The 216,959-nt window shown below is 58.7% G+C and carries 195 protein-coding genes and 8 pseudogenes (1 of these 203 cut by a window edge); 81 read left to right on the plus strand and 122 right to left on the minus strand.

All coding sequences use genetic code 11. The features are described from left to right. The 5 genes in view from tagF to IB248_RS05170 are tightly spaced (each overlapping or abutting the next) and all read left to right on the plus strand, a layout consistent with a single transcriptional unit that may run on beyond the window. On the plus strand, positions 1-47 hold the 3' portion of the coding sequence (tagF, locus tag IB248_RS05150; RefSeq protein ID WP_169680775.1) for a type VI secretion system-associated protein TagF. It extends 499 nt beyond the left edge of the window; only the last 47 of its 546 coding nucleotides appear in the window; its start codon lies beyond the left edge, outside the window; it ends in the stop codon at positions 45-47. After that, on the plus strand, positions 47-1,147 hold the full coding sequence (locus IB248_RS05155; RefSeq protein WP_169680773.1) for a DUF2169 domain-containing protein: 1,101 nt from the start codon (positions 47-49) through the stop codon (positions 1,145-1,147). Before tagF ends, IB248_RS05155 begins: the two co-directional genes overlap by 1 nt. Then, a complete protein-coding gene (locus tag IB248_RS05160; protein ID WP_192240455.1) occupies positions 1,144-2,166 on the plus strand; it encodes a 3-oxoacyl-ACP synthase in 1,023 nt (340 codons plus the stop codon). The genes IB248_RS05155 and IB248_RS05160 overlap by 4 nt, the downstream gene beginning before the upstream one ends. Next, on the plus strand, positions 2,167-3,123 hold the full coding sequence (locus tag IB248_RS05165; protein ID WP_025659195.1) for a DUF4150 domain-containing protein: 957 nt from the start codon (positions 2,167-2,169) through the stop codon (positions 3,121-3,123). Then, the gene (locus IB248_RS05170) at positions 3,123-4,055 is read left to right on the plus strand and encodes a hypothetical protein (RefSeq protein WP_025659196.1); all 933 of its coding nucleotides are present in this window, start codon (positions 3,123-3,125) and stop codon (positions 4,053-4,055) included. The genes IB248_RS05165 and IB248_RS05170 overlap by 1 nt, the downstream gene beginning before the upstream one ends. Positions 4,056-4,082: 27 nt before the next feature. Here the strand turns inward: IB248_RS05170 and IB248_RS05175 are convergent, their stop codons facing one another. Genes IB248_RS05175 through tssI form a run of 3 tightly spaced genes read right to left on the minus strand, consistent with a single transcriptional unit; the run spans position 4,083 to position 7,173 of the window. Beyond that, the gene (locus IB248_RS05175) at positions 4,083-4,430 is read right to left on the minus strand and encodes a hypothetical protein (RefSeq protein WP_025659197.1); all 348 of its coding nucleotides are present in this window, start codon (positions 4,428-4,430) and stop codon (positions 4,083-4,085) included. Continuing rightward, entirely contained in the window at positions 4,430-4,855 is a 426-nt protein-coding gene (locus IB248_RS05180) for a DUF6484 domain-containing protein (protein WP_025659198.1), read from the minus strand. The genes IB248_RS05175 and IB248_RS05180 overlap by 1 nt, the downstream gene beginning before the upstream one ends. Before the next feature lie 11 nt (positions 4,856-4,866). Next, on the minus strand, positions 4,867-7,173 hold the full coding sequence (gene tssI, locus IB248_RS05185) for a type VI secretion system tip protein VgrG (protein ID WP_192240456.1): 2,307 nt from the start codon (positions 7,171-7,173) through the stop codon (positions 4,867-4,869). A gap of 434 nt (positions 7,174-7,607) precedes the next feature. Between tssI and IB248_RS05190 the strand changes: the two genes are divergently transcribed. After that, entirely contained in the window at positions 7,608-9,695 is a 2,088-nt protein-coding gene (locus tag IB248_RS05190) for a caspase family protein (RefSeq protein WP_246779210.1), read from the plus strand. 521 nt (positions 9,696-10,216) lie between these two features. Here IB248_RS05190 and IB248_RS05200 read toward each other — a convergent pair. Further along, positions 10,217-12,478 carry a glycosyltransferase gene (locus tag IB248_RS05200; protein ID WP_246779211.1) on the minus strand — a complete coding sequence of 754 codons (2,262 nt, stop codon included), beginning with the start codon at positions 12,476-12,478 and terminating at the stop codon, positions 10,217-10,219. 783 nt (positions 12,479-13,261) lie between these two features. On the opposite strand from IB248_RS05200, the gene yghU reads away from it, so the two are divergent. After that, on the plus strand, positions 13,262-14,152 hold the full coding sequence (gene yghU / locus IB248_RS05205; protein WP_192240458.1) for a glutathione-dependent disulfide-bond oxidoreductase: 891 nt from the start codon (positions 13,262-13,264) through the stop codon (positions 14,150-14,152). Positions 14,153-15,647: 1,495 nt separating this feature from the next. Here yghU and IB248_RS05215 read toward each other — a convergent pair. From IB248_RS05215 to IB248_RS05245, 8 genes and pseudogenes are all read right to left on the minus strand, one after another. Next, a complete protein-coding gene (locus tag IB248_RS05215) occupies positions 15,648-15,998 on the minus strand; it encodes a hypothetical protein (RefSeq protein ID WP_192240460.1) in 351 nt (116 codons plus the stop codon). 153 nt (positions 15,999-16,151) lie between these two features. After that, positions 16,152-16,447: pseudogene (locus IB248_RS31565) on the minus strand (DUF72 domain-containing protein); the annotation flags it as partial. Between the two features lie 98 nt (positions 16,448-16,545). After that, the gene (locus tag IB248_RS05220; protein WP_062375180.1) at positions 16,546-16,818 is read right to left on the minus strand and encodes a BON domain-containing protein; all 273 of its coding nucleotides are present in this window, start codon (positions 16,816-16,818) and stop codon (positions 16,546-16,548) included. Between the two features lie 632 nt (positions 16,819-17,450). Continuing rightward, positions 17,451-17,987: a DUF4334 domain-containing protein gene (locus tag IB248_RS05225; RefSeq protein WP_192240461.1), complete on the minus strand. Its 537-nt coding sequence runs from the start codon at positions 17,985-17,987 to the stop codon at positions 17,451-17,453. After that, complete coding sequence (locus IB248_RS05230; protein ID WP_192240462.1) at positions 17,959-18,876, minus strand: hypothetical protein; 918 nt, start codon at positions 18,874-18,876, stop codon at positions 17,959-17,961. The genes IB248_RS05225 and IB248_RS05230 overlap by 29 nt, the downstream gene beginning before the upstream one ends. A 192-nt stretch (positions 18,877-19,068) precedes the next feature. Then, positions 19,069-19,233 carry a hypothetical protein gene (locus IB248_RS32350; RefSeq protein WP_348644120.1) on the minus strand — a complete coding sequence of 55 codons (165 nt, stop codon included), beginning with the start codon at positions 19,231-19,233 and terminating at the stop codon, positions 19,069-19,071. 57 nt (positions 19,234-19,290) lie between these two features. Next, positions 19,291-19,755, minus strand: a complete 465-nt coding sequence (locus IB248_RS05240; RefSeq protein ID WP_192240463.1) for a BA14K family protein — start codon at positions 19,753-19,755, stop codon at positions 19,291-19,293. A gap of 456 nt (positions 19,756-20,211) precedes the next feature. Further along, on the minus strand, positions 20,212-20,424 hold the full coding sequence (locus tag IB248_RS05245) for a cold-shock protein (protein WP_169680992.1): 213 nt from the start codon (positions 20,422-20,424) through the stop codon (positions 20,212-20,214). Between the two features lie 315 nt (positions 20,425-20,739). Here IB248_RS05245 and adhP point away from each other — a divergent pair, with 315 nt between their 5' ends. Next, positions 20,740-21,765, plus strand: a complete 1,026-nt coding sequence (gene adhP / locus IB248_RS05250; RefSeq protein ID WP_169680728.1) for an alcohol dehydrogenase AdhP — start codon at positions 20,740-20,742, stop codon at positions 21,763-21,765. 209 nt (positions 21,766-21,974) lie between these two features. After that, entirely contained in the window at positions 21,975-24,329 is a 2,355-nt protein-coding gene (eutB, locus tag IB248_RS05255) for an ethanolamine ammonia-lyase subunit EutB (protein WP_192240533.1), read from the plus strand. A 57-nt stretch (positions 24,330-24,386) separates the two neighbouring features. Here the strand turns inward: eutB and IB248_RS05260 are convergent, their stop codons facing one another. After that, on the minus strand, positions 24,387-24,746 hold the full coding sequence (locus IB248_RS05260; RefSeq protein WP_113470370.1) for a VOC family protein: 360 nt from the start codon (positions 24,744-24,746) through the stop codon (positions 24,387-24,389). Between the two features lie 267 nt (positions 24,747-25,013). Then, on the minus strand, positions 25,014-25,334 hold the full coding sequence (locus tag IB248_RS05265; RefSeq protein WP_246779212.1) for an ATPase inhibitor subunit zeta: 321 nt from the start codon (positions 25,332-25,334) through the stop codon (positions 25,014-25,016). Between the two features lie 720 nt (positions 25,335-26,054). Here IB248_RS05265 and IB248_RS05270 point away from each other — a divergent pair. After that, positions 26,055-26,306, plus strand: a complete 252-nt coding sequence (locus IB248_RS05270) for a hypothetical protein (protein ID WP_192240465.1) — start codon at positions 26,055-26,057, stop codon at positions 26,304-26,306. 159 nt (positions 26,307-26,465) lie between these two features. Here IB248_RS05270 and IB248_RS05275 read toward each other — a convergent pair whose 3' ends face one another. Further along, positions 26,466-27,530 (minus strand): AraC family transcriptional regulator, encoded by a 1,065-nt coding sequence (locus IB248_RS05275; protein WP_113470372.1) that lies wholly within the window; start codon positions 27,528-27,530, stop codon positions 26,466-26,468. 475 nt (positions 27,531-28,005) lie between these two features. Continuing rightward, positions 28,006-28,107: pseudogene (locus IB248_RS05280) on the minus strand (short-chain dehydrogenase); the annotation flags it as partial. Between IB248_RS05280 and IB248_RS05285 the strand changes: the two are divergent. Further along, positions 28,107-28,271: pseudogene (locus tag IB248_RS05285) on the plus strand (GntR family transcriptional regulator); the annotation flags it as partial. The pseudogenes IB248_RS05280 and IB248_RS05285 overlap by 1 nt on opposite strands. A gap of 98 nt (positions 28,272-28,369) precedes the next feature. On the opposite strand, the gene IB248_RS05290 reads toward IB248_RS05285, so the two are convergent. From IB248_RS05290 to IB248_RS05325, 8 genes are all read right to left on the minus strand, one after another. Further along, on the minus strand, positions 28,370-29,122 hold the full coding sequence (locus IB248_RS05290) for an ABC transporter ATP-binding protein (RefSeq protein ID WP_192240467.1): 753 nt from the start codon (positions 29,120-29,122) through the stop codon (positions 28,370-28,372). After that, complete coding sequence (locus IB248_RS05295) at positions 29,119-29,976, minus strand: ABC transporter ATP-binding protein (protein ID WP_192240468.1); 858 nt, start codon at positions 29,974-29,976, stop codon at positions 29,119-29,121. The genes IB248_RS05290 and IB248_RS05295 overlap by 4 nt, the downstream gene beginning before the upstream one ends. Further along, entirely contained in the window at positions 29,973-30,908 is a 936-nt protein-coding gene (locus IB248_RS05300; RefSeq protein ID WP_192240469.1) for an ABC transporter permease, read from the minus strand. The genes IB248_RS05295 and IB248_RS05300 overlap by 4 nt, the downstream gene beginning before the upstream one ends. A gap of 5 nt (positions 30,909-30,913) precedes the next feature. Then, entirely contained in the window at positions 30,914-31,951 is a 1,038-nt protein-coding gene (locus IB248_RS05305) for an ABC transporter permease (RefSeq protein ID WP_348648545.1), read from the minus strand. A 66-nt stretch (positions 31,952-32,017) separates the two neighbouring features. Beyond that, the gene (locus IB248_RS05310; protein WP_192240471.1) at positions 32,018-33,604 is read right to left on the minus strand and encodes an ABC transporter substrate-binding protein; all 1,587 of its coding nucleotides are present in this window, start codon (positions 33,602-33,604) and stop codon (positions 32,018-32,020) included. 60 nt (positions 33,605-33,664) lie between these two features. After that, on the minus strand, positions 33,665-34,615 hold the full coding sequence (locus IB248_RS05315; protein WP_169680714.1) for a dihydrodipicolinate synthase family protein: 951 nt from the start codon (positions 34,613-34,615) through the stop codon (positions 33,665-33,667). Positions 34,616-34,733: 118 nt separating this feature from the next. Continuing rightward, positions 34,734-35,453, minus strand: a complete 720-nt coding sequence (locus IB248_RS05320) for a FadR/GntR family transcriptional regulator (RefSeq protein WP_192240472.1) — start codon at positions 35,451-35,453, stop codon at positions 34,734-34,736. Then, positions 35,450-36,163: a ribonuclease activity regulator RraA gene (locus IB248_RS05325; protein WP_192240473.1), complete on the minus strand. Its 714-nt coding sequence runs from the start codon at positions 36,161-36,163 to the stop codon at positions 35,450-35,452. The genes IB248_RS05320 and IB248_RS05325 overlap by 4 nt, the downstream gene beginning before the upstream one ends. A 446-nt stretch (positions 36,164-36,609) precedes the next feature. On the opposite strand from IB248_RS05325, the gene IB248_RS05330 reads away from it, so the two are divergent. Together IB248_RS05330 and IB248_RS05335 are read left to right on the plus strand one after the other, a co-directional pair. Next, positions 36,610-37,824: a mandelate racemase/muconate lactonizing enzyme family protein gene (locus tag IB248_RS05330; protein ID WP_169680710.1), complete on the plus strand. Its 1,215-nt coding sequence runs from the start codon at positions 36,610-36,612 to the stop codon at positions 37,822-37,824. A 12-nt stretch (positions 37,825-37,836) separates the two neighbouring features. Beyond that, entirely contained in the window at positions 37,837-39,024 is a 1,188-nt protein-coding gene (locus IB248_RS05335; protein ID WP_169680708.1) for a galactarate dehydratase, read from the plus strand. A gap of 216 nt (positions 39,025-39,240) precedes the next feature. On the opposite strand, the gene IB248_RS05340 is transcribed toward IB248_RS05335, so the two are convergent. From IB248_RS05340 to IB248_RS05360, 5 genes are all read right to left on the minus strand, one after another. Beyond that, complete coding sequence (locus tag IB248_RS05340; protein WP_169680706.1) at positions 39,241-40,221, minus strand: ABC transporter ATP-binding protein; 981 nt, start codon at positions 40,219-40,221, stop codon at positions 39,241-39,243. Positions 40,222-40,224: 3 nt separating this feature from the next. Continuing rightward, complete coding sequence (locus IB248_RS05345) at positions 40,225-41,049, minus strand: carbohydrate ABC transporter permease (RefSeq protein WP_169680704.1); 825 nt, start codon at positions 41,047-41,049, stop codon at positions 40,225-40,227. Continuing rightward, a complete protein-coding gene (locus tag IB248_RS05350; protein ID WP_018856326.1) occupies positions 41,046-41,909 on the minus strand; it encodes a sugar ABC transporter permease in 864 nt (287 codons plus the stop codon). Before IB248_RS05350 ends, IB248_RS05345 begins: the two co-directional genes overlap by 4 nt. Before the next feature lie 63 nt (positions 41,910-41,972). Then, on the minus strand, positions 41,973-43,247 hold the full coding sequence (locus IB248_RS05355; RefSeq protein WP_113161887.1) for an extracellular solute-binding protein: 1,275 nt from the start codon (positions 43,245-43,247) through the stop codon (positions 41,973-41,975). Between the two features lie 75 nt (positions 43,248-43,322). After that, a complete protein-coding gene (locus IB248_RS05360; protein ID WP_246733616.1) occupies positions 43,323-45,581 on the minus strand; it encodes an alpha-L-rhamnosidase in 2,259 nt (752 codons plus the stop codon). A gap of 217 nt (positions 45,582-45,798) precedes the next feature. Here IB248_RS05360 and IB248_RS05365 point away from each other — a divergent pair, with 217 nt between their 5' ends. After that, positions 45,799-46,818: a LacI family DNA-binding transcriptional regulator gene (locus IB248_RS05365; RefSeq protein ID WP_192240474.1), complete on the plus strand. Its 1,020-nt coding sequence runs from the start codon at positions 45,799-45,801 to the stop codon at positions 46,816-46,818. Positions 46,819-46,916: 98 nt separating this feature from the next. Here the strand turns inward: IB248_RS05365 and IB248_RS05370 are convergent, their stop codons facing one another. Continuing rightward, entirely contained in the window at positions 46,917-47,561 is a 645-nt protein-coding gene (locus IB248_RS05370) for a glutathione S-transferase family protein (protein WP_192240535.1), read from the minus strand. 637 nt (positions 47,562-48,198) lie between these two features. Between IB248_RS05370 and IB248_RS05375 the strand changes: the two genes are divergently transcribed. The 6 genes from IB248_RS05375 (at position 48,199) to IB248_RS05400 (ending at position 53,682) form a co-directional block, all read left to right on the plus strand. Next, positions 48,199-48,711, plus strand: coding sequence for a helix-turn-helix domain-containing protein (locus IB248_RS05375; RefSeq protein ID WP_192240475.1), 513 nt, complete (start codon positions 48,199-48,201; stop codon positions 48,709-48,711). A gap of 5 nt (positions 48,712-48,716) precedes the next feature. Further along, positions 48,717-49,067 carry a VOC family protein gene (locus IB248_RS32355; protein ID WP_348648526.1) on the plus strand — a complete coding sequence of 117 codons (351 nt, stop codon included), beginning with the start codon at positions 48,717-48,719 and terminating at the stop codon, positions 49,065-49,067. A gap of 382 nt (positions 49,068-49,449) precedes the next feature. Next, positions 49,450-50,481, plus strand: coding sequence for a methionine ABC transporter ATP-binding protein (locus IB248_RS05380; protein ID WP_169680978.1), 1,032 nt, complete (start codon positions 49,450-49,452; stop codon positions 50,479-50,481). Next, on the plus strand, positions 50,471-51,139 hold the full coding sequence (locus IB248_RS05385) for a methionine ABC transporter permease (protein WP_192240476.1): 669 nt from the start codon (positions 50,471-50,473) through the stop codon (positions 51,137-51,139). The genes IB248_RS05380 and IB248_RS05385 overlap by 11 nt, the downstream gene beginning before the upstream one ends. A 41-nt stretch (positions 51,140-51,180) precedes the next feature. Further along, positions 51,181-51,957, plus strand: coding sequence for a MetQ/NlpA family ABC transporter substrate-binding protein (locus IB248_RS05390; protein ID WP_062375259.1), 777 nt, complete (start codon positions 51,181-51,183; stop codon positions 51,955-51,957). A gap of 546 nt (positions 51,958-52,503) precedes the next feature. Continuing rightward, entirely contained in the window at positions 52,504-53,682 is a 1,179-nt protein-coding gene (locus IB248_RS05400) for a GGDEF domain-containing protein (protein WP_169680696.1), read from the plus strand. Between the two features lie 717 nt (positions 53,683-54,399). Here IB248_RS05400 and IB248_RS05405 read toward each other — a convergent pair. The 5 genes from IB248_RS05405 to IB248_RS05425 form a co-directional block, all read right to left on the minus strand. Beyond that, positions 54,400-55,203 carry an ABC transporter permease gene (locus tag IB248_RS05405; protein ID WP_169680694.1) on the minus strand — a complete coding sequence of 268 codons (804 nt, stop codon included), beginning with the start codon at positions 55,201-55,203 and terminating at the stop codon, positions 54,400-54,402. Positions 55,204-55,205: 2 nt separating this feature from the next. Then, the gene (locus tag IB248_RS05410) at positions 55,206-55,985 is read right to left on the minus strand and encodes an ABC transporter permease (protein WP_348648528.1); all 780 of its coding nucleotides are present in this window, start codon (positions 55,983-55,985) and stop codon (positions 55,206-55,208) included. A gap of 56 nt (positions 55,986-56,041) precedes the next feature. Continuing rightward, complete coding sequence (locus tag IB248_RS05415) at positions 56,042-57,211, minus strand: ABC transporter ATP-binding protein (protein WP_192240478.1); 1,170 nt, start codon at positions 57,209-57,211, stop codon at positions 56,042-56,044. A gap of 103 nt (positions 57,212-57,314) precedes the next feature. Continuing rightward, a complete protein-coding gene (locus tag IB248_RS05420) occupies positions 57,315-58,337 on the minus strand; it encodes an extracellular solute-binding protein (protein WP_025659226.1) in 1,023 nt (340 codons plus the stop codon). Positions 58,338-58,477: 140 nt separating this feature from the next. Beyond that, entirely contained in the window at positions 58,478-59,593 is a 1,116-nt protein-coding gene (locus IB248_RS05425; protein WP_169680688.1) for a Gfo/Idh/MocA family oxidoreductase, read from the minus strand. Positions 59,594-59,734: 141 nt separating this feature from the next. On the opposite strand from IB248_RS05425, the gene IB248_RS05430 reads away from it, so the two are divergent. Next, positions 59,735-61,210, plus strand: a complete 1,476-nt coding sequence (locus IB248_RS05430) for a PLP-dependent aminotransferase family protein (RefSeq protein WP_246733607.1) — start codon at positions 59,735-59,737, stop codon at positions 61,208-61,210. 40 nt (positions 61,211-61,250) lie between these two features. On the opposite strand, the gene IB248_RS05435 is transcribed toward IB248_RS05430, so the two are convergent. Continuing rightward, positions 61,251-62,486 (minus strand): aminotransferase class I/II-fold pyridoxal phosphate-dependent enzyme, encoded by a 1,236-nt coding sequence (locus tag IB248_RS05435; protein ID WP_169680684.1) that lies wholly within the window; start codon positions 62,484-62,486, stop codon positions 61,251-61,253. Positions 62,487-62,587: 101 nt separating this feature from the next. Then, positions 62,588-64,075, minus strand: coding sequence for a PLP-dependent aminotransferase family protein (locus tag IB248_RS05440; RefSeq protein WP_169680682.1), 1,488 nt, complete (start codon positions 64,073-64,075; stop codon positions 62,588-62,590). A 355-nt stretch (positions 64,076-64,430) separates the two neighbouring features. Between IB248_RS05440 and iolE the strand changes: the two genes are divergently transcribed. The 8 genes from iolE (at position 64,431) to IB248_RS05480 (ending at position 71,972) form a co-directional block, all read left to right on the plus strand. After that, positions 64,431-65,363 (plus strand): myo-inosose-2 dehydratase, encoded by a 933-nt coding sequence (gene iolE, locus IB248_RS05445; protein ID WP_025659231.1) that lies wholly within the window; start codon positions 64,431-64,433, stop codon positions 65,361-65,363. 10 nt (positions 65,364-65,373) lie between these two features. Beyond that, a complete protein-coding gene (locus tag IB248_RS05450) occupies positions 65,374-66,474 on the plus strand; it encodes an ABC transporter ATP-binding protein (RefSeq protein WP_025659232.1) in 1,101 nt (366 codons plus the stop codon). Next, on the plus strand, positions 66,471-67,799 hold the full coding sequence (locus IB248_RS05455) for an extracellular solute-binding protein (protein WP_025659233.1): 1,329 nt from the start codon (positions 66,471-66,473) through the stop codon (positions 67,797-67,799). The genes IB248_RS05450 and IB248_RS05455 overlap by 4 nt, the downstream gene beginning before the upstream one ends. Continuing rightward, positions 67,796-68,731: a sugar ABC transporter permease gene (locus tag IB248_RS05460; protein WP_192240479.1), complete on the plus strand. Its 936-nt coding sequence runs from the start codon at positions 67,796-67,798 to the stop codon at positions 68,729-68,731. The genes IB248_RS05455 and IB248_RS05460 overlap by 4 nt, the downstream gene beginning before the upstream one ends. Next, positions 68,728-69,546: a carbohydrate ABC transporter permease gene (locus IB248_RS05465; protein WP_025659235.1), complete on the plus strand. Its 819-nt coding sequence runs from the start codon at positions 68,728-68,730 to the stop codon at positions 69,544-69,546. The genes IB248_RS05460 and IB248_RS05465 overlap by 4 nt, the downstream gene beginning before the upstream one ends. Before the next feature lie 67 nt (positions 69,547-69,613). Further along, a complete protein-coding gene (iolG, locus tag IB248_RS05470) occupies positions 69,614-70,606 on the plus strand; it encodes an inositol 2-dehydrogenase (RefSeq protein WP_192240480.1) in 993 nt (330 codons plus the stop codon). A gap of 16 nt (positions 70,607-70,622) precedes the next feature. Then, positions 70,623-71,591: a sugar phosphate isomerase/epimerase gene (locus IB248_RS05475; protein WP_169680676.1), complete on the plus strand. Its 969-nt coding sequence runs from the start codon at positions 70,623-70,625 to the stop codon at positions 71,589-71,591. Between the two features lie 75 nt (positions 71,592-71,666). Further along, positions 71,667-71,972: a MurR/RpiR family transcriptional regulator gene (locus tag IB248_RS05480; protein ID WP_025659238.1), complete on the plus strand. Its 306-nt coding sequence runs from the start codon at positions 71,667-71,669 to the stop codon at positions 71,970-71,972. A 675-nt stretch (positions 71,973-72,647) separates the two neighbouring features. On the opposite strand, the gene aspT (IB248_RS05485) is transcribed toward IB248_RS05480, so the two are convergent. From aspT (IB248_RS05485) to IB248_RS05495, 3 genes are all read right to left on the minus strand, one after another. Further along, positions 72,648-74,339: an aspartate-alanine antiporter gene (gene aspT, locus IB248_RS05485; protein ID WP_169680974.1), complete on the minus strand. Its 1,692-nt coding sequence runs from the start codon at positions 74,337-74,339 to the stop codon at positions 72,648-72,650. Positions 74,340-74,482: 143 nt separating this feature from the next. After that, entirely contained in the window at positions 74,483-77,188 is a 2,706-nt protein-coding gene (locus IB248_RS05490) for a decarboxylase (protein WP_169680674.1), read from the minus strand. Positions 77,189-77,637: 449 nt separating this feature from the next. Beyond that, entirely contained in the window at positions 77,638-77,871 is a 234-nt protein-coding gene (locus IB248_RS05495) for a nodulation protein (protein ID WP_246733615.1), read from the minus strand. Positions 77,872-78,275: 404 nt separating this feature from the next. Here IB248_RS05495 and IB248_RS05500 point away from each other — a divergent pair, with 404 nt between their 5' ends. From IB248_RS05500 to IB248_RS05515, 4 genes and pseudogenes are all read left to right on the plus strand, one after another. Beyond that, on the plus strand, positions 78,276-79,103 hold the full coding sequence (locus IB248_RS05500) for a hypothetical protein (protein WP_312867230.1): 828 nt from the start codon (positions 78,276-78,278) through the stop codon (positions 79,101-79,103). A gap of 476 nt (positions 79,104-79,579) precedes the next feature. Next, positions 79,580-81,205 (plus strand): bifunctional aspartate transaminase/aspartate 4-decarboxylase, encoded by a 1,626-nt coding sequence (locus tag IB248_RS05505; protein ID WP_169680671.1) that lies wholly within the window; start codon positions 79,580-79,582, stop codon positions 81,203-81,205. Between the two features lie 64 nt (positions 81,206-81,269). After that, positions 81,270-81,548: pseudogene (locus IB248_RS05510) on the plus strand (aspartate-alanine antiporter); the annotation flags it as partial. A gap of 628 nt (positions 81,549-82,176) precedes the next feature. Further along, positions 82,177-82,470: an HdeA/HdeB family chaperone gene (locus IB248_RS05515; RefSeq protein ID WP_192240481.1), complete on the plus strand. Its 294-nt coding sequence runs from the start codon at positions 82,177-82,179 to the stop codon at positions 82,468-82,470. A gap of 542 nt (positions 82,471-83,012) precedes the next feature. Here the strand turns inward: IB248_RS05515 and IB248_RS05520 are convergent. After that, a pseudogene (locus tag IB248_RS05520) lies at positions 83,013-84,051 on the minus strand (IS110 family transposase). An 864-nt stretch (positions 84,052-84,915) separates the two neighbouring features. On the opposite strand from IB248_RS05520, the gene IB248_RS32360 reads away from it, so the two are divergent. From IB248_RS32360 to IB248_RS05530, 3 genes are all read left to right on the plus strand, one after another. Next, the gene (locus tag IB248_RS32360) at positions 84,916-85,197 is read left to right on the plus strand and encodes a transposase (RefSeq protein ID WP_312867271.1); all 282 of its coding nucleotides are present in this window, start codon (positions 84,916-84,918) and stop codon (positions 85,195-85,197) included. Further along, a complete protein-coding gene (locus tag IB248_RS31575) occupies positions 85,166-85,330 on the plus strand; it encodes a hypothetical protein (RefSeq protein WP_246734720.1) in 165 nt (54 codons plus the stop codon). The genes IB248_RS32360 and IB248_RS31575 overlap by 32 nt, the downstream gene beginning before the upstream one ends. Positions 85,331-85,659: 329 nt before the next feature. Further along, positions 85,660-86,808: a site-specific integrase gene (locus IB248_RS05530; RefSeq protein ID WP_192240482.1), complete on the plus strand. Its 1,149-nt coding sequence runs from the start codon at positions 85,660-85,662 to the stop codon at positions 86,806-86,808. Positions 86,809-86,955: 147 nt separating this feature from the next. On the opposite strand, the gene IB248_RS05535 is transcribed toward IB248_RS05530, so the two are convergent. The 5 genes from IB248_RS05535 to repA form a co-directional block, all read right to left on the minus strand. Next, positions 86,956-90,147 carry a DEAD/DEAH box helicase gene (locus tag IB248_RS05535; protein ID WP_192240483.1) on the minus strand — a complete coding sequence of 1,064 codons (3,192 nt, stop codon included), beginning with the start codon at positions 90,145-90,147 and terminating at the stop codon, positions 86,956-86,958. 38 nt (positions 90,148-90,185) lie between these two features. Further along, positions 90,186-91,010 (minus strand): hypothetical protein, encoded by an 825-nt coding sequence (locus IB248_RS05540; RefSeq protein ID WP_192240484.1) that lies wholly within the window; start codon positions 91,008-91,010, stop codon positions 90,186-90,188. Positions 91,011-91,383: 373 nt separating this feature from the next. Then, a complete protein-coding gene (gene repC, locus IB248_RS05545) occupies positions 91,384-92,601 on the minus strand; it encodes a plasmid replication protein RepC (protein ID WP_192240537.1) in 1,218 nt (405 codons plus the stop codon). Between the two features lie 174 nt (positions 92,602-92,775). Continuing rightward, entirely contained in the window at positions 92,776-93,735 is a 960-nt protein-coding gene (repB, locus tag IB248_RS05550) for a plasmid partitioning protein RepB (protein WP_192240485.1), read from the minus strand. A 123-nt stretch (positions 93,736-93,858) separates the two neighbouring features. Further along, complete coding sequence (repA, locus tag IB248_RS05555; RefSeq protein ID WP_210332952.1) at positions 93,859-95,094, minus strand: plasmid partitioning protein RepA; 1,236 nt, start codon at positions 95,092-95,094, stop codon at positions 93,859-93,861. A 328-nt stretch (positions 95,095-95,422) separates the two neighbouring features. On the opposite strand from repA, the gene trbB reads away from it, so the two are divergent. The 12 genes from trbB (at position 95,423) to IB248_RS05615 (ending at position 105,485) form a co-directional block, all read left to right on the plus strand. Further along, entirely contained in the window at positions 95,423-96,388 is a 966-nt protein-coding gene (trbB, locus tag IB248_RS05560) for a P-type conjugative transfer ATPase TrbB (protein WP_192240486.1), read from the plus strand. Then, entirely contained in the window at positions 96,378-96,770 is a 393-nt protein-coding gene (locus IB248_RS05565) for a TrbC/VirB2 family protein (RefSeq protein WP_192240487.1), read from the plus strand. The genes trbB and IB248_RS05565 overlap by 11 nt, the downstream gene beginning before the upstream one ends. Then, entirely contained in the window at positions 96,763-97,062 is a 300-nt protein-coding gene (locus tag IB248_RS05570) for a conjugal transfer protein TrbD (protein ID WP_192240488.1), read from the plus strand. The genes IB248_RS05565 and IB248_RS05570 overlap by 8 nt, the downstream gene beginning before the upstream one ends. A 10-nt stretch (positions 97,063-97,072) precedes the next feature. Next, positions 97,073-99,508, plus strand: coding sequence for a conjugal transfer protein TrbE (locus tag IB248_RS05575; RefSeq protein ID WP_192240489.1), 2,436 nt, complete (start codon positions 97,073-97,075; stop codon positions 99,506-99,508). Beyond that, a complete protein-coding gene (gene trbJ / locus IB248_RS05580) occupies positions 99,501-100,310 on the plus strand; it encodes a P-type conjugative transfer protein TrbJ (protein ID WP_192240490.1) in 810 nt (269 codons plus the stop codon). Before IB248_RS05575 ends, trbJ begins: the two co-directional genes overlap by 8 nt. Beyond that, positions 100,307-100,510 carry an entry exclusion protein TrbK gene (trbK, locus tag IB248_RS05585; protein ID WP_192240491.1) on the plus strand — a complete coding sequence of 68 codons (204 nt, stop codon included), beginning with the start codon at positions 100,307-100,309 and terminating at the stop codon, positions 100,508-100,510. The genes trbJ and trbK overlap by 4 nt, the downstream gene beginning before the upstream one ends. Continuing rightward, complete coding sequence (gene trbL / locus IB248_RS05590) at positions 100,504-101,685, plus strand: P-type conjugative transfer protein TrbL (protein ID WP_192240492.1); 1,182 nt, start codon at positions 100,504-100,506, stop codon at positions 101,683-101,685. The genes trbK and trbL overlap by 7 nt, the downstream gene beginning before the upstream one ends. Positions 101,686-101,706: 21 nt before the next feature. After that, a complete protein-coding gene (locus IB248_RS05595) occupies positions 101,707-102,369 on the plus strand; it encodes a conjugal transfer protein TrbF (RefSeq protein WP_112949656.1) in 663 nt (220 codons plus the stop codon). Between the two features lie 15 nt (positions 102,370-102,384). Next, positions 102,385-103,215 carry a P-type conjugative transfer protein TrbG gene (gene trbG, locus IB248_RS05600; protein ID WP_192240493.1) on the plus strand — a complete coding sequence of 277 codons (831 nt, stop codon included), beginning with the start codon at positions 102,385-102,387 and terminating at the stop codon, positions 103,213-103,215. Between the two features lie 3 nt (positions 103,216-103,218). After that, positions 103,219-103,665 carry a conjugal transfer protein TrbH gene (trbH, locus tag IB248_RS05605; protein ID WP_192240494.1) on the plus strand — a complete coding sequence of 149 codons (447 nt, stop codon included), beginning with the start codon at positions 103,219-103,221 and terminating at the stop codon, positions 103,663-103,665. A gap of 15 nt (positions 103,666-103,680) precedes the next feature. After that, positions 103,681-104,982, plus strand: a complete 1,302-nt coding sequence (gene trbI, locus IB248_RS05610; RefSeq protein WP_192240495.1) for an IncP-type conjugal transfer protein TrbI — start codon at positions 103,681-103,683, stop codon at positions 104,980-104,982. Between the two features lie 203 nt (positions 104,983-105,185). Then, on the plus strand, positions 105,186-105,485 hold the full coding sequence (locus tag IB248_RS05615) for a transcriptional repressor TraM (RefSeq protein ID WP_192240496.1): 300 nt from the start codon (positions 105,186-105,188) through the stop codon (positions 105,483-105,485). Here the strand turns inward: IB248_RS05615 and IB248_RS05620 are convergent, their stop codons facing one another. Beyond that, positions 105,486-106,190 (minus strand): autoinducer binding domain-containing protein, encoded by a 705-nt coding sequence (locus tag IB248_RS05620; protein ID WP_192240497.1) that lies wholly within the window; start codon positions 106,188-106,190, stop codon positions 105,486-105,488. A 235-nt stretch (positions 106,191-106,425) separates the two neighbouring features. Here IB248_RS05620 and IB248_RS05625 point away from each other — a divergent pair, with 235 nt between their 5' ends. The 4 genes from IB248_RS05625 to IB248_RS05640 all read left to right on the plus strand — a co-directional run bounded on the left by IB248_RS05625 (position 106,426) and on the right by IB248_RS05640 (position 109,985). Next, on the plus strand, positions 106,426-108,057 hold the full coding sequence (locus tag IB248_RS05625; RefSeq protein ID WP_192240498.1) for a hypothetical protein: 1,632 nt from the start codon (positions 106,426-106,428) through the stop codon (positions 108,055-108,057). Then, entirely contained in the window at positions 108,047-109,042 is a 996-nt protein-coding gene (locus IB248_RS05630; RefSeq protein WP_192240499.1) for a dienelactone hydrolase-related enzyme, read from the plus strand. Before IB248_RS05625 ends, IB248_RS05630 begins: the two co-directional genes overlap by 11 nt. A 149-nt stretch (positions 109,043-109,191) precedes the next feature. Then, positions 109,192-109,371 (plus strand): hypothetical protein, encoded by a 180-nt coding sequence (locus tag IB248_RS05635; protein WP_029792402.1) that lies wholly within the window; start codon positions 109,192-109,194, stop codon positions 109,369-109,371. Then, the gene (locus tag IB248_RS05640) at positions 109,368-109,985 is read left to right on the plus strand and encodes a hypothetical protein (RefSeq protein ID WP_192240500.1); all 618 of its coding nucleotides are present in this window, start codon (positions 109,368-109,370) and stop codon (positions 109,983-109,985) included. Before IB248_RS05635 ends, IB248_RS05640 begins: the two co-directional genes overlap by 4 nt. A gap of 23 nt (positions 109,986-110,008) precedes the next feature. On the opposite strand, the gene IB248_RS05645 is transcribed toward IB248_RS05640, so the two are convergent. From IB248_RS05645 to traA, 4 genes are read right to left on the minus strand one after another with little or no spacing between them, the layout of a single operon-like run. Further along, entirely contained in the window at positions 110,009-110,626 is a 618-nt protein-coding gene (locus IB248_RS05645) for a TraH family protein (RefSeq protein ID WP_029792400.1), read from the minus strand. Between the two features lie 15 nt (positions 110,627-110,641). Beyond that, complete coding sequence (locus tag IB248_RS05650) at positions 110,642-111,808, minus strand: conjugal transfer protein TraB (protein WP_029792399.1); 1,167 nt, start codon at positions 111,806-111,808, stop codon at positions 110,642-110,644. Continuing rightward, positions 111,798-112,364, minus strand: a complete 567-nt coding sequence (gene traF / locus IB248_RS05655) for a conjugative transfer signal peptidase TraF (RefSeq protein ID WP_029792398.1) — start codon at positions 112,362-112,364, stop codon at positions 111,798-111,800. The genes IB248_RS05650 and traF overlap by 11 nt, the downstream gene beginning before the upstream one ends. After that, positions 112,361-115,672, minus strand: coding sequence for a Ti-type conjugative transfer relaxase TraA (gene traA / locus IB248_RS05660; RefSeq protein ID WP_029792396.1), 3,312 nt, complete (start codon positions 115,670-115,672; stop codon positions 112,361-112,363). The genes traF and traA overlap by 4 nt, the downstream gene beginning before the upstream one ends. 252 nt (positions 115,673-115,924) lie before the next feature. Between traA and traC the strand changes: the two genes are divergently transcribed. The 6 genes from traC to IB248_RS05690 all read left to right on the plus strand — a co-directional run bounded on the left by traC (position 115,925) and on the right by IB248_RS05690 (position 119,526). Next, positions 115,925-116,197, plus strand: a complete 273-nt coding sequence (gene traC, locus IB248_RS05665; protein ID WP_029792395.1) for a conjugal transfer protein TraC — start codon at positions 115,925-115,927, stop codon at positions 116,195-116,197. 4 nt (positions 116,198-116,201) lie between these two features. Further along, on the plus strand, positions 116,202-116,414 hold the full coding sequence (traD, locus tag IB248_RS05670; protein ID WP_029792394.1) for a conjugal transfer protein TraD: 213 nt from the start codon (positions 116,202-116,204) through the stop codon (positions 116,412-116,414). Continuing rightward, on the plus strand, positions 116,404-118,356 hold the full coding sequence (gene traG / locus IB248_RS05675) for a Ti-type conjugative transfer system protein TraG (protein WP_029792393.1): 1,953 nt from the start codon (positions 116,404-116,406) through the stop codon (positions 118,354-118,356). The genes traD and traG overlap by 11 nt, the downstream gene beginning before the upstream one ends. Before the next feature lie 18 nt (positions 118,357-118,374). Beyond that, complete coding sequence (locus tag IB248_RS05680) at positions 118,375-118,572, plus strand: hypothetical protein (protein ID WP_029792392.1); 198 nt, start codon at positions 118,375-118,377, stop codon at positions 118,570-118,572. 208 nt (positions 118,573-118,780) lie between these two features. Then, positions 118,781-119,089 carry a WGR domain-containing protein gene (locus IB248_RS05685; protein WP_029792390.1) on the plus strand — a complete coding sequence of 103 codons (309 nt, stop codon included), beginning with the start codon at positions 118,781-118,783 and terminating at the stop codon, positions 119,087-119,089. After that, positions 119,086-119,526, plus strand: a complete 441-nt coding sequence (locus IB248_RS05690) for a thermonuclease family protein (protein WP_029792389.1) — start codon at positions 119,086-119,088, stop codon at positions 119,524-119,526. Before IB248_RS05685 ends, IB248_RS05690 begins: the two co-directional genes overlap by 4 nt. A gap of 32 nt (positions 119,527-119,558) precedes the next feature. Here IB248_RS05690 and IB248_RS05695 read toward each other — a convergent pair whose 3' ends face one another. The 10 genes from IB248_RS05695 to IB248_RS05740 all read right to left on the minus strand — a co-directional run bounded on the left by IB248_RS05695 (position 119,559) and on the right by IB248_RS05740 (position 127,674). Next, on the minus strand, positions 119,559-119,732 hold the full coding sequence (locus IB248_RS05695; protein ID WP_192240501.1) for a hypothetical protein: 174 nt from the start codon (positions 119,730-119,732) through the stop codon (positions 119,559-119,561). Positions 119,733-119,988: 256 nt separating this feature from the next. Next, entirely contained in the window at positions 119,989-120,159 is a 171-nt protein-coding gene (locus tag IB248_RS05700) for a hypothetical protein (RefSeq protein WP_192240502.1), read from the minus strand. A gap of 316 nt (positions 120,160-120,475) precedes the next feature. Further along, the gene (locus IB248_RS05705) at positions 120,476-120,787 is read right to left on the minus strand and encodes a DUF736 domain-containing protein (protein WP_029792386.1); all 312 of its coding nucleotides are present in this window, start codon (positions 120,785-120,787) and stop codon (positions 120,476-120,478) included. Positions 120,788-121,340: 553 nt separating this feature from the next. Further along, a complete protein-coding gene (locus IB248_RS05710; RefSeq protein ID WP_029792385.1) occupies positions 121,341-122,267 on the minus strand; it encodes a zincin-like metallopeptidase domain-containing protein in 927 nt (308 codons plus the stop codon). Between the two features lie 303 nt (positions 122,268-122,570). Further along, positions 122,571-123,158 carry a hypothetical protein gene (locus tag IB248_RS05715; RefSeq protein WP_029792383.1) on the minus strand — a complete coding sequence of 196 codons (588 nt, stop codon included), beginning with the start codon at positions 123,156-123,158 and terminating at the stop codon, positions 122,571-122,573. Positions 123,159-123,476: 318 nt separating this feature from the next. Then, entirely contained in the window at positions 123,477-123,926 is a 450-nt protein-coding gene (locus tag IB248_RS05720) for a hypothetical protein (protein WP_029792382.1), read from the minus strand. A 4-nt stretch (positions 123,927-123,930) separates the two neighbouring features. Then, positions 123,931-124,278, minus strand: a complete 348-nt coding sequence (locus tag IB248_RS05725; RefSeq protein ID WP_029792381.1) for a hypothetical protein — start codon at positions 124,276-124,278, stop codon at positions 123,931-123,933. Continuing rightward, the gene (locus IB248_RS05730; protein ID WP_029792380.1) at positions 124,275-125,171 is read right to left on the minus strand and encodes a hypothetical protein; all 897 of its coding nucleotides are present in this window, start codon (positions 125,169-125,171) and stop codon (positions 124,275-124,277) included. The genes IB248_RS05725 and IB248_RS05730 overlap by 4 nt, the downstream gene beginning before the upstream one ends. Positions 125,172-125,261: 90 nt before the next feature. Further along, the gene (locus IB248_RS05735; RefSeq protein WP_029792379.1) at positions 125,262-127,010 is read right to left on the minus strand and encodes a ParB N-terminal domain-containing protein; all 1,749 of its coding nucleotides are present in this window, start codon (positions 127,008-127,010) and stop codon (positions 125,262-125,264) included. Between the two features lie 346 nt (positions 127,011-127,356). After that, positions 127,357-127,674 carry a hypothetical protein gene (locus IB248_RS05740; RefSeq protein ID WP_029792378.1) on the minus strand — a complete coding sequence of 106 codons (318 nt, stop codon included), beginning with the start codon at positions 127,672-127,674 and terminating at the stop codon, positions 127,357-127,359. A gap of 264 nt (positions 127,675-127,938) precedes the next feature. Between IB248_RS05740 and istA the strand changes: the two are divergent. The 5 genes and pseudogenes from istA to IB248_RS05765 all read left to right on the plus strand — a co-directional run. Beyond that, positions 127,939-129,084, plus strand: a pseudogene (gene istA / locus IB248_RS05745) (IS21 family transposase); the annotation flags it as partial. Then, positions 129,074-129,886 carry an IS21-like element helper ATPase IstB gene (gene istB / locus IB248_RS05750; protein ID WP_029792376.1) on the plus strand — a complete coding sequence of 271 codons (813 nt, stop codon included), beginning with the start codon at positions 129,074-129,076 and terminating at the stop codon, positions 129,884-129,886. The pseudogene istA and the gene istB, both read left to right, overlap by 11 nt. Before the next feature lie 104 nt (positions 129,887-129,990). Further along, positions 129,991-130,353 carry a transposase gene (locus tag IB248_RS05755; protein ID WP_029792374.1) on the plus strand — a complete coding sequence of 121 codons (363 nt, stop codon included), beginning with the start codon at positions 129,991-129,993 and terminating at the stop codon, positions 130,351-130,353. After that, complete coding sequence (locus tag IB248_RS05760; protein WP_246734707.1) at positions 130,350-130,919, plus strand: IS3 family transposase; 570 nt, start codon at positions 130,350-130,352, stop codon at positions 130,917-130,919. The genes IB248_RS05755 and IB248_RS05760 overlap by 4 nt, the downstream gene beginning before the upstream one ends. Continuing rightward, positions 130,916-131,140, plus strand: coding sequence for an integrase core domain-containing protein (locus tag IB248_RS05765; protein WP_029792371.1), 225 nt, complete (start codon positions 130,916-130,918; stop codon positions 131,138-131,140). Before IB248_RS05760 ends, IB248_RS05765 begins: the two co-directional genes overlap by 4 nt. Positions 131,141-131,432: 292 nt before the next feature. Here the strand turns inward: IB248_RS05765 and IB248_RS05770 are convergent, their stop codons facing one another. The 12 genes from IB248_RS05770 to IB248_RS05820 form a co-directional block, all read right to left on the minus strand. Beyond that, complete coding sequence (locus IB248_RS05770) at positions 131,433-132,047, minus strand: aquaporin (protein WP_029792369.1); 615 nt, start codon at positions 132,045-132,047, stop codon at positions 131,433-131,435. 242 nt (positions 132,048-132,289) lie between these two features. Further along, the gene (locus tag IB248_RS05775) at positions 132,290-132,517 is read right to left on the minus strand and encodes a hypothetical protein (protein ID WP_192240503.1); all 228 of its coding nucleotides are present in this window, start codon (positions 132,515-132,517) and stop codon (positions 132,290-132,292) included. Positions 132,518-132,824: 307 nt separating this feature from the next. After that, entirely contained in the window at positions 132,825-133,133 is a 309-nt protein-coding gene (locus IB248_RS05780) for a potassium channel family protein (protein WP_192240504.1), read from the minus strand. A gap of 306 nt (positions 133,134-133,439) precedes the next feature. Next, positions 133,440-133,652, minus strand: a complete 213-nt coding sequence (locus tag IB248_RS31580; protein WP_246734708.1) for a hypothetical protein — start codon at positions 133,650-133,652, stop codon at positions 133,440-133,442. After that, positions 133,649-134,455 (minus strand): DUF2092 domain-containing protein, encoded by an 807-nt coding sequence (locus tag IB248_RS05785; protein ID WP_029792812.1) that lies wholly within the window; start codon positions 134,453-134,455, stop codon positions 133,649-133,651. Before IB248_RS05785 ends, IB248_RS31580 begins: the two co-directional genes overlap by 4 nt. Beyond that, complete coding sequence (locus IB248_RS05790) at positions 134,452-134,676, minus strand: hypothetical protein (RefSeq protein WP_029792814.1); 225 nt, start codon at positions 134,674-134,676, stop codon at positions 134,452-134,454. The genes IB248_RS05785 and IB248_RS05790 overlap by 4 nt, the downstream gene beginning before the upstream one ends. A gap of 48 nt (positions 134,677-134,724) precedes the next feature. Continuing rightward, a complete protein-coding gene (aspT, locus tag IB248_RS05795) occupies positions 134,725-136,416 on the minus strand; it encodes an aspartate-alanine antiporter (RefSeq protein ID WP_192240505.1) in 1,692 nt (563 codons plus the stop codon). A 78-nt stretch (positions 136,417-136,494) separates the two neighbouring features. Further along, the gene (locus IB248_RS05800) at positions 136,495-139,251 is read right to left on the minus strand and encodes a decarboxylase (RefSeq protein WP_049809275.1); all 2,757 of its coding nucleotides are present in this window, start codon (positions 139,249-139,251) and stop codon (positions 136,495-136,497) included. A 573-nt stretch (positions 139,252-139,824) separates the two neighbouring features. Then, positions 139,825-141,102: a DUF2254 domain-containing protein gene (locus IB248_RS05805; RefSeq protein ID WP_192240506.1), complete on the minus strand. Its 1,278-nt coding sequence runs from the start codon at positions 141,100-141,102 to the stop codon at positions 139,825-139,827. Between the two features lie 326 nt (positions 141,103-141,428). Continuing rightward, positions 141,429-142,331 carry a carbonic anhydrase gene (locus IB248_RS05810; RefSeq protein ID WP_192240507.1) on the minus strand — a complete coding sequence of 301 codons (903 nt, stop codon included), beginning with the start codon at positions 142,329-142,331 and terminating at the stop codon, positions 141,429-141,431. 216 nt (positions 142,332-142,547) lie between these two features. Then, on the minus strand, positions 142,548-142,916 hold the full coding sequence (locus tag IB248_RS05815) for an STAS/SEC14 domain-containing protein (RefSeq protein WP_192240508.1): 369 nt from the start codon (positions 142,914-142,916) through the stop codon (positions 142,548-142,550). 70 nt (positions 142,917-142,986) lie between these two features. Continuing rightward, positions 142,987-143,202, minus strand: a complete 216-nt coding sequence (locus IB248_RS05820) for a hypothetical protein (protein ID WP_210332953.1) — start codon at positions 143,200-143,202, stop codon at positions 142,987-142,989. A 373-nt stretch (positions 143,203-143,575) separates the two neighbouring features. On the opposite strand from IB248_RS05820, the pseudogene IB248_RS32365 reads away from it, so the two are divergent. Together IB248_RS32365 and IB248_RS31585 are read left to right on the plus strand one after the other, a co-directional pair. After that, positions 143,576-143,830, plus strand: a pseudogene (locus tag IB248_RS32365) (hypothetical protein); the annotation flags it as partial. Positions 143,831-144,237: 407 nt separating this feature from the next. Beyond that, positions 144,238-144,480: pseudogene (locus IB248_RS31585) on the plus strand (cold-shock protein). Positions 144,481-144,755: 275 nt separating this feature from the next. Here IB248_RS31585 and IB248_RS05830 read toward each other — a convergent pair. Beyond that, positions 144,756-145,013 carry a hypothetical protein gene (locus tag IB248_RS05830; protein WP_192240510.1) on the minus strand — a complete coding sequence of 86 codons (258 nt, stop codon included), beginning with the start codon at positions 145,011-145,013 and terminating at the stop codon, positions 144,756-144,758. Positions 145,014-145,979: 966 nt separating this feature from the next. On the opposite strand from IB248_RS05830, the gene IB248_RS05835 reads away from it, so the two are divergent. Both IB248_RS05835 and IB248_RS05840 read left to right on the plus strand, forming a co-directional pair. Continuing rightward, on the plus strand, positions 145,980-147,080 hold the full coding sequence (locus tag IB248_RS05835; RefSeq protein WP_348648535.1) for an HlyD family secretion protein: 1,101 nt from the start codon (positions 145,980-145,982) through the stop codon (positions 147,078-147,080). Beyond that, complete coding sequence (locus IB248_RS05840) at positions 147,070-148,098, plus strand: DUF2955 domain-containing protein (RefSeq protein WP_192240511.1); 1,029 nt, start codon at positions 147,070-147,072, stop codon at positions 148,096-148,098. The genes IB248_RS05835 and IB248_RS05840 overlap by 11 nt, the downstream gene beginning before the upstream one ends. A 115-nt stretch (positions 148,099-148,213) precedes the next feature. On the opposite strand, the gene IB248_RS05845 is transcribed toward IB248_RS05840, so the two are convergent. Both IB248_RS05845 and IB248_RS05850 read right to left on the minus strand, forming a co-directional pair. After that, the gene (locus IB248_RS05845) at positions 148,214-149,302 is read right to left on the minus strand and encodes an AI-2E family transporter (RefSeq protein WP_192240512.1); all 1,089 of its coding nucleotides are present in this window, start codon (positions 149,300-149,302) and stop codon (positions 148,214-148,216) included. A 1,053-nt stretch (positions 149,303-150,355) separates the two neighbouring features. After that, a complete protein-coding gene (locus IB248_RS05850; RefSeq protein ID WP_192240513.1) occupies positions 150,356-151,381 on the minus strand; it encodes a porin in 1,026 nt (341 codons plus the stop codon). A 731-nt stretch (positions 151,382-152,112) separates the two neighbouring features. Here IB248_RS05850 and IB248_RS05855 point away from each other — a divergent pair. From IB248_RS05855 to IB248_RS31595, 4 genes are all read left to right on the plus strand, one after another. Beyond that, positions 152,113-153,738 (plus strand): bifunctional aspartate transaminase/aspartate 4-decarboxylase, encoded by a 1,626-nt coding sequence (locus tag IB248_RS05855; protein WP_192240514.1) that lies wholly within the window; start codon positions 152,113-152,115, stop codon positions 153,736-153,738. A gap of 64 nt (positions 153,739-153,802) precedes the next feature. Then, positions 153,803-155,494, plus strand: coding sequence for an aspartate-alanine antiporter (gene aspT, locus IB248_RS05860; RefSeq protein WP_169680669.1), 1,692 nt, complete (start codon positions 153,803-153,805; stop codon positions 155,492-155,494). 197 nt (positions 155,495-155,691) lie between these two features. After that, entirely contained in the window at positions 155,692-156,120 is a 429-nt protein-coding gene (locus IB248_RS31590; protein WP_246779213.1) for an IS630 transposase-related protein, read from the plus strand. Continuing rightward, positions 156,041-156,643 (plus strand): IS630 family transposase, encoded by a 603-nt coding sequence (locus IB248_RS31595; protein ID WP_246779214.1) that lies wholly within the window; start codon positions 156,041-156,043, stop codon positions 156,641-156,643. Before IB248_RS31590 ends, IB248_RS31595 begins: the two co-directional genes overlap by 80 nt. Here the strand turns inward: IB248_RS31595 and IB248_RS05870 are convergent. Then, complete coding sequence (locus IB248_RS05870; RefSeq protein WP_192240515.1) at positions 156,640-158,547, minus strand: beta-mannanase; 1,908 nt, start codon at positions 158,545-158,547, stop codon at positions 156,640-156,642. The two genes, IB248_RS31595 and IB248_RS05870, sit on opposite strands and share 4 nt — an antisense overlap. Before the next feature lie 229 nt (positions 158,548-158,776). On the opposite strand from IB248_RS05870, the gene IB248_RS05875 reads away from it, so the two are divergent. Beyond that, a complete protein-coding gene (locus IB248_RS05875) occupies positions 158,777-159,805 on the plus strand; it encodes a LacI family transcriptional regulator (RefSeq protein WP_169682065.1) in 1,029 nt (342 codons plus the stop codon). Between the two features lie 103 nt (positions 159,806-159,908). On the opposite strand, the gene IB248_RS05880 is transcribed toward IB248_RS05875, so the two are convergent. From IB248_RS05880 to IB248_RS05915, 8 genes are read right to left on the minus strand one after another with little or no spacing between them, the layout of a single operon-like run. Then, positions 159,909-161,057 carry a fumarylacetoacetate hydrolase family protein gene (locus IB248_RS05880; RefSeq protein ID WP_169682064.1) on the minus strand — a complete coding sequence of 383 codons (1,149 nt, stop codon included), beginning with the start codon at positions 161,055-161,057 and terminating at the stop codon, positions 159,909-159,911. Then, positions 161,048-161,944, minus strand: coding sequence for an aldose 1-epimerase (locus IB248_RS05885; RefSeq protein WP_169682063.1), 897 nt, complete (start codon positions 161,942-161,944; stop codon positions 161,048-161,050). The genes IB248_RS05880 and IB248_RS05885 overlap by 10 nt, the downstream gene beginning before the upstream one ends. Then, positions 161,945-162,688: an SDR family oxidoreductase gene (locus IB248_RS05890; protein ID WP_169682062.1), complete on the minus strand. Its 744-nt coding sequence runs from the start codon at positions 162,686-162,688 to the stop codon at positions 161,945-161,947. A 10-nt stretch (positions 162,689-162,698) separates the two neighbouring features. Then, a complete protein-coding gene (locus tag IB248_RS05895) occupies positions 162,699-163,430 on the minus strand; it encodes an ATP-binding cassette domain-containing protein (RefSeq protein ID WP_169682061.1) in 732 nt (243 codons plus the stop codon). Positions 163,431-163,433: 3 nt separating this feature from the next. Beyond that, a complete protein-coding gene (locus tag IB248_RS05900; RefSeq protein ID WP_169682060.1) occupies positions 163,434-164,411 on the minus strand; it encodes an ABC transporter permease in 978 nt (325 codons plus the stop codon). A gap of 55 nt (positions 164,412-164,466) precedes the next feature. Beyond that, positions 164,467-165,444: a sugar ABC transporter substrate-binding protein gene (locus IB248_RS05905; protein ID WP_169682059.1), complete on the minus strand. Its 978-nt coding sequence runs from the start codon at positions 165,442-165,444 to the stop codon at positions 164,467-164,469. A gap of 41 nt (positions 165,445-165,485) precedes the next feature. After that, the gene (locus IB248_RS05910) at positions 165,486-166,694 is read right to left on the minus strand and encodes a mandelate racemase/muconate lactonizing enzyme family protein (protein ID WP_169682058.1); all 1,209 of its coding nucleotides are present in this window, start codon (positions 166,692-166,694) and stop codon (positions 165,486-165,488) included. Positions 166,695-166,705: 11 nt separating this feature from the next. Next, positions 166,706-167,419: a FadR/GntR family transcriptional regulator gene (locus IB248_RS05915; protein WP_169682057.1), complete on the minus strand. Its 714-nt coding sequence runs from the start codon at positions 167,417-167,419 to the stop codon at positions 166,706-166,708. A 108-nt stretch (positions 167,420-167,527) separates the two neighbouring features. Here IB248_RS05915 and IB248_RS05920 point away from each other — a divergent pair, with 108 nt between their 5' ends. Then, on the plus strand, positions 167,528-168,418 hold the full coding sequence (locus IB248_RS05920; protein ID WP_312867263.1) for an SMP-30/gluconolactonase/LRE family protein: 891 nt from the start codon (positions 167,528-167,530) through the stop codon (positions 168,416-168,418). A gap of 446 nt (positions 168,419-168,864) precedes the next feature. Here IB248_RS05920 and ligD read toward each other — a convergent pair whose 3' ends face one another. The 5 genes from ligD to IB248_RS05945 form a co-directional block, all read right to left on the minus strand. Continuing rightward, positions 168,865-169,914 (minus strand): non-homologous end-joining DNA ligase, encoded by a 1,050-nt coding sequence (ligD, locus tag IB248_RS05925; protein ID WP_169682056.1) that lies wholly within the window; start codon positions 169,912-169,914, stop codon positions 168,865-168,867. Further along, positions 169,914-170,201, minus strand: coding sequence for a DUF982 domain-containing protein (locus tag IB248_RS05930; protein WP_018856289.1), 288 nt, complete (start codon positions 170,199-170,201; stop codon positions 169,914-169,916). The genes ligD and IB248_RS05930 overlap by 1 nt, the downstream gene beginning before the upstream one ends. A 661-nt stretch (positions 170,202-170,862) precedes the next feature. Continuing rightward, on the minus strand, positions 170,863-171,618 hold the full coding sequence (locus tag IB248_RS05935; RefSeq protein WP_169682055.1) for an ImuA family protein: 756 nt from the start codon (positions 171,616-171,618) through the stop codon (positions 170,863-170,865). A 321-nt stretch (positions 171,619-171,939) separates the two neighbouring features. Beyond that, a complete protein-coding gene (locus IB248_RS05940) occupies positions 171,940-172,437 on the minus strand; it encodes an NUDIX domain-containing protein (RefSeq protein WP_169682054.1) in 498 nt (165 codons plus the stop codon). A 72-nt stretch (positions 172,438-172,509) separates the two neighbouring features. Continuing rightward, positions 172,510-173,196, minus strand: coding sequence for a VOC family protein (locus IB248_RS05945; protein ID WP_169682053.1), 687 nt, complete (start codon positions 173,194-173,196; stop codon positions 172,510-172,512). A gap of 284 nt (positions 173,197-173,480) precedes the next feature. Here IB248_RS05945 and IB248_RS05950 point away from each other — a divergent pair, with 284 nt between their 5' ends. After that, a complete protein-coding gene (locus tag IB248_RS05950; RefSeq protein ID WP_246733677.1) occupies positions 173,481-173,756 on the plus strand; it encodes an AAA family ATPase in 276 nt (91 codons plus the stop codon). Between the two features lie 53 nt (positions 173,757-173,809). Here the strand turns inward: IB248_RS05950 and IB248_RS05955 are convergent, their stop codons facing one another. From IB248_RS05955 to IB248_RS06010, 12 genes are all read right to left on the minus strand, one after another. Then, a complete protein-coding gene (locus IB248_RS05955; RefSeq protein ID WP_169682052.1) occupies positions 173,810-176,896 on the minus strand; it encodes an efflux RND transporter permease subunit in 3,087 nt (1,028 codons plus the stop codon). Next, complete coding sequence (locus IB248_RS05960) at positions 176,893-177,993, minus strand: efflux RND transporter periplasmic adaptor subunit (protein WP_169682051.1); 1,101 nt, start codon at positions 177,991-177,993, stop codon at positions 176,893-176,895. The genes IB248_RS05955 and IB248_RS05960 overlap by 4 nt, the downstream gene beginning before the upstream one ends. A gap of 95 nt (positions 177,994-178,088) precedes the next feature. Further along, positions 178,089-179,333: an arginine deiminase gene (arcA, locus tag IB248_RS05965; protein WP_018856278.1), complete on the minus strand. Its 1,245-nt coding sequence runs from the start codon at positions 179,331-179,333 to the stop codon at positions 178,089-178,091. 19 nt (positions 179,334-179,352) lie between these two features. Then, a complete protein-coding gene (locus IB248_RS05970) occupies positions 179,353-180,786 on the minus strand; it encodes a basic amino acid/polyamine antiporter (protein WP_018856277.1) in 1,434 nt (477 codons plus the stop codon). A gap of 188 nt (positions 180,787-180,974) precedes the next feature. Continuing rightward, entirely contained in the window at positions 180,975-182,405 is a 1,431-nt protein-coding gene (locus IB248_RS05975) for a basic amino acid/polyamine antiporter (RefSeq protein WP_169682050.1), read from the minus strand. A 138-nt stretch (positions 182,406-182,543) separates the two neighbouring features. Then, a complete protein-coding gene (locus IB248_RS05980) occupies positions 182,544-185,630 on the minus strand; it encodes a proton-conducting transporter membrane subunit (protein WP_169682049.1) in 3,087 nt (1,028 codons plus the stop codon). After that, positions 185,624-185,992: a cation:proton antiporter subunit C gene (locus tag IB248_RS05985; RefSeq protein ID WP_169682048.1), complete on the minus strand. Its 369-nt coding sequence runs from the start codon at positions 185,990-185,992 to the stop codon at positions 185,624-185,626. Before IB248_RS05985 ends, IB248_RS05980 begins: the two co-directional genes overlap by 7 nt. Positions 185,993-186,002: 10 nt before the next feature. Further along, positions 186,003-186,686 (minus strand): hydrogen gas-evolving membrane-bound hydrogenase subunit E, encoded by a 684-nt coding sequence (mbhE, locus tag IB248_RS05990; protein WP_169682047.1) that lies wholly within the window; start codon positions 186,684-186,686, stop codon positions 186,003-186,005. Continuing rightward, positions 186,683-187,024 (minus strand): monovalent cation/H(+) antiporter subunit G, encoded by a 342-nt coding sequence (mnhG, locus tag IB248_RS05995; RefSeq protein WP_169682046.1) that lies wholly within the window; start codon positions 187,022-187,024, stop codon positions 186,683-186,685. The genes mbhE and mnhG overlap by 4 nt, the downstream gene beginning before the upstream one ends. A gap of 3 nt (positions 187,025-187,027) precedes the next feature. Then, a complete protein-coding gene (locus IB248_RS06000; protein ID WP_169682045.1) occupies positions 187,028-187,285 on the minus strand; it encodes a hydrogenase subunit MbhD domain-containing protein in 258 nt (85 codons plus the stop codon). A gap of 4 nt (positions 187,286-187,289) precedes the next feature. Then, positions 187,290-187,550, minus strand: a complete 261-nt coding sequence (locus IB248_RS06005; RefSeq protein WP_018856270.1) for a monovalent cation/H+ antiporter complex subunit F — start codon at positions 187,548-187,550, stop codon at positions 187,290-187,292. Continuing rightward, positions 187,543-188,109, minus strand: coding sequence for a Na+/H+ antiporter subunit E (locus IB248_RS06010; RefSeq protein ID WP_246733676.1), 567 nt, complete (start codon positions 188,107-188,109; stop codon positions 187,543-187,545). Before IB248_RS06010 ends, IB248_RS06005 begins: the two co-directional genes overlap by 8 nt. Before the next feature lie 363 nt (positions 188,110-188,472). On the opposite strand from IB248_RS06010, the gene IB248_RS06015 reads away from it, so the two are divergent. Then, on the plus strand, positions 188,473-189,033 hold the full coding sequence (locus IB248_RS06015; protein WP_018856268.1) for a YqhA family protein: 561 nt from the start codon (positions 188,473-188,475) through the stop codon (positions 189,031-189,033). Between the two features lie 120 nt (positions 189,034-189,153). Here IB248_RS06015 and IB248_RS06020 read toward each other — a convergent pair whose 3' ends face one another. The 4 genes from IB248_RS06020 to IB248_RS06035 all read right to left on the minus strand — a co-directional run bounded on the left by IB248_RS06020 (position 189,154) and on the right by IB248_RS06035 (position 195,894). Next, complete coding sequence (locus IB248_RS06020) at positions 189,154-190,668, minus strand: peptide MFS transporter (protein WP_169682044.1); 1,515 nt, start codon at positions 190,666-190,668, stop codon at positions 189,154-189,156. A 1,019-nt stretch (positions 190,669-191,687) separates the two neighbouring features. Continuing rightward, positions 191,688-193,775, minus strand: a complete 2,088-nt coding sequence (locus tag IB248_RS06025) for a peptidase domain-containing ABC transporter (RefSeq protein ID WP_169682043.1) — start codon at positions 193,773-193,775, stop codon at positions 191,688-191,690. Continuing rightward, positions 193,772-195,103, minus strand: coding sequence for an efflux RND transporter periplasmic adaptor subunit (locus IB248_RS06030; protein ID WP_210332954.1), 1,332 nt, complete (start codon positions 195,101-195,103; stop codon positions 193,772-193,774). The genes IB248_RS06025 and IB248_RS06030 overlap by 4 nt, the downstream gene beginning before the upstream one ends. A gap of 140 nt (positions 195,104-195,243) precedes the next feature. Then, complete coding sequence (locus IB248_RS06035) at positions 195,244-195,894, minus strand: DsbA family protein (protein WP_281412459.1); 651 nt, start codon at positions 195,892-195,894, stop codon at positions 195,244-195,246. 450 nt (positions 195,895-196,344) lie between these two features. On the opposite strand from IB248_RS06035, the gene IB248_RS06040 reads away from it, so the two are divergent. Continuing rightward, positions 196,345-196,923, plus strand: coding sequence for a hypothetical protein (locus IB248_RS06040; protein ID WP_169682040.1), 579 nt, complete (start codon positions 196,345-196,347; stop codon positions 196,921-196,923). A gap of 74 nt (positions 196,924-196,997) precedes the next feature. Here the strand turns inward: IB248_RS06040 and IB248_RS06045 are convergent, their stop codons facing one another. From IB248_RS06045 to IB248_RS06080, 8 genes are all read right to left on the minus strand, one after another. Next, the gene (locus tag IB248_RS06045; protein WP_192240516.1) at positions 196,998-197,834 is read right to left on the minus strand and encodes an alpha/beta hydrolase; all 837 of its coding nucleotides are present in this window, start codon (positions 197,832-197,834) and stop codon (positions 196,998-197,000) included. Between the two features lie 302 nt (positions 197,835-198,136). Continuing rightward, positions 198,137-199,735, minus strand: coding sequence for an MFS transporter (locus IB248_RS06050; RefSeq protein WP_192240517.1), 1,599 nt, complete (start codon positions 199,733-199,735; stop codon positions 198,137-198,139). Continuing rightward, positions 199,732-200,172: a DoxX family protein gene (locus tag IB248_RS06055; protein WP_169682037.1), complete on the minus strand. Its 441-nt coding sequence runs from the start codon at positions 200,170-200,172 to the stop codon at positions 199,732-199,734. The genes IB248_RS06050 and IB248_RS06055 overlap by 4 nt, the downstream gene beginning before the upstream one ends. Positions 200,173-200,370: 198 nt before the next feature. Further along, the gene (locus IB248_RS06060) at positions 200,371-202,248 is read right to left on the minus strand and encodes an amidohydrolase (protein ID WP_192240518.1); all 1,878 of its coding nucleotides are present in this window, start codon (positions 202,246-202,248) and stop codon (positions 200,371-200,373) included. 102 nt (positions 202,249-202,350) lie between these two features. Next, positions 202,351-202,638 carry a XapX domain-containing protein gene (locus IB248_RS06065; RefSeq protein ID WP_037089501.1) on the minus strand — a complete coding sequence of 96 codons (288 nt, stop codon included), beginning with the start codon at positions 202,636-202,638 and terminating at the stop codon, positions 202,351-202,353. An 86-nt stretch (positions 202,639-202,724) separates the two neighbouring features. Then, complete coding sequence (locus IB248_RS06070; RefSeq protein ID WP_018856256.1) at positions 202,725-203,417, minus strand: hydrolase; 693 nt, start codon at positions 203,415-203,417, stop codon at positions 202,725-202,727. Positions 203,418-203,830: 413 nt separating this feature from the next. Continuing rightward, on the minus strand, positions 203,831-204,742 hold the full coding sequence (locus IB248_RS06075; protein WP_210258281.1) for an AraC family transcriptional regulator: 912 nt from the start codon (positions 204,740-204,742) through the stop codon (positions 203,831-203,833). 210 nt (positions 204,743-204,952) lie between these two features. After that, a complete protein-coding gene (locus IB248_RS06080; RefSeq protein ID WP_169682035.1) occupies positions 204,953-205,885 on the minus strand; it encodes a VOC family protein in 933 nt (310 codons plus the stop codon). Positions 205,886-206,002: 117 nt separating this feature from the next. Between IB248_RS06080 and IB248_RS06085 the strand changes: the two genes are divergently transcribed. Continuing rightward, positions 206,003-206,902: a LysR family transcriptional regulator gene (locus tag IB248_RS06085; RefSeq protein ID WP_192240519.1), complete on the plus strand. Its 900-nt coding sequence runs from the start codon at positions 206,003-206,005 to the stop codon at positions 206,900-206,902. A 46-nt stretch (positions 206,903-206,948) separates the two neighbouring features. Here the strand turns inward: IB248_RS06085 and IB248_RS06090 are convergent, their stop codons facing one another. Beyond that, the gene (locus IB248_RS06090; RefSeq protein ID WP_192240520.1) at positions 206,949-208,985 is read right to left on the minus strand and encodes an ABC transporter ATP-binding protein/permease; all 2,037 of its coding nucleotides are present in this window, start codon (positions 208,983-208,985) and stop codon (positions 206,949-206,951) included. Positions 208,986-209,204: 219 nt separating this feature from the next. Here IB248_RS06090 and IB248_RS06095 point away from each other — a divergent pair, with 219 nt between their 5' ends. Together IB248_RS06095 and IB248_RS06100 are read left to right on the plus strand one after the other, a co-directional pair. Continuing rightward, positions 209,205-210,194 carry an AraC family transcriptional regulator gene (locus tag IB248_RS06095; RefSeq protein WP_192240521.1) on the plus strand — a complete coding sequence of 330 codons (990 nt, stop codon included), beginning with the start codon at positions 209,205-209,207 and terminating at the stop codon, positions 210,192-210,194. A gap of 59 nt (positions 210,195-210,253) precedes the next feature. Beyond that, on the plus strand, positions 210,254-211,462 hold the full coding sequence (locus tag IB248_RS06100) for an MFS transporter (protein WP_018856250.1): 1,209 nt from the start codon (positions 210,254-210,256) through the stop codon (positions 211,460-211,462). 199 nt (positions 211,463-211,661) lie between these two features. On the opposite strand, the gene IB248_RS06105 is transcribed toward IB248_RS06100, so the two are convergent. After that, positions 211,662-212,300: a GntR family transcriptional regulator gene (locus IB248_RS06105; RefSeq protein ID WP_192240522.1), complete on the minus strand. Its 639-nt coding sequence runs from the start codon at positions 212,298-212,300 to the stop codon at positions 211,662-211,664. On the opposite strand from IB248_RS06105, the gene IB248_RS06110 reads away from it, so the two are divergent. Further along, positions 212,292-212,498, plus strand: a complete 207-nt coding sequence (locus IB248_RS06110) for a helix-turn-helix transcriptional regulator (protein WP_192240543.1) — start codon at positions 212,292-212,294, stop codon at positions 212,496-212,498. The two genes, IB248_RS06105 and IB248_RS06110, sit on opposite strands and share 9 nt — an antisense overlap. A gap of 120 nt (positions 212,499-212,618) precedes the next feature. On the opposite strand, the gene IB248_RS06115 is transcribed toward IB248_RS06110, so the two are convergent. From IB248_RS06115 to IB248_RS06135, 5 genes are all read right to left on the minus strand, one after another. Then, the gene (locus IB248_RS06115; protein WP_192240523.1) at positions 212,619-213,122 is read right to left on the minus strand and encodes a GNAT family N-acetyltransferase; all 504 of its coding nucleotides are present in this window, start codon (positions 213,120-213,122) and stop codon (positions 212,619-212,621) included. Further along, the gene (locus IB248_RS06120) at positions 213,119-213,418 is read right to left on the minus strand and encodes a DUF1778 domain-containing protein (RefSeq protein WP_192240524.1); all 300 of its coding nucleotides are present in this window, start codon (positions 213,416-213,418) and stop codon (positions 213,119-213,121) included. The genes IB248_RS06115 and IB248_RS06120 overlap by 4 nt, the downstream gene beginning before the upstream one ends. A gap of 137 nt (positions 213,419-213,555) precedes the next feature. Next, entirely contained in the window at positions 213,556-213,849 is a 294-nt protein-coding gene (locus IB248_RS06125) for a type II toxin-antitoxin system mRNA interferase toxin, RelE/StbE family (RefSeq protein ID WP_018859154.1), read from the minus strand. Beyond that, positions 213,846-214,154 carry a type II toxin-antitoxin system RelB/DinJ family antitoxin gene (locus IB248_RS06130; RefSeq protein WP_018859153.1) on the minus strand — a complete coding sequence of 103 codons (309 nt, stop codon included), beginning with the start codon at positions 214,152-214,154 and terminating at the stop codon, positions 213,846-213,848. Before IB248_RS06130 ends, IB248_RS06125 begins: the two co-directional genes overlap by 4 nt. Before the next feature lie 228 nt (positions 214,155-214,382). Further along, a complete protein-coding gene (locus IB248_RS06135) occupies positions 214,383-215,318 on the minus strand; it encodes a LysR family transcriptional regulator (RefSeq protein WP_018859152.1) in 936 nt (311 codons plus the stop codon). Positions 215,319-215,425: 107 nt separating this feature from the next. On the opposite strand from IB248_RS06135, the gene IB248_RS06140 reads away from it, so the two are divergent. Then, complete coding sequence (locus tag IB248_RS06140) at positions 215,426-216,445, plus strand: putative sulfate exporter family transporter (protein ID WP_192240525.1); 1,020 nt, start codon at positions 215,426-215,428, stop codon at positions 216,443-216,445. Positions 216,446-216,545: 100 nt separating this feature from the next. On the opposite strand, the gene IB248_RS31325 is transcribed toward IB248_RS06140, so the two are convergent. After that, on the minus strand, positions 216,546-216,959 hold a 414-nt coding region (locus tag IB248_RS31325; protein WP_210332955.1), incomplete at its 5' end, for a hypothetical protein.

The following is a 216,959-nucleotide window of genomic DNA, read 5'->3' on the forward strand; positions in this document are numbered from 1 at the left end:
AACCAGCGCTTCGCCACCTCTTCCCCGAAAGTCTGGAGACGAGCTGATGCAGATCTGGAACCAGACAGGCTTCCCGACCGAATTCACGATGGGGATGGACAAGGAGGGCCGCGAGTACATCGCCATCGTCGTCAAGGGAACCTTCGACTTTCCCGAGACGCCAGGTGCCCCCGTGCAAAAATCATCCGTGCAGACACCGCTGGTGATGGCCGACACATACACAGGTGCACCCGGTTTTTCGGCCACCCTCTGGGAGACCGACTTCGCCTTTCGCAAGCCGCGCTGCGACGTCATCGCCAACGGATTTGCCTATGCTCCCGGCGGGCGTCCAGTCGACCGCGTCAGTGTCGGGATCAAGGTCGGCAACTGGTCGAAGGTCTTTGATGTCCTCGGCCATCGCGAGTGGCGCGCCCGCGGCCCACTCTTCGTTGCCACGAGTGCGCAATCCTTCCTGCGGCAACCTTTCTCCTACGACACTGCGTGGGGCGGTACGGACCGCCTCGACCCGGAGGACAAGCTGCCGGCGAGCTATCCGCTCAACCCCGTCGGCAGGGGATGGGCGCGACCGAAGAACCAGCATCTGGTCCCCGGTCTACCCCTTCCAAACACACAGGCGATAGGCGAGGAAATCCGCTCGCCGTTTGGCGACTACCGGCCAATGAGCTTTGGCCCATACGGGCGGGGTTGGCCGGGCCGCATTGAATTCGGCGGCACGTATGATCAGAACTGGATCGACAACATCTTCCCGTTCCTTCCGCCCGATTTCGACGAGCGCTACTTCCAGATGTCGCCGCCCGACCAGCAGATAGAACATCCGAAGGGCGGGGAGGACGTGGTGTTGGTCAATCTGACACCGGCCGGGCGCGAGAGTTTCCGGCTTCCAGCGACCGGTCTACCGATGACGTTGTTCAAGGGGCGCGAGAAAGTCTTCGAGAGCGCTTTGGCGCCCGACACTGTCTTGTTCGATCCGGAGAACAGGCGCTTCTCGCTGGTCTGGCGCATGTCGCAACGCATCCACCGAACGATCCTCGACTTCAGCGAGTGCTGGGTCGGACCGCCGACCCAATCGATGCTGAGGGCGCGGGCCACCGGTCGCACCTACGTGCGCGCGAGCAGTGCGCCCGCGGCGCAGGAGGAAGAGGCGTGACCGCCCCGATCGACATCGTCTCGGTTGGAATGGCAACGGCCGTCGGCCTCGACACACAATCCGCCTGCGCGGCAATGAGAGCGCGCCTGGACGGCTTTCAAGAAACGCGTTTTCTGGGACCTGGTAGAGAATGGCTGATCGGAGCTCCAGTACCTCTGCCGCGCAACTGGCTTGGCGAAACGCGTATGGCCCGTCTCGCCGCGGGTGCCATTTGCGAGGCCTTCGAGGCCGCTCCTGAAGCCCGCGGCCAGACTGCGCTTATCCTCTGCCTTGCCGAGGAGGACAGGCACGGCCGCCCCGCCCCCGAAGGTGCCCGTTTGCTCCAGCGCATAGCTGAGATCGTGGAATGTCCGCCGCATGGCCGCTCGAGAATTGTACCCTATGGTCGTCCGTCGGGGCATGTCGCCCTGGAACAGGCCCGCCGCATACTGGCGGCGGATGCAGCGCCCTTTGTGATGATCGCTGGCGTCGACAGCTATCTGACGGCAGAGACCCTTTCCTATTATCTCGCCAGCGAACGCCTGCTGACTGCGGATAATCCAAATGGCTTTATCCCGGGGGAAGCAGCAGCAGCCGTGCTTTGCACCCGTTCACATAGTGGCGCCCTTGGTCTGGCCGGGCTCGGTCTGACCCGCGAGCGGGCCTTCATTTACAATGCGGAGGATCTACCGCTGCGGGGCGACGGCATGACCTCGGCCTACCGTGCCGCACTTCACGAAGCCGGCATTGAAATGAGCCGGGTGGGCTACCGCATCGCGGATCTTGTCGGCGAGCAATACTGGTTCAAACAATCGGCATTGGCGAGCCTGCGTCTGTTGCGTGGCCGGCACGACTTCCAGGACATCTGGTCGCCCGGAGAAAGCCTCGGCAATGTCGGCGCGGCCGCTGTGCCCATTATGATCGGCATGGCCTTCATGGCCGCCCGCAAGGGCTACGCCGCCGGCAATCCGGTCTTAATCGAAGCCTCCAGCGATTCTGGCGCCTGCGGCGCTGCTATCCTGGCGACGAGGGCAGCTTAAATGTCCAACGTCTTCGCAAACGGCCTTGAAATTTCTGGCAGGGCCGTGAACGCCAGAACCATCGCGGTCTTCCCGGACACCTGCTTCACCCCGCCTGAGAACCCGGCAACACCGCCCGGCGTGCCCATCCCCTACCCCAGCTTCGGATTTGCCAGCGACACAGAGAAGGGCACGGGCACGGTCAAAATCGGCGGGCAAACCGTCAATATCAAGAACAAGTCAGACCTGTCGAGAACGTCCGGCACCGAAGCAGGCTGTGCCACCAAGAAGGGCATCATCACATCGAACAACACTGGCAAAGAGTATTTCAACAGCTGGTCGAATGATGTGAAATTTGACGGGGAGCCGGTCATCCGCTTCACCGATCTCGCCACCAACAATCATTCCTCCCCAGGCCCCAACACGGTTACATGGCCCCATATGGCGGGATTGAGCGCCGGGGGCCAGGACTGCGAAACCCTGCTCAACAAATATCAGATCCGGCTCCATCAGCATTCGAAGGCCGACTGCCCTGCGGGGTCCGAATCCGAACACTTCGTTCGCGTTGGGTGCTTCCAGAGCAGTCGCAAGCAGAACAAGTCTTTCACGCGATGGAAGGAGTACGACAACCAGACCGCCCCATGCATCTGCATGCGTTCCCGAAAGCACAAGAAAGGGGGCGGGTTTCAGCGCGGCGACGGCAGCAAGAAGGGAACGCCCCACAACTTGAAAACGAACCAAGAAGCCGCATTCTTCCGAAAGGAAAAGAAGCGACGCAGGAAGCCATCGCTGAAGAATGCGATGGAAAAGTCACTCGATGCTGTACGGAAGAACGAACCCGCGATTAAGAACGCGCCGCAGAAGGATGCCGACGACATGATTGAATGCTTGCGGCTCGTAATGATAAACTATCTTCAGGACGTAGTCCGACCGAAGAAGACACAGACCGAACTGAATGCAATGACGGTAGGAAGGTGATGACGGACGATCCAGAGCCGCGTCTCGACGACTACCCCCTTGACGAGATCGACATCGAGGCGATCAACGCCTTCCACCTGGGGAGAAATCTCTTCTCCGTATCCGTGCAACTTAGCGACAAGAACGACGAAGCGGGACGCTCGTTCCTGCTGCGGATGTCGCTCGACGACCAGATTCGCCAAGAAGTACTGCTGGACATCGACGATCTCATTCTCTCGCATGTCAGCCTCTCCGAGAAGGAACATATCGCGTTGCAGGTCGGTGGAACCACCCATCACATTCGCAACGGCACCATTGCGACTGGCGAAGGACCGGAGGCGTTCACGAACAAGCTCTGGCATCTCGACCAAAGGACTGCCTATCTTTATGGAGACGAAGGAACTGTTTGCCTGGCGCAGGGCACCCAATGGGTGCCGATCGAGACACGGACTTCGGCTTTCCTGCGTGCCATGCATGGTCCGACACTTAAGCTCATTCACGTGGCCGGCGATCAGGGGACATTGCTGCGCCTCGATGGCACTCGTTGGCGCCCAGTTCCTCTCGGATTCAACCACAGCATCTCTGCGTTGCAGGTTGCGCGTGACGGCAGCGTATATCTCGGCTGCGAAAATGGCTTCTGTGCCCGGTACGCGGATGAGGAATTAACGGAGATAGCTGGACCGGGTACACAGATATGCTCGATATGCGAGTTCGCTGGAAATCGGTACTGGGGAGATGACGAGTACGGCCTTTACGTCCAAAAAGGAATGAAACTCGTGCCGTTCAGATCACTGGGCTTCGTCTATGCGATGCATGCGACCGACGACTATCTTGTTGCGGTGGGCTGGAAAGAAGTCTTCACGTTTAACGGAAAGGCGTGGTCAGGGATCGAGTTTGGTTATGACGGTAACCTTTTTGTTCGTAGGATCGACATGACTCGCGAATTCATTTGACGAGCGCTGGCGGCGTTCGGCGTCTGCTCAAGCGGACGTCTCCAGAGTCACTTTCAAGTAGCGTCTGACCTTGTCGAGATCGAGTGCCCGAATCCGCAAGTCCGGTGAGCCAGATAGCATCCGCACCACAAACAACTCCCCGGCCTCGTGAAACGAGGCGTACCGCTCCTTGGCAATTTCCAGCCCGGTCTCTCCTGCCACTCGCAAGCCGTCGATATGCGCTTCCAGCCTCTCGATCAGCCGCGCAAGCCGCTCCTCGTCCATTTCGGGGTTTTCGTCCGGATGGAGCAGATGATAGTCGTAGACCGTCCACAGGAATGCCGCCATTTCAGCATGCTGGCGGACGATTTCGCGAAGAACAGGTGCGGCAGGCATCAGTTGAGGTTCACCGATCCGCCACGAATTCGGTTGGCGGCGCTGGCGTGGCTGGTCACATAGGTGCCGCGTATGGTGATATGGCCGTCCTTTTCCATGATGATCGTGGCCTTGCCGCAACGAAGCTCAATACGCTCCTCGCCGGTGATCCGCACGCGCTCGCCGTCGCGAACGACATGTGGCGACGAAGACTTGCGCGCCGGCTCCACGATCTGGCCGACAATCAGTGGCCGCATCGCCTCTCCGCCTTCAAAGAGCAGCGCCACCTCAGCACCGATCATTGCCGATGTGAGGTCGGCCAAGCTGCGCGCAGGCAACGCGGTGTCACGGGGGTTGCCGGGAAAGACGACCAGCGGCACGCCGGCATCGAACCCCAACAACACTCCGATCACCACCCCTTCTATACGTTCCCGAGTCTCGGCCATCTGACTGCCCCTCAATTGTGAGTGATCTTACTGCCTTTCCACGTGACTTCGCTTGAAGCCTTGCCATTGAACTTGCCTTTGGCGTTGACAGAAATATCCTTGCCTTCGATCGTAATCGTGCCATCCTTTTTCATTGAAATGGCCGCAGAGCCGCACTTGATGACGACTGAGTCACCGGCGTCAATCAGCAGATCTTTTCCGATCTTGATCAGCCCGTCCTCACCGACCTCGAGCGCGCTGCCTTTCGCAACTTTCACAACGCGGGCACCGCTGATCTCCGTAGCATCGTCCTCCCCGATCTTCGCGGTGCGTGTCTTGGCGATCTGGCTTGTCTGTCCACCGCCAATGCCGATGCTCTGGTCGGTGCCGACATCCCAGCTGTCGGAAGTTCCGATGTCATGGCTTTGGCTGATAGCGACGCTTACCGACCTGGTCGCGCCGATGGTGTTCATCTGAGCGGCTCCCACCGTTCTGGTCTCTGCGGCCCCGACCGTATCGATCCGCGCCGCACCCACGACGACCGTCTGGACGATACCGACTGTCTGCGTGTGGTTGGAGCCGATCGTCTCGGTGGAGTTCGCGCCGATGCCAATCGTCTCGTCTGCGCCAACGGTAAGTGAGCGATTGATGCCCACCGTCTCGGTGTCGTTGGAACCGATATTGACCGTGCGGTCGACGCCTACCTTTGTCGTCTTGTTGTTGCCGACGTCCTCATCGAGGTTCACGCCGACGGAATGCTTTGCATTGTTGTCGATGCGGTCGGACTGGTCGTGCTGGACCAACTTGCTGCGGTCGTTCTTGATCAGCAGGTTGTGGTCCTTCTGCGCCTGGAAATAAACCTCTTCCGATCCGGCCTTGTCCTCGAAGCGCATTTCGTTCCAACCGCCGCCGCCCGGCGACGAATTCGTCTTCAACCCCGATTGGGTGGCATTTCCCGGCAGCTCGTAGGGCGGCATCTCCTTGCCGTTATAAACCCTGCCGGTGATAATCGGCCGGTCCGGATCCCCCTCGAGGAAGTCCACGATCACTTCCTGGCCGATACGCGGGATCTGGATGAAGCCCCACCCGGCTCCGCCCCAGGTTTGCGAAACCCGTACGAAGCAGGAACTGTTCTGGTCCTTTTTGCCGAGGCGATCCCAGTGAAACTGCACCTTCACCCGCGCATACTTGTCGGTGAAGATTTCCTCCCCTGAAGGACCGACCACCGTCGCGGTTTGCGGCCCCCGCATGATTGGACGAGGCGTGATACGCTGCGGCCGGTAGATGATGGAGGTCGGAGCGACCTGAAGTGCTGCGTGGAAGGTTTCCTCCCCTGCATAACCAGCCGGGCGGTAACCGGGGTCGAACAGACGATATTCGGCGCGCAGGACAACATGCTCCGTGTTCTGGTCCTTCCGCCGGAAGTTTTCCAGTTTGAAGGTGCAGCCTGAAGCCAGCCCCCGCACAGTACCGGCGGCGGTGATACGCTGATGCGCCGCCTGTATTTCCTCGCGTCTTACCAAGGCCACAGCGTCGCCGCGGCCCACATTCAAATGGGCACCTGGATGGCGGTAGTGCTCTCCCTGTGATTCTGCGTGAGAAAAGGGCTGTGTCGACTGCGCCATGAGGTCGGCGCCCGGCTTGGTGAAATCATAGTCCGTGTGGGCGTAGGCGCCCGGGTGAACGGAACTGGTTGCCACCCATTGCGTGATATATTCCTGGTCCCGCCGCACAGGGTCGCCTTCCGCGCGGAACTTGACTGTCGCATAGCCCGGCGCCGGCTTCAGCTTGTTCATGGCGTCGGCGAGGATGAGCGTGTGCTCTCCGTCGCCATACTCGAAAAAATACATGATGCCTTCGTGCTCGAGCAGGCGCTGCACGAAGTCCAGGTCGGTTTCGTCATACTGCACGCAGTATTCCCTCGCCTCATAGGATCCTTGCAGCCGCTTTTCAAACTTCGCCGGCTTATATTTCGAGAATATCTGCTCGACGATTTCCACGACACTCATGTTCTGAAAGATACGGCAGTCAGTGGTGTTGGCGAGCAGCCAGAGCCACGGTCGCAGCTCCGCCTCGTAATAAGCAAAGCCTTCCTCGATCCGCGTCAGGCGGAAGTCTGAAACGAGCCCGCTGAACCACCGCTTGGGATCTCCGGCCTCGCCCTCAACCGAAATTGGCTTTCCAAGCAGTTTGAGCGCGTCGACGTTTTCGTCGGAACTGACGAAACCGACGGTGAAGGCAAAACACCGGCTTATCTCGTCATGGCCAATGAGGTGCGTAAATGTCAGCGTCGCGGGCCCAAGCGGCGTCTGGACGGTTGTCTTGCGTTCTTCAGCCATTCGGAGAGTGCCCCTGTCTCGTGACGCCGGCATTCCTGTATCATGAGCCTAGCACAAAGACCCGCCACCTCGAAAGCCGCATCGGCGTTGCCGAGGCCATACTTTCCGGACGAAGTACCGACGGGGATTGGGTTTTTTACGCGGTCACGCGATGATTCCGATCGGCCATCATCACCCAGGCTTTTGCACGGATCGGAATTGGGCGGAGCACTTTGTGCCTCCATGGATCCGGTCAGACATGCTTAGTCCCGCCATAAAGCTACTCTTTCAGCCCCAATCCTTTTCCCTAGGCGAAGCCGCAAAAATTGCATTACTATGGACGCTGTATTCTTGCCGTTCATCAGGACAACGAAGTCAACAATCTGGGCTTACCTGCCATGACGCAAAGAAGTTCTTGCCTTCGGCCGCAATGGATTTTTTTGATCCCGCTGTTGATGCTGTTTTTAACGGCGTTCTCGCAGATGGCCCATGCGGAGCGTAAAGCCGCTATCGTGGTCGGGAACGGCGAATACGAATTTGCGCCTTTATCGAATCCAAAAAACGATTCCAAGCTGATTGCCGCAACACTCACCGAGCTTGGCTTCGATGTCCTGCTCTTCTACGACGTCAAGAAAGCCGCCGTCGGCGATCTCGAGAATGCAATCCGCGGCCACCTGATCGGTGCCGATCTTGCCATTCTCTATTATGCGGGACACGCGCTCCAGCACGAGGGACGAAGCTTGCTGCTACCCGTCGATGTGCGGACGGGGTCTGCCAAGGAAGTTATCGATGACGCCATCGCCCTCAATGATCTCATAGACATCGTCAAGAACGATCCAGTCGGCGTCAAACTGATCATTCTGGACGCTTGCCGCAACAACCCGCTCACCACCGAAAAAGGACTGGAACAGGGCCTCGCCAACATGGAGGCCGGCGCCGGTCAGGTTCTCATTGCCTTCGCTACCGGCGCCGGCGAAGTCGCCTATGACGGCACTGGCGCAAACAGCCCTTATTCTTTGGCGCTCGCCAATGCACTTCAGCAGCCGGGTCTCGACATCTACGACACGTTCAGAACAGTGCGGGGAGACGTGCGCCTGGCCACCAACGGATCGCAGATCCCGTGGATCACGGGATCGATCGAAACCAAATTCGTCCTGAAGCCGGCAGGCAGCGAGAAACCCGCACCCGTGGTTGCGGGCGGTGACGGGGCACTGACGATCGATCAGGTTCTCTGGTATTTCATTCAAGACAGCGCGGATCCAACGGATTTCGAACGTTTTGCCAAAGCGTTTCCGAAAAGCACGCTCGCAGCGGAGGCGGTCAAACGTAGCAGCCTTGAGGTTGCCGAGTTGCAGCAGCGTGGTCTGTTCGTCAGCGGCGCACTTGCCGCCACCCCGATTTCCACCGAGCCCCCACCCTCCAATGAGGCCAATGCAGCTGCTGGGGCGGAGTTTGTCTTTCAGCAGGCAGGCGAGCGCGCCGTGAGTGAGACTTTTCGAATCTGGCCGCGCAAGATGCCTGACACACAAAGCGGCATGAAGTCTCTCGTTACGGATTGCGACCTGTACGCAGCCGATCCGAACGATCCTCAACGCGTGGTACCGGGCGTCACGAACGGACTGGTGAACATCCGCGACGGGCTACGCTCCTGCGGCTACGCGCTGGCGGCGGACCCCAACAATCCACGCCTGCAGTTCCAGTTGGCCCGCGTCCTCGAAATAGCCAAGCGCTATGACTGGGCGGAACATTTCTACCAACTTGCCGCCACGCAGCAATACAGCGCTGCCCTCGTCAATCTCGGATACATGGCCCGTGCCGGCATAGGCCGCGAGGTCGACTACAAGCGGGCTCTCGATTTCTACATGCAGGCGGCACCGCTCGGAAATCTTAGAGCGAGGACGAATGTAGGAACCGCCTACATACGCGGCCAAGGCGTCCCACAGAATCCCGAAGAGGGAATCCTGTGGTACCGACTAGCGGCATCCAGCGGCTGGTCGAATGCAATCACTGCGCTCGGCGACAGCTTCCGGCGCGGCATCGGAGTGAAGAAGGATGATGTTGAAGCGACAAGGCTTTATGCCGCGGCGGCAGATGCCGGCCAGATCGACGCCATGACCAATCTGGGCCGCGCCTATGTCGGCGGCCTGGGCGTCGAGAAGGATGTCAAACGGGGCTTTGATCTGATGATCCGCGCCACGGAAATGGGTAACCAGTACGCGCCTCTCTATGCAGCGCGCATTCTCGTCAAAGGCGAGGGCAATGTTCGTCCCGATGCCAATCGCGCACTTTCCCTGCTGGAACTGTCGGCACGCCGAGGCTTCGAGGACGCCTATCTCGAGCTCGCCAAGGGTTACGCTGCGGGCAGCTTTGCCCGCGGAAAGCCAGATTTGAGGAAGGCATATTTCAACGCGACACTCGCCACACGTTTCAAAGTCGAAGAGGCGGAAGGAACAAAGACCTCGGTGGGCGAGAAGCTAGACGCTGCTTCACGAGAGGAAATCGAGAAAGATGTCGAACTATTCGTTCAGCAGAATGGGCTTTGAGAGCCCGGTGGTAGGGTCATAGTGACATAATTGCACGGAACGCGGGGATGGCATTGCGCTGGATTGTCGAAAGAATTGGCCGGCTCTTGCGTTTCGGGAGGTCGAAGGGCGCCGTCAGGATCGTCGATCCCGCCGCCGCCGGGGACAGTCTTCACTACGTCCTGCGAGACCCAGTTGACGAAGCCAAACCCAGAAGCCTTATTTCCGTCCTCGGTGCCATGCCCGCTAATCTCGCCGAGATTCTTGATACTGCCGTCGAAGCTTGTAGGGCTAATGGCGAATTTCCAGTTATCGTTCTGTCAGAACTGCGTCCCGACCTGACTGCTGCAAGTTCTGCCCCTTTGGAATTTGTCCCAACCCGCAGCCACCTGCCATCACTTTCCCCCGAAATTTATGGCAGATACTCGCGCAGGCGCTGGTCATTGATCATTGCGAAATGGGATATCGCTAGTGAAATCACAATCTCATCGACCATCGAGGAGTTTCTTGCCGATCAGCTCGGCGCGGATGTTTCCATGAGCTCACATTCGAGCAATCGCGGCATGCAGGGGTCGGTCAGCGCGGATGCTGAAGACAAGCTGCTCGACCGCTTTCGCGGCCATGGCGGCTCCATTAACGAAATTCAGGCGCCCCAGACGCCGGCGAACCTCGGTGCGGAAGGCATCTGATAGCGCCAGGTCGAGCGTTGTCGTCACACGATCCGACTCCGAGTATCGCAAGCAAAGACCCAGGCCCGCAGTTTGGGCATAAACGGCGCGAAGTTGCTGATCGTCCATTTCCGGCGCCTGGTTGGGCACGAAGATCGAGGGGATCCCTCCCAGGATGCTCTCATGGAAGCTGTTGTACCCCGCGGTGGTGACAAGAAGATCGATCGCGCTGGCGCACTCAGCCAAGGGGTAAACGCTTGTGCGCAAAACGCTCGGCCATTCCTGCTTGGGAGGTGGCGCCAACGGATTGAGGACCTGTACCGTCTGCACATTCCGTCTGGCCAGATCGGCGAAGATCAGACTGGGGAGATCCTCCAGGTCGAAATTTCGTTGCGACCCCAGTTGTACAGCAACCGTGAACCGGTCCGGGTTGACGCCAAGCTTGGCGGCAGCTTCTCTCCTGGGCAGGCCCGAACCGGGATCCAACAGAAGCACAGGGGGAACAGCAACTGCCCCGGGCATATCGCGGGTCGGACCATGGTCTTCGTCATGCGCAAATTCGCCTGGTTCGATCACCATGTCGAATATGTCCTGGACGCCCGGCTCGAAATTGTGGGAAAGACGCCACAACGCACGCCGGATCCAGATCCAGGCGAGGTCGCGTCGGCATTCGGCAACGGCAATTAACCCTGGAAACGGCCTGTTTCCATCAAACACCACCGCCGAGGCATCAAACGCCTCGACTGCCGTCACCAGCTCCTGCGCATAAGCCCTGTTCCAGCTTTCATCCGTTACGCCGATTGCCAAACCGGAAGGCGTATAGTCAACAGCATGACCTCGCGCATGGGCCAACGCGGATCCGGCCGATCGAGTAAAGAATATCGGATCCATATCATCGGGCAGCCGCTCTGCGATCGCCATCAGTCGTGTGATATGACCGAGCCCGATGCCGTTTGTCGCGACAAGAAGCACTCGGCGCTTCTTGCCTACACGTCGCGGGGCGGATTCAGGCGTCACACTTTCGGCAGTCTTGCCAGGTGAACAACCGCTGCCCACGGTCCGGCTGTTTTCCAGCCAAGAAGGTCTGCGAAGCTCAAGATCATCATAGAGGCGTGCCATGCGTTGCGGATATTGATCGATCGCAAATTTCCTTCGGACAAGCTCCTTGGCGGCATTTGATTGTTGGAGATAGGTCGAAGGAGAGGCAATGAGGCGCTCGATGACGCTTCGCGTTTCTACAATGTTGCAGTAGACCGCGCCATCTTCGAACAGGCTTTCAAATGAAGGGTCAAGCACTGTCACCAAGCCGCTGGCCATTGCTTCTGCGATACATACCCCGAAGGCTTCCACCCATTGCCGGCTGTGAAAATAGACATAGAAATCAAGGCGTCTGAGAAAGTCTGGGACGCTGCTTTGCGCGAATGGACTGATCTGCCAGTTCGAGCCGATCCACGGCTGGATTGGCTCTGGGACACCGCCCAACACCTTGATGGCGAAATTGGGTGCGTCGGGGTAAGCTGCCCGCAGGTCATCGGCAGAACTGGGCCATTTCGCCGGGTCTCCCCTCGTATGGCGTCCCAAACTCGCGATACCTGCCGGAGCTGATCGCTCGGGTAACGCCCATTCAGCGGCGTCGACCATATTATACAAATCGTGTCGGAGAAGCGGGGGGCTTTCGGTCCCAATACTGTTGAACTGTGACCGGACCTTTGGCCCGACAGGAGCGAACGCGACTGGCACACCAAAGAGCCTGTCCAAGACACGTCCCACGACCGTCAGATCGTATTGCGGAACTCGATTGCCGTCGAACAGAGGATGATGAACCACGCAAACGACGCGGCGAGGTCTTATGCGCACTGGCGAACTCGGCATACGCTCGAACACTGCAGGATGGTGAGCCAGAAGAATGTCGCACGTTGCCTCTTCCGACCCTGTTAGCCAGACGGCATTCGATTGTTCAATTGTGGCGGCCGTGCGAGTGTCGAAGACGCCTAACTCGCGGGTGCGCTGTCCGAGGAAGGGCAATAGCCCACAGCTCACTTCGCACTGTCTCGCCGCCTTGAGCTCGGCTCTCAGTGCGCTCGACGTACCGCCAAGAAATCGTGGGTCGGCAGCATGAACAACGTCAAAATGCATCAGCCAACCCCGAGATTATTTGCTGCACCCGGAATACCCTACCCTCAAATGAGCTTGAACCCTGTTTCAAATACCCTGATGCAGCGAGACATTTCCACCGCACTGCTCGCAGCCTCCCGAGGCAGAGAACAGAACGGGCGCTAATAGGCTGATCCGCGGCCCCAGCCCCGTTCGGATTGGGTGTTCAACTTCCGTACTGCAACAGGTTGCCGTTGAACCCCCTTCTTCATCCTTTCGACCGCCAAGTTGCCGTAGCAACTGCGAGGGTGCTTTGCGAGGAAAGCCTGATAGGATTGACGCGTGTTCAGCTTTTGTGCCCGGCGCCAATCGGCAGATTCAACTCGACTCGGCGGCGCACTTTGACAGTTACGGGCATTAGTTGGCGCAAAGGGTGGGTACGTCCAGGACGGCACGCATGCCGTCAAAAAGACCGAGAAAAGGACGGAAACACGTTTCAGCATGCGAGACGCTCCAATCCGGGATTTAGGCTAAAAACCTACAAGGAAGAGTAGAATAACTGTCGCCAAATAACAAGCTCCGCAATTCGCACCGACGTCCACGCGCCATCCCTTGCGACGAGAAAACTATTCCAGTAGCTCCGAGCTTACGGGCACAAGCTTTCTCGATTAACGCCGTCAAACATCGTTCCTATAGGGCCGGCGAAACCGGCCCGGAGCGCAGTCGCGAATGGCAGTGCCGGGGCGCGGCACTCTCGTGTCGCGGTTCCTTTATAACAATTGAAGCCTATGTGCCTGCCCATGACTGCCCAACAGAGGATCTAGTATGACTGAAAATAGCTCCGCCAATAATTTCCCTCCCGGGTACGAACTGCCAAAGGTATGGCATTGGGAAAAAGGCAACGGCGGACAGTTTGCCAACATTAACAGGCCCATTGCCGGCCCCACCCACGATAAGCTTCTGCCTGTCGGAACGCATCCCCTGCAACTCTACTCTCTGGCAACTCCGAATGGCGTGAAGGTCACTATCATGCTGGAGGAACTGCTTGCGCTCGGCCGCAGCGGAGCGGAATACGATGCGTGGCTCATTAGGATCGGCGATGGCGACCAGTTCGGTTCCGGCTTTGTGGAGGTTAATCCAAACTCGAAGATTCCAGCACTGATGGACCGTTCTACACCTGAGCCGACACGGGTGTTCGAAAGCGGATCCATACTTCTTTATCTGGCAAGGAAATTTGACGCCCTGATACCACAAGAGCACAAGGCGCAGACGGAGACGATGAATTGGCTGTTCTGGCAAATGGCCTCGGCGCCCTACCTTGGCGGCGGCTTCGGCCATTTTTACGCCTACGCTCCAATGCATATCAAATATGCCATTGATCGTTTTTCGATGGAGGTGAAGCGTCAGCTTGACGTGTTGGACCGTCATCTTGAAGGCAACCGGTTCATGGCGGGCGACGAATACTCGATTGCGGATATCGCAATTTGGCCCTGGTACGGGAACCTCGCGCAAGGAAAGGCATACGGCGACTCCGCAACCTTCCTTGATGTTGAGAACTATAAGAATCTGCAGCGCTGGACTGCTGAGATCGCAAACCGGCCGGCGGTCAAGCGCGGCCGCATGGTCAACCGGATCAATGGCGATCCTTCAGAACAACTCCATGAACGACACGATGCCTCCGACTTTGAAACGCAAACACAGGATAAGGTAGGCTAGAGGCAGAGGGGCCGTGTTACTCGGTTGGTTGCGAAGGTTTCGGCTGCAGGCGCACGTCAAACCTGCCGATCTTGTTCCTGCGCTTCCAGCCGTGCCCTTCGAAGTCGCTCGCTTTTTTCTTCCCTCTCTCGGCGCTCTTCCTCCACACTCTGGCGAGCGAGGCGCGTCGTTTCTTCGAAAGCATCGAGCCGTTGCTGCCTGCTCGACCTCGAGGATTTTCTGTTGCCGTGCCCTGTCATTTCCATTCTCCTCGCGAGGGGCGTCGTGTCATTCGCACTCCTGAGCCGCGTCCGATGGTATCTAATCGTGCATACAGCAGTTGCAGCGCAGGATGCTCGCGCGCCGGTGAATGGATTTTCACCTGCTCTTGTCTGCGCGAGAAAAGAGAAACGTTCTGCTTCACAAACCGTTCAGTGCAGCACCGTACGAGCGCTTTGACTGCGAGATAGGGCGTTCCATCTCGATGAAAATGGCCGCTGTCGAATTCCTCAACCTCGATGAGGCAGCTATGTTCCACGTTCTGATGAGATGTTTGCGGCATTCAGATCATCGGTGCCAAATGTCATTCGCATTTCATGTGCCGGCTCGGGCCAAGACTGCGATAAAGCGCTTCACCTGCTTTTGACGAATGCAACACAATACCCGTTCAACCGCGGCTTTTCAAATACGCAACAGCCTTGGACATCAGCTTCGTGGCAACGCCCAATCCTCTAAACTCCTGCTCGACCCAGAACCAGAACCACGTAACGCCCATCGCCTCGATCTCGAGGATCCAGCGATCTCCGGTCCTTGGATTGCGATGCGTCGCACTCCTATCGACGCAATTGTCGTCATCAAAACTTACCGACGGGTCGGCGTCGGGGCAGCCGAGCAACAATCCAGCGTTAACGCCCAGCGGAAGCGTCGCTAGCCTCGTCCAGGCAGCAACAATCGAAGGAACCGAAGAAGTTGGAAATGGAGATCATTTCGGCTCTGATAGCCACATGCTTGTTGAGGCTGCCAATCACCTCCTGTGCCAACGGGATCAATGGTTTCGGGGGTGACGCAGCAAGTACTGTCACTGACGCAGAACGCCGTGTCGGCAACCCCGCAGCGCGCTAACAAAAGAGGCTCGCCACGATATACCTGCGGCGAGCCCTTAGCATGTGATGTTGCGCCACGATAACCTACCCGTGACAAATGAAAATCTGACATATAAAGATTAAGCAACTACTAAAATGCAAGCGGGACAAAGTGTTTATGCTCTGCGGCTGAGATCGACCCATCAACCTTAAAAACCACGACGTTCGCGGGGTCCTCACAGCTTCAGGCTTTTCGGCCACACCTCAGCCTGGATGTAGATCCATTTCAAGTTACAAACCATTTTCAATGGGCGGCTCCCCAACCGGGCCGGGTCATGCGCGCGCCCTTACGGCGGCTGCCTCACTGAGGCCGTCGCCAGACGCCAGGCTGGCGCTTGGGTTTCATTTCCGCTGACCCGCTGATCTGGACCGTATTACGCGACGCGGTATGCCAACCCAAGGCACAAGCCAGAGATGAAAAGTATCAATGCGATTGCGAACTTCGTTCGATCAATGAAGGCATGGAACGACGCCTCGGGAGGCGCTCCGTCGATACTGTCGACGGGTGTCTCCTCTTCTTGTTTTTCAGGATCGCCCGCTAATGGCCGCAGGTCGCACGGAATATCGGCAGTTGAAACGACGACCCGTCTCACGCTGGCCTCATCAAACTTCACAGAAAAGGAAATCTCCTTGCTCTCTTTGATCGTCAGCAAGGCTTTCCGAGCGGCGGCCTCCTCGTTTTCGGCTTCGACAAGTGACGTGTGCATCACGAGATAATGCGGCATTCGATCCCTCTTGCTGTGCTGTTCGACGGTGATCGGCAACTCCACCGGCCACGTCAAGCGCTAGAGCGTGATAATGTGTGCGCCTGACCCAAAATCCGGTTCCACGCCAGAGCCGGTCGAGAATGAAAGATCATTGCGCCTGCCTCGGACGGATTACGGTGCGCTACTTATCGGCGGCCAATGCCGTCGCGGCTTCTCCAGCGTGCTAAGCTCTTTTGGTACTCCTGTCGAAACATCATTGCTTTCTGCCCCAACCACGAGCCCAAGACGCTGCGCCAACATATGCGCATCGGCAGGCGCTCGAACTTTAACGTCGTTGTCGAAATAGAGGTAAACATCCGCCCCTTTTTGGACGGGGAAAGCGGCGCGGTAACCCGTTCCGCGTCAACGGGCTCTTCGCCGCGGGCCCATGCAGTAACCCGCTCCGCCCACGTTTTCAAAGCGTCATCGTAAGAAACGATAAGAGGAAGCTTCCCGCACGCCCATCCACTTTCCGGGCCTGCGAAATATGCGCATCACAAATAACCGAGAACCACGACTGATGATCCTAGTGTTCAATAATGCGACCTAGCATTCGATCTTGGACATTTTCTGGTCCGACTATTAACGCGGCGATTGAAGTTGCGCGTTCCCGCTCGGCGTAGTTATTGATGTATCCCTCTAGCAGAATGACAGGACCCAGCATCTTGATCGTGATGGCAGAGCTATCCAGATCGGGGTCGGCGGACATTGCCGCTTCAACGGATGCAATAGTCGCAGCCGAACTATGACCGCTCGTGCAATGCTGTTCATGGCTAAAGCTGTCTGATCCGAACTTCATCGTCTTTTCTCCTTCCGGCTCCCTTAAGAAACAGTCGAAGGATCATTAAGTTCGGGCGTTGGACTTAGGTCTGAATGAGAGGCGACGATCCATCGCTTACCTCCATGAGGCTTAGGGTCAGAAAACGCGAGCGTTGTCAGTGAGGCAATGCTCTAGCGCTTGTGGCGGGCCACACTTGGAGTGGTTCTCATTCGCCTACGCAAGTCGAGAGATTCATTCTAGCGGCAATGAAAGGATGACCTGAGTTAAAGAGATCCCAGAGAATATTGTTTTTTAGTTCAATGTCTTATCTCGAATACTTCCACTGTTAGGAAAGCTACGCAAGCAGGCTTCCATGGCTTAGTGGCGTCGATAGACTGAAGGCTAAATGGCCGGCCGACCCTCAAGCAGGAAGACTAGCCTTCGCTCAGCCGACTTTGATCGCGCAGATCAAGTTTCGCCGATTGTCAATGCCACGCTCCGCCATGCATTAGAGCCGTGAGATCCAGGACAATGTTGTTGTCCATGGCCGAAAAATGCAGACTAAAACAGGCAGGGCGCTCGACCCTTGCGGGGAGCGCCCTGCCAAACCCGGACGACCGCAGGCGGCAGAAATCTGCTCGCCAAGGACCATCGAAACGGGTAGTGGGGCGTTATTTGGTGTGCGCCTGTTCTTTTTCAAGCTCTTCCGTCCGTTCGAGTTCAAAGAAGTAGATTTGGTCTTCGCCTTTGATCGTCATCACTCCCATGATCTTTCTTTCATCGACGCGGCGGAAATAGTCGACAATCGGCTGCTCGTCATAGACCATCGCCGCACTCTCGGCGCCGGCAAACCGCATGATCCTCAGGCAAGCCACCGGACCACTCGCCTGAAAACCGCGGCGCAGATAGGAGAACAGGATCCGCGCCGCTCCCGTGCGTCCGAGCTTGTGGAAACGAAGTGCCAGGCAAACCGGTATCTGTGCTGGATCGATGGCAATCAGGCGCCGCTCTCGCGTCCAAAACAGTAATGCGTCTGCACGCATGTCCGCCCTAAACCGCTTTCCGAACCAGCCAAGATTTTCCAGCACGCCGTCGAGCGGGTGCCCGGCGGGGATGCCGCGCCCCTGCCACAATCCGACGATTTCGATCGGCTCGACCGGCGGCAGGCTTCGGAATTGCTCAAAGGCGGCGGTTTGCCGTTCTTTCATTCGATGACCTGTCCTTGCTTTTACGCTCTTTCGCCAGCCGTCTGGATCTCGCGTCGCGTCGCGCAGGTCGCAACTCCTCCAGCGTCGGCATCCACCAGCCCCGATCGAGCTCACTCTTGTTGGGTGGTGTTCGCGCAGGCCATGTCGTGACCAGTTCTTCAAGTGTGCCTGCGCGCCACGACGCCCAGACATATTCTACGCTTTCAGTTGCGGGAAAGTAGAACGCGCTGACCGTGGGCCGGTCCGCCAACTCGCCGTCAGTGCCGATGAAACAGACGACTCCGACATGCGTCCCGATCGCGCGCGCGAAAGGCGGGCCATCATGTGCGGGAACAGGGTATCGCTTCCGCCGGCGCTCCCGTGTCCTCACCTTGGACAAGCCCTCTTCTTCCGTTCCCTTGATGGCCTCCCGCCGCGCGCGCCTCGCTTCGGGCTCACTGCGCTCGGAAGCCGCTTCGATCGCCGGCCATCGACTGCGGAGGTCCTCGAATGACCGGTAAGGAACAGTCCATAAGCGGCGATCAACGTCCCAGCGTGCATAAGGGATCTCCCGGATCTCCTTGATGACACTTCGTGAATAGGGCGTCCGGATCTGGAACGTCGCCGTCGCGGCTTCGAGATATCGGCTTTCGATCGGATCGAATGCAAACGCGTCCCTGCCCTTTTCGTCAGCGAATGCATCTGCCTCAGCCTCCACTTCGGCGAACCATCGGCTGATACGCCTTTCCGCAGTACGACCGGGCACGAACCAGGCGTTCAGGCTGTCGCTCCACCGCGCACGAGGAAACGCTTCTCGAAACCGCTCCACCGTTATCCGGTCGTGCGGCAGATCAGTCGCTGCACCGACACGCCAAGGCCGGGTGGCCGTGGTTTTTGCTTCTTTGTCCATGTGCCGTGGCCTTAAGACACAACTGGCAACTCATGCTGGCCGTTTTGCTTTTCCGAGACGCTTGATTGCCTCTTCAAGCGGTCGCTCACCATCACAATAATCCTGCCAGGCTGAGCTTTTCGCAAGCAGCACAGGCACCGTTCGAACAGTGAACCGCGCCGGGTAGAGATCGGACGTCTGCTTGTGACGAGGTCAGCGGCATAGAGATGGTACCGCCTGGTCGCGCCCGCGGCGACAGAGGCGCGCCACGGCCGTCGCCATGCGATCGTTTCGTAGATAGTCAAGAAAGAAATTTTGCCGTTCCGAAGGCTTTTGGTCATCTTGATAAGATGGAGGTCGGGGGGTATCGCGCGCCATCAGCTGGCAGACATCATGCGCAAATCCTTTCGCTTCCGCCAAGGGCCGTGCGCGCCATCAGTAGTAGGGCGAGACACACGCCTGTCGTGGGCCATAATAGGGCTGGAACGTGTTGTCATAACTCCTGTAGGATCGATAACGCGCATAACACCAGCGCGTATGCGCATTGCCACCGTAATACGCTCTGCGATAGTATCGAGGCGCATAATAAGACGGGCCGTAGTAAGACGGGCCGTAGTAACCCGGGTCGTAGTAGTCAGGTGCATAATAGTTCGGCTGCGCCAGCAATCCGCCGATTATTGCGCCTGCCGCGAGACCGCCGAGCGCCCAGCCCCACCCGCCGTCGCCATGATGGTGATAGTATCCGCCGTGGTAGTAACCGCCGTGGCCGCCATGATAGTCCACCGGCTGCGCCTGCGGGGAATCGATCTTCGGGGCGACGATGGTGGGGAATGCCATTGCCGGCGGGACGCTCGTCAACGCCGTCGCAAGCGACACGGCAACGAATGCTAGCCTTTTCATCGGCTTCCCTTCCGTCAACTTTGCAGTCAACCATTATACCGCGGAAAGGACGATGTCGCACTTGATTTCCAGTGAGCGGTGAACGGTCCAGAAGGGCTGCCTTTTACCTCACTGCGACTATGATCGCTCAATGCCAGCATGGCCAGAGCCCTGTAATCCAAAGCGGCCCGCGATCGCGAGAGAAGCGCAGGCGTTGCCTAAAAAGAGCTAAGCTTCTCCCCCTCTGGCATGGGAGATTTCGTCCTGTGCAGGATGCTGGGTGCCCAGTTGCGCCCTGTTTGAGCCGCACCTCTCAAAGATACCACGTGCGACTGTCATCAGGTTAGCCACGTCATCACCTTCCAGCCGGGACAGCCCAGAGTAACAAACCCATCGATCCGCAGAATGCCGGCATCGGCATCGACGACGACATATCCTTGTCACCATACAGTAGGCGGGCCAATGACAGGCGATCCGTCACCGCAGTTCAATATTGACAGCCTGCGGGCCTTTTCCTCTTTTATCCGGTTCCGTATCGAATGAGACTTTCTGCCCCTCGCGGATGGTCTGGATCCCAGAGGCCTGAAGAGCCGAGATGTGCAGAAACACATCGTTGCCGCCCCCCTCGGGACTGATAAAACCGAACCCCTTGTCTTCGTTGAAGAATTTCACCGTGCCCGTTACCATTATAACCTCCCGACCAAGAATATGATCAACATGGAGCCGACGCGCAGCCTACGCAAGCGGAAATATGGGCCTCAGCCGCTGGTCCAGAGGCTGCTCTCTGCCAGGATATTTCGCCCGACCTATGACTGCCGAAGGCCCCCTCGCCGCTTCATTGTTGTCGACCGATCGGAAGAGGTTTACGTTTGCGACGATATCGGGACGTGACTTACTGTGTTTTGCGTTGTGGACCAGGCGCGGTCTCTTGGCAATCCCGCGCATCGTTGGCTCACGACGCAGCTTCAGATTGACCGGCGTCTCGTTTCCAGTTGGAGGAAACTCATGGGTCAGATGATGAAGGCCGCTGTCGTTCGACAGTTCCGCACACCTCTCGTGATCGAAGATGTGCCCGTGCCATCTCCGCAACCGGGGCAGATACTCGTCAAATACGAAGCGACTGGCGTGTGCCATACCGACCTCCATGCAGCCAATGGGGATTGGCCGGTGAAGCCGAGCCCACCATTCATACCCGGGCACGAGGGCGTTGGCTATGTTTCGGCAATCGGCGCCGGTGTCACGAGAGTGAAGGAGGGCGACCGTGTTGGCGTGCCCTGGCTACACAGCGCGTGCGGCTACTGCCCGCAGTGCCGAACCGGTTGGGAAACACTCTGCGCCTCGCAGTCGAACACCGGATACTCCGTTAATGGCACCTTCGCCGAGTATGGGCTCGCTGATCCTGAGTTCGTCGGCACACTGCCTGACCATTTGGAGTTCGGCCCCGCTGCCCCGGTTCTTTGCGCGGGCGTCACTGTCTACAAGGGATTGAAAGAGACAGAGGTGCGCCCAGGCGAATGGGTTGCCATTTCGGGCGTGGGAGGCTTGGGTCACATGGCCGTCCAGTATGCAAAGGCGATGGGCATGCATGTCGTCGCCGCCGACATCTTCGAAGAGAAACTGGCTTTGGCAAAACAACTCGGGGCGGACGTCACGATCAACTGCAAGGCTGGCGACGCCGTCGAGCAGGTTCGGAAGGCGACCGATGGCGGTGTACATGGGGCTCTCGTTACGGCGGTCTCCCCCGCCGCCATGGAGCAGGCCTTTGGCTTCCTGCGATCGCGTGGGACGATGGCACTCGTCGGCCTGCCACCGGGGATGATATCGCTGCCTGTGTTCGAAACAGTCCTGAAACGCATAACAGTTCGGGGATCGATCGTCGGTACGCGCCAGGATCTGGAGGAATCGCTCCAATTCGCGGCCGAAGGAAAAGTCACACCTCATTTCTCCTGGGAGGGTCTCGAGAGCATCAATGACATTTTCCACCGTATGGAAGCGGGAAAGATCGACGGTCGCATCGTCATGAGATTGTAACACTTGTACCAGCCAACCGGCGGTTCCGATTTTGGACAACAGGGTTCGCAAGGCGGCATTGCGATCGGAAATCTTGCGGCGGGGATCCGCTCAGTTGCGAAACGACCTTAGGTAGCTCAGAACCGTGCCGCTGCGGGAGGTTTTCACTCCGACAGCCGGTTCGAGGCATAGCAGAGCCAATGACCTTTGACCCACGGAAAGGTATCGCCATGAACAAGGGCTTGTTGTCTGATGCGCGTGACGGACTATCCAGAAGAGATCTTCTGCTGGTGGCGGGAACCGCCGCCGCGACGATCGCCAGTTACAGCAATGGCGCCAAGTCCGCGTCCCAGCCGGATGCATTCTCCATCAAGGACGTGAAACAAGGCGAGGATATTTTTACCTACATCTCAAGAATGAAGGGCGGCTTTGAACCGACTTTATACCAGCAGGTTATCGGTGCTGCCAATGAGTTCAAGGAAGGAGATCAAGCAATCGGCGTTGGCGCCGACAACGATGCGACGCGACGAAATGCACGCATTCTGTTGACGAATACCAAGCTCGCAGACCTCTACGCGAGGCCATTATTTCAGGATGATCTGCAACAACTCATCTGGCAGACCACCGACCAGGCCCAGTACGAAAAGGTCAAGGACTGGACCATGGGCGAATTGAGGGAATTTCTCCTCGCAAAGCCAGAGGACGAGATTAGGGGTGTGATGAATGGCCTGACCAGCGACACCATCGGCTGCGTGCCGAAATTGATGAGCAATGAAGAGCTCGTCTCCGTCAGCCGAAAGATCTTTAACGCAATGCCTGGCACCAAGCTTGGCGCGAAGGGATACATGGGCGCTCGCATCCAGCCCAATTCGCCGACAGACCATCCCGACGACATAATCTGGCAGGTCTTCGACGCATTTTCGTATGCCACGGGCGACATCGTCATCGGCACCAATCCAGTTGACAGTACGGTCAACAGCGTCGCCACTGTCGAACGTGCGCTCAAGGACGTTGTCGACACCTTCAAGCTGCAGGATGTGATCCCGTGGTGCGTCCTCTCGCACATCGATGTCCAGGCCGAAGTAGGCGACAGCTTCCCCAAAACCGTCTCCACGATGTTCCAGAGCCTTGCTGGAACTGACGATTGTAACAAGATCTTCGACATCACGATTGACAAGATCCTGAAATATGCGCGGGCGAAGAAGGGGCAGCGATATGGCCTCTACTTTGAAACCGGACAGGGCTCGGAATTCACCAATGGGGCGGCGAACGGCGTCGACATGATGGTTCTTGAGTCACGAAAATACGGCTTCAGCAGGGCTGTAGGATTGGAGCTTGCCAAGGTGCAGCCCAAGGGCGCCTGGCTTCACGTCAATGATGTCGCCGGTTTTATCGGGCCGGAGGTTTTCAAGAGCCGCGACCAACTCGTGAGATGCTGTCTCGAAGACTTGGTCATGGGCAAGCTCCATGGCCTTACCATCGGTCTGGACATTTGTACGACATTGCACATGACAGTGAGCCTTGATGACCTGGATTGGTGCCAGGATCAGATCATGCCGGCCAATCCCGCTTATCTGATCGCGCTGCCAACGAAGAACGACCCGATGTTGAGCTACCTCACCACATCGTTTCAGGATCACGTGCGCTTGCGCGAAAAGTTCGGCTTTAGGGTCAACGATGCGATTTGGGACTTCTACAAGCGGCTCGGCGTGGTGGGCAAGGACAACCGCTACACGGCGAATTATGGAAATCCCCTTTGGGTGTACTTCCAATATCGCCTGGCCAAGGGCGACAAAAGATCGCGTGAGCAGGTCTATGCGGAAGGCCGGCAGAAGATGCGGGAGATTGAGAAGCGAGGGGTCGACATTGCCACAGGGCATGGAAGGAACAGATGGGATCTCAATCAGACGCTTTCGACCAAGGTCAAAGGCTTGTACGAGGATGCGAAGCAGTCCCTCTGGACCGAATTCACGCCCGAGTTTATCGCTGGCATTCCCGATGCCGTTTCAGTGCACACACAGTCCAGGGATCGCAATGACTACATAGCCCATCCCATGAGCGGCGAGATGTTGAACGCGGAAGGATTGCGGGACGTCGAAAGACTGAGAGATGCCTGGGGAGACGATATCCCTCAAGGTCAGATCGTCATTTCCGACGGACTAAATGCAAAGGCCATCATGGATGATGGACATCTTGCACCCTATCTCGAGGAGATGCGCCGGCTGCTGGCCACAGCTGGCGTCGCAATGAGCAACAAGAACATTGTTGTTACCAGCGGAAGGGTGAGAGCCGGATACAGGATCGGCGAGGTACTTTTCGCAAGGGCAAATCCCAACAGCTTCCGAGGGATTCTTCACATCATCGGCGAACGGCCAGGGACGATGCACCACGCCTATTCGGTGTACATTACTGTCGCCAAGGGCAAACGATGGTCCGAAAAGGATATCGATCACGACATCACCAGGCTTGTCAGCAACGTCGCGGACACGGCCCTGCCGCCCAACGAAGCCGCCAGAGAAACACTGACCATCATCAGGGAAATCGTCGGACGGAATGTAAACGGCAGCCGTCGCTACGGGGAATAGAAAGGCGGTGTACGGGTGCTCCTCTCCCCGTTATCAGGGCCGCAGGTCCAGACCCGATCAATCGATCCTCCGGCCCACGCGCACCAGGTGTTCGTCCGGATCGGACACTGCGAATTCGAACATGCCCCATGGCTGCTTGACTGGTGGATAAAGAAGCCTGCCTTTTAGCCGGGCCGCCAGTTCTTCGACATCGTCAGCGTAGAAGTAGATGCCGAACGGGCTCTTGCCGGGAACGAGCCAGTCCTCGGCCGCCTTCGTCAGGTGAATTTCGGCGCCTCCGTCGTCCGTCAATATCACGTAATCGCCGTAGTCCTCAGAATCCGGATCGCGACGGAAGCCCAGCAGGCCGTAAAAGTCTTCGCTCGCAGCGAGATTGTTGCAAGGTATAACGGCGACGACCCTTCGCTTCTCGGACATAGATAGGCTCCAGCTTGTTGTGACCGATATCCGAATAGCACCGGAGGCCCTTTTGGGAAAAGCTCGAAGCCAGCTCCAATGGGCGGCAATGGACATAAGCGCGCCGACTGCCATTTTATGGATCGGTTCGCCAATTTCCCCCGGTGAACCAAATCAGGACGTGCGCGAAACAAAGGACGGTCACAGGATACCATCCCACGCGGCGCCTTAGACCACCGGAGCTTCGCCTCTCCACCGCCTCTCTGGCACGCAGAGTGTAACCAGACTTTACTTCACCAGGTTGCGCGCAATCTGCACAAGCGCACCATCACTGGCATCTGACGTCTCTGTTTGATTACCAGCCTCAAGCCAGCAGACGTTCATAACTGCCAGAATATCCTCATCCGATTGATCCACACCAGCCGCGTCAAAGTCTCTTCGGATGATGGCAAGGATATCGTTGCGGTTGACGTCAACCGCCCCTCGGGCAAGCTCATCCGAGTATGCTTTGGCATTTTCTTCGGCAAGCGCCAGTTTTTCCGCCGCCCACATGCCAACCAGCTTGTTGCGCCTCACCATTCTCATCACATCTATCCGAAGGCTAGCCATCGAAAACCCTCCGTTGCGTGTCTGCCTGCATCATATCCTTGTCTGCGATCCCGACAAAGACGATGAATGGAACTGGTCCTTGAATAATACGCTGCGTGCTCGGCGAACTTTATCTGGACGCAGCGCCAGCTGAAGGCTGGAATGGCGGCTTCTTTCGTTGCCGTTTCTTTGATGTCCAAACGCTCTCCTCGCCCCGCTTGTGCTCAGGTGGGGCCTTTTTGCATGACCAACCTGATCCGATGCCAGAGGTTTTGATTACACTCGCGATCACCATCGCCGCGTATCGTTATACCGATGGCCCGAAGCCACAACAGCCCTCCCTGGGTCGGCGGTGCGGATGACTATCTAAGCCTGATCCATCAGCGTTTCTGCCTGAACAGGAGTGCGTAATCCGCACACTGTGAACCCGTGGCAGCCTAACGCAAACAATTGTCTTCGGGCAGCAAGATTTCGACCGGTCGAAAACGGTACTGGTTTTGCGCGGAGACGAAGTAATTGAGTGTCAATGCACGGCAATGCGACCGGAGGGCTGGGATCTGGTTGCATTGCCGGTCCTACTGCGGCCGGATGGGTGCTTCCGTTCAATCAAAGTGCAACTTGCAAAAGTGCCCCCATGCAGAACGGCTGACGGTCGAGGATGCGGCCAATGTGCTGCCCCGAGGAGACCGGGAAGTCTCGCCATCGCGCCCGCCCGCAAAAACGCCTCTGGAGGAGGAACTGATGTCAGCGAGAACGCTGCGGGAAGAATTCGAGCACCTGTCGCGCTTCGTGTGGGTGTCGTGGAACAACAGCGGTCGCGAGCAGGCTCTTCTCGTGGCCCGCAGCTTCGCCGCCGACTTCCCCTCGGTCGGCACGGCCGAAGACTTCATGCGCCGCGCCGAAGCAATGCGACAGGAGGCCGGCAGGCTGACCCAAAGCTCGACGCAACCGCCCTCCACGCTGTCCGCCATCTGCGCGAAAGCAACGGAATAGCTGGGCCATTGCGCAAGCAGATCAGATGGCGACGTCGGCGCCATGCGACGAACGGCACGTCACGAGGGCAGACTGGCATGTCGCGCGTATGTCACCGGGATAAATGAGCCTGACAGGAACGAGAGGTGCGGTCCGAGTTTGCGTATAAAAAGAAGAGCATCATGCTGTTGCTTCGACTGTCGGGATTTGGACAGGAGCGCGCCGAAATTCAAGCGGGCTCTTGCCTGTCCAACGGCGGCAAGCGTGACTGAAGGAGCTCGGATGGTGAAACCCCAACAACCAGGCAATCTGGGACGCCTGAAGATCGTCTTCGAGGTAACGCATCGCAAGCTCACGGCGCATTTGATCCAGGACCTCACTGAAGCTTAGGCCCTCGGCCGCCAATTTACGAGCAAATGTCCTCTCGCTCAAACCAAGTCGTTTTGCAACGGTTCCTATGGACGCCTCGGCATGCGGCAACAGAGGCGCAATATTGTTTTCCACGATCGTTCGGAACCGGCTGGTATTGGCCATGCGGGTTGTCATCGCCTCGTCGCACATCTTCAGTATCAGTTCGTTGAGAAATGGGTCGTCTCCAACGACCGGGAGCTCCAACGTTCCGGCGTTGAAAATGATTTCATCCGTTTCTGCTCCGAATTCAACCTCACATCCAAATACTCGCCGGATATAGGTCAGGTCGCCAGTTCTATGATGAACAAATCTCACCTTGTGCGGCGAAAGATCCCGTCCGACGAGTTTGCGGCAGAGGCGCACAAGGGCAAATAACAGCAACTCCATGTTGTGCTGGTCGCGATGCCTCTGCACCCCCGTGTAGGAGACTTCGACAGAACATGCGGGCTTCTCCTTAAGCCGCACGACGAGTGCCTCGTTTCCAAGGCGGACATATCTTCCAAGGCGCGTGAAAGCGTCGTTCAGATCGTGTGACGAGGCCATCACGTAGTAAAGCATCCCCATTTCACGCAAGTCGCATTCCTTGGCCAAGGCAAGACCCATCCAAGCATTCTTCGAAACATGTGCGACCAACTGCAGGAAATGCATTTGCGCGGTGACATGAATTCGCCGGCGCTCTGCGATCGCTGCGCTTGAAAGGCCAGACCGTGACAGCAAAGGCGCAACCTCAATTCCAGCACGTTCCAGATGCTGAACTGCCAGGCGCGTGGCCAGTCCCCATGAAGTTGGTCCATTGATCAGGTTTTGAATGTCAGGTTCGCGTTGCCCGGCCATGAGCGGTGTCCCCCCGAAGCTGTAATGCTACCATTGTTTGTTCTTGTTCGCAAACTTCAACCGGTGGCATTTCCGTTTTCTCGCACCTGAGAAATGTGGCAGCTGCCCGCAAATTAATGTCACCAGATCACAAGCCGAACGCTTCTCAACGCAATATAACCGCCGACAACGGGTAAATGTCGATCGCACGATTGAAACGCCGCCTCACAGTCGAGGGGTACCGGTTTCGTGCGCTGCTCGTGGGTTGGATTGATAGATGCATCTGGCAGTCCATCAGTTTTCCCGGCGGACCAGGTGGGGGGTATGGTCGCCGCCGGGATGTCGCCGCCGCTCGTGTCGTCATCGCAGCGTCCACGGTGAGGCGTTCTGGGAGGAACGCGCAGACCGAGTGGCGGCGGCTCCGAAGCACCCCCCAATCGACCGCGAAGCGCCCGACAGCATCCATTTTCGTCCGCAAACAAACGGCAAAGTGCGATTACGCGACCGCCTGCGCACCAGTAATTTCAACGAGCGACCCGCACATGAAAGCTGCTTCTTCCGAAGCCAGGAAGGCAACCAGCGCCGCGACCTCATCAGGATGAGCACGGGCAGATGCTAGAGGCGATCCGTGAGCGCAACGTCGAACTTGCCGATGAGCTTGCGCATGCGCACACCCGTCAGTTCCAGCAGAATTTCATCAACTTCATGCGCAAGAACTACACGACCGACGTGGCAATGGGGCCACTCAAAGCTGCTGAGTGATCACGACGATCTCAAGCATGGCGGCTATGGGACCGGGTCAGCCGGCATCATGTGTTCGGAGCCCGCAAGCCCAGGAGCTTGTCAGCACCGCCCCTACGTCATGGCGTGACCTGTTTGCCATAGAGCCTGCTTGCCCGCAGCAGACGCTGCGAATACGGATGCTCGACCGCACCTTGCCGCAAGCGCTCGATCTCGACTTGTTCAACAATTTCGCCAGCTTCCATGATTGCGACCCTGCTGCACATGTGGGAGACGACGGCCAGGTCATGGCTGACGAGCAGATAGGTCAGGCCGCGATCTTTCCGCAGATCGTCCAGAAGATTGAGAATTTCCGCCTGGACCGAGACATCAAGCGCCGAGGTCGGCTCGTCGAGAAGCAGAACGGCCGGGTCAAGAACCAAGGCGCGGGCAATCGCAACACGCTGGCGTTGCCCACCAGAGAGCTGATGTGGGAATCTGTAGCTGAGTGACGGGTCGAGCCCAACCGAGCGGAGAACTGCATCGACATCAATCGAATTGGTAGCAAGCCCCTGATTGCGGAGCGGCTCCTTGATCTGCGAGCGGATCGTCTTGCGGGGATGGAGTGATCCGTAAGGATCCTGAAACACCATCTGGACGCGCCGGAAAAATGGCCGGTCGCGCCGGTGGTCCAGCGTTTCGCCGTCCAGTCTGATCCGTCCCTCGTATTGTGGATTGAGGCCGGACATGGCGCGTAGAACCGTTGATTTTCCACAGCCAGATTCGCCAACGAGCCCAAACGCGGCGCCCTTTCCAACAGCAAGGCTGAGATTTTTGACGACCGGCCTTAGGCTGGCACCGAAGCGGACTGTGAGGTTGCTGATTTCAATCACTGCGGCAACTCCAGCACGTTGTCATTTAACCAGGCCGGGTCACGCTTCAGGATCGGCAAGCGGGTGGGCGGGTTGTCGATCGAGGGCAGAGATGCAAGCAGACCCTGCGTATAAGGATGTTTTGCGGATTCCAGTTCGCGGGCCTTGAGGACCTCGACGACCCTGCCGGCATACATGATAAGGACACGGTCGCAGAAATTTCGAACGAGGTTCAAATCGTGGCTGATGAAAATCAGACCGAGGTTACGGCGCGCAACGAGCTCATCCAGCAATGCCAGGATTTCAAGCCGCACCGTGACATCAAGCGCCGAGGTTGGCTCGTCTGCGATTAAAACCTCGGGCTCGGCAATCAGCATCATGGCGATCATCACGCGCTGGCCCATGCCGCCCGATATTTCGTGCGGATAGAGGCGAGCCACCTTTTCAACATCTCGGATCTTGACCGCATCCAGCATCGCGAGCATCTGCTCGAAGGCCTGTTTCGCCGTGGCTTTGGGATAGTGAAAGCGATAGGTTTCGGCGATCTGCTCGCCCACCCGCATGACCGGGTTCAACGAATATTTCGGGTCCTGCAAGATCAACCCGATCCGCCGTCCCCTGATCGTCATCATCGCGCGCTCGTCGGCCTTGAGCAGATCCACGCCTTGAAAGGTCATCTGCTGAGCGCTGACGATTGCGGTCGGTGGCAACAGTTTCATTATCGCGCGACCAACCGTGGACTTTCCCGATCCGGACTCACCAACGATGCCGAGTTTTTCCTGTGCGAGTGAAAAGGTGACGCCCCGCACGGCCCTCACTGTTCCGTGCCCGAAGGCGATCTCGAGATTGCGAATATCGATAAGTGACGTACTCATTGCGAACCCCTCGGATCAAGAACGTCGCGAAGCGCGTCGCCGACGAGGTTGAACGCAAGGCTGACGAGGGCGATTGCAATGCCGGGTGCTGCAATGACCCATGGGCTGTCGAGCATGAATTCGCGGCCGGTCGCTGCCATCGCCCCCCACTCGGGCCAGGGGGGCTGCGCGCCAAGGCCAAGAAATCCGAGGCCGGCTGCCGTAATGATGATGCCCGCCATATTCAGTGTCACGCGCACAATGACGGAGGGAATGCACATCGGCAGGATGTGACGGGTGATGATCGTTGCAGGCGTTGCTCCCTGGAGCCGCACGGCGGCGATGAAGTCGGCCTTTCGCAGGCTGAGCGTTTCTGCGCGCGCAAGGCGTGCAATCGGTGGCCAGGCCGTGAGCGAGATCGCGATGATGGCATTGGTAATGCCCGGACCAAGTGCTGCCGCAAACCCGAGCGCCAGCACCAACCCCGGAAATGACAGGAAGATGTCGGTGATGCGCATCAGCACTTCATCGACAATTCCGCCGAAATAGCCCGAGCAGGTACCGATTAAAAGTCCCATTGGAGCGACGATGACGGAGACGAGAATAATGATATAGAGCGTCGTGCGGGCGCCGTAGACAATACGGGCGAAGACATCCCGCCCGAAATTGTCGGTCCCGAGCCAGTGCTCCGCGGATGGTGGCGAAAGGCGTCCGGCCATGTCCTGGACGATCGGATCGTAAGCCGTCAGGAGTGGTGCGGCGAGCGCAACAAGGATCAAAAGGACAATGATTGCCAATCCTGCCAGGCCGAGCGGGTGAAGGCGAAATTTCAGCCAGCCCTGATGGAATTGCTGCGCGCTCGATTGAAACCAGCCCTGGGGTTCGGGCGCGTGCAGCCATTTGCGAAAGCGGCTGCCGTCGATGCGGTCGGCTTGTTCTGTGGACATCGTCATCGGCGTCACCGTGTTCGCGGATCAAGGATGCGATAAAGCACATCCGAAAGGATGTTGATCGTCAGGAAGACGGCGCCGATCGTCAGCACTGCTCCCATCACGACGTTCATGTCATTCATCTGAAGCCCACGCGTCAGATACTGGCCAAGACCCGGCCATCCGAAGACGGTCTCTATGAGCACTGCGCCTTCCAGAAGGCCCCCGAAAGTCAACGCCATGATCGTCAACAGCTGCACGCGAATGTTCCTGAAGGCGTGGCGCCAGACAACCATGCGGCGCCCGAGCCCCTTTGCCCTGGCCGTTACGATGTATTCCTGACTGAGCTGCTCGAGCATGAAGCTGCGCGACATGCGGCTGATATAGGCCACGGAATAGTAGCCAAGGATGGCGCCGGGAAGGATGATGTGACCAAGCGCACTCTGAAACACGTCCCACTGCCCCTCGACCGCAGAGTCGATCAAAAGAAAGCCGGTTATAGGTGTGACGAGCCCCTCATAGAATACGTCGACGCGTCCCGATGCGCCGACAAGCTGAAGCTTTGCATAAAAGACGAAAAGCGCCATCAGGCCGGTCCAGAAGATCGGAATGGAATGACCGGCCAGCGCAACGATCCGTGCAACGTGATCAATGACGGTGCCGCGCCTGACGGCAGCGGTGATGCCGAGTGGTACACCGACGAGCGCTCCGACGATCATGGCGATGACTGCAAGCTCGATTGTCGCAGGAAAGATCGCCAATAGGTCGGTGAGGATCGGCTGTCCGGTCGTTGCCGATGTTCCAAGGTCGCCTGTCGCGACCCTTCCGACATAGCTCAGGAATTGCACGAGGATCGGCTGCCCCAGTCCCAGCTCGTTGTAGACACGATCATAGACCTCCTTGCTGACCTCCGGCCCGGTGATGGCAAGCACCGGGTCGGCGGGAAGCAACCGCCCCATCGAAAAGGTAAGAAAGAGCAGGCCGAGCAGCGTGGTCACGATCGCCACCACGCGCCCTGCCAGCCGTCTCAGAATGATTGCGAGTGGATGCGGCGCGACATAGGCCACTTCTTCTTCGCTAAAAGTGGTGTCGGAATTTCGCTTGGATACTAGATCGGCATTCGCCACGACCCCTTACTCCTTGGTTACGTCGTGCCAGCGCGTCGACCAGGTCGTGTGGCCGTGGTAACCCTTGACTGCGGCACGCATGACATAAGGGTCCGTCCGCTGGAAGAAGATGACGAGCGGGGCATCCATTCGGGAATAAACGCTATCCATCTTCTTGAAGATTTCCGTGCGTTTGCCGGTGTCGCGTTCCTTCATCGATTGATCGACGAGCGCATTAAGTTCGTCCACCTTCATTCCGGCCCGCCATAGATAGTAACTCCCAAGACGTGCCTCATCGCTGTTGTCGGGATTGTAGGCGTACTGGGTGGCAACAGCGAAGGGGTCGGGAAGACGGGCTCCCGAGTTTCCGAGCAGGACTTCGTATTTCCGCTCCCTGAACGCTGGCGTGAATTCGCCAGGCACGAGATCAAGGTCAAGTCCGGCGACGCGCGCACTCGCCTGCAGCGCCTCGGCAAACGGCAAGGTTGCCGCTCCGGACGGATTGAGGACCTTCTTCAATCCATTGGGATACCCTGCCTCTGCAAGCAGTTGCTTGGCTTTGGCGGGATCGTAGTCATAGCGGGACGCCGCTTCATCGGGAGCGCCAATCATCCCGCGCGGGATCATCGACTGCCACGGGAAGCCCGTGTAGCGCATGATATTGCCGGAAATCGCCTTCCAGTCGAACGCATGTTGGAAGGCCTCGCGAACGTTGGGCTTTTGAAGATCCGGATCTTTCTGATTGAGGGCAATGTAGTAGAAGCCGAGGCCCGGAACGTTGTCGATCACCATCTCCTTGTTGTTGGACAAGGCATCGAGATCGCCGCTTGCCAGATATTGCCCGACATCGACGTCACCTGCTTCAAGCTGCAGTCTGAGATTGCCGGATTCGGGAATATGACGTGCAACAACTCGCGCCATGGCCGGGGCACCACCCCAATAGGCCTTCTGCGCGTTGAAGATCGCAACATCGTTTGGACGCCATTGAGCAAGCGCAAACGGCCCGCTTCCCGCCGAGTTGGCCGACAGCCAAGCGCCCCCAAGGTCGCCGTTCGCCTCGTGCGACAGTACCGTCTTCTTGTCGACGATGCCGATCGACGATCCGGCAAGGGAATAGAGTACCAGATCCGTATTGACGGGTCGTGGAAGTTCAATCTCGAGCGTGCGTTCGTCCTTGGCTCGTACAAGCTTCTCGACGTTGTCAGGCGTAAAGCCCCATAGCGCGATATCGGTCGAACCGACCTGACCCATCTTGATGACGCGTTGGATCGACCAGGCAGCATCTTCTGCCGTGACAGGATTGCCACTTTGGAAGACAGCGTCGTCGCGCAACGTCAGGCTGATGACCTTGGCGTCGTCCGACACGCTCCATTTCGTCGCGAGCATCGGCTTCAACGTTTTCAGATCGTCCGGCGACAACTGCACGAGATTATCGTAGAGGTTGGAGATCAGTTCGGAGACTGTCCGCGCATTGTTCTGCGCCGGATCAAGCGTTCTGATGCCGGTCAAATTGGTACCGATCACCAGCATGTTCGGCGGGGATGCCGCAAGTGAAGGTTGCGCGACAATCAATGCGCTGGCCATTGCGGCCGTTGCCAACAGGTTCCTCAGCATTTCAAGACCTCCCAATCTTGGGGCGTCAAATCGCCCTGGCTTAATAGATGAATGTCGAACTCAGCCCGCCGCCCTCGCGTCGACCGGCGCTTCATGCCGCTGGATGTCGCCGGCAGCCTCCCACGCGCGAAGCAGGCGAAACAGTTCTTCACGATCGCTCTCGTCGAGCATCGGCAATCCCGGCACGCGAACCGGACCGACGTTCAGGCCGGAATGGGTTACAGCCTCCTTGACGACCGTCACATTCGCACCGTTGCGGTATTTCGTGCGCATGCGTTCGAACGGCTCGAGCTTGTTGAGGATGGCGCGAGCACCGTCGTAATCACCGCTGGCAAGCGCTTCGTGCACTGCAAGCGAGAGCTTTGGCGCAACGTTGACGAGTCCGGAGGTAAAGCCCCGTGCGCCGGCGGCGGTAAACGACAGAGCCCAGCTTTCAGCGAGGCCGCAGACAAAGAGGGCGCCTGCGGGATCGGAGGCTGAAATCGCCCGCGAAAGCAGCATTAGATCCGGTGTCGCGAACTTGATGCCGGCGATGTTTTCATGGCGGGCAAGGCGGACCATGTCTTCGACATTAAAACCGTCGGCTCGCACATAGGCGATCATTGGCAGGGGCGAAGCATCCGCCAACTTGCAGAAATAGTCGATCTGCGCCGATGGTGCCGCAAAGGGATCGACGGGCTGATGCGCCATGACGGCAGATGCGCCGATCGCAGCTGCGTCCCTTGCCATTCGGACTGCCTCGCGCAGTGATCTGCCGATCGCGGCCGTCACCGGCGCCTTGCCATCGACACCTGTGACCGCAGCCTCGTGTACGCTGCGGATCTCCTCCACGGTCAAGGCATAGAACTCGCCGGTGTTTCCAGCCGCGACGATGTTGTGGATGCCAGCCATCGCCACCCGGCGATAAATGATTGCAGTCGAACGGGGTTCGACCTCACCGTTTTTGTCATAGGCCGTTACGGGAACGCCGGACACGCCCGTCAGGGCCTGGCGCATGGTTGCGATGCTCATCTTCTCTCCCCTACCTGTCGATCAACTCGCGAAGCGGATAGGCGCCAGGCGCTCGCCATCAACATCAAGAGCAATGGCGGTACCCGCCTCGAAACAGCCACTGCGGTCAGTCGGCTCATCAATTGACGCCCTGGAACATTCGAGCGCGTGCGTTCAGGATGTGGCGCTTCATCGCGTCGTGGGCCTCGGCTTCGTTCCGCGCAAGGATCGCCGCCACGATCACCGCGTGCTCATCCTGGACGCTGCGTATCTGCGCAGGCGTGCGCTTGAGACTAAGACTTCGCGTCACGGAATGACCGACAGCAAAATGTGGCCTGAACCACTCGCGGACCGTGATGTGGAACTGGTTTCCGGTGGCAATGGCGATCGCGTCATGCAGCGCCTCATCCTCATCGGCCCCGAGCTCGCCATTGCGCAAGCATTCCTCGATTGCCTGCAGTGCGGCCATGATCCGCTCCTTGTCCTCCGGCTGCCAGTTGCGGGCGGCAAGCTCGGCTGCCTCCGCTTCGAGACCTGCGCGAAATTCGAAGAAGCGCTGAACGTCGGCGAGCGATCCGACCGGCACCATCTTCAGCATTGATGAGTCCGGCCGCTGTCGGACATAGGAGCCGGAACCCTTGCGTGAGACGACAAGGCCATCGGTCCTCAATCGTTCAAGTGCTTCGCGCACGACCGGTCTCGAAGCACCGAACATGGCGGCAAGCTTCGATTCCGGCGGCAACCGTTCGTTCACCGGAAAGTTTCCGTCTGCGATCATCCCGACGATCTTCTCGTAGATGATGTCGCTCAAGCGGGTTGCACCCTTGCTAGGCTCCATGGCGGCGGAAAGTTTCGTCATCGTCCCTTTTCTTTCCTCCAGACCGCAAATTCCGCAGCGGTGCCCTCGTTGGGCGGATAGAGACCAAATATCCCCTGCCCGGCGCGCACCCGTTCCTCGACAAAATCCTCGAAAACGGTTTGCTCGAAAGCCTCGTTGGCGACCTCTTCTGCCATCGCTGCCGGGATGACGACCACGCCTTCATCGTCGCCAACCATGAGATCGCCCGGATAGACGGGCACATCACCGCAGCCAATCGGCTGATTGATATCGAGGGCATGGTGGCGCACCAGGTTCGTCGGCGCCGAGGGTGCTGCGTGATAGGCTGCAAACGGCAGGGAGGCAATGTCTGGCGTGTCGCGAAAACCCCCATCGGTAACAACGCCTGCCGCACCGCGCTTGAAGAGACGCGTAATCAGGATTCCACCGGCAGAAGCGGCCGAATGATCCTTGCGGCTATCGATAACAAGCACGGCGCCTTGCGGGCATTCTTCGATGGCGCGGCGCTGCGGGTGATTCAAATCGCTAAAGACGCCGAGATGATCGATGTCTTCCCGCGCAGGAATGTAGCGCAGCGTGAAGGCAGGCCCGACCAGGCGAGGCGCTTGCGGATTGATCTTGTGGATGCCGCGGATGAAGACATTTCTCAAGCCGCGCTTCATCAACACCGTCGTCAGCGTTGCGGTCGAGACCGCTCTCAATTTGGTTCGCACAGCATCTGACAGATTCATATCCCCATGCCTTCCTGGGCGGTCGTTTAGAGATGACAGCAGGCGTTTCCTCATCACCATCGCTACAAAATCTGTAATTATCTGTCAACTCTTGTAATTATTTGAAACCATGCCTATCGTCAGCGCCGGCGCCAGGGAGAGCGCTTTGAGGCGGGGCCGGAGCTCGTCCTGCCGTCCGCCTTTTGGGCAATGTGGGAGGAAGTGATGCGGAATCAGTCTGCGCGACATCGCATGCCGGAGTTTGCCACCTTGACGGACATGCCTAGGGATCAGACGGGAAAGCGCTGCATGTTCGTCGAGGTCACGAAGGAGACAAGGGCTGCAGCGCCGCTGTTTGGCGTCGGACAATCAATCCCATCAGAGCGCGCCTCGATCCGCGACAGCGGGATCGCTTGCGGCATTTTCGCTGCATCTAACAGACATCTGAGGCACTGGAGTTTCTTACAATGAAGATTACCGGGATCAGAACCTTTCTCATGCATGCCGGCCAGCCCGATCCCTCCAAATGGGCTTCCGATGAACGGTCAGGCGATGGCGCCTCCAGGCTGCCAGGCACAAGAAACTGGCTGTTTTTGAAAATCGACACGGACGAAGGCATAACAGGTATCGGCGAATGCTCCGGATGGCCGCGTGTCATCGAGACCGCGATCCACGATCTTGCGCCGCTCCTCATCGGCGAGGACCCGGCCCATATCGAGCGGCTATGGCAGAAGATGCATGTCGCCATGATGGGTCACGGCATGTTGGGAACGGTTGGCGCCGGCGCCATGACCGGCATAGACATGGCACTGTGGGACATCAAGGGAAAGTCGCTCGGTGTGCCAATCTGGATGCTGCTTGGCGGCAAGGTTCGTGACCGGATTCCGATCTACTCCCATGCAAACACGCCCGAGCGGGCACTTGCCGTCAAGGAACGCGGGATAAAGGCGATCAAATGCGGCGGGGTTGCCGACCCGGTGCGCAAGGTTGCCGCATTGCGCGAAGCAGTCGGCAACGAGATCGACATTGCAATCGATCTTCATGGCCCGCCCTGGCTAACACCGGCCGATGCCTGCCGACTGGTCAGGGCGCTTGAGCCTTACGAACTCTTCTGGGTCGAGGATCCGATCGCACCGGAAAACATCGATGGCTACCGACGCATTCGCGATGCCGCCCACGTTCCCTTGGCAGCCGGCGAACGTTCGGCGACGATTTTTGGGGAGCGCGAACTGATCGAAAACGAACTGGTCGACATCATCCAGCCCGATACCGGCCGGGCCGGTGGCATTACGCAGATGAAGAAGATCGCGGCCATGGCCGAGGCCCATCACATCCAGATGGCGCCGCATTCAGGCTCGCTCGGTCCTGTCGCCGAATACGCTGCGTTGCACGTGCTGGCGGCTATTCCGAACGCGCTCATCCTCGAACGCATCGATGACGATTGGGACGGTCGAAAGCTGACGATTTTGCCCCATCCACAACAGGTCGGCGGATCGATTGCCGTCCCGGACGCGCCGGGTCTTGGTTGTGATATCGATGAAGCATTCGTGGCGCGCTTTCCAAGCGGCGGCAATGTCTCCGTGCCGGTGCCCGAGAGTGCCGGCTCCTACAATCCCGGAACTTATAACGAGCATCTTTACGTCCAGACGCGCCTGTCGCGTCACCGCTATTTCAATCGCTAGAAGGAAAGAGAAATGAAGATCGACCGCATGCGGGTGTTCATGACCCGCGACAAGGACCGTCCCCGCGTCATCGTCGCACTCGACACCGACGACGGTCTGACGGGCTGGGGCGAATGCTACAACCACGGTCCCGACAAGGCGCTCCCTCCCCTCCTCGACTACCTCTATGGTTTTCTGTCCGGTCAGGATCCAACGCGTGTCGACTATCTGGTCAATCTGTTGATCCAGCAAAGCCGGTTCCCACCGGGCGCCCTTGGGTTGGCTGCGATCTCGGCGCTTGATCACTGCCTTTGGGACCTCGCCGCAAAGGCTGCCAACCTTCCCGTCTACAAGCTGCTTGGCGGTGAAGTTCGCGATCGTGTCAAGGTCTATGCCGGCGTCTATACAGCACCCGATGCACCAGCTGCGCGCGATGAGTTCGATCGGCTGAATGAAGAATGGGGCTTTACCGCATTCAAGCTCAGCCCCTGGCGCATCGACATGCACGCACATCGCTGGGGCAACGTGGTCAAGGCGTCGGCGGATTATTTCCGCTCTCTGCGGGAGACCGTGCGGGACGAGTACGAGATCGCATTTGACGCACATGCAAAGATCTTCGAGCCTGTCGCCGCACGCCAGCTCGGCAATGCGCTTGCTCCCTACGATCCGCTGTTTTACGAGGAGCCCCTTCGCCCCGAAAACATCGAGGCCTGGGGCGATCTCAAGCAGGGGCTGAACTGCGTGCTCGCAACAGGTGAATCGCTGTACAATCGAAACGAGTTCCTGCGCCTTCTGCAGGTCAAGGGCGCCGACTTGATCCAGCCCGACATCTGCGTGGTCGGCGGCATCAGCGAGATGCGGCGCATCGCAACACTTGCCGAAGCGCATTTCGTCGGCGTGGCGCCCCACAATCCCATGGGACCACTCGCCACGGCCGTGAATGTTCACTTCTCCGCCGCCGCACAGAATTTTCGTATTCTGGAGTATCGGCTGCCTAAGGGGCAGGCGTATGTCTACGGCGGCCTTGATATTGAGAGCCGACAGGGCGAAACGCGTTACGTCATCGATCCCTATTTGCCCAAGGGCGGCTATCTCGAGCTGAGGCCGGACAGGCCAGGCTGGGGCGTTGAGATGGACGAAGAAGCAATGGTTCATGAAGGCTATGTGCACTGGCAACGCCGCGTTCCCAAACGGCCGGACGGCTCTTACGCTTTTGCGTAAGTGCTCATCGAGCGCCGTCCAGCCCTGAAGGGCAGACTGTCAATGGCATCGGCGGTATTTGACGCCGCCGATGAAAGCGGTCAGCCAATCGATAGTGGATTGGTTGTGTAAAGTTTGAGTTGGCCGTCGTCGGATGCTGCGACTGAATGATGCTGTTATCCGCGAAGCAATGCCCGACTTGAAAGGAAAGGAAAGAAGAGCAACGCATCCCACGTGTCAGGAGAACCGATGCTCCTTTCCGTTGACAGGGGACGCGAAGAGGCTCTCGCCGACCGAAATTTGCCGGTCGCCGTCCGTGCGTACGACGAGCACCTGCAATTCCGGTACATCAAGATGGATGACCGTATCCGCGCCGAGCCGCTCGATATGACGCACTTTGCCTTGCCATTTTCCTTCCGTGGATGAGAGCGCGATATGTTCGGGCCGGATACCATAGATCCGGCAGCCTTCCCGCGCGGCAATCTCCGCTTCAAACAGGTTCATCTTCGGCGAGCCGATAAAGCCCGCGACAAACGGAGTGGCCGGATTGTTGTAGAGCGCCATCGGTGTCCCGACCTGCTCGATGGCCCCGCCGTTCAAAACGACGATCTTGTCGGCCATTGTCATCGCCTCCACCTGATCGTGCGTGACGTAGATCATAGTGGCGCCGAGCTTGGCATGAAGTTCGGTCAGTTCGATGCGCATCTGCGAGCGGAGCGACGCGTCGAGGTTTGACAGGGGTTCGTCGAACAGGAAGACTTTCGGGTTGCGCACGATGGCACGGCCGATCGCGACGCGTTGGCGCTGGCCCCCGGAGAGCGCCTTTGGCTTGCGGTCGAGCAGATGCGAGAGCTGCAAGATATCGGCAGTCTGCTTCACCCGTTCGGCGATTTCCGCCTTGGGCCGCCTGGCAAGCGAGAGGCCGAAGCCGATGTTTTCTGCGACCGTCAGATGCGGATAAAGCGCGTAGGATTGAAACACCATAGCAATGCCGCGCTTGGAGGGTTCGGCATCTGTGACATCCTTGCTGTCGATGAAGACCTTGCCCGATGTCTGTGTCTCCAGTCCGGAAATGATGCGCAGCAACGTCGACTTCCCGCAACCGGACGGACCGACAAAGACGCAGAATTCGCCGGCATCAACGGTGAGATCGACACCCTTCATCACCTCCAGGCTGCCAAAGCTCTTGCGGACTTTTTCGAGAACAACGCTTGTCATGGCTTATCCCTTGACTGCACCGGCGGTCATCCCTGCAACGATCTGCCGGTTGAAGAAAATGAAGACGATCAGGGGCGGAATGGTCACGAGAACGATATTCATGAACAGCAGGTTGAACTGCGTCTGGAACTGTCCCTGAAAGTTATAGAGAGTCAGCTGTACCGTGACGTTTTCGCGGCCCGGCAGATAATAGAGCGGGTTGGTGAAATCGTTGAAGATGGCGATTGACTGGACGACGATGACCGTAACGGTGACCGGCTTCAGCAGCGGCAGGATGACGCGAAAGAAGATCTGTAACGGTTTTGCACCGTCAATGATTGCAGCCTCGTCGAGATCCCGAGGAATGGTTGCGATGAAACTGCGAAACAGCAAAACCGTGAAGCCAAGGCCATAGGCAATCTGGATCAGAACCATGCCAGATAGCGTCTTGAAGAGACCGAGCATCTGCAACACCCAGATGGTCGGGACAACGGCCGGGGGGATCATCAGGCCGGCTAGCACGCAGCCGTAGATGACCGCGTTCCAGCGTGAGGGGCGGCGCTGCAGCACATAGCCGACCATGGCGCCGAAGAGCACCAGCAATGTGACGGCGGCCACAGTGATGACGGTCGAATTGAAATAGGCAAGCAGCAGCATGTAGTTGCGCGTCTGGACGACCTCCATGAAGTTCTGCCAGAGCTGCCAGTCGGCCGGCCAGCTGAATTTCAGCGTTGCCGCATCCTGTTTCGTCTTGGCGGCCGTGATGAAGATAAACATGAATGGCAGCACGAAGATCACGCCGCAAGCAGCCAAGGCCGCAATCCCGGTATAGATCTGGCGGCGGTTCATAGATCCACCTCCTTGCGATTGAACCAGGCCGTCAGCGGCAGGACGATCAGCCCGATGAGGAGGAAGAGGATCACGTTACCGGCAGTCGAGAGACCGTAGAAACCCGCCTGATATTGCTTGTAGATGACACTTGCCAGCACATCCGACGAAAAGCCCGGACCGCCGCGCGTCATCGCCCAGACAAGATCGAAGCTTCTTAGCCCGCCGATGAGGGACAGCGTCACGACGGTGACGGTGGCGGGTCTGACAAGCGGCACGGTGACACGAAAGAACATCTGGCGGCCAGTCGCCCCATCAATGCGGGCGGCCTCATAATAGTCCGGGCTGATTGATGCGAGACCTGCGATATAGATGACTGTCGCAAGCCCGATCCCTTTCCAGAGGTCGACGAAGATGATGGAGTAAAGCGCAAGCGCGGGGTCGGTCAGCCAGCCCGGACCATGGATACCGATCGCAGCAAGTGCCACATTGATCAGCCCGCGTGTCGGATGCATGAGCACCGAGAAGGTGATGCCGACGCCAATCGTCGAGACGAGAACCGGAAAGAAAATCACGGTACGCAGCAGGCCTTGTCCCCAAAGCCCGGAGGTCAGCAATACGGCGAGCAGCAGACCGAGAACGGTTTTCGTGCCCGAGGTCAGGACGGCATAAATGATCGTGTTGACGAGACCCTGTATCAGAAAGGGCTCGCGAAAGAACTGCCGGTAATTTTCCAGCCCGATGAACTGTGTCGTGAACAGGTCCCAGCGCGTGAGGCTGAACCAGAAGGACGCGATCGTCGGGGCCAGAAACAGAACAGTGAAGACCACTGCCGCTGGCAGCACAAACCAATAGGGATAGGCAGACTTTCGTGTTGTCATACGGATACCTTGAAGCGTCCCCCATCCAGATCGGTTGACCTGGATGGGGCATCGGCTGGGAGGTTACCAGTTCGGCAGGCCAAGCTGCTTGGCCTGCTTCTCGACATCCTGGTCGTAGAGCGCAGCCGCGTCCTTGGCGGAGCGGATGCCGGTTCCGACTTCAACCGTAATCTGCTCTAGTGCAGGTCCCTTGACGGGCGAGAGGAATTCGAGTGCCGGGCCGTTGCGGCCCTCAGTGTCAAAATAAGGGAGCATGTCGGAAACAGCCGGCGGAATATCTTTCGGGAGCTCGCACCCCTTTACGAGATACGGACCCGACGGGACGGCCTTTGCCATCAGGTCGCAGGCTTCCTTGGAGCCAACGAAGTCAAGGAATTTCTTGGCTTCCTCGACATTTTCAGATTTGGCAGAAACATAGAGCGCTGAAGGCATCCAGACCGTCAGGCCATTCTTTCCGGCATCCATGCCCGGTTGAGCGAAGAAGCCGAGATCTTTCAGATTGTCCGGAAAATTCTGCTGGACATTGCCGATACCGAAAGTGAGGTTCGGATAGTGCGCGGCCTCACCCGTCGCGACCATGCGCATGCCGTCGTCAAATGTCGCAGCACCGAAGTCGGCATTGAGGTACCCTCCCTTGGCCACTTCCTCCAGGTGTTCGAAGCCATGCAGTGCCGCAGGCGTGTTGGCATATTTGACCTTGTTGGCAGTGTAGTCGTCGGCGAAGTTCGGGACCTCGGCCTGAACATTATAGAAATCGGCAAGCACGAAGAGCTGCGACGTCCAGGTCGTGCCGTAGGTCTGGGCGACCGCGACCTTTCCGGCCGCCTTGATCTTCTCATTGTTGCTCATGAACTCCGCCCAGGTCTTCGGCGGGGTGAGGCCGAGATCGGCGTAGATCTTCTTGTTATAGAATATGCCGCCACCCATGGCCGGACCGAAGGGAATGCCGCGGACATGGCCGTCCGGGCCGCTAACAACCTTCTTGAACGTGTCAAGAATACCAGCTTCCGAGGGAAGGTCGGCAAGGTCGGCTATCGTTTCCTGCGGCTTCAAAGCCTGGAAAAGCGAACCGCTATTATACTGGAAGATATCCGCCATCTCGCCGGTCGCGAGCCGGGTCTTGATGATGTTGTCGCCTTCGGAGCCGCCCGCGCGCTGCTCGACGTCGAAGCTGACGTCAGGATGCTTTTCCGTATAGGCCTTTGAAACCGCATCGAACGAGGCAATGGATTCCGGATTGGTATCGATCAGCACACTGAGGGTCACATCCGCATGTGCCACTCCAGCGGCAAGAGCCATGATGCTGGCTGCAAGGATGCTGCACTTCGTCATTCGCATAGTCATTTCCTCCTCTTGAAGACCGGAATGCGTAAGCTGATTGCCCGCAAATCGAAGACCTGCAGGCAAATTGCATCAGTTGGAAAACGTAATCTTATGCTCCCCCGCGCCGAGCTTGATTTCCTTGCCTTGCTCTACATTGGCGCCATTGGCCTGTAGCGACTTGCGCTCGCTTTTCCCCTCGAGACGCGCAGTGACACCTTCCGGCAGCACCAGGCTGCATGTGACGAAACCTTCCTCCAGGGTCCATCCAGCCTCGATCCGACCAAAGCGCGTATCATGCCATGCCGAAACCGGCGAGAGAGCAGGCAAGATTGCGGGATCGAAGAGAATTTCCTCGAAACCGGGCTTGTCTTCCAGCGGCTTGATCCCGGCAACGTCTTCGAAGAGCCATTGGCAGACCGCGCCATAGGCATAGTGGTTGTAGCTGTTCATGTCAGGATCATAGATCGTGCCATCTTCGGAAAGTGCATCCCATCGCTCCCAGATCGAAGTCGCGCCGCGGTCGACCTGATAGAGCCATCCGGGAACCTTCCGGTTCAGGAACATCTTCTCGGCAACGTCCACCATACCAAGCCGGGTCAGCGCCGGCAGCAGGGCGGGAGTGCCGATAAAGCCCGTACCGATGACGCCATCCGTTTCCTCCGCCACCCTACGGAAGTAGCCTTGCGCGGCTTCCTCGTATTCCGGCGGAACGAGGCCATAGAGGAAGGCCAGGGCCCACGAGGTCTGGTCATTATGGGCAATGCGGCCGGAGGGTGCGAAGAACTCGTGTCTGAATGCTGTCTTAATCTCCTCGGCACGCTTCTCGAGCCGAGCGGCTTCGACGGTCTCACCGAGAATACGGGCGATCTTTGCCGTCAGTTGCGTTGAGATGAAGTGATAAAGGGTAGCTGCGCAATCATCTGCTATGGTCGGGCGGGGCTTTCTGTTATCCCCGACCGGCTGAAGCCAGTCGCCGAAGGTGAAGCCGTGCGCGCCCCAGACCGCGGGCGGCCGGATGATCGGCCCATCAGAGATGCCCCAGAGATAATCGAGCCAGCGCAACATTGCGGGGAAGCACTCTTCCAAGGCAGCGCTGTCACCGTAATGCAGGTAAAGCTGCCAGGGAATGATGACGATCGCATCGCCCCAGCCGGTCGATCCCGCCCAGTCACCGCGGCCATCGATTGGATGGAGCCGCGTCGGATCAGGTGAAAAATGCGACACTGCCCCATTGGCCCGTTGATCGTGGATGACATCGCGCAGGTATTTCTTGAGGAAGGAGTGGCTGTCGGCAAGCCAGCAGGCCGTTCCGGCGAAAACCTGCGCATCACCGGTCCAGCCGAGGCGCTCGTCGCGCTGCGGGCAATCGGTCGGCACTTCGATGAAATTCGAGCGCTGCGACCAGATCGTGTTTTCGATCAATCGGTTGACGCTCGCAACACCTGAGGTAAACCCGCCGGCAGTCAGGGGTACCGAGGTTATCGGAACCATCGTGATGGCGGTGAGTTCGGCCTCACCTGTCACAGTGATGCGCGCGTAACGGAAGCCGAAGAAGGTGAAGAGCGGCGCATAGACCTCTTCGCCTTGCCCGGAAAGCGTATAGGAGACTTCAGCACGCGCACTGCGATAATTGCGATTGTCGAAGAAGCGATCGGGGCCGAGCACTTCGGAATGCTCGACGCGCACCTTTGCACCGGCGACACCCTTAAGGCGCAGCCGGACATAGGCGCCGGCATTCTGTCCGAAATCAAAGACAGTGCGGCCATCGGCCTCCGTCCAGCTGTCGGTCGGTGAGAGAGCGTCCAGTTCCTTGACCGCACCAGTCTCATGCGGGACGAGCAAGGCCCTGTCGAAGGAGAGCACATCGACGCCATAGCTGTCCTTTGGACGAATGCGGGCGTCATAATCCTCGCCATAGTAGATGCCGTTGCGAACTACGGGTGTGAAGCCGCTCTTCCAGCTCTCGTCGGTTTTCACGAGCACCTCGCCGCCGGCGCGCAGTTCTGCGATCGCCCCCGTCCGGTCGCCCCAGCAATTGAGTATCGGGTTGGATGCCCACATCAACTGGCCGCGATACCAGCCGTCGCCAAGCCAGATTTCGATGCGATTGTTGCCGGGTTGCAAGAGCTTAGCGACATCGTAGGCCTGATAGGCAATCCGGTCGTCGTAGCAGGTCCAGCCGGGGGTCAAGAGATCGGTACCCACGCGTTTTCCATTGAGGAAGGCGCGGTAGAGACCCAGGGCCGAGATGCTAAGAACTGCTTCGGCCGGAACCACATCGAGCGAGAATTCCCGCGCGACGAATGTGCCCTGTGTTGCCTGGCCACCGTCGCAGGCGGGTCCGATCATCGACGCTGTAAAATGGAACGCAGAACCGGCAAGGCCGTCTTCCCCGGCAAGGCCGTGGGCCGAAACAGTCTTCATCTAGAACCTCCCCCAATCGCCAATTCCTCCGGCGATTGCTTTGTGTGTATCGTTCTATGTATATCATTCTACACTATCGATTGCCGCGCAAGAGCTTTTGTGTCTATAATTTTCCGAACACCGGGGAATGAGGCGATTTGGAATGAAAAATCAGACCGTTAACGCGACAAGAGACAGGGTCACTATCCGTGACGTGGCCCACGATGCCGGTGTCTCCGTCGCTGCGGTCTCGAAAGTTCTGCGTAATGCTTACGGAGTGAGCGAGGTCTTGCGAACCAAGGTCGAGATCTCGATCGAAAAATTGAACTACCGACCTTCTGTCGCAGCGCGAGCCATGCGTGGCCGCACGCAGACGGTTGGCGTCCTGGTGATCGAGTTGTCGAACCCGTTCCTGGCGGGTGTCATCGAGGAGGCCAATGCCACGCTGGCGAAAAGCAGCTTCAAGGCACTGATCGGCATCGGCCGTTCCACGAGCCCGATCGAAGCTTCCATGATCGAATCGATGATCGACAACCGCATGGATGGCGTTCTCATCATCGCTCCCAGGATATCGAGCAAGGTGCTGGAGCGCTATGCGCGCCAGATCCCGATCGTCGTCATCGCGCACCATGAGCCGCACGCGCAGACCTATGACACGGTCAATTCCGACGATCGACGGGGCGCCTGCCTCGCCGTGGAGGCAGCGTTGCGGTCCGGCTACACCGACATCGCGATGCTCGGTTATGACCTTGCCGATTCACCGCCCACCATCGTCGCCCTCCAGCGCGAGAAGGGCTATCTTGACGGCATGAAGGCTGCGGGCCTGGAGGCCCGCATCATCCGTCTGCCGCTTGTGGGATCCGACCGCCGGGCCGCTATCAATGATTTTCTGGCCCTGAATGACCGTCCCCGCGCGGTCTTCGTCTGGTCCGATCTCGATGCTGTGCCACTCATCAATGCCGCGCGCATGAGTGGCATACGGGTCCCAGAAGATCTTGCAATTGTCGGCTACGACAATTCGCCGATGGCGGCCATACCGCTCGTCGGCCTGACAAGTGTAGACCAGAACGCCGCTGAACTCGGCAGGACCGCGAGCGACGCGCTGCTTAGCCGAATAGAAGGACGCAAGGACGCTCGCCACGTCCTGATCGAACCCCGTATCGAATGGCGCGGCAGCACGTGAAGCTTCCAGGAAAAAGCTTGGGTCTCGTTCAATTGGTGCCTAGGCTCCGCTAGCGGCTGCAGCAACCACTGCGATTTTCGTTGGCGCTGAGACGGATCTCAGGACGGACTGGGAATCGGCGGCAAATCTGGCGCCTCCAATCCGGAAAACGGATCGCGCCATGCATCGATCTCATCGAGACGGTCGGCCCACCGTTTTATCGCGGGATACCGATCAATCGGGAGGCGCGCGGCGTCGTTGAACGGCAAGAATGTCGCCATCCGAAAATCTGCAAAGGAAATCGTCTCGCCGACCAACCACGATCGATCAGCAAGCTGGCTTTCGAGAATGCCGGCGGCCTTGTGGAATCGTCCAAGACCCTCTTCAACCATCCTCTCGTCACAGGTTCCGATGCGATAACGCAACTTCGTGCCTCGCTCCCAATGCACGACGTCACAGGCCTTGACGAAATTCTCCTTCGCCCAGCTGATCCAGCGTATCATTTCCGGCTCATGATCGTCGGTTCTCCAGAAATTCGAGCCGACACGACGGGAAAACCAGCACGCGATCGCATCGGTCTCCCAAAGTGTGCGACCGCTATGCTCCAAGATAGGCAACAGAAGGTTTGGGTTGAGTGAAGAAAATCGCTCCGACTGCCCTGGGGCCATTGGTGCGGCAAACTCGAATTCCACGTCCATTTTTAAGAACCGCGCCACGGCGACAGCGAGTCGCGGATTGGGGTTTCTGCTGAAATAAATCTTCATTAGGTCTTTGCCTCCACCGTCTTCATAGCAAAAGACGAACGACGACCGAGCCTTTCGACATGGCGATGAAAATTCTGCTGGGCCCGCGACATAGCTATCCCACAGAAGTGTAGTGACGGCGCGAAGCACGTTTTCTCCTCCGCCCGCCCTGGGGAGCCAATGGCACAAGGGTTTTGTCCTCGTCCGGCGAGGCGCGGCCAGGTCAGGTTTAGCGCGTTAGGCCTATCGCCCGCGCTGTAGGCACATTAAGAAAAGAACCATATTATACCTTGCAGAGTATATTTGATGGCATTATATGAGGACTAAGCAAGAGCGATTCACGCTCTTCGTTGAGCGGCTGGCCGGCGCGGAGGCAGCAGGAACACATGATGAGGCGTTTGAACTTATCCGCGAGACCCTCGACGGCGTTGAAGACGAGATTTCCGGCATTGCCTCCAACCCCTCAGCTTTTCAGACGGATGGACGAATGTACCCTCCACAAGCTGACAACGCCCGGAAAGTACCGGGCCATCCAGTATCGATCCAGAGCACACAACACGATCATCGGAGCAAATGGCGCTATACGGATTGAAACAATAGGGTTTCAAAAAACTGTAATTCTCGAAAAGCTGGGCGCGAATGGAGAAGGATTGGCGATATGACAGCAACTAGCCTTTTGACTGATACAGTCGCTCACCTCCAAGAGCTTGGGTTCGCCGTTGAAACTGACGCTCCTGATGATCCGAACGGCGAGACATTTCTGGACATCACAAGGAACGATTTCTCCACGCAAATCTCCTTCCGCCCGCATGCTGGACTAGGGCTATTCATTTCCGACGATGCGTACGGACAGAGACCTGATGAGGTCTACCGAAACGCGGAAAAGGCTGCTAATCGGGTCGATCAGTTATTCAGACAGTTCGAAAAGTCGGGATCTATTGGATACCTCACTCTCGTGGACATGCGGAAGCTCAACAACCTGTCGCAGGTAGAGCTCGCTAAGGCTCTTTCGATCAAGCAACCGTCGGTCAACAGAATCGAGAAGCGGGAAAACATCAAGTTCGAAACTCTGGCGAAGCATGTGGCCGCGATGGGTGGCCGCCTTGAGATGCGCGTTGTCTTCGACGAAATGGAAGCCCGGCTAGAGATTCCAACTTCCCAGGTAGGATGATGCCAATGCAGGCTCCAACTTTAAATCTAGTCGTCCTCAGGGCAAGCGAGCCTGGTTCTCTCGCTTCGTTTTACCAAACTCTTGGTTTTCAGTTCCAAAGGGAGAAGCACGGTTCAGGCCCCGAACATCTCGCGTCGAAGACAGGTGGCTCGGTCTTTGAAATCTATCCCAAAGGCACCGAGAGCTTAGACACGACCGCGGTTCGCCTAGGGTTTCGAGTCCCTTCGATCTCAAAAGTCTTGAGTAATCTGGGCAGCGCCGTGGATATAATATCTCCCCCTTCCAAATCTGATTGGGGCACCAGTTGCGTTATTAGGGACCCTGAAGGTCATAAGATCGAACTACTTGAGGCGTAGAGTTCGAGTAACGTCCGCTCGCGCAATTTCACATGCGCGAGCGATATCTCGTCCATTTGCTAGTGGCGGCCAACGCGGCTAGGCACCGTGCCGGTAAAGTCTGGGCGCCATCCCGAGACGCCGAAACCTAAGCTTTCGGCCTCGACTTCAGAAGAAAACAGCATCCTCATTGCTGAAACCATCTGTCAGAACGTGTTTGTATTCGAAGGTGCAGCGGATTGGCTAATTTGTACATTTGCGGTTATAGAGCCCCCAGTTTGTGAAGACCAACATCTGAGAGCATAGCATGACGAGCCAACATGCGGGCCGCGCAGGCGCTACATACGCCGCGCCGGACGGCCAAACCGGAAGCGATCCGGTCGCCGTGGCACATTCGGTACCGATGGTAGCCTTCCAGGGCGCCGGGAAGCGTTACGGGCCCGCGGGCGAAGGTGGTTTCACCGCCGTCGAAAGCGTCGATCTGACAGTTGAACGCGGCGCCATCACCGGGATAATCGGTCGCTCTGGCGCTGGCAAATCGACGCTCATCCGCATGGTCAACGGGCTCGAGAGCGTGACGTCGGGCAAGGTGCTCGTCGATGGTGTCGACGTCGGCGCGCTTGGTGAGGACGGTCTGCGTGGCCTGCGCCGCCAGATCGGCATGATTTTCCAGCATTTCAATCTACTGTCGTCGCGCACCGCCTTCGACAATGTGGCGCTGCCGCTGGAAATTGCAGGCGTCGAAAAGAAGGCGATCCGTGCCAAGGTCGGGCCGCTGCTCGACCTTGTCGGCCTCGGTGACAAGGCCGGCAGCTATCCTTCCGAACTCTCGGGCGGCCAGAAGCAGCGCGTCGGCATTGCCCGCGCGCTGGCGACGGACCCCAAGCTGCTGCTCTCCGATGAGGCGACCTCGGCGCTCGACCCGGAGACAACGCAGTCGATCCTCGAGCTCCTGAAGCGGATCAATGCCGATCTCGGTCTCACCGTTCTCCTGATCACCCACGAGATGGAGGTGGTGAAAACCATCGCAAGCCATGTGGCTGTCATCGATGCCGGCCGCATCGTCGAATCCGGCCGTACCTTCGACGTCTATACCAACCCGCAGCACGAGACGACGCGCACGCTGCTCGCCTCGGCCCTGAAACTGCCGAACTGGCTGCGCTCCGCCGTCAAGTCGCAGCCATCGGCCGGCGACCGTGTGCTCGTCCGGCTGGTGTTCTTCGGAGACACGGCCTTTCAACCTCTGACCGGCCGGCTTGTCGCCGAGCTCGGCTCGGACGTCAATATTCTCGCTGGCGCGATCGAGGAGATATCGGGCGAGCCCTTTGGCTCACTTGTCGTTTCCTATTCGGCGGAGCCGGATGTCGTCGCCCGGGCTAACCGCTTCTATGCCGAAACGGGCCTTACAACGGAGGTGCTCGGCTATGTCGCCTGATATGATTTTCGGCCTCCTCTCCAAGGCGCTGATGCAGACCCTGCAAATGGTCCTCGTTGCCGGCATCGTCGGCTCGATCATCGGCCTGCCGATCGGTGTCTTTCTCGCCACATCAGGCAAGGGTGAGCTGTTTCCGGCACCGAAAACCAATCGCGTGCTTGGCCTCGTCGTCAACGCCGCTCGTTCGACGCCGTTCATCATCCTGGTCGTTGCCATCGTGCCGCTGACACGCCTTTTGACGGGTACCTCTATCGGCACTTGGGCAGCGATCGTGCCGCTGACCATCGCCACCATTCCGTTCTTCGCGCGCCTCGTTGAATCTGCCATCCGCGAGGTCGACAAGGGCCTGATCGAGGCCGCCCGCGCCATGGGAGCAACGCCATCCCAGATCGTCTACAAAGTGCTGCTTCCAGAGGCGCGACCCAGCATCCTGATGGCGCTGACGATGACCATCGTCAGTCTGATCGGCTACTCGGCCATGGTCGGGGCCGTCGGCGGCGGAGGCCTGGGCGACCTCGGCATCCGCTTTGGCTACCAGCGTTTCAATCCGGAGATGATGGTACTCGTCGTCGCGGTGCTGATCGTGCTCGTGCAGGTCGTGCAAAGCGCCGGCGACGGGCTCGCCCGCCGCTTCGACAAGCGTAACCGGAATAACTGATCTCTAGTTCGCATATCCAATAACATACCAAGGAGACTCCCGTGAAAAAGTTCATCATCGCTGCCGCGATTGCGGCCTTTGCAGCCGGCTCGGCCTTCGCCGAGGATATCAAGGTCGGCGTCACGCCAGGCGAGCACGCCCAGATCATGGAAAAGGTCGCCGAAGTCGCCAAGACCAAGGGTCTGAATATCGAGATCGTCGAGTTCTCCGACTATGTCGTGCCGAACCAGGCGCTGGCCGACGGCGACATCCAGGCCAACTCGTTCCAGCACCAGCCCTATCTCGACAACCAGATTGCCGACCGTAAGTTCGATCTCGTCAGCATCGGCACGACCATCACCACGCCGATGGGCGTCTACTCCAAGAAGGTGAAGAGCCTCGACGAACTGAAGGACGGCGCTACCGTTGCCATCCCGAACGACCCGACCAACGGCGGTCGTGCGCTTCTGGTTCTGGCTAGCAAGGGCCTGATCAAGTTCAAGGAGAACCCGGGCATCAAGGTGACGGTTGCCGATATCGTCGAGAACCCGAAGAACATCGAGTTCGCCGAAATCGATGCCGCCCAGCTGCCGCGTTCGCTTGAAGACGTCGATGCCGCCGTCATCAACACCAACTACGCCATGGAAGCCGGCCTGCATCCCAAGACCGACGCCATCGCCATCGAAGGCGAAAAGTCACCCTATGCCAACGTCATCGTCGTCCGCGCCGCCGACAAGGACGCGCCCTGGGCCAAGACACTGGTCGAGTCCTACCATGATGAAAGCATCCGCAAGTTCATCAACGAGCAGTTCAAGGGCGCCCTGATCCCGTCCTGGTAAGATCCTGCTTTATCGGGCCAACACAGTGAAACGGCTCGGCTCCGCCGGGCCGTTTTTCGTTGATCAGGGGCATTTTGTCTTCGCCAAAATAGGACCGGCGTTCACCGAAGGCTGTGTTACCGTGACGAAGATCGATGTTGGGCGGTAAAGTCCGATCACATTTAAGGAAGCCGCGATCGCCGACATTACAGACTGTCTTGAAGATGATGCCTGCCGCCCGATGATCGGGCTCACTCTACCGCTGGACCAAACGGCGCAAGCTCATATCGCTCTGGAGCGGGGAACTGTCGTTGGGAAGATCATCATCATCGGACCTGCGAAACCTTGAAACGGTCCCCATAGTTGCCGGTTTTCTAGCCGGGGGCATCGCCCCCCACCCCGACTGGTGATCGGGTCGATCTTCGCCAGAGCTCAGGTATCGTGAGGCGGATCGCAGGTCACGCCGAGAATGTCCGGAAAGCCACCCACTTAACAATGTCGCGTTTCACAGTTTATTAAGACACTTGTACTGAAGCTTCGGCGGGATTGGCAGCGGATTCTTGTGCAATGGTGAATGGAGCAGTTTTCTTCCTTGTGGTGAATTTCATCATCGCAATCTGCTTTGCGCTGGTGTTCGCCGTCGTGGCGGTGCGCAGCCAGTCGCGCCAGGCTGCGCTATGGTTCTCGGCAGGTTTTGCTGTCGCCTCTCTTTCTGCCATCAGTGAACTCTTCGTTGCGTATACAGATTTGTCGAAGCTCTTCGCCGTTTTGGCATTTGCAACTGTGCTTGGTGGCATGATCCTGCTGCGCTTTGGTATTGGCGAGCTTTACGGCGTGCGGATCGCGCCATTCTGGGCGATATCTTTTTTCACCCTTTGCATCTTACTTGATCTGTTTATCTATGGCCTGCCGCGTAGCACGCTTCGGCACGCCTTATCTTATCAAACACCTTTTGCGCTGGTCATTCTCACCAGCGCTGCTGCGGTCTTCGCGTCACGGCGCCGCGCAAGAATCGATCGGGTCCTCGGCTATCTGCTTACCGCAACCGGTCTACATTTCTTTGCAAAGGCTGGTCTGGCAGTGACCGCCGGTGCCGGCGCGGCGGCAACTGACTATATTCATACAAACTACGCATTGATTTCACAGGGATCGACTGCCGTATTGATCGTGGCAGTTGGTCTGACACTGCTTTCGGTCCTCGTCCTCGATATCATGGCCGATGAACGCAGCAATTCCGAAAGGGATGTACTTTCGGATCTTGCCAACCGCCGCGGTTTCGAGAACGGTGTCGCCGCTGCCCGCCTTGTCGCCCCCGCCGTCCGGCATTCCGTCATGACCTGCGATATCGATCGCTTCAAAAGCATCAACGACACGTTCGGTCACCATGCCGGAGACAAGGTGATCCGCGCCTTTGCTGACCTCCTGAAATCCGGCGCCGCGCCGAATTTCATCGTCGGGCGCATTGGAGGCGAGGAGTTTGCCGTGTTCATGCCGAACACAACGGTCGAAACGGCCATGCTGTTTGCCAGCTCTGTACGACGCGGAGCGACGGGGATCACTGTGGAGGGGTTGCCTCCAACACTGACCGTCAGTGCCAGCTTCGGTGTTGCCGAAATTCCCGTCGGAGAAAGCCTTGACGACGCAATGCGCCGGGCCGACATGGCGCTTTACGAAGCAAAGCGAGCCGGGAGAGATTGCGTTAGACAAGCCCGCTCTGCGTCGCCGGATATTCGGTTGGTGACATGAGAACAGGCCTTCGGACCGGACGGATTTTCAGTTTACTCGGCATCCAGAGCAACGGCTGCTTCACCTCCTCCGTGAGACTATATCGCAAAATCCGAGGAGGCGCGCCCCCCCACCTCATACGCTCTTCGTTGAAGGATCCGGGCTTGGCGGAAAGACTGTCTTTTTCTTCCCGTTCATGAAGAGACTGTGATGGAGGTGCATGGATTGCCCGCGCCAGGAACTGGCTCTCGCAGGGCGGCCGATCACTACCTGGTCGCACGACGATCCGGCATGGGATGACGCGGCGGCATCCTGTTCGATGATCTGCCCCTCGTCGGGTAGTCGAGTGTGGTTCGACACGACGCCAACGATATCAATCGGCAACGCGCCAACTTCCACCGGTTAGGCTTCGTAGCATCCTCCGGTGACAAACCAGCGCGCAGAGCCTGCTCCAATTACACGTGTAGACACAATCAAATTGGATAGTCGTCCCATCAGAAAACAAGTAACGGTGCTTGAGCGGGCACATAGCCCCGCGTGCTGTTTTTCATATTTGACCGCTTCGGTAGTCGGCGCCAAGCCTCGGAACGACCCGCCGCCCGATCTCGCTGGCGAGCAGTCATAGAGTATCGATTGTGCCGTGTTTCGCGCTCACAAAATACAGGTCATCGCTTGACGGTCGCGACGATGGATACCGGACGTGAATGGACCGTAAAGGAGGAACAGGTCCACTCAGTCTCAAAATTCAAGCTTTCCGTCCTTCTTCCAGACGCGCAGGCCGAACAGTGCCACCACAAGTGTGCCCGCGATGACGAGTGTTACCAAGGCGTTGATCTCTTGCGTAAAGCCGACGCGTAGCATCGACCAAAGACGGATGGGAAGCGTCATGCGATCCCCAGACAGGAACAGTGTAATCAGGGTTTCGTCGATGGAGATCGCCGCTGCGAATAGCACGCCCGACAGGATGGCAGGCTGAAGGTGTGGGAAGATAATATGGCGGAAGGTCTGCCAGCCATTGGCGCCGAGATCCATTGACGCCTCGCGCAACGAAGGTGACAGATTGGTGAGCCGCACACTTGTCAGGCGATAGGCTATTGCCAGGACGAATATCGTGTGCCCGAGAGTGACTGTCGCCAGGCTGAGCGGCACCTTCAAAGCGGTAAAATAGATGAGAAGCGCCAGCCCGGTGATCATCGACGGCATGATGAAGGGCAGATAGATCAGGGTCTCGATGGCCCGGCGACCGAAAGCGAACCTGCTGTCGAGATAGAGCGCCATCACGACCGCGATCACGCTCGACAGGACCGAAGCCGAAACCGCGACGATGACACTGGCAAACAGCGATTGCATGAGGTCAACGTTGCCGAAGAGCTCAAGATAGGCACCGCCGCCGGCTTCCGCCCAATGCAGCGAGCCAGCTTTGCGCGGCACCACCGAAAGCAACGCGTTGACGAGGATCGGCGCATAGAGAACCAACACCGTCAATGCAAACAGGACCGCGCAAAGCCCGTAGACAAATTTCTCTCCTCCGCTGGACCTCATTGCTATGCCTCACCCTTCTTGGAAACTAGCCCTGCCGACAGGATGGCCGCTCCGCTGACGATCACCAGGACGACCGCGAGTGCAGCACCCAGCGGCCAGTTATAGGCGGCACCAAACTGAGAGAAGATCACGCGTCCGAAGGTAAAGCCGTTCGGACCACCGACCATCTGCGGTGTCACGTAATCGCCGAGCGACAGGACGAAAGCGAAGATTGCTCCGGATATGACGCCAGGAACGGAGAGCGGCCAAACCACGTGGCGGAAGGTAGTCGCCTGCGTGCCGCCGAGATCGGCCGATGCCTGTACAAGAGATTCGGGAATGCGTTCCAAGGCCAGATATATCGGCAGGAACACGAACGGCAGGTACATCGCGACCATCGTCAGGAGGATAGCATTTTCATTAAACATAAACGCCGTCGTCGGCTTGGCGAGAAAACCGGCGTCGAGCAACAGCTCATTCATTAACCCGGTTACCGCTAGAAGCGAGCGCATCGTGAACAGCTTGACAATATAGCTCATGAACAGCGGCAAGATGATCACCAGCAACAGTGGAAAGCGTTTAGCCTCCGGTTGCTGCCAGACATACCAGGCCAGCGGATAGGCCAGCAATAGGCAGATTAGGGCGACACGGCCGCAAAGCCAGATCGTGTGCCAAAGGACCCCGACATAGGCCTGGTTGTTGGCGAACTGGACGTAGTTGCCGGCCGAAAAACCTCGCACGATTTCGCTGCCGTTCATCGAATAGAACGAATTCAAGACAAAGCCACTGAGCGGCAACAGCACCAACAGAACCGGACCCGCCGCGGCGATCAGAAACAGGAAAAGACGTGCTCCCGACCTCATCTCGCACCTTCCGAAGCCGCGACAAGTTTAAGATGTCCGGCAGCAGATGCGGCTTCGTCACCATCGACCGGAACAATTGCCAGATCCTTGGCAGAAAAGCGAAGTCGAACCGAAGTCCCCGGCACGCTCGACACCGGCAAATCGCCGCTCGTGACCTTGACCAGAAATTCGATCTCGGGATGATCGTCGCAGGTTGCAACGACGCGTGTCAGCGGGCCTGCGAAGATGGTTCTCCGAATCCGCGCGGAAATACAGATTCTCTCGCCTTCGCGCTGAATACCAGCATCCATTCTGCCTGCCGCGCTAAGCTGGATGGCCTCTGGGCGAAGGGAGGCGATTACCTTTGCCTTGCGCGGTCCCCTTGCGGCGACGTCGGCAAGCAGGCCAAGCGGCGTCTGAAGGCCACCATCGGGAGTCAAGGTCCCGGCGATTAGATTGGTATCGCCGAAGAAGCTCGCGACAAACGGCGTTTTCGGCGCGTAGTAGACTTCGCGATGGTCGCCGACCTGTTCTATCCGGCCTGCGCTCATCACCGCAATGCGATCGGACATCGTGATCGCCTCTTCCTGATCGTGTGTGACGAGAATGAAGGTGGTGTCAACACGACGCTGCAGATCCTTGAGGAAGGTTTGCATCTGATAGCGCATTTCGGCATCGAGGGCGGAAAGAGGTTCGTCGAGCAGCAGCACCTTAGGTTCACAAACGAGTGCACGGGCAAGCGCGACACGCTGTTTCTGCCCGCCAGAGAGCTGCGACGGCATACGGTCGATCATTTTCTGCAGGCCTACGATCGACAGCGCCTCGTTGACCTTGCGGGTGATCGCCTCACGCGGCTGGCGGCGGATCATCGGCCCGTAACCGATGTTCTCGGCTACCGTCATGTGCGGAAAAAGCGCGTAGTCCTGGAAGACCGTGTTGAAGGGGCGTTTGTGGGTCGGCACATTGGTGATGTCGCGTCCCTGAAACAGAATCTCCCCGGAGGTATTGTTGGTAAAGCCTGCGATCATCCGTAAGAGGGTCGTCTTGCCGGACCCCGAAGATCCGACGATCGTCAGGAATTCACCCGATCGGACATGAAGCTCGGTCGGCTGCAGGACCTGCAAATGTCCATATCTTTTGCTCACTCCGCGCAGGACAAGATCCTGCTCTCCTTCAAGAGACGACATCGCGCCGCTTTCCCTTCTTGCGTCTAACGACCACGTGCACCGCCGAGCGGTATTGCGAAAGAGGATCGGGGGCGATGCATGAGCATCACCCCCCGTCGATTTTCTAAGCCGCCTTGATCTCGTTCCACAAGGCTGTTCGCGCCTCCTGGTTTTCCGCCTGCTGCGCGAAGAACAGTTTGTCGGCGTAGGTCAGGCCATTGTCCTCATTGGCTTTCTGGTTGGTCGTGTTGCCGTATTTCAACTTGGTGGAAAGTACCGTGCCAACCTCGTCGGCCATGCAGTTGTTGATCCAGGCGTGCGCGAGATCGACGTCCTTGACCCCATTGCAAACGACCCAGCAGTCGAGCCAGCCGGTTGCCCCTTCCTTCGGGATGGTGAGCATGGCGTCCACACCGAGCTTCTTGAGGTTGACGAGCTGCAGCTCTCCGATCGACAGCATCGCCTTGATCTTATTCTCGGCAAAAATTTTCACGCCGTCGTCGAAGCCGGTGTAGTAGGTCATTAGGAGCTTTTTCTGCTCGATGAGTTTCGCCTTGCAGGCCTGCAACTGATCGGGCTCGAGCTTGTAAGGATTCGGAAAGCCGAGCAGCAACGCAGCGAGTGTGATTGTACCCGGATCGTCGAAGTTAATGAGCTGCCCAGCATTGCCCTCATCCCACATCACGTGCCAGCTGTCGGGAGCCTGGTCGAACTGTGCTGTGTCGTAGATTAGCGGCTGCGAGCCCCAGGCAAAGGGAATGCCCCACAATTGACTGTCGATGTTCAAGTCAGTGACGTTCTTGTAGACCGGGCTCAGGCGGTCCATGCGCGCAACCTTGGTGGGGTCGATCGGCTTGACGAGACCGAGTTTCTGATAGCGCGGCACCAGCGACGTGTTGATGGAGAAAGCGTCGAAACCCGCTCCCTGCGATCCGCGCATCTTGGCAAAGAACTCTTCGTCGGAGGTCAAGTAGGTGATGTTGACCTTGACATCGTTTGCTTCTTCAAAGGGCTTGACCCATTCGGGCTCGGCATAGCCTTGCCAGACCGCGATCCGAAGCTCCCGCTGGGCAGCTCTGGCTACAAACGGGCTCGCGAGCAGCGCAAAACCCGCCGTGGAACCGAGAAATTGTCGTCTATTCATCATGCTACCCTCCCAAGTATCTGCGTGACTTCAGTTGGACTTCGTTCATCTCGATGCCGGTACTTTAGAGGCATCGCATTCGCAGCAAAGCACCGCTTCCATCAATCCTGATGGTGCCACTTTGCCGACCCTCAGATTGCCACTCATGGCGCGACCGCAATGGTGCGACGTTCCGCAGCGCTCCGAATTGCGGCTTCGACGAGACGCAAGCCCCGCAGCCCATCCTCGAAGCTTGGAAATTCCGCAGGCTTTCCCCGCATGCCGCGCCATGCTTGCGAAATGACGTTTCTGAACGCCTCCCCGTGTCCCTCGGCGTGGCCCGCCGGCAGGAACGTCATGTAGGATTTGTCAGGCGAAAGGTCGTTAGGCGTACGGAAGCGTTTCAAAAGGCCCTCGCCTCGCCGCTCCAGATACCACTCCGGTTCCTGTTGCGTCCAATCCAAACCGAGATTGGTGCCGTCCACCGAGATCGCCAGCCGGTTGGGGTAGCCGGCCGACACCGTGCTGATTGTGGCACTGCCGGAGGCGCCGTTATCGAAGCGCACCATGATCTCGGCGTGATCCTCCACTTGCACGTCCACTTCAACACCGTTCTCGAGCTCCCGTCCGGGTGGGCGCGGTCCCTGCCCCGGGTGGCCGGACCAGACGCGTTTCGGGTGATGGGTGCTGAACTGTGCGGTCACCTCACAGATAAAGCGGCCGGTCACATGCTCGACTAGATCCAGCCAATGGACGCCGATATCCATCATCGCGAATGAGCGCCCGACCTGCTTCGAAACGAAATGCCAGGTGAACCGATCGGGGGACAAGCCTTCGTCGTTCATGTAGCATCCGCCGACGCGAAGCAGCCGCCCGACCTCCCCAGAGGCAATGCGCTCGCGCATCAATTGCACGAGCGGATATCCACGATTGTGATACATGATGGCACCGACGCGGCCCGCACGTGCGGCAGCTTCGATCATCAGCGAGGCGTCGTCGATAGAAGCAGCGATGGGCTTTTCGCATAGAACGTGCGCCCCCGCTTCGAAAGCAGCGATCGCCTGAATCTTGTGGAGGTGGTTCGGCGTGCAGATGTGAACGACGTCAGGCTTTACCTCGGCTAGCATTTGTTCGATGTCGCCGTAAGGCCGGCCATGGCCGAAGGACTTGGCCGAGTCCAGTGAACTGCCGCAGACGCCGGCGATTTCTCCACCAAGATGCAGGATCGCACGTGCGTGGACCTTGGCAATGCCGCCCGTCCCGACAATGGCTACTTTCATTTTGTACCCCCCGGCTTTGCCGACCCGGCTCGGCGCTGGGCGGGACCTGAATAGTTGACGTAGAAAATTTAACGTCGATAATGACCCCAGCAAAAGGGACAAATTCGCGATTTTTGATGGTGCCACTTCATGCGAAAGCGAATGCAGTTTTCCCTAGATCTGCTGACGCTTGACGCCGACGCCGAGACGGCGCTCCACCGCCAGCTTTACAACGAACTAACCCGTCTGATCCTGAGCGGGAAGCTCAAGGCTAACACGCGGCTGCCCTCCAGCCGCACGCTTGCCGACGAGCTACACATCAGCCGCAATACTGTGATCGCCGCCTATGACGCCTTGCTGGCGGAGGGTTATGTCGAATGCAGGTCAGGCTCGGGAACGTGGATCAGCGATCTGCCGGAACCGACCAAGAAACCGGACTCCCAGCAGGACGAACTGCATCTTCCGCAACTGTCGCGGCGCGGCAACGTCATTGTCCGCCAGCCGAAGGATCAGACCGTTCCCGGGCAAATCGCTTTTCATCCGGGCTTTCCCGATATTCGGGAGTTTCCGTTTTCCACTTGGGCCCGCCTGTTGAAGAGGCATGCCCGTTACCCCCACGAGGAGATCTTTGGCTATCATTCGCTCTCGGGTCACCCGAGACTACAAACGGCAATTGCCAACTATCTTGGGGTTTCGCGCGGCGTCGAGTGCACGCCGTCGCAAGTTATCATCGTTACCGGGGCGCAGTCGGCCTTCGACCTCTGCGCGCGCCTTCTCCTCGATGAAGGTGACGCCTTCTGCTACGAGGAGCCCGGATATTCCGGCGCCTTCAGCGCGATGCTGGCGGCCGGCGGTGTTCCGATCCCGCTCTACGTCAACCGCGATGGATGGTCCGTTCGCACCGCCTTCGAGCTGAATCCGAGGCTCTTCTTTGTCACGCCATCCTGTCAATGGCCGATGGGGCTCGCGATGCGTCTTGAAAATCGCCTCGAGTTGTTGAACGCGGCAGAAAACCTGAACGCGTGGATTATTGAAGACGACTATGACGGCGAGTATCGCTATCGCGGCAAACCGATCCCTGCCATGCAGGGCCTCGACAAAAACGGCACGGTTCTTTACGTCGGCACTTTCGGCAAGACGATGTTCCCTGCTCTCCGCATCGGTTTTGTCGTCGTGCCGGCGCGCCTGAGCCAAGCGTTCGACGCGGCCGTCAGCATTACCGGCAAACACCCGCCTCTTCTGCTGCAGGCGACACTTGCGGATTTTATCGAGGAGGGCTTCTTTGCAAAGCACCTCGCAAAGATGCGACGCATTTATGCCGAGCGTCAGGCCGAATTCGTCCGGGAATGCAACGCCTATCTCGGCGAATGGCTGTCGGTCGAACAGATCGATACCGGCATGCAAGTTGTGGGCCGGTTCAAGATGCCGATGTCGGACGTGGAATTCTGCGGGTTGGCGGCCGCGCACGCGGTCGACGTCAGCCCGCTTTCGCCGCATTACCGTCATTCGCCGCCGGAACAGGGCATCATCATGGGCTATACCGGTGTTGGCTCAACCGAACGGCAAAAAGGATTGGAGCGGCTTAGGGCCGCGTTCCAGGAAAGCCTGCGGTCAAAAGACAGGGGCTGCGTTGCATGAATGTGATTAAGCAACGCAGCCCCGCTGGAATGCAGCCCCGTCAGGTGTATTTCTGAATGTCGACGGCGCCGGACGTGCGAACGGTGGCAGACGCCGGGGCAGCGTTGGTGAGTGCGATACGTGCAGCTTCCGCAATGTCATGGATGATATCGGCGGTCTTTTCCGGTACTCGGAGCGGATCGGTCGGGACCATGACCGTGCGAGCCAGGATATCCAGCGACGAGGCACACATGTCTCGCGAATATTCACGACGGCATTCGCGGTTTTCAATCAGATTGTAGGGGTTGAGGACCGGGTGGAAAGCGCCCTCGTGCTGCAGTACCTGGTCCCATTCGGTGTAGGTGTGGCGGCCGGTCTTACCGGCGATTACGGCCGGGAAGACCTCGACGAACCGGTTTGCTGCCTCGGCGTTAGGCAGAAGATACATGACGTGTGTTGCGCAATCGTGGTCCGGACTGTTCATCGGGCTTAATCTGAGGCCGAGATTGTCGAGGCTCGCAGTACCGGCGATGATGCGTTTCTTCTCCCTGCGCATGCTCGAGATCAACCCGTCGATGCGGTCGAGTTGAACGTTGAGGAGCGCCCCCATGAATTCCGAGGCACGGGCGCCATTACTTGCAAACGGCTTTATGCTGTCGGTTCGGCCCTGCCAATAGTAGTGGCACGGATCGATGGCGCATCGCACCCTTTCGGCGACCTGGGGATCGTTGGTGGCAAGACCACCACCCTCGCCGCAACTCATGTTCTTGAAGTAGTTGAAGCTGAATGCGCCAGCATGGCCGATCGAGCCGAACTTTCGTCCTTTGTAAGAGCCGCCGACGCCCTGGCACGAATCTTCCAGCACGAAGAGGTTGAACTCCTCCGCGATAGCCATGATCTCATCCATGTTACAGGCGGCGCCCCACATATGTACGGGGATGATGGCCTTCGTTCGCGGCCCAATGGCTGCGCGGATGGCCTTAGGGCTGATCGTCACGCTCTCGTCGATGTCGACGATTACCGGGATCGCGCCAACGGCGAGAACCGACGTTGCGGTCGCCATATAGGTGTGGGCGGGAATGATCACCTCATCACCCGGACCGATGTTGAGGCCCATCAGTCCGGCCGACAGCGCATAAGAGCCACTCACCGCCAACGAGAAATGCTTGACCCCGAGAAAGTTGGAATAACGGCTCTCGAACTTCTCGCACTGGCTACCTTCGTGATACCGAAAAAGGACGCCGGATCGGATGACATTTGCCAGTGCATCGATTTCTTCCTGCCCATAGTAGTACATCGCAACTCTCCCATGTAAGCGACTGCTGTTGAAGGAAAGCTACTCAGATTTCGGTATCTTCAGAAGTGCCGTTTCAAACAAGTTTGATGGTACCACTATCACTAGGAATGGGACGGAACGCCGACATGTTCCTCGAACGCTCGTTCCAGCTGGCCGATCCCCAGTTCCGTTTGCGACTTGTTACAGGCGGCGTATCCCAGCACGAGCCCTTGGATGGGTGTCTCATGCTGATAGTATTTCGACAGCGGTGATACATTGATGCCGAGCCTTGTCGCGGCTTCGCCGATCTGGATGTCGCTCAGGCCCTTGCGCAAGTGCCCAACGACCTGAATGCCCGCTTCGGCGTTCAGCAACTGCATGTAGTCGGAAAGCCGCTCCTCGCAGATCCAATAGAAGAATTGCCGGCGGCCAGCATAGATCCGCCGCATGCGTTTCAGGTGTCGGCTCATGTGTCCCTCGACGATGAAGTCAGCGAGCGCTGCCTGCAGGAAGAGCGGCGGAAACTGTCCTGTTGTGCTGAGGGCGGGGTGGATGCGATCGCAGAGGCCCGGTGGTAGGACCATGAAGCCGAGACGAAGCGCCGGAAAGAGTAGTTTTGCGAAGGTGCCGACGTAGATGACGTTGCCGGAGCGATCCATTCCATGCACGGCGGGAACCGGTCGGCCCTGGAACCGATATTCGCCGTCGAAATCGTCCTCAATGATCCAGGCATTGCTTCTTTCCGCGAGCTCCAGCAGCTGCAGCCGCTGCTCCATGCGCATTGACGTTCCAAGGGGATGCTGGCAGGCCGGTGTCACATAAATCAACCGGATGTTTTTCGGAGGCCGGCCCATCTGCCATCCCTCGAGGGTGACCGGCATGGGACGGACATCGGCGCCAGCGACAGTGAAGGCCGCCTTGGCACCGTAGTAGCCTGGCTCTTCCATCCACACCCGATCGCCGGGATCGAGCAGCAGGCGCGCCAGAAGATCGAAGGCCGCTTGTGCGCCTGTGGTTATGACGATCTGCTCCTTGGTACAGATGACACCGCGCGAGGAGGCCAGGTAGCCGACGATCGCCTCCTTCAGTTCAGGCAAGCCTGTTACGTGGTAGGTCCCGAACAAGCTGTCTCCGGCGAAGCTGGCCCGCCGCGCCAGCAGGCGACCCCAGACGCCAAAGGGAAAGTTATGAGCGTCGGGCATGCCCGGATGAAAGGCGAAGCATCCCGGCGATCCATGGTGGAACGGCTGGTGCATCAATGCCATGCCTCGCACCGACAGAGTCCGCTCGCTTGGGATGATCAGCGACGGGGTCTGCAATTTCGGCAACAGAGGGAGATCCACTACGACATAGCGAGCGCCCTGTCGATTGACGAGATAGCCCTCGGTGACGAGCTGGTCATAGGCCGCGATGATAGTGTTGCGGGCCAAAGCCAGATCGGCAGCGAGTTCGCGCGTCGACGGCAAGGCCGTACCGGCGGCAAGCGTCCTGTCCTGGATCATCTTCACCAGCGCGCGGTGCAGCTGCCGATGCAGGGACATCTCGCTGGTTCGATCGACAGCAATCATGTCGAGGGGAAAAGATTGGCGGAGACAGCGTGCGGATGACACAGGCGTTTCCTGACGTGGACCAGACGATGTGCCACGCTACGTCTTCCGACGACCACTGACAACTGGTTCCTAATTTTTCCGCCAAACTGGAACTCGTGCAGGTTACAGATAGGTGTAGTCTAACCGCAGATCGAGGGTGATTTCTGGAGGGGGATCTACACTCGCATTGAGGTAGCGCGGCTGGGAGGGTTCGGCGTGCACCTTCAGATGTATCTCCCCACCATCCTTGCCTGCAGTTGGTCGAATCGCACCGGGTTTCGATATGCGGCGCTCCGGCCAGCGTAGTAGGGCGACCCTCAACCGCGAGGAAGAGGGAGCGTCAAGTGAAGCATCTATTATTGGAAAGACAACTCGTATGACAGTAAGGCTTGGCATCAATCCGATCACGTGGACGAATGACGACGTGCCGGAACTCGGTGGAGACACCCCCCTGGAGGTGTGCCTGTCGGAAACCCGCAAGGCGGGTTTTGCGGGCACGGAGCTCGGCGGCAAGTTCCCGCGCAAGAGCGCTGAGCTTGGCCCGATCCTCGAGCAGCATCAGCTCGACCTCGTCTCCGGCTGGTACGATGGCCGCATCCTCGACCACGACATCGATCAGGAATTCGAGGCGATCCTACCGCATCTGACGCTGCTGCGCGACCTCGGCGCCAAGCATGTGGTCTACGCCGACACCTCGCGTGGCCGCCACGGCGCCATCCACGACCCGATCTCGCAACGTCCGCATCTCGCCGACGACGAGTGGAAAGCTTACGGCGCCAAGATCACCACGCTGTCGGAACGCTTTGCCGATTTCGGCGTGCGGATGGCCTTCCACCATCACATGGGCACGATCGTCGAAACCGACGACGAGATCGGCAAGTTGATGGCCAATACCGGCGAGGCCTTCGGCCTGCTCTACGACACCGGTCACTGCGCCTTTTCCGGTGGCGACCCGAAAGCGTTGCTGCAGCGCCACGTCGCCCGCGTCGTCCACGTGCACTGCAAGGATGTCCGGCCAGAGATCCTGAAGCGCGCCCGCGCCGAAGACTGGAGCTTCATGCACGCCGTGATGGAAGGCATCTTCACGGTGCCGGGAGACGGCGCGCAAGATTATCCGACGCTACTCAAGATCCTGGCCGATGCCGGTTACTCCGGCTGGCTGGTTGTCGAGGCTGAACAGGATCCCGCCAAGGCCCATCCCCTCACCTATGCAACGATGGGCTACCGCAACCTTCGCGCCATGGCGATCGAGGCCGGGCTTACCGTCGCGGATCGAGGTATCCCGGCTTCCAATTGCCAAACAACCTGACGAGGTGGCCATGAGTTCCGTTCGCTACAACGGTGTCGTCAAGAGCTTCGGGGCGTTCAACGTCCTGAAATCCCTCAACCTCAGCGTGCCCGACCACGCCTTCCTTGCACTGCTAGGTCCGTCGGGCTGCGGCAAGACTACGGCGTTACGCATTCTCGCTGGCCTCGAAATGCCGACCGCCGGCCAGGTGCTGATCGGCGAACGCGATGTCACGCGGTTGCAGCCGCGCGATCGTGACATCGCCATGGTGTTCCAGAGCTATGCGCTTTACCCGCAGATGACAATTGAGGAAAACATCGGCTACCCACTGTGGCTCCGCGGCATGCCCGATCACGAGCGCAAGGCCAAGATCGCTGAGGTTGCCGCGATCTTGGAGATCGACCATCTACTGACCCGGCGCGCTCGCCAGCTTTCCGGCGGCCAGCGGCAACGTGTTGCCCTTGCCCGTGCAATTGTCCGCAATCCGACGGCATTCCTAATGGACGAGCCATTGTCCAATCTCGACGCCCGTCTGCGCCTGACCATGCGCGGCGAGATTAAACGGCTCTGCCAGCGCCTCGGCTCAACGACGATATACGTTACCCACGACCAGGCCGAAGCCCTCACGATGGCAGATCTGATCGCCGTCATGCACGGTGGTGATTTGCAGCAGCTGGCGGCGCCAGCCGAAGTCTATGACCGCCCGGCCAACCGCTTCGTCGCCACGTTCGTCGGCAATCCGCCGATGAACGTCCTGCCGGTCAAGGCGGACGGAACAGACATCCGGGTCGGCGGCGCCCGCCTCGCGATCAGGGGTGAGCGCTTTGAGGCCTGCCGCGCAGCCAGTGTTACCGAACTCGGCATTCGGCCGGAAGATCTGCATTTAACTGAGCCAGGTGTCACGGGCTCGATGGCCGGTGAAATCTACGTGGTCGAACCGATGGGCAACGAAACCCTGGTCGATGTGCGTGTCGACGGCGGGCGGCTGACAGTGCGCGCCGATCGCGGCTTCCGGGCGTCGGTGGGAGACCACATTGGCGTCTCCTTCGATGTCGGCAATGCCTGCTTCTTCGATACGGCTGGCAAAACCGCTGTTCATAGAGTGGAAAAAACAGAGAGGAACAGAGCATGACGGACGATAAGAAATCCTACCTGACGACATCCCGCCGTTCCCTACTCAAGGCAACGGTTTTGCTGGCACTCGCCTCCACCAGCATCGGTACCTTGATCATTCCGGCGCCTGCTAAGGCTGCCGGCAAGAAAGTTATTATCGGCGCGTTCGCCGATGGCGGCCTGACCCCCTTCAAGCAGAAAATCATCCCGCTTGCCAAGGAAGCAGGCTTCGACATCGACTTCCTGGAAGACGAATACGGCGTGACCCTCGAGAAGTGGTTCGCCGACGCCCAGAACGGCGCGGGGCAATACGACCTCTATCTGCTTGACGATCCGTGGGTACCGCAATTCGGCGCAGCCAATGTGCTCGAGGATCTGGGCGCCGCCGGCCTTGGCGTCGATGACAAGGACTGGATCGGCCCGCTAATCGATATGGGTTTCTGGCCGCCACGAAGCGGCCCGCGTGTCGCCGCATTCAAGGATGCAACGCCGACCCTGATCTGCGCGCCCTTCATCGGCGATCTGCAGACGCTGACCTATCGCAACGATGTCTATACCAACGGAGCGCCGAAGACCTGGGACGAGGTGATCTCCAAAGGTAAGGAAGGCGTCGCGTCGGGCAAGATCAAGTATCCGGTCGTCTTCCGCGGCGTCGCCGGCAACTCGATCGTCACCAGCTGGTATTCGATCTTCCTGTCGTTCGGCGGCGAGTTCTTCGATGACAAGTGGAACCCGACGTTCAACTCGGAAGCCGGTAAGGCCGCCTCTGACTTCTTCGTCGGCACCATGAAGCAGAACGCTCCGGCGGGCGTGGTCGAATTCGACTCCGATCAGGAAGGGGCGGCCATCCTTGGCGGCGATGCCGGCGCGATCATCCAATATTCCGGCAATGCACTGAAGTCCGACGATCCGGCCCAGTCCAAGGTGGTCGGCAAACTCGACTTCGGGGTTGTTCCGAAGCAGGTGAAGGCCATTTCACAGCTCGGGATCTTCATAGCCGGCGTACCGAAGTCGGCGCCGAACAAGGCGAACGCGATCGAATTCCTCAAGTGGTATACGAGCGCAGATACCCAGGCGAAGGTCGCCGAAGCCGGAATGATCCCGGTCAAGCGCAGCGCGTTTGGCATCGCCAAGCCCGGCAATCGTTTGATCCCGGTCGCGCTCCAGCAGCTTGACGCCGGCGCGCTGCCCCGGCCGCGTATGCCGGAATGGGCAAAGGTTGAGGAGCTGCTCGGCATCGAGCTCAACAAAGCGCTTCAGGCCGGCTCTGGCGGCGGAGCCGCGATGGACGCAGCGGCCAATGAGGTCAAGGAATACCTCGCTCAGGCGGGATATTATCAATGAACCCGAAGGGCGGGATACTATCAATGAACCCGAAGGGCCAGATCCTGACCAAACAACGGCTTCAGGGCGCCGGACTAGATCTTGCCTTGCCCTACCTGATGCTGGCACCCGCGGTCCTGGTCGTGCTCTGCGTCCTGGTCTATCCATTCTGGGACGGCTTGCGCGCCAGCGTGCAAGCCTACCGCTACGGCACGGCGGTTGGCTGGGCCGGGCTGGATAACTATGTGCGCCTCTGGAGCGACGACCAGTTCCTCAACGCTCTGTGGGTGAGTATCAGGTTCGTCTTCCTGGCGGTGGCAATCGAGACCGTGCTCGGCTTTGCGCTGGCATTGTTCTGCCTCCGCGAATTCAAAGGCATCCGACTTCTCAGAACGGTACTCATCATACCGATGGTGATCACACCTGTCGTGGTGGCGATCCTGTTTCGTCTGATCTATGCCAGCGACGCCGGCATGATCACGGCCCTCTCCGTGGCGATTGGCGGCGGTCAGGTCCAGATCCTTGGCGATCCGGTCAACGCCTTCATCGGTCTTGTTGTTCTCGACGTTTGGGAATGGACGCCGCTGATGTTCCTCATCCTGCTCGCAGGTTTGCAATCCTTGCCGCAGGAACCGTTCGAAGCGGCCCGCGTCGACGGTGCGGGCGCTTGGCGCAGCTTCGTCGATCTGACGCTGCCGATGATGCGACCGGTGCTAGCTATCGCCATCGTGCTCAGGACGATCGACGCCTTCGGGACCTTCGACCAAGTCTTCGTGCTGACCCGCGGCGGCCCCGGCGAAGCGACCAAGCTCGTCTCGATCTACGGCTATGATACCGCCTTCAAGTTTCAACAAACCGGATACGCCTCGGCAATGTTCGTCACTGTCGGACTGATCGTGCTCGCCATGGCGCTTACGGCCGTTCGTCTTCTTCAGAAGGAGGCTCAGGAATGAATTCCCGTCTCGCAAGGGCCAGTGTGACGTCGTTCATCGTGTTCATCGTCCTGGTGCCAATCTACTGGCTGGTCTCGACATCGCTTAAGTCCAACAAGGAAATCACGCAGGAAGGCACGCTCTACCCCCATGTACCGACCTTCGACAATTATCTGCGGCTCTTTTCGGAGAAGAACTTCGGCGCCTATTTGACCAACTCGCTGGTAGTGACAACCGTGTCGGTCTCCATCGCTTTGGTTCTCGGCACGCTGGGCGCCTATGCGATGGCCCGCTTTCGTCTGCCTTTCTTGCTGGAACGCAAGATCGGCCTGCTGTTGCTGACGCTGCGCATCGTGCCGCCGGTGGTAATCCTGATCCCGGTCTACCTGCTGATGCTGCGTCTTGGCCTGCTTGACCAGTGGCTCGGCCTGATCATCACCTATACCGCCTTCAACGTGACCTTCTGCGTCTGGATGATGGAAAGCTTCTTCCGAGAAATTCCGGTCGACCTCGAGGAGGCCGCCATGGTCGACGGCGACTCCCGGTTCGGTGCCTTTCGCCGAGTGACCTTGCCGCTGGCGGCTCCTGGCATTGCCGCAACCGCCATCTTCGCCGTGATCGTGACCTTTAACGAGTTCATGTTCGCCCTGGCACTGACCGCCACCCCAAAGGCCATGACCATGCCGCGCGGCACGGCGACTTTGATCGGCCGCATCGACACCGATTGGGCATCCATGGCGGCGGCCGGCGTGATCGGAGCGTTGCCCATCGTCGTCTTCGCCCTGCTCGTACAACGCCACCTAGTGCGTGGCCTGACCATGGGAGCGGTCAAATAGCCGCGGATCGAGGTCCGCATTGTCCATCAATGGCCGGTCGAACCGGCCCGAGGAGAGAGTAACTGAAATGATCGACATTTGTTTGTTTGGCGCCGGCCTGATCGGCAGCGTCCATGCAGGAAACCTTGCGCGCCATCCGAAGGCACGGCTTCGTTATATCGTCGACCCGCGCCCCGAAGCGGCGCAACGCATCGCCACGCAGACAGGCGCGAAGATCGTCGACACCGAGACGGCGCTTTCGGATCCGACCATCAAGGCGGTGATGATAGCCTCGGCCACCAAGACCCATGCCGAGCTTGCCATGGTGGCAGCGGCGAAGGGCAAGGCGATCTTCTGCGAGAAGCCGATCGATCTCGACATCGGCCGTACAGATGAATGCCTCGCGGCAATCGAAAAGGCCGGCGCGCTGTTCCAGATCGGCTTCAACCGCCGCTTCGACCCCAGCTTCCGCGCTCTCAAGGAGCGTCTCGATGCCGGCGAGATCGGTTCCGTTGAACAGGTGATCATCACCAGCCGCGACCCTGAGGCGGAGACCGAGGAAGCGCTTGCCGGCGGCGGCGGTGTTTTCCGCGAAATGACGATCCACGACTTCGACATGGCGCGCAACCTACTCGGCGAGGAGCCCGTCGAGCTGTTTGCGACCGGATCCTGCCTGGTACTGCCCTACTATGCCAAGCACGGCGATTACGACACCGCGATGTTCGTCCTGCGCACCGCCTCCGGCCGCCAATGCCATATCAACAACAGTGTCCGCGCCGTTTATGGGTATGACCAACGCATCGAAGTACACGGTTCGAACGGCATGCTGCGAGCCGGCAACCGCATGCCGACCTCGGTTGAAGCCTTCGGCTCCGAGGCCGTATCGCGCGACAAGCCGCTCTACTTCTTCGTCGAGCGCTACATGGACTCCTACTACGCCGAGCTCGATCACTTCATCGAGTGCGTGCTTGCCAACAAGAAGCCGGATGTCGGCGCGAGCGACGGACGCAAGGCAATGATCCTCTGCGAAGCCGCCCTTGCGTCGGCAAAGTCCGGCCGCTTCGAACCGATCAAGTTCTAAGACTGGGATTGATACGATGAAAATAGGAATGATCACCGACAGCCTCGGCGGCTTGTCGTTCAAGGACATGCTGCGGGCGTCGGCCGAACTCGGGCTGGAGACCCTCGAATTTGCCTGCGGCAACTGGTCGAGCGCACCTCATATCAACCTCGATGCCATGCTCGATAGTGACACGACGCGCCGGGAATTCGTCGCTGCCGTCAAGGATCACGGCATGACGATCGCCGCCCTGAACTGCTCCGGCAATCCGCTGCATCCGGGGGCGAAGGGCGCCGAGCATCACAAGGTGACGGAGAAGACTATCAAGCTCGCAAGCCTCCTGGGCATCGACCGCGTCGTCCTGATGTCGGGGTTGCCGGGCGGCCCCGGCGATGCCAATCCAAACTGGATCATCACCGACTGGCCGCCGGAATGCCTCGAAATCCAGAAATACCAATGGGAAGAAAAGCTGATCCCCTATTGGCGCAATCTAGTCGCCTATTCCAACAACCTCGGCATCCACAAGCTGTGCCTCGAACTGCATGGCCACCAGGCCGTCTACAACGTCCACACGCTGATAAAGCTGCGCGATGCAGTGGGCGAGACCGTAGGCGCCAACTACGATCCGAGCCATCCGATGTGGATGGGCGCCGACCCGATCGCCGCGGTCCGCCAGCTCGGTTCGGCCATTTACTATGTCCACGCCAAGGACACCCGCGTCGAACCGGTGCCCGCGGCCATCGACGGCGTGCTCGACCCGCGTCCCGGCGACCGCTACGCCGAACGTACCTGGAACTACATCACACTTGGCTATGGCCATGGGGAAACCTGGTGGCGGCAGTTCTGTACGGCGCTCAAGCAGGTCGGCTACGACGACGTGCTGTCGATCGAGCATGAGGACTTGATGATGTCGCCGATGGAGGGAATGCGCAAATCTGTCGAGCTGTTGCGCAACGCCGCCATCAACCTCGGCGAGCCAAGGCGTCGTCCGGATGCGAGCGCCTGACCAGGGCGCGATGGTGGCGGAAGCGACCGCACAGCAGCGTTTGCGCTTCCGCCCCACAAACCCCACGAGGTCAACATGATAGACATTTCCGCACGGCGGACGGCGCCGCACAATTATCATCATCTCAACCAGTTGATTGCGAGCGGCCAGTTGGATTTTCCCGATCAGCTTCGACAGGTGGCACGCTTCGCGCTGGCGAATCCTGAGATTGTCGCCTTCGAGAGCAGCAAGACGCTTGCAACCTTGTGTGGCGTATCGCCGACATCAGTCTCAAGATTTGTCCGCCATGTGGGCTTCAAGGATTTCCGCGAGATGAAAGTGCTGTTTCAAGCGCGGCTGCGCGAAATGGCGGGCCCGGAGCCATTTTTCTGGGCATTGTAAACTGTCGCCGTGTTTGCGGAAACCATTTGAAGAACTCAATGCGGTCTTACGACCATCGCTTCCGTGATCGCCGCCGCAGGAAGCAGCCAGTCGTCCGGCGACCACGGTCGCTGTCGCCGGCCCCGGCGGCGGTCGGTGTCAATCCGAAACCGGAAACGTTGCACTGCCCCCGTTCGCGATGCGTAACGCACAGTGCTGGAGGTTAGGCAGGTCGGTGCGTCGCTCGCGCTTCGGCAAGAAACAGATGATCGGGAGACGATCCTTTTGGATGCACCGGGACGAATTCGACCGTAAGCGCAAGGGCGAACTGGTCGCACTGGCCAATCTGCGTGCGACCCCGACCGTGGCTCACACTCTGCCTGAACTGAACCTGCACTGGAATAGGATGCCGGGAACCTGTTGTCGCGTACCTCCCCTTACAACGCTCCCGAATTGCCACCCTCGCGACTTGCTCCAATCGTTTCGCCACCCCAGTTGGCAGCGAAAAAGGCAGCAGAACATAAGGTCCGAACCTCGAAGGTTGGTTCGAAGGCTACGTGCCTGACAGGGCGCTTTGTCACTTGATCGCGCCTGCGAGACGTGGGGGGCGGTAGAGTGACCAAATCGCCGTCGGTTCAATACGCATGGCCACTGGCAATTGCGATCAACACAGATAGTAGCTTTTTGGGATACCCGTTAATTCGCGACGATGTTGACGATCAAGGTCCCCCAGGTCGTGAGGAGAATATGGCCGATGGGTACAGCCGGTGTGTATCCGAGAACCGCAACGGTACTTCCCGATCGATCCTGGACGGCCGCCATGCCGGCAGTCATCGTCTGCGCGCCGGCCAGCCCCCCGAGTAGCAGGATGGGGTTCATGCGAAGCACGTAGCGGCCGAAATAGAGCCCTACAATCATCGGGGCAATGGTGACGATCATGCCGCCAAACAGAAGCCCCACACCCGCTTCGGCGATTGCAGCAACAAACAGCGGTCCAGCGTGCAGCCCCGTCATTGCGACGAACGCGGCAAGGCCGAGCGCAGTCATAAGCGATACAGCAGCATCTGGAATCCGCCCGAAGAGGGGGAAGCGCGTGCGCAGATGCCCAACCAGCAGCCCCGCCAACAGCGTGCCCACACTCGTGCTCAACGAAATCCGCATGTCGCCGATCGGAAAGGTGACGAGGATGCCGACAAGTCCACCAAAGAATATCGCAAGACCGAGAACGAAGAAATCCGTCGTCGTTATCGGTGCGATAACGACACCGATCTGCTTTTCCGCACGCGACACCGTCGCCTCCGGCCCGACCAGGCGCAAAATGTCGCCTCGCTCAAGGCGGATCCCCGGCCCCACGGGGATCGCCGCGCCGCCACGGCTGATGGCACGCAGATATAGACCACGTGTCCACCCCTCCTTGGCAATGTCATCGAGCTTTCGGCCCGCAAGCTCACGGTTGGTCAACAGCACGTCTGCCCCGAGTATCGGGACATCAAGAAGTTCACGATCCTCGACCTCTTCGGCGCGTGGGCCAAGCACGGCCACGAGTGCCTCCCTCGGCCCTGAGACGGCCACGACATCGCCGGCAGCAATCACCATCTGCGTCTCCGCCTCGATGATCGTGCTCCCCCGTCGCAGGCGCAGGACAAAGAGCCTGTGCTCGGGAAATTTCGCCTCCGCGGCCGTCAATGTCAGACCAGCGATCGGCGCAGCGTCCGCGATCCGATAGGCGCGCAATTCGAAGCGATGCCAGGCAGATGCCACGCCGGGCGTCTTGCGAGATATCCCGAGTTCCTGTTCCAGCTTAAGTGCCTCTGCACGCAAATCGATGCGCATCAGCCTCGGACCGACGACGCTGCAGAACAGGATCACTCCAACGGCGCCGAAGATATAGCACACCGCATCCGCGACTGCGATATGTGCCACCAGCCTCGCGCGATCGGCTTCCGTCAGTGCCAACCCATTGATCGCCTCGGTTGCCGTGCCCATGGCCGGGCTTTCGGTCAGCGCGCCCGAAACGAGTCCCGCCGCGAAGCCCGGATCAAGACCAAGAGCCTTGGCAACCGCTACCGCCGTCAGCAACCCGGTCACGCATACAACGACGGCAAGCAATACTGGCTTGAGACCATCTCGTTTCAAGGCTTGCATGAACTGAGGTCCGACAGAGTAGCCAATGCCGAAGAGAAACAGAAGGAACAGGAAAGATTTGGCCATGGCGGCAATCGGGACGTCGGCGAATTGACCTATCAGGATGCCCGCAAAAAGCGAGCCTGTGACGGGTCCGAGGGTAAAACCTCCGAGTTTGATGCCCCCGACCAAATATCCGATGCTGATCGCAAGAAACACTGCGAGTTCCGGATACTTCACGAGGAATTGCGCGACCCAAGACATGACCAGATTGCCCCCTCTCCCCTTCTTCAGGCCAGATATGATCGCCAACTATCCGCACGCCAGAAGTCAGCAGTGCCTCGCTAAGGCATGCCGTAGCGAGGCGGCATTAGGGAGCGCGAAGCCAGCGCTCCTGAAGCAATGACTCAGCGCTTTGCGCCTGCAGCCTTCGGTTTGAGCAATTTTAGCCCCCTGGCTCTCTCGTAACCGTGAATCTCTTTCACATCCAATTTGCGCATGAAATCGATCGTCTCCTGCGTCAGCACTTGACCCGGCACCATGATCGGAAACCCGGGCGGATAGGGTATGACGAAATTGGCCGAAATCATTTCCGGTCCCTCCCGCAGTCTGCGATCGCACTCAGCACCGAGCAGCGGCACATACTCGCAACGCGCGGCGTCGTAGGCATTGAAGAAGGCGGTCCGCATGTCGCCTTCGGGTGTTGTTTTACCCGCATCACCCCGAAAGGTTTCGTGGAAATGGCTGAAATTGGGCAGGTCCGGCACGTCAGTCATCAGGGATTTGACCCGCGCATCAAAGGCGGCTCTTTCTGCCTGTCCACCGTCGGCGAGGCGCTTCTCAATGCCGAGACAAATCTCGACGAGAACGCGGATAAGGTGGGCCACGTCGCTACGCGTGTTGTTGATGTTCGACTGGAGTAGCACGCTATTGCGCGACGTCTTGTTGAGCTGGATCCCGTACTCGCTCGCCAGCAATCCCTTGAATTGCGTTCCGTCGAAACCAGCGGTTCCGCAGACAAGCGTCATGCGCGTCGGATCAAGATAGAACTCATCCTCCTGCATCGCTTTGACCGCGGTGGCCCAGTTCGAGCCGGGCGCGAGGTAGTCCTGGAAGCCCGACTGGCGGTACGCAGCTGGTATCATCTCGTCGGCACCGAGGACACGGAAGTATTTCGAGATCAGCTGATGCTCATTGATTGCCCGACGGATCTTCAACGCAATCTCGATTGCGTTCATCACCAGGCCATAGCCTTCAAGTTCCATCTGTCGACGCGCGACGTCCAGGCTGGCGATCAGTTGCTGGTTGGGGCTCGTTGATGCATGCGTGAATACTGCCTCGTGGAACTGAGCTTCAACCGTATGAAAGTCCACATCCTTGACGAGGAGCATGGAGCCCTGCCGGATCGCCGACATCGACTTATGCGTCGAGTTTGTCTGATAGACGCGAAGGCGTACAAGCCGCGGATCGGGGATCAGCCGGGTGGCCAGAAGTGTCTCGTCGGAAGGGTTATCTCCGAGATTGGCGCTTTGCTTCTCATAGGCACTGATGGAGGCGGGATCGCGCAACCATTCCTCGATATCGGCCGCGGCTCCCATGGCGGTTCGAGGTCGCAGGAAGGGAGAGAACCGGGCAAATCCCGACCACGCCTCGTCCCAGAGGAAGATCAGATCCGGCTTTATGGCAAGGCACTCCTCCATCACCCGCCTGACATTGTACATGTGCCCATCGAAGGTGCAGTTGGTCAGGTCAAGCAGCTTTAGGCGATTGAGCCGCCCCTCCGCTTTCAACGCCAGCAATGCACGTTTGATGGTTGCGAGTGGTACTGCCCCGTACATCGAGTATTCCGTCATCGGGAAAGCCTCGACGTAGTATGGCTGCGCACCCGTTAGAACCATGCCGTAGTGATGCGATTTGTGGCAGTTGCGGTCGACCACCGCGATATCGCCCGGGGCCAGCAGCGCCTGGACGGCCATCTTGTTGGAGGTGGACGTGCCGTTGGTAACGAAAAAGACGTGGTCGGCACCGAAGGCACGGGCAGCCATTTCCTGCGATCGCTTGATGTTGCCGGTAGGCTCCAGAAGGCTGTCGAGGCCGCCCGTTGTCGCGCTGCTCTCTGCTAAGAACAGGTTGAGGCCATAAAATTCGCCCATGTCGCGGATCCAGTCCGACTTGAAGACAGACTTGCCGCGAGCAATGGGCAGGGCATGGAACGTACCAATGGGTCGCCGTGCATATTTTTTCAGGTTGTCGAAGAAGGGCGTCTCGTACCGTGCCTGCACGCCTTCGATGATCGCGAGATGCAGCTCCAGCGGTTCCTCGACGGAATAGAAGATGCGCCGTATCGAATCCGCCGCCGGATCACCGGCAATTTTCTCGACCTGCCGGTCGGACAGCAAGTAAATGTCGAGTTCCGGTCGGATCCGCTTCAATATGCGTGCCAAGTGCAGCGCCGAGACCTCGGGGCTTTCCGCCTCGCCAAGCAGCGGATTTAGGACGGAGCGCAACACTGGCGCGTCGTGGCGCGAGCGGTAAGGGAATCCCTCCGCAAGGACGACGGAGATGATAGATGGGTTCAATGCCGCAGCGCAAACCGCATCCTCGAAGGAGCCGACAAAGATGGGCTCGTAGATGAAGGAATCCTCGTGACGGCGCATCCTGCGGAGCTCACCGGCCAAGGCGGGCCATCGCGCCGCCGGTTGGCTGTTGACAAACAGGACCTCGAAATAGGGGCGATGAGCACGAGCCTCACCCGTGGCTGGCGGCATAATATCGACCACCTCGTTTGGCGACAGGTGGTCATTGACATCCCACTCCTCGGGACGGCTGCGATAGGCATCCGTCAGAAGGCCGTTGGAGATGCGCCGAGCCAGTCTGGCCGCGCCGCTGGGGTCGTTTGAAGCAATGCGCTCGGCCAGGGCTTGGCGCAATCGCGCACCGGGATAAGCGTGGTATTCCTCTACGGCTTCTATGGCGGCGAGCGCTGCCTCCAGCGCCTCCCGCCCTCCCCGTTGTGCGGCCCACGCGTCGGCCAGAGACGTGACCTCGCGCCAGTTGTCGGCACGCCCCGAATGCATCAGCAGAGACTGATTGTCTGCGGTTTTTTTTGGCATCTGATGCTCCCAACACCCTTTTATTGAAGATTCGCTACAGTTGACGAATTGTCACTGCACAGACGATTGGAGTGGCCTGCTGGAGGTCGCCAGCTTCTAAAAGCACTGCAAGGCGAGGGGAGCCGTATACCGACCCCCATCCATTTCAGGCCAACGTCAGCATTAGTCCCAGGTCGCGAATGGACTATTGTCGCCAGTGTAGCCTAGACTCGGTATCTGGCATTCCGTCCCGTTAGCCCTTAAGCGGAGCCGTAGCTAGCCGGCGTCGTGCGCGACGGGACAGCATCACAGCCCTAGCGGGCCGAACTCAGGATCACTCAACGGCTGCGACATGCGAAGTAAAATACGGTAGTTTACCGCAGACCGTCTGTAGCCTACTCACTTCCTCCTCGACCGATGGTTTTCGAGCTGCAGCCTCCCCCGGCCTCTGTCTTTCCCGACATCCTATTCTACCGGTCCGGTGGCCAAACGACGCGCGCAAGGTCCCTGACGATATCAGCTTCCAATTCAGCGACCATCGTCTCGTACTCCTCGATATAAAAGCGGTCAGCACCATCACGCCGGAAGGCTTCCAGTGCGACGCAACCCTCATCGTAGGCTTCAAGAAGATTGCAAAAGAACGGCCATGAACTGGACGCGGGCAGTTTCTGGAGCAGTTGGCGTTGCGCAGGCAGCTTGAGCATCAACCGACGCAATCCAGATTGCGCGGTCCCACGGCAGCCGTCTTCCTCTATCCAATCCTTCCCCATTGGCGATCCTCTACCCGATAACAGTGTAACAACCGCGCGCCCACGCGGAAGTAAATTACGGTATGTTCTGTTTCCGTGCCCGTTCTGGCCGCCGTGAAATTGCGCGGCCTTTTTTTTGGCGTGTTTAAGGAAGCCAATTGCCATGTCACGACATGTCGATAATCTAGCATCGACATGCCTTTAGTTGTCCACTTGTCGGAAGGACCCAGATGAGAAGTCAACCCGACGGCGTACACTCGCACCCCTCTCCCGGCGAGGTCCGAGAACAGTTGGATCGCATACTGTCGAGCCCAGACTTCATTCTCCCCGATCGCGGGCGCAGATTTTTGCAGTTCATCGTGAACGAGACCCTCGAAGGACGCGCCGCCTATCTGAAGGCATTCACTATTGCAACCAGCGTTTTCGGACGTGATGCGTCATTCGATGCGATGAATGATCCTTGCGTGCGAATGGCAGCACGCCAGCTTCGTAGTGCACTTGAGCGGTACTATCTGACGAGCGGCTCAATGGATGAGGTACTGATTGCCGTTCCGGCTGGCGGTTACGTTCCAACTTTCGCAAAACGGGCGATTGAGGGTGGCACCAGGACTGAAGATGAAGCGCAAACGGTCTCTGCCGCAGGCGTGTCATTGCCCGAGAAGCCGCCAACCGAGCCGCCAAAGCGCGAAAGCAGATTGCCTCGTTGGATTATGATCACCGCTGGAATGATTGTACTTGCCGCCGTGGTGATGGCGTCGTTCACCGAAAGAAATAACACTACATCGAAGCAGCCAGTCATGGGCGGCGGCAGGGCAACGATTTTAGTCAAGCCCTTTGCGACCAACGAAGAAACGAGGGTCTCGAATGAAGTCCTGAGTGGGCTGAAAAATGAAATCGTCGTCAATCTCGTGAAGTCCAAAGAACTGGTCGTGGTCACTGAGGGCGCAAAAACCAACGCCGACACGACATACACTCTGCAAGGTAGCATACGCCTGGAGGCTGATGATGTGCGAGCAATCGCACGCCTGGTCCGGGGGGCAGACAGTGCAGTCGTGTGGTCGAGCGACTACGACGTCAATATAAAGGGTCGAAGCATTCTCGACGCCCAGATGGCCATCGCGCGATCAATCGCGGCGGCTGTGGCAGCCCCATTCGGAGCGGGTGCGACGTCGCGGCCCCAAGAATAGGCTACGCCCTGGAGATATCGGCTCTCGGAAGCGAGTGGCCAGGCTAACCGTCTCCAGCCGGCTTCTGCTTCCGATGCTTGGTCAATGCATGTGCGCTCCTTACCCGCTCGAAAACCAGTGCCGGCGAAATGGCTTCCCGCTTGGTCCGGGGCGCGTGTCTCGTATTAGGACGAAGCTTGCAGACGGGAGAAACCCTTCATTGCGTCGTCGAAATCGTCCGGATCAATATCGTCGACTGTCGCCGTGGCGTCGAGGTTGTCGGCGCTCTTATTGGTATGCGGCAGTGATAAAAGGGTGAGAGCACATCGGTGATGCATGCCTTAAAGGGTGTAGGATACCGTATACTACCCCACTTGAAGGTGTAACATTCTTTGCCGTTGCAATCTCATCGGATACCTTTCCAACTAGCAGAACTCGAAGTCCGCATTTCGATGTGTCCAGTGCCCGGCAGGCATACCACAGTGGGAGGAATGATAATGACGGAAGCGGGAATCTACGCAAAATTTGTCGATCTCAGCCCCTTTGAGATCAAGGACGAACTCATCAGGCTGGCTCAGGCCGACAAGTCGGGTCGTGCATATCTCAACGCCGGGCGAGGCAACCCCAACTGGATCGCAACCAAGGCGCGCGAAGCTTTCTTCCTTCTCGGTCAGTTCGCGCTGACCGAGGCCAAGCGTGTTTCCTTCGATGAAGAAGCGGGTCTCGCGGGAATGCCGCCCGTCGACGGATGCTACAAGCGGTTGAAGGCATGGGTGGAAAAGCGCAAGGGCGATCCGGACACGCCCGGCGCTGAGACGCTCGACGCTGTGGTGGATTTTGCCATCAAGAAATTCGCCTTCGAGCCTGACAAGTTCGTCAACGAACTCACGGATTCGATTATCGGCGACCACTATCCGGTTCCCGACCGCGCGTTGGTGCACAACGAAGCGATTACTCATGAATATCTGATGTGGGCCATGTGCGCTGGCCACCGCCCGACCGCAAAATTCGACCTCTACCCGGTCGAAGGCGGCACCGCGGCCATGTGCTACATCTTCAAGGCGCTCAAGAATGCGCGCCTTCTGAACTCCGGTGATACGATTGCGCTCGTCACGCCGATCTTCACGCCCTATCTCGAGATGCCGCATCTCGAGGACTATTCGCTGAAGCAGATCCATGTTTCGGCGGAGGCGGAAGACCGTTTCCAGTTGACCGAGGAAGACCTGAAACCGCTCGAGGACAAGTCAGTCAAGGCGCTGTTCATCGTCAATCCCGGCAATCCCTCCGCGGTCGCGATCGATCCGGAAAGCATGGACCGGCTGGTCAAATTCGTCAAATCAAAGCGCCCAGACCTGATGATCCTGACGGATGACGTCTACGGCACCTTCGTGCCGAATTTCGAATCCGTCATGGGCCATCTGCCTCACAACACGATCGGCGTCTATTCCTATTCGAAGTATTTCGGATGCACCGGCTGGCGCCTCGGCGTCGTCGCCGTCGCCCAGGACAACATCTTCGACAAGATGCTCCGAAAGATGCCCGAGGCCACGCAAAAACTTCTCGACGCGCGCTACAAGGCTCTGACGCCGCATCCCCGCGATCTCAAGTTCATCGATCGCATCGTCGCCGATAGCCGCGATGTGGCGCTGAACCACACGGCCGGCCTGTCGCTCCCGCAACAGGTGATGATGTCGCTGTTCAGCCTCGTGGAAATGATGGACGAGGAAAAGATCTATCAGAAGGCGTGCATGGCCATCTGCCAACGCCGGTTCGACAAGCTGATGAACGGAATGGGGATCGAGTTCAAGGCTCGCCCCTATTTCGACCGCTACTACGGCATCATCGACTATGAATACTGGGCGCGCAAATATGTAGGCGACGAGGTGACGGACTGGGTGAAGGAGAACGTTCATCCGCTCGATATCGCCTTCAAGCTAGCCGAGGACCATGGCATCGTGGTGCTGAACGGATCGGGCTTCGAGGCGCCGAACTGGTCGGTGCGCGTGTCCTTTGCCAACCTGCCGGACGAGGCCTACGATTCGATCGGCAGGGCCATCCGTGCGGTGGCGCGAGGTTATCTGCAGGCCTACCGCGCCGCCAAGGGCGAGACGGCTCAGCCGTAGGGCGGGTCGCTATTCGATTTGTAGAAGACGCAGCCGAAGAGATCCTACGCCGGAGATCGCCACCATGCTTCAATGGTTTGCCGCAACGCTTCAGAAATATCCCGAAATCGCCATCTTCCTGTCGCTTGCGATCGGCTATTTCGTTGGCAAGTTCACCTATAAGGGTCTCGGTCTCGGTGCCGTCACCTCGACCCTGCTCGCCGCCGTGGTCATCGGGCAGCTCGGCATCGTCATATCGCCGAACGTCAAATCGGTCTTCTTCCTGATGTTCCTGTTCGCGGTCGGCTACGGCGTTGGGCCGCAGTTCGTGCGCGGTATCGCTTCCGACGGCCTTTTTCAAGCAAAGTCATTGCGCGCCAGTTCCTCCGCGCCGTCCTAGCGGGGGTATCCCTCCGCCGACGGCCGTCTGTTCTGATCTGCTGATTGACGTTAAGTCCATAGCTTATGTCATGCGCTACAATTACTTGGTCGCCGAGGGGATTGGTCGGACGAAGGGAAGGTTCGGATCGTCGAGGAGAGCTTGCAAGCCTTTCTGCAGGCTCAGTGACGGCGCGGCGATATGGATTGTCGCGGTCATTGTTGACAAGTCGAGATCGTTCCCGGCTGGGAGAGGTTCGAAGCAATCACGGCCTATTTGAGATTCATCATTAGTCATCATCGATCGAACGGGTCGCCATCGTAACCGAAAGCACGCTTTTGAGAATTATTCTGCCGCTTGCTGGCCACGGCGTTCATCCCGCCTTCGAGGACATTACAGGTGCACTCGCAGTTGCTTCGTGCGGGGAGGAAAAGGACGTCTGAGCAAATTCTATGAAAATGCGCGTATTCTTCATTCTATCGTGCTATTATTAGTTGTTTCTAAACTGCGACCTGCCGAGGTCGGTTCTGGCTACGGCCCCTTGTGGTTTCCAAACATATCACTGCACACACGAGCACTCGCTCTGGCAGGGCGAGGCTATGGGAGGACGACCATGATACGTCTTGTTTCAATCGCACTAGCAGTCGCGGGCCTTGGCTTGGCTGGCCAAGCATTGACCGCGGAAGCAGACATGTCGAAGGTGACCTGCAAGGATGTCGGAGACATGCCGGCCGCCAAGACCATTGGCGTGGCCATGTGGGTGAATGGGTACGTTCACGGCAAAGCTGGCAGCGCCATGATTGACGGCGACAAAGCCCACGCGAATGCGGAGAAGGTCGCTGCTTATTGCAAGAGCAACCCCAGTTCTACCCTCGCCGACGCCATGGAAGCAGTATCCAAGATGTAGGATATTTTGCCGGTGGCGGCACTGACGCCGCCACCATTGCATTGAGGTCCTATATTGACCTTTGCCACTCAGTAGCGAGGTGGAATTCTTACACACGTCCAGTAGCGTGCACTCTCCCCACGAGTGCACCATAAGCAGTCGAACAACTTCGACTTCTGGAGGATGTTGTCGGTAAACCCGGCGCGGTTCACGGCGATGAAGCGGAATTGATCACAGGGCTTTCCGTGGCATCAACAACGAGTTGTTCCGCTTCCTAGATGTATGCGTTGACGCGTTCAACGTCACGGGGCTCAAAAAATCTCGGCGGACGATACAAATTCCCAATCGCTGCCGGAGAATGCATCTATACCCGAAATGGGTACTACTGGCCTCGATGAGGTCCGCGACAGGAGCGACTAATCAGCATAACGCGCTCGAAGCGCATGAGTGTCCGGTTTCTCTCCTGTCAGGATTTCGTCCCGTGGGTTCACCGTCCGTTGTTGCTCCTTGCCCTCTGCCGGCCCGCGCCGGTCAGATCGTTTGGTAGGTCACCGTGCTGCTCATCAACGGGCAACCGCAGCCGTCTCCGACACCTCCGGGCGTCGATAAACTCCACTCTTGTTTAGAAGCGCCCAGACAATCCGCGCCATCTTATTGGCCAGCGCAACTGCGGCCACCTTGAATGGGCGACGGGCAAGCAGCGTCCTCAGCCAGGGCTGTGCTCGCTCATTTTTGCGGGCGCCACGGAGGACTGCTGTCGCTCCAAGAACGAGGAGGCATCGAAGTTCGGGATTTCCCATCTTCGAGATGCGCCCCATCCGTTCTTTCCCTCCACTCGAATACTGTCTCGGCGTAAGTCCCAGCCAGGCGGCAAAGTGACGAGCTGATTTGAAACCACCGGGGTCTGGCACCAGCGCCTTGACAGTAGCCGCGATGATGGCGCCAACGCCAGGGATCGTGGTCAGCCGGCGCATATCCTCATCAGTCCTTGCTTCGGCAACAATAGCGCGATCAAGCCGGTCGATCTGGCCTGCCAGAGCATCGATCTGATTGGCAATCGCCATCAAGGCGAGCCGCGCTGCCGCAGGTAAGCGGACATCCGTGAAATCGGACCGCCACCAGCGTCTCGACCTTTCCCATGCCGGCGGCATCAATGATACCCAATTCGCTCAGATGCGAACGCAGGGCATTGACCACCTACGTTCGCTGCTTCACCAGAAGACTGCGGCTCTTAAGCACTATCGCTTCCGCTTGTTGCGCAGCCGTTTTGACCGGAACGAACCCCATGGTCTTGCGCGTCACGGCCTCACTGATGGCCTCGGCGTCCGCTGCATCTGTTTTACTCCTTTTAACGAGGGGCTAGACATAGGCCGGGGGAATAAGCCGCACGTCGTGGCCGAACCTGGCGATCTCGCGAGCCTAATAATGGGCGCTGCCACAGGCTTCGATTCCGACAACGCAGGCAGGTTGCTTCGAGAAGAAATGCAGCACTTCACTACGTCGCAGCCTCCGGCTGAAAAGTTGAGAGCCGTCCTCATCTGCTCCGTGAACTTGAAAAATGTGCTTCGCCAAATCCAGCCCGATGGTGCTAATCTGCTTCATGGAACGGTCCCTCCCTTGTGGCGTTTGAACAACGACCACGTTTTAGCACAATGATGCTGTTGGAGCGGGCCGTTCCCCCCCATCAGCATAAGCAGGAAGCCTCAAGCACAGACTTGAGTATAAGCCTATTTCTAAGCTCTCTGCTCACGGCTCTGATGTGAAGATTGAGAAAGTCGTGGAACAATCGCCGAGACGAGACGACCACTGATCTCGGAGTCCTAAAATCGGGAGGACAAACGGCTGCGAGGGACGCTCCAGGCACAAGGGTCGCCTCACCAGGGTTACCGCCCAGTGCAAGAACCTCAATGACGCAAAAACGGCCACCATCAAGGTCTGGGGATATGGCTGGGCATTAGAACGGATCTCATTAGGGCACTATTTCGGACGGGCACGCCCCCGCAACGTCTTGCCTCTGCCAGTGGCGTGCGGGACTTAATCCCCTCGCGCAGCTGATCGGGTGTGATCTGTAGACGTTTTTCGATCCGATTGCCGCTCAAGATGAAACATGGGGAGCGAGGCCTGATCACGAAGCCCGGTGTATCAGAATTGCCACTCTCACTAGGCAACTGGAACAGTCGCAAGGAGAAAGCTGCCAGATTGAGTATTCTTTTTTAGCAATGCATCATAGCCTCATCCGGCTCAAACTGAGTGGAAACGCTGCCGCCGGCTGTTCGAAGGCAATAGCAGACGGTCGGCGGCGTTTCATTTCATCCATCGACCACTAAAAACTGCCCCGGGATCGCACAATGAAGTTTTGAACCGGATTTCGACGTAGCGCACTGCCATGTCCCTCCGTCATACAATCCCACTGGGTTGGCGACGAGCATCATGGAAGCCCACCCCGATTGAAACGCCCTGTATTGGGTGACAAAGCTCTCCGGCCTCCCAGCGGGTGGCGTCCAGGCACTCGTATTGAAGTCTAAAGCTCCGGTTCGATCGGATCTTTTCCATTCGTACCGGCTATGGGACCTCGACAAACTGTTGTCTGGGCTGAGGCGCCACAAGGCCGACCTGCTGCGGGTTCTGGAGCGACCTGAAATGCCACTGCATACGAACGCGTCGGAAAGAGATCTGCGCTGCTTTGTCATCAAGCGAAAGATATCACGGCGGCACCGTGAGCGGCAATGGTCGGCAGGCGCGCGATAGCATGCTCGGTCTGATGAAGACCTGCCAAAAGCTCGGCCTGTCGTTCGGGCATTATCTTGGGGAACGGCTGGGCATTGGCGACGGCGACCATTTTATTCCGCCACTCCCCTTCATCGTTGCGGGACGAGCCTGAGAGCATCGTCCCCTATGGGACGACAGCGACGGCGCTCCAAAATCCGTAAAATTCGTCGGGTCTGCCACCAAATCAGCCCCGCTTACACCGAAACAGGTCTGGATGGGCAGATTCGCTAAATCATAACACGTTGAACTTATGGTAACAATTCCGTTATAAGAAGCGATACAGGGGATTGCTTCCGCTGCTCATGACAATCTTCGGCTGCAGTTCGAACCATCGATAAGTACTGGTTATCGGTGGTTGATTGATTTCAGGGTGCAAATCAGAAAGAATCGGGGCAAATCACGGTCCTGGCGGCCGCTGAAACCGTCCTTTTGGAGCGCCCCGTGGCCAAAGCCAAGAAAACCCAAAATGCCGTCGAGCGCCGCGCTGAAGAACTCGACACGATCGCCGCCGTCCTGCCGATCGAGCGCCGAGACGAACTCGCCGAACTGTTGACCGACCAGGATGTCGAAACGCTGCGCCATCTCGTCAACCAGGGCATGGGCGACAATACCCTTCGCGCCCTGACCTCGGATCTCGCCTATCTCGAAGCCTGGGGGATAGCCGCCACCGGACGCTCGCTGCCGTGGCCGGCGCCCGAGGCGCTGCTTTTGAAATTCGTCGCCCATCACCTCTGGGACCCGCAACGCCGCGACACGGATCCCGATCACGGGATGCCGGCCGACGTCGACGAAAGCCTCCGGCGCCAGGGGTTTCTCAAATCCGTCGGTCCGCATGCGCCGGCGACGGTGCGCCGCCGGCTGGCAAACTGGTCGACGCTAACCAAATGGCGCGGCCTTGACGGCGCCCTCGCCTCCCCTGCCCTCAAATCCGCCATTCGCCTCGCTATACGCGCTGTTCCTCGGACCCGGCGTCGCAAGAGCGCCAAGGCCGTCACCGGTGACGTGCTGGCCAAACTGCTGGCGACCTGCGCGACCGACAGCCTGCGCGATCTCCGCGACCGCGCCATCCTGATGGTCGCCTTCGCCTCTGGCGGCCGTCGGCGCAGCGAGATCGCCGGACTGCGCCGCGAACAACTGACCGTCGAGCCGCCGATTCTGGTCGAAGGCGGAAGCCCCCTCCGCTCTCTCGCCATCCATCTCGGTCGCACCAAGACCACCAGCGGCGAGCAAGACGATGTTGTCTATCTTACCGGTCGATCAGTGGAGGCGCTCAATGCCTGGATGACTGCTGCCAAGATCGATAAGGGAAGTGTGTTTAGGGCGATTGGGCGATGGGGAACTGTTTCGCGGCGCGCGCTCGATCCCCAGTCGGTCAATGCGATGATCAAGCAGCGGGTGGCGATGGCTGGATTGGACAGTGGGGAGTTTTCCGCACACGGAATCCGTTCGGGCTATCTTACGGAGGCCGCAAACCGCGGCATCCCGCTTCCTGAAGCGATGGAGCAGTCAAGACACCGATCGCTGCAGCAGGCATCGAGCTACTATAACAGTGCCGAACGTCGCAGCGGTCGCGCAGCAAGACTGCTATGACCGCAAGATGGATGCCACGGGTAGGCACCGCAGCCCGGTCGATATGGTCACGCTACTTAAATCTCGACAGATCGAGCACTTTCGTGTGGTGACGCCACCATAGCACGAGGCACCAACAGACAGAGGTGCGAGTTTGCATACCCTGCCCTATAGCTCTTCATCAAACTCCTCGTTTGCGAAGCCATAAGTTTCCTCATAAAGTCGATGCAATTGCACCCGACCCAGGATTTCCCGGTGTCCATTTGCAAACTGGAGTTTCCCGACTGTATCAAACCCTCGGCGAACCGCCCCTGAGAGGCTTTGCAGCAACTCCAAGTCGAGCGGCGGTTGAGACTTATCAGCGTCAAGTTCCTCGGCCATTCGAGCGACTACGCCAATCACAAATGAGAGGCCACGAGGAATAAATGTCGCTATCAGTTCACGCGCCCGCAGGCACATCTTCGAACTCTCGGGCGTGCCGTTCGGATTGCCACCCAACGCTCGCTGAATCTCGTTTACCGGTTGGCCGCTAATCCAAGCTTCAATGCCGGGTTGTATGGCTTCAAGCACGGCAGCTGTGAGCGGGGTACCAGCCTTCTTGCCCGCCGCTGATATGGCGGATTTTTCCACATCTCTCAGCAAATGCTCGCACGCATCGGCATCTTCCTTCAGCCATCTAAACACCCATCCGATCCATCCCTCTATGGTCGTTGGCAAGTTCCCTAGCCCATCGGAAAGACGCACCCTGAGCTTTTCCAGAAGGTCAAGGGGAAGCCCGCTCTGGGATGCCATCAATAGGACGACCGCCTGAGGATCGTTCTCGACGGCCTCCTTTGCGAAGTCCCACAGTTCTTCGACCTTCTTCAGGTGGTCGTCCTGCTTCTTCTTTTTCTCGGCCAGAAACGAACCGAATGACCGGGACATCAAGTTATCGGTTGATGCGACGTCGACGTCCGCCGCGCTCAACGCCACGAGGCGATTGATCGTATAAGTTACCTGTCGATCATCCAGCTTCCCCTCCATGACGCGGTCGAGAACTACCTCGAGAGGATCGGTAATCGTGACACAGCGATCGTCCTCAGGCAGAACAGACTTCAGCTTACCCTTCAAATCCGCGTTCAGCACCGCTCCTGGCTTGAACGTCGTTATCGGTTCGGGAACCAAGATGACGACGCCATTGGCCAGGTGGCCCGCCCTGCCCGCACGTGCTGCGGCGTTCAGGAGTTCATGGGCTTCGAGCGCTTCTCGCTTCCCATCTGTCGCACTCGAACGTTTATCGCCCGCCAATACGGCGAGATGGGCCGGGAGATTCAAACCTTGCGCAAGAGTAGGCGTAGCTACAATCACGCGCGCACCGTCGTTTCGGCGAAACAGCCGCTCAGATAAAGCGCGCTCTAGCCGAAGCATCGATGAATTATGCGGGACAGCACCGAAGTTTGGTTCGCCAAAGATCGAATGCTTAGCATCGCCGAGCTCCAGTACGAGAGCATCCCATAACGACACTTCGCTTTCGTTGAGAACGACGGCTTCGCCCAGTTCACTGGCTATCTTCTTCGCCGTTCCGACTGCATCGGCTTTTGTGTTGACGAAAACGATGGTTTTGAGCCCGCTTTTGTGGGCGCTTAACGAGATCGCCGCAGCGACGTCGTTGGCGTTAGGGGTTGCCCAAATCCTTACTCCTTTGAAGCCACCTGCCAACTGGAATGCGTCGTCCGAAATACTCGTGAACGCATGCGCCGTCGTCGATCTCGTCCAATTATGTTGCAATCCCCAGACCACGTAGGGCTGCGCCGTGATCTCACGTTCGGCAGGTGCGCGCAGGCCTTTTGCAATCTTTTTTTCTTGAACGTTTTTTGCTTTCTGGACGGTTTTTGCGCGTTCGACAGCCTGCGCGATTTCATTTTCCTCGTACGTAACGACTCCACGAGCCTGGCGGCTTGGCTTCCAGAGCAGATCGACCGCCAGACAGGGCCGACCGGTGAGTTTTGCAATCCACTCGGAAAACTCTGGTCCGTTTTTCAGCATCGCCGAAAGGAAAAGCATATCCGCTTCCGGAACAGCAGCTCGAAACGCCAACAGGCACAGCATGCCATCAAGGGCACGGCCGATTTTTCCCGATTCCGCGCTTAGGAGATGGCATTCGTCAAAAACCAGCAATCCAACCTTATGGAACGACGTCGGGGAATAGGAGAGCATCGCCAGGCATCGCTCCGGTGTCATGACCTCGATGTCCTGCAGCTGCGCTTCTTCCAGGAGCAGGGAATCGTAGTCGCTGGAAACCTCTAGCCCAAACTTGTCGGTTGGGAACATCTTCTGCAGGTCGTCGGTGAGTTGCTCCACGAGGGCGTGCGTAGGAGCAAGGAAGATGACCTTTTTCTTACGAGCGAGCGTTGCGGCGATCTTCAGCACGCTGATTGTCGTCTTACCGGCCCCGGTCGGCAAGACGAGGACCGCGGAATTCCCAGTCTCGTAAAACCCCTTGTGGATTGCTTCCCTATGGTTTCGCCAAACATAGGGCGCGTCCTCGGCCCTAAATGTGAGCCATCGTTGCCAAAAGCCGGCGTCTGCGCCATCGGGCGGAGGCAATTTGGTGAGCGCAGCCTTGTCAATGGCATCAGACGCGGAAAGCAACATGGAGGCAAGATGGGTTGGCCCCGCATAGGCAGTGCGCAGCTCACCACCGAGCATCTCCTCACCGGCCACTTCCACATTCGCGCAAAGCTCTATGACTTTCCGAAAGGCATCCTGAGCAGTAGCGAACCTTCCAGGCGTCGCTTCAGGGACCGCGACTGACATCAAGTTCGCTGCAAGTCTCTCAATGCCTTCGATCACAGCCGATGCGAGGCTACGAAAGGCTCGGGTCTGGATCGTACCAATTATCGGCGCGTCGACGCGCCAGCGATTGGCGCGGGTGAGTATCGAGGTCAGCCTACCCTGGACCAAATCGCGAATGTGGTCACCGAGGATCCTGATTTCGAAAGGTCCCCGACTCCGGGGAATGGATGCTCCTGCCTCGTAGGCGTCAGCATATTGTTCAGCTCCCAGGAAGAGCACAGCTGCCGATACCGCCGGATCAACACCATCGCGACTGATCGGCGATGTATGCTCGGTCTCAAAAGCGGGAGACGATCGCCGTGCAATAATTTGCTGAGCTGTACCCGCTACGAAGGCGGCAGCCCGGCGTAGTTCCGGATCCTCTTCAATGGACGCGACAATCTCATAAACGTCAGCGATACGATCGAGCGACCATGTTTCCTTCTCTGAAGCGGCGTCATTTTCCCCCTTGAGCCTTGCCGAGACTAGCTCGGCATAGTGCCGCGTCAGCATCTGAGGGATTTGTTGGGCATCGAGCTCGGGCAAACTAGGCGCGGCTCGAAGAGAGTTCCGATGTGCGGATGTCAAACATGGTCGGCTTCAAATTGCTTGAGTTCTTTAATTACTTCTTCAGCGAGTTCCTGAAACCACCCGCGCAACTCGCTGACAATCAATGTTGCTCCAATGCGCTGGTCCTTGGTGATATCGGCTAGACCGTTGTAACCCTTGAAGAGCTTCTTCCGTCTCGTGGCCGTCGATACCTCGGCTCCAACGGTCAGGGCCGCCCGATAGGTCCGAAAGCTCTTGTCGAGCACCCTGGCGGCTGCCTTCGTTGCTTCGGTCCCGTTAAGCCCAGTTTCTCGGATCAAACTCACCGCGTTGGCAACCAAATCGCGCATTCGTTTGCTGGCGTGGTGCTCCCCAAAGGTCACGAGTACCTCGCCCTTGAACTTCTTCCGCGGATTTTCCGTGCATTTGTCCTCGAAGATAGTTGCGCCAACCATCACCGGCTCAGTCGGATCCATTTCGATCGCAAGGCCGTCGAGACCTTGCGTCGTGGAAGCAATGTGCGGATCCTTCATGAAGGTCCGGGAACTGCTCGACTGACGGGCAACAATCCAGGAAATGCATTCAAACAAAAAGCCGTCCCGATGGTAGCGCGAGACTTCTTTCTGCGCATCGGTTTGTCCCCGGATCAACATTTGACCCCGCGCTCCGCGGAACAGTTCCTCGTCTGACAGAGCAGGACCATGAGGTTCAAGGGCGTCGATGATCCTCACAGCATGCTGCGCCTGCCCAAGCGCGATGACCGCAATCAATTTCGCCAATTCTTCGAAATCATTAACCGCCCATTGGAGGCCGGTGACGTCGTCGTCGACCTCCACCGTCGTAGATGTTACAGCAGCCATTCTTTCAAAGTCCCCAACCCAAATGCCGAGCGGAAGATATGGAGAAACCCATAGTCGTTCAATGGGTTAATCGGTGACAGTCGAAGAGTTTTCAGGCTCTTAGTTACCGACGTCATCGCAACGAGAGGTGCGAATAATTCTCGCCAGCGGATTAAGTCGCATATAAGTGCCATACAACACGCGGGTTTGACGGCGCCTTCGCCTCCCCCGCCCTGAAATCGGCCATTCGTCCAATGCTCAGATGTCCAGGGCATGAAGAGCGGCACCAGCCCGCAAGCTCAGACATCGGCAGTACGAGTTTCCGGCCGGAAACTTTGAGAATTTACCAATAATCTTCAGTGGCTTAGCCTGAAACACCTCAATTTCGTTCGATTCACGCGGTGGCGTTGTTCGGCACCGAGTTCGCCCTCAGCTGCGCAAAGAGCATCGGCCCAAGCGAAAACTCCCCTCGCCGCGCTTTCGCGGTCAGATCCCGAAGATATCCCCCCGCCGAGTTGATGTGCCCACCACGCTCGTAGATGCACGCTATCGCTATCGCCGCCCCGGCCTGCCCCATGACTTCGCACGCCTCCTCGTAGGCCGAGGGGCTAACACCAAGCATGGACCGAACTGTTACCGCGGCTGACATCATTTCGCGCCAGCTACCGATAGATCCCCCTGGGCCAAACGGTGCAATCTCCGGGCAGGCACGCAGCACCATGGACAACGGGAACGCCTCCGGTTCGGCTTTCCGCTCTGTCCGCTTGTTTGTCTCGGACTTTTCGCCCTGCTTTTTTTCGAAGCGAGGTTCAAGTTCATTGCAGGATTCGGTATTTGAATTCTGTATGTGGCATCCGTCGGCGATGGCATTGCCATCGTTTTTTGCGGTTTCTTCTTTAATTTCCAGCATCCTGGAGACTTCCTCGTGAAGAAGGCTCATCTCGTCGAGGCTCGCTATCAGATCCTGTAGAGTCGGGCGCCGAACGAACCTTCCTACAATCTCGACAAAGCACGTTTCCGCGGCAGTCCAATCGCCCGCAAGGTTCTCTTCCATCCCAACAGTGATCAGCTTGCGGACATCTCGCCGAACGATCGTGAGGCGGTCCTTCGTGATGCGGAAGCGGCGCTGTTCAGTAGCCACGTCTTGGGCGAGGGCAGCAAACTCGCTGGCGCGCGCAAGAAGCGGCGCGAGGCTGAAGCCGTACGCATCCTCGATTTTTCCTTCGTCGCCTTTTCGAGCGTAGCGCTTGCCGTTAGGGCTATCCTTGCGGATGATTACACCGGCCTCCACCAGCGAACCGAGGCACTTGCGCAGGGTTGTCCCAGCGATGCCATTTGTGCGGGCTGATAGCTGAGCATTCGATGGGAAGACGACCAAGTTCCTCTCGTTGCTGAGTTCGGCAACTGGGAAGAATGTTAACAGTGCATTCAAGACGGCCAAGGCTCGATCTTGAAGGCCAAGGCGCGAGCGGGCGTCGCTTACGTCGCGAAACACACGCCACTTATCCACCGGACCGGCTGTTACAGCCTGCTCGGTCTTCACCTGACGCTTCACCAGGGCAAGCGTCATCGGCCGCCGCCCAAAGGGCGTCGTGATATAACCCGTTTCCATGTCCTTCACCTTTCACAAGGCAAAGAAAAGGCTACGCCGGTGTGGCGTTGACTCTTGACTGTGATTCCGGGAAATGCGATTCTCTAAGCGACCAAACTGAGAGAGGCCTTCTGGAACACCGTTTCGGAGGGCTTTTTCTTTGCGCTATCGGCACCTTTCTTCGTTACGACTCATCTATTGCTTCGACTTCTTGAACGAAGCGTAGATCTCTGGGAGAGCCGACATCAGGTACTCACCGAATTCCGGCGCTGCCTTCTTGTCGATCATCAATGTCAGTGTTCGTCTGTCCTGGCGGAAATTCGCAACCTTGACCCCATCGTCGGCTTGCCAGACATCTGCCTGAACTTTTCCGTTCTTAGGTTTCTTTGGTGCAACTGCGTCGAAAACGCGGACAAATCGCTCATCAGAACCTAGGGAGCCGACGTCGCTGGTCGACAGAAGGGCACGCGCCTTCTCTGCCGCCCCTCCTACAGCCAATCGCGATGAGAGCTCATACCAGCGATCACGGCCCGTCTTTGGGGCAGCACCAATCAGCCGGATGATGTCGTCCGGCAATTGGGTCGCAGCCTGAATCAACCGTGAAAGGTTGCTCTTGTCGACAGCCAGCGCTGCCATGATGACGGGGCGCTGGTACCCACTCGCTTCGAGCTGGGCCGCATAGAGCGCCCGCTCGATAAACGACAGATCCTGACGCGCACTGTTTTCCTGACCTTGCGCCAGTACAAGCTCGTCATCTGTCAGATTTCTGATTGCGGCCTTTACCTTGAGGCCGGCCGCTTTGACCGCTCTCAATCGTCTGCGGCCGTAAGCGATCTGATACCGTCCTTCCACGGTCGGGTGAGGGCGGACAAGAATTGGAACCTGCTGCCCATTCTCGCGGATGTTGCGAGCAAACTCCTCAAACTGAGCCCCATCCTCATCAAGTCGATCAGTAACGGACGGCGCATCTATCAGTTCGGGATCGAGTTCGCTCAGTCCCTGCGACTTCAAGGCTTCAATCGAACGAGAAACTGCACCGATTGCACCTCGAGGCGCGTATTGGGGGGTAGGGAAGTCGGCCGCCCTGGCTCCATCGACCTCCGTAGCTGATGAAGCAGGGGCTTTCAAATCTGAAAGGAGATGTTTTCTAGCCATCTTGCTTTCCCTTGAGGCGCTCGTGATAAGCCTGATGCGTGGACATAGAGAGTGCAAAATTTGAAAAGTTTCCGGCTGGCAACTTCTCCGTCAATGTCGCGTTTCGTGGGATCTCTACTGCCATTATTTGCGGCCCCAAGATGATTGAATGAGCTGTTCGATTTCGCTGTTCACGTTGTCGAGCGATTCCATGGCTCGGTCGTATGTTGCTCGCGTGAACTGGTCGCGGCTCACCTCATAAAGAGTCTGCTTGGTAATCCCCGCGTCTGAAATGGCTGTACTCTTGAGCATCGGGTGGTTCAGGACATGGTCGCCAAACATCGTGCGCATAAACGACACCATCTGGTTTTGCGGTCCGTCCCCTGGCTCATAGCGCGTAACGAGATAACGCATCCAATCGTAGTTCATGCTGCCGCCGGCATCCGCCACGACGCTCAAAAGCTCTGAGGTCATCAACAGAAACTGGCACATCGACATCACATCGAGCATCTGAGGGTGGACGGTGACAAGAACGGCCGTTGCGGCGCACAGAGCGGAGATTGTCAGAAAGCCGAGCTGGGGAGGGCAATCGACGACGACAACGTCATAATCGTCCGCCACTGACGCAATTGCGTCGTCCATTCGCGTGAAGAAGATGTTCTTGCGGTCGCTAGAGCTGAGTACTTTGGCGGTATCGTGCTCGAATTCCATAAGCTCGAGATTGCCCGGAACGAGATCAAGGTTCGCAAAGTAGGTTTTCTTGATTACGTCCTTCAGCGGGCGACGCTCTTCATCGTAACGAACGGCGCCGTACAGCGTCTCGTTGTCCCCGACGTCAAACTCAGGCTGGAATCCGTGCAACGCGGACATACTGGCCTGCGGATCAAGATCAATCGCAAGAACCCGATATCCATTGAGCGCAAGATACTGAGCTAGATGAGCAGCCGTCGTGGTTTTACCGCTGCCTCCCTTGAAGTTTACCGCGGTTATAACCTGCAAGTGCTCACGACCACTGCGACGCGGTGAGTAGCGACGGTCACCCTTGCCATTCTCGTCGAGATACTCGCGGAGCGCCTGAATAGTCTCGACTGAATACGAACGGCGATTGTTATTTCCGATCTCAGGCTGCGGCCCCTTGCCCTCGATCGAGAGGTGGCGAAGGTAGCCATCGTTGACACCTATGAGCTTCGCAGCCTCTGTCGATGAAAACGACCGAAGCGTCTTTCGAGCTTCGGGTGGATAGAGTTTCACGCGATGCTCGTGAAGCGCGCCCGAGAGATCTCGCGCGTGCGCCGCTATCAGTTTATGAATAGCCTTCTGAAGCTGAGCGGGATTCTCCACGACGTCCTCTCGTACACACGGTAAATTTCGTAAATACATCTTTTTGCCGTGGATAGGACAACTCATTCCAGCGCGTTTTGCAAGATTTTTAAAGTTAACAAAGCCTTAACGCGAAACGAACATTCGAGCGCCACCACAACTAATCCTTAGATTCCAGCGATTTATCCATCTTATGATGCATTCTCCCTGCCGACATTTCCTGTGATTCATATTCTGCTCCAATAGCGGAACTTGCTGGCCCGCCACCGAATCGACGCGACCCTGACGGAATCACCCGCGACTCGCGAGGTGCAAATTTGCACATGGACTTCGCGCGGCCACCGGGGTCTGTCTCCTCACGCACTCAACCGAGGAGACGATCTTCCCCATGCTTCAGTCGCACTCCCGCCTTGTCCGCAAACTCCAGGACGCACTTGGCGAGCGCCTTTGCGTTGCCCTTGAAGACCCGACAGTCGTCGAGATCATGCTCAATCCAGATGGCAAGCTGTTCATAGAACGCTTGGGTCACGGCGTTGCGCCAGCTGGTGAAATGCAGGCGACCGCAGCCGAGACTGTCATCGGATCGGTAGCGCACGCTCTCCAATCCGAAGCCGACGGAGATCGACCAATCGTCTCCGGCGAACTACCGATTGGCGGCCACCGCTTCGAAGGCCTTCTGCCTCCCGTCGTCAACTCGCCAACGTTTACGATCCGCAGGCGCGCTTCACGGCTCATTCCACTCGACGACTATGTGGCCGCGAACATCATGACGGAAGCCCAGGCTTCCATCATCCGCAGCGCCATCACCAACCGGCTGAACATCGTCATCGCTGGCGGCACGGGCTCAGGTAAGACAACACTCGCGAACGCGGTCATCGCCGAAATCGTTTCCGCCGCGCCGGAAGACAGGATGGTGATCCTCGAGGACACGTCCGAAATCCAATGCGCCGCGGAAAATGCCGTCTGCCTCCACACGAGCGACGCGGTCGACATGGCCCGACTTCTCAAGAGCACGATGCGCCTGCGTCCCGACCGCATCATCGTTGGCGAGGTGCGCGACGGCGCCGCACTGACGCTCCTGAAAGCCTGGAACACAGGACACCCCGGCGGCGTCACGACGATCCATTCCAATTCAGCCATGTCGGCGCTTCGCCGCCTCGAGCAACTGACGTCGGAAGCCAGCCAGCAGCCAATGCAAGCCGTAATTGGCGAGGCGGTCGATCTCGTCGTCTCGATCGAGCGCGCCGGGCGGGGCCGCCGGGTGAGGGAGGTCCTCCATGTGGAGGGGTTCAACGGCTCGCGCTACCACACAGAACACTATCCGCAGATCGATGAGGACAGTCATGCTGCATAATCGCTTTCTCCGTTTGGGAACTATCGGCGCATTGATTTGCGTCTCTCTTGCCGGCCCCGCACTCGCAGGCTCAGGCGGAAGCCTCCCTTGGGAAGGCCCGCTGGAGCAGATCCAGCAATCAATCACGGGACCGGTTGCTGGCTATATTGCGTTGGCGGCTGTCGCGATTGCCGGCGGCATGCTGATCTTCGGCGGCGAGCTCAACGATTTCGCGCGGCGATTGATGTATGTGGTGCTGGTCGCAGGGATCCTGCTCGGCGCGACAACGATCGTCGGCCTTTTCGGCTCGACCGGCGCTTCTATCGGTGGCTCGTTTGTCGCCGAGCAAACCGCGGTCCCGAATGCAAATCGGGTCGGGGGAGGGGAGGGGCGTCATGGCTGACGCCGGCACAGGGCTTCATCGCAACCGGATCCACCGCGCTTTGTCGCGGCCGAACCTCTTGATGGGAGCGGATCGAGAGCTCGTGCTTCTGACCGGGCTCGCGGCGATCATTCTCATCTTCGTGGTGTTGACCGTCTATTCGGCCCTGTTCGGCATCGCGATCTGGATCGTGGTCGTCGGCGCGCTCCGCATGATGGCGAAATCGGACCCCATGATGCGCAAAGTCTATGCGCGTCATATGCGGTATCGGGCGCATTACCTCTCGACCTCCGCGCCCTGGCGCCAATACTGAGGATCTCGCGATGGTCGCTTTACGAACATTTCGATCGACTGGTCCATCATTCGCCGACCTCGTTCCTTATGCGGGCCTTGTCGATAACGGCATCCTCCTGCTGAAGGACGGCAGTCTGATGGCCGGGTGGTATTTTGCCGGTCCTGATTCCGAAAGCGCTACGGATTTCGAGCGCAACGAGCTTTCCCGTCAGATCAACTCGGTCCTCTCGCGACTTGGTACCGGCTGGATGATCCAGGTCGAGGCCGTGCGCGTGCCGACGACGGAATACCCGTCTGCTGAACGAAGCCACTTTCCCGACACCGTGACGCTGCTTATCGACGACGAGCGCCGCAGGCATTTTGGACAGGAGCGCGGGCACTTCGAAAGCCGTCATGCGCTCATTCTGACCTATCGGCCGCCAGAGCGGCGCCGATCGGGACTGACCCGATACATTTACTCGGACACGGAAAGCCGCTCGGCGAAATATGCCAATACCGCTCTTGATGCATTTCGCCGCTCGATCCGTGAAATCGAGCAATATCTCGGCAACATCCTTTCCGTGCAGCGGATGCAAACCCGGGAGGTTCCCGAGCGCGAAGGTGCACGCGTTGCACGCTACGACGATCTTTTCCAATTCATTCGGTTTGCGATCACCGGCGAGAACCACCCCGTCCGCCTGCCAGAAATCCCCATGTACTTGGACTGGCTCGCTACGGCGGAGCTGGAGCATGGACTGACGCCGCGGGTCGAGAGCCGGTTTCTCGGCGCAATCGCGATCGATGGGCTTCCGGCCGAGAGCTGGCCGGGGATCTTGAATAGCCTGAACCTAATGCCACTGACATATCGATGGTCATCGCGTTTCATCTTCCTGGATGCGGAGGAAGCCAAGCAGCGCCTCGAGCGGACCCGCAAGAAGTGGCAGCAGAAAGTACGGCCGTTTTTCGATCAGCTGTTCCAGACACAATCCCGCTCGATCGATCAGGATGCGATGGCGATGGTCGCCGAAACTGAGGATGCGATCGCCGAAGCCTCATCTCAATTGGTGGCCTATGGCTATTACACCCCGGTCATCATTCTCTTCGACGAAAACCGATCTGCACTGCAGGACAAGGCGGAAACGGTCCGTCGCCTCATCCAGGCGGAAGGCTTCGGAGCCCGCATCGAGACGCTGAACGCGACCGATGCCTTTCTCGGCAGCCTGCCGGGCAACTGGTATTGCAACATCCGCGAACCGTTGATCAACACGCGCAATCTTGCCGACCTTGTTCCGCTCAACTCGGTCTGGTCGGGTCAGCCATCCGCGCCATGTCCTTTCTATCCCCCCGATGCGCCGCCGCTCATGCAGGTGGCGTCCGGCTCGACTCCCTTCCGACTGAACCTGCATGTCGACGATGTCGGCCATACCCTGATTTTCGGTCCGACCGGTTCCGGCAAATCCACGCTCCTCGCTCTGATCGCTGCGCAATTCTGCCGCTACGAGAAGGCGCAGGTTTTCGCATTCGACAAAGGCAATTCGATGCTGCCGCTGACGCTCGGTGTCGGCGGTGATCACTACGAGATCGGTGGCGAGAACGGGGAGGGGGCCAGTCTTGCCTTTTGCCCATTGTCAGAGCTTTCGACCGACGCTCATCGGGCGTGGGCCTCCGAGTGGATTGAAACCCTCGTTTCGCTTCAAGGGGTCACGATTGCGCCGGACCATCGAAACGCGATTTCGAGGCAGATAGGGTTGATGGCGTCGGCGCCCGGTCGCTCGCTGTCGGATTTCGTCAGCGGCGTCCAGATGCGGGAGATCAAGGATGCGCTCCACCACTACACGGTAGACGGCCCGATGGGTCAGCTCCTCGATGCGGAAGAGGATGGCCTAACGCTTGGGCGCTTCCAGTGCTTCGAGATCGAGCAGCTGATGAATATGGGCGAGCGTAATCTCGTTCCCGTTCTAACCTATCTCTTCAGACGCATAGAGAAGCGGCTCGATGGTTCACCGAGCCTCATCGTTCTGGACGAAGCATGGCTGATGCTGGGCCATCCTGTGTTCCGCGACAAGATCCGGGAATGGCTCAAGGTGCTGCGCAAGGCGAACTGCGCCGTCATCCTCGCGACGCAGTCGATCTCCGACGCTGAGCGCTCCGGCATTATCGACGTCCTGAAGGAATCTTGCCCCACCAAGATTTGCCTTCCGAACGGCGCAGCCCGGGAATCCGGCACCCGCGAATTCTACGAGCGGATCGGCTTCAACGAGCGGCAGATCGAGATTGTTGCGAACGCCATCCCGAAACGCGAATATTACGTGACCTCGCCTGACGGCCGCAGGCTTTTCGACATGTCTCTCGGTCCGGTTACGCTCTCCTTTGTCGGCGCCTCTGGCAAAGCCGATCTCGCCCGCATCAGGGCGCTCTCATCGACCCACGGCCACGAATGGCCGGGTCAGTGGCTCATCGAAAGGGGGATCAACCGCTATGAGTGAAGCAGTCCAGTTTTTGAAGCTCGGCAAATCGTTGGTGGCTATATTGGTCGCCGCCGGCCTTACCGCTACGCCCACTGTCTCCTATGCAGGAGGCGCAGTAACTGGCGCGACCGAAATGACGCAGCTCTTGAACAACGGCGAGCTGATATCTTTGGTCGGGCAATCGAGTGAGCAGATCACCAATCAGATCACCCAGATTACCCAGCTTGCCGAGCAGATCCAAAACCAGCTCAATATCTATCAAAACATGCTGCAGAATACGGCCCAGCTTCCGAACCATATCTGGGGCCAGGTCGAAGGTGACCTGAACCAGCTGCGCGATATCGTCAATCAGGGTCAGGGCATCGCCTTCTCCATGGGTAACGCCGACGATCTTTTGAAACAACGCTTCAAAAGCTATGCGGACCTGAAGACAAGCCTGCCGAACGCCGAGAGCTTCTCGTCCACCTATCAGACGTGGTCGAACACGAACCGCGACACGATTTCCAGCACGCTCAAGGCCGCAAGCCTCACCGCCGATCAGTTCGACAGCGAAGAGGATACGATGGGCCAACTGCGATCAATGTCGCAATCGGCGGACGGCCAGATGAAGGCACTTCAGGTCGGCCACCAGATCGCCGCTCAGCAAGTCGCCCAGATGCAGAAGCTCCGCGGAATTGTCTCCCAGCAGACGACGATGATGGGGACCTGGCTGCAGAGCGAACAGACGGACAAGGATCTGGCACAGGCGCGTCGCGAGAAATTCTTCAACGCGAACGTCCAATCCATTCCCGCCGGACAGAAGATGGAGCCTCGCTGGTGACCCGCCCCGTACTGATCGCCGTCGTGTGCATTGTGATCGCAGGGATTGCTGCGGTCACCACAGTCGTTCTGGTGCGTGGAGAAAGCTCCGCCCCGCCGCAGATGAGTGAAGAGCAACGAGCAACACGCGAGAAGTTCTTTGGCACGGGCAAGGCGCTGCCGCCGATCGAAAAGGGCCAGGAGATGCGCCCGAGATGGTAAAGCGCGGTCGGAGAAGCACCATCCTGGTTGCGGGTATCGCCTTCCTCGCTTTGGCAGCACCGGCTCTCGCCCAACAAGGCCAAGTTCTTACGGAGTTGGAAAATCAGGTCTCGACGGCCGCCAAAGGGTGGGAAACCACCGTCATGGATGCGGCTAAATCGCTGTTCTGGATCCTCGCAGGTATCGAGGTTGGCATTGCCGCCGTGTGGCTCGCGATCCAGGCAGCGTCGCTCGACAGCTGGTTTGCCGAGCTCGTCCGACGCATCATGTTCATTGGCTTTTTCGCCTTTGCACTCACACAGGGCCCGACTTTTGCCAAGGCCGTCGTCGATAGCCTGTTCCAGATCGGCGCCGGTGGCGGCTCTGCGTCTCCGGCCGAAGTCTTCGACGCCGGCATTCGCGTTGCGTCTCAGATGTCAGAACAGGCGAAGTTCGGCGTCTTTGAGGACAATGCCCTAGCGATCGCCGCAGTGCTTGCTATGGGCATCGTCGTCATCTGCTTCTCACTCGTTGCGGCAATCTTCGTCTCGGTCATGGTCGAGATGTATGTCGGCCTGCTGGCAGGCATGATCATGCTCGGGCTCGGCGGCTCATCCTTCACCAAAGACTTTGCGATCCGCTATCTCGTTTATGCCTTCGGCGTTGGGATGAAGCTGATGGCCTTGGTCATGATCGCCAAGATCGGCTCTAACGTCCTGCTTGGGCTCGCGCAGGCTCCGACAGCCGAAAGCGACCAGTTCATCACCACACTCGCGATTGCTGGCATCTCCGTGGTCGTCTTCATCATCGCGATGTACGTTCCGAGCATCATCCAGGGCGTCGTGCAAGGAGCCTCCGTCTCCGGCGGCATGGAGACAATCCGCCACGGCGGACAGGCGGCCTCGTTCGCAGCGGGCGGCGCGTTTCTCGGAGCTGGCGCCGTCGGCGCTGGTTTTGCCGCCGCGCAGGCAGCGCGCGCCGGTGGATCATCGGCCGCAGGTTCAGTACTCCGGGGCATGGGCGCGAGTTTCAGTTCCGGTGCCATGGCTGCCGGATCCGCCGCCAAGGAGAAGGCAATCGGATCACCCGGCGCTTATGCCGGCTCCCTTCTCGGCCTGGCCAACGCGAAGCTCGACCAGGCAAGAGGCAATCCGTCAACTCCGACGCCCCCTCCGGAAAGACCGGACAAACCATAATTCACGGACAGGATCACACAAATGGCAGGGCATCCCGCACCTGAGAACCCGTACCTTGCCGCACGGCAGGAATGGTCAGAACGCTACGGCTCCTACGTCAAGGCGGCTTCCGCCTGGCGGGCCGTCGGCATTTTGAGCCTGGGAATGGCCGTCATCGGCTTCGGTTACGCGCTTTATCTGAGCACGCAGGTCAAACTCGTCCCTTACATCGTCGAGGTCGACAAGCTGGGGAACACGGTTTCCGGCGGCTTCCCGCAGCAGATCGAATATGCGGATACGCGGGTCGTTCGCGCGACCCTTGGGAATTTCGTGACCAGCTTTCGTTCGATCACACCAGATGCGGTCGTCCAGAAGCAGTATATCGACCGGACCTATGCCCTGCTGCGAACAAGCGATGCCTCGACGCAAAAGGTCAACGCCTGGTTCCGCGGCAACTCGCCGTTCGAAAAAGCGGTCAACGCGACTGTCGCGATCGAGGTGAACAACATCGTCGCGCTTTCGAACCAGACCTATCAGATCGACTGGACCGAGTACGAGCGCGATCGGAAAGGCAAGGAGGTCGCGACCCGACGCTTCCGGGGCATCGCGACCGTGTCGATCACATCACCACAGGACGAAGCAACAATCCGGCTCAATCCGATCGGTGTCTATGTGACCGATTTCGACTGGACCGCGCAACTTTAAGGGCAGGGATCTGCAATGAGGATCAAACACAAACGCGTCGCTCTTCGCTGCATGCTGGCGCTTGCCGTATCAGCCGCAGTTTCAACGACGACTATTGCTCAAAGTCTGACGGGCAATGAGGCGAAGGGGACAAGCCTTTCCGGCAAATGGCGGGGACAGGCCGGACTGGTGACACGGGGACCAGACGGCAAGGTGATCTTTCTCTTCGGTGAGACACAGCCGTCTGTCGTCTGCTCCCCCTTACAGGTCTGCGATATCGAGCTGCAGGGTGGCGAAATCGTCCGCGATGTCCTGGTCGGCGATACGGTTCGCTGGAAGGTGGAGCCAGCAACGTCGGGCGCCGCCGGTGGTCAGGCGATCCACCTGATCGTCAAGCCGTCCGAGCCAGGGCTTGTCACTTCCATGGTGGTGACGACCTCACGCCGCACTTATCATATCCAGCTGAAATCGCATCCGACACAATACATGGCCCGCATCGGGTTCGAATATCCCGAAGATGCCGCCACGAAACTCTCCGATATCAATGCGCGCATCCAGGCGATGACCGGACCAGACGGCGGAGTGGCTCCGGAACAGCTTGCCTTCTCCTATTCGTTGAGCGGAAGCGCCCCATGGCGGCCGAAGCGGGTCTATTCCGATGGTCAGAAGACCTACATCCAGTTTCCCCGCGCGATCTCCGGCCAGGACGCGCCAGTTCTCTTCGTCGTGTCAGGAGGACAGAACCGCATCGTCAATTACCGGATGAAAAACGACATGATGATCGTCGACTACAATATCGACAAGGCGATCCTGATTTCCGGGGTTGGCTGGAGGCAGCAGAAGATCACGATCCGGCGGGGAGGGTGATCCATGCTGTTTCAACGTTTCCTCCCGATTGTCTTCATCCTAAGCCTCGCCGGATGCCAGACCGCAACCGACGGACTGTCCACCAGTGCAGCACCCGCTGACGTCTCCGGGCCCGCCGCCGGCGCCATCGCCGGCGACATGGCAGCGCGCTTTGCCGAGCAAGCTGGATCGACGACCCCCCCCATCAAACTGCACAAGGATACATCCGAATTCGCCGTCGCGCTCGAGGCCGCTTTGAAAGGTTGGGGCTTTGCGATGGTCACCGATGACAAGAGCGCAAACGCGAAGGATGTTTCAAAGCCCGTCGAGCTAGCCTATTCGATCCTCGCCGCCGACGGACAGGTGCTGGCACGCCTTTCGACTGACACGATGGAGCTCGGCCGAGCTTATTCGGTCACCAATGGCGTGGCGACGCCGGCAAGCCCCCTTTCCCTCATGAAGCGAAACTGACAGGCGGAGACGACTATGGTCCAATCGCTGCAACTGGGAACGTCAAATCAGTCTGCTGACGAGAAAGGGATGAAGCGCCTCAATCGCGTGCCCCTGTTCTTCGGCATCGGGATCCTGGTTCTGTTCCTCGCCGTTCTCGTTTACGGCCTCTCCTCACGTGGGCTGAGGTTTGGGCAGCACGACCCGAACGAGAGCGGTTCTGGCACGCCGGCTTCGACCTTCGCCGATCAGCTGAAGCGGGGTGTTAAAGATGGAATTATCGGCGACCGGGAGGAACAACAGCGGCCGGTATTTCAGCCGAGCCCGGTCCCCCAGCAGCAGACCAATGCCCGTCCGGTGGAAGTCGAACCGAAGGTCGAACTGCGTGAGCCGCGCAGGTCTCGCATGGAGTCGGACGAGGAGTGGAATGCTCGGATGCTTCGTGAACAGCGCGAACAGATCTTTCGTGAACAGCAGCGCCAACGCATGGCACGCCTTCAGGCAAGGGGCGCGGCCCTCGACTCGCCGCTGAAAGTCGACATCAACGATGTCGCCGCACAAGCGCCAGGCACTGCGTCTGCCGCATCGCGTCAATCGAATTCCGCGCCAAACGGCTCGCAGGATCTCTATGCAGCAGCTTTGAGAGCCGGCGCAGCGGGTCAGGTCGATCAGAACGGACAAGGGTCCAAGGAAGATTTCTTCAACGCGGACATCAAGGATCTCGGCTACCTGCCCAATCAGGTCGTGCCTCAGCAGTCACGCTACGAACTGAAACGTGGATCGGTGATCCCCGCGACACTGATCACCGGCATCAATTCCGACTTGCCAGGCCGCATCACTGCCCAGGCTAGCCAGACCGTCTATGATAGCGCGACCGGCCATTACACGCTGGTGCCGCAGGGGACGAAGCTCCTTGGCCGTTACGACAGCAAGGTCTCATTCGGCCAAAACCGCGTGCTCGTGGTCTGGACCGATATCATCTTCCCGAATGGATCGACTCTGCAGATCGGCGGTATGGCCGGGACCGACTCGGAAGGTTATGGCGGTTTCAGCGACAAGGTCGACAACCACTATCTCCGGACCTTCGGCTCGGCTGCGCTTGTCGCGCTTATCGGGACAGGGATCGACATGTCGATGCCTCAAAGCTCGACTCTTGCCACACAAGACACGGCCTCCGACGCCGCCCGCAGGAATTTTGCGGAGACCTTTGGGCGTGTTGCGGAACAGACCATTTCGAAGAACCTCAATGTCCAACCGACAATCAAGATCCGACCCGGCTTCCGATTCAATATCCTAGTCGATCAGGACATCATTTTCCCGGGTAATTACAGCAACTGAGATATGAGCACGATGGAAGGTGACGTGCAGGCGACGGATACCGGCTCCGTCGACCAAATAAAAAATCGCTGCAAAACTGCAGTGGATGAGTCCCCAGCCAATCGCTAAAATAACTCCCAAGGCTGTACGCACTGCGTTGCTCGATTCTCAGTCGAGCAAACTAGGCGTACACCGCAGGCTGAGCGTGGGCGTTGGGAGATCTTATGGGTTACGAGAGAAATGACACTGCCACGGACATCGACCTGCGGCCAATCATCGGATTGCTCTCCAACGAGTCCCAGCAAGTTGTCGAAATCCTGACGGTCGGCGCGATCAAGAAACATCGCAAGCTTGTCGACCGCGCCGAAAGAATGTTCCAGGTCGCCCATGCCGGTGACCGAGACGACGAGAACAAGCCTAGTGACGCTCACCTAGCCTATCTGGAAGCAACGATCGAAATGCATGCGCAAATGTCTGCGCTCACAACACTTCTCAACATCCTTGGTCGAACGCCGAAAGTCTGATCAAATCAGGCCACGTCGAATTGCCAGAGCCACGAGCTGCGTGTTGTTGCACAGGTCGTACCGCCGTCTTGCTTCGGCGAGCGCAATGCGGACGGTATTATATTTAACCTGCTCAATATCGGCCGTGTCTTCCACCGTTTTGCCGAGTGAAAGCCATCGCGTGTAGGTCCCCTCCTTCGGAGAGAGGTAAAACGGTTCCTGGATTGAAGGAGTTATCTTTAGCTGCTCAATGCGGGCATGTAGCTGCCCAACCGCAGAGGATGCGGCGATCGGATCGATTTCGACCTCCGCGGTCAGAACGGACTTTGGAGAGACGAAGCTGAGGACTGAGATGGCGCCGCTGGAAATAGCGATTGGAATGGTGATGCCTGAACGGATCCCGAACTGCGCTGCAGTTTCATAGAAAGCCTGGTCTTCCTCCAGCTGCGTTCCCGTTTGGGGGTTATCAGACCAGATAAAGGCGCGGCGTGATTGTTGGGCACGCTTCATAATCGGATGTCGTCGGTCCAGGTCCAACTTTCGACTTCGTTTCAGCCAATCGGGATGGAGGTTCGATATCACGTAAAAGTCGCCCGGCAGCATTTTGGCATAGTCGTAGCCGGAAAATTCGAACCCTTCTGCCAAATCCGCCAGGGCGGCTCTCAGCGTTGCATCGTCATGCGCGACAGCGCTGATTTCTAAAAGCCCCGCGACAAGTTGGTTCATCCAATCCCCTCCATTCAGTGCTGCTCCTGCCCGACCTTCTCTGCCAACTTAACGAGCGCAACGCGCGCACACCAACTCAGCCTGAGGTTGATTCATTCATTCGGTCATGTCGACCACTCGCTTTGCGTTTGCGCGAAATTTATCCAACCTGAATTCGATAAGGGGTGATTGAGTGATTTGGCACGATGTAATATGAAGTGCAGCGAAACGAAACGAAATCAGAACTGGTAACCGATTGTTTCAGAATGGAAAATTATTTCTGCCGCCGCCAAATGACGGCAGCGATTGGAAGGAATTGTTCAAGAAACTGGCTGCGGCTGGCGCGGGCAGAGCACTCGGTGAAGACGGATTTCCCGCGGGCCCGTGGACGCCCGAGCTGCTTGCCGAGGCGATCTCACAGATCGATTCGAACCGCGCTGGGGTTGATCTGAGGACAGTGCAGCTTTGGTTTCAGGAAAACGACAGGGGAATTAGCGCGGCGAACATTCGCTGGCTCGCGAGGGTTTTTGGGTGCGATGATCCGGAAGCCACGGCCGCATGGCAGGTCGAGCTAAGTGCCGCTCAGGCGCGGCTGCAGGCCAAGAGACGGGAAGCAAAGAAGACAGACCACCGCACACCAGAGCGTCCAGATGTGCCGACAGACCCCACGGTTGACGACGAGCAGTCGTCACTGGTCGAGCTTACACCCGATGCCTTTGCCGATGCCGAATCCGAAGGCGATCGGAAGAAGCAGCGCTTCAGCCTAGCGCGAAAATCGGAGACCCTTTTTAGCGGCGGCTCGCCGCTGAACTTGCCCGCGTCTGTGTTTGCAGGCGCCTCCGCTCTCGGCTTTCTGTCCTATATTGTGGGGATCCACAGCGCGATTTACCTCCGCGCGGATAACGTTGCGAAAGAGGTTGGATTTCTCTGGGCGCCGAATTGGACCTTCCTTTTCATGGTGCTGTTGCCGCTGTTTTTCGCACTTGTCACAGAGCTACTCGCTTTTTGGACAAAGGAAGGCCGCGTGAAGCTGTGGGCGTGGAGCGAGACGACGACAAGCGACGATGACTGGGCACGCAATGTGGAGGGGTCCTCCTTTTCATATTGGGCAGTGTTCGTGATCTGTGTGTTGTTCGCCGGTGTTCTTCAATGGATTGGCGTTTGCCTGATCCCATTGCTGGAAGGCGGAGCAGACTATGCGACAAGCTGGGGCACGCTGGCAATTGTGCGACCGGAGGTTATTTCGGTCCCGGTGTCGATCGCGTTCACTGCCCTCGCTTACCTCTATATGTGCCTCTGCTTTTATCTATTTTTTGCCGGGCTCATTTTGCTCCACACGATGATCCATGATCTCAGGAAAATTGACCTGGAAGCAAAGATCCTTCGGCAGGTTGGATCTCAAGGCGAAGTCTATGAGCTTTGCTTGAGATTAATGCGTGGGATATTTCGTTGCACAATTCTAGGCCTTCTGGTCGCGTTGTGCATGAAGGCTCAGAGCTCCTATCTCACATCGAACGCCAAAAACATCCTCAACTGGTTGATCGGGGATATGTCTTCAGCGCTGGCGGGACGTGATGGTGTCAGCAATGGTTTCCACTATCGGATGCCTACCCATTACAGCAGCCTGCTCGTTGCACTTTCGACCATCGTTGTCTTTGTCTACGGTTCGATCTGCCTGCGAGGTATCGGCAAGCGATTTCATGTGCCGCTCTGGAAGATGTCGGCAGTCGTGACATTGCTGTTTGCCAGCTACCTGCTGGTAGATGCATTCGTGGGATTCTCGATCGTTCTGGGCATCGGTGTGCTGGTCGCGGTATTCAGCCTGATTGATCCTGGCCTTGGTGGTCGGAGATCCAGCGAAATAGGAAGCAAACAAATTGTATCTTAGCTGGCTTGATCGGTGGGATGAACAGCGGGCGCGACGCGGTGAGGACGGGAAGGAAACGACGAGTTTCATCCTTGATGCAGACCGTGCCTTTCCAGGTGAGAAAATCGACAGTATCCGCGAATTTTGTGCCCGCGCAGATGAAGCTTCGACTGACCCAACGTTTTTTGATGAGCAAAACGGCGGCGATCAACGATTCGAAGTGCGAGAGCATTGGGTTAAATTCCCATCGGACATTTCCACCGATGTCGCAGAGAACAATATCGTCTGGGCGAAAATCACCAAAAGTGGATCCCTCGACAAGGCACTGGTGATTTTTCACCATTGGAACGCACGGGCTCGAAACGCTCAAATTGCCAGCTTTTTGTCACGGCGCGGCATCACAGTCGTCGAGATCGCAATGCCTTATCACTTCGAGCGTAGCCGTCCTGGTTCATTGCACGCGGATTTCATGCTGAGCGCCAACCTTGGTCGAACGATTCAAGCCGTAAAGCAGGCCGTATGTGATGGAAGAAAACTCATCCGCTGGCTGAAGAGCGAGGGCTATCGGGAAATCTCGGTTCTCGGCATGAGCCTCGGTTCCTGGGTCGCAGGAATGATTGCCTCACATGATCCGAACGTTTCGAAGGCTTCGCTTTTCCTTACGGGTGGAAGCCTTGCGGACATGGTGTGGACTGGTCGTGCGACTCGATCCATCCGGAGCAGCCTCGAGTCAGAAATCGAGCTGGCCGATCTCAGAAGAGCATGGGGACCACTCAATCTCGAAAACTATGCGCATCGTTTGGCGCGGCCGGATCTCCATCTCCAGGTGGTACTGGCTAAGAGAGACACGGTTGTGATGCCGGAGCTATCGGAAAACCTGGTACGCAGTTTGAAAAACGCCGGCGGCCGACCGCAGATCCTGAAACTAAATTGCGGCCACTATTCCCTCGGGAAGCTGCCATACATTTTGTATGCCGGTTTGAGCTTGAAACGGTTCCTGTCTTGAGTTGGCCGAGTACCCAGCAATCGAAAATGAACGTTTGCAGCGTGTCCGCGTTACAAACTAGTGCTTGGCGCCACGCCCCGTCCAAGTTTGCTCTTATGCAGGAATCCATGTAATAAACTACAAGAAGTTGGTTCAGGAGGGCCTCGACGATGACAGACATCCAGCTGGAGGCGCTCATCGCGCTCATGGAAAAGCGGGCTGAAGACGCCGCCAAGTCGCCAGACGATGCACGCCGTCATCTGATGGACGCCGGCATTGTGTCTGCTGATGGCAAACTTGCCCCAGAATATGCGCGCGACGACGACACTGAGGAAGCGGCTGCCGCTTGAGTTCCAATTATCCTGCATACGCTCTCGGCTACCACGGCTGTGACAAGGCCGTGGGTATGGCTGCGCTAACCGGCGCATCGCCCCTTCTTCCGAGCGAAAAGGCGTATGACTGGCTCGGTTCTGGAATCTACTTTTGGGAAAACGACCCCGAGCGAGCGATCGAATGGGCGACGCTGAAAGCTGAATCCGGCGCTTATAAAGAGCCCTTCGTGCTCGGCGCAATTATCGATCTCGGCAACTGTCTGGACCTGATCACCCGGAAGTACGTCCCCCTGATCCAGACCAGCTATCTCATGCTGAAAAGCCAGATTGAAGCCACCGGCGGCAAAATGCCGGTGAATTCCGATGCCAAGGGTGACAAGAATTCCGACAAACTGGTTCGGAAGCTGGATTGCGCCGTTATCAATTACGTCCACGAGATCGCGAAGGAAGCCGCACTTCCGGCATTCGACACCGTTCGAGGGCTGTTTCCCGAAGGTAATGAGATCTACGATGGCGCTCGCTTTCACGAACGTACCCACACGCAGATCGCCGTTCGCCATGACGCATGTATCAAAGGCTTCTTCCTTCCGCGAGGCGAAACGCCAGCGCTCACCTCTCCGGTTTCGCCCTGACGCTGACCCATGCGCAGCGCTCGTTATTTTTGCCCGCCGATCCTCGAAAGATCGATCCTCATTCCTGCCTCCGTAGCCTTATCCGGCTCGGCCATTTGTGAGGAATCTTCACTTTCCGCGGGAGGCGCCACGGGATCCGCACCTTCAGCAGGCTTTTCTGAACGTGTACCAAAGAAAGTCGGGCCACCAGGATCGTGGGCACGGAACACGTTGTCGCCCTCGAAACTGCCCGTCTTCCAAGCGTAGATCGTATCGTCGACCAACTGCGGAAGAAGCTCCTTGTTCGTGGGGCGGCCGTACCATTTGGTGACGATCCGGGCGACCTTTGCAAATATGCCTGTCCCTGTTCGCAAATTCGCGCAGGCGTCGAACATGTCTGGCTGAAGCTGTGATGCGTCGTCGACGCCAACACCCGCGGGGAACTGGGTGATGCCGACCCGTACGATGGCATGACCGACATAGTCTTTGACCACATCCATGGCCTCGTCGGGCGAACGAGGTTTGGGGATGAGAACCAGCCTACCATCTGCCTTGACGGTGACGGCGAGTGGATCGTCGGAACCGACGGCCGAAATGAACTGTTCGACGATAGCGGGGGGAAGGCTTGGATCGGCGCATTTCGCAATGAGGGCAGCGTCCATGGTCCTTGCTCCAGATCAGGTGTTGAAGGACATCACGAGAGGTTTGCCGAACAGCCGTGCCCAAGCCACGGCGCTGGCGCGCTGTATGCCGATCATTGCGGTCCCTTTGGTCCACCAGTCGTTTCCGACGACGACGACGAGGTCTGGATCGTGAAGCATGGACTGCAGGACGGGCCAGACGATGAGTTGCTCGTAGCAAATCAGCGGGACGACACGGAGTCCGCCGACAGTGACGACGGGATTGGCGAAGAAGTTCGCCCGTGCACCGCCGCTCTTCCCAAGCAAGGGAAGCCACGGCTGCCACATCGAGCCTGGGACGGGCATCCGTTCACGGTAGAGGACTTCGCTATCGTCTTTCGAGACGCGGACCAGCACGTTGTCGTAGCCCTCTGGATCGACCACCGCCGCGCCCGCGACTAGGGAAACGTCGGAACCGGCAAGCTCCCGCCGCCAGAGGCGCTCGACCGATGACGTCCAGAACCCGAGAGCACTTTCGGGCAAGAGCATGAAGGTGGTGGCTGGACGGCGCTGATCGCGCAGTATTGCAGCAAGGTCACGATGTCGATCAAGACTGTTGTCCCGACCAAGACTTTTGCCAAGCTGGAGGTCGACGCCCTGCCAACCCAGCCCTATTTCCGGAGCGGTCCAGAATGCGGCGGACCAGAGCCAGAAGCCTACGAGGGCCATGGCTGCAGCCGGTCGATAGCGTGTCGTCATGATTGCGAGACCGGCTGCCACTGCCGCAAGCCCGATCCAACCCCATCCTGGAACGAGAATGCCGGCCGCTGTGATCGGATGCGCCCATCCGACAATCCCGAACGGCGGGAGGGCCATGAGGATCATCGCGATCACGTAGCGTAGGGCTCTCCAGCGATCAGAACGGGGCGACCAAAGCATGGCGTGAACGAAGACGAAGCCGCCTGATGCGACCAACCACAAGAGCAATCCCGGCCAAATGTCGGATTGGTAGAAGGTGGCGACGCCTTGAGGCAGTCCTCGTGACGCCGCCAGAAAATAAGCGGCCGAGACGAGGCCTGCGGTCCTGCGACTGCGCGCCAGCGACCAGAGTGCAGGGAAGGCAATCGCCGCAGGCAGGGCCAGGGCATAACCACTCCAGCCGAGATAACCTGACGTAGCGGAAGCTACCACGAGGATGAACGGGAACAGCCAGTCACGGCGCATAGGTGAGCACCTGCTTTGCGAGGCCAAGGACGCCGGATACCGGGACTGGCCCGAAATATCGGGAGTCCCACGACCCGACGAAGGCTGAGTGAAGAAAGACCTCGCCAGCCGGGACGGTCCCGCCTCGATAGGGCCGAAGGAGTCGCCCTCGACCATCTCGGCCGACGAGGCGCGACTGTTCGATTGGTCGTCCATCGACGATCACTTCAGCGGCGATGTCGACCCGCTGGCCACCGACCGCGGCCACCGTCTTGATTAGCGGTCCAAAACCGCCCGGGCATAGTCCGGAGCGCAGGTAACCTCTGGCTTTGCCCTCAAGGATCTGCGGCGTGGGCGGTGGGCAGACGAACACGATATCGCCTGCCTGAACGGAACGATCGAGCGACACGACGCGCCAGATCCCGAGCGGCTCGCTGGGCGTCGTATTGATCCGCAATCCGCCGACAAGACCTGCGGCAGTCGCGGCAAGAATGGCGCAGCCAAAGGCGCCGATAAGGAAAGTAGCCGATTGCCGTTGGCGGACTAAACGCGGAGCGCTTTGCGTGGGAGAGATCATTTCAACGACAACCCTTTCGTCTGGGTCTGCCGCATCGTTTCTGCCTGCTTTAGCGCCACAGCCGTCCGCTCATGGGCGGCCAGCTGCTGGACGGTCCGGATCGTGTCCCATGCGGATCGCAGCTCATTCTTCTCCGCCGGCTTCATACCGGCAGATACCGCCTCGAATGCCTTCCCTTCCGCGGTCTTGGCAGCAAGCGGGAGGAAGGTTCGTTCCCCGAAGCGCTCAGCCACGACCTTGGCGAAACCTTCGAGCTCGGCCTTCACCATCTTGTCGGCTTGGGCGTACTCGAATCCCGCTGGGAAATCGTTACGGTCGATGGCATCGCGCACGCGTTCGAGCACCTGCTTTGCGGATGCGGATAGGGCGGGGATGTCGAGCGAGAGCTTGGTGCGGATCGCTCGTTCCTCGTCCTCATAGCGGCTCGCGACCTCCGATCGTTTCGCGATGAAGGCCTGAAGGTCGCGAGCGAGCGCGGGTGCATTGACCAGCGCTGTATCGCGGGCCTGCTTCTCCGTGCTCCCCGCAAACAGACCGGTCTTCCCCTTCAGCGCGCCAAAGCTTTCCGGCTGCTCGGCAATCCGGGCAATCGTGGTTCCGGCCGACACCTCATTCGCCAGGATGGCATCGACGTTGACCACTTTGAAGGCCGCCTGTGGGTCGGCATAGACGTAGTGGAAACGCGAGGCGATCTCCTGCCAATCGGCTTTCAGCGCAGGGTCAGCGGAGAGCTTGTCTTCGACCATTTGGCCGATCGAGTTTGGGAAGGTCGTTGTGCCTGAGACCATGGGCTTTACCTCCTTTGTGGACGGTGATGGGGATGCGGTTGGCTTGGCGGTGCCGAGGCCGAGCTTCTCTGCGACCGCGGCAAGACGTGCGCCGAGCTCGACAAGCTTTGCGGCTTGTCGAACGGTCCACTGGAGCTGATCGTGGGCGATTGTGCGAGCGACGTTGACGAGGTTCAGACCACGGGCTTCGGCAAAGCGAAGTGCCTGCGCATAGAAGCGCCCGCCGGTATAGTCGAGTGTCGTCTCCTTGGCATTGGAGCGAGAGAGTAGCTTGATCAGCCCGCCAGCCTTGACAAAGGATCGAGCGCCATAATAGACGGTGAGTTCCTCGCGGTGGCGGGTCATTGCAACATAGGTCAGGTGCCGGTCGAGGGAGAGGGAGGCGAGGACCTTGACCTGATCGACGGTCGCTCCCTGGCTCCGATGCACGGTGATGGCATAGCCATGATCGACATTGTTGTAGAAGCGCTGCTCGACGCTCACTTGACGGACTTGCTCGTCCTCACCGATCTCAGCAACAAACCGACCAGGCGATGCTTCAACGACCTTGGCCAGCATGCCATTCTTGACGCCGAGCGAGCCTTCGTTCTTCAGGAACACGATCTGGTCGCCAGCCGCAAACGTCCTGCTGCCTTCGGCAGTCTGGAATGTATAGCCGCCGTCGATAAGTCCGAGCTCGATCAGTTTCTCGCGCGCACGATCGTTGAGCATCCGGACGTCTCGGCGCAGGTGCGCGAGGATGAGGGAGGATTTCGCTGGATCGTAGTTTCGGCTCCAATCGGCGATCAGGTCACTGACGGCTTCCTCCTTAAGGTCTGAACCTACGAACCTGCCAGCGGCTTGATAGACCTCTACAGCCGCGCCGATATTGCCGCGAGCTAAGTCGAGCGATGCATCACGCATCCATTGTTCGCGCTGGCGATAGATCGTCTCCAGTTCCGCGTATCCGATGCGATCGGCGATGGCTCGAAACGCTGCTCCCGCTTCGATCGGCTGCAGCTGTTCTGGATCGCCGACAAGGACTAGTTTGGCCCCGGCCTTGGTCACCGTCTCGACCAGGAGCGCCATCTGTCTGGAAGAGACCATGCCGGCCTCGTCGAGTACGAAGATCGTCTTGTCGTCGAGTTGGTTGCGGCCCTGGCTCCAGCGAAGCTCCCAGGACGCCAGGGTGCGCGAGCCGATGCCGGCTTCCTTCTCCAGACCCTCGGCCGCTTTGCCGGCAAGTGCGCCGCCGACGACACGATAGCCGGCCGCTTCCCAGGCTTCGCGTGCCGCCTTCATCATCGTCGTCTTTCCGGCACCGGCACGGCCGATCACAGCGGAGATCCGCTCCGGACCTGCGACATGTTCGATGGCGGTTTTCTGCTCATCCGACAGGCGATCATGCCGCGTGAAGACGCCGTTCAGAACAGCTTTGCTGACACCGTGGGACGTCCGCTTGGACAGTGAGACCGCACGGTTGGCCATCTTGGCTTCTAGCCGGATCAGCTCCCGCGTGGTGTATTTAGGCGGCGCCCTGACGCCTGTGACGAGATCGATCCGCTCGCGATCGAGCCGGAGTGTTTGCGGGCTCTGCAGGATCTGCGCCATCAGGTTCTGGAAAAGCGAAGCATCGTCGATGTAACGATAGAGTATCTTGGCGACATCGCGCTCGTCGAAAACGCTCTTCTCCCGCGTGATCAGGTCCAGCACGATCTCCGGATTGCGCTGGATCCGCCGGGCGTTTTCGGCGCGGCGTTCTTCCTGCAGATCCAGCCGCTCGAGCGCGACCTTCTCCTCCCCGCCGTCTGCTTTCCGCTCGATCGCCTTCGTTCCGACGCCGAGATGAATGGTCGGCGTCAACTCGATCCCTTGCTTCTCGAAGGAGCGCCCATCGACGCGGATGTCGAGACCGGCGAGTGCCAGGTGTCGGTTCTGGCAGGCGAACCAGCCGTCGCGAAAGGCATTGAAATCGTCGGCGCTTCCCGCCCAAAGCTCATAGACGATCTTGCCCGCGTCGTTGCGAACCGGCTTGCCGTCAGGCCCCAGCACCGCGACCTTCTTTGCGCCGAACCCGTCCTCGGTCAGTGGCCGCAAGGTGGTCATCAGATGGATGTGCGGATTGCCTGGAGCATCATGAAACACCCAGTCGGCGACCATACCTTTGGCGGTGATGTGGCGCTCGACGAAGTCGCGAACAAGCGCGATGTTCTGATCGGCAGTAAGCTCCATCGGCAGCGCGATGGTGACGTCCTTGGCGAGCTGGGCATCACTCCGCTTCTCGAAGGCCTCGACCTTGTTCCAGAAAGCTTCTGACGCGCCGGAGACCGAACGATCTGACATCATCGACTGCAGCCAATCGGGCGCGTCTTCCGGAATGACGAACTCCTCGTGCAGCAGCCCTTGCTTGCGGCTGTAGTCGATCGTCCGGGCTTCCCGCTCGAACTCCATTTTGACGCAGTGCCGGTAGGCCGCCGACAGCACCGCGCTGCGGCCGGAACCGCGGGCAACGATGCTGACTGAGAAATGCGGGACGGCCACGACGAAGACAAGCTCCTAAGATCGAACATTTTCAATGCCTTCGTCGGAAGCGGTCGGCCCCGCCAGTGCCCGTGAGCAGGGCGTCGCGTGAGCGACGTATAATTGCGCCCTTGGATCCGCTCCTTCGGAACGGCGGGATCATTCGCCAAATGCTGACGCTTTGGCGAGGTGCAACATTGCACCTTTCCAGCGGGAGAAAATTCGGGGCAGGGTTCGTCTTCATCGAACCATAAGCAATGAGGAGCGACGCCCATGAAGAAGCCAACTGCCAAGATCCGGGAGGAGATTGCTCGCCTGCAGGAACAGCTGAAGCAAGCGGAAACACGCGATGCCGAACGCATCGGGCGTATCGCGCTGCGTGCGGGGCTCGGGGAGATCGAGATAGAGGAGGGTGAACTGCTGTCGGCGTTCGAAGAGGTCGCGGCTCGGTTTCGCGGAGAAACGAAACCGGCTCAGGGGCGCAAACCTGCGACCACCCCGCCGAACGGCGCTCGCGAGGCTGCGGGCCAGTCTGCTGAGGCTTGAGCGAATGCAGAAGATGTCGACGGTCGAGGCTCGGAAAAAAGACGCGCGGGAGAAAATCGAGCTCGGCGGCCTGATCGTCAAGGCCGGCCTGCGCTACGAGAAACGTGCGCTCCTGCTCGGGCTTCTGATGGATGCCTGCGCGCGGATCAGGGCTGACGAGGCGGAGCGAACTCGTCTAAGTGAACTCGGTGCGAAGGCATTCGCCGATGACGCCTAATAGGATCCTTGTCGGCGCTATTCCGGCTGTAGCAATGCTGGCAATCGCTTTGACTTTCCCAGGCATCGAACGCTGGCTCTCGGCATACGGAACGACCGATCATGCGAAGCTGATGCTCGGGCGGATCGGGCTCGCACTGCCCTATGCATTGGCCGGCGCATGTGGCGTCATATTCCTGTTCGGCACGAAGGGATCGATCAACATCAAGGCTACCGGTTGGAGCGTTGCCGCGGGCGGTTTCGGCGTCATCGTCGTCGCTGGCCTTCGCGAGGGATCGCGGCTGCTGGCCTTTGCCGGTCAGGTGCCCGCGGGCAGGACCCTTCTGTCTTATACCGACCCTTCGACCATCGCAGGATCGGCCGTCACGCTCCTCGGGGTATTCTTCGCTCTGCGCGTTGCCAGAATGGGAAATGCGGCCTACGCGCGAAGCGAGCCAAGGCGCATCCAAGGAAAACGCGCCCTGCACGGAGAAGCGGACTGGATGACGATGCAAGAGTCGGAGAAACTCTTTCCGGAAACAGGAGGCATCGTCATCGGCGAGCGATATCGTGTCGATCGCGACGATCCGGCCGCCACGTCGTTTCGGGCCGGTGAGCCGCTTTCCTGGGGGAGGGGAGGTTCCGCACCGCTGCTCTGCTTCGACGGCTCGTTCGGCTCATCGCATGGGATCGTTTTCGCCGGTTCAGGTGGTTTCAAGACGACCTCTGTCACGATCCCGACGGCGCTCAAATGGGGCGGCTCGCTCGTCGTGCTCGATCCGTCCAACGAGGTGGCGCCGATGGTGATGGAGCACCGGCGCAAGGCAGGCCGGCGCGTGATCGTCCTCGATCCGAAGAACGCCGGTTCCGGCTTCAACGCGCTCGACTGGATCGGTCGCCACGGCGGCACCAAAGAAGAGGACATCGCAGCGGTCGCGTCATGGATCATGAGCGACAGCGGTCGCGCGACCGGCGTTCGCGACGACTTCTTTCGCGCATCGGGTCTTCAGCTTCTGACCGCCATGATCGCCGACGTTTGTCTGTCCGGGCATACGGATAAGAAGCACCAGACCCTGCGGCAGGTTCGCGCCAATCTTTCCGAGCCGGAGCCAAAACTCCGCGCGCGCCTGCAGGAGATCTACGACAATTCAGCGTCCGACTTCGTGAAGGAGAATGTCGCCGCCTTCGTCAATATGACGCCCGAGACCTTCTCCGGCGTCTACGCCAATGCGATCAAGGAAACGCATTGGCTGAGCTATGCGAACTACGGCGCCCTGGTGTCGGGCGCCAGCTTCTCCACCGAGACGCTGGCCGATGGAGACACCGACGTGTTCATCAACATCGACCTCAAGACCTTGGAAACTCATGCCGGCCTGGCGCGCGTCATCATCGGCTCCTTCCTCAACGCGATCTACAATCGCGACGGAGCGATCAAGGGCCGGGCACTGTTTCTCCTCGATGAGGTCGCAAGACTCGGCTACATGCGGGTGCTGGAGACGGCGCGCGATGCCGGCCGGAAGTACGGTATCACGCTCACCATGATCTACCAGTCGATCGGCCAGCTGCGGGAAACCTATGGTGGGCGCGACGCGTCTAGCAAGTGGTTCGAGAGCGCCAGCTGGATCTCGTTTGCGGCGATCAACGATCCGGAAACGGCCGACTATATCTCACGCCGCTGCGGTACGACGACGGTCGAAATCGACCAGGTCAGCCGCAGTTTCCAATCACGCGGATCGTCACGAACCCGATCAAAGCAGCTTGCCTCAAGACAGCTGATCCAGCCGCACGAAGTCCTGCGCATGCGCGCGGACGAGCAGATCGTCTTCACCGCCGGCAATGCGCCATTGAGATGCGGCCGCGCGATCTGGTTCCGCCGATCAGACATGAAGTCCTGCGTTGGCGAGAACAGGTTTCAGCAGCGCGCAGCGGGTGTCGACGACCCCGTTTCGCCCGAACCGATCTGAACGCAGGAGGATCCGGCAATGCGATATTGGGAAGCCTGTGAGGCGCAGGTTACGGCCGAGGAGGCGATCGAGGAATGCCGCATCCACGAGGTGGCGGCGGCCGTCCGAGAAGATGACAAGGCATTGGTCGATGAATCCACTGGTGAGGTCATTGCTCACGCCGATGGGGAGGGCGAATATTATGGTGCGGATATCCTCGGCTATCTCGGGTATTGATCAATGCCGGCGCGACCGCGAGAGGATCGTGACCCGAATGGGCGAAGACCGCTTGCGGGCTTCGTTCGCCGTGGCGAATAGAGCCGTACGACGAAGGCGGATCGCCCAAGACCTGACGCTTCGAAAGCTTCACCAGCTTGAATCGATCATGCGAAACCGATTCATAATTGTCGTTGGACCGCAGACTCCGTACGCGCGATTCTCGGTCATGATCGCACAGCCCTACCAGCTCTATGTCGAACGAATGGACCGCGCCAAGAACATGGCTCGCTTCTATTCGATGTCGATCGACGCCAACCTGTTTGGTGAACTTTGCCTGACCCGGCGATGGGGCCGGATCGGCGCCAAGGGCCAGACATTGATCCATCACTTCGAGCGGGAGCAGGATGCGGTTGCACTCTTCCTGGACCTGACCCGACAGAAGCGCGCCCGAGGCTATCGAACGAGGTCAGCAGCAACCCGCGAATCTGATAGTTCCGCTCCTTCTACTGTCATCGAGCTTGGGGCAATCAGGTGAAATCAATTCTAACAGGCGTCATTTCCGCCACCGTTCTGCTAGGGGCCATCTCGGCCGTCCCGCAAGTTGAAGCGGCGCAATCCGGTCAACCCGCAATGTTCCCCAAATGTGCATCCGGCGCCCGTTACAACTGTGTCGTCGATGGTGATACGCTGTGGATTAGCGGCCAGAAGGTGAGAGTTGCCGATATCGACGCCCCGGAGATCAGCACCCCGAAATGCGCGTCGGAACTGGCGCTCGGCAACGAGGCAACAGATCGGTTGGTCGAGCTCGTCAACGAAGGGCCATTCCAACTCCAGGCGTGGCCAGGCCGCGATACGGATCGATACGGCCGTAAGCTCCGTGTTCTTGTCCGGGACGGCCAAAGCCTCGGCGATCGGCTTGTCTCGGAAGGCCTGGCACGGACCTGGTCAGGTCGGCGCGAGCCATGGTGCTGAGGACCCGGCTCGCCAGAGCGGGCCGGGGCGCCTTATGGGCGCCGGTTCCAATCGGTCTCGAAGTTGACCTCGATGTCGACGAAGAAGGGGATCTTGATCGCGACCTTCAGGCCGAACTTACCCTTGCGGAAGAAGTGACCGATGACCTTGCCGAGAGCGCGCAGGCGACGGCCGGTAGCGGTGAGGAACTTGGCGAGCTGTTGCATGATGTTTCTCCTATGATTGCGTTTCATCGCGGGGATGAGATGCGGATCGGGAAGGAGTGCTGCATCGGAACGACCGCAGCGAAGCGGAGGACCAGGACGACTGAATTTTGCTGCGCGAGGAAGCCGAAGGCGGGGAAAATTCTGGCGGCATCAGGTTGCGGCATGACGCTCGAAACGCACCATCCCTGATGTCGATGAAATGGGATCACAGGAGAACCGCAACCGTCGACAATGGCGCAATGCTGTCGGTTGCCCCTCAGTAAGGCGGCTCCCGATCGACGGTCTCGTTCTGCAGGGCGACGACCCCTGCAAGCTCCGCATGAGCGACATCCAGCTCGGCCTGGATCTGGCGACGCTCGCCGGCGTCGCAAGCGTTACGGAGCTCGGCCCGAAGTTCCTCGATCTGGATTTCGATATCGTAAGTCATCGTCTGATCTCCTTGAGTGTGAAAAACGACGACAGCGGCCGGGAGGGGATGATGGGGTCATGGATCGCGCAAGCGACCGGCGGAGCCGGGGAGTGGGGGAGCCGATTTTCGGAAGGCGCCGCAGGCGGCTGGAGAAAATTGGGGGAACCGCTCATCCTTGAGGCCGGCATGCGCGAGCGGCACACTCCCGGTTTCTGAGCAGCTATCCCTCCCTCTCGTGTGGCAGCAAAAAAAGCCGGACCAGGTTCGAAGCCTGATCCGGCTTTAGATTTCCGCGGAGGGGATGACCCCGCCCTTTCGGGCGGGGCCGGAGTTCTCAGTCCCGGTTCGGCCGGGACCAGATCAGCTGGTAGCCATCTTCGCCTTCGACCTCGGAGAGCGTCGCGTAGATGGGAGCCGGGAAGCTCGGATCGTCGAGCTTGACCGAGAGGTAGTCACGGTCGGTCTGCTCCGAGCGCTTCTGCCAGGCGGCGCCGAGTTCAACGGCTCCCGCGAAGATGCGGAACTGCGGGCCCTTGTCGGAGGGGTTTTCGATGCGGGCGATGCGGGCCTTGACGTTGAGGGCGAGGGTGCGGATCGAGCCGGTGAAGCCGTATTCGGTAGAGGTGAAGGTGCCGATGGTAGCCATTGTCGTATTCCTTTTCGCTGTTTCGGGCCGCTCCATTGCGGCCTCGATGGCAGTCGCAAAGGCCGGGGATGATCGGACCGCACCCGTAGGGCCGGAACAACGTGGAGGGCGGCGTGGAGACACTTTCTTGTCTCGCGAGGAATGACGGCGCAGCCGGCAGGGGATGAAAGTTTCGGAGCGCCGTTGCGGGAACACGAGCGAGGCGTAGCCGCTCTCCGGCCAGACATGCCTCATCGAGCCCGCGAATGGAGCCCTGTCGTCAAGGGAAAGGGATATGGCAATGGCGGCCCGCACCGGGAAATCCAGGCGAACGGCCGCAGCTGGTCAGCAAACTGTCAGAGCTAGGATAAAGATATGCACATTCCTCGCATGACCTCCGACCAAGGTCCGCTTGCGGGACGAACTTGCCGCGATAGAGTTGCCCCGCGAATCATCGCCTGGAGGATGACCTTCGGATGGCCGACGATCCTATTCCCGAAACGGACCAGGCAGATGAACCGGCCGCCATCGTAGCTGGCGACCGTTCGGAGCGCATCCTCTGAACTACGCCGTCTCAAGCTGCGTCCCTGATTTCCAATGCCCTTGTCTGTAGGCCATGAAGGAATGCGACCGCGCGCTGTGCGTGTGCCGCCGCCTGAAATATTGCCCGCTTGTCGTCAGCCAGAACGGATAGCCAGGACTGGAGGTAGGAGGCGTGGTCCGGTCGTGGTTCGAGCTCGGGAACGAGCCCGAGATCCGCGCATAAAAAGCAGCTGCCAAGCTCGGCGATCAATTCTTCCCGGGCCCTTTCGCTGCGGTCCTTGCTGTAACGCGACAGATCACGCCCGACCCGATCCTTTGAAGATGTCCAATGGGTCGATTCATGACTCAACGTCGCGTAGTAGCTGGCAGCATCCTTGAACGCCTGAAGCGGCGGCATCTGAATGAAATCCGGCCCAGGCGCATAGAAAGCCTGGTTGCCGCCGTGGCGGATAACGGCGCCAGTGTTCCGGAAGAAGCGCTCGGCGGCTTCAATCCGTTCGACTGGGCTGAGGTCGGGCGTCGGTCGATCAAAGTAGTGATCGGGCAGGCCGTCGATCTGTTCGATATTAAAGACAGAATAGGCTTTGAGAAACGGGATTTCCCGGTCTATCTCGCCGCCTTTCCCATCCACCTCGGACTTGGTAAACCGGCTGGCAAAGACAACCGTTGAGCCTGTCTCGCCCTTCCGGACGGAAGCACCCAATTCCAGCGCCTGCTTAAATGTCATCCACATCGACGAGGCAAAGCCACGCGATATCTGTTCCGACCAGAGCAGGAGCACATTCATCCCCGAATAGGGAAGGCCATTGTGGCGAAGCGGTCGCGTGATGCGACCGTCGGTGTTGGAAGCACACCATGGCTTCATCCAGGGGCGGACGCCTTGAGCGAGCTCTTCGATAATCCGGTCGGTGATCCTGCTGTATATGTCAGCGCGCTGTGATTGCGAATTCCTGCTCATTTCCATCTCCATATGTGCGAACCGCGCCAATCGCGGTCCCCTCGCGGAGGCAAAAGGCAGGAGCTCCGGAGGCGGGGCCAAGCACCGGAACGGCCGTAACAGCGTGGAGGACGGCGAAGCCGTTGCCTGGCGCCGGCGGCTCCTGCAGGCCCGAAGCGAAGACGGACCGCATCGGCCGGATCGCCGGGTCCTTCTTTTCCTTCCTTCCCTCTCATCTGCGCCGCAGGCAGTAAAAAGGGCCGGCACCATAAGGACCGGCCCTGCTCACGCGAGTGCGGCGGGGCGCAAGCCCCGCCGATGGTATCAATCGAAGGCGGACATCTGGGCCGCGGCCGCCTTACGATCCACGGATTGTCCGGGGTTTTCGACCGGGCGATCGAAGGGCTTCCAGCTCTCGCCGACGATGTGCTTGTAGGCGGCGACGGCACCTTCGGCTGCCATCCGCAAGGCATGAGCCTGGACGCCCATGTCGGCGGCAAATTCCCGCTTGCGGTGGGCGGCGCTATCGTAGCCGACAGGACCGTCGAGGTCCTCGTCGCGGGCGTCGTTCGCAGCCTTGGCCGTGGCGTCGCGTGCCTGGGTGACGGCATTGCTGTAGAACTGGCCGGCGCCATGAGCCGACCCGACGAAGGCGCCGACGATCCGCTGGAGGTGGATCTGCATGGCGCGCTCGCCAAGGCCTTCGCTTAGAGCATCGGCGGTCTCGGAGATCAGCCGTTCGTGGAGATCGCGGATTCCGTCGCTGTCGATGACGGCGGTCCCGAAGCTTTCGGCGATCTTGATCGCCTGGGCGCTGTCTGGGCAGGTGAGGCGGACCATTTCGACGGTGGCGCCCTTGCGGAGCTGGACGACCCGAGCGGTCTGGCGAGGATTGGTTGCGGGCTTGGCCATGTCTCTTCCTTTCGAGCCGAAGCGGTTCCGGCCCCGTGCCGGCTTGCCCTTCGGTGCGGTCGACCCGAACCGGCGGAAGACGGGCTGTTCAAGGTCCGGGCCTGTCCAGACCAAGCGGAGTCGATCTGCGAGCAAGCAAGGCAACCGCCCTGCGAGGCCGAGCGGAGCTGCTCCGTGCAGGATGGCGGGTTCCGGCCGCCCCGCGGCGCGACAGCGGCCTTGAAGCGGACGGCCGCTGGTTCAGACCGCAGCAAAACCGAAGGACAAACCGTCACGGTGCCATCACCGGACACGACAGGGATATGGCTCCAGCCCGTTCTACTCCTCGCTTTTGCCGATGCCCACATCCGAGACCGGTGCTTTCCCGTCGGGCTTGCTCCGCAATACTGCCTTGGGCAACCGGTAGGATAGAAGCCATGTTGGACCGTGGGTATTTCGAAGACCCCGTAGGGTCCCGCCATCGTCATAAGGCGGTCCACCCATCCAGACATCGCTGAGGATGCTCTCCCAGCGTCGGCCATGCTTGGCGGCATAGGCTCGTAGTGCAGCTTCCTGATCGTCGCTCAGGGCTGGCCATCGCTGGCGCCCGTGTTTGGCAGCGCGCAGAGTCATCCCGCTGCGTTCTGCGATCATCCGCTTGAGCTCCGCCACGCCCCCGTCGAGGCATGCTTTCCCTTCGAGATGATGAAACCGAAGCCAGAACGCAGTTCGCTCGGCATCGGAAGATCCGATCCCGGCCTGCTGCTCGAGGTCGCCGATTGTTGCCATGTGATCAGCCCTCCTGGCTCGCGGGATGATGTGGGCCGGCCACGGAAAGACGGTCTCTCATCGCTACTATCGCCGCGTCCTGTCGAGCCAGCTTTCGCAAGAGCGCATCGACTTCCGGCTGGCGCTCTGCCGTGAGCCCGGCAAGATTGGCGCGATAGCGCTCGAGCAGGGTGCGCCCGTCAAGCGCCTTACCGCGACGATAGCCGGTCTGGCGCCTCGCAAGTTGCGGCAGGATTGCCGTCATGCGACGGGTGATCTGCCTGTCAATGATTTCCAGCTGTCTCTGGGTCTGACGGCGAGCGTCTTCCATACGAGAGAGCTGGGTTTCGGGTGACATCACCGGTGCCATCATGCCGCCCTCGCACTCCAACCGACGAAGCTCGACGGGCCATCGTAGACGGCATGACGCGCGAGATCGATGACAAAGCCAAAGCGGCCGCGCCTACCATATTCTTCATGAGGAACGAGAAAGCGACGCTCCTCTCGCTGGAACTCGCGTCCGCCGCCTCTGGTGGCGACAACCTCGGTCATGCCGGAGTGCTGAGAGGAGGTGATTGCAGAAATGACGATCCAGTCGTCGGCATGCGCGCGATCGAACTCCGCGCGATCCTTCGACCAGGATTCCCCGGGGCTGAGCTGACGGCCACTGAGCTTTTCCCAATACTCCGGAAAGGTATGGCGCGCGGTTTCGTAGGCACAGCGGCGCTCGTAGCCGGTGAAAAGATCCGGGAACGTCAAGGCGACGATCGCCCATTCGCAATCTTCCTCGTACCAGCCACCAACGCCGCGAACCGAGGCATCAACCTGGAGATTTCGATCGGGAGAAAGATGAAAACCGCCATGGCCTGACGTCGAGTGGCTGACAATTCCCTCGGCATAGACCGTCGCCAGCTGAGAGCCGCCCCATGGCGTGCTTGCGGAAATGCGTGTCTGGACACGAGCGAGGGCTGAGAGTTCCCTCATGTGCTCCGCGGTCTCCAGCGCGCGGCGACGGAAAGTCGCTTCGTCCTTTACACGGCCATCGTGGCGGTAAAAATGGTGACGCCGCACTTCGGCTAACGGCTTGGTGATACGCCAGGCAGTGGCCAGAAAGAAGTCGCCGCTTCCGTTAGCAATGAGACCAAGGAGGATTTCGCCAATGCGTGCGACGGGAAATCCGTCGGCGCTTGTCCCGAACTCAACGCCATCGGCTGCGAGAGACGCGGATACGGGGTCTGTGGCGGAGGTGATTGAAGGTCCGTTCATGGTCAGGCTCCTTTGTTTGAAGGTGCTGAAAAGCAAACGCCGCCGGAAGGACTGGCGGCGGAGCGGAAGATCTGGAAAAGGCTGATGGGACTATTCGGCCGCGATCCCGTAGGCCGTTTCGTGATCGTCTAGCGTGCCCGGATACTCATGGGAGCCGACCATGTCGGAGGCTTCGCCCTCTTCATCAGCGTCATCGGTGACGATATCGCTGGCAACGGCTTCGGCGGTTGCGCCCTCGTCTTGCGGATTTGCATCGTGATCAAGATGCTTGAGGAGGGCGAGAACCTCCGTTGGCTCCGGCGCGAATAGGGCAGAGGGATGGACGAGGGTCGTATCGCCTTCGAAGTGGGTGACGAGAGCTGAGCGGGTCTCGCGGACACGCGCTCGCGGCTCGAGACCGGCATTCTTGGCGACAGTTTCAAGCGCCCGACGCGACAGGGATGCGAGGAACTCCTCCATCCCCATGTTCGGCAGGTAGCTGTCCGCGCCGATCGCCTCACCGGCGACACGGGAGACGACGCCGCTATTCGACACGCCACGCCGGCATGAGAACACGTCGATCAGGGCCGCACGAGCAGCGACGCGAACTGTATCCATGTCGAAAGACAGCTTGCCATCATCGGTGAAGAGCCGAGCTGCATGGCGGCCGAAGCGAGCGCTGCCGTAGAGGCCGCCGCCTGCGCCGGAGTCGACGCGAACGTTCTGTCCCGCGAAGGCGAGCACAAGCAACGCCCTCAGCATATCGTCTTCGATCGGGGCGCGGCTTAGGGCATCGTGCAGAGCGTCGGTGCGGAAGTCGCCAATCATATCCTGACCCTTCTGGGTGACATCAGGACGTGCCTTCGGCGTTGAGACGGTATCGTCATTGATGGCACCGTCGGCACCCGTCGCACTGCCGCCCTTCGGCTTCGCCGCCTCGGGCATGCGGTAGTGGACGGTCTGAACTTTGCCGTCGCGATCGAGATAGAGCGCCGCGTGGTCGGACTTCGACGGTTTGCCGTAGACCTGGTTTGCCTTCTTCGGCAGTTCCGGCTGGCCCCAGCTGTTGACCTCGACAATCGAGCCACGCTTCGGCAGATTGGACGTCATCCATTCGTGCTGGGCGCCCAGAAAACCTTCGACATTGGTGGTGTAGCGGCTGTCCTGGTCGGCCGGCGCGAACAGATCTTCGACCCACTCGATGCCATAAGCCTCGCGCAGATCGTCGCCGAAGCTGGCATCCTTGGCATACATGCGCTTCTTGGTCAGGGCATTGGCGATCGACCACCAGGCTGCGGTGTCGCCCTTCTTCGGCTTATGCGCCTTCCAGACCTCTTTCTGCTCGACCTCGCCGGCGGCTGCAATGATCCGCAGCTGCTGCTCGGACGGCATGTCACCCAGCGCCATCTGCTCGAGCATTGCCGGAAGGACGTTTGCAAGCAGGCGCAGCTTGCGGATCTGGCGAACGGGCAGCGCCAGCGCGACGGCGATCGCTTCCTCGGTCCAGCCGAGTGCGACCAGCCGCTCAATGCCGCGCCATTGGTCGACCGGGTTCAGCGCTTCGCGCACGCTGTTTTCGACCATCGAGCGCATGGCGCCATTGTCGTTTGCGGCATCCGCCACCAAGATCTCGATCTCCTCGAGGCCGGCGGCTATCGCAAGTCGGACACGGCGATGACCTGCATCGATGATAAAGCCATTGCCACCACCCGTTTCAGGCGCGACGATCGGCGGCTGTACGATGCCGACGGCCTTGATCGTCGCCAGCATCAGCGCATCGGCCTGCGGCGATGATTTCGTCTGGCGCATGCGGTCGGGATTTTCCTTCAGAGCGCGGGGATCCACCTTCTTGATCTGCATGGGACTGTCCTTTCGGGAGATTTGCGAGCCGGCGCCTTGCCAGCCCTTCCTGTCTTCATTTTTCTCGAAGACACCTCCCGGACCGCGGGGCGGCCGGACTACCGCAACTGCGGCCGAGCATCCCTGCTGGGCGGGACGAGCGGGGCATCTGCCCTGCGATGGACAACCCAGCCGGGATCGCGCAGGCGGCGGTTGAGCGAAAGCGACGGCAGGAGGACCGATCTGCGACCGGTTCCAATTCCGTTCCTTTATTTTACCATGGCCTAATTTACATCGCGGCGACTAACCGACCAAATGACGCGTTGCACCGCCAGAGCTGCATATAGACGTGGCCCGTTTGAAAGACTTAGGGGCGCCGTTTCAGAAGCGAGAACGCATCAGCAATTATCCTCTTCAGCGTCGCCTTTCGATCGGCCTCGACGATGGACAATGGGGCAGGCAAAGTGGCCGGAACCTGCCCGCCAGCATCAGCATTCGCAACCGGAGCTGCGAATGAGATATCCGATTTCGGAGGAACGACGATGTGCGAGACTGTCGTTTCGTCGGACTTCACAGTGACGGCGACTTTGTTGCCGGATCGGATCTGGTCGACCACAGTTCGAGCAGCAGCCTCCTCGTCGTCGGCTTCAGTGAGAGAGGTCTGGATTACAAGATAAAAAGGCATAGGTTCCCGCGGTGTTTTTCTTAGATCTCATCGCGTTCGAGCATCGGTCAAGGCGCCGGGAGCGAAAACGAGATCCGTATCTAATATTCACATCGACTTGGCGGCCGAAGCGAAAAGGGCGCTCGACCCGTGAGGGGAGCGCCCTTTTCTCGGATCCCGGACGATATCGAAAGCCGGGGCGGTTGCCGGCGGCAGAACATCATCGAAACGGGAAGTGATGCTCAGATATTGTTGATAGCGAGAGATTTCAAGTCGCGGCGTGCGCCCGGAGAAGCTTTCCACTTCGGCTGGTCGGAGGACCGGGCGATCATCGGCAATGAGCGCACGAAGCTGCAGGTCGCACATACGAAGCTAAGCTACAGCCGCGCCTTCATCGTCCGGGCCTATCTGTTGCAGACGCACGAGATGCTGTTTGACGCCCACAATCATGCGTTCCGCGTGTTTGGCGGCATCCCCGGCCGGGGCATCTACGACGACCTGCGCACGGCAATCGACAAGGTCGGCCGTGGTAAGGAGCGAGACGTCAACGTGCGCTTTCTGGCGATGGCCAGCCACTATGTGTTCGAGCCGGAGTTCTGCAATCCTGCGTCCGGCTGGGAGAAGGGACAGGTCGAGAAGAACGTGCAGGATGCACGTCATCGCTTCTTTCAACCGATCCCACGCTTTCCATCGCTGGAAGCCCTGAACGACTGGCTTGAGCTTCGGTGCAAGGAGTTCTGGGCAAAGACCCCACACGGCCAGATGCGTGGCACCATTGCCGATATCTGGGCTGAGGAGGCTCTGGCATTAATGCCGGTCTCTTGGCCGTTCGATGGGTTCGTCGAATATACAAAGCGTGTCACGCCGACCTGCCTCGTCCATCTGGAACGCAATCGCTACAGCGTCCCGGCATCCTTCGCCAATCGTCCGGTAAGCCTTCGGGTCTATCCGGATCGTGTCGTTGTCGCTGCGGAAGGTCAGATCGTCTGCGAGCATCACCGCGTCATCGATCGCTCCCACGACCGGCCGGGGCAGACGATTTACGACTGGCGGCATTATCTGGCTGTCGTAAAGCGCAAGCCCGGCGCTCTTCGCAATGGTGCGCCGTTCGTTGAGCTACCGGACGCGTTCCGGACCTTGCAGCAATACCTGCTCAAGAAGCCCGGCGGAGACCGTGAGATGGTCGACATCCTGGCGCTCGTCCGGCAGCACGATGAACAGGCCGTCCTGTCGGCCGTCGACATGGCGCTGAAGTCGGGCGTTCCAACCAAGACGCATGTTTTGAACCTGCTGCATCGCCTCGTCGATGGCAAAACCTTCACGCCGCCGCCGATAGACACGCCCCAGGCACTGACACTCACCAATGAACCAAAGGCCAACGTCGAACGCTACGACACCCTGAGAAAGACGGAGGTTCGCCATGCGTCATAACCCAGCAAGCGGCGCGATCGTGATCATGCTGCGGCAATTGAAGATGCATGGCATGGCCCAGGCTGTCGGGGAACTGACCGAACAGGGAGCCCCGGCGTTCGAGGCCGCGATTCCGGTCCTGTCGCAGCTCCTCAAAGCGGAGACGGCAGAAAGGGAGGTCAGATCGACAGCCTATCAGCTCAAGACGGCACGCTTTCCCGCCTACCGTGATCTGAACGGTTTCGACTTCGCAAGCAGCGAGATCAACGAGGCGCTCGTGCGCCAGCTTCATCGCTGTGACTTCCTCGACGAGGCCAACAAGATCGTTCTGGTCGGCGGACCCGGCACAGGTAAAACGCATGTCGCCACCGCGATCGGCGTTCAAGCCATCGAGCATCATCATAAGCGGGTTCGCTTCTTCTCGACCGTCGAACTGGTCAACGCTCTCGAGCAGGAGAAAGCTCATGGACGGTCCGGTCAGAACGCCAACCGGCTCATACACTCCGATCTCGTTATCCTCGACGAACTTGGATACCTGCCATTCAGCGCGTCAGGCGGTGCACTGCTCTTCCATCTGTTGAGCAAACTCTACGAGCGAACCAGCGTCATCATTACCACCAACCTGAGCTTCAGCGAATGGGCCAGTGTGTTCGGCGACGCCAAGATGACTACCGCGCTGCTCGATCGCCTGACGCATCACTGCCACATCCTCGAAACCGGAAACGACAGCTTCCGATTCAAGAACAGCTCAGCGCATGAACCCAAAACCGCAAAGGAGAAAAGTAGGAACTTGACCACCACCACCGACCCAAAACATACCTAAGAGGCGTGTCAATTCTCGGCGCAAATGTGGAGTGAACCCCTCGGGCTGGACCACGGGAAACGGAAAAACTGATACGCTCTGTGGGCCTCAATCGGAGAAGGCTCATGAAGTCACGAGGTCCATATCGACGGCATTCGACACCGTTCAAGCTGCAGCTCTGCCAGGATATTCGAAGTGGTGTCATCGGACGTCGCGATGCGCAGCGCATTTACAGCGTTTCGGCCAACCTCATTCAGTTGTGGCTGACACAGTTCGATCGGGGCGAACTCAGCGATGAGGAGGCCGAGGCGAGCGTCATCGCTGAATATGAAGCGCAAATCGCGGCGCTGGAACGAAAGGTCGGCCAGCTCACGATGGAGCTGGACCTGGTGAAAAAAACACCGCGCCAGCCGATCGCCGACGGCAACGAGAAATCCTCCATCGTCACCGGCCCGCGCCCTGCTCCGTCAGACGGGGGTGCAAAATGATCGACCTCCCAAGAAGCAGCTACTATTACCGATCGACGGCAAGGGCTTTGAATCTCGGCGATACCGAGCTCGTTGCAATCATTGAGGACATCCAGGACGAGTTGCCATACTACGGATACCGTCGTGTGACGTACGAGCTTCAGCGGCGAGGCCACCTCGTCAACCATAAGCGTGTAGCGCGCGTCATGCGGGAAAATGAATTGGGGATCAAGCCACGCAAGCGCTATGTTCGCACGACGGACAGCAACCACGATTCACCAATCTACCCGAACCTCTATCGCAATGTGATCCCGGATCGACCCAACATGGTCTGGGTCGCTGATTTTACATACATTCGCATTGCCGCCGGTTTCTGCTATCTGGCTGTCATTCTCGATGCCTGTAGCCGGAAAGTCGTCGGTTATGGCCTGTCAAAACGCCTGGACACGCCGCTCGCGCTCGCGGCATTGCAGTCCGCAATCGAGAACAGAAAGCCTCCTCCCGGCTGCATTCACCACACGGATCGCGGATGCCAATACGCAAGTGACGACGGGCGCTTGATGCCGCTGGTCTACAGGGTTCCATGAGCGCCGTCGGCAACCCTTATCATAATGCGCAGGCAGAGAGCTTTATGAAGACCTTGAAAGTGGAAGATATCTACCCCGCCGGCTACGAGACCTTCGTGGACGTGGCCGACCGCTTGCCCAGGTTCATCGATGAGATCTACAATGCCAGGCGGTTGCACTCAGCCCTCGGCTACAGGTCACCAGCAGAATTTGAAACCCAACTCGCCCAGCAGGCGGCTTAGTTTGAAGCGCCTCGCTGGTCCAGCCACTCCAATGCCGGGTCACTTCTCAGTGCAAATCAACACTATGGCGTCTTCGCAGTTGCAGTTAATTTGAGAATTCGGCGCTTAGATTCTCAGCTTTAAATGCTAAAACCGGCCGAAACGGCCACATTCGCACTTTTAACTGGCAAGCGACACCGCCGGATACGTCTGAATGCACGACGCTTTAGGCCCAGGAAGCCAACGGTTTGTGTGAGTACGGTGTGTTCCGCGGTCGTCGCGTTGATACCCGTCCTATGAATTCCCAAGCCGGCTAGTTGAGCGCCTTGAAGGAGAACGCCGCTGCGGCCCCTCCCAATAGTTCCGCAATGATGTAAAACCACATGCTGGACCATAGGAGCATTCCGCGCATGGCGGCGCCGATGGCGACGGCCGGATTGAAAGCGGCTCCAGAGACCTGACCGACGGCGAAGGCGCCAGCCAGAACGGTGAAGCCGATGGCAAGACCAAAATAGGAATTGCCTTCCGTTGCCTCGGCCGTGGCCACGTTCAACACCACGTATACAAGCGCAAAGGTGAAAAGAAACTCAGCCAGAACCGCCCCCAATACGGGGGCAATGAACGGGCTAACCGGCGCCCCTTTGAGGGCGAAGCCGACGATCCACGCTGCAACGACGGCCCCGAGCAGTTGCGCGCCCCAGTAGGGCAGCACATCAGACGCAGGACACCGTCCCCGTAGGTGCACCCCGAGCGTGACTGCCGGGTTGTAGTGGGCGCCCGAGATGTGGCCCCCCGCGTAGATCATCACCATCAGCACGCTTCCGATGGCCAACGGAGCAATGACGCCCGGTGCCGCTGCCATCCCGGTGCAGCCGATTGTCAACACGAGAAAGAAAGTCCCTATGAATTCCACAGCGTACCGGCGCATGATGGATCCTTTCGTCCTGATTTTCGGGCCAGCGTCAACAACGAAGCGAGTTGCAGGGGCGCTGCCGAAGAATTAGATGGCGGGCGCCGGGCTTAGGCGTGGCGGGTTCCCTTTACCGAGACATAATCTGCTCCACGCGGAGGTAACGTCAAGGCATGATCCTGATGCGTCGACTGCGATGCCTTGTCTGGCGATCTCCTTCACCCGCCGAACCGATCTGTGGATTTGGGTACGCTCCTGATTTAGGATCGGCGTGAAGGCCACCGCGCAATGCTGGCGAGCGCGTCCCCGAAACTGTTATCGTCGCTGCCGGCGAGATCGAAGGCGTAGTCAACATCGGCAAAGACGCTGGTCGCCTCGTTCCACTCGAATGGAAGACCGCGCCGGCCTTCCATTCGAGTGACGTGCTCTCGCTTCCGATCGCGAAGGGACGGCGTTGAAGGTGGCGTTGCCGCTGTCGGAAAAGCCATGCCACAGGTTGCATCCAAATGCGTGAGCATCTGGGTGGACCGACCTGGGTGTAATTTTCAAGCCGACCCCCCAGAGACGCCGGCGTCGCATAAAAGACTGCATCAAAGATAAATATTCCGCCATGGGCGCGATCCTTCCACCAACGCCCAAGAGAAATGGACTGATCCGGTGTAGGCGAGCCTAAGACTCAGAATCAGCGTAGGTAAGAATGAAAGTTTCGGGCGTTCTGACAAGCATACGGGAGCCCCGAGCGGCCGCTTGTTCGTCCGGCTAAATCTTTGGGGGGCCGTCCAAGGGACGCGAACCTCAAGGGACTTTCCGATCAGCAGCGCTCAGAGCCTTGACGGTTACCGCTGCAATCAGACCGGTCAGCACAATCCCGGCAAAACCGATTACCAATGCCAGCACCCGAGCCGTGAAATGTTTGGGCGTGAAATCGCCGTAGCCGATGGTAAGTCCTGTGACGAAGGTGAAGTAGAGAGCTTCGCCCATCCCCCAGTCCTCAATGCGCCAAATTGCAAGGCCGCATCCAACCATTACGGTGATGATCCCGGACAAGATTGGCCAGACCACGCCAATCTGCTCGATGAGGGCGTTGAAGAATAGGCGCCTCATTTGCTTCGCGTTCTGCCCGCTGCCTGTTTCTGCTGTCACGAGCTTCGACCTTTCTGCGGTTAGTGTCATAGGAGCCGAGGCCGCAGGGCGTACAGCCCGTCCCACCTCCTTTTTGTCTGGAGCGCTTGACCACCAGCGCAACGAACCCTCGGGCCGCGTGAGAGGCAAGTCGATCGCATCCCGAGCAGCCGGATCATTATTGCCTACATCCGCATCGTCACCAGACGTGGCAGATACTGCTTTAAACGATGCCTTTCTGAGTGAGGCTCCTAGTCACCTGAATCTGAAGTTCGGTTCATTGTTTGACTAGCAGTTATACACTCCGGCTGCGCAACGCCGCGACGAGCGTCTCGCCACGCCGGCCACGCTGACCGGGGTCAAGGGGCGCCCGACTCTTGCCTCCGCAGTCGAGACAAAACTATGAACACTTGGGATCGTAAGAACTTCGCCCAACTCGAGCGCGACAAATCCCATGACGGCGGCAATCAAGAGAACTCCCAGTTTCCTGAACATTGTCATTTTTTTCCTCCTACGGCAAAGTGTGCGGGTAGTTCGTCGATATCCTTTAGGTCCTTGAGGTCGGCCTTCTTGGCGCCGGTTGTGTTGTTGAAGGCGAAATCGTCAGCGGCAACGTCAGCGCCTGTTTTCCAATCCCTGATCTGGATGCTGTACTGTGGTGCTCGGTCAACCTTCATGGCGGTGACCACATATCGGCAGGGATAAGGGTGCTCGCCTTGGGCGATCCATATCTGCCAATCGACGTCCTTGTTGCGAAACGCGAGATGATCGCATTCCGTACCCCCGATCACACCACTGCCGAGATCCTTCACATCGACTACGTCGGCCATCAATTTATCGTAGACATTGGGAAGCAGCAGGTCAGCGCCGGGTATGGGCTTGTCAAGCTTTTCCCTCAATTCGTCAACCAGATGTTTGACCGTACCGGGCACCTCCACCTGAGTGTAGACATTGAGGTCCTTTCCCAGCACAGTGAGCGTCTTTCCGTCGAAAACCATTTCGACATCGGCAAAGCCCCCGGTCCGGGCGACGCGGATCTTGTCGGGCCGGCCTATCTCAATCTTGCCCGAGCTCGCAAGTAGCAATTTCTGGTGTTGCTTGGTGACGACCTCGAGATTGCTGTCATATGCAAATGAAATGGCCTTCTGCGCATCCAAATAGTCCGACATCGCCTTGAGCAGCTGCTTGGCCTCCGCGTCGCCGGCCGTTGCGCCCGGCGGTGATCCCAACACAAAGATCAGCAATAGCGCCGATGAAAGCGCAGCCGCATTCGGCCACATGACTTTTCGCGTTATCCTCTTCATTGAAGTCCGCCTCCCTGTTTGTTTGACAACGATGCCTTGTCTGACTCAGCTGCTTCAAAATCGGACTTGGCCGCCCATTCCAGTTGGGATTGCCGCGACCAGCATTCCGGTACGCTGATTGGGATGGCCTTTGAGGTATTCTTGGCAAGCTGGATTAGCTCATCCTTGATCTCGAAAGGACTTAGGACCTCGGACTTGTATAGCGTAAGGGCGTCAGCCATGACCCGCTCCTGTTTTGAACGATCGCGCGAAAGGTCAGTCTTTCGCGGTTATGTCATCAACATCACCAGGACCATGCCCCAGGTCGTCAGCAATATGCTTCCGACGGCGTAGGAAACCGTGTAGCCGAGTGCGGGAATGTGGCTGCTGGCGCGGTCGTTGATCATGCCAAGGGCGGCGGTCGTTGTGCGTGCACCGGCGCAGCATCCAAGCAGTATCGCTTCATCGAAGCGAAACACGTATTTTGCGACATACATCGCCAGTACGAGAGGCACAGTCGTTACAAAAACACCCCAGAGGAACAGGCTAAAACCGAGTTCCCTCAGCCCCGCGACAAAGCTCGGCCCCGAGGAGATCCCAACCACGGCGATAAACACATTCAGGCCAACGGAATTCATGAACCACACGGTCGAGGACGGGATACGGCCAAAGGTTGGGCGCACCGAGCGAAGCCAACCGAAAAAGAGGCCGGAAACCAACGTGCCGCCAGCGGTGGACAGCGTAAGAGGCACGCTGCCGATCTTGTAAACCAATGCACCGAGCAAGGCGCCTATCGCTATTGCCGCACCGATAAACGCCACATCCGCCACATCGGTCGCGCGGTCCGGGCGACCCAGCAACTTTGTGGCCGCCGCTATGTCCTGGGTTCGTCCGACAAGATTGACGATATCACCCCGGTGCAACGTCGTGTCGGCGAAAATCGGAATATCCGTCGCGGTCACTCCACGGGTGATTTTTCGCAGGAACACACCGCGAGCGCCTGGAGCTCTGGCCAACTCGGCCAGCGTCATGCCGTCCACCTCTTTGCTGGTGACGTAGACGTCGACGCCTTCGATCGGCACCGCCAGCAGTTCCCGATCGTCGACTTCATCCGCCGCTGTGCCGATCAGATTGACCAGTACCTCTCGGCGGCCAGCCACGGCCACGACATCGCCGGCCTGGATGAGCGTGTCGCCAGTGGCGTCGATAATCTGCTGGCCGCGTCGAATACCCTCTACGAAAACGCGCTGATCGGGAAGGAGTGCCTCGGCCGCCTGCGCCGTCTTACCGACGATGGGCGCCTCCTCCCGCACGCGAAATGCCCGCAATTCAAAGCGGTGCCAGGCCGTCCCCGGCCCTCCCAATTGCTTCTTGCCTCCGCGGCTTTCCTCGTAGCGCTTGCAGGCGGCCGGCAGATCGATGCCAAGAAGCGCAGGGCCGATGGTGGAAAGAATGATCGCGGAGCCCATTGTGCCGAAGATGTAGGTGACGGCATATGCAACCGGCATCGCGTCGAGGAGCGCCTTCGTTTCCTCGGCTGGCAGACCCAGCCGGCCGATCGCATCGGTCGCAAGCCCCATCGAAGCGGAGATCGTCGTCGAACCGGCGTAGAGGCCGGCAGCGGAACCTACGCTATAACCGGCCAACCTTGCGCCGATATAGGCGGTGCCGAGGCAGAACGAGCTAACCAACACCGAGAACAACGCCTGCGGTATTCCGTCCTGCGAGATGCCCCGGACGAATTGCGGTCCAACGCCATAGCCGATGGCGAAAAGGAACATCAAGAAAAACGTCGGTTTCAGCGGCCCCGAAACCGCAATGCCAATCTGGCCGATGATCACGGCGGCAATGAGCGTCGCGGTGACCGCGCCAAGGCCCAAGCCTCTGTAGAAGAATGAGCCAAAATAATACCCAAAGCCCAGGGCCAGAAAGATGGCGATTTCCGGGTAGCTTCGCAGCGTCTGGAAAAACCAGTCGATCATGAAGTCACCCATCCCTGTGACAGTGCATGTGCCGAGACCCGTAAGCGATTTGTCGACACGGCCTAAAACCTTCCTGCCCTATGCTCTGGTGCATTCCTCAGGCGGCTCGCTTCGTCGACTTACCGGTGCGTTCGCCAGCGCTTCCGCACGCACCAGCTTCAAGCCTTCGGCGGCGTCATAGCCATGGATTTCCTTCACGTCGAGTTTGCGCATGAAGTCGATCGTTTCCTGGGTGATCACCTGCCCCGGCACCATGATCGGAAAGCCCGGCGGGTACGGGATGACGAAATTCGCGGAAACGAGATCGGGGCCCTCTTTCAGCCGCCTGTCGATCTCCGGATCCGCAAGCCGAATATACTCGCATCCGTCGGCATTGTAGGCGGAGTAGAAACCGCCACGAATGTCGCCTTCGTTCGTCCGTTGGCCGGCGTCTGCCCGGAAGGCATCATGAAAATGGGAAAAGTTCGGCAGGTCCGGCACATCTGTCATAAGGCTCTTCACCCGGGCTTCGAATTCCTTCCGGACGTTGGGACCGCTTCCGACCAGGCGCTGATCGATCTCGCTGCTGATCTCGACCAGCACCCGGATCAGATGAGCAACGTCGCTACGCGTGTTGTTGATGTTCGATTGCAGCAGGACCGAATTCCGGGACGTCTTGTTGAGCTGTATGTTGTAGCGGTCTGCCAGAAGTTTCTTGAACTGCGTACCGTCAAACCCCGCCGTGCCGCAAACAAGCGTCATGCGCGTTGGGTCAAGGCAGAATTCATCATCCTTGAAGCTGCGCCAGGCAGCCACCCAGTTTGACCCGGGGTCGAGGAAGTCGGTGAAGCCACTCTCACGGAACTGATCTGGCACCATCTTGTCGGAGCCGAGCACATGGAAATATTTGGAGATCAGGGGGTGCCGCCCAATCGCCTGTCGGATTGCCAGCGCGATCTCGATCGCATTGTGCACCAGGCCATAGCCCTCCAGCTCCATCTGCCGTCGCGCGACGTCGAGACTGGCAATCAATTGCTGGTTCGGGCTGGTGGAGGCGTGAGTGAACACCGCTTCGTGGAATTGTGCTTCCACGCTGCGGAACTCGACATCCTTGACCAACAGCATCGAGCCCTGGCGCAGGGCAGACATCGATTTGTGCGTGGAATTCGTCTGATAGACGCGCAGCTTAACCTTGCGCGGGTCGGGGATCAGACGCTTGTCCAGCAGCGTGTCGTCGGACGGGCTCGCACCCAACTCCGCCTGTTGCGCCTCGTAGGCTGCAACGGAATCCGGATCGTGAATCCACGTCTCGATATCGTGGGCCGCGCCCATGGCCGTGCGGGGACGCAAGAACGGGGAGAACCGCGCAAATCCGAACCATGCCTCGTCCCACAGGAAAATCAGATCCGGCTTGATCGCGAGGCACTCTTCCATGACTCGCCGCGTATTGTAGATATGGCCGTCGAAGGTGCAGTTGGTCAGGTCGACCATCTTGGCGCGGTTCAGCCTTCCGTCCGCCTTCAGGTTCAACAGCGCCTGCTTGATAGTGCGAAGGGGGACTGCTCCGTACATCGAGTATTCCGTCATCGGGAATGCCTCGACATAGAGCGGCTGCGCACCTGCGAGCACCACTCCGTAATGGTGCGACTTATGGCAATTGCGATCGACGATCACGATATCGCCCGGCGCCAGCAGCGCCTGAACCGCCATCTTGTTCGACGTCGACGTCCCGTTGGTCACGAAGAAGACGTGGTCGGCGCCGAACGCCCTTGCGGCCAGTTCCTGCGCCTTCTTGATATTGCCCGTCGGTTCCAACAGGCTGTCGAGGCCCCCGGTGGTCGCGCTGCTTTCGGCAAGAAACAGAGTCGGTCCGTAGAACTCGCCCATGTCCCGAATCCAGTCGGACTTGAAGATCGACTTGCCTCTGGCGATCGGCAGGGCATGAAAGGTGCCGACCGGTCGCTGCGCATACTTCTTGAGATTGTCGAAGAAGGGCGTCTCATATCGCGCTTGCACCCCCTCGAGGATCGCCAGATGAAGTTCCAGCAACTCCTCGACTGAATAGAAGATGCGGCGTGCGACGCTTGCATCGGCCTGGCCAGCCAATTCCTCGACGCGCCGATTTACCATCAGATACAGATCGAGTTCAGGACGAACACGCTTCAGAATCTTGGCCAGCCCGAGGGCCGACGCAGTGTTCGCTTCCTTGGAGTTGAGAGACGCTATCAAGGACCGCAACACCGGCGCATCCTGCCGCGAGCGCAAGGAAAATCCCTCGTTTATGACGATCGCTCCTACATTGGGATTGAGAATCGTCGCGCAGAATGCATCCTCGAGGCTTCCGACGAAAACCGGCTCGTAAATGAACGTGTCCAGCGGACGGCGAAGTTTACGCCATTCGGTGCAAAGCGCCAGCCAGCTCGACGCGGGAACCCCCGTGACGATCAGTGTCTCGAAATAGGGTCGGTGATGCTCCCGCGCGGTGAGCGACGACGGCACGATTTCCGGAACGCTGTCACGAACATCCTCACCCGGATCCCAGTCGCCCGCGTCCTGCCGAAACGACCTCGTCATCACAGCACGGACGATGCGGTTTACGAGATGCACCGTGGCAGCGGCTTCATCCGCTGCGGCGTTTTCCCGCAACGCCGATAAAAGCTGTCCACCAGGGTAAGCGAAATAGGCCTCGGTAATCGTCAGGTCTGCGAGTTCTTCTTCGAACCCAGCCCGATCAAGCGAACCGGCAAGCCATGCATCGGCAGAATCGGCGAGATCGCGCCATCGATCACCCCTGGCATTCGGCCCTGAGAAAAATTGGTCAATCCGGCTAGATTTATGCATCGGATCACGCGACATAATTACCTCCGCCGAAGAATATTCGCTGGAAAAGTAAGCCTGCCTGCCGAAACTCTACGTTGACCTGATATTAGAAATACCTACTCGCTAAATTAGTAGAAAGCTACGTTTTTTTTGTAAGGGTTAGACGTGTTTTCGGCCTGCCAGGCGTGCTGCGACGCACCAATCGACCAAAAGCCCTGAATAGCTGTCGTGAGCACGGTCGCGGAACCAACGACAAGGAGGTGCTGGACTCAAACCTCACCCAGCACTCTCGGTAAATAGTCAACGATCCGACAGGACATCACGCTCGGGTGCCCTCTCCGCTCGTAACATCCCCTAAACTACGTGTTCGATAGCGGCGGGATGGACAGATAGGCCATCGAAGTTTCCTCCCTCTGAAAGCTGACGCATCCGCTAGTCAGCTTACCCTGTCTGGCTATAGAACGTCAGTGCGATGCAATACATGCAATAGTAGCATTGGTATAAACCGCTACCGCCGCCGCTTGTCAGCGGTGCGCGTCGTTCAATTCCGATCCCGCGCGCGGGACTCGCCGCCCGCATTCGTCGCTCTCAGCAACGTCGGGAAAGACGTTAACCCTGTGCCGAACCGCCAAGCCCTTGCGTATCTGCGATCCGAGCAAGTGCTGCGTCCTCAGGCAATAGATAGACCCTTTCAATCATCCTATCGAGCAGATCCAGTTCCAGTCGCAACGCGGGCCTCCGGGTTTCCGGCAGGACCGCATCCAGGTTTTCGATCATAGCGCGAAGGCGTCGTGCGATTTGAAGATTCTCCGTCCCGTAGATCCTGATTTCGCGGCAGGTCAGTTGTACGAAATCCTCCCAATTGGGCGTCGGAAATACGACGCGGAGGCGCCCCTCGGCATCACGTATATAGTCGTTGCCGAGTTGGCGCCGGCCGACGCTGCGTAGGAGTCGATGGAGCTGATCGATTGCTAACACGGCTGTGGTCGGGTCGTTTATCGCCTTGGAAAGGGCTTTGGTGGCGATGTCGACAATCACCCTGAAGGCGAAGGTTGGGTCCTGCTCGATGGTCCGCTCCCGCCCGAAAGCGACGGTCCGGCGAAGCTCGTGGTCGGCGACCGTCGATGCACCGCCATGGAGGCGAAACAGCGGTTGGCGTTGCGACACGAAATCACCGATGCGCGCCCCGAGCTCGATGATGCCGTCTGCCCGCTTCGCTTGGGCCACCAGCGACTTCACGTCGACAGCAAGGACGATGGCGGAGGAAGAGCTATGGGCGACGATCCGCGCAGGCTCTCCAAGCGGATGGTGCGGCAGAGACCCTCCCTCGTCCTTCGATAGGGGAGCAGGGTAGACGAGGTTTAGCACCTCAAAGCCCTGCTCGGCAACGCGATGGATAATGCTGACAGGTCGAAGCAGGCGGGCCGAATAGTCAATGAAATAAAGAAAGGCGGCCAGCGATGCCACACCAAGAATGCCTGAAAACCAAACAATGAATGACGGAGCGGATGTGTTTACGCGACTTATTACGCCGATCGCAAAGAGAAGCGTGAAGATAAACAAGCCCACCGTGAAGCGGATGACATTGTCGCGCAGGAGCGTGGTGGCGATGATCCGGGGCGTAAGCTGCCCACTTGCGATCTGTATGGCCACAAGGAGCGAGCCAAAGGTGAAAACAATGAAAGATAGCGCCAAGCTGATGATGGCTTGCATCGCGGCGACCGTGCCTTCGGTACCGAGCGGCCAACGCGGGACCCACGTCGTCCACTCCTCAAGCACTAGCGCCGCGCGAAAGAGTATCTGCTGAAGAACAAGCGCGAAGAAGGGCACGATCCACAACGATGATCGCAGATAGCTCCTGAGTGCGTAAAGCTTGTTCCAGCTCATTTGATGCCGTTTCTTCGCGGATCTCACCCAGCGTTCCAATGCCCGGCAACGCTGTTATTTTCCGTATGCGAACGCCCCCCGCAAACGCCTTCAGGCGCCCGACCTGAAGGCACCGACGCGACGATCACGTTCCTCCCCTTCCGTCTCAGGAACAATACAGTCCTTTGGTGCAATCATCGCGCCGTACCTGCTGCGCCGAGATGTTCAGGACAAGCTGCGATCTTTATATTCCACGACCTGCAAAGCATCCTCTCTCGCCGGCAGTACGCCTCCGACACCGCATTGAGCAATCGTGGCCACCTCTCGGCACTGCAAATCGCAAGAACTCAAGGCCCGTCGAGCAGGGTCTGCACTCGCTCGCACGACGTTAAAAGGTCACACAGCGCAACAAACTCATTCGGGTCGTGTGGCGCAGCCGCCAGACCGAACCAGTCCGACGCGTCAGGTCTTGGCGCCCACACCAGTCGCTCTTCCAGAAGATAGACGCCGTAGACGACGTCAATGCCCTCACGAGTTCCCAAGTTCAGGCCCGGACGCATGCCGTAGGCAGTCAATGCCGCATTCAGCACGATCGCCACCTCAATCAGCGTGGCCCGATAGCCCGGCTGGCGTATGACCTCCGTCCCATGCACGCGCTCTAGCCAGGTCGCGCCCAGTTGGACCACGACCAGCGTGCGGTCCACGATCTGACGCAGATCCTTCTGCGTCATGATTTTCATGTACTTGGCGGGTTCCAGATGGATATCGACCGCTGCCGAAACCGCACCGCAACGACTGTGGCCGAGAACGACGATGGTGCGCAGGCTGTCCTTCAGATGGTGGACCGCATAGCTGAGGCTGCCCATCACATCGTCGCCCAACCCATTGCCGTCAGCCCGGACAACGAAGAGGTCATTCGGCCCTTCTGAAAAGATAAGCTCCACCGGAACACGCGCATCAGCGCAGCCTACGACTGCAGCAAACGGTTGCTGTTTGGGGGCTGCACTGTGCCGATGGGAAAGGCCGACATCACGCGGATCGACATCAATTCGCAATTTTGCCGGTTTGGAGAGAGCCGCCCGATCAAGGAGTTCGGCGAAGGCGCGGTTTCCGCCGTCTAGTCGTCGCCGGGCAGCGTTTGCATCCGACGGGAGCGGCCTATGGGCTGCGTCAAAGGCAAAGCGGTAAGTCACCTCGGCCAACCACGCTGGATCTTCCGGCGAAGGGATTTCAGGCAGTTTGCTTGCCATGCTGAAGTGTCCTCCCGACAGCGATCCGCTTGAGTGCTGGTACGTGACTTTCCCATCGCTACACTTCGCTATTGCGATTCATGTAGGCATCTCTGCTGCGAGCTTCGAAGGTTGCGCGACGCTCGCGTCTGCGACTATGCGACTAAACCTGCATGCGGGAGGGTTCTCTCCATCTTTCAACAGCTCTCCAAGGATCAGAGTGCTCGGTCAGCGTCTTCAATTTCCCCTCTCAAGCCATGAGAGCGCTTGCTCCGTTTCCCCGAGGGCGAAAACGCAGATTTTTGGGTGAACGAAATAACCAGCGAGGCCCGGAATGATTCTCAGACAGCTACTGTCTGTCACAACCGCAATGCGTTCGATGGTGCGATGGTGACCGGCGACAAACTTCAAGTGCGTGGTGATTGCTTCGAATGTCTCCCACCCGGGGAACGACTTCATCTTGATCATCAATCCAGCCACCTTGCCCGTTGAAGAGATCACACGTTCAAACTCTCTTGAAATCGCCTCGAAGTCCGCCCGCTCGAGGGGACCTTGCGGCGTGATGATCAGTATGCGTTTGTCGTCTAGGGTCTCAACGCCAATCATGGCCTCTCTCTATTCTTCCAGCACTCGTCGGCTCTCTCTATTCGGAAGCCACTGCCAACATAGTCTCGCCCTAAGGTGCGCGTAAAATCTCTCGCACTACGTCAGCCTCGATCTCGGCACCTACCGTTTCATACTCCTCGATCAGAACGCCATCGCGGCAATCCAGACTGTGGCGAAACCTTTCAAGTGTGGAACATGCCGTGTCATAGGCTTCAAAGATTTCACCGAACGGCCAACCCTCCTTGACGTTCTGAAGTTGGGTTCTCACAGCCGGAAGCTTCAGCATCAGCCTGATCCGACCACGCCGCGCCGCGTCCTGGTTCTCGTCCGGGTCGATACCATCGCGCGCTCCCCCACATTTTAGTTAGATGATGTCAAGGACTCGCGCGCGTGAGAAGTATGTTACGGTAGCCACTGTAGTATGGCACGGTCAGCCATGGGTCAGACGGGTCGCAAGGTGCACTGGGCGGCCAGAGAAGCCGACCGCCTCGTCGGGATCCCGCGGCGGTCTACGCGCTGCCTACTTCCGCGGGGTATTATTTCGTCCGTTCGATGTTGGCGTGCGCTGAATGAATCGATCCACCATTGTGCTTGGTCGGGAGGAACCGGGGACGCAGGAGACATACAAGGTTGGACCGCCTGTTCCACCGGCTCACGAGGTGCAGGAGCAGGTTGAGCACATTCTCGGTAGCGATGAATCCTGCTACCGCAGCGGGGACGAAACCACTTCGTAGTCAGCGAGACACTTGCTGGCCGCCGCGGTTAATCTGAAGGCGTTCACCATCGCACAAGCAGTTTTCGGGCGAGATGGGAACTTCGGCGCGCAAAAAGACCCATATGTTCGGATAGAGGCTGGGCGCATAAGAAGAGAACTGGAACACTACTATCTTGTAGCCGGATCCTCCGACCGTATTGCAAGCGGCAGGCGTGCGACGAGCGGCGCATCTCCATGATTAGCCTTTCAACAACTGACAGAAAAGGAAAGAGCGCAGCGGCCGGCTACGGCATCAATTGAGTGCCAGCCACAGGCGCGACAACGTCGTCTGCGAATGACACGTAGAGCGTGCTCGCAAGAACGGCGGAGAGGCCGCAAAGTAGAAGAAAGATCGCCCGATCTGTTTTCGTTTTTTTGTCTTTAGACAAGTTTGTGGCGGGTTGCCTGTCCGGAGCTTCCGGAAAGAGAGGAATGACTTTTGCTGAATGCATCAGGCTGCTCTCGTTTTAGTAATATAAAAGATAATGGGCACAATTGATGTATTGTCAATGCAGTATGTAACCTGGCGTTTTGCCGCCCACCTTTTCAAACAGTCGTGTTGGTTGCATGCTGGAAACGCCATTTAACTTTGAGGGAATATTCGTGGCCACAGGTACGGTGAAGTTCTTCAATGCGGACAAGGGATTCTGGTTCATCAGCCAGACGGAGGAGCTAAGGATGTGTTCGTTCACATCTCGCCCCTGCAGGGACGGCCAGAAAGTCTCCTTCAATACCGAACCGGATCGGATGGGTAAGGGCCCGAAAGCCATCGATATCGAATTGCTGTACGACGACCGTTCGGTCGCATGACCCGGCACCTGCCGCGAACATCGTCTGATTCGCGATGTGCTACTGGACGCACTTGCTCGAGTGGTGCTTTCAGCAAGGAGCCAGGCACTCAGACGCACCCTCCGCCTGAGGTTGAGGGACCAAATGGCTTCGGCGGGGCACTGGTTATCCGAAACCATCCGCTCGGGGCTTGAGGGTACGTCTGAGTCGGACCTCAAACCGATCAGAAGGCTTGACGTCACCCGCCCTGCGGCAGAGGGGTTGCGGTGCCGCAAGTCGTATCAAGTTGTATGCGGCTAATATTTGATGTCTCTGCCCGTCTGACGTCCCGTCTGCTTGGTATCTCGTTTGTCTTGACGGCACGCGGCATTGCTTTTGTCGTTAGCGGAGCGGCACGCCTGCTTCGTATCCCGTGCGCCTTGGCGGGTATCCTGGCGGACATCACGCGCAGCCTTGCGCTGTTGACCTTGCTCCGTCGCCCACGACATAGCTGGCAAACCCGCAAGGAACATCGCAGCCACCAAGGCGGCGAAGAGAGGCTTGAATCTTAACATTGTCCGTCCTCCTGTTGAAGAGCCACAATTGTGGTTGTGGTCTCAATGCCCTTGGTGGCGGCGTCAATGCCGCCACCGTCTCGCCAGCTGCTGCTACATCTTAGAGGCTGCCTCTATTGCGTCCACTAACGCAGAACTGACGCTGCACTATGGGCCGCGGTCTTCTCTGCACACCTCTGCGATCATCGCTTGGCGAGCCATGCCGAGACATGCAACTGTCATTGCCATTGCGATTGAAACAAGCCGTATCATGTTCGGCCTCCCAAACGGCCTCGCCCGTTCCAAGAGCGAGTGCTCTTGTATGTGGCGGTATTTTTGAAACCGCACCGGCCCGCGATCAGAATCGACCTCGGCAGGGCGCGATTTAGAAACACCTAATAATAGCATGATACGCTGCGGGATACGGGTATCTTTATAGAGTTTACGCGAGGCTACAGACTATTGCCTGACAAGAGCGCGTTCCGCTCCAGACAATGAAGCCGCTTTCCGCGCGTTCTCAAGCAAGATCTGCTTGACGAAAACCAATAGGAGACGGTCGCCCATGGGTCGATATCATTGAAAGGCTGGGGGAACATCCGGGACGCTGTGCACGCGGTTTTTCCACGATATCCGCTATTCCCGTACCTCATGCAAAGTCGGACTATTGAAGCCAAATGAGCAGCCTTCAGTTCCTCCGCTGGCCGTACAGCAGTAGCCTGTCGATGATAACCATTCGTGGATCAGCTGGCCGCCGGCCGCGTCAATCTGTATCACCGGGAGAACTAAACACCCGCGCGGTAACGTGGAAAGCGGTCGCCTATCCGCCGTGCTGCCTCGTCGGCGCTATGCTTTGAGCGCCCGCATCGTCTATTCGGACGACATCTCTGATGGTAAGGTGTAGCATGCGGTTTGGTCCAGTTCGGCTTCCAGGTATGCCGCGCCGCGGGCCATCGACTCGATGAAAAGCGTCTTTCGGGGGGAAGAGTCGTGGATTCAACCCAGCCTGCAGTTGTCATTGCCGGCCGCAATCCGTTGCGCCGCACGGCGTTCATAATGGTGCTCCTGGCGCTCGTCCTGTTTGTGCTGTCCGTCTTCATGGAGCGGCGTACACCGTCGACCTCGCAGGCGCAGGTTCAGGCCTATGTCGTCGGGATTGCGCCTGAGGTGGCCGGCCGGGTCGTCGAGGTCAATGTCGACGACAATGCGCTGGTCGAAGCGGGTCAGGTGCTGTTCCGCATCGATCCCAGCACCTATCAGATCGCCGTAACCCAAGCGGAGGCCAATCTGGCGCTTGTCGGCCAGACCCTCGGCGCTTCCACTGCGACTGTGGACGCCGCCCAGGCCAAGCTGGTGGAGATGGAGGCGGATCGGGACAACCAGCGCGACGAGTACGCGCGGGCTACCGAACTGGTCAAGCGGGGCGTGTTTTCAAAGGCAAGGTATGATGCGGCGAAATCCACTTACGAGCAAGCTGAGGCCTCGGTGACTGGTGCGCAGGCCGATCTCGCCAAGGCCAGGGAAGAACTCGGCCCGGCAGGCAACGAGAACCCGCAGTTCCGGGAAGCGCTAGCGGCGCTGGAGGCTGCCCAGCTAGACTTGGTTCGAACCGCCGTTCACGCACCATCGGGCGGCGTCGTCACGAACCTGCAGCTTTCCATCGGCAAGGTCGTCAGCGTCGGTCAGCCGGCCATGACATTCATCGATGTCGGGACGATCTGGATTGCCGCGGCCTTCAAGGAGAACAGCCTGGAGAATGTCGCTGTCGGCAATCGGGCCGAGCTGCTTTTCGATGCACTCCCCGGACGGCTCTTTCCTGCCAAGGTCGAAAGCGTCGGTCTCGGCGTATCTCAGCAGGGTGGCGGCGGGACTGACCCGAACACCGGTCTGCCGACGATCCGGACCGACACCGGCTGGGTCCAGGAGGCGCAGCGCTTTCCGGTTCGCCTGGTCATGGACGTAGAACGGCCAAAGGGCGTGCGATATGGCTCGCAGGCGACTGTCGTCATCTACACTGGCGATCATCCGATCACAAATGCCTGGGGCTGGCTGTGGATCCGCATCATATCGGTGCTCAGCTATGTCGGCTGACAACGACACCGCGCTTGCGGAGCAGCGTCGAAAGGGACTGCGGGTGGCATTTGTGGTCTCCGTGGGATTTACCTCCGCTGTCTCGCTCGGTGCCATCGTGCCGTTCCTCGTGCCTATTTTTGCCGCACAGTTCCTGTTGGGTAGCTCCGGTCCGATGCCGCTAGGCAAGACATTGGGGGCTGCCTTGCTGATCCTGTTCACGGGGATCGGCATGATGGTCTTGACGAATCTGTTTGGCGATCGCCCTTCAACATTCCTGATCCTGCTGGCGCTGATCTACTTCTTCTGTTTCGCGGCCCAGTCCGCCGGCACAGGCGGGCCCGCGATCTTTCTAGTGCAGGTCGTCGCAATTATGGTTCCCTTGATCGGAATCCTCAACAAGGACCTTGCGAATTCAATCCTGTCGATCCTGATAAGCGGCATTCTCGGCGGCACACTCCTGATGTGGCTCGCCCATGCGGTATTCCCGGAGCCCCCTTCGACGCGCCGCGTGCCGGCTCGAGCAGCAGCCGGACCTCCCTCCTATGGGCGAGCATTGGCGAACACAGCGATACTGCTGGGGGCGGTCGCGGTCTGCCTGATCAACGATCAACTGTCCGCAGCGCTAGTCATCCCCATTACAATCGCCTCACTGCTTGGCCAATTCGATGCCGCTGCGAGCAGCCGAATGGCAATCGGCCTTGTGGTCATCAATCTGTCAGGAGGGATCCTGGCATCCATCGCCTATTCCATCCTCATGCTACGTCCGAACCTGCTCTCGATCTTTCTCATCATCCTTGTGGTGACGTTGATCTTGGGCGGGCGCGCTGCGGGCCGGTCGCAAGATGCCAAGATGTACGCCGGCGCTCTCACGACATTCCTGATCCTGTTTGGCCTTGGCGTGTCACCGGTGCCCGGCAGCGCCGCTGAATCCTTCGCGACCCGCATTGTCTACGTCGGCGCGGCCCTGATCTACACGCTCCTGATGGCTGCAATCTTCTGGCCGCAATCGGAAACACGAGAAACTCATGCCAAATGACCCGCCTTGCCTCTTCAAAGGGTTCCACTTGCGGGCGTGTCCCACTTGGAACTCTTTTCTCGAGCCGTCCGGGCACCAACGACCCAAATAGCAGCATCAAAGCTGGAGGACGCACTCAGGTGACCGCCGCCGGCTGCTCCTCCTTAGTGCCGAGCCAAGCCTGCAACACGGTCCAGAGCACCGCCAGGGTCGTCGCACCGATGAACATGCCAGTAAAGCCCCAGGCTGCCAGGCCCCCGATCACTCCCATGAAAAGCACGAGCATCGGTAACTGCCCGCTGCGGGCGATCAGCATAGGCTTCACGATATTGTCTGCTCCCATGAGCAGAATGATCCCCCATGCAGCGGTGAAAATGGCCCAGCCGGTTTGCCCCTCGGAACCCAGCCAGATCGCTACCGGCAGCCAAACCAGAAGCGGTCCAATCTGGATAACGGCCAGAAAAAAGGTCGCTGCGGCCAAGGCAACGGCTCCTGGAACGCCGGCGATTGCGAAGCCGATCCAAGCCAGCACTCCCTCTAGCAGAGCCGTTCCAATGACGCCGATTGCAACGCCGCTTATGGCCCTTCCCGCGGCATTCAGCAATTCTGGCCCCTTCGGTCCAACTATGCGGACCATGATGGCGGAGACAAACCACACCACCCAGGTGCGCGACGCATGAAGTACTGCGGCTATGATGACGCCCACGAAGATTTCAAGGACGGCCACCAGAAGGCCCGCACCCAGATTGATGAGCCAGCGGCCCGCGGCAGCAAGCTGGGTTTGGTAGCGCTGCATCAACACCAGGCCCTCGCGCTGCAGTTCCTGCCATGCCGCCAACATCTTTTTCCCAACGAGCGGAAGTCCCGCAATCCACTCGGGAAGATTGGGGATACCGCGAGTGCTGGCCGTGCTCAACCACGCCTCGGCAACACTCAGATAGTCGGCGACAGCGGAACAGAGATAGATCAACGGCACGACGATGATCGTCACGGCGACCACGCCGAACAACACGGCAGCGAGGCGACGCCTTCCGTTCAGCAGCTCGACTATTCGGTCAAACAGCCCCGCTGTCGCAATGGCAAGGATCACCGCGTAGGTGAGGACACCGACAAAGGCCAGCAGTACCCAGAAGCTCGCGACGATCAGCATGGACATAAGCAGCAAAGCCAAAGCTGCCTCTATGACCTTCTGGTGTCGACCGCCTTCAACATGCACTCCCTGCATGACAACACCTCCTGGCTTGGATCAGAAGTCGGCGAAGCCCTTTTTGCAAGGGATAGCCACTGATGGTTACGTACGTCGGTCCCGTGCACCGGGCCTCGTCTCGCACCGCAAGTCCTTGCTTCACGGTTGTGCGATGTTTTGATCCGCAGGCCGCCGGGAGGGAACCTCGTCCTATCCGGAACAGCAGCGCAATCGCCATGCCATGAATAAAGATCGTAGCAAGCCGTGACAATCTGAAGTAACATCCTTGCGCGTCCCCAGCACCAGACACAGCCCAGGTGTTTCCACCGCGAGCCGAACTCGCGCCAACGCTGCCATCGTATGAAGCCCGCCTCGCTAACTCCAGCCGCGCTGGAAAGGCAGAGGAGCGGACTACAACTCCGATGTGCCATTGCTAATCTGCCTCAGGACGCAACCTCAGACAAGTAACTTACCGTAATATCTACCCTGAACTGGTTGCTGCTGGCTTCCGACCCTTACCGCGATTGCCGATCGACTGGCGCTGGAGCCAAGTACGATAACGCCAGCCGTGAAACGACTGGAAAGCCGCCGGCTTTGTCGCGTCAGCACAGTGCTGCGGATGAACGACAGGTACAGGCGCATCTGAGCTCGAAGCGGACGAAAGCTGAGGCCTGGTTACGCGATTCCTATGATCCTCGTTAACTGCCTATCCCGACGACGTCGACCACGCCCGCGCCCGGAAAAATGGGGTCGTTTGTTACCTTCCTAAGTCGTTCGATGAGCAGCATCTGGTACTGTGTCTTCGTGCGGCCCTCCAATCTACAGAGCCGAAAGCTCCGGCGTTCTGCGCGTTCCCGAGCCCAAACAAGACGGCCCGGGCCTGCTGATCCGCTGTCTTGGAAGGGACAAAGCGAATCTCGGGTTGACGTGCAGCGGGGAGGACGGCAACCACCCCATCTTGTTCGACCCCTATACGGGCTTTGGCGTGCGCACAGCGCTTTACGAAGCGGCGAAGTCATCTTAACCCGACCGGTCAAGGGCTGGGTCGGCAAAATGGTGCCCAAGCTTGGGACCGTGACACCGACTCCCGAACTAGAACGAGCGCTGCAGACGGAAGAAACCCTTGGTTACCTCGTCAGCATCGTCGGGATCAGTGTAATCGGCCGTTGCCTTGGCATAGAGGTTGTCAGCGATCTGGTAGTCAATCGTGATGCCGACCGTCCACGCGTCGCCCAGGCCGTCGAACGAGTCGCCACTGAAGCTACCGAGATCAGGGACGTAATTGCCGAAGTACTGGGCCTCCGGGGTGATGGTCCACTTTTCGTTGGCCTTGTACGCGTATTCGGCAGCAACGGTCCATTCCGACTGGGAGTAGTAGGAGTTCGGACCAGATGCGTAAATCGCTGCCAGTCCAAGGGTCCCGGGGCCGATATCAGCAAAGAGCATTCCGCGCACTGCACCGTCTTCGTTGTCGGTGTCGTAGCTGCCGATGACCTGATAGCTGATTGCTCCGGCCTTGCCGCCGATGCCAAGGCCCACACCGAAATTGTTCGGGTTCTCACCGGGTTTGTAATAGCCGTCTTCCAGCTCGTCGACGGTGACGCCAGCGTAGAAGTCGCCGTTTTCATACTGGTAGCGGATGGAGTTGTGCAGGGTTTCAAAGCTCGACAGGACGTCCGGTTCGCCGGAAAGGTCGTCATCCCACCAGCTGTAAAACAGACCAGCGCGGAAGCCGGCGATGTCGATGTAGGCCGAGTCCAGGATCGAGGTCGTCTCGGGATTGTCACCGTTGTTTCGTATAACGATCAGGCCGGTGAGCGGACCATATTCGGTGTCGCTCTTGGCGGTGAACTGCACATGAGCGCGCGTGCGAGCGTTCCAGTCCGAGGTGCCTTTCTCATCCGGGCCGGCATAGACTTCGAAACGCAGGTAACCGCTGACCTTGAGGCAGGTTTCGGTGCCTATGATATAGAAGTAGCCGGTGCCATAGGCGTCGCAGACGCGGACGTATTCAACTGGCTCGGGTTCAGCGGCGACGATTGCGTCAGCAGCAAAGACCGGCGTGGACGCAGCAGCAAATGCTGCGGCGGAGGTCATCAAAGCCATCCGTATGTTCATTTGAAAATCCTTTCCTCGATGCACCCCGCCACCGGGATCGGGCATTCCGACAATTGCCGTGATAGTCATTTCACTCTCGGCTAAATCGATCAATTCGCCACGTGTTAAAATCGTTGCTTGCGACCGCCATTTTAGATGATTGTTGTTTTCATGTGACAAGCAAATTTGCTGATGTGAAGATCGCCCCAGTGGCGATGCGTCCCTTGCTCCAAGGGGTGCCACTTTTGGGTGCGACAGGGTCGAACCTGCAGACTACCCTCATCGACCGGGAGGTCCGTCTCAATGGCGGTGGCAACCGATACCATTGCTCCGGGTGTATCGAATTGGACGATCAGAACGCGAAGACTCCACTCTGTCCGAGATAGGCAATTGGGATCTTGCCCCCGCACGTCGTCGCCAATTGCAGTGCGGTCCGACAACGGCCGTGCCTGAGAGCCTGAAACGCGTAGGCGGAAGTGGGCCGCGAACTTGCTTCGTTCGATGACTCCTGACTTCGAAGGGGTTTCTATATATGCCTGCCGCCGCGTCGAAAGATTTCCACAGTATGACTGAAAGTCGCGCGTTTCCGACCGTCCATCCTGGAAGTCCGACTACCGTATACTACCTTCTTGAAGATGTAACATCCTTTGCCGGAGCAATCTCATCGAATACCATTCCAACTAACAGAACTCGAAGTCCGCATTTCGATGTGTCCAATGCCCGGCAGGCATACCACAGTGGGAGGAATGATAATGACGGAAGCGGGAATCTACGCAAAATTTGTCGATCTCAGCCCTTTTGAGATTAAGGACGAACTCATCAGACTGGCTCAGGCCGACAAATCGGGTCGTGCATATCTCAACGCCGGGCGAGGCAACCCCAACTGGATCGCAACCAAGGCGCGCGAAGCTTTCTTCCTTCTCGGTCAGTTCGCGCTGACCGAGGCCAAGCGTGTTTCCTTCGATGAGGAAGCGGGTCTCGCGGGAATGCCGCCCGTCGACGGATGCTACAAGCGGCTGAAGGCATGGGTAGAAAAACGCAAGGGCGATCCGGACACGCCCGGCGCTGAGACGCTCGACGCTGTGGTGGATTTTGCCATCAAGAAATTCGCCTTCGAGCCTGACAAGTTCGTCAACGAACTCACGGATTCGATCATCGGCGACCACTATCCGGTTCCCGACCGCGCGTTGGTGCACAACGAAGCGATCACTCATGAATATCTGATGTGGGCCATGTGCGCTGGCCACCGCCCGAACGCGAAATTCGACCTCTACCCGGTCGAAGGCGGTACCGCGGCCATGTGCTACATCTTCAAAGCACTCAAGAATGCTCGCCTTCTGAACTCCGCTGATACGATTGCGCTCGTCACGCCGATCTTCACGCCCTATCTCGAGATGCCGCATCTCGAAGACTATTCGCTGAAGCAGATCCATGTTTCGGCGGAGGCGGAAGACCGTTTCCAGTTGACCGAGGAAGACCTGAAGCCGCTCGCGGACAAGTCCGTCAAGGCGCTGTTCATCGTTAATCCAGGTAATCCCTCCGCGGTCGCGATCGATCCGGAAAGCATGGACCGGCTGGTCAAATTCGTCAAAACCAAGCGCCCCGATCTGATGATCCTGACCGATGACGTCTACGGCACCTTCGTGCCGAATTTCGAATCCGTCATGGGCCATCTGCCTCACAACACGATCGGCGTCTATTCCTATTCGAAGTATTTCGGATGCACGGGCTGGCGCCTCGGCGTCGTCGCCGTCGCCCAGGACAACATTTTCGACAAGATGATCCGAGAGATGCCTGCGGCGACGCAAAAGCTCCTCGACGCACGCTACAAGGCGCTGACGCCACATCCGAGCGATCTCAAGTTCATTGATCGCATCGTTGCCGACAGCCGCGATGTGGCGCTAAACCACACGGCCGGTCTGTCGCTACCACAGCAGGTGATGATGTCGCTGTTCGGCCTTGTCGAAATGATGGACGAGGAAAAAATCTATCAGAAGGCGTGCATGGCCATTTGCCAGCGCCGGTTCGACAAGCTGATGAACGGAATGGGGATCGAGTTCAAGGCTCGCCCCTATTTCGACCGCTACTACGGCATCATCGACTATGAATATTGGGCACGTAAGTACGTCGGCGACGAGGTGACGGACTGGGTGAAGGAGAACGTTCATCCGCTCGATATCGCCTTCAAGCTAGCCGAGGACCATGGCATCGTCGTCCTCAATGGATCCGGCTTCGATGCGCCCAACTGGTCGGTACGCGTATCCTTCGCCAATTTGCCGGACGAAGCCTACGATTCGATCGGCAGGGCCATCCGTGCGGTGGCGCGAGGCTATCTGCAGGCCTACCGCGCCGCCAAGGGCGAGACAGCTCAGCCGTAGGGCGGGACGCTATTCGATTTGTAGAAGACACAGCCGAAGAGATCCTACGCCGGAGATCGCCACCATGCTTCAATGGTTTGCCGCAACGCTTCAGAAATATCCCGAAATCGCCATCTTCCTGTCGCTTGCGATCGGCTATTTCGTTGGCAAGTTCACCTATAAGGGTCTCGGTCTCGGTGCCGTCACCTCGACCCTGCTCGCCGCCGTGGTCATCGGGCAGCTCGGCATCGTCATATCGCCAAACGTCAAATCGGTCTTCTTCCTGATGTTCCTGTTTGCGGTCGGCTACGGCGTTGGACCGCAGTTCGTGCGCGGTATCGCTTCCGACGGTCTGCCGCAGGCGATCTTTTCCGTGGTCGTCTGCATCTACTGCCTGATAGTTCCGGTGATCGTTGCAATGATCGCCGGCTACGATGTCGGCTCGGCCGCCGGCCTCTATGCCGGCTCGCAGACAATCTCTGCCTCCATGGGCCTTGCCACCGACGCGATAAACCGGCTCGGACTGGCGGCAGAACAGACCCAGGCGACGCTCAACGCGATGCCTATCGCATACGCGGTGACCTACATCTTCGGTACCGCCGGATCGGCGGTCATTCTGGCGTTGGTTGGCCCGCGGCTCCTCGGGATCGACCTCGTCGCCGCCTGCAAGGATTACGAGGCGCGCCACAGCGCCGCGGCGGAGTTCGGCGGAGCGGGATCGGCCTGGCACCGCTTCGAACTCAGGGCCTACCTTATCAAGCCGGAAGGCCGCGCCGTGGGCATGACCGCGAAGCAAGCCGAGGCGATGGTGCCGGACGCGCGCGTTTTCGTCGAGCGCATCCGCCGTGACGGCCGGATCGAGGAGGCGACCGCCGATACGGTACTCAGGGCCGGAGACGTCGTCGCCGTGGCCGGTCCGCGTGACGTGCTGGTCGAGGTGCTCGGCCAGGCCGCCGAGGAAGTAAACGATCCCGAGCTTCAGAATGTCCGCGCCGAGGGCGTCGACATCTACGTCACGTCCAAGGCGGTCGACGGCAAAACGCTGTCCGAACTCGCCAAGTCGCCTACGGTGCGCGGCGTCTTCCTGCGCAAGATCGTTCGCGGTGCGACCGCGACCGTGATCCCGATCCTGCCGGATACCAAGATCCATCGCGGCGACATTCTCACCCTCGTCGGGCGCCCGCAGGACATCACCGCGGCGACGAAAGACATCGGTTACCCCGATCGCGCCACCGACGTCGCCGACGTCGCCTTCATCGGCGCCGCGATCGTCCTCGGCGCGTTGGTCGGGGCGTTCGTCCTCAACGTCGGCGGTGTGCCCCTGACGCTGTCAACCGCCGGCGGCGCACTGATTTCCGGCCTTGTCTTCGGTTGGCTTCGCTCGGTGCATCCGACCTTCGGACGGATCCCGTCCTCGACCGTCTGGTTCATGAATTCGGTCGGCCTCAACGTCTTCATCGCCGTGGTCGGCATCAGCGCCGGCCCCGGCTTCGTCGCTGGGCTGAAGGAGCTTGGAGTAAGCCTGTTCCTCTGGGGTGTGGTTGCGACGTCCGTTCCGCTGTTCCTGGCGATGTACACCGGCAAATACCTGTTCAAGTTCGACCCAGCCATCCTGTTCGGTGCCTGCGCCGGAGCGCGTACCACCACGGCGGCGCTCGGCATGATCACGGACGCGGCAAAGAGCCAGGTTCCCGCGCTGGGCTACACCGTGACCTACGCCATCGGCAACACGCTGCTGACGATCTGGGGGATGGTCGTGGTCCTGTTGCTTGGCTAGTTTGCCGTAGGTAAGGTAGCGTGTCTTGCCGAGGTGACCGCTTGGGCCCAAGTGGTCACCATCGTCATCTCTGGGTCTGATATCAGTCCTGTGCACATGGAAGCAGCATTATTGACTAAAGCGCGTCGCCCGTTTTTTGATTCAGGTTCTCGAATCGGCCGATTTGTGATTCCTTCGTAGCTGGAAGGAGACCGGTCATGGGCAAATCACATCCGATCGAGTTGCGTTCCCGTGTTGTTGCGTTCGTTGAAGAGGGTAACACCCATCGCGAGGCGTCTCGGCATTTCCGTGTGTCGCCTCGGTTTGTGAATAACCTTGTTATCCTGAAGCGTGAAACGGGCTCTCTGTTGCCAAGACGACAGGGCCATGTCGGTGGCGGCAAGTTGAGCGACCATGGAACATGGTTCCGTGAACGTATGGCTGAGAAGGGTGATTTGACGCTTGACGAATTGTGCCTCGAGCTTGCAGAGCGCGGCGTCATTGTGCATCGCTCGAGCGTTGGACGCATGTTGCACCGGCTCGGTTTGAGCCATAAAAAAAAGCCTCATGGCAAGCGAGCAGCATCGCCCGGAAATCGCTCGGGCGAGAAGTCTATGGCTCGAAAGGCGCAAGCCATTCTTCGATAAGGCTCTGGCTCGCCTTACTTTTATCGATGAAACGTCAACGAACACGAAGCTGACAAAACGCTCCGGATGGTCGCCAAAGGGCCACCGTTACCGCAGTCATGCGCCTTTCGGATCCTGGAAGACGCAGACGTTCATCGCTGGCCTCAGATCGCATTCCATGGTCGCCCCATTGATCGTCAACGCACCAATGAATGCCGAGATATTCGAGACCTGGATCGAAACGCAACTCGTCCCAACTCTATCCAAGGGCGACGTCGTGATTGCCGACAATGTTCGCTTCCACAAAAGCGAAAAGGCCGAAAATCTCATCAGACAAAAAGGTGCCTGGCTGCTCTTTCTACCTGCGTACTCGCCCGATCTGAATCCGATCGAAATGGCCTTCTCGAAACTCAAGACGCTCCTACGAAAGAAAGCCGCAAGGAGTTTCGACGCAATATCAAATGCCCTGAGCGACATCTGTGCACTGTTCCCCGTCGAAGAATGTCGAAACTACTTCAGGGCCGCAGGGTATGAGGCGATTTAGACGCGACAAGCTTTAGGACGTCGAGCTACAGCCCCGCCAACGGTCAAGCAGTGCTTCGGCCGCACTCGAAGCATGACAGCATCCAGACCCGGCACCTCGATCCCCGTCCGACCGTCGACGCGTTCTTCATCCTTGCAGATATCTGTGACTTCCCATTCGTCTGGTACCGAGAACTCAATCGATCGAACTTCGCGGCTATGATTGATCAGGACGACAAACCGAAGTTCGGGCGAGAACGCGTGCTCCGTTACGGCAATTGCCGGATCGGCAACCTCTATCAAGCGCGACTTCCTGTTCGCCTTCGAGAACTGCGCATAGAGCCGCCAATAGGGATTGTCCTCACTAAACAAGGTTCCGGCAAATTCGACCTCAACTGGAAAAGCCAAAGCGTAAACATTACCCTTGCCGAGGCGATTGCTCCAGAAGACGGGATCGCCAGTATCGTCCCTCGTTGCAATGGCTTCGCCTGACGTCAATTTCACCCGTGTCTCGCCAGCTCCGAGTATTTCGATCTGATGGCCACCATCCAGGATCGTTGCGGACGCCGCCATCGGTGATTTAGACCGCGATACTATCTCGGCACCAAACGTTTCCACGAAATGGGGCACGATGCCGTCCTTGAAGGACACGTAAAGCGTCGCCCCTTCCCTGGCCCGCCGCAGCAGTTCGAGCCATACGCGCTTCGGTATGCAGTTGGGACCAGTCAACGAAGGCAGGATGTAGATGCCAGCTTCGGGAATCTCTTGATGAACGTGACAATAGGCGAGCTGCAACTTTGCTTGCTTGGCAAGGACAAACGATCCATAGGCGGCCGCCCAATCGTCCTGATTGTCCGACAGGATGCAGACAGCATCGATCGCTGCAGCAGGTAGCGTGCCATTTGGAACATGCCCCATCACCTTCTGGAATTTTGCGAACTCCTCCAAGACAGGTTTCGCCGTGTGGTCGGTCTTCACCAATCCGAGCTCGGTTTCGACGGCGAACCAATCATAGGGCGCATGACCGAGACCGGTTTGATCGTAGGCACACCACCATCCAAAGGCTCGGCAATCGTTCGCCCACAAGGACCACATGTTGACCCGAGCGAACTTCGCCGAAACTTCATCGCTGGCAATCATCGGACCCATTGTCCCGACTTCCTCGACGATACAGGGCTTGCCGCTGATATCGCGATAGAAGCTGGTTTCTGCGGTCGCGTGGAATGTCGTTCGGAAGTCATCGACGTGGCCGAGTTCGGCGTGGCGAACCCAGTACGGGTACGGATGCGTCGTCAGGATATCGGTCAACTCACCCTGATCTTCGATCAGCCACGGGTTCTTATGGCCTTTCAACCGCGAAGAAAGGGTATGCATGCCGGAGACGACCGACCGCGAAGGATCGGCGCGCTTGATGGCACTCGAAATGGCCGCGGTCCATGTATAGGCGACGTCCGGATTATCTGCGACGCCCATGCAATTGCATTCGTTTCCGAGATCCCATACCGCGATCGAACCCTCGTCCTTCAGGGCACTCACGAATTCTCGGACAAATCGTATCTGCCAGGCAATGCTCCTCGCGTCACTGATAGGATCCATGCCCTCCAGTGCCGGCGGAACAAACAGGCGGCCGCTCATCCATCCGGTAATCACACCGACAACGAGTTTGAGATCGTGCTTTTCGGCGAGAGCGCACATTTCCCGAAACCGGCCGATCATTGTCGAGGACAGTCCGGCCCGGCCAAGGGCATCGGTTCCAAGAGGCTCTTCGCGTAGCCGATATTCATAAGGGGCGGCGGAATGTGTTCGAAGCAGCTTGATCGGCTGAAAGTCGGGCCACAATGGGAAGACCCGCAACCAACGGACCCCATGCTTAACCAGGGCAGCCATGTCGGCATCAACGACGGACGGCTGCCAATCCTGCCACATGTTCGTCCCCGCATGGGATGCCCAGTAGTTGCATCCGAGTGCCAAGCCCCCCTGAGGAAAGAGCTTGATTGAATCATTCGCCAAACCGACCAAAACACATCTCCGAAATCGATTACGTAAGCGAATACACAAAATATCAAGACCCCACAAGTGCTGTAAAATCAGATATGTTTGACACTGTTCGTCGAGAGAATTAGGGGTAATCTCTATATCGTTTTCGGAGAGTTCCATGAGGAGCAATCGTGGTCGCGTTGATCGCCAGCCAAAACCAACGCTCAAAACGATCGCGCAGCTCACTGGGCTGACCCCTGCGACCGTCTCCCGTGCGCTCAACGATGCCGACGACATAAGCTCATCGACGAAAGAGCGCGTGAGGCTCGCGGCACGCCAGATAGGCTATCGCCCGGACCGCGCAGGGTTCAGACTTCGTACGGGCAAGTCACGCGTTATTGCCCTGGTGCTGAACATGGAAGATGAAATCCTTGGCATAGCCGGGCCGCTTGTAAACGGCGTCGCCGAGGTGCTCTCCCGTTCAGGCTATGGCATGGTGGTGGTGCCGGATAGCCCGCATGAGGACCCGTTGAAGGCCGTCGGAGAGGTTCTCGACAGCGGCATGGCCGATGGACTGATCATCACCCGTACCCAACCGATGGATCAGCGCGTTATCTTTTTGACGAACGAAGAGTTTCCGTTCGTCACCTTCGGTCGAACGCAGCTACGGAGTGTTCACGCCTCCGTCGATTTCGACAATGAGACCTTCGCTTATGAGAGCGTTCGACGGCTTGCGGACAACGGGCGGCGAAATATCGCGCTCCTGGCGCCACCGTCGCATCTGATGTTCTGCAAGCACATGTCGGACGGATTCCGCCGAGGCATCCGTGACTTTGGATGCGTGGAAGTACCGTTTGGCAACGTCGATCTCGACAGCCCCCTGGAGGATATTTTCAAGGAGGGGACACGCTGGCCATTCGAGAGCGGCTTGGTTGACGGCTTTGTCGCCGGCAGCGCAAGTACTGGTGTCGCTCTCCTTGCTGGACTCGAAAGCGTCGGAGCCCGGATCAAGGTCGATTTTGACATGGTTGCGAAAGAGCCGACGCGTTTCACCGAGTGGATCAGGCCCGAGATTATCGCCATAAACGAGGATATTCGTGCGGCCGGAAACGAATTGGCCCGCACTATCATTTCCGTAGCCAATGGCGTGGAACTGCCGAACCTGCAGTCACTCATTGCTCCGAAATTTCGTGACGCGTCGGTTTGATCCGACACCTTCGCTCCGGCCAATCCCTCTAGCCGGAGCCTATCTATGTGGGCTATTGCGCGCTCGGCGCCACCATCGGCGTTGGCCGATGAATTGTCATGCCCTAGTTGCCAAGCAGGCCGCGCGTGGCAAGGTTGCGCATGAGCGCGGCCGTCCCGAAGGTCCAGGGCGGGCATTCGGTCGACAAGGCCACCGTGTTGATCAGGCTGCCCAACTCAGCGTTCGAAATTGCTACCCTGTCGCCTATCTTGTGCGTAAAGCCCTGGCCGGGTGTATCGCGATCCTCGACCGGCGCAAAAAGGGTTCCCATGAACAGCATGAGCCCATCAGGATATTGATGGTGGCGACCAATCGTCTGGGCGACGAGATCGAGCGGATCGCGACTGATCTCCTTCATCGAACTGCTGCCATCAAGGACGAAACCGTCCCTGCCCTCGATCCGTAGTTCCAGTTCGGCGTTGCGCACGTCCGCGATCGAGTAAGTCTCGTCAAACAGGCGGATAAACGGCCCGATGGAGCAAGAGGCGTTGTTGTCCTTTGCCTTGCCGAGAAGAAGCGCCGAACGACCCTCGATATCGCGCAGGTTGACATCGTTGCCGAGTGTCGCCCCCTTCACGCGCCCCCGGCTGTCGACGGCCAGCACGATCTCGGGCTCGGGATTGTTCCAGTTCGACACCGGATGAAGTCCAACGGAGGCGCCCCAGCCGACGGAGGACAGCACCTGCGCCTTGGTAAAGACCTCTGCGTCTGGTCCGATACCCACTTCCAGATATTGCGACCAGAGGCCGACCTCGATCAATGCCTCCTTGACCTTTGCTGCTTCCTCCGATCCGGCACGCAGGTCGCGCAAGCTATCCCCGATAACCGCCGTCACGCGTTCGCGTATCGAGCGCGCCATGTCCGGGTTTCCGGCAGCTCTTTCTTCGATCACCCGCTCGAGCATCGATCTCGCGAAGGTGACACCGCACGCCTTCACCGCCTGCAGGTCACAGGGTGCAAGCATCGAAAATGGGGCATGGTCGGGTAGATCCGGGTCCATGATCGCTCCCAGCGACGCGACGATTTCGCCGGGCTGCGCGCGAACGAACGAGACCGGATCGTCTTTCTCCAGCAGGTCGCGCATCGTCGGCGCCTCGGCACAGGTGATATCGAACACCATTCCGTCGCGCACGACGACCACGGACGGACCGCCAAACTCGGAGCGGAATATCCGGCCAGCAAACGTGCCGCATTCGAACGAATTCAGTGCCATGAGGAACTCCAGTCCAAAGTCATCGAACTTGTGAGGGTTTTGCCGGGCTGAAGAACCGTCAGCCCGGGCATACCGGGAAGATTGTGCGCATCCACCGGATGAGAAACAGGCTCGAAACAGAAGAAATCCGCATCCGACCCGGGCGAATAGACGACAGTAACGTCGAGATTGTCAGATGCGCTCAAGCGAAAGGAGACGGCATCAGGGCCTTGTTCGACATCGCAGGAGCCCAGCCAGCCAGTGAACGCATTGTTGATCCACTCGGCCGGCAAAGGGGTCGGCGCCGAGAAATCCCAACAACCGTCCGCATCAATATCGACCAATGTCAGCGGCAGATGTCTTTCATTCTCCAGCCAGACTTTGTTCGCTGAAAACCGAACTGTTGTTCGTGCGCTTCGCGGAAACCAGGGATGAAACCCGATGCCGAAAGGCAAGGCCGTCGGTGATGTCGATGTCACCTCCAAACGCACGACAAGCCGGGTTTGCGACAAGACGAGCGTCTGCTTTGCATCATATCGGAACGGACCAATACTACCGTGAGGACAATGCAGCGTGATCGTCGATGTATCCCGCCCGGCGATCAGCCACTCCCGCATGAACGCATCTCCGTGAATCGGAAGCTCTTGACCGCCCAAATTGGGACTGACGGCGTGGAAGTGCTCGCCGAATACAAACCCTCCCTGCGATATCCGGTTGGAGAAGGGAACCAGAACATTACAGCCCAGAGCGAAAGGACCATCAGTGATCCGCCCGCTCCACGGCCGCAGGAGAGGCCGATACCTCCCCTCGGCGTCGCGAACATCAAGCCGCGCCAGACCGCCACCCAAGCTGGGAACAACGGCGACGCGGGCTTTGTCGTTCTCCAGAACGATCTCCTGCGGATGCAATTACCAGCCTCCGTCGATGGCAAAATTCTGGCCCGAGATCATATCGGACGCCGGCGACACCAGAAAGAGAACGAGGCTCGCGACATGGTCGGGCTCGATGCGCTTCTTCAGGCACTGACGGTCCAGAACCCAGTCGCTATATTGCTGCAGCCGATCCCCGAACACGCGCTCTTCTGCTTCGGAAACCACCGCGCCCGGCGAGACGGCATTGACGTTGATGCCATACGGACCGAGTTCACGGGCGAGCCCCTTGGTCAGACCGAGCATCGCGCCTTTCGACGCCACATAAGGCACATAGCCGTCCCACTGCCCGTTCATGGTGATTGACGTGAAATTGAGGATCTTTCCGCTTCGCTTCGGTTTCATGAACGGCGCGACTGCCCGCACCACCGCAAAAGCGGCGGATGAGTTGACCCGGATTTGATCCTCATATTCCTCCAGGCTAAACGCCTCGAACGGCCTGTTGATGATCAAGGCGGCGTTGTTTATAAGGATGTCGATGCCACCTAGGGCTTTGGCTTCCTCGCTGACAATTTCCTCCGTGACCTGCAGCTGGTTGAGATCGCAACCGAGGAACCGAACGCCGGCTCCAAGTTCTGCCGCTTTCTGCGCGCCGTCTTCGATGTCTGGCCGATCAAGAACGATCACGGAAGCGCCTTCGGCATGAAGCCGTAGCACCTGAGCCCTTCCCAGAGTTCCGAGGCCTCCTGTTATCAGGGCCGTCTTTCCTTCTAGCATTCCCATTGGCTTTTCCTCAGAGCACCGACTGAACTTCTTCGATCGTCGTGTCGCCGATCCGCTTGTCGAGCACGACTTGGCCACGGGCCATGGCGACAACCCGATCACAGCATTCGAAGACATGGTGCATGTTGTGACTGATGAAGATGCCGGTTACGTTCTGCTCTTTCAGGGAACGAACGAAACCGATGACCTTGTTGGTTTCCTTGACCGAAAGGTGATTGGTCGGCTCATCAAGGATCATCACCTTCGATTTGAAGTGCATGGCACGCGCAATGGCGACGCCCTGCCGCTGCCCGCCAGACAGCTCGCCGACAAGGGCATCCGGCGATCTCAGATGCAAATCCACATTGCTGATGGCCTTGACGCTCTCCTCACGCATCCTGCCCATGTCCATGACACCGACGCCTGCAATCGAAAACCGCATGGGCTCCCGACCGATGAAGAGGTTGCGCGCGATCGACATGGTCGGGACCATGGAGTTGTATTGATAGATGGTCTCGATGCCGAGCCGCATCGAGTCGCGAGGGCCAGAAATGGCGACCTTTTGGCCCTCCACGAAGATCTCGCCCTCGTCCTGTCGCTGGACGCCTGACAAGATGTTGATCAGGGTGGACTTTCCAGCACCGTTGTCGCCAATCAGCCCGACAGCTTCGTTCCGCGCGAAATCGATCGAAACACCTTTGACGGCATGAACACCCGAATACCATTTGTGCAGGTTTTTAACCGAAACGATGGGTTCGTTCATGGCTCACACCTCCACCTTGATTGCCTTGGCGCGCTTGCGCAGCCAAGAGTTTGCAATAACCGCGAAGATCGTCAGCGATCCGATAGCGAACTTGAACCAGTTGGCGTCGACCTGGCTAAGGATGAGGCCATTGTCGATGACGCGGATTAGCGCCACACCGATAATCCCTCCGAGAACAGCGCCGATGCCGCCTGTCAATGCAGTTCCGCCAATGACCGCAGCCGCGACAGCCTGCAATTCCATGCCTTCCCCGATGGATGGCAAGGGAGAGCCGAGGCGCAAGACCTGGATCAACCCAGCAAATCCACTCAGAACCGAGCATAGGATGAAGCAGGCAATTTTGACGCGCGCCGTGGGGATGCCCATCGCATTTGCTGCGGGAAGAAAGCCGCCAGTCGCACGCACCCAATTGCCGAAATTCGTGCGGCTCAGCAGCAAGGACACGAGGATTGCGACAGCGACGAACCAGATAAAGGACATACGGAAGAGCTCACCCGGTCCGACGAAACTGACAAATAGCCAGGTCGGTAGATCCGCCGACAGCAACGGCGGAAACCCACCGGAGACCACCACCGTTAGCGAGCGCGCCACAAACATCATTCCGAGCGTCGTGATAAAGCTCGGGATGGCGAACTGGATCGTGAGAAAGCCGTTCAGGAAGCCGATTGCGACGCACACTAGCAATCCCGCCGCCAGCGCCACGGAAAAGGGGACATCATGGGTCATTAGGACCGCGACCGTCATCGGCATCAACGCGAACACCGCGCCAACCGAGAGGTCGAACTCGCCACATATCATCAAGACGGTCACGCCGATGGCGACCAAGGCCATCTCGGGCAAGATTCCGAACACGCCTCGCAGGTTGCCGGCGGTAATGAATAGTCCTCCTGACCGGCTCTGAAACAGGAAGATCAAAACGACCAGCAGAAGGAGAGCGGCAAGCTCTGGCTTCTCCATATAAATCTTCAGAAGTCTTTTCATTAAGCAATCTCCAGAGTGGAAGGGGCTCATGAGTGATCCCCTTCCTGCCTTTGACTTAGCGCAGGCCCTTAGCGGACAGATCCATGATCATGCCTGCATCCGCCGGGCGCACGATGCCTTGGCCCGTATCGATGTTCGACGGCGCAAGACCCAGCTTCTTGGCGAGGTAAACTTCCATCACCGGCATGAAACCTTGCATGTATGGCTGCTGGTCGACCTCGGCCTGCACATAGCCGGCCTGCATCTGCTGGACCACTTCAGGAACGAGGTCGAAACCGCCGAGCAGAACCTTGCCGGGCGCAATGCCGCGATCCTTCAGAACTCGTGCGACCGATGCATGCCAGAAACCCGTGTCGAGATAGGCGGTGGTTTCGGGATGCGCGTTGAGGTAGGCGCCGACACGGTCTGCGGTCACAGCAAGGTCAGTTCCGCTGTCGATGCGGTCCCAAGAAATATCCCGCGCGGGGTTGGCAGCCTTATATTCTTCAAGAAAATCAATGACACCCCGCCCGCGCGCCTCCGACCAGTTCTGCCCAGGCGCGGAGACGCCAACCAGAACCTTGACCGGCCCATCCTTCGGAAAACTCTCGGAGATCGCCTTGCCGAGCGAATGACCGGCCGGCCGGAAGCCCTGGCCGACGAACGCCGCGCGTTTGTTACCGTCGGCCCCCTTACTGTCATCAACGTTGACGCCAATCACAACAACGCCGTCTTTGACCGCGCGATCAATCACGTCGTCGAGCGCCTTGTCGTCAACGATCGAGGTCAAGAGCGCGTCAGGCTTGCGAGCAAGTGCTGCTTCAATGTTCGACAGCTGCTGCTCGACCGATCCTTCGGTTTGCGTGAAGACCATCTGGCAGTTCGCGCCGATCTTCTCGCAGGCGTCGTCGAAGCCCTTCTTGACCGCCTGCCAGAAGGTATTTGATGCCGACGAATGGTGCGCAAAAACGATGTTCAGCGGTTCGGCCTGTGCGATGCTCGTAGTGGCTAAAAGGGCAAGCCCCCATGCACCGCAGATAATGCTCTTTCTCATGCCTTTTCCTCCCAGGTTTGCGTGTTACTTCAGTTACAAAGTCAGATGCTTACGGAGTTCGATATGCGGCGAGACACCGTGAATGCCTTATCGAGATCGGGATGCAGTTCCATGCCCAATCCGGCACCAGGCGGCACGGTGATCATTCCGTTTTTCACCTCGGGCAATGCCGTGACGAGATCGCGATACCAGGTTTTGTAGAAGGCCCGCACACTCTCCTGGACAAGCGCATTGGGCGCGTTGAGCGAAAGATGCGTCGAGGCGCAAAGCACGACGGGCCCGGTACAATCATGAGGCGCGACCGGCAGATGCCAGGCTTCCGCCATCGCAGCTATCTTCCTTGCTTCCGACAGTCCCCCGCACCAGCTGATGTCGAGCATCACAACGCCAGCCGCCCCGGTCTCCAACAGATCGCGGAAGGCCCAGCGCGAACCCAGCGTTTCCGATGCCGAAATCGGTGCGGGCGACACGGCCGCGTAGCGTCCGAGACTGGAGAGACTGTCCATCTTGATCGGATCTTCGTGCCAGAATGTCTGGTAGGGCGTCAGCGCCTTTGCGATCTGCATGGCAGGCAGCAGTTGCCACATCGAATGGAACTCGACCATGATGTCCATCCTGTCGCCCACGGCCGAACGAATTTTCTCGAACGGCTCCAGCGCCCGCCTGAGATCCGGTGAGGAAATGTACTGGCCGCGGGCCTTCTCCGCCGCGATATCGAAGGGCCATATCTTCATGGCCGTTATCCCTTCTTCAAGCAGGGAGTGGGCGAGTTCGTCGGCGTGAAGAAGGAAGCCATTCAGATCGTCGTAAGCGTTGGTCGCAGATGTCGCCAGATCGTAGTTAGCCGTCGTTTGGCCGGTTGCCTTCTTGATGTATTCCGTACCGGCGCAGGTATTGTAAGTGCGGATTTCGCGACGGCTGAATCCGCCCAACAGCTGTGCAATCGGCTGTCCGGTTGCCTTGCCAAAGATGTCCCACAGTGCAATGTCAAATGCCGAGTTGCCCCGCACCTCAGCCCCTGACGACCGAAATCCGAGATAACCGACGAGATCTGCGGCCAGGAGATCGATCTGCAGCGGGTCGCGTCCAATAACGCGTGGCGCTACGTATTCGTGAATGTAGGCTTCCACGGTCTCTGCACCGAAGAAAGTCTCCCCGAGACCGGTAATTCCTTCATCCGTATGGACCAGTACCCAGAGCAGGTTCTGGCGTTCCGCGACACGCACGGTCTCTAGTTTCGTGATTTTCATAAGATGCTTCCCTATGCGACGCCGGCTGCCAGCAACGCCTTCACGCTCTCTTCAAAATGCTGGGCCATCAATTGGCTTGCAGCCTGGGGGTCACCCGCAACAATCGCCTCGGCGATCGCGACATGCAGGTCGTTCATGGCATGCCGCTCATTGTCAGATGATCGACTGCGCCATCCGATTGGCCATGTCTGTCTCGAGACACCCTGAAATGCGCCGACAATCATCGCGAAGATCGGGTTCTTGGAGGCGCGAGCAATCTCAAGATGAAATGCCAGGTCGCTCTCCATGACCCGTTCCGCCGCATCGAAATTTGTACGCATCGCCTCGGCATGCTCAAGAATCGCACGGGCTTCATCATTGGAGCGGCGCAGCGCCGCGAGTGTTGCCGTCCGCACTTCAATGGTCCGGCGCACGTCATAGATTTGCTGGACATTGATTTGTGCGGTGTCAATGCCATGCTCGATCATCAGCGACATCGCACCATGATCCAGTTGCGCGACCATCGCTCGCTTGCCGACACGCAGGTCGATGAGCCTCATTGCTGCAAGCGACCGGAATGCCTCGCGCACCACTGTGCGCGATACGCTGAGCTCTTTAGACAACGCTCCTTCGCTTGGCAGGCGATCGCCCGGGCCCAGTTCGTTCATGCGGATATGAGCGGTGATCGCTCCAATCGCATTGCTGACCAGCCCCGCGTTTCCGACTACCTCCGAAACAGTCGCCATGATAACTCCGTTTAAAAGTTCAAAACCTGTATGACAGCTTTCATTGATTTATGCGTATTTTATGATTACCCTGTCTGTCAACAGTCAATATTCGGACCGGGGGTTTCTGTGGGAATAAATGTTGAGGTGGCTCTGACGGCGGCCAACATCGTGGGGGAGAGCGCAGTATGGGATGACCACAGGCAGCGCCTGCTGTGGGTCGATATTGTTGGACGAGCCATCCATGCCCTGACGCCGGCAACGGGTGAGTACCAAAGCTGGCCGACGCCTGACATGCCAACCTCGATCGGACTGAGGCAAGACGGCGGAGCGATTGTCGGCCTCGCCACCACGATTGCGCTTTGGGATTACGGAGACGTGTTCCGGACGGTTGCGACAGTAGAGCCCGGGACGACCGGCAATCGATTGAATGAAGGCGTCGTCGGTCCGGATGGCGCCTTTTGGGTCGGCACAATGCAGAACAACATCGCCGCTGACGGCACGCCATTGGCAATGAACGGCGAGAAGGGTCGGCTCTACCGTTACACCCCCGATGGCAGGGTGCTACCCTTGACGAACGATCTATTCGGCATCACCAACACCTTGGTCTGGCCGGGTGACGGTACCGTGCTGACGGCGGACACGCTTCAAAACACGATCTACTCTTATGAGATCGCCGGCTCTATGCTCCGCAACCGCGTTCCAGTATTTGCCGGCTTCGAGCGAGGCCTTCCAGATGGCTCGTGCCTAGACGACGAGGGGTTCATCTGGAATTGCCGCGTCGCCCGTGGTGGCTGCATCGTCCGCTTAGATCCAAAGGGACGCGTGGACCGGGTCGTTGACCTGCCGGTTTCCCAGCCAACAAGCTGCACTTTTGGCGGCCATGACCTTTCCACTCTTTTCGTCACTTCCGCCCGGTTTTCGATGACGGACGAAGAGGTAAGGGGAAATCCGCTCGAAGGCGCCCTGCTCGCCATTAACATGGGAAAGCGCGGCCGAAGGGCAAATCGCTTCGGGTAGATCCCATCGCCAGCGGCAAGATAGGTATAGGCTGCACGCACAATCGGGAATGAGGTATTACCCGCGCATCAGAACTCGATTGCCGGCGTACTTTAGTTCCGCCTCTGCAACCGATCGAACATTGGCAAGTTCTCCGGATGCCGCCTATTGTCCGGCAGCCTATGGTTACGCCACCTATGGAGAAGCGGTAGGAGCCCATGCGGCTCGTCTTTCACCTGCAGCCGTAACCTGCCAGCTCCCGGCCGCTCGGACATCGGCGTGCGGAACCACTTCCGGCGCTTTGTCGGCCTCTCTGAAATGCGGTAATCTCATTCGCTTTGCGAGCGATGGGTTCTTCTCCAGGTGTCGTTCTTCGAACGCGGTGCACCCCTCCGCCTTTTGCGCATTGTCGCCCAGCTTACAGCCAATGAGAAAGTCGCATGTGCTGGTCATGTCTACTTTCCAGGTCATGAATCGCAGCCGACTTCGAGCACCGCCGCATTGTCCTGGTGCTCTCGCAGCCCCTTGTAGGAGGCGTGCCGAAGCTTTCCATCATGCGTCCATGCTCGATACTCAACTTCGGCGATGAGGGTCGGCTGCACCCAGACAATGTCCTTCTGGCGGCCGTCGTACACGACTGGCGGCCGCCTTCTGACGATGCGGTCCAGCAGTTTCCGAAGCGCGGCCGCGCTATTTTCATTGAAACCCGTGCCAACGTTGCCAACATAAATCCACGCGTCCCCCTTTCGAGCAGCCAGCAGCAGACTGCCGATCCCTCCTCGCGCCACAGGCGATGGCTCGTATCCGACCACGATAAAGCTGTCGCGCTGGACGCATTTGATCTTGACCCAATCGCCAAGGCGACCTGATCGATAACTGCTGTCCTTGTGCTTGGCGATTATCCCTTCGAGCCCATGCCGGGATGCAGCGGCAAAAATCTCACGGCCATCACCATCAATGGTATCGGACAGGCGGATAGCGCCATCCTCGTTTCGCAAGAGTGACTCCAGAAAGTAGCGCCGCGCCGTCAGTTCCAAGCTGCGGATATCGTGACCGTCGAAATAAAGCAGATCAAAAGCCATCATCATCGCCTGGCCGGACCGAAGCTTGCCTCCTCGTCCCCCGAGCGAGTTCTGCAGCATTCCGAAGTGAGGGCGACCTTCGGGATCGAGGACTACCGCCTCCCCGTCGATGATGGCGCTCCCAACATCCAGTGCCTTAGCCGCCTGGTCAATGTGTGGGAAGCGATGCGTCCAGTCGTGTCCGCCACGCGTCAGGATGCGAACGTTACCCTTGTTGAGGTGGACCGCGATCCGATACCCATCCCACTTTACTTCATAGAACCATTCGTCGCCGACCGGCGGGCGCGGCTTCAAAAGCGCCAGGCACGGCTCGATCCGGTCGGGCATTGGGTCGAATGGCAGCTGAGGCTGCTTGGGGTCGCGCGGCTCTCGTGGACGGGAACGGATTGGCTGGTAGTCGGCCAGCAACGGCCGTTCACGAGGAGCCTTCACCATTAGCCAGCCTTTTTCATCTCGGCGATGTCGTCGGGAAGTACGAGCATGCCTGCCTCGTGGGCAGCATCGACGAACGCGGCCCTGGCTGTATCGGCATCGGTATAAAATTCCAAGGCCTCCACCGATCGCATCAGCGCACTGTGAAATTTCTCGCCGCCGCGATGATGCCATTTGCCGCTGAGCAGCATGGCCGCCAGTTGGTCGACGGTCTCCGCTTTTCGATATCGTCCCATGCCATCGATTTCGACCTGCAGGGGCTTAATAAACACGGGAAGATCGACGGCCATGGCGAAACTCCTTGACATATCTCCGCCCACTAAAATGCCAAGTGATTCGTTTGTCTAGGGGAGTGAAAATATATAAGTCCAGCGGAACAAAAGCGTCGCATGGGAGTTAACCTTTCCCCTGAAGGATAGCCGTTTCCATTTGGAAAACACTTCTCTGGGTCCACTCTGATGTGGCTTTTTGCGGGATTGCTCAACTCTTTATATCAGTCATCACTAAATCAAAGAGCGTTGTGTCGTTGCCCAGCGAGCAATGGTGCATCAATCTGCGCTGGATTCCCGTACCTCCCGGGCGCACCAACTGGCAGGTCCTTTTTGCGCTCAGTTCCCACAGTTGATCATCGCTCAGATCTTGGCTTCCAACCCCGCGTTAGACCGCTGCTCATGCATTTCTGAGCGGTATCGAGCTGGTCTCGAAGGAAGCGGCAGTCGTCGATCAGTGTGGCAATCGTGGCATGCAGATCGCCATCGTGCCACTCTATAGCTTGATCGACTGGACTAATTTCCTCGCGCACTTGCTTCATCGCAGACATGACATTTCCTTTGTCGTCTTCGGTTTCATCGGACAGGATTTGTTAAGGTCACCCGGCGTCACTGCTCGGCGAACATGCGCGTCATGCGGCGTGTACCAGCAAGGTGGATTAGATGAGTGATCCTGGTAAACTCAACTGGCATGGGCGGATCGATTTCCTCCGGTACTCCAAGTTCCAGCCGACGTTGGGATCGCAATGCGACCGGACAAATCACAAGCTTCGACTTCGAACTCGGCACACTCGCCAGCTTTCACTCTCATTAACTCCAGCATCCAGCGAGCCCTCCCCACACCAGGAACAGGAAGCTCTTCCGATGGCATAACGCTTACCCTCCATCGCGTGGCCGAGGCCGTTGGCTGACCGAAGTCCGTTGCCTCGCTCTGTCGGCGCCACCGCCGAATAATCAATCCCAGTGTGCCGGACTTTTCCGCCGCCAGTTGCAGCCGTCGGGACGCCGTCATCGGCAGTCGAACCAATTCAGCAACGACGGCTCCTAGTGCACCGTAGGAAAGGGCTTCCTCCATCGACGCGAGAACATCCTCCTCTCGATCCGCTTCGACGAATATTACCCGGTTCGGGTGAAGGCCGACCTGCGCCAGCGCAGGAAAGAAGAGATCCGGTCGGGTAAGGCACCAAATCACTTTCCCTTTCGTGCGAGCGGCGACCCCGGCTGCAAAAAGGGCTGCGGCTGCCCCATCCACGGCCCCCGCACCACCGCCCGCGAACTCGTGGATCGCTCCCAATGCCAGCCCCCCACCAGGCAGATGGCTATCAATTTCCGGCACACCAAATGGCAGGGCGCATTTCCGTCGCGATAGGGCGCCATCAAGATGAGAAATACGCTCGCGAAGCTCGGAAATAACGGGGTTTGCGCTCGCATGCGCCATCTGTAGCCTTCGTCAATTCATGGGTTCCATCTCGCTTTGGAAGCGATTATGTTCTACATGTGTTCCGGTAAGGCAGTCTAGTCAATAGGGCTATCTGCGGTCACCATGGGCAGCTCGGCTTTTCTAGGGGTGGCATGAAAATGATCCGCGAACGAATCCAATGCCGTAGCCGGTCGAAATTCAAGTTCGTACGATATCTAACGATGAGAAAAAATTCCTGCGACGAGAGAACCTCGCGGAAGTATCGCGGCTCAATCATACCTTGGTGTGCGGCGTCTGCGACCGGAGTATCGAACTCGGCCGCAAAGCTGGCAACACGTATCAGGCCACTGATCTTGCGCTAGCTTTCCACTTCCGACCCAACTTTAGGATCAACCCCTTCAGCTCTGGCTCTTGCACCAAGACGGCTGCTTCTCGCGGATGTCTCCAAATCAAATCGCGCTGGTCTTGCTCTGGAAACTTTAAGCGCTCCCGCCTGACCTCGAGCAGATAAACGCCGACGATCGAAGTTACGTGCTCGTTGTCCTTCAGGTACTTCGTATACGTGTAATGACCGAAGGTCTTCTTCCTGATCTTTCCCCGGACGCCGGCCTCTTCCCACGCTTCCCGCTCTGCGGCCTGGTACGCTTTCAAATTAGCGCACGGCCATCCCTTGGGAATGGTCCACCGCTTTGTTTGGCGGGTCGTGATCAGAAGTATGTCGATACCGCGGAGAGATTTCCGATAGCAAAGCGCCCCGACCTGCTCCGCCAGGTCGCCTGCAAAAACCCTGTGCGTGTAAGGCGTCAGCTTCGAGAAATGTCGATCCGGCTGGTCCATCGCGCGAACATGGAGCGAAGGCCGATACGCGGCAAGGCTTTCGAGTAAGTGGCCTCGCCCCTGCGGCCATGGCTAGGTAGGCAACGGCTCTCCCGTTTGTTCCTTTACCATGTATTCCGCATACCAGATTGGCCAACCTTCATCGTGTTGCCCGGTCAGTTTCTCGTGTTCACCATGGGCCTCTGACGCGCGCCGCAGCGCGGCCTCGAGTTCGGCGGAAGAAACGAAGGCTGCCCCGCCCGTGTCTATGCGACCCGGCAAGCGGCCGGTGACCTCCTGCAACAACCAGCCGTTCCCATCAGGATCATTGAACGAGGCGTAGGTCCTATAGGTGCGGCGCTCAGGGTCGCGGCCGCTTACTCTCCGGCTCCCGAAAAGGTACGGCTCGTCGGTACCAATCTTTTCTTCGCCTGCATGAAACACTTCGCTGATCCGTACACCGCGCGCCAGAAGTTCCTCGCGCGCCGCGCCGATGTCGGAGACGATCAGATATAGGCCCCGCGCAGAACCGGGCGCAGCCGAAGTGACGTTCTTTCCGAAGATGACCGAGCATCCCGAACCGGGCGGCGTGAACTGGATTACGCGCCACTCGCTACCAGCGGTGAAGTCGCCGTCTAGCCGCCAGCCAAGGCTCGCGTAGAAGCTCTTGGCCCGATCGACGTCGGCTACGGGGATTACGACCACTTCCAGCTTCATGTCGACGCCTCGATCGCGCGTGGGCCGGGGTGAATTTTCGCTGCGAACCTCGGTATTACCCATCTCGAGTCTCCTAGATTGTTTAGCTGCGAGATAAACGGCAGGTGGGGAGCGCTCACGGATGACGCGAGTTATCAAACTCTACAAACCTGCACTACGGCCGACATCAACGCGATTGCCCCTATGGTGCCCCCAGACCCGAAGTCGGATTTTAGTCGGCACGCCTCATCGAGACAACAATCCGGCAGTTGCGAGGATTTGCCGCCCATTTTCGCTGGCGTCTAAACGGAGGTTATGGCTCCGATTTCCTTGCAAGCACCAACGCTGCTTCGATGCCCGCCTCTAGTATGTCCTCAGCCAGAGACATATCCGAAACAGCGCGTGCGGTTTGCAGGGTCATCGTCATCGGCGCGACGAACTATCCGCACTTGATCGACGCCGTATTACTGCGCTCTGGCCGTCTCGAGCGCCATTTCGAAATCGGGCTTCCGGACGAGAAACCACGCGCGGATATCTTCCGGTTCTACCTTCGTGGACGCCTTTCCGACGAGGAGATCCGGACTGTGGCGTCGGATTCCGAGGCGGGTCTGGCACGGCACTACAACACGAAATGCAACATGTGACATGCCTCGGCAATACTATGGCCCGGCAAACAGTTACGACCCTACAATCTATCCTAGGATGCGGGCTGCGCCACGGCCTCGGCAATCGGAGCGGGTCGTCGTTCCAATTCAGGTGGAATCCGGAACCACAGGACATAAAGCGCCGGAAGGAAGATCAACGTCAGCGCCGCGGCAACGACCAGACCCCCCACCACGGTAAAGGCAAGCGGCGACCAGAACGGATCGCGGATGATCGGCAGCATGCCGAGGATCGTCGAACCGGCGGTCAGGAAAACCGGCCGCAGACGCTGCGCGGTGACGTCGATGACGCCCTGCCAACTCCTGCCTTCCTCCTCCATCCGTCTATCGATCTGGTCGATGAGCACCACCGAGTTTCGGGTGATCATGCCGATGAGAGCGATCATCCCGAGGACGGCGATGAAACCGACTGGCACGCGAGTGATAAGCATGATCAGCACGACGCCAATCAGCCCGAGCGGAACAACGCTGACGACCAGGATAAGGCGCTGCACGCTCTGCAGCTGAAACATCAGGACGATGAGGATGATGACAGCCATGACCGGCAGCATCGCTACGACTGCTGCGAGCCCGTCTTCCGCACCCTCAACGGAGCCACCCACCTCGATCAGATAATTGGGATTGTCGCGAATGAGTGCAGCGATCTGCGGCGTGGCGGCGTCGACGATGTCAGTCGCCAGCACGCCTTTTTCCGCGTCGGCCTGGACGGTGATCGTAGTCGAGCGGTCGTGCCGCCAGATCAACGGCTGCGTTGTCTGGTATTCCACTGTCGCGATGCTTGAAAGCGGCACGGTGTGATTGGGACCGACCGGTATCTGCAGCGAACGCAGCGTATTGATGTCGACGCGTTGATCCTCCGTCGCGCGTGCGACAACGTTGACCAGATAGATGGAATCGCGCACCTGCGTGATCGGCAAGCCCGAGGAGGTCGCAAACAGCGTCTGCGCGATAACGGACGAGTTCAACCCGACCAGCCTGGCGCGGTCTTGGTCGACGTTGATGACGACCTTCCGGATAGGTTCGTTCCAGTCGAGGTGCGGTTGAACAGCGCCTGGGACGGTATGGAGAACGTCAGCAACCTTCCAGGCGAGATCGCGCACACCGACGATATCAGGGCCGCTGACGCGATATTGAACGGGCCAGCCGACTGGTGGGCCCATTTCCAGCGGAGAGACACGGGCGATGATATCTGGGAACTGCTCGTCGAGGAGTTTTTGCAGCCTCTGCTGCAGGGCATCCCGCTGGGAAACGCTCTTGCTGATGACAACTGCCTGCGCGCGGAAGGGGGCCGGCGGATTGAGGTCCATCGAGAGATAGAAGCGGATCGGGTCGGAGCCGACGTAGAAGCTCCAGTTGGCAACCCCTTCGTCGGCGGCGAGGATTTCCTCCACCCGCTTTACCTGGGCGGCAGTCGCCTCTTGCGAGGCATCTTGTGGCAGGACGAGCGACAGAAGCAGTTCCGGACGATCTGACGATGGGAAAAATTGCCGGCGCATATACTGTGAGCCGAAAAGCGACGCGGCAAACAGGGCGACGGTCGCCAGAATGACGAGAACGCGCATGCGGACGCAGGCGCCGAGCAGCCTCTTGAAACCGCGGATAAGCTTGCTCTCGGTCTTTTCGCCGGCTTTCTCGCTCGGCTTCAGGACGGCAAGGCCAACGATCGGCGTCAGAAGCACCGCCACCAGCCAGGACACGATCAGGGAAAAGCCGATCACGAAGAACAGCGAGCGCGCGTATTCGCCCGAGGAACTCTGGGCGAAGCCAACCGGAATGAAGCCTGCAATGGTGACAAGCGTTCCCGCAAGCATCGGAAAGGCGGTGGATGTATAGGCGTACGCTGCCGCCTTCACGCGGTCCATTCCTTCCTCGAGCTTCGCCATGGTGATCTCAACCGTCACCATCGTGTCGTCGATCATCAACGTCAGCGCGATGATCAGCGCACCGAGCGAGACACGCTGCAATGCAATGCCGGTGATGTCCATGAAGAGGAAGGTCAGCGCCATCACCAGCGGGATCGAGACTGCGACGGCAAGGCCCGCTCGCACGCCGAGTGCCAGGAAACTGACACCAAGGACGATGACGACAGCCTGCGCCAGCGAAGTCGTGAAGCCGCGAATGGCGGTTTGCACCACTGTCGGCTGGCTCGCGACCCGCGTCAGATCAATGCCGATCGGCAGATCGTGCTCGAAACGATTCATGACGCTATCGATGTTTCGGCCAAGCTGCAGAATGTCGCCGCCGGAGGCCATCGAGACGGCAAGCCCGATCGCCGGCTTGCCATCGACGCGAAAGCGCGGTTGCGGCGGATCGACGGTGCCGCGCACGATATCGGCGATGTCGCCGAGGCGAACGAAGCCGGAGGCGGTCGGAATATTGAGCTCGCGCAGATCCTTTTCGCTGGCGAGACTGCCCGAAACCTCCAAGACCGTGCGATCGCGCTCGGTCGTCAGCTGGCCGGTGGGAAGAACGGCGTTCTGCGCCTGAATCGTCGAGATCACGCTCGGCATGCTGAGGCCGAGGCTGGCGAGCCGATTGGTCGAGAACTCGATGAAGATCGTCTCGTCCTGCGTGCCAATAAGCTGAACCTTGCCGATATCGTCGAGCTTGAGCAGGCGGTTGCGCGCCTCGTAGACCCAGTCACGCACCTCGCGGTCACCGAAGCCATCAGCAGTGAAACCGTAGATGATGCCAAAGGTATCGCCGAAATCGTCGTTGAAGAACGGCCCGCGGACGCCAGCCGGAAGCGTCGAGACGATGTCGCCGACCCTGGTTCGGGCCTGATACCAGGATTCGCCGACCTGGTCGGGCGGCGTTGCGTCGTCGAGCACCACGTAGATCACTGACTGGCCGGCGCTGGTCAGGCTCCTCAGGTGATCGAGATGCGGCACCTCCTCGAGTGTCCGCTCCAGCCGGTCCGTAATCTGGTCTGTAGTCTGCTCGATGGTGCCACCCGGCCACGCGGCAGACACGATCATCGTCTTGAAGGTGAATTCCGGGTCCTCGTCGCGGCCGAGATTGAAATAGGCGAGAATGCCGCCGACAGCGCTCAGAAATGCGAGGAAGACGATCAGGCTTTTGCGCTGAATGGCCCATTCGGAGAGATTGAATCCTCCGTTCATTGGACGCTTCCTTCAAGCAGGCGAACCGCCATGCCGGGACGCAGCTGCTGGACGCCGGCGACGACGACCTGATCGCCGCTCGACAGCCCCTTGCTCACGAGGAAATCCTGCGTATCGAATCGATGGACCTCTACCGGCACGAGCTTGGTGGTGTTGCTTGCCGGGTCAACCACCCAGACGGCCGGCTGGTTGTTCTGGTTGAACAGCGCCGTCATCGGCAGCCGCGCGACGGGCGCGCCTGCGATCTGGATCGTACCACGCACCGAACTGCCGAAACGGAACTCTTCAGGCGCGTTGTCCAGGCCGACGCGGACGGTGAAATTGCGCGTAACCGGATTGGCGGTCGGCGATATTTCCCTGACGGATCCACTCGCCGTCACATTTGGATTGCTTAACAACCGAACTTCGACGTGGGCATTGCTGTTGGCGGTCTGGATCGTCGCCTCCGGCACCTGGAACACCGCATCCCGCGGACCAACCTGCGCCACGCGGACGACCATCTGACCCCCGCCGACCACCTGGCCCACTTCGCCGCCAATGCCAGTGACGACGCCGGCACCATTGGCTTTCAGCGTACGGTTGTCGAGGTTGGTCTGGGCAATCCGCAACGCCGCCTCAGCGGCATCGACACCGGCCTGGGCAACATTGGCCTGCGCTATGGCCGCGTCTAACTGCTGACGGGTCGACGTCCGCGGGAAGAGTTGCTGCTGGCGATTGCGCTCGATCTCGGCGTTCTGGAAGGTCGACTGCGCGGAAAACAGATTGGCTTCCGCCTTGCGGAGCGCATCCTGGGCATCTTCGGAATCGAGCCGGGCGATCACCATTCCGACCTCCACGCGATCACCGACCTCGACGTCGCGCTCCCGGATTTCCCCGCCCTGGCGGAAGCCGAAGCTGGTCTCGACCCTTGGCTGGATCTCGCCAACCAGGGAGCCGAACGTATCCTCGGGATTGAACGAGACAGCCTGCGTCTTGACTGGCCGCGTCGGCAGCTCTTCCTTTTCCTCGCTTCTCTGGCAGCCGGAAAGGACAAGGGCGGTAAGCCCCGCGTAAACGAAAATCGCTTTGTGTCTCGACATCAAGGAACGCAACGGCATGGCGGCCTCTCACTTCTCGAACACACCCACAAGTTGGCGCGGCTTACACCGCGTCAGCGATCGGTAACCCGGGCGACCGGAGCACGCGTAAAAGGTCAGTAATCGACCGCGTCGCGGATGATCGGGCAGGTCATGCAATGCCCGCCGCCGCGCCCGCGTCCAAGTTCAGCACCGGTAATGGTGATGACTTCGATACCTTCCTTGCGAAGCAGCGTGTTCGTGTAGGTATTGCGGTCATAGGCATAGACGACGCCCGGGGAAGCGCAGACAAGGTTGGCGCCGCTATCCCACTGGGTGCGCTCGCGCATGTAGTCATTGCCCCCGGTCTGGACGACGCGCATCTTCTTCAAGCCGAGGGAGTCGCGGACCGTCTCGACGAAGCTGCCCTTGTCCTTGTGCAGCTCGACGCCGCCTTTGCCGTCCGGGCGGTAGGAGAAGGCATCGATCTTGTCGACGATGTCGGGATAGATCAGGACGCAATCACGGTCGGCGAACGTGAAGACCGTGTCGAGATGCATGGCCGCGCGCAGCTTCGGCATGGCCGCGACAATAACGCGTTCGGCTGCACCCTTTTCGAACAGCGCCTGGGCAACCTGGCTGATCGCCTGGCGCGAGGTCCGCTCGCTCATGCCGATTAGCACGTTGCCTTTGCCGATTGGCATGACGTCGCCGCCCTCGAGCGTGGCAAGCCCCCAATCCTTGGTCGGATCGCCCCACCAGACGTTCACCTTTCCGGCGAAATCCGGATGGAACTTGTAAATGGAGCTGGTGAGGATTGTCTCCTCGTGGCGGGCCGGCCAGTAAAGTGCGTTGAGCGTTACCCCGCCGTAGATCCAGCAGGTGGTGTCGCGGGTGTAGAGCGTGTTCGGTAGCGGCGGCAGCAGGTATTCGTTGACACCCGCCGCGTCGCGTATCAGCGCGAGCTGCTCACCACCGATCGATTCCGGAAATTCAAAGGTCGAGAGGCCGCCGATCAGCGTTTCGGCGAGCTCGCGGTTGGAAAGCCCCTCCAGATAGGAGCGAACCTCGTCAAGCAATCCGAGCCCGATCTGGTTCGGCGCGACCTGGTTATCGAGGATCCACTTCTTCGCTTCCGGGATGGCAACTGTTTCGGCGAGCAGATTGTGCATCTCAACGACTTCGACGCCGCGATCGCGCATCTTCGTCATGAAGTCGAAATGGTCGCGTTTGGCATTGTCGACCCAAAGCACGTCGTCAAAGAGAAGATCGTCGCAATTGCTCGGTGTCAGGCGCTGGTGAGCCCGGCCGGGCGCGCAGACCATCACCTTGCGAAGCTGGCCCACTTCCGAATGCACGCCGAAAGGGATGTCTGATGTCATGACGCTCCTGCCTTTCTGTTCAAGGTGTGATGATGCCCGTCAACAGGCCGTAGGCCCCGATCAGGCCGGCAATCAATGTAACGGCGAAGATGATGAGCTCGGTGGAGGTAAACAGCTGCAATTTCTGCTCACGCCGCGCCCAGACATAAAGAATGGTGCCAGGCACCAGGAGGACGGCGACGAGAAGCACATATTTGAGACCGGCGGCAATGAACATGAAGATCGTGTAGATGACGGCGATCCAGGCGAAAATCTGGTCGCGACCGCGCTCATTGGGCGTCGTTTCATAGCCCACGCCGCTGCGGGCAAGCAAAACGCCGTAGCCGGCGACGAGGAGATAGGGCAGAAGCGAGGTGACGCTCGTCATGTCGAGCATGAAATTGAAGGCGTCGCGTGACCAGTAGGTGGAGATGATGAACAGCGACACGACCAAGTTCGTCAACCACAACGCGTTGGCTGGTACGCGATTGGCATTCTGCGCGGCAAAGAGCCTCGGCATGTCGTCGGACTTGGCCGCGGCGAAGAGCACTTCGGCGCAGATCAGCGACCAGGCGAGATAAGCGCCCAACACCGAGACCAGAACGCCAATCGAGATGAATACGGCGCCCCAGTGCCCGACAACGGCTTCGAGAACCGCGGCCATTGAAGGTTGCTGGACCGCGGCAATCGCCGATTGCGGCATCACCGCATAGGGAAGCATGGTCACCGCCACCATCAGACCGGTGACGCCGACAAAGCCCAGTATGGTTGCGGCGCCGACATCGGAGCGTTTTTCGGCAAAGCGTGAATAGACGCTTGCGCCTTCGATGCCGATGAACACGAACACAGTGATCAACATGGTATCGCGGACCTGCGCGACCAGCGGCTTTGCCGGCATGTCCGCACCGCCAAAGAAGTTCTCGGAGAACTGCGTGTAGTTGAAAAAGAAGATCAGCAGCAGGATGAAGACGAGGATCGGCACGATCTTGGCGACGGTGACGACGGTGTTGATGAACGCTGCCTGCTCCACTCCCTTCAGGATCATGAAATGGAAGGCCCAGACGCCCAGCAGCGACACGATGATCGCAATCGCGCTGCTTCCGTCGCCGAAGATGCCCGGGAAAAAGCGCCCTAGCGTCGACCCGATGAGCACCCAGTAGAAGACGTTGCCGAGGCAACTTCCGAGCCAGTAACCGAAGGCCGAAAGGAAGCCCATGTAGTTGCCGAAACCAGCCTTGGCATAGGCGAACACGCCCGCGTCGATGTCCGGCCGTTTCTCGGCGAGAGCCTGAAACACGCGCGCGAGCATGTACATGCCGGTACCCGCGATTGCCCAGGCGATGATGGCTCCGAAAGGTCCTGTGGCGGCGCCGAAGCGACCCGGCAGGTTGAAAATGCCGGCCCCGACCATGGATCCGACAACCATGCCAGTGAGTGCCAAACGGGAAAATTTCTGCGTGGATTGAGATGCCATGTCGCCCTCTCATGCCAACTGATGTTGCTTTTTAAAGCTTATGCACGTCGTGTAATTATTTGCTCTGGAACGATAATTCGTTTCCCTGCGACTGTGATCCGTATGAAGTACCACGAATATGCGATGCTTGCAATTTTCTGCGACCACTGGCTGTAAATGAGCGACCACTCATCGCGTTGCGCGATCGACTAAATGCTAATACGTCCTGTCGCGATGCCGAGAATCGCGGCAACTGCGCCAACCGCCGCAACCATAAATATGGCGGTCTCTGCCGGAGTAAAGGTGCGCTTATCCTGCTCGCGTCTGGCCATGAAGTAGAGGATGGTTCCAGGTCCATAGATGGCGGCCGACAATAGCAGGTGCTTGGCGCCCGCGGCATAGATCAGCCCGGCGGTATAGAGAAGCGCGATACCGGCCCGCACGAAGTCGCCACGATGACCGGACGAATCCCGCTCGTATGTCTCGCCGGTCCAGGCGAGCTTGAAGCCGTAAGCCGCAACTAAGAGGTACGGGATCAGGATCATCGAGCTCGTCAGCTCCAGCGCCAGGGTGAAGGCGTATTGCGCAAAGAGAGTGAGGATCAGGAACACCTGGACCACAATGTTGGTGAGCCAGAGCGCGTTCGAAGGAACACCGCTTTCGTTCTCTTTGGAAAGAAAGCGCGGCATCGTGTCGAACTTCGATGCCGAATAGAGAATTTCGGCGGCGAGCAGCACCCAAGAAAGGTAGGCGCCGGCGACCGAGATTATCAGAGCGGCGCTGACGAACAGCCGACCCCATGGTCCGACCACCGCTTCGAGCACGCCGGCCATCGAAGGATTCCTGAGCGTTGCGAGATCCGCGCGCGGCATTATCCCGTAGGACAGGAGCGTAATCAGAACCATCAGCGAAAGCACGCCGAGAAAGCCGGTCAGCGTCGCGATACCGACATCGGCACGATTGCGTGCGTAACGCGAATAAACGCTCGCGCCCTCGATACCGACAAAGACGAAGACCGTGACCAGCATCGTCGCGCGCACCTGGCTGGCAATATCGGCGAAGGTCGGGTCACCGCCGCCCCAGAAATTGGCGGCGAACAGGTCGTATCTGAAACCCGCAATCACGAAGACGATGAAGAGCAAGATGGGAACAATCTTCGCAAACGTAACGATCGTGTTGATTACCGCGGCTTCGCGAATGCCGCGCAGGATGACGAAATGCATGCACCAGAGGAGGATCGAAGACGTTGCGACTGCGAGTATCGTGTTGCCATCGCCGAAGATCGGGAAGAACAGCCCAAGTGTCGATTTGATGAGCACAAAATAAGAAACATTGCCCAGGAGCGCCGCCGACCAGTAGCCAAGAGCCGAGAGGAAGCCGAGATAATTGCCGAAGCCGGCCTTGGCATAGGCATAGATGCCTGCGTCGAGATCGGGGCGGCGCCGCGACAGCGATTGGAAGACGAAGGCGAGCATCAGCATGCCGACGCCGGCGATCGTCCAGGCGATGATGGCACCGAACGGTCCGGTTGCGCGGCCGAAGGCCTGTGGCAAGGAAAATATCCCCGCGCCGACCATTGAGCCCACACACATCGCCATCAGGGTCCAAATCGAAAACTTTCCTTCAGAAGGGGAGGTCATGACACAAACCGAGTTGTTGGATGGGTGAAGTTTAGCGCGTCCTTTGACGCAAAGTGCTCAGCAAGAAATCCAGAAACTGCGCCTCCGGTCCCGTTTGCAGGATCACGCACGGGCCGCGCCTGTATTGGATGCCGATAATCAACCACGTACATAGGTCCCGAAAAGGTAAAGGACGATGATGTAACAGAGTATCTGCAGTGAGTAGGTCTGGCCATTGCCGGTATAGGCCTGGCGAACCCACTGCGCCGCTCCAATGACCGCCGCGCTAGTCCCGTTCCAGACGGCCCTGGCTAGGGGTTCGGTGACCGCTGCCAACGCCGGTTTATAAAAGCGATAGAAGGCGTCGATGCCCGTTCTCGAAAAGCGGCCGAGATTGCCCCGGTAAATAAGCCAGGCGACGAGAAAGATCGCAGCCGACAGCATAAGTGCGACCGTCATCGCTGGCAGTGGATTCCAGTGCGCATAAACCTCTTCGAGCGACATTCCCTGCCAGACGAGCCTTGAGGAAAATTGCGGGTCGATTGCTGCCGAAATCGGACCCATCACGAGTTTCGGGAAGAATGAGAGTGCCAGAATGGCGACCGCAAGCAGCGCTTGCGGCGCAAGCAGGCTGATCGGGGCTTCACGCAGATATAGCCGGTCTCCTTTCGGTTGGCTTAGGAAGATCGCGTAGGCGAAGCGGAACATGTAAAGCAGACCGAGCAAGGTCGCAGCCACCCCAAGCGCGGCCAGCCCGTACCACCCACGATCGATCATGGCACTGAGGAGCAGCCATTTGGCGCCGAAGCCGACGAGTGGCGGCAGTCCCGACATTGACAGCAGCGCGACGACGGCAAGCACGAACGTGAGCGGCATTGCCGTCATAAGTCCGCTGATCTCGTCGAAGCGGCGCGTGCCGGTTCGCAAAATGACGGCAGCTGCCACGAGAAAGAGAATGCCCTTGACCATCAGATGGTTGGCGATGAGATACATCGCCGTCACCCAGCCAAGATGGCTCATCATGGCGATGGCCGTCATGATATAGCCGAGCTGGCTCATGCTCGAATAAGCGAGCATGAGCTTTACGTCATCCTGCTTGAGCGCCATCGCTGCACCGCCAAGCGTGGTCAGAAGGCCGATCCAGGCCATCACATGTGCAAGCTCCAACCCCGTGTTTGCCCTTATCGCCAGATAGGTGACAAGAAACAGGCCGACGATCGCGACCTTGCTGACCACGGCCGACAGCATCGCCGACATGTCATCATCGGCTTCCGCATAGGTGCCGGGAAGCCAAACATGCAGGCCGATCGCGCCGGCCTTGATGAGAAAGCCAATCCCCAAGAGGGTGAATGCCATCGACGCCATGCTGGATGAAACGAGCGCGTCCAGGGAGATGGTGCCGCTCTCTGCAGCCGCAAGCCCGAAACCGGAAAGAATGCAGAAGGCCGAAATCAGGGAAAACATCAGGAAGGGCAAGGCATGCGGGTGCGCACTTCGCCCTTGCATGATGAGGAAATAGGTCGACAGTGTGATCAGTTCCCAGTTGAAGAAGAACTCGAGACTGGTGGGCGCCCAAAGCAGTCCGACTATCGCAAGCAGCAGGACCGTCATGAATGGATAGTAGCCGGGACGCTGATCGGTGCGATAAAGCCCCGCCATGGCAACGACGAGCCCGCCCCCAAGCAGAAGGGCGGCGAACAGCTGATTGAGCCCGGACATCAAAGAGACTTGTGCCATGCCGAGAAAGAACACGAGCGCGAGCATCAGCACGCATTTGATCCGGCCGGGAAGCCCGTCCACGCAGAAGACGACAAGACCAGCCAGGAGCGGCAGGAAAAGCTGGAGCGAGGCAACCCCGGCAAGGCGTGATGCGATCCAACCTCCCGCAGTCAGTAACATCACGCAGACAAGCGACGGCGCGAGTGCAGCGATCCTGGGCCAGGCTTCGGCAATCTCGGCCGACGCCCGTGTCGACTGCTTGAACCAGCGAAACATATAGGCAGCTTCGAGAAGCGACCCAGCCAGAATGAGGATCACCCAACCGTAGCGCTCGCCCGCGGCAAGCCGCACCACGAGTTCCCACTTTGCCCAGAAGCCGGGGAAAGGTGGCAGACCGGAGATTGCAACGAGCAACATGGCAAAGACGAGGAGCGTCAGCGGTCGGTTGGCAATGGCAGGCCATGCCGCGGTGCGTGGGAGCCCAACCGCACCGACCAGCCAGAACAGGCCGGCCTTCGCGAAAAGATGGTTGAAGAACAGCCCGCCGACCACAAGCGGCATCGCTGCGTCGGCGTCGAGTTCTCGCAGCAAGGCAAGCGACAGCATCAGCAGGCCCATCTGGGCAATCGACGAATAGCCGAGCAGGCGCTGCACCTTCGTCTGCGGCAGACCGGCGAGATTGGAGAAGAGAAAGGTCAGGCCACCCGCCCAGGCGATGAGGTCGTAATGGGTCGCAAACAGCGGCAACAGCTTGAACAGCGCAAAGAAGACGCCCGCCGACACGCCGCCGGAGATGAGGGCCGCAATCCCGGCGGGCGCGGTTTCGTAAACGTCAAGACCCCAGCCATTGGCGGGGAAGGGTTTCAGTTCGAGTATCAGCGCCGACAGGACAAAGAGAAGCGCCGTCGTGCCGATCGGGCCTGATATCAGCGCCCTGTGTTCGATCATGTCGTCGATGTTGAGGGTTCCGGTGACGTGGTAGAGCAGCACCGCGCCCAACAGGAAGCATGACGAGGCAAGCACCGTCGCCATGATATACTTGAAGCTTGCCGAAAGTGCCGCAGGGCTGCCCTCCATCCCAAGCAGGCCGTAGGTCGCGATCGACATGATTTCCAAAAAGACGAACTGGTTGAACAGATCGCGGGTCATCACCATGCCGTTGATGCCCATGACCAGTATGAGATAGAGCAGCAGTGCCGCATAGGAGTTACGCAGCCGGCCCCACAGCTGCCAGACGCCGAGCATTGCGGCGAGATTTACGCTGACGGCGAAAAACCCCTCCCAAAGCCCGAAGCGCAGATTAATGGAAAAGGGTGGGATCGCTCCGGCGGTATAGATCTCGTTTGTCGAGCCGCCACGGAGTAGCCACCACAATTGGACTACAGAGACCAGCGTCATACCGGCAAGGGCAGCGAAGAAGACGATGGCCGGGAGCGGCTTGGCAATGCGATAGACAAGCGGGATCAGAAAGCCGCCGCCAAGGCCGAGCAGGAAGATCGTCAGCGGTTGCAGCACGCCTCCTACCATTTCGATTCCGTCAGCGCATCGATGGAGAGAGTTTTCCTGGCATCATGGATACGGATCGCAAAGGCGAGCATCACGGCGGTCACGGAAAAGCCGATGACGATCGCCGTGACCACCAGCGCGGCGGGGATGGGATCAACCGAACGCACCGTTGCTTCGGAGATTGAAAGCGCCTTGTCGATGATCGGCGCCGTCCCCCCGGTTACATAGCCTGTCGCGACCATCACCAGATGCAGGCCGGTATTGATCAACGAAAAGCCGATGATGATGCGCAGTATGTTGCGATGGCCAAGCATCCCCCAGAAGCCGATGAGGACGAGCGCGAAGCCCGTGACCATGAGAATGTGCGACACCGGCAGCCCCATGTTTCCTCCTTCAGCTTCTGAAGCGATCGATGACGACGCTGAGCTCCGCCCCTACCTTGATACCCAACAGCGCCGAAATCACCGGGATCGCCCCGGCGCTGGCGAGCGAGCCAAACTCACCCTTGGGCAGGATGTGGCTGTCGAGAAACCCGCCTGCGAACCAGAGCCCGCAAATCCCGAGCAGGACGTAAATGACGCCCGCCAGCGATTCCGTTACGCTTAGAAAGCCTTGATGGAGGCCCGTGCCGGGGCGGGCGAGCACTAGCAGCATCACGCCCGACGCCACCACGGCCCCTCCCTGGAAGCCGCCGCCGGCCGAAAGGTGACCGTTCATGATAACATAGGCGCCGAACAGGAAGATCAGCGGCAGGATGATCTTCGCGCCGTTTTCCACGAGCTCGCTTGGTCGCGGGGCTTCGTTCGTGCGGTCTTGCGCCGGCGATCCGCCAAGCAGGATGCCAACGCTCGCAGCCACCATGAAAAGGACGGCCACTTCGCCGAGTGTATCGAAGCCGCGAAAGGTGATCAGGATGCCGGTGACGACGTTCGCTCCGCCGAGATCCTGTGGCACCGCGGTGAGATAGTGCCGGGCAAGCGGCGAGAGCGTCTGGCGTTCGCTATATCCGCCTGCGACGCCGGCGAAGATTAACGCGAAGACGAGGATGGCAAGAAGGCTGAAGACGCGTTTTGTCATGCCTTGCCCTCCTTGGCCGCCTCATCTGCATCGCGAAGCGCGTCCACAACCGTCGTCTCCGCCATCGGCGTGCGTACTGCATGGGCCGCGCGCGACAGCGCGTGCGACGACAGGGGGTTGGTTATCAGAACGAAAACGGCGACAATCAAGAGCTTGAGCGACCAATCGGGATGGTAGATGCCAAGCCCGGCGACGACAAGAATGTTGCCGAGCGTCGAGGCCTTGGTCCCCGCCTGGATGCGGGTGAAGACATCGGGCATGCGCAAAAGCCCGAGGCCGGCGGAAAAGAGAAAGAACGCGCCGACGAGGATGACGATGCTGCCGACTAGCTCCTGCACATCTCACTCCTTCTCACTACCGGCGTCTCCGCCGCCGGTTCTGCGAATGGCATAGAGAAAGATCAGCGTCGCGAGCCCGGAACCGATTGCTGCTTCTGCCATGGCGACATCGGGCGCGGCAAGCAGCACGTAGGAGACGGCCGCAAGCAGGCTCGCGAGCCCCGAACTCACCATCGCCGTCATGAGATTGGGAAGGCGCACAGCAAGAACCCCGCTGATCAGGATGCACCCGCACACCAGCATAACGAGAAGCTCCAGCATCGTGTCACGGCCCCTTTTCCAGGAAACGAGCGATAGCAAGCACGGCAAGGAAGCTGAGCAGCCCGTAGACGAGCGCCACATCGATATACACGAACCGGCCGGAAAGATGCGCATAAAGCGTCACCAGCGCGATCGAGACCACGGTCAGCATGTCGATTGCCACGACGCGGTCCATGAGGGTTTTGCCGATGATCAGACGCAGCGCCCCAAAAACGATGCTGAAGAAGATGAGAACGGCGGCAATGCGAACGATGAAATCAGCCAAACGCCGCCCCCAGGTGCTTTTCGAAGGGTCCGGCGATCATCGCGGCGGCTTGCTCCGGGTCTGTCGTCTTCACATCGAGCCAATGAACGAAAAGGGCGTCGTCCCTGATGTCCATGACCAGCGATCCGGGGGTCAGCGCGATCGCATTGGCAAGGGCAAGGCGACCGATCGGCGATTTCAGCCGCATCGGGATCCTCACGATGCCGGGGTGAATGTCGATGCGCGGCGAATAAACGTAGCGCAGCATGTTGACGTTCGCCTTCACCAGTTCGATGAAGAATACCGATGCAAAGGCAAGGAAATGGTATGCCGCGCCCGGTGTCAGCGCGGTCTGCTGCCATAGTCCATAGCGACGAGAAACGATCGCTGCGATGGAAAGGGAGATGACGGCGCCTGTCATCACGACCGGCAGAGCGAGTGAAGCGTTCACGATCAGCCAGAGCGCGAACAGCAAAACCCAAAGGCCGATCAACCCCTTGAGGGCTTCAGGCAAGCCGTGTTCGGTAGTTTCGCTCTCCGCCGGCATAGCATCGACCTTCGTCGCCACTGCTAGTAGCAATCAAGCAGGGTTACCCCTCGAAATCAAGGGGGGCCGCCCTCCCGTAGGCCGACACCGATCGAACGAAACCTGACATCGCCGACGAAGGTTGTGGCATTGCTTGCTCAAAATCTCGAAACCCGGGAAGCCCCAAGATGATCAGAGCCTCAACCAAATGTCATCGAAATCAAGCTTGAAATTTGCAGCAGAGCCGTTCGGACTTTCAAAGCTTTTCAAAGAAATCGTTCAAAGGCCGGATTGCGTAGAAGACAATTCGAAGACATTCGATCCTCGAAATTATCTTAATGCTCCGCTAACATTTCATAAGTTTAATCAGAGTTAGAAGCCGGGAAGTAACTTGGCGGCAAGACGCTCTCTGGCGAATTGCTGCCTGTCTTGCCGTTAGCAGCCACTTTTCTCCCCGACAGCTTCATTGAAGCAATCAATGATCGACGAGTGGTGATCAAGATGTTTGCCAGGCTATTGGTACTAAGCCGTTATATCATGATCCTGCCAGTGGTCGTGACGTTGATTGGAGCCATATCGCTGATAGTTTACGAGACTGCGGTCATGGCTCTAAGTATCCGCGATACAGTGGAGAACATTGCTATCTCGACGCAAGCAGTCAAAATGTTTGCGATCGGAGTGGTCGAGGGCATTGATGTCTTCCTAATCGCCGTAGCCGCCTACATTATCAGTCTCGGCCTTTATACGCTTTTCATTGACGAGAATTTGGAGCGCCCCCGATGGCTCATGCTGAAAGATCTCGAAGACCTGAAAGCAAATTTGGTCAGCGTGGTGATTGCCGTGCTTGCGGTACTGTTTCTTCGAGAGGCTGTTGCGTGGGATGGGTCGCAAAGAATTGTCTATTTGGGCGTGGCGACAGCCCTTATCATCTTTGCGCTAGCTTTCTACCTTTCTAAGCACAAAGGCTCCCCGCCATGATGCGTGGTCGTTCGTCGGCAGGCCGCTTCTTCGTCAAGCCGGCCGGCGGCTGAGGACGGAAAGTTCTGGCCTGCGCACCATTGCCGGCCCGGCAAATTGCCTGGACAGCACGAATAGCATCTATTGCGCCGGAGCCGTTTCCTCTATCCGCTCGCTTCCGCCGAGCGCCCACCGGGTGACTGGGCGAGCGAGAAGGACGAGGACGATCCCGAAGCCGGCGCTGATCAGGAAGATGCGGGTGAACGCGTCCGGAAGTCCGGCGGCATGTTCGGTGTCCATACCTGCGGCCAGCAATCCCGCCATCAGGTTGCCGAGCGACGCGGCGACAAACCAGAACCCCATGATCTGGCTGGTGAAGCGCTCTGGCGCAAGGCGGGAGAAGGTTGAAAGCCCGACCGGACTGAGCATCAGTTCGCCGACTGTGTGCAGCAGGTAGGTACAGACGAGGAAGAGCCCGGTAACCTTTACGCCCGTTGCCGCTGTGTGCGCCGCCGGCACTAGGATCAGGTAGCCCAGGCCCATCGCGACGAGCGCCAGTCCAAACTTCACGAAAACGGGAATGGTCCAGCGTTTCTCGGCATAGATCCAGAACGCCGCAAAAGCCGGGGTCAGCAGGATGATGAAGAGGGAGTTCAAGTTCTGGAACCATGAGGCAGGCACCGTGAAACCGCCAAGTTGGCGCTGTGTGAGGTCGTTTGCGAAGAGGTTGAGCGAGGAGCCGGCCTGTTCAAAACCGGACCAGAAGAGCGCGGCGGCCACGAAAAGGAGCGCAAGGACGATCATGCGCCGTTTCTCCGAGCCACTCAGGTCCCCTGCCAAATAGATGTTGAGGAAGAAGCCGATGGCCACAGTCACGATGATCAGGCCCATGGCCTGTGCCAGCCCTTGCGCGCTGGTCAGATTGATCTGACCGGTTAGCGCTGCTGCGGCGACCAGGACGACGACGAGGCCACCGATAGCACCCGTGAAGAGGTGGTCACGACGGCCGGTCGCCGCGTCGGGGTGATGGTGCACGGCGGGCGCCCCACCTTTGTCGCGAAGCGAGGTGCGGCTCGCCCGCAGGAAGTTGATCAACCCCAAGAACATGGCAACGGCAGCCGCGCCGAAACCCCAATGCCAGCCCCAGTTCTCGCCGAGATAGCCGGCAATAAGTCCTCCGAGGATCGCGCCGATGTTGATGCCCATGTAGAAGAACGAGAACCCTGCGTCGCGGCCGCCGATATCGTTCTTGTCATAGAGTTGGCCGACCATGGTCGAGATGTTTGGCTTGAGAAGCCCGGTGCCGATCGCGATGCAGAGGAGGCCGAGGAAGAACACGATTGCAGCGGAGCCGGAGACCGCGAGCAGGACATGCCCGATCATGATGACGACACCGCCAACGACGATCGCGCGCTTGCAACCCCAGAAGCGGTCGGCGATCCAACCGCCTGGCAGCGCCAATATGTAGGCCGACGCGGTATACAGGCCATAGATCGCTGCGGCGTCGGCCGTGGCGAGACCCAGGCCGCTGTTTTCGACCCGATCCACGAGGTAAAGGATGAGGATCGCCCGCATGCCGTAGTAGCTGAAGCGCTCCCACATCTCGACGAGAAAAAGCGCAACCAGTCCTGGTGGATACTTGACAGACGTCGTCATCGGCTCCCCCCGACTTTTTCATCTGCGCTAGTATAGCGCGAATCACCGCGGAAAGCGCGCGCTACCTACCTCGCGCTATGGCGAGGAGAGCGTCCAATACCCGCGAATGCTCGTAAGTCCTTTGCCGCAACATTGGAGTCGGCAGCATATTGGATGAATTTGATTTCAGCTTTGAGCGATCACAAAGGCGATATCAGGTTGGGACAAGGCGTGGCAAAACCGGACTTAGGGCGGCGCAGTAACGGAGTGTGCAACCTCGCTAAGGCGATGGGGTGGATTGCAAGGGCGGTGCATTGAGCCGGCCGCGTGCCTGCTGCGAGGAGGTTTTTTGTATCAATGCTGCTTGGCGCGAGCACGCCCACACTCTGGAAACGAATTTGCTTCATGCTTCTTCCCTAATATTTGCTATATAGATACGCGATTGATACTCGTGGTTGGCGCACCATTATCCTCCGTAGGAAATCTTGCTCGAGCAAACATAGTTGGTGGAAGAAACGCGATCATGTTACGCTCATTGCTCCTAGTCATCTGCGTGACCATTGCAGGAGGCTCCCTTTCAGCGTGCGCTCCTCATACCGAGCCCATCGATGTTAACAGCAATGCCGCGCTCAGCACGAAGTCAGCAAATAGGAGCCCAGGCCCTAGGCGCGTCAAAGGCACGACTGACTGCAAGGCAAAGCCCAATTACGCAGGGATGCTCCGTACACTCTGCTATTGACCGCTTAGAGCCTCTTTCAACGGACTTGGGCGGCCGAGCCAGCGGGGACACTGGCATGGCCATCTAACGTCGAACACGAGAAGTTGCTGCTCGTCGTGACGCGTGCGGCTTGAGACGAAGCGGACCTCGCAATCAAGGGTTATCGAGCACGCGTCACAGTTCCTCGGCTTCGAGCGATGACCAATCCGCGAAGATTTCGACGCGAGCACGTTGCGGCCTTGAAATCGATTCGTCAAAGGCCGGCATTGGTGACAGAAAGAAGAAGGCAACTGCAGTACCGACAAGGCCACTACCGCAAAAATCAAGCAAGGGAAATCTGTCGATCCGCCATATCGATTGTTGATTGCCGGTGCGCGACGATGACTCGAGTAATCCTCAAGGCCCCGACTGCGTTGTTTATCGTCGCTTCATTCTTGGAATCTAGATGACTGGTTGCTTCATCGAGAAAGAGGATCGAAGGCCGCCGGTACAAAGCCCGCGCCAGAAACAATCGTTGTATTTGGCCGCGCGACAGAGCACTCCCCATATCCCCCACGAGTGTCTCGAAGCCCATGGGCATCTTAAGGATGTCTTCGTCAATGGCTGCGATTCTGGCACACTCCTCAACCCATTTGTCATCGAACTGCGGATCAAACACAGCAATGTTCTCTGCAATTGACCCCGCAAACAACCGGTCCTCCTGCAACACGCAGGCTATCTGACTCCGGTAGTAACTTAGACCCATCTGCCGGATATCTTGCCCGCCGAGGCTGACGGTTCCGCTCGTCGGCGTGATCAACCCTGCCATGATTCTCAGGACGGTTGTCTTTCCGGAACCGGACGCACCGGTTATCGCCAAACTCTCTCCCGGTGAAACAGAGAGGCTCAACCCGTTTAAGACGAAGGGTTCGCTGTCGCCGTAGCGGAAACATATGTCTGTCGCGCACAATGCTCCAAGCCTCACTGGATTCACGAGAGTGGCAAAGTCACGGCGGGTCATTTCTTCTGGTTCAGCCAGGGCAATGTCGGCTACACGCTCCGTGTGGAGGTTCAACATTCGCAGTTTGATCACAAACCCAATTAAGCTTTGAGATCGCACGATGAACATCCCTTTGTATGAAATGAACGCGATTAGCATGCCGGTCGTCATATTGCCGCCGATCACCGCTCTGGCACCCATCCAGAGCGTCACGATGCCTTCCACACCTGCCACAAAGGTCGCAACTGTTCCAAAAAGTAGATCCAACTTCTTGATCCGGAGTCCAGCATTGATGGTGTCAACAAGCAGGTTGAGCCAGGCGTTTTGGCGGCGCTCGCAAATACCCAACGCCTTGATGCTTGCAATGCCGCGTATCGTCTCCATGAAGTGTGTGTCTTCTTTGGCGTTATGGACGATTGCCGCCTCATTCGCCTCCCTGTAGGGGACGTATGCGAGAAGTCGAAGGATCAGATCGAGACCGAGGCTAACGAGCGCGACAGCTGCAAGCTGACCGCCGAAGAGTACCATCATCGCCGCTGAAGCGAAGATGACGATGACGTCAAGCATGGTGACAACGAGTTCGGCGGTTAGTGTCGTTTGAATTGGGGTGAGCGACCCAAACCGCGAAACGATATCCCCTATGTGCCGCTTTTCGAAGAAATCCAACGGCAGTCGCAACAAATGATCGAAAAGGCCAATTTGCCAATGAACACTCAGCGATGTACCTAGCATCAAGCTGGCCCATGACTGGGCAACGCTGACCATCGTTTGGACGAAGAGGAACAATCCGAGCCCAATGGCAATAAGGCTGAGGAGGTCGAGGTCGCCCGCTACGATGGCCTGATCCACAATGATCTGCGTCCCTATTGGTATTATCAGCCCTAAGATTTCCAGAGCGAGGGACAGGGTCACAATTTGAACAAGTGCTCGCTTCAGTCCGACTATACGACGAAACAGACAAATAAGAGGGAGCCGCTGACGCTTGCTTTGCCTTTCAAAATCGCTCCCGGGCCAGGCTTCTAGGGCAACTCCAGTGAAGCTGCTTGAAAATTCGCTTAGCGGCACACGTCTGCGGCCTCGGGCGGGATCGACGATCGTAGCGTGGTTTGTTGCAACACGCTCGAGCACCACGAAATGCCGGAGATCCCAATGCAATACGCAAGGCAGTCGCAGATTGCGCAATTCATGTAGGTCGAGCCGAAGCGCCCGAGTTGTCAATCCTAACGAAGAAGCAATTCGAACCATACTGTCCAGCGTGATGCCCTTCAAGGAAGCGCTGAATCGCCGGCGAAGGCTTGCAAGATCAACCTCGTATCCGTGATGTCTGGCCACCATTGCCAGGCATGCCAGACCACATTCCGCGACCTCCGTTTGCAGGATGACAGGGATCGTCCGTCCGAAACCGAAGGACAAGCGACGCAATACGCTCATTTCGTTCGGTCTTCGAAAACGTCGGCGGCACGGCCGCGCAAGCTGTACAAGGGCTCTAAAACCCATTTCCACAATGGCCGACGGTCAAGAAGAATATCGGTTTCAACCTGCATCCCCGCCTGAAGGGGTCGGGCTTGGCCGTAAGCCGTAACGAATTGGGTCTTCGGTACGACGGTCACACGATATGAACCGGCCATGGACGGATCTCCGGCAAGCGCCAACTCCGCATCGCCCGGCTGAATGGTCACCCGCGATACCTTTGTCACCGATCCCGTATACTGGCCGAACCTCTCATAGGGAAAGGCGGCGTAGCGAAGCAACACTTGGGCCCCCACTTTCACAAAGCCGATCGCACTGCTGGGAACGGAAAAATAGATCTCCTGCTTTGATCCCGACGGCAAGAGGAACAGAAGCGGTGCACCCGCGAGCACAAACTGTCCTCGTTGGGCGAGTATAGCTGTGACTACACCTTCGCGTGGCGCGTACACGAAAACGCGTCGCCTCGCCTCGCCCTGCGCGATTTGAATTTCGATGTCGGACAATCGACATTTCAGATCGCTAATGAGTGACGCGGTGCGCGCTGGCCTGCTTGCCAGTCTAGCGTGGACTTCAATCAGTCGCTGATCCAACTGCGTACGCTGCCGTTGCAACGTGGCCAGGCTGGCTCTGGTTTGCATGAAATCCTGTTGGCGAGTTTCGAATTCCCTTTGAACTGTGATGCCCTGCCCCGCCAAAAGACGATGCTTCTTCATCAGGGTTCGCAGGACATCCACGTAATCGGAGGTGCCATTAATCTGGTTTCCGATCACCTCCACTTCGCGAACCAGAGCTTGTTCTTGATCTTCGAGCTCTCTTTTTTCGATCTCATCGAGATCGTTGCGACGGTGTATCTCTGCAAGAATTTCCTGGCGCTGAATCTCCAGTTGTGACAGCACTATCGCCCCTGTTTCCCCCAAACTGGTCCAGCTATCAAACCCGAGCGTAGAAAGCGTCGCACCCTGACGCACGGCGACACCTTCCGCGACGCCGATGTTTATCACGCTACCGGCCTGCGGAGCGACGACTCGCACAACGCCGGCGCTCGGCGTCACAATGCCCACAACACGGACTCTGCGCGTGTATTCGCCGAAGATTATGAGGAGCGCCACCAGGCAGATGGCTATCGTTGCCATGCTCGCCACCATCAAGATCGGAAGGGGCTGCAATAATTTCGGCCTACCCAACCAGTTGACGCGCTGTGCGGCGATGACTTCGGGGCGAAGAAAAGAGGACGCAGTTATTTGCGATAAAGGATGACCCGAGTTTTCTGGCGGCGAGTTGACCATCATCGACGTCATTTTAGAATAGCGACGCGCAACCTGTCGCACATGAACTCAACAGAATAGCCCGTTGGCGAAGCACTCCAAAAGGGCAATGACAATGCAATGACCGCTCTCGTCGTACCTCGCACTAGGAGCGTAGTTTGAATTTACGGACGCACGAGTACGCCTTCCAGGTATTTCGACATCTCATCGACGGAAAAGGCACCGGAATAGCGCTTTGCGTTGATAAAGAACGTGGGCGTCCCATGCACGTCAAAAAGTTGCTCAGCTTTCTTTCGCCCGTCAATGATTTGATCCAACAAGGTCTGGTTTGATAGGCATTTGAGAAACGCAACTTCAGACAATCCTGCAAGTCTTGAAATGCGCAAAAGAGCTGCCTTAGCATTTGCGCCCCGAGCCCATTCATTCTGCTGCTCGAAAAGCGCATCAAGCAACGGCTGCCGAGCTTTCGCCGGAACGCATCGCCCCAACATGGCGGCGCCAGCTGATGCCGTATCGAGCGGAAAGTCCCGCATAACGAAATTTGCCTTACCGGTGTCGATAAATCTCTCCCGCAGCGCTGGAAAAACCTGCGTGGCGAACGCTGCACAGTGTGGACATCCCATCGACGCATACTCAACTATGGACACGGGCGCATTCGCGTTGCCGATGATTACATCGTCAAGGGGCTCGTTGCTTACTAGAACCGCCTGTCGCGTGAATTCGCTGGATTGTGGCGCTCGCGAAAGCAACCAAAGCCAAGCGCCACCTGCCAAGAGTATAACGAATGACAAGAGAATTAGGCGCCGAACGCTCATGATTGATTGTTTATACAACTAATACCTCGTTTTCGGCACCTAAGTCTCGTGCTGCAATGCGGTCTGCTACGAGGTCGGCGCCCCCCCTGGCGCGCAACGATCCTTTCCGTTAGAGCCTGTGGAAGGACGCCCATTCAGGCCCTTGCCATCAGATCCAAATACTCCGCCGGTCGGGGACCTGCTGGAACTCTTCGAAGTCGACTTCCCAGGGTTGCCACTTCCACCACCCCTGCCCCCGCTGATGAGACTTAGTTCGTGACTGTTCAGTTCGCGCATTCGATCTACCTCCTAGCGTTAAGCTTTTCAGACAGGCAACACTACTTATAAGGGCCTATCTTGAGGATGCTATCCGTAGATGTACCTAGGAAATATCATCGGCTTTGGCTTTTACTTATCGATTTCAAACGGACAAATGTCATATGCCCATTAGGGTTAGCCACCAGATTCCGGATGCCCCACCCGCTCGACGTCTCCCAGATCGACAATGCCTCCACGGACATTCATTTCCTGGAGGTGGTCGACGGAGCGGTTGTGGTCGTCGGCCGTTCGTATTTGGCCGTCGTCACCCGATATGGCGACACTGGCCATCGACTTCTGCCTCACCTGGAAAAGCCATCGGTCTTGTCGGTCGCGCTTTGTCTTACCCAGGCCATCCGCGAAAAATGGCTTGCGGCGCGAAATCTCAGTCACCCCTGGCCAATGTTCGGCCGGCCGCGTCTGTTCGCGGATCTGGAGCGCTGCGTGCCGTTGGCCATTGTCAATCACAACCTTCAGGAAAACCCCAAGATGCTGAAGTGCCGTTCATCGAATGGCAATACAACACTGCGGCTCCGACTACTTGCGGCGACGAACCCAGCGGGTGCTGTTGTCGTTTCTGCCGGGTACGGCAATTGTCGCCATAAGGGATCAGCATGTTTGCCTTGCACTATTATTCACCGTGGCTCGGCACCGTCGTTTCACAGCCCTACCGGCTTCGCAAAGCTGGAGGTCAGATACAATCCCCGCGACACTAGTCGTAGGTGGATTTAACAGATCGCCCAAAATGCCAAGCCACAGGCGTCCCGGGATGCGGCGATTTCTCGCCGCACCCAACGCATCTGGCTTTAAGCTTTGATGAAGGCCAGCAGATCGGCGTTCAGGACATCGGCGTTAACCGTCAGCATCCCGTGCGAAAAGCCTGGATAGGTTTTGAGCGAACCGTTTTTCAAAAGCTTGGTCGACTTGAGTGCCGAATCCGCGATCGGCACAATCTGATCGTCCTCACCGTGTAGGACAAGCGTCGGCACGGTGATTTCCTTCAGGTCTTCCGTTTGATCGGTTTCGGAGAACGCTTTGATGCCATCATAGTGGGCCTTGGCGCCGCCCATCATGCCCTGACGCCACCAATTCTGTATCACGCCTTCCTGGATCTTCGCACCGTCGCGGTTGAAGCCATAGAATGGGCCGGCCGGAACATCGCGGAAGAACTGCGCGCGGTTGGCGGCAAGTGCCGAACGGAAGCCGTCAAAAACTTCGATCGGCAGGCCCTCGGGGTTCGAGGCCGTCTTGACCATGAGCGGTGGAACGGCGGAGACGAGAACCGCCTTGGCGACCCTGCCGGCCTTTTGACCATGCTTGGCGACATAGCGAGCGACTTCACCGCCGCCTGTCGAGTGACCGATATGCACGACATTCCTTAGGTTCAGGTGCTCGACGACGGCAAACGCATCGGAGGCGTAATGGTCCATGTCGTGACCTTCGGAGACCTGGGCCGAACGGCCGTGACCGCGGCGGTCATGGGCGACGACGCGATATCCATTGGCGAGGAAGTACAACATCTGTGCGTCCCAATCGTCGGACGACAGCGGCCAGCCGTGGTGGAACATGATCGGCTGTGCGTCCTTCGGACCCCAGTCCTTGTAGAAGATCTCAACGCCGTCCTTAGTGGTTACAGTGCTCATGTTTTTGCTTCCTTCAGTGGAGTGCTTCGTGGATGCAGCGTTGGCTGCAACGCTGAAAGAGGTTGGAATTGCAAGGGACGCAGCGGCGGCAGCTCCAGTGACGAGGGCAGCGCGGCGTGTAACAGGGAAGAGGTTATCGGTCATTTCGGCTCCGGTTTCCGTCGGGTGTGGTGCGCGACGGGTGTCTGATGGACGGATATTGTCGAAGAACATGGCCATCAACAATTGCATCAATAATTCAGATTTAATTGCGCATATTGAAATTATCGGCGGGCAACTACTCCCGCCACCAATGACGAGAATCAGGCAGCCCCCGGACGGTTGATCGTCAGGAAATGTCGGACGACTGGTCTTTCCGAGCCTGAATGATACGTCAGAACCTTGCTCTGCAGGTCCGCATCCGCTTGCGACACACGCTTGTGCTGGCGCAGATGCTCGGCCCAGGACTCCACCATGAACCATTCGACAATCTTTTGAGGATCGGCCGAATCCTCGGTGATGCCCCAGCCGTAGGCGCCATCGCGGCGACGTTCCTCGGAGAGTTCGTCGATTGCACGAAGGAAGGCAGTGCGGTGATGTTTTTCCACCTGGTACTCGATGAGGATCAGGACTGGGCCACGGTCATGGGCGACCGGTTCTGCGACCAGCGGTTCTGGCCAATGGTTTGAGGCCACGAGATCAGCATCGCCGGCCGGCAGTTTGATGCGATGCATGATGATACCAGCGACCAACAGGCCCGCAGCGCCGATCAGCAGTGTACCGGGTACGCCGGCAACCTCACCGACTGTGCCCCAGCCGATGCTGCCAGCCGTCATCGCGCCGTTGAAGACGGTCAGATAGACGGCAAGGCCACGGCCTCGCACCCAGTTGGGCAGGATTGCCTGGGCCGCGCCGTTGAGAGTCGTCAGCGCGGTGATCCATGCGCCCCCGAGGAAAAGCAGGACGATGATGGCGACCCATTGCGGCGGGGCGAGCGAGAGCGCTGCCATAACGAGAGCCGTAATGACTGCGGCGCCGAGAAGCAGTCGATCGGCGTCGAAGCGTTCACGCAACTTCGGCATGACGAGCGCACCGCCGATGGCACCGGCACCGACCGCACCAAGCAGAATTCCGTAGAAGCCGGCATCTCCGCCAAGCAATTGCCTGGCGACGAGCGGCAGTAGTGCCCAGACGGCGCTGGCGAAGGCGAAGAAGATTGCCGCGCGCAGAAGCACGACATGCAGCGGACGGCTGGCGCGGGTATAACGAAGACCGGCACGGAAGGCGCCAAGGAAGCCCTCGGCGAGCGCGTCATCGGCATTCTTTGCTCGTGGCCACCAGACGAGGGCAGCGATGACAACGAAATAGCTTGCGACATCGGCGCCATAAGTAATGCCGGCCCCAAAAGCTGCCAGAAGCAGGCCACCAGCAGCAGGTCCTATCGAGCGGGCAATGTTAATGCCGAGCGAATTGAGGGCGACGGCGCTCTTTACATCCTCCCGCTTTACCAGTTCCGGCACGATCGCCTGCCAGGTGGGGCCCATCAGCGCAGCACCAATGCCGCCGAGGAAGGTAAGTCCGATCAGGGCGCTGACAGAAAGCATTCCGGTGTGTGCCAGAACCATCAGCGTGATGCTGACTGAGGCGAGCAGGAATTGCACGGCGATCAGGAACTTGCGGCGATCGAGGATGTCGGTCAGCACGCCGGCCGGAATGGCGAGAAGGAAGATCGGCAATGTGCCGGCCGCCTGAACCAGCGCCACGGCAGCTGGCGAGGCCGAGAGGTCCGTCATCAGCCAGGAGCTTGCGACATCGCGCATGAAACTGCCTGTGTTGCCAAGCACCGTGGCTGTCCAAAGAACTGCGAAGACAGGTTGAGCGAGTGGGGCGAAACTGCCCCCTGAGGACCGTGCGGGGCTCATTTGGCTGCTCCTTTGGTGAGATCAACGGCGGCGACGAGAACGAAGGCGCCAGTCAGGCCCAGATGTTCGAAGAAGGCATTCGTTGCCATCATCCGCTCCATGCCAGGGGCGAGTTCCCAGAAACGCAGCGCCACGAGGGTTGCGAGAAGTGTAAACCCCGACAATGCCAACGCCCCTGCCCAACGCAGCAGGCCCGAGACCACCATTGCGGAAGCGGTGAGCTCAAAGGTGATCACAGCCACGGCAAAGAAAGGCGCCGGATGCAGGCCGAAATGGTCCATCTCGGCGATCGCACCATTGAAATCTGCGATCTTGAAAAGCGGTCCCTGGATATAGGCCGCGCAAAGCGCCAGAAGCGCAACCGTGCGCGTGGTGGGAGCGGTGACGACTGCTGCGAGCGCGCTCCGCTCTTTTTTGAATGATGCTTTGTCAGTCATGTCTGCTCCTTTGAATGTGGCCGGTCGTAAGAAACGGCGCTCTGTATGGCTGTTGGAGCGATATTGGCTGGAATTATTGCCGCCAACAATTGCATCAATAATTTCGTATTAATTGCGAAATTTGCAATTAAGTGGAAGGTGGGAACGGGGCAGCGGTGATACGCTGCCCGCGCTAGACGCCTGTGGTCGTGACGGGTCTTAGACGGCCCAGCAGGAGCAACCAAGCGCGCCAAAGAAGCCCTTCAGGTCGGCGATCGGCAGTTTCGAAGTCCAGGCGCCGGCATGGTCATGGCCGTGGACACCGCAGTCGTTGGCGCAGCCGCACGAAGCGATCGCGGTGCGGCGCAGCGAGTGGCGACCAGCGCCTTCCGGTTCGCCCCAGGCGGCATAACCGCCAAACTTTCTGACCGGCGACCAGTCGGGCATGGCTGGAGGCACGTCGCTTTCGTCGAGCGCCTTGAAGTCGCCGGCGCCATAGACGACCTTGCCGCCGACCATGGTGAGATCCGATGTCAGGAAGGAGATCTCGTCCTCGGCGCAGGAGAAGAAGTCCTTGTCTGGCACGACGAGATCGGCGAACTGGCCCTTCTCGATGCGACCCTTCTTGCCTTCCTCGTTGGAGAACCAGGTCACCTTTTCCGTCCACATCCTGAGGGCCGTTTCGCGGTCTAGGCAGTTGGCACGTGGATAAAGCTGCATGCCGCCGACTGTCTTGCCGGTGACCATCCAGGCAAGCGAAACCCAGGGGTTATAGGAGGCGACGCGCGTTGCATCGGTGCCGGCCGAGACGTTGACGCCTTTGTCGAGCATGCGGCGGATCGGCGGGGTGGCTTCAGCGACGCCGTGGCCATAGCGCTCCACGAAATATTCACCCTGAAAGGCCATGCGATGCTGGGTGGCAATGCCGCCGCCAAATGCCGCGATGCGGTCGATGGAGCGCTCCGAGATCGTTTCGGCATGGTCGAAGAACCAGTTCAGGCCTTCGAGCGGAATATCCTTGTCGACCTTCTCGAAGACGTCGAGCGCGCGCGAGATGGTTTCGTCATAAGTGGCGTGCAGACGCCAGGGCCAGCGGTTCTGAGCCAGCACCCGAACGACCTCTTCGAGCTCGCCTTCCATTTCCGGTGCCATCTCAGGTCGCGGCTGGCGAAAATCCTCGAAATCGGCTGCCGAAAAGACCAGCATCTCGCCGGCGCCGTTGTGGCGGAAATAATCATTGCCCTGCTTGTATTTGACCGAGGACGTCCAGTTGAGGAAGTCCTCCTTTTCCTGCTTGGGCTTCTGGGTGAAGAGGTTGTAGGCGAGGCGGACAGTGAGCTGGTTTTCGTCCGACAGTTTCTGGATGACTTCGTAGTCATCGGGATAGTTCTGGAAACCGCCGCCAGCATCGATGACGCCGGTAATGCCGAGCCGGTTCAGTTCACGCATGAAGTGGCGGGTAGAATTGACCTGGTAATCGAAGGGCAGTTTCGGGCCCTTGGCCAGCGTCGCATAGAGAATGCCGGCGTTCGGCTTGGCGAGAAGCATGCCGGTCGGGTTACCATTGGCGTCGCGGGTAATTTCGCCGCCTGGCGGGTTCGGTGTGTCCTTTGTGTAGCCGACGGCACGAAGGGCTGCACCATTCAGCAGTGCCCGGTCATAGAGATGCAGCAGGAAGACAGGCGTGTCGGGCGCAACCGCATTGATCTCCTCGATCGTGGGCAGGCGCTTTTCGACGAACTGGTGTTCGGTAAAGCCGCCGACAACGCGCACCCATTGCGGGGCGGGTGTCACGGCCACCTGGCGCTTCAGCATGTCCATGGCATCGGCAAGCGAGCGAACGCCATCCCAGCGCAGTTCCATGTTGAAGTTCAGGCCGCCACGCACGACGTGGGTGTGGTTATCGATCAGGCCCGGCAGGACACGCTTGCCCTTGAGGTCGACGATCCTGGTGTCGGGGCCGGCGAAAGCCATGATTTCGGCATCGGTGCCAACCTCCAGAAAGGTACCGTCCTTGATCGCGACGGCAGTGGCATTCGGTTTCGAACGGTCGAGCGTGGTGATCAAACCGTGGTGGAGGATGAGGTCGGCGAACATGAGATATGCTCCTGGCTTCACTATTAAGATTGATTTCAACGCTTTGCGCCGGGGCAACTGGGCATCGGCGGCCCCATCGCAAGCGAATCTCCTCTTGCGGCCTCAGCTATCAGACTTCGTCTGAGCTTGGCGAGACACGACGATGTCATTGCGGACGTCGCCTTTCGGCATATGGCCGAACATGTGCGGCTTGATCTGGTTGATCCACGACACTGCCGCGGGCTCCTTGGCGATCAGCGTTCTTGCGAAGGGAATGAGCTGTTCGCCAACCAGAATGCCAAGCAGGCCGACCAGCGCAACCACCGGCGGAGCCGGAGAGCGGACATTGAGCAGGCTGTAGACAATGCCGACCAGAAGACCGGCGCCCAGGGAAAAGAGATAGAGTTTCATTGGAGCGTCCTCGACGATGGAGGCGCCGCTTCGGCAAGACATCCTTTCATGCTGCCGAAGCGGGCCGAATGGGTTGGATGGCGGACTTACTTGGCCGGGTTCGGGCCGATGCGCTTGCCGTGGGTGACGCGTTCGTCTACGTCGTGGACCATCGTGTAGGCATAGTCGATGCCCATGCCGTAGGCGCCGGAATGCTCCTTGGCCAGCGAGGTGACCGCGTCATAGGTCTCGCGGTGAGCCCAGTCGCGCTGCCATTCGAGCAAAACCTGCTGCCAGGTCACCGGAACCACCCCGGCCTGGACCATTCGGTCCATCGCGTATTTGTGGGCCTCGGAAGACGTGCCGCCGGAAGCGTCGGCGACCATGTAGATCTCGTAGTCGGGCATGTCGTGCATCGCAGACAGCGCGAAGGTGGTGTTGCAGACTTCTGTCCAAAGGCCGGAAACGACGATCTTCTTGCGTCCTTCGGCGGCGTTCTTGGCCAACGCATCGCGAACGTTCTGGTCATCCCAGGAGTTCATGGAGGTACGTTCGAGGATGTCGTTTTCCGGGAAGACGGCGAGGAGTTCAGGGAAGGTGTGGCCGGAAAAGGACAGCGTCTCGACAGTGGTGATGGTCGTCGGGATGTTGAAGATCTTGGCAGCCTTGGCGAGGCCGACAACATTGTTCTTCAGTACCTGGCGATCCATCGACTGGACGCCGAACGCCATCTGCGGCTGCTGGTCGATGAAGATGAGCTGGCTGTTCTTCGGGGTCAGGACTTCGAGCTTCTTGGACATTTCAGGTTCCTCTTCCGTCTGCTTGAACCGCTGATGCGGCGGGTTGAACTGTGAAGCACTTTTCTGGTCGGCGCGGAGTGGCTTTCAGAGTGCTCTTGGGTGGCCGGAGCCGGTTAATCGGTGTTAGCGGCCCATCTCTTTTAGTTCGTCTTGGCTGCTGAAATGGAACCTAGATCGGTTTGGTGTGCGGCGGAATTGCAATATTAATTCCGATTGAATTGCTCCATATGCAATAATCTACGCGATGAAAGCCCTTTCCAGATCGCGGGCGCTCACCGAAAAAACCTAGTTTTAATGGGGTGACAAATCGCTCAATTGTCGAGGCGGGTCTTGTCTAAAAGTCAGGTCGATTGGACGAAATGCACGTGCGGTCGATCAAAACCTGGAAATCGCCGCTGCCCCAGGCGTGGTCCTCAGCAACTGCGCCGCCAGCTTCCAGGCGTCGTGCCGACAAGATTGGTGAAAACACGAGTGAAATGGCTCTGGTCGGCAAAGCCGCATGAGATTGCGACTTCCGAAAGCGGTATATCGGGCGTGCGCAAGAGCAATCGAGCACGCGAAACCCGTTCGTTGAGAAGCCACCGGTAAGGCGTCATGCCCGTCGTCTCGCGGAAGGCTTGAATGAAGTAGCCGCGCGAAAGGTTGCATGCCCTGGCGACGTCGAGGACAGATATCTCCCCATCGAGGTTGTCGAGGAGAAGGCTCTTGGCCCGCTTCTCCTGAACACGCGACAGCATTCTGGAGCGGATCGCCAAGGGGGTCGATCTATTGCCATAGCGCTGCACGAGATAGCTGCCGATTGCGGTGGCCATCTGGTCGACAAATAATTGCGGTGCTTTTTCGGGGCTTTCCAGCGCGGGTATCAGCACGCGGGCAAGGTTGGAAAGCACGACATCCTTCGACGCCGTTTCCGCAGTGAGCGAATTCACTCCGGCTAGCTCGGCCTCCTCTGCTATCCGTTCGAGCGAAGTCGGTGAGATTTGAAGGAGCAGAAAGTCGAAAGCGCCGCCAAGGTCAGCCTTGTAATGGTCGGACATGTCTCGGATGTAGATCGCGTCCCGATCGAAGGCATGATTGGTCGCGTGGTGCTCATGGAAGACACGCCGGGTATGCCTTCCGGTGGTGGATAAGCCCACGACAAAACCGCGATTGCTGGCCTCGGCCTCGATCTGCTGCAGATGGCCGTCGCGACTACCCTTGCGGAAAAAGACGATATCGGCCCCCACAATCGACTGGTCCTTGTAGAGCTTGTCGAACGGGCAGCCAAAACTGTCCGTTGGCTTTGACTGGGCGGGTTTGATGTGATCGATAGAGATGGGTCCCAAGTCAGCAACCTTCCGTTCGAAGCATTCGGCACGGCATCTCGATGCCGTGGCTCACGACGGAATCGCCTGGTGAGCCGAAAGTTCGTTTACGGGCGGCGCCTTGCCTCTTCAAGACAGGTTTGCGGCAATCCGCAGAACACAAAATCGTGTAACGCCGCAGGGGGTTAGTCCTGCGGCGCTTGTAATTGTCGGTGTCTGCCAAGGGCTCCCTCAGGCAGCCAGCGGCTGGAGATTGGCTTCGATCCTATCGCGGAACGGCTCGTAGCGGGTCGGCAATTTCAGCACTTCGCCGAGATGCGCGGTGTCCTCATCACGATTAAAGCCAGGTTCATTGGTGGCAATCTCGAACAAGACCCCACCCGGCGTACGAAAATAGATGGCCCAGAAGTAATCGCGGTCGATGACAGGGGTTACCTGATAGCCCGTATCCATTAGCGCCTTGCGCACTTCGATCTGCTTTTGGCGATTTTCGACGGCAAACGCTATATGATGGACCGATCCGGCGCCCTGGCGAGCAAAGGGCGTTTCTGGCAAGGCGGCGAGATCGATTGTGTCGGCACCATTACCGTCGGGCATGATAAAGCGGGTAACATCCCCTTCCTTTTCGGCGCGCTCGTAGCCCATGAAGCTCAGCAGTTCTTCCGTCGCAGCCGTGTCACGCAAGTTGAGGCGCGCCCCGGAAAAACCTCGGATCGCAGCCTCGTGCGAGACATCGCCGCCAGTCCAGGCCGGCCTGGCGTCATCGGCAGTCTCGATGAGCGCAAAGCCGTCGCCGTCCGGGCCGTTGAAGCGCAGACGCCTGGCGCCGAAGACCGTGTCTTCCTGCAGGCCGCCAACATTCTGTGCGGCAAGGCGCTCACGCCAGAAGGCAAGCGAGCCCTTCGGTACGGAGAACTGGGTTTCGCCAACTTCGCCGACACCGGCCCTGCCGCGCATCATGTGCTCGAAGGGGAAGTAAGTCATGACTGTTCCGGCCGAACCGTTCTCATCGCCATAATAGAGGTGGTAAACACTCGGGTCGTCGAAATTCACGGTCTGCTTGACGCGGCGAAGGCCGAGCGTGTCGGTGAAGAATTGGTTGTTCTGGCGGGCATCCGACGCCATCGATGTGACGTGATGCAGTCCCGTGATATCCTTGATCATGTTCCTGGCCTTTCTCTCGGGCGTTGTCTGTTTGATGCCCAAGATGTATGTCGGTTGATCAGTCCCCGGAATTGCAATATTCCTTTCGATTGAATTGCTATTTTTGAAATAATCGAGATGAACGACTATAAAGCCCTGAAAACATTCCTCTTGGCGGCCGAGAAGCGAAACTTCGCCCAGGTCGCACGCGAACTCGACATGACCCCCGCGGCGGTGACGCGAACGATTGCCGCACTGGAGGCCGATCTCGGCCTCCAACTTTTCGTGCGTACCACGCGGCAGGTGTCGCTGACGACTGACGGTGCTGTGTTTGCCGCCCAGATACAGCCGGCGATGGCGATGCTGGAAGATGCGCGCAAGGAGGTGATGAATGCTCACAAGGCCGATGAAGGGCGGTTGCGGATCAGCGCGCCGACCTGGTTCGGCAAAGCTGTGCTGCCGCCGATACTGTCGGGCTTCAGGGAGCGTTATCCAAGGATAAGCTTCGAGATTTCGCTGTCGGACGGGCTCGTGAATATCGTCGATGACGACTATGACCTGGCAATCCGCATATCCTCCCAACCGTCCGACAAGTTCACCATCTGGCGCAAGATTCGCGTCGTTCCTCGTATTCTGGTGGCAGCGCCGGGAAGCCGGTACGTGACCATGCAGCACCCGGGCGAGCTGACGCCAGACGATTGCCTTGCCTATAGCGGCGAGAGCCGAAGAGAGACCTGGGTGCTTTCGGACGGCGGATCGAGTATGACGATCTCGGCGGGGCGCTCCTTCAGTTCCAACAATGGTGAAGTGCTGGCCGACATGGCTGCCGATGGAACCGGTGTCGCGATGCTGCCCGGATTTAATATTGCCGAGCATCTGCGAAGCGGCCGCCTTGTGCACGTGTTCCAGGGCTGGGCGCCGCCCGACCTGTGGCTAACCCTCTATTACCCGCCCTATCAGGCGCTGCCACCGCGCATTGCTACCTTTTCCAAATTCTTCGAGGAGCAAGTGGCCTCGCAAATGACGCTGCTCGGCTAGTATCGAATTTGGAGTTTCAAGGTATGATTGACGACGGGGGAGGCTCTTAGGAGCGCTGACCTGGAGTCATTGAACGTGGCTCGGCATCATTGACTGCTCTTGAGGAGAGGCGCTCTGATGGATCCGGCGCAACCTCTCGGTTGTGCTTCTCCAATAGACGCAAAAAGCTCTTGCGCTTTTTCTTTCCCTGAAGAAGGTCGATGTCGCTGACCAGCTTCGCACCGCCATCGCGCCGTTCCAAGGTTATCTTGCGGCTATGGAAGGCCTCCAGTTCGGCGCGGTGCGCAACGCTGACGATGGTGGCGTTCGGCAACTCGTCGATCAGCATCTCCATCATCTTGTCCTGGCTCTTCGCGTCGAGTGCCGAGGTCGCTTCATCCAGAACGATGATGTCGGGATCGTGCAGCAGAAGTCGCGCGAACGCGAGCCGTTGCTTTTCCCCGCCCGAAAGCGTCTGGTCCCATGGTGCCTCCTCCCCGATCTTGTCGTTCAGATAGTCGAGTCCTGATTTCTCCAGCGCACCCTTGATTTCGTCGAGCGTCCAGTCCTCGGCGCCACGCGGATAGGCGACCGCCCTGCGTAGCGTCCCGGATGGGATGTATGGCCGTTGCGGCAGCATGAAAAGCTGTCGGTCGGCATGGAAATTGACACTGCCGTGCCCCCACGGCCAGAGCCCGGCTATCGCCCTCACCAGCGTGCTCTTTCCCGATCCCGACTCTCCAGCAACGAGCACCCGTTCACCTGGCTCGATGGTCACCTGTGTCTCCTTGACGACGGCAGTGCCGTCGTCGAGCGATACGGCCAGATCATTCAGGCTGAGCACCACCTCACCTTCGGTTTCTCCGCGCTTGATGCGCCCCAAGGCTTCGCTCTGTTCGGCACGTTCAAGTCCGTCAAGAGACATCATCAGCGATGCGATGCGCCGTGCACAGGCGTTCCAATCCGCAAGGCGCGGGTAGTTGTCGACCAGCCATCCAAACGCGCTCTGCACGATGGCGAAGGCGGACGCCGCCTGCATGACTTCGCCAAGCGTCATGCTGCCATCCAGAAATTTCGGAGCGCAAAGCAGAACCGGTACGACCGGCGCAAACAGGCTCGATCCCTGCGACACGAGGGTCGTGCGCATATGCTGGCGTGCAAGAAGCGCCCATTGGCCGAGCACTTTGATGAAAGTCCTGTCGAGGTCGTTTCGCTCCTCCTCCTCGCCTCCGAGCAGTGCAATACTCTCCCCATTCTCCCTTACGTGCGTCAGAGTATAGCGAAACTCGGCCTCCGCCTGGTTCTTGGCCTCGGAGACCTGAACAAAGTTGCGGCCGATGAGGGCCATCGAACTGGAGGTTATCCCGGCGTAGATCACCGCAGTAACGACGAGGAAACCGGGAATGGTGATAGTCGAACCTGCAACAGTGAGGGTCAGCGCCCCACCGATCGTCCAGAGCACCATGATGAAGGTCGAGGCCGACAGAAATGCAGCGATGACGCCCGCGACGAAATCGACGGGAGCTTCAGTAGCGATCCGTAGATCCTCCGCAATACGCGCCTCCGGATTGCTGTGGTCGCCGCCGATGAGGTTCAATTGATAGTAGCGGCCATTTGCGAGCCACCGCCCGATCACCGACGTCGTAAGCCACGAGCGCCAACGGCGTTGGATCATCATCCGGACGGCGACCTGCGCCGTGACGAGGCCAACACTGCCAATCACGAGCGGCAGGAAGACTACGCTTAGAAAATAGACGGCGCTTGCGTTGCGCTGTTCTATCGCGTCGAAGATGGAGCGGTTCCAGACGTTTATGCCGTACTGGAAGCCGACGTTACCACCAATGAGGATCAACAGCCCGATCGAGCATGGCCATGCCAGCTTGTCGCCTCGGCGTCCCCAATAACGCATCGCGCTGATCCAGAAGCGCTTGAGCAGATATTTCTTCCGCGCCCTTTCGACCTCCTCGGGCGTCCACTTGGGGTCTGGCTCAACAATCTCCGGCGGCGGCTCAACCTCGGTGTTGGTTGGCTCGTCTGCGCGGATGTCGCCATTGGAGGGATTGGTCCGATCGACCGATTTCGAATTCACATTTCTGTCCACCATCACGCGATAACGGACTGAGAACAGAAAGGTTTCTTTGGCCTTCAATCCATGTGGCTGGATAAAGCCGCTTTCATTTATGATCGCGGCGCTTGGATTTAGCCGCGATCCTGCAGGGTCCGCGTATATTTGAAATCAGGAACAGGAACCGTGCAGGAAAACCAATTGGGCCGCATGGCCACCCTGCTTGAATGCTGGACGCTCGAGACCTAGATTGGCTAAATGCTTGACCATTCGTCTCAACCGTTGTCGCCATCAAACATTCCCATGGATGCGCTAAGCGAAGTCCTGCAAGACTTTCGCTTGAGCGGGGTCAACTATGGCCGCTGCGAACTCAGACATCCGTGGAGCATCGCCTTTCCACAAAAACAACTGCTTCGTTTTCATTTTGTCAGCCAGGGTCCGTGCTGGATCCACACGGAAACCCAAGGATGGCAGGAGTTGAACGATGGCGATCTGGTCCTTCTGCCGCAAGGCATCGAACATCGATTGGCCAGCGCACCAGATGTTGAGGGCGACTCGCTTAAAGGCTGTCAGATAACGAAGGTTGGAAGCAACGTTTGCGAAGTGGTCCGCGAAGGAACGGGTGCGACGAGCACCCTCTTCTGCGGCTCCATGGCTTTGGGTGCGCATGCGCTTAACCCCTTGATCGCTCTGATGCCACCGATCATCAAGGGCTGCGATGTGGCCGGCAATGACGCTGTCGTTGGCCCCCTGCTGGTAGCTATGTCGGCGGAGGCGACGCAGCCCCAAATGGGGAGTGCGACTGTCTTGTCGCGAATGGCGGACCTGCTCGCAGCGAGGCTTATTCGCTGCTGGGTCAATTGCAGCGGAGCATCGACGACGGGCTGGCTCGCCGCCATCCGCGATCCTCACATCGGTCGTGTTTTGGCAGCCATGCATCGAGACCCCGGCCATAACTGGACCCTTGAAAGCCTCGCCGGCGTGGCGGGCCAGTCGCGCTCGATCTTTGCCGAGCGCTTCAGCGCTATTTTGGGAGAGGGCGCAGCACACTATCTCGCCCGTCTGCGCATGCAGCTTGCGCGCGAGTTGTTGGGGCAAAGCGGTTTGTCCGTTGCCGAGGTTGCTTCCCGCTTAGGCTATGAGTCTGAGGCATCTTTCGCTCGCGCCTTCAAGCGTATCACGAGGGTCTCACCGGGCGTTGTGCGCCGCACCAATTCCGGACGAATTGACATGGATTTCGGATTTTAAGGTACATATCATCCCGAACAGTTCGTTTATGACATCTCCAACCTAAGGAGATGCACGGGATGACGGACACAACATCGCAACTTGACGTAGCAGCAATTGGCCTGGATACCGCCGAGCCGTCCACGTGGAGCGCGGCAACCTGGTTTGCCGTACTTTCGATGGCGGCCACCAGCTTTGCGCTGGTATCGGCTGAGTTCCTGCCGGCGGGTCTGTTGACGCCATTGGCGCACGATCTCGGAATCACCGAAGGAACAGCTGGCCAAGTCGTCACCGCCACCGCTTCGGTCGGTGCGGTCACCGCTCTTTTGAGCAATGTGCTCATCGGCAGATTGAACCGCAAGACGGTGCTGGTCAGTCTCAGTGCATTGGCGATCGGCTCCAATATACTTGCAGCGTTAGCGACCGATTTTTGGCTGTTGTTGTTGGGCCGGGCTGGATTGGGCATCGCACTTAGCGGTTTCTGGGCCCTCTCAGTTGCCGTCGTGGCGAGGCTGGTCGGCGCCAATGCGACGGGCCGGGGCATGGCTATCGTCACCCTCGGCGTGTCGCTCGCGACAATAGCTGCACCATCGTTGGGTGCCTTGATCAGCGACTGGCTGGGATGGCGCACCGCCATGGCCATGACAGCGGGGCTTGCCGCGCTTGCAATGCTTCTTCAGGCACTTAGCTTGCCAACACTGCCTGCAAGTACGAGCAACAGTCTCGCTGATGTTTTCAGGCTGACACGGCGGCGTGGAATTCAACTGGGCATGCTTGCTATCCTTTTGCTCATGACGGGCCATTTTGCTGGTTCGGTTTACGTGCGTCCCTTCCTTGAACAGGTGACGCTCCTTGAAACCAGGTCGATCGCCCTGGCGCTGCTTGGGTTTGGCATTGCCTCCGTCATTGGTAATGTCGCTGGTGGCAGAATGGCCGACGCCAGTATCCGCCTGGCGCTCGCTGTCACGGCAGCGTTAATGGCGTTTGCTGCACTTTCTTTGGTACTCTGGGGCGCTCATAGCGGTATTGCGTTCGCCCTCGTCACGCTTTGGGGCTTCGCCTTCGGCATGGCGCCGGTGGTGCTGCCCACCAATCTTTCCCGCGGGGCACCCGACGCTCTGGAGGCGGCAGGCAGCCTGATGGTCGTCTCGTTTCAGATCGCCATCAGTATCGGCGCGGTTTTCGGCGGCTATATCGTCGACCACTATGGCGCTGTTGGACCCTTGACCCTTACCGCGGTCCTCGCTGCGTCGACGGTCGCCTTGGTGTCGACGCAGCCCCGCAGTTGATCCTTACTTCCGCGTTGAGAAGCAAGGCAATCGGACCGAAGTTGCTGTGAGAGAGTGGCGCTCTTGCCTCGCTCTGGATATGAGGCCGCCCGGCGATCGTCGGCGGCCTTTGTGGTTGCAGCGCCGAACGAGCGAATTCATACAAGGAATGCAGAGGGTGCAGCAGGATAGCATCGTCAACTTGGGGCTTGTCGGGTGCTCAGTTTTGACGAATGTGCTGCCGCATGAGATCCTTCAGCCGTTCGGTCTCACCGGCAGCGATCGCATCAACCATCAAGTGGTGCTCCCGGCCCGACTGTTCGACGCGGGCACGCGTGCGCCATTGGGAGACCGGCGCGGACGAGGTTCTCTGGCGGATCTCGGTGATGAGATCGACGAGTTCCAGATTGCCGCCGAGCACCAGCAGCTGGCGGTGAAAGGCAAGATTTGCTTCATAGAGCTCCAGCATCGTGCCGTTCAGCGCCATTTGATCGAAGAAGTGCTCGGCAAGCTTCCTGAGAGTGCTGACATCCTCTGTCGAGCCGTTCTGGATGATTGTTCCAGCCATAGCCGTTTCGAGAATGACGCGTATTTCGCTGACTTCCCGCGCCCGGCGGCCGTCCGGCTCATAGACGTGATAGCCGCGGTTCTGCACGTGCTCGACTAGCCGTTTCTGCGCCAGGCGATCGAGCGCACGGCGCACTTCGGGGCGGGTACAATTGTATCGACGTTCGAGGTCAATCTGCTTCAACCACGTCCCAGCAGGCAGAATGCCAGCCAGGATGTCCTGCAGGATGAAGTCTGTCACGTCGCGCGTGCCGGGCGCTTCCGCCTTTTCTTCCATCACGACATCTGCCATGCGATCTCCGCGGTCGATGCAGGAGTAGATCGCACAGTGATCAGCGATCTCGAACGAAGCAAACACAATGCGTCAATTGATCTGCTTGATCGCCTTGCAAGGGCTCTCAAGGTGGACGTTGCGATCTTTTTCACCTCGCCTGATCCGGCCGATCCTAGGCCGGAGCCATTGAAGCCCGGTCGCAAATCGCACAAGTAATGTTGGAAAAACCTAATCGGTCGCCTTGACGAGAAGCGAACCCACAAAACGGCATGGTTTCTACACTGGTTACAGCAAGTTAGAAACGACTGTAAGTGCGCTGCGCCAAACGTCGACAAACTAAGGTTGGGAGTTCATCGCGCTGTTGAGATCATTCAAGCCGATCATCAGCATCATGGAATCAGATGGCGAAGGCAGAAAGCCCACCGCCTCATAGAAGGCTCGCGTGTCATCGGAAATCGCATGCACCAGCACGCCGCGGATGCCGAGGATCTCTACGGCATTGAGCGAGCGCAAGCCTGCGTCGCGCACCAATGCTCTGCCGATCCCGCGCCCCTGATTGGACGGATCGGTGGCGAGGCGACCAAGCACGGCAACCGGAATTGGATCTGGCATGTTGCGCCGAAACCGGCCGGGCACTTCCGGCTGCTTCACTGCGCCGGAAGCGAGTGCGTAACAGGCGATGACGCGATTTTCTTCACACACGACAAAGGGGCGCGATGCGCCACTTGCCTGATTGGCGCGGGCGCGGTGAGGCAGCCAGTCATCCAGTTCAAAGACGCCGGAATTGAATTCTGCCAGCTCGTGGTGATGGGCCAGTGGTATCGGTGCGCTGAGGGTCACGCCTCATCCCACGGCGCTTTGGTCGACATGGTGCGTTTCAGACGCTCACTGGGCTGCGTGGGCGCATCCAGTCGCGAAAGGTATTCGGCATAGATTTCGGGGCTGACCGTGAAGATAGTACGGTCGAGCAGCACTTCCTCTGCGCGGCGTTCAGAGGCCTCCAGCATGAAATCCGTGCGCGTCTTGCCAAGTAATTCAGCAGCGCGGTCTATCAAGTTGCGGGTCGCAGGCTTGATCCGCATATTCAGCGGCACGCTGGCGTCCGGGCTTTTACTCCTATGCGGGGTGGTGGGCATAGACATCTCCTGTTTCCACCGACCATATAGCGGAACGACGTCATCTTTACACGTTTCGTGTCGCGCTGTTTCGACACCTCAACTTCATTGCCGGTCTTGAACGGATCCGAACCGACGCACCGCCAATAAGGGCCGATCTAGCTGGTCGGCAGGGAGTCTGGCCATTCCTGCATGCCATGAAGGACGCGAAGAATGCGTACGGTTGTTTCACTCACGGTGTACGCCGCTACATACGGCGTCCCGTTGATCACAAGTTCGCGCGTGCCAGGAATTCTGCCAATGCGACCGCTTGCAGGAAAATCGATCAGGCGGCGAGTTACGGCCACAATCCGTTCATCGATCAAGACGGCAGCTGAAGGATTATCTGTCTCGATATATGTGAATATGGCATCGCGATCAGATAACGCGAACGCAGACCAAGTAAGCTTCACGATTTGCGCGCGCTCGCCCTAAGTCGGGCTGCCGCTCGACGTTCCGCAAAATGGGCATCAACCTCATTATCTGAGATGTCCGGTCGGGTATCGTTCAGCGCCTCAAGCACCCTAGTGCGAAACCAAGCGTCATGCGCCTCGCTACTCGAAAGGAGTTCGAGGGGCAGCGCGCCCTCGTTTGCCGTGCGGGTCAGCAGGATACGGACTGCGTCCGATACCGTAAGGCCCATGCTCTCAAGCACGGCGGAGGCACGATCCCGAATTTCGGCATCAATGCGCGTTTGGACAAGTGCATTTGCAGCCATAGCTTTCTCCACGTCTGAAGAGAAGGTAATGCATTTGAATGACAAATCAACAAGAAGTTTCGAACCATCATCAATCGCTTGCGGCAATTTTGTGCTCTTGAAAGGATCCGAACCGTCGCCACCTGATTTGGCTAAGCTACTGGATTATTGGAAAATCTGCCACATAAGCCGCTGTTGTGGAATAATCGCTACGACTATGCGGGCTGCAGGAAGACCGGCCCCGGTATTTTATCGAGCCGGCACATAGTTTGCCGCAACCGTTTTAGCGCTGGATGAGCTTTGAGCCGAATGGCGGCACATCTCGATTAGCCTCGAGGCGGCCTTGCTGCTGTGCCGCTCCTTGTGTCTCAGGAGTCGGAACTCGCGAATCGGCCGGCAGAAGTTGATTTCGATGAGCTTGCCGGCTTCGATGTGCTGTTGGGCAGCAAGGCGGGAAACGGCGGCGGCACATATGCTGTCTTTCAGCGCCGACAAGATCGCCTCGTTGGAGGGAAGCACCATCGCGACATTCAGATCATCGGAATTGACACCGATCTTGGCCAGCGCATGCTCGAATACCGAGCGGGTTCCAGAACCAACCTCGCGCATCACCCAGCGGGCGGTCGTGAGATCGCTGGCGGCAAGCGTCTTGGCGTCAGCCCAGGGGTGGGTTGCCGCCACAACGACCACCAGTTCGTCCTGGTCGATCACCGATGCGGCAAGCGCCGGCTCATCGAGATCGCCCTCGACGAAGCCGACATCGGCCTCGCCATTGATGACGGCGTCGGCCACTGTACGGGTGTTGCCGATGGTGAGGTTGAGGTCGATGCCGGGGTGAGAGGCATGAAACCGCATGAGACGGGAGGGCAGCCAGTAGCTTGCGATCGTCTGGCTGGCGAAGACGCTGAGCGTTCCCCGCTGCATCCCGCCGAGTTCGCTGAGTACGAGTTCGGTTGCGCGCGCTCTCGCCAGCAGCGTTTTCGACTCGGAGAGAAAAATCCGGCCGCTCTCCGTCAGCTCGATGCGCCGGCCGACTCGGTGAAAAAGCTCGACGCCATAACGGTGCTCCAGGTTCTTGATGGCCGTGCTGACGGCGGATGGCGTAAGATTGATCGAGGCGGCGGCCTTGGTGAGATGCTCGCGCTCCGCCACCGCGACAAAAATTGCAAGCTGTTCAAAGGTCATGGGAAATCATTCTACTTTCTCGAATAAAATGTAGAAGAATATTCGATGGAAGTCGACGCAATTAGCTGAAAAATCTGAAGGGCAATCTCTGAATTCCAGGTGCCCCGATGACCCTCCAGAACTATTTCAAACATAGCAGCCAGATCGTTCCTGGCCTGCTCGTCTGTATTGGCGTTGCTGCCGCTGCTGATCTGTTCGAGCGGCTCGAACTTGCGGTGTTCGGCGTCGGTCCATTGGAAGCGCTCGTCTTTGCGATCGTTATCGGGATCGTCACGCGAACGGCTTTGCCCAGCAGGAAATCCTGGCAGCCTGGTATCAGCTTCAGCTCCAAGACATTGCTCGAGATCGCCATCGTGCTCCTTGGCGCGTCCCTGAGTTTCGGGACGCTGTGGAGTGCCGGTGCGACACTTGTTGTCTGTGTCGTGGCGATCGTGGTCATCTCGATCTGCGTCAGCTTCCTCGTCGCTCGATTGTGCGGCCTGTCGGACCGACTTGCCATGCTGATCGCCTGCGGCAATTCGATATGCGGCAACTCCGCCGTCGTCGCCGTAGCGCCGGTCATCGACGCGGATTCCGATGAGGTTGCTGCCGCGCTCGCCTTCACCGCGGTCCTGGGCGTTGCCTCCTTGCTCATTTTGCCGCTGATTTATGTCTATGCGGGCATGACGGCGAGACAATATGGTGCGCTGGCCGGCCTGACCGTCTATGCGGTGCCGCAGGTCCTCGCTGCGGCCGCTCCTGCGGGGTTGGTCGCCGTGCAGACCGGAACAGTGATCAAGCTCCTGCGCGTCTTGATGTTGGGGCCGGTCATCTTCGTTCTCGGCCTTCTCCGGACGGACCACAGAGACTGCGCGCAGGCGCAGCGCGGTCTTGTTCCCTGGTTCATCATCGGCTTCATCGTCGTCGTGATCGCCCGTTCGATGGGGCTCATTCCCACCGCCCTCATCCCGATCCTCCTGACGATCTCGGGCGGCCTAACGGTCGTTGCGATGGCCGCCCTCGGCCTCTCGGTCAATATGCGGACGGTGGCCAGCAAAGGGAAACGAGTGCTTTTCGCGGCATCGGCTTCGCTGCTATTACTGACGACCATGAGCTACTATTGCGTTGTCCTCGTCCTCGCGAAGTGAAAGTGCACAAGAGTCGGAGGCAGAACGGCGTTGTCAGGTAAGGGTTTGAAGCGCGCTTTCGCCATGGGGCGTGGCTCAACCACTGGTCCGGTCACGGCCCTCAATGCGCGATCGCCCTGAGGCGATTCAGATGGGCGGCGATGGCTGAATGTTGCAAACGGGCGGCATGAAGAGATTTCGGACTATTTGGGCGAAGCAAACTATCATCGCTGAAGCCGAAGATTCTAACGTTCGACGAAAGCAACATTGTTCGTCGGCCGTGAAGAACACGGAAGCTGCTGATTAGACATAGGAATCGAAGGATCTGCAGATCTTCTAATTGCCGGAAACAGCCACCGAACGGGCTGTTTCCTTGCAAAATCAGTTTGAGGTTTCCCTGGTTGGCGAAGCGTGATTCACTGGGTTTATCGCGGTGAATCGGAGAGCCAGGAATGGGTAAACCACGCGAACGGCGCCAAACGGGTGAACAGGATTTATTCCGATCCCGGCTCGACCAGATCATCAACATGAAGCA

Source organism: Rhizobium sp. RHZ01 (genome assembly GCF_014851595.1).
In the GTDB taxonomy this organism is placed as follows: Bacteria; Pseudomonadota; Alphaproteobacteria; order Rhizobiales; family Rhizobiaceae; genus Rhizobium; species Rhizobium altiplani.

Excerpts from the sequence above, each read along its gene's own strand:
- IB248_RS05155 (WP_169680773.1), top strand. The coding sequence starts at position 47 with ATGCAGATCTGGAACCAGACAGGCTTCCCGACCGAATTCACGATGGGG.
- IB248_RS05165 (WP_025659195.1), top strand. The coding sequence starts at position 2,167 with ATGTCCAACGTCTTCGCAAACGGCCTTGAAATTTCTGGCAGGGCCGTG.
- IB248_RS05170 (WP_025659196.1), top strand. The coding sequence starts at position 3,123 with ATGACGGACGATCCAGAGCCGCGTCTCGACGACTACCCCCTTGACGAG.
- IB248_RS05175 (WP_025659197.1), bottom strand. The coding sequence starts at position 4,430 with ATGCCTGCCGCACCTGTTCTTCGCGAAATCGTCCGCCAGCATGCTGAA.
- IB248_RS05180 (WP_025659198.1), bottom strand. The coding sequence starts at position 4,855 with ATGGCCGAGACTCGGGAACGTATAGAAGGGGTGGTGATCGGAGTGTTG.
- tssI (WP_192240456.1), bottom strand. The coding sequence starts at position 7,173 with ATGGCTGAAGAACGCAAGACAACCGTCCAGACGCCGCTTGGGCCCGCG.
- IB248_RS05190 (WP_246779210.1), top strand. The coding sequence starts at position 7,608 with ATGCTGTTTTTAACGGCGTTCTCGCAGATGGCCCATGCGGAGCGTAAA.
- IB248_RS05200 (WP_246779211.1), bottom strand. The coding sequence starts at position 12,478 with ATGCATTTTGACGTTGTTCATGCTGCCGACCCACGATTTCTTGGCGGT.
- yghU (WP_192240458.1), top strand. The coding sequence starts at position 13,262 with ATGACTGAAAATAGCTCCGCCAATAATTTCCCTCCCGGGTACGAACTG.
- IB248_RS05215 (WP_192240460.1), bottom strand. The coding sequence starts at position 15,998 with ATGCCGCATTATCTCGTGATGCACACGTCACTTGTCGAAGCCGAAAAC.
- IB248_RS05220 (WP_062375180.1), bottom strand. The coding sequence starts at position 16,818 with ATGAAGTTCGGATCAGACAGCTTTAGCCATGAACAGCATTGCACGAGC.
- IB248_RS05225 (WP_192240461.1), bottom strand. The coding sequence starts at position 17,987 with ATGAAAGAACGGCAAACCGCCGCCTTTGAGCAATTCCGAAGCCTGCCG.
- IB248_RS05230 (WP_192240462.1), bottom strand. The coding sequence starts at position 18,876 with ATGGACAAAGAAGCAAAAACCACGGCCACCCGGCCTTGGCGTGTCGGT.
- IB248_RS32350 (WP_348644120.1), bottom strand. The coding sequence starts at position 19,233 with ATGGCGCGCGATACCCCCCGACCTCCATCTTATCAAGATGACCAAAAG.
- IB248_RS05240 (WP_192240463.1), bottom strand. The coding sequence starts at position 19,755 with ATGAAAAGGCTAGCATTCGTTGCCGTGTCGCTTGCGACGGCGTTGACG.
- adhP (WP_169680728.1), top strand. The coding sequence starts at position 20,740 with ATGGGTCAGATGATGAAGGCCGCTGTCGTTCGACAGTTCCGCACACCT.
- eutB (WP_192240533.1), top strand. The coding sequence starts at position 21,975 with ATGAACAAGGGCTTGTTGTCTGATGCGCGTGACGGACTATCCAGAAGA.
- IB248_RS05260 (WP_113470370.1), bottom strand. The coding sequence starts at position 24,746 with ATGTCCGAGAAGCGAAGGGTCGTCGCCGTTATACCTTGCAACAATCTC.
- IB248_RS05265 (WP_246779212.1), bottom strand. The coding sequence starts at position 25,334 with ATGGCTAGCCTTCGGATAGATGTGATGAGAATGGTGAGGCGCAACAAG.
- IB248_RS05270 (WP_192240465.1), top strand. The coding sequence starts at position 26,055 with ATGTCAGCGAGAACGCTGCGGGAAGAATTCGAGCACCTGTCGCGCTTC.
- IB248_RS05275 (WP_113470372.1), bottom strand. The coding sequence starts at position 27,530 with ATGGCCGGGCAACGCGAACCTGACATTCAAAACCTGATCAATGGACCA.
- IB248_RS05295 (WP_192240468.1), bottom strand. The coding sequence starts at position 29,976 with ATGAGTACGTCACTTATCGATATTCGCAATCTCGAGATCGCCTTCGGG.
- IB248_RS05300 (WP_192240469.1), bottom strand. The coding sequence starts at position 30,908 with ATGACGATGTCCACAGAACAAGCCGACCGCATCGACGGCAGCCGCTTT.
- IB248_RS05310 (WP_192240471.1), bottom strand. The coding sequence starts at position 33,604 with ATGCTGAGGAACCTGTTGGCAACGGCCGCAATGGCCAGCGCATTGATT.
- IB248_RS05315 (WP_169680714.1), bottom strand. The coding sequence starts at position 34,615 with ATGAGCATCGCAACCATGCGCCAGGCCCTGACGGGCGTGTCCGGCGTT.
- IB248_RS05320 (WP_192240472.1), bottom strand. The coding sequence starts at position 35,453 with ATGACGAAACTTTCCGCCGCCATGGAGCCTAGCAAGGGTGCAACCCGC.
- IB248_RS05325 (WP_192240473.1), bottom strand. The coding sequence starts at position 36,163 with ATGAATCTGTCAGATGCTGTGCGAACCAAATTGAGAGCGGTCTCGACC.
- IB248_RS05330 (WP_169680710.1), top strand. The coding sequence starts at position 36,610 with ATGAAGATTACCGGGATCAGAACCTTTCTCATGCATGCCGGCCAGCCC.
- IB248_RS05335 (WP_169680708.1), top strand. The coding sequence starts at position 37,837 with ATGAAGATCGACCGCATGCGGGTGTTCATGACCCGCGACAAGGACCGT.
- IB248_RS05340 (WP_169680706.1), bottom strand. The coding sequence starts at position 40,221 with ATGACAAGCGTTGTTCTCGAAAAAGTCCGCAAGAGCTTTGGCAGCCTG.
- IB248_RS05345 (WP_169680704.1), bottom strand. The coding sequence starts at position 41,049 with ATGAACCGCCGCCAGATCTATACCGGGATTGCGGCCTTGGCTGCTTGC.
- IB248_RS05350 (WP_018856326.1), bottom strand. The coding sequence starts at position 41,909 with ATGACAACACGAAAGTCTGCCTATCCCTATTGGTTTGTGCTGCCAGCG.
- IB248_RS05355 (WP_113161887.1), bottom strand. The coding sequence starts at position 43,247 with ATGCGAATGACGAAGTGCAGCATCCTTGCAGCCAGCATCATGGCTCTT.
- IB248_RS05360 (WP_246733616.1), bottom strand. The coding sequence starts at position 45,581 with ATGATCGGACCCGCCTGCGACGGTGGCCAGGCAACACAGGGCACATTC.
- IB248_RS05365 (WP_192240474.1), top strand. The coding sequence starts at position 45,799 with ATGAAAAATCAGACCGTTAACGCGACAAGAGACAGGGTCACTATCCGT.
- IB248_RS05370 (WP_192240535.1), bottom strand. The coding sequence starts at position 47,561 with ATGAAGATTTATTTCAGCAGAAACCCCAATCCGCGACTCGCTGTCGCC.
- IB248_RS05375 (WP_192240475.1), top strand. The coding sequence starts at position 48,199 with ATGACAGCAACTAGCCTTTTGACTGATACAGTCGCTCACCTCCAAGAG.
- IB248_RS32355 (WP_348648526.1), top strand. The coding sequence starts at position 48,717 with ATGCAGGCTCCAACTTTAAATCTAGTCGTCCTCAGGGCAAGCGAGCCT.
- IB248_RS05380 (WP_169680978.1), top strand. The coding sequence starts at position 49,450 with ATGGTAGCCTTCCAGGGCGCCGGGAAGCGTTACGGGCCCGCGGGCGAA.
- IB248_RS05385 (WP_192240476.1), top strand. The coding sequence starts at position 50,471 with ATGTCGCCTGATATGATTTTCGGCCTCCTCTCCAAGGCGCTGATGCAG.
- IB248_RS05400 (WP_169680696.1), top strand. The coding sequence starts at position 52,504 with ATGGTGAATGGAGCAGTTTTCTTCCTTGTGGTGAATTTCATCATCGCA.
- IB248_RS05405 (WP_169680694.1), bottom strand. The coding sequence starts at position 55,203 with ATGAGGTCCAGCGGAGGAGAGAAATTTGTCTACGGGCTTTGCGCGGTC.
- IB248_RS05415 (WP_192240478.1), bottom strand. The coding sequence starts at position 57,211 with ATGTCGTCTCTTGAAGGAGAGCAGGATCTTGTCCTGCGCGGAGTGAGC.
- IB248_RS05420 (WP_025659226.1), bottom strand. The coding sequence starts at position 58,337 with ATGATGAATAGACGACAATTTCTCGGTTCCACGGCGGGTTTTGCGCTG.
- IB248_RS05425 (WP_169680688.1), bottom strand. The coding sequence starts at position 59,593 with ATGAAAGTAGCCATTGTCGGGACGGGCGGCATTGCCAAGGTCCACGCA.
- IB248_RS05430 (WP_246733607.1), top strand. The coding sequence starts at position 59,735 with ATGCAGTTTTCCCTAGATCTGCTGACGCTTGACGCCGACGCCGAGACG.
- IB248_RS05435 (WP_169680684.1), bottom strand. The coding sequence starts at position 62,486 with ATGTACTACTATGGGCAGGAAGAAATCGATGCACTGGCAAATGTCATC.
- iolE (WP_025659231.1), top strand. The coding sequence starts at position 64,431 with ATGACAGTAAGGCTTGGCATCAATCCGATCACGTGGACGAATGACGAC.
- IB248_RS05450 (WP_025659232.1), top strand. The coding sequence starts at position 65,374 with ATGAGTTCCGTTCGCTACAACGGTGTCGTCAAGAGCTTCGGGGCGTTC.
- IB248_RS05455 (WP_025659233.1), top strand. The coding sequence starts at position 66,471 with ATGACGGACGATAAGAAATCCTACCTGACGACATCCCGCCGTTCCCTA.
- IB248_RS05460 (WP_192240479.1), top strand. The coding sequence starts at position 67,796 with ATGAACCCGAAGGGCGGGATACTATCAATGAACCCGAAGGGCCAGATC.
- IB248_RS05465 (WP_025659235.1), top strand. The coding sequence starts at position 68,728 with ATGAATTCCCGTCTCGCAAGGGCCAGTGTGACGTCGTTCATCGTGTTC.
- iolG (WP_192240480.1), top strand. The coding sequence starts at position 69,614 with ATGATCGACATTTGTTTGTTTGGCGCCGGCCTGATCGGCAGCGTCCAT.
- IB248_RS05475 (WP_169680676.1), top strand. The coding sequence starts at position 70,623 with ATGAAAATAGGAATGATCACCGACAGCCTCGGCGGCTTGTCGTTCAAG.
- IB248_RS05480 (WP_025659238.1), top strand. The coding sequence starts at position 71,667 with ATGATAGACATTTCCGCACGGCGGACGGCGCCGCACAATTATCATCAT.
- aspT (WP_169680974.1), bottom strand. The coding sequence starts at position 74,339 with ATGTCTTGGGTCGCGCAATTCCTCGTGAAGTATCCGGAACTCGCAGTG.
- IB248_RS05490 (WP_169680674.1), bottom strand. The coding sequence starts at position 77,188 with ATGCCAAAAAAAACCGCAGACAATCAGTCTCTGCTGATGCATTCGGGG.
- IB248_RS05495 (WP_246733615.1), bottom strand. The coding sequence starts at position 77,871 with ATGCTCAAGCTGCCTGCGCAACGCCAACTGCTCCAGAAACTGCCCGCG.
- IB248_RS05505 (WP_169680671.1), top strand. The coding sequence starts at position 79,580 with ATGACGGAAGCGGGAATCTACGCAAAATTTGTCGATCTCAGCCCCTTT.
- IB248_RS05515 (WP_192240481.1), top strand. The coding sequence starts at position 82,177 with ATGATACGTCTTGTTTCAATCGCACTAGCAGTCGCGGGCCTTGGCTTG.
- IB248_RS05540 (WP_192240484.1), bottom strand. The coding sequence starts at position 91,010 with ATGGCTGCTGTAACATCTACGACGGTGGAGGTCGACGACGACGTCACC.
- repC (WP_192240537.1), bottom strand. The coding sequence starts at position 92,601 with ATGGAAACGGGTTATATCACGACGCCCTTTGGGCGGCGGCCGATGACG.
- repB (WP_192240485.1), bottom strand. The coding sequence starts at position 93,735 with ATGGCTAGAAAACATCTCCTTTCAGATTTGAAAGCCCCTGCTTCATCA.
- repA (WP_210332952.1), bottom strand. The coding sequence starts at position 95,094 with ATGTATTTACGAAATTTACCGTGTGTACGAGAGGACGTCGTGGAGAAT.
- trbB (WP_192240486.1), top strand. The coding sequence starts at position 95,423 with ATGCTTCAGTCGCACTCCCGCCTTGTCCGCAAACTCCAGGACGCACTT.
- IB248_RS05565 (WP_192240487.1), top strand. The coding sequence starts at position 96,378 with ATGCTGCATAATCGCTTTCTCCGTTTGGGAACTATCGGCGCATTGATT.
- IB248_RS05570 (WP_192240488.1), top strand. The coding sequence starts at position 96,763 with ATGGCTGACGCCGGCACAGGGCTTCATCGCAACCGGATCCACCGCGCT.
- IB248_RS05575 (WP_192240489.1), top strand. The coding sequence starts at position 97,073 with ATGGTCGCTTTACGAACATTTCGATCGACTGGTCCATCATTCGCCGAC.
- trbJ (WP_192240490.1), top strand. The coding sequence starts at position 99,501 with ATGAGTGAAGCAGTCCAGTTTTTGAAGCTCGGCAAATCGTTGGTGGCT.
- trbL (WP_192240492.1), top strand. The coding sequence starts at position 100,504 with ATGGTAAAGCGCGGTCGGAGAAGCACCATCCTGGTTGCGGGTATCGCC.
- IB248_RS05595 (WP_112949656.1), top strand. The coding sequence starts at position 101,707 with ATGGCAGGGCATCCCGCACCTGAGAACCCGTACCTTGCCGCACGGCAG.
- trbG (WP_192240493.1), top strand. The coding sequence starts at position 102,385 with ATGAGGATCAAACACAAACGCGTCGCTCTTCGCTGCATGCTGGCGCTT.
- trbH (WP_192240494.1), top strand. The coding sequence starts at position 103,219 with ATGCTGTTTCAACGTTTCCTCCCGATTGTCTTCATCCTAAGCCTCGCC.
- trbI (WP_192240495.1), top strand. The coding sequence starts at position 103,681 with ATGGTCCAATCGCTGCAACTGGGAACGTCAAATCAGTCTGCTGACGAG.
- IB248_RS05615 (WP_192240496.1), top strand. The coding sequence starts at position 105,186 with ATGGGTTACGAGAGAAATGACACTGCCACGGACATCGACCTGCGGCCA.
- IB248_RS05620 (WP_192240497.1), bottom strand. The coding sequence starts at position 106,190 with ATGAACCAACTTGTCGCGGGGCTTTTAGAAATCAGCGCTGTCGCGCAT.
- IB248_RS05635 (WP_029792402.1), top strand. The coding sequence starts at position 109,192 with ATGACAGACATCCAGCTGGAGGCGCTCATCGCGCTCATGGAAAAGCGG.
- IB248_RS05645 (WP_029792400.1), bottom strand. The coding sequence starts at position 110,626 with ATGGACGCTGCCCTCATTGCGAAATGCGCCGATCCAAGCCTTCCCCCC.
- IB248_RS05650 (WP_029792399.1), bottom strand. The coding sequence starts at position 111,808 with ATGCGCCGTGACTGGCTGTTCCCGTTCATCCTCGTGGTAGCTTCCGCT.
- traF (WP_029792398.1), bottom strand. The coding sequence starts at position 112,364 with ATGATCTCTCCCACGCAAAGCGCTCCGCGTTTAGTCCGCCAACGGCAA.
- traC (WP_029792395.1), top strand. The coding sequence starts at position 115,925 with ATGAAGAAGCCAACTGCCAAGATCCGGGAGGAGATTGCTCGCCTGCAG.
- traD (WP_029792394.1), top strand. The coding sequence starts at position 116,202 with ATGCAGAAGATGTCGACGGTCGAGGCTCGGAAAAAAGACGCGCGGGAG.
- traG (WP_029792393.1), top strand. The coding sequence starts at position 116,404 with ATGACGCCTAATAGGATCCTTGTCGGCGCTATTCCGGCTGTAGCAATG.
- IB248_RS05680 (WP_029792392.1), top strand. The coding sequence starts at position 118,375 with ATGCGATATTGGGAAGCCTGTGAGGCGCAGGTTACGGCCGAGGAGGCG.
- IB248_RS05685 (WP_029792390.1), top strand. The coding sequence starts at position 118,781 with ATGATCGCACAGCCCTACCAGCTCTATGTCGAACGAATGGACCGCGCC.
- IB248_RS05695 (WP_192240501.1), bottom strand. The coding sequence starts at position 119,732 with ATGCAACAGCTCGCCAAGTTCCTCACCGCTACCGGCCGTCGCCTGCGC.
- IB248_RS05700 (WP_192240502.1), bottom strand. The coding sequence starts at position 120,159 with ATGACTTACGATATCGAAATCCAGATCGAGGAACTTCGGGCCGAGCTC.
- IB248_RS05705 (WP_029792386.1), bottom strand. The coding sequence starts at position 120,787 with ATGGCTACCATCGGCACCTTCACCTCTACCGAATACGGCTTCACCGGC.
- IB248_RS05710 (WP_029792385.1), bottom strand. The coding sequence starts at position 122,267 with ATGAGCAGGAATTCGCAATCACAGCGCGCTGACATATACAGCAGGATC.
- IB248_RS05715 (WP_029792383.1), bottom strand. The coding sequence starts at position 123,158 with ATGGCCAAGCCCGCAACCAATCCTCGCCAGACCGCTCGGGTCGTCCAG.
- IB248_RS05720 (WP_029792382.1), bottom strand. The coding sequence starts at position 123,926 with ATGGCAACAATCGGCGACCTCGAGCAGCAGGCCGGGATCGGATCTTCC.
- IB248_RS05725 (WP_029792381.1), bottom strand. The coding sequence starts at position 124,278 with ATGATGGCACCGGTGATGTCACCCGAAACCCAGCTCTCTCGTATGGAA.
- IB248_RS05730 (WP_029792380.1), bottom strand. The coding sequence starts at position 125,171 with ATGAACGGACCTTCAATCACCTCCGCCACAGACCCCGTATCCGCGTCT.
- IB248_RS05735 (WP_029792379.1), bottom strand. The coding sequence starts at position 127,010 with ATGCAGATCAAGAAGGTGGATCCCCGCGCTCTGAAGGAAAATCCCGAC.
- IB248_RS05740 (WP_029792378.1), bottom strand. The coding sequence starts at position 127,674 with ATGCCTTTTTATCTTGTAATCCAGACCTCTCTCACTGAAGCCGACGAC.
- istB (WP_029792376.1), top strand. The coding sequence starts at position 129,074 with ATGCGTCATAACCCAGCAAGCGGCGCGATCGTGATCATGCTGCGGCAA.
- IB248_RS05755 (WP_029792374.1), top strand. The coding sequence starts at position 129,991 with ATGAAGTCACGAGGTCCATATCGACGGCATTCGACACCGTTCAAGCTG.
- IB248_RS05760 (WP_246734707.1), top strand. The coding sequence starts at position 130,350 with ATGATCGACCTCCCAAGAAGCAGCTACTATTACCGATCGACGGCAAGG.
- IB248_RS05765 (WP_029792371.1), top strand. The coding sequence starts at position 130,916 with ATGAGCGCCGTCGGCAACCCTTATCATAATGCGCAGGCAGAGAGCTTT.
- IB248_RS05770 (WP_029792369.1), bottom strand. The coding sequence starts at position 132,047 with ATGCGCCGGTACGCTGTGGAATTCATAGGGACTTTCTTTCTCGTGTTG.
- IB248_RS05775 (WP_192240503.1), bottom strand. The coding sequence starts at position 132,517 with ATGGCTTTTCCGACAGCGGCAACGCCACCTTCAACGCCGTCCCTTCGC.
- IB248_RS05780 (WP_192240504.1), bottom strand. The coding sequence starts at position 133,133 with ATGAGGCGCCTATTCTTCAACGCCCTCATCGAGCAGATTGGCGTGGTC.
- IB248_RS31580 (WP_246734708.1), bottom strand. The coding sequence starts at position 133,652 with ATGACAATGTTCAGGAAACTGGGAGTTCTCTTGATTGCCGCCGTCATG.
- IB248_RS05785 (WP_029792812.1), bottom strand. The coding sequence starts at position 134,455 with ATGAAGAGGATAACGCGAAAAGTCATGTGGCCGAATGCGGCTGCGCTT.
- IB248_RS05790 (WP_029792814.1), bottom strand. The coding sequence starts at position 134,676 with ATGGCTGACGCCCTTACGCTATACAAGTCCGAGGTCCTAAGTCCTTTC.
- aspT (WP_192240505.1), bottom strand. The coding sequence starts at position 136,416 with ATGATCGACTGGTTTTTCCAGACGCTGCGAAGCTACCCGGAAATCGCC.
- IB248_RS05800 (WP_049809275.1), bottom strand. The coding sequence starts at position 139,251 with ATGTCGCGTGATCCGATGCATAAATCTAGCCGGATTGACCAATTTTTC.
- IB248_RS05805 (WP_192240506.1), bottom strand. The coding sequence starts at position 141,102 with ATGAGCTGGAACAAGCTTTACGCACTCAGGAGCTATCTGCGATCATCG.
- IB248_RS05810 (WP_192240507.1), bottom strand. The coding sequence starts at position 142,331 with ATGGCAAGCAAACTGCCTGAAATCCCTTCGCCGGAAGATCCAGCGTGG.
- IB248_RS05815 (WP_192240508.1), bottom strand. The coding sequence starts at position 142,916 with ATGATTGGCGTTGAGACCCTAGACGACAAACGCATACTGATCATCACG.
- IB248_RS05820 (WP_210332953.1), bottom strand. The coding sequence starts at position 143,202 with ATGCTGAAGCTTCCGGCTGTGAGAACCCAACTTCAGAACGTCAAGGAG.
- IB248_RS05830 (WP_192240510.1), bottom strand. The coding sequence starts at position 145,013 with ATGTTAAGATTCAAGCCTCTCTTCGCCGCCTTGGTGGCTGCGATGTTC.
- IB248_RS05840 (WP_192240511.1), top strand. The coding sequence starts at position 147,070 with ATGTCGGCTGACAACGACACCGCGCTTGCGGAGCAGCGTCGAAAGGGA.
- IB248_RS05845 (WP_192240512.1), bottom strand. The coding sequence starts at position 149,302 with ATGCAGGGAGTGCATGTTGAAGGCGGTCGACACCAGAAGGTCATAGAG.
- IB248_RS05850 (WP_192240513.1), bottom strand. The coding sequence starts at position 151,381 with ATGAACATACGGATGGCTTTGATGACCTCCGCCGCAGCATTTGCTGCT.
- IB248_RS05855 (WP_192240514.1), top strand. The coding sequence starts at position 152,113 with ATGACGGAAGCGGGAATCTACGCAAAATTTGTCGATCTCAGCCCTTTT.
- aspT (WP_169680669.1), top strand. The coding sequence starts at position 153,803 with ATGCTTCAATGGTTTGCCGCAACGCTTCAGAAATATCCCGAAATCGCC.
- IB248_RS31590 (WP_246779213.1), top strand. The coding sequence starts at position 155,692 with ATGGGCAAATCACATCCGATCGAGTTGCGTTCCCGTGTTGTTGCGTTC.
- IB248_RS31595 (WP_246779214.1), top strand. The coding sequence starts at position 156,041 with ATGGCAAGCGAGCAGCATCGCCCGGAAATCGCTCGGGCGAGAAGTCTA.
- IB248_RS05870 (WP_192240515.1), bottom strand. The coding sequence starts at position 158,547 with ATGTGGCAGGATTGGCAGCCGTCCGTCGTTGATGCCGACATGGCTGCC.
- IB248_RS05875 (WP_169682065.1), top strand. The coding sequence starts at position 158,777 with ATGAGGAGCAATCGTGGTCGCGTTGATCGCCAGCCAAAACCAACGCTC.
- IB248_RS05880 (WP_169682064.1), bottom strand. The coding sequence starts at position 161,057 with ATGGCACTGAATTCGTTCGAATGCGGCACGTTTGCTGGCCGGATATTC.
- IB248_RS05890 (WP_169682062.1), bottom strand. The coding sequence starts at position 162,688 with ATGGGAATGCTAGAAGGAAAGACGGCCCTGATAACAGGAGGCCTCGGA.
- IB248_RS05895 (WP_169682061.1), bottom strand. The coding sequence starts at position 163,430 with ATGAACGAACCCATCGTTTCGGTTAAAAACCTGCACAAATGGTATTCG.
- IB248_RS05900 (WP_169682060.1), bottom strand. The coding sequence starts at position 164,411 with ATGAAAAGACTTCTGAAGATTTATATGGAGAAGCCAGAGCTTGCCGCT.
- IB248_RS05905 (WP_169682059.1), bottom strand. The coding sequence starts at position 165,444 with ATGAGAAAGAGCATTATCTGCGGTGCATGGGGGCTTGCCCTTTTAGCC.
- IB248_RS05910 (WP_169682058.1), bottom strand. The coding sequence starts at position 166,694 with ATGAAAATCACGAAACTAGAGACCGTGCGTGTCGCGGAACGCCAGAAC.
- IB248_RS05915 (WP_169682057.1), bottom strand. The coding sequence starts at position 167,419 with ATGGCGACTGTTTCGGAGGTAGTCGGAAACGCGGGGCTGGTCAGCAAT.
- ligD (WP_169682056.1), bottom strand. The coding sequence starts at position 169,914 with ATGGTGAAGGCTCCTCGTGAACGGCCGTTGCTGGCCGACTACCAGCCA.
- IB248_RS05930 (WP_018856289.1), bottom strand. The coding sequence starts at position 170,201 with ATGGCCGTCGATCTTCCCGTGTTTATTAAGCCCCTGCAGGTCGAAATC.
- IB248_RS05935 (WP_169682055.1), bottom strand. The coding sequence starts at position 171,618 with ATGGCGCATGCGAGCGCAAACCCCGTTATTTCCGAGCTTCGCGAGCGT.
- IB248_RS05940 (WP_169682054.1), bottom strand. The coding sequence starts at position 172,437 with ATGGACCAGCCGGATCGACATTTCTCGAAGCTGACGCCTTACACGCAC.
- IB248_RS05945 (WP_169682053.1), bottom strand. The coding sequence starts at position 173,196 with ATGGGTAATACCGAGGTTCGCAGCGAAAATTCACCCCGGCCCACGCGC.
- IB248_RS05950 (WP_246733677.1), top strand. The coding sequence starts at position 173,481 with ATGTCCTCAGCCAGAGACATATCCGAAACAGCGCGTGCGGTTTGCAGG.
- IB248_RS05955 (WP_169682052.1), bottom strand. The coding sequence starts at position 176,896 with ATGAACGGAGGATTCAATCTCTCCGAATGGGCCATTCAGCGCAAAAGC.
- IB248_RS05960 (WP_169682051.1), bottom strand. The coding sequence starts at position 177,993 with ATGCCGTTGCGTTCCTTGATGTCGAGACACAAAGCGATTTTCGTTTAC.
- arcA (WP_018856278.1), bottom strand. The coding sequence starts at position 179,333 with ATGACATCAGACATCCCTTTCGGCGTGCATTCGGAAGTGGGCCAGCTT.
- IB248_RS05970 (WP_018856277.1), bottom strand. The coding sequence starts at position 180,786 with ATGGCATCTCAATCCACGCAGAAATTTTCCCGTTTGGCACTCACTGGC.
- IB248_RS05975 (WP_169682050.1), bottom strand. The coding sequence starts at position 182,405 with ATGACCTCCCCTTCTGAAGGAAAGTTTTCGATTTGGACCCTGATGGCG.
- IB248_RS05980 (WP_169682049.1), bottom strand. The coding sequence starts at position 185,630 with ATGGTAGGAGGCGTGCTGCAACCGCTGACGATCTTCCTGCTCGGCCTT.
- IB248_RS05985 (WP_169682048.1), bottom strand. The coding sequence starts at position 185,992 with ATGGGGCTGCCGGTGTCGCACATTCTCATGGTCACGGGCTTCGCGCTC.
- mbhE (WP_169682047.1), bottom strand. The coding sequence starts at position 186,686 with ATGACAAAACGCGTCTTCAGCCTTCTTGCCATCCTCGTCTTCGCGTTA.
- IB248_RS06000 (WP_169682045.1), bottom strand. The coding sequence starts at position 187,285 with ATGCTGGAGCTTCTCGTTATGCTGGTGTGCGGGTGCATCCTGATCAGC.
- IB248_RS06020 (WP_169682044.1), bottom strand. The coding sequence starts at position 190,668 with ATGACGACGTCTGTCAAGTATCCACCAGGACTGGTTGCGCTTTTTCTC.
- IB248_RS06025 (WP_169682043.1), bottom strand. The coding sequence starts at position 193,775 with ATGAGCGTATTGCGTCGCTTGTCCTTCGGTTTCGGACGGACGATCCCT.
- IB248_RS06030 (WP_210332954.1), bottom strand. The coding sequence starts at position 195,103 with ATGATGGTCAACTCGCCGCCAGAAAACTCGGGTCATCCTTTATCGCAA.
- IB248_RS06035 (WP_281412459.1), bottom strand. The coding sequence starts at position 195,894 with ATGAGCGTTCGGCGCCTAATTCTCTTGTCATTCGTTATACTCTTGGCA.
- IB248_RS06040 (WP_169682040.1), top strand. The coding sequence starts at position 196,345 with ATGCCCCACCCGCTCGACGTCTCCCAGATCGACAATGCCTCCACGGAC.
- IB248_RS06045 (WP_192240516.1), bottom strand. The coding sequence starts at position 197,834 with ATGAGCACTGTAACCACTAAGGACGGCGTTGAGATCTTCTACAAGGAC.
- IB248_RS06050 (WP_192240517.1), bottom strand. The coding sequence starts at position 199,735 with ATGAGCCCCGCACGGTCCTCAGGGGGCAGTTTCGCCCCACTCGCTCAA.
- IB248_RS06055 (WP_169682037.1), bottom strand. The coding sequence starts at position 200,172 with ATGACTGACAAAGCATCATTCAAAAAAGAGCGGAGCGCGCTCGCAGCA.
- IB248_RS06060 (WP_192240518.1), bottom strand. The coding sequence starts at position 202,248 with ATGTTCGCCGACCTCATCCTCCACCACGGTTTGATCACCACGCTCGAC.
- IB248_RS06065 (WP_037089501.1), bottom strand. The coding sequence starts at position 202,638 with ATGAAACTCTATCTCTTTTCCCTGGGCGCCGGTCTTCTGGTCGGCATT.
- IB248_RS06070 (WP_018856256.1), bottom strand. The coding sequence starts at position 203,417 with ATGTCCAAGAAGCTCGAAGTCCTGACCCCGAAGAACAGCCAGCTCATC.
- IB248_RS06080 (WP_169682035.1), bottom strand. The coding sequence starts at position 205,885 with ATGATCAAGGATATCACGGGACTGCATCACGTCACATCGATGGCGTCG.
- IB248_RS06085 (WP_192240519.1), top strand. The coding sequence starts at position 206,003 with ATGAACGACTATAAAGCCCTGAAAACATTCCTCTTGGCGGCCGAGAAG.
- IB248_RS06090 (WP_192240520.1), bottom strand. The coding sequence starts at position 208,985 with ATGGTGGACAGAAATGTGAATTCGAAATCGGTCGATCGGACCAATCCC.
- IB248_RS06095 (WP_192240521.1), top strand. The coding sequence starts at position 209,205 with ATGCTTGACCATTCGTCTCAACCGTTGTCGCCATCAAACATTCCCATG.
- IB248_RS06100 (WP_018856250.1), top strand. The coding sequence starts at position 210,254 with ATGACGGACACAACATCGCAACTTGACGTAGCAGCAATTGGCCTGGAT.
- IB248_RS06105 (WP_192240522.1), bottom strand. The coding sequence starts at position 212,300 with ATGGCAGATGTCGTGATGGAAGAAAAGGCGGAAGCGCCCGGCACGCGC.
- IB248_RS06120 (WP_192240524.1), bottom strand. The coding sequence starts at position 213,418 with ATGCCCACCACCCCGCATAGGAGTAAAAGCCCGGACGCCAGCGTGCCG.
- IB248_RS06130 (WP_018859153.1), bottom strand. The coding sequence starts at position 214,154 with ATGGCTGCAAATGCACTTGTCCAAACGCGCATTGATGCCGAAATTCGG.
- IB248_RS06135 (WP_018859152.1), bottom strand. The coding sequence starts at position 215,318 with ATGACCTTTGAACAGCTTGCAATTTTTGTCGCGGTGGCGGAGCGCGAG.
- IB248_RS06140 (WP_192240525.1), top strand. The coding sequence starts at position 215,426 with ATGACCCTCCAGAACTATTTCAAACATAGCAGCCAGATCGTTCCTGGC.